This window comes from Kutzneria sp. CA-103260 (assembly GCF_018263855.1).
Lineage (GTDB): Bacteria > Actinomycetota > Actinomycetes > Mycobacteriales > Pseudonocardiaceae > Kutzneria.
Genome location: NZ_CP073318.1, coordinates 7,452,420 through 7,683,105, shown reverse-complemented (window position 1 = coordinate 7,683,105; position 230,686 = coordinate 7,452,420). Strand labels below are relative to the sequence as shown.

Here is a 230,686-nt window from a genome sequence, read left to right as displayed (position 1 = left end):
CGACGCGAACAGCCGCATCGTCGTCAGATAGGTGCGGTGGTGCTCGCGGGGCTGGAGGTAGGCGTACAGCAGCAGCCGGCGATCGGTCGTCTCCCCGCCCACGAGCGTGTCCTGGACGTGCTGCTCCTGCTCCACGGTCGGCCACATTAACCGGCCCACGGGCAGTGGCTGAGCGACCTGTCGCCGAACGGGTGATGACCAGGACTAAATCGGCGCTATCGCGGCCTTCATGCCAGGGGTAGCTGATCCTTGCGCGCCGGTGGGCCGCGGAAGCACCGTTACTCCACCATCTGGTCGAATGTGTGTTTGATAGAATTGGACTGTGCAGGCTAGATACCGCTGCCGGATCGACCCCGCCCCGGGGCAACGGGCGATGCTGGCACGCACATCCGGCTGTGTTCGGGTGGTGTTCAACGACGCCGTGCGGTGCCGGGACGAGGCGTATCGGGCGGGGGAGAAGGTCAGCTCGACCGAGGTTCAACGCAGGGTGATCACCCTGGCCAAGGCCGGTGAGGACCGGGCATGGTTGGGTGAGGTCGCCAGTGTGGCGTTGGTGCAGTCGGTGCGGGACGCCGACCGGGCATTTCGGAACTGGTTCGACTCGATGGCCAAGCGCCGCAAGGGCCGCCCAGCCGGGCGTCCGAGGTTCAAGTCTCGCAAGGACAATCGGCAGTCGGCCAGGTTCACCCGTAGCGGCTTCACGCTCCGACCGGGCGGCCGGCTGTATCTGGCGAAGATCGGCGACGTGCGGGTCCGGTGGTCCCGCGGGCTGCCGTCCGAGCCCAGTTCAGTCACGGTCATCCGCGAGCCGGACGGCCACTACTACGCCAGCTTCGTGGTCGAGGTCACCCCGACACCGCTGCCGCCGGTCGACCGGGAAGCGGGCCTGGACCTGGGCATCGCCCGGCTGGCGACGCTGGCTGCCAGCGACGGGCAGCGGGTGGACATCCCCAACCCGAGGCACCTCGCCCGCAAACATCGCACGCTCGCCCGCCTGGAGCGGGAGAAAGCACGCCGCGCCAAAGGCGGCAAGAACCGGGACAAGACGCGTCGCAAGGTCGCCATCCAGCACGGCAGGGTGGCACGCGCGAGGCGGGACTACCACCACAAACTGGCCCTCACGCTGGTCCGCGAGAACCAAGCGGTCCACGTGGAGGACTTGAACATCACGGGCATGGTCCGCAACCGGCGGCTGGCCCGCGCGATTTCCGACGCCGGTTGGGCGCAGTTCGTGCGGCTGATTGAGGAGAAGGCCGAACGTCACGGCCGCACGGTGCACAAGGTCAGTCGCTGGTTGCCGAGCTCGAAAACGTGCTCGGCGTGCGGGTACGTCATGGACGGCATGCCGTTGCGCGTGCGTGTGTGGAGCTGCCCCGGGTGCGGTGCCGCGCACGATCGGGACCACAATGCCGCGAAGAACATCCTCGCCGCCGGGCAGGCGGAGAGGCTAAACGCCCGTGGAGCCCGTGTGAGTCCATCCGCGAGGGTGGCGATGGGTGATGAAGCGGGAACCACCCCAGACGCGGCGTAGCCGCGTGGGAATCCCCATGCCTTCAAGCCGGGGAGGATGTCAACAGGCGATAACGTCTAGGATCTGGCGACGGGGAATGACGGGGGTCTGGGGAGTGAACGCGGCGAGAGCGGTCGGCCTGCTGCTCGGCACGGCGGCCGACGCGGTGTTCGGGGATCCGCGGCAGTGGCACCCCGTGGCCGCGTTCGGCACCACCGCCGCCGCGCTGGAACGGGCCGTCTATCGGGACCACAAGGTGCCCGGGATCGTGCACAGTGCCCTGCTCACCGGGGGTGCCGTGGCCGCGGGCGTGGCCATCGAGCGGATCGGGCGGCGTCGGCCGCTGGTGCAGATCGCCACCACCGCGCTGGCCACCTGGGCCGTGCTCGGTGGCGCGTCGCTGGCCGCCGAGGGCACCGCCATGGGCCGCTCCCTGGACGCCAGCGACATCGACGCCGCCCGGGAACGCCTGCCAAACCTTTGCGGACGCGAACCGTCGAGCCTCGACGCCGCAGGGCTCGCCCGGGCCACCGTCGAGTCAGTGGCCGAGAACACGTCCGACGCCGTCGTCGCCCCGCTGTTCTGGGGCGCGGTCGCCGGCGTGCCCGGCCTGCTCGGCTACCGCGCCGCCAACACGCTGGACGCGATGGTCGGCCACCGCTCGCCCCGCTACGCCAAGTTCGGCTGGGCCGCCGCCCGGCTCGACGACCTGGCCAATCTCGTCCCGTCGCGGCTCGCCGCCGTGCTCACCTCGGCGTCCGCCCCGGTCGTCGGCGGCTCGTGGCGAAGCGCGTGGCAGACCTGGCGGCGCGACGCGTCGGCGCACCCGAGCCCCAACGCCGGCCAGGTCGAAGCCGCCTTCGCCGGCGCACTGGAGATCCGCCTCGGCGGCCGGACCGTGTACTCGCACGGCACCGAGGAGCGCCCGGTGCTCGGCCACGGCCGCAGTCCCGACGCCGGCCACGTCACCCGGGCCGTGGAGCTCTCCCGCGTCGTCGGCTTCGCCTCGGCCGCGGTCTCGGCGGTGCTCGCCCTGGCCATCGGCCTCCGCCGCCGTCGTCGGGGCTGAGTGCGGCTACTTGGACTCGACGGCGCCGACCGCGTCCGGGCCGGTGGTCAGCGCGTCCTGCGCCCGTTGCCAGGCGTTGTCGCCGGGGTGGAACTGCGTCCGCAGGTAGGACGCCGTGAGCTCGGCGACCGCGGCGACCTGCTCGGGCTTCTCGGCCTCGAGTTGCGCGGTCTCGGCCGAGTCGTAGCCCTGGATCCCGCCGAGCAGGTGCCCGCCGCCGAAGACGGTGAGCAGGGTCTTGGCGCCGGGGGCGAGGTGGTACGGGTCGTAGTGCCAGCTCGGACCCATGTCGGTGAAGTGCTTGGGGTCGTCCTGGTCGCCGGCGACCACCAGCGCGGGCTGGACCATGGTGGAGAAGTCGACGGTGCGGACGAACGGCACCTGGTCGGCCATCGGCCCGTTGAGGACGTCGCCCCGGCCGGTGCCGGCGAGCACCACACCCTGCTTGATCCGCGGCTCCAGGTAGCTCACCCGCTCCCCGGTCTCGGGGTCGGTGACCCCCGCGCCCAGCAGGATCTCGGCCGTGAAGCCGCCCATGGAATGCCCGGCGACCGCGATGTGGTCGTGGTTGATCCGACCGGCGAGCAGCGGCACCGTCTTCTCGATCTCGTCGAGCCGGTCCAGGATGTGGATCATGTCCTCGGCGCGTGAGCGCCAGAACAGCGGCGCGCCGGGGGCGGATTCCCACAGATGGCTGTGCCGTCGGGAGCTGAGGTGCGTGGGCTGGACGACCACGAACCCGGCGGCCGCCCAGCGCGCGGCGATCGGCGCGTAGCCGTCCTGCGAGGCGAGGTTGAGGGCGAAGCCGTGACCGTGGGAAAGCAGGATGACCGGCAGGTCGCCGCCGGTCTCGGGCGCGGTCACCCGTAGCGAGAGGTCCACCGGGCGTCCGGGCACGGGCAGTGTCACGGGGTTGTAGGACAGGACCGGGGTGGTGGCGTTGGCCATGGTGAGTCGTCCCCTTCGAGCGGACCAGCAATCGGAACGTTGCTCCGCTTAATTTACGGAACGACGTTCCGGTTATCAAGTGGAGCGCTGTTCCGGCTTTGTCGCTGTGTGCTGTCCGACCGAGGTCAGGGCTGGGGCGTCACGTTCCTGGCGCAGGCGGGCTAACCGCGCGCGGCCGCCGCCTCTGCACGTTCGCGGGCCTCGTCCTCGGCCAGGATCTCGGCCACCGACTTGCGCTTGGGCTTGGCCGAGTTGTCCAGCGCGCCACCGGGCCGGGCCTCGCGCCAGCTGAAGTAGCCCCAGCCGAACAGGGCCATGGTGCCGAAGATGATCCACTGGAGCGCGTAGGAGAAGTACGGCCCGTCGTCCAGCTGCGGCAGCGGGATGGCGCCGCCGCCCTTGACCATGCCGGGCTGGTTGTCGCTGAGCTGGTAGTAGCCGGGGTCCAGCCGCACGCCGGTGGCCTGGGCGACGGTGCCGGAGTTGATCGAGTAGATCTGCCGCTTGCCGGTGTCCAGGAAGCTGGGGCGCTTGTCGGCCGGCTCGTCGGCCTGGGCCCGGGCGGTGATGGTGACCTGCCCGGTGGGCGGCGCGACGTAGGTCGGCACCGACTTGCCGGCCTGGGGCGGCTCGTAGCCGCGGTCGACCAGCACGGTGCGGCCGTCGATGAGCTTGAACGGCGTGACGATCTCGAACGCGGGCTCGCCCTGCACGGTGCGCAGCCGGGCCATGGCCTCGCCGGCCGGCTCGTACGAGCCAGTCATGGTGACCAGCCGCCACACTGCCCGGCTGGACGGCTCGGCGCCGGCCGGCACGAGCTGCCCGACCGGCACCGGCTTGCTGGTGAAAGAGGCGGTCAGCGCGGCGTTCTGGGCCTGCTGGTCGGCGTTGCGGCTGAACTGCCACGGAGCCAGGATCGTGTAGCACGCGGCGGCGAACACGAACACCACCAGCGTGAGCACCAGCCAGTTGGGCTGCAGCAGGAACCGGAACCGCACCACCCCACGGTATGCCTCACCCGGTCGTGAGCTCCAACCGGTCGAAGGCGACGGAGTAGCCCGGACCGTCCGGAGAGGCGCACATCACCCCGGCCAGCGTCGGCGCCGCCGGCGGGTAGTAGGCCAGCCGCAGCATGGTGGTCGGCTCGTCGCCGTCCACGCCGTAGCGCACGGTCACGGCGTCACCCGATCGCTCGATCTCGATCGAGACCTGATCGGCGGCTTCGATCGGAGTGACCGACCAGTCCGACAGGCCTCGGGTCACCACGACGCTGGCCTGCTGCTGGCCGTCCACGTACTCGACGCCGGTCTTGATCCAGTTCTCGGCGTCGATCCGCAGCATCGCGCCGGCCTGGTCGTACTGGTGCGTGTAGGCCCCGGCGAACCGGGTCCGCAGCCGGAAGTCGCCGCTCACCTCGCGGGCCAGCACGTGCCCGGTGTCGCGGATGAATCCGTAGTGCGTGACACGCCAGAAGTCGGTGTCCGGGTCGGTGCGCACGGTCAGCGCGTCGCCCGCCGACCACGACTTCGGTTCGTTCAGCCACTGCCAGCCGGTCACGTCGATCATGCCGTCGATCCTCACAGTTCGAGGGCTCGCCGCGCAGCCGTCACGGCCTGATGTGCATACGTTCGGCCGAACAGTTCGACGTGCACAAGGAGCGGAAAGAGTTGGTGCAGCGGGATCCGGCGCTGCCAGCCGGCGGCCGGTGGCGACTGCGAGACGTAGCCGAGAAGTACCCGGTCGAGGTGCGGACACCCGAACAGGTGGAGCATGGCCAGGTCGGTCTCGCGGTGCCCGCCGTGGGCGGCCGGGTCGATCAGCCACACTCGGCCGTCGGCCGCCCAGTGCACGTTGCCGCTCCACAGGTCCCCATGCAGCCGGGCCGGCGGCTCCTCCGGCCCGGCCAGCTCCTCGATGCGGTCGCAGACCTGCTCGAAGACGGTCTTCTCGGCGCTGGTCAGGGCGGCGGCCCGGGCCAGGTACGGAGCGATCCGGTGCTCCGCGTACCAGCGCGGCCAGTTCGGTTCGGCGGCGTAGTCCATGGCCGCCAGCCCGATCCAGCCGTCGGCCGGAGCCCCAGGTGGGGCCTCCCCGAAAGCGTTTGCGCCTGACGCGTGCAATGCCGCGAGCTGGCGTCCGAACCGCTCGGCGGCGGCCGGCGAGGAGGCGCCGGGCTCGATCTGCTCGATCACGAGCCAGCGGTCGTCATGCCCGCGCACGCCCGGCACCGGCACCGTCCCCGACTCGGCCAGCCAGGCCAGGCCGGCGGCCTCGGCGGCGGCGCCATCCGTCTGCTTCGCGACGACGAGATCGCCGTCGGCCAGCTCGACCTCCCACACCGACGACGACAGTCCGTGCACGGAGACCGGCTCCAGGCCGGTGATCTCCGCCACGGCGTCGGTCACAGGTTGTCGCGAACCCATGCCAGCAACCCGGGCGACGCGGCCTCGACCATGGCCAGCACCTCGTCGAATCCCTCCGGCCCGCCGTAGTACGGATCCGGCACGTCGAGGTCGTGGCCGGCGTCCGGGTCGAACGACCGCAGCAGCCGCACCCGCTCCGGGTCGTCGGCGATGCGGCGCAGCGCCCGCGCGTGCCCGCTGTCCAGCGCGACCAGCAGGTCCGCGCCGAGGTGCCGGTCGTCGACCTGGGCGGCGACGTGGTCGGTCGGGTAGCCGTGCCGGGCTAGCGTCCGCCGGGCCCGCTCGTCGGCCGGCTCGCCCACGTGCCACGGGCCGGTCCCGGCGCTGTTGACGTCGACGACGTCGGCCAGCCCGGCCTCCCGTAGATGCTCGCGGAAGACCAGCTCGGCCATGGGGGACCGGCAGATGTTGCCGGTGCAGATGAAGCTGACCATCACACCCTTAGACTTCCACGCGATGACCGGCCAATCGATCTCGCGTGCGCTCCTGCGCCACCACGGGGACGTCGACGCCGAGCCTGGTCTGGTCGACTACGCCGTCAACGTGCGGCTGACCCGTCCGCCCGGCTGGCTCCGTGAGCGGCTCGCCGCCGCGCTCGACCGCCTCGGCAGCTATCCGTCCGCCGCTGACCACGCCTCCGCCACGCAGGCCGTCGCCGACCGTCACGGCGTGTCCCACGATCGGGTGTTGTTGCTGAACGGCTCGGCCGAGGGATTCGCGCTGCTGCCGCGGCTGCGCCCCCGGCTGGCGGCGGTGGTGCACCCGTCGTTCACGGAGCCCGAGGTGGCGCTCACCGATGCCGGCGTCCCGGTGCACCGCGTGCAGCTGTCGCCCGAGGACGGCTACCAGCTGCGCTCCGAGCTCGTGCCGGAGAACGCCGACCTGGTGGTCATCGGGAACCCGACCAATCCGACCTCGGTGTTGCACCCCGCTGCCGAGCTCCTGGCGCTGGCTCGCCCGGGCCGCACAGTGGTTGTCGACGAGGCGTTCATCGACGCCGTGCCCGGTGAACGCGAATCGCTCGCCGGCAGCGAGGCCGACGGCCTGCTCGTGTTCCGCAGCCTGACCAAGATGTGGGCGCTGCCCGGCCTGCGCGCCGGTTACGTGCTCGGCGCGCCGGATCTGCTCGCGCGGCTCGCGGCGCACCGCCCGCAGTGGCCGGTCGGCACGCTTACCCTTGAGGCGTTCCGCGCGTGCAGTGAGCCGTTCGCGGTCGCCGAGGCCGAACGCGCGGCCGTCGAGTTTGAGACGCAGCGGGCCGAGCTGATCCGGGCGCTCGCGGAGTTGCCTGGCGTGCACGTCAACGAGCCTGCGTCCGCGCCGTTCCTGTTGCTGGCCGTCAAAGACGGCTCACGGGTGCGGCTCGCGTTGCGGGAACGCGGCATCGCGGTCCGACGCGGCGACACCTTCCCCGGGCTGGACGCCGACCACATCCGGGTCGCCGTCCGCTCGCCCGAACAGTCCGAACCCCTGTTGACTGCCTTGCGTGAGGTGCTGGGATGACCGCAACCGTCGGTGACGTGGTTGCCGCGTTGGAACGTGCCTACCCGCCGGAGTTCGCCGAGTCGTGGGACGCCGTCGGCCTGGTCTGCGGTGATCCGGCCGAGCCGGTGGAACGCGTGCTGTTCTGCGTTGACGTCGTCGAGGCGACGGTCGAGCAGGCGCTGGAAATCGGCGCGCAGATGATCGTCGCCCACCACCCGCTGCTGCTGCGAGGTGTGCACGGCGTGCCGGCGAACGACACCAAGGGCCGGACCGTGCACCGGCTCATCCGAGCCGGCATCGCGCTGTTCTGCGCGCACACCAACGCGGACTCCGCCGATCCCGGCGTCTCCGACGCGCTCGCCGAAGCGCTCGGCCTCACCGTCGACCGGCCGCTCGACCCGCACGAGCCCGGCAGCCGCACCGGCATCGGCCGGATCGGCACGCTGCCGGCCGCCGAGCCGTTCTCGGCGTTCGTGCAACGAGTCGCCGACGCGCTCCCGCCCACCGAGTGGGGCGTGCGCGCGGCCGGCGACCCCGACCGGATGATCCGCACCGTCGCCGTCTCCGGCGGCGCCGGCGACTCCTGTCTCCGCCACGCCACCCGGGCCGGTGTCGACGCCTACGTCACCGCCGACCTGCGTCACCACCCGGCCGGCGAGCACCTCGAACACGGCGCTGACCAGCCCGCACTGGTCGACGTCGCCCACTGGGCCAGCGAATGGCCCTGGTGCCAGCAGGCGGCGGACGTCGTGTCCGCCGCGCTGACGGGTACCGTCGACACCTTCGTCTCCACCCGCCGGACCGATCCGTGGACTCTGCACGCGCGGAGCACCGACCGGCATGATGCTCAAGGGGGCACCCAGTGAAAGCTGACGCCGCTGTCCAGCGCAGGCTGCTCGACCTCGCCGAGGTCGACGCCGAGCTGAGCCGGGTGAACCACCGGCGGCGCACGCTGCCGGAGCTGGCCGAGATCACCGCTTCCGAGCAGACCGTGCAGGCCAAGCGGGACGCGCTGGTCGCCGTCGAGACCTCGCTGGGCGACCTGGACCGCGAGGCGCGCCGCCAGGAGACCGAGATCGAGCAGGTCCGGGCCCGCGAGGACCGGGACCGCAAGCTGATGGCCGACGGCAACGTCGGTGCCAAGCAGCTCGCCGACCTGGAGCACGAGCTGGCCACGCTGCAGCGCCGCCAGGGCGTGCTGGAGGACGACCTGCTGGAGCTGATGGAGCGGCGCGAGGCCGTCGAGGGCGACACCAACCACGCCCGCGTCGAGTTGGAGAAGGCCCAGGCCGCCCTGTCCGACGCCCAGGGCCGCCGCGACAGCGCGCTTGCCGACCTGGACAGCACCGAGGCCAAGCGCGTCGCCGAGCGCGAGATCATGGTCAAGCAGTTCCCGGCCGACCTGCTCGGCCTGTACGAGCGGGTGCGGGCCCAGCGCGGCATCGGCGCCGGCCTGCTGCGCGGCCGCCGCTGCGGCGCGTGCCGGATCGAGATCGACCGCACCACCATGTCGAAGATCCAGTCCGCCGCCGCGGACGACGTCGTGACCTGCGACGAGTGCGGCGCGATCCTCGTGCGTACCTCGGAGTCCGGTCTGTGAGGGTCACCGTCGAGGCCGACGGCGGGTCCCGGGGCAATCCCGGTCCCGCCGGCTACGGCGCCGTGGTGTTCGACGCCGACACCGGCGACGTGCTGGCCGAGCGCAAGGAAGGTGTCGGCCACACCACCAACAACGTGGCCGAGTACAAGGGCCTGATCGCCGGCCTCGCCGCCGCTCGCGACCTCGGCGCCGACACCGTGGCCGTGCGGATGGACTCCAAGCTGGTCATCGAGCAGATGTCCGGCCGCTGGCAGGTCAAGCACCCGGCCATGCAGCCGCTCAACGCCGAGGCCAAGCAGCTGGCCGCCGGCTTCGCCCGGATCACCTACGAGTGGATCCCGCGCGAGCGCAACAAGCACGCGGACCGGCTGGCCAACGAGGCGATGGACGAGCAGGCCGGCATTGAGCGTCCCGCGGCCAAGCCGGCCTCGACCAGCGCCGCTTCGACCAGCGCGGCCAAGTCCGTTGCCCCTGGTTGGACCGGGGCTCAGGGCACGCCGACCCGGTTCCTGCTCCTGCGCCACGGCCAGACGCCGCTGACCGTCGAGCGCCGGTACTCGGGCCGCGGCGAGATCTCCCTCAGCGAGCTCGGCGAGCAGCAGGCCGCCGCCGCGGCCGCCCGGCTGGCCAAGGTGGCGGACATCGCGGCCGTCGTCGCGTCGCCGCTGACCCGGACCAGGCAGACCGGCCAGGCGGTGGCCGCCGCGGTCGGCGTCGAGCTCACCACCCACGACGGCCTGATCGAGGCCGACTTCGGCGACTGGGAGGGGCTGACCTTCCGCGAGGCCGCCGAGCGCGATCCCGAGCTGCACCGGAGCTGGCTGTCCGACACCTCGGTGGCCCCGCCCGGCGGCGAGAGCTTCGACGTCGTGCACCGTCGGGTGCGCCGCGGCCGTGACGACCTGATCAGCAAGTACGGCGGCAGCACGATCGTCGTGGTCAGCCACGTGACGCCGATCAAGAGCCTGCTGCGGATGGCGCTGGACGCCGGCCCGTCACTGCTCTACCGGCTGCACCTGGACACCGCGTCGCTGTCGATCGCCGAGTTCTACCCCGACGGCAACGCCTCGGTCCGGCTGGTCAACGACACCTCCCACCTGGGCTAGCGGCCACCTGGGCTAGGAGGCGACGGCGAGCTGCGTGCCCAGCGCCTCGTCGAAGCCTTCGAGCGCGTTGTCCACGGCCGCCCGCGCGTCGGGGGCGATCGCGCCGCCCTCCTCGCCGTACTGGATCAGCCGGTCCAGCACGAAGCAGCCGGGCACGAGCCGGTCGGCGCCCATCGACGTGAGCAGCGGCCGCAGGGCGTAGTCGATGGCCACCAGGTGACCCTGGGTGCCGCCGGTGGCCAGCGGCAGCACGACCTTGCGGGCCAGCGCGTTGTCGGTGAGCAGGTCCAGGAACGCCTTGACCAGGCCGCTGTAGGCGGCGCGGTAGACCGGGCTGGCGACGATGACGCCGTCGGCCCGGTGCAGCATGCTGACCGCGGCCCGGATCGCCGGATGCTCGGTGTTGGACACCAGCAGCGCGGACGTCGGCAGGTCGCGCACGTGCAGCGTCTGCACCTCGTGCCCGCGCGCGACCAGCCAGGAGTCGGTGTGCGCCAGCAGCACGCCGGTTCGGGAGTCCGGCGATGGGCTGCCGGAGAGCAAGAGCACTGTCGACATGGCGACCTCCAGGGGCGCCCCGGTGCGCCAGCGGCAGCTACCGCACCGGGGCAGGGGAGTGGATCGGGTCAGCTCGCGTGCACCGGTTCGGGCGTCGCCGCCGTCTTGTCCAGGTCCGCCTCCAGCTCGCGGACGATCGGCAGCACCTTGCTGCCGAAGTACTCGACGTCCTCCAGGTAGTGCAGGAAGCCGAGCAGCATCAGGTCGACGCCGCGGCGCCGGTACTCCACGATCCGGGTGGCCACCTGCTCGGGCGTGCCGATCAGCCGGGTGCGGAAGCCGTCGTTGTACTGGACCAGGTCCTCGAACGAGGAGTCCTGCCACATGCCGGTCTTGTTCCCGGTCGACTGGCCGGCTTGCCTCACCGCCGAGCCGAATCCCTCGACCGCCTCGACATCGGCCTTGGCCACGATTTCCCGCAGCACTTCCTTGGCCTCGGCCGCGGTGTCGCGGGCGATGAGGAAGCCGTTCAGGCCGAATCGGACCCGGCGATCGTGCTGCGCGGCGGTCGCGTTGACCTCGGCGATCTGCTCGCTGATCCCGTCGAAGTCCTTGCCGTTGCTGAAATACCAGTCGGACACCCGGCCGGCCATCGCGCGGGCGGCCGTGGAGTTGCCGCCCTGGAAGATCTCCGGATGCGGCCGGCCCTCGCTCGCGAGCGGTTTCGGCTTCAGGTCGAAGTCGTGCAGCCGGTAGAAGTCGCCGCTGAACTCGGCGTGCTCGGAGGTCCAGATCTCCCGCAGCACCCGGATGAACTCCTCCGAGCGCCGATAACGCTCGTCGTGCTCCAGCCAGGGCTCCCCGAGCTTGGTGAACTCGTCCTTGAACCAACCGCTGACCACGTTCACCGCGGCCCGCCCGCCGGACAGGTGGTCGGCCGTGGCCAGCAGTTTCGCCAGCACACCGGGCTGCCACAGCCCCGGGTGCACCGCCGCGATCACCTTCAGCCGCTCGGTGGCCAGCAGCAGGGCCAGGCTGAAGCTGGTCGACTCGTGCTGGTAGGCCGCGCCGTAGCTGGCGATGTAGCGGACCTGGCTCAGCGCGTACTCGAAGCCGTTGTTCTCAGCCAGCACCGCCAGTTTGCGGTTGTAGTCGTAGCCCCAGTCGGTGCGCTGCTCGATCTTGCTGACGACCAGTCCGCCGCTGACGTTCGGCACCCAGTAGGCGAATTTCACGGGCTCGTATCCGGCGTGTTCGGACAAGGCTTCTCCAGAAATTTGTGTCGTACACAGAAGAAACCCGCGCGGGGTCACGGGGGAATTGAGGAGGATCTACCAGGTTCGACAGCCGCTGGCCGCGACGCGGACGAAATCCACGTGACGGCGACGAGTGAGTCGGCAAACCGCGACCATGCAGCGAGTAGAGCACGGGGTCCAAAAGGGGTCAACGCGTCCGCGAACCCATTCCAGCCCCTGGGACACCCGCGTACTAGGCTGGCCCACGCGGACGAGTCGGCGGGGCGGCCGCGTCGGCGGGCCTGGTGTCCGCCGCCGAGGAAAGTCCGGACTCCACAGGGCAGGGTGGTTGCTAACGGCAACCCGGGGCGACCCGCGGGACAGTGCCACAGAAAACAGACCGCCCGGGCGCTCACGAGCGGCCGGGTAAGGGTGAAACGGTGGTGTAAGAGACCACCAGCACCCCGGGTGACCGGGGTGGCTAGGTAAACCCCACCCGGAGCAAGGCCAAGAGGGCGCCGCGTGCGGCGCCTGCGCAGGCGATCGAGGGCGGCCCGCCCGATGCCTGCGGGTAGGCCGCTGGAGCCTGCCGGCAACGGCAGGCCGAGATGGATGGCCGCTGCCCGGTCTGACCGGGTACAGGATCCGGCTTACAAGCCGACTCGTTCGTTACATGGCCCCGCCTCCGGCGGGGCGGGCCCGGCCCCTTTGGGGCCGGTGCCTCGCCCTTGCCGGATTTCGCCCGCCGCATCCAGTTGGGCGGTGGGGCGCGTCGGGTGGCGGCGGGCGAAATCCGCCAACCGGGCGAAGCACCGGCGGGGCCGGGCCGACTCCTCTGTCGGGGGCCCGAGCAACCTACTAATCAGTAGGGCTACTTACCGGTGTGGGCGTACTTCAGGCTTCGGGCCAGTCTCTGGGGCGGCCGACGGGGAGGCGCATGACCGGATCGAACGGTTGGCCCGAGTTGAAGCGCTCCTCCAGCTCGGCGACCCGATCGGCCACGGCCGGGTTGACGATGTCGGCGAGGCTGCGGACGCCGGCCTCCGGAGTGTGCGTGGCCAGGTGGGCGGCGGCGGCCCGGGCGCGGTCCAGGACCTCCTGGTCGAAGTTCACGGTGCGCTGGACCCGGCGGCCGCTCACCCGCCCCCGGCCGGTAGCCTGTCCGCCGTGCAGCGGGGCGTCCTCGCTCAGGTCTAGCTCGGGTTGGTGGGCCATGCGAACATCCCTGCTTGAGGAGGGGTGAGCCGTCCGTCACCGAAGTCGAGCGGCGTGCGGGCCGCATCGGGAGGAACGTCAGCCGAACAGGTCAGGTCCGTGACGGTGTTACGGTAGTCGAGACACACTGTGTGATGACCTTTGTCGCAAGCGGGTGAACTGTTCCGGCAAGCGGGAGAATTCCGTGTCACGTGTTCTCCATCCGGCCCTCGCCACCGATGATGGGTGGAGCCAGATTAGACGTAATACGCGGTCGAGGGGAACGTTTTGGATCAACCCAGGGCGCTGACGACCCCTACACCCGACGACGCCACTCGTGCTGTACTCGCCAGCGCCGACCGGGGGCGCCCCCCGGCAAGTAACGCTCCACGCACTCCGGAGTAGGACATGACCGCCAGCAGCCTCATCACCGTCGTGGCCGACACCCCCCTCAAGACCAACAACATCCAGGCCTGGATCACCGGCAACCTGGTGCCGCTGCTGTTGCTCGCGGTGGCGCTGCTGCTGCTCTGGCTGGGCGGCGGCAAGGGCGACAACGCGGGCGTCATGCGCCGCATCGGCGGCGTCATCGTGGCGCTGGCGATCATCGGCATCGCGATCACAGGAGCGGGCGTCGACATCGGCAAGTGGCTCGCCGGCCTGTTCACCGGGTGAGCGGGCGTGCGGATCCGCACTGACGACGAGGTCTACCGGGTCGACGCCGTCTGGCTCGGCCCGCCCAAGGCGACGTTCCCGTGGCGTGCCCGCTACGTGTCCTGGGGCATCGGCCTCGCCGTGTTCTTCCTCACCCTCACCGTCGAGCGGCGGATCGGGATCAGCTTCGGGTTCTTCAGCGTCGCGTGGGCGCTGGTGATCACGATCGCGATCACCCGACTGATCGGCTCGCGGATCAGCCACGAGCGCCCGCTGGGCGCGGTGGTGACCATGTGGCTGCGGGAACTGACCTCGCCCCGCCAGACCAGCACCGGCACCGGCGGCGCGGTCACCGCGACCCGGATCAAGGTCAACGGCCAGCGGCCGCAACCCAAGCCAGGCCGGCGGCAGCTGCCGCCGGCGCAGAACTCACCCGGCCGGCACGCGCAACAGCAACCACGTCGGCAGGCAGTCAGTCGTACCAGGGAGGTTCGCGGTGTTCGGACGCCGGCGAGACCGTGACAGCCGCTCGGTGCGGCACGTGGCGCAACATGCGGCAGCCGAGCTACCGGTCGACAGGACGGCGTACAGCACACGGGGGCGGCGGCTCCCCGGCGAGCAGTCCATCCCGAGCTACACCCCGAGCATCGCGGTCCGCAGCATCGACGGCCACCTGGTGCGCACCGGCCAGGACGTCTACGCCTGGTACCGGCTCGCGCCGCAGCGCTGGTCGTTCCGGTCCGACTCGCAGCGCCAGGACCTGATCGCGGCCATCGCCGGCCAGTACGCGGAGCTGCAGGGCCGCTGGATGCACCTGCGCGTGACGACCCGGCCGTACCCGATCCGGATGTGGGCCGAGGCCCACGTGCACAACGCGGTCAGCCGACTGCCCGACGCCCCCGGCGGGCTGTCCTTCGACGACTACATGATCGGCGAGCAGCAGCAGCTGATGGGCCGGTCGATGGCCGAGAAGGAGGTCTACCTCGGCGTCCAGGTGCAGGTCCGCAACGTGGTCGACCGGGCGGTCGAGCGGGCCGCCCCGGTGCTGCGCCGGGTCTTCCCGGCCGCCGTCGACGCCGAGCTGGTCGCCCTGGACAGCGAGGTCGAGTACCTCGACCAGGTGATCGGCTCGGCCGGTCTGGAGGGCCGTCCGGTCAGCGCGGACGAGATGTCCTGGCTGATGCACCGGTCGTGCTCGCTGGGCCTGCCGGCGCCGCGCAACATGCCGGCGGTGCCCACCGACACCTGGGAGCCGGAGGACCTGGCCAGCTTCACCGACGCGGCCGACTTCTACCAGGAGCCGTACTCGCCGACCGTCACCGTGCGCGGCCGCACCGGCTCCAACGCCGGCGTCGGGCGGCACGTCTGCGTGCTCACCGTGGGGCCCATGCACGGCCTGCAGATCCCCGAGATCGACGACCCGTGGGTGCAACGCGCCGACCGCCTGCCCGCGTCCGTGGAGTGGTCGGCCCGCATCTACGTCCGCCGGCCCGAGGAGGTCGGCGGCGAGTTGCAACGGCAGATGAACAAGGTGCGCTCGCAGGTCCGGCACTACACCGACGAGCACGACCTGGAGCCGCCGCAGTCACTGGTCCGGCAGGCCGGGCGGGTGCTGGAGATCGACGACGAGATGACCTCCGGCTTCACCGCGCTGGGCACCCGGGTGCGCTCGTGGTGGCGGCTGGCGGTGTCGGGCACCAGCCAGCGCGAGGCGCTGCGGCTGGCCCAGAACCTGCTGGAGCTGTACAAGCCGAAGGTCGCCATCGAGCACCCCGAGGCCCAGTACGCGATGGCCCGGGAGTTCATCCCGGGCGAGCCGCTGGCCTCGGCCGCCTACATGCGGCGCGGCTCGGTGGTGTGGGCGGCGTCCTCGGTGCCGACCGCGACCGCCGAGGTCGGCGACCGGCGGGGCATCCTGCTCGGCGAGACCTGCACCGCGACCCGGCGCCCGGTGGCGTGGGACCCGTGGATGGCGCAGGAGGTCCGCGACGGGTCCGGCCTGACAGCGATGGTCGCCGGCCTCGGTGGCGGCAAGTCGTTCCTCGGCGGCGGCATCGTCTACAAGACGTTGCGGTCCGGCGCGTACTGGACGGTGCTCGACCCGTCGGGCCCGCTGGCCGCGCTGTGCGAGCTGCCGGAGCTCAAGCCCTACGCGCGTCCGATCAACCTGCTCAACGCACAGCCCGGCATCCTCAACCCGTACCGGGTGGTGGCCGAGCCGCAGATCGAGCACTTCCTGGACGAGGAGGACCCGGAGCGGGCCTGGCGCCGGGAGAAGGCGCTGGCCGCGGCCACCCGGCGACGGCTGGTGCTGGACGTGCTGTCCGGCCTGCTGCCCTACGAGGTCGCCCGGCTGCCGCAGACCCGGATCGTGCTGCTGCGGGCCGTCCGCATGGTCGGCGGCCGCCCCGACGCGCACCCCGGCCTGGTGTTCGACGCGCTGCGGCGGGACGCCAGCGAGCACCACGAGCACGCGGTGGTCGTCGCCGACTTCCTGGACGAGATGCGCGAGCGCATGTCGCTGCTGATCCCGGAGGCCGGGGCCGACCCGTACGCCGAGGTCCGCGACGACCGGTTCACCGTGCTGACCATGGCCGGGCTGACCCTGCCCAAGGACGGCATCGGCCGTGAGCACTGGACCGACGCCGAGGCGCTGGGCGTGGAGATGCTCAACCTGGCGGCGTGGCTGACCCAGCGCTCGGTGTACGAGCGGCCCAAGGACACCCGCAAGGGTGTCTGGATCGACGAGGCGTTCTTCCTGTCCGAGGTGCCGACCGGCCGCGTGCTGATGAACCGGTTCGCCCGAGACTCCCGGAAGTGGAACGTCCGGGTCATGCTGTCCAGCCAGATCCCGGCCGACTTCCTCAAGATCCAGGGCTTCGTCGCGCTGCTCGACTCGGTCTTCGTCGGCCGGCTCGACGACGACGAGGCCCAGGCCGACGCGCTGCGCCTGCTCAAGGTGCCGGTCGGGGCCGGGTACGAGCAGGTCATCGCCAGCCTGGGCCGCCGGCCCGGCGCGCACCGCAACGGCACCGAGCGGGACACCGCGCCCCGGCAGTTCGTCTTCGGCGACGGCGCCGGCGGCGTGGAGCGGATCCGGATCGACTTCTCCGGGCCGCACCTGGACCCGCTGCGCAAGGCCATGGACACCACGCCGGACGCCCAGCGCGAGACCAACCGGGCGGTCGCCGAGCTGCCGGCCGTGCCCTCGCCCGAGGGGCTGGACGGCGGGCTGCCGCCGGAGTCGATCGAGCACGGCTACGACTCCTACGACGACGACCTGGCCGCCGAGCTGGAGGTCGGCCTGATCGACGAGGCCGACGTGCCGCAGACCCGGTCGGACCCGGAGACCCTGGTCCAGGTGCCGCCGCACCAGAGGGGTCAGCGGGAATGACCGCCTTCCTGCTCGTCCTGTCGGCCGCCACGCTGGTTCTCCTGGCGTGGCGGCTGCTCCGCCGGGCCAGACCACGGGGCCGGGCGGTGCTGGTGGTCGCGGCGATCCTGGCGATGCAGGCCCTCATCGGCGCGCCGGCCTTCGCCGCGCCGACCGACTGCGCCCCCAACCCCGAGCGCCCCGACCTGGGTCTGGTCGGGGCGTTGGACCCGTCCAACGAGCTCGGTGTGCACGGCCAGAACGGCTCCATCTACTACGACTACCGGTACGCCGGCCTGACCTGGCACACCTACGACCCGAACTGCGGCTCGATCACCGCCATCACCAGCTCCAACTCGGAGATCGACACCTGGTTCGGCAACCAGCTGTTCAACGTCTCCAAGGTCATCGTCGCGGCCACCAACGGCCTGCACTACGTGATCACCGGCAATCTGCTGGTGGGGCCGCTGGACAATCTGGTGGCCAGCGGCACGAAGGCGTTGTACAACGGCGTTTTCGCGCCATTGCTGGGTCTGGCGGCGCTGGGTTTGGGAATTCTGCTGTTCCGACAGATCTGGCGCGGTGATCTCGCCGCGATCAGCAAACGAACGATGTGGGCGCTGGCCGGACTCTGGCTGGCGTCGGCCGCGTATCTGACCCCCCTGGTCTACACCGAGGTGCTGAACAAGGTCCTCATCTTCGGCACCTCGGAGATCCAGGCCGGCTTCCTGAGCGAGGTCGGCCTGGGCGACAGCACCAACGCGCTGCCGACGATGCTGCACGACAACGTGGTGTACCGGAACTGGCTGCGCGGCGAGTTCGGGTCCCCGGACGCGCCGCAGGCCCAGCAGTTCGGCAAGGACCTGGTCGCGGCCCAGGCCTTCAGCATCAACGAGAAGAACCAGAACAAGGACTCCGACCCGAACAACACCACCGCCAAGAAGCAGCAGTACGTCGACATCCGAGGCAAGCTCGGCAATGCCACCGGCTATTTCGACGGCACCGACGGCAGCCGGATCGGCGACGGTTTCCTGGCGCTGTTCCAGGCGCTGGCCTTCTCGCTGTTCCAGTTGCTGGCCAAGGCGGCCATTCTGCTGGCGCAGGTGTTGTTGCGCATGGTGGTGCTGGCCGGTCCGCTGATCGGCCTGGCCTCGATCATCTTCCCCGAGCTGCTGCACAAGATCGGCCGGGCGGCCGGCGCGGCGCTGCTCAACGTGGTGGTCATCTCGGCCCTGGCCGGCCTGGACACCCTGGTGCTGACCTGGATCTTCGACCCGGCCCACGGCCTGCCGCTGCTGGCCCAGATCCTGCTGGCCGGGCTGGTCACGGTGGCGTTCTTCATGATCGGCAAGCCGGGCCGCCGGATGATGCAGATGGTGCAGCTGTCGGTCGGCGCGATGGGCTCCAACCTGGCCGGCGGCGGGCTGTGGTCGCGGATGCTGGGCCGCCGGGGCGGGGGAGCCACCCCGCAGGACGCATTCTGGGACCACGTCCGCGACGGCGAGCACCTCCCGCCGGAGATCGCCGCCGCGCAGCGCAACGGCCGGTACCGGCCCGAGGCCGTGCTGGCCACCGCGGAGCGGCTCGACGTCAACGGCAACGCGCTCACCGCCGGTAACACCCGGGCGTTGCAGTCGGGCGTCGGCGGCGCGTCCGCCTTGCCGGCGGGCGGTGGTGGCTTCAACGGGCCGATGGCGCTGTCGGCCGGGTCGTCACGGACCATCGACACCCCGCCGGTCGTGGACCGGAGCTGGGAGCGACGCGGCGAGGACGCCGTGATCGTGCCGTCGCAGGTGGTCAGCGGGCAGCGCCCGCAGACCGAGCCGCGCCGGGCCGAGGTCGAGGTCATCGCCGGCCGGCCGGTGCACATGATCTACCGCCCGTCACGGGGACTCGAGGTCGCCGAGAACGACGGACCGCAGCACGGCTGGGGCGAGAGGGGGTAACCGATGCCGATCCGCACCAACCGCGGCCGGTCCGCGGTGTATCGCAAGCTGTGGAGCTGGCCGCTGCGCTCGCCGCGGCACCTGGTCGTGTTCGTGATCATCATCGTCGCGCTCGGCATCGGGGTGGCGCTGGTCATCCCGCCGGCCCCGGCCAGCAAGAGCTCGGAGCAGACGCCGGGCGTCAGCACCAGCTCCGACGCCGACGGCTCGACCGGCTCGCCGGGCCAGTCCGCGCCGGGCGCCACGACCACGCCGGCCACCCGGCTGACCTCGCCGCTGCTCAGCCCGACGCCCGCGCCGCCGGCCCCGCAGGCCCTCGACGTGGCGCTGAAGTGGGTGACGGCGTGGGCCAAGCACCCGGCCGGCATCACCAGCCAGCAGTGGCTGGACCAGCTCAAGCCGTATACGACCGACGAGTTCCTGCCCCAGATGGCCACCGTGGACCCGGCCAACGTGCCGGCCAGCAAGGTCACCGGGGCGGCCGTGTCGGTGGACTCGACCACCAGCTCGGTGCTGGCCGACGTGCCCACCGACGGCGGCACGATCCAGGTCACGGTGATCACCACCCCGAACCAGGGATGGCGGGTCTCCAAGTACGACAAGGCCGGCTGACATGAGGATCTGGATCATCGTCGGGGTCGCGCTCGGCCTGGTGTGCGCCCTGGTCCTGGTCGTCGTGACGGTGACCACCGTGGTCAGCACCCAGCAGCAGGCGCTGAGCCTGTTCCGGATGGGCAGCTGCAACGCGGCGATCGGGCCGTGGGCCGACGCCACCGGCGACGCCGCCGCCGGCGAGGGCAAGGTGTCGCAGCTCAGCGTCGACCAGCGGGGCATCGCGGCCCAGATCATCAAGATCGGCAAGGACCGGCAGCTGCCGCCGCTGGCCTGGCAGATCGCCATCCAGGCCGGCATGCAGGAGTCCAGCCTGACCAACGTCACCCACGGCGACGCCGCCGGCCCGGACTCCCGCGGCATCTTCCAGATGCGGTTCACCATGGGCTGGGGCACCGAGGCCCAGCTGGAGGACCCGAACTACTCGATCAACAAGTTCTACGACGTGCTGACCAAGATCCCCAACTGGCAGCAGCTGCGCCCCGGCGACGCCGCCCAGACGGTGGAGCGCTCGGCCTTCCCGGACGCCTACGACAAGTGGGAGGCGATGGCCGCGGCCCTGATCAAGACGGTCGGCGACGTCGCCGACCCGTCCGGCTGCGGGCAGGCCGTGCAGGCCGCGGCGATGGTGCTGCCGGCCAACCAGGCGGCGGCCAAGGCCATCGCCTACGCCCAGCTGCAGCTGGGCAAGCCGTACATCTGGGGCGGCAACGGCCCGGTCGGCTACGACTGCTCCGGCCTGGTGCAGCAGGCCTACCTGACCGCCGGGATCCAGCTGCCCCGGGTCGCCGCCGACCAGTACCACGCCGGCGCGATGCTGCCGGTCGACCAGGCCCAGCCCGGCGACCTGGTCTTCCTCGCGACAGACAAGAGCAACCCTGCCACTATCCACCACGTGGCCATGTACCTCGGCAACCACCAGATCATCGAGGCCCAGGACTTCGGCATCCCGATCCACATCCGGCCGTTCAGCTTCACCGAGGCTGAGGTCGTCCCCCAGGCCGTACGGCCGGGCGTGTAGCAGGAGGCGCCATGAAATTCACGCCCGAGCCCATCCCGCGACCGGCTGGCCGTCCCGCGTCGAGCACGCCGCTACGCGACGTGCTGAACTCGACCAGCCAGGGCGTGGACGCCGGCTACGCGGTGGTGCCCCGGTCGTTGGCCGAGTCGATGCCGCTGCCGTGGCAGCAGCAGTTCGCGACCCTGCTGGCCGAGTTCCACCAGGCCTTCGCGCACCTGCAGTGGCCGGTTTACCGGGTGGTGCCGTCCCGCTACGAGCGGCTGGTCGACCTGGACGAGGAGCAGTTGGCCGAGGCCGGCTACCTGATGGAGATCGACTCCGACGGCGAGATCGTCTACCGCGGCCGCAACGGGGCCCCGGTCGACAACCCGGAGCAGACCACGGCGCTGGTCTCGGTGCTGGACCCGATCCCCAACAGCCGGCACGCCCGGGTCGAGCCGGCCGCCTCGGCCCAGCCGCCCACCGGCTATCCGGACCAGCCCAGGCCGGACCAGTCCAGACCGACGCCGCCCGGCGGCTTCCCCAACCAGCCCGGCCCGCCGGCCACTCCGCCTGGTGGCTTTCCGGCCCAGCCGGGTGCGGCCACCCCTCAGGGCCACCACCGCTACCCGTCGCCGCCGGAGAAGCCGTCCTGGTGACCGACGCGTGGCCGGGGAAACCACGAACCGGTAATTCGTTGTCTAAGGTTTGAAGTGTGGTGTCCAGGACGTTCACAACCAGTGGCGCCGGGCGGGACTTCGCTCCGATCCGGAGCGAGTTCGGGCTGCACGAGGAGTTCCCGGCGTCCGCGCTGGTGGAGGCCGAACAGGCCCTGGACGACGTCCGTGGCGGTCCCCGTCGGGACGCCACCGCGTTAGCCCTGGTCACGATCGATCCGCCGGGTTCCAAGGACCTCGACCAGGCCGTCCTGCTGGAACGCCGGCCGCGCGGCTACCGCGTCCACTACGCCATCGCCGACCTGGGCGGCTTCGTGCCGCCGGGCGGCGCGCTGGACCGGGAGGTCAAGCGGCGGGGGCAGACGCTCTACCTGCCGGACGGCACTGTGCCGCTGCATCCGCCGGTGCTGTCCGAGGGCGCGGCGAGTCTGCTGCCCGACCAGGTCCGGCCGTCGGTGCTGTGGACGATCGACCTCGACGCGGACGGCAATCCGGAGGGTGTTGTCGTCCAGCGGGCCGACGTTCGCTCGGTGGCCCGGCTCGACTACGAGTCCGTGCAGGCCAGCCTGGCCGAGGGAACGGCCCATCCGTCGATCACGCTGCTGCCCGAGATCGGCCGGCTGCGGCGGGCGATGGCGGCCGACCGGGGCGCCGTCGAGCTGCAGCTGCCCGAGCAGCAGGTCAGCCCGGCCGACGACGGCGAGTGGACCCTGAAGGTCCGGCTGAGGTCGGAGATCGAGGCCTGGAACGCGGAGATATCCCTGCTCACGGGCATGTGCGCGGCCCAGATCATGATCGACGCTCGGATCGGCGTGCTCCGCACCCTGCCGTCGGCCGACGTCGACGCCGTCTCCGTGTTGCAACGCGCCGCCACCGCGTCCCGCGTCGAATGGCCGGCCGGGGAGAGCCCGGCCCGGCTGCTGGCCGGCCTCGACCCGAACCGGCCCGAGTCGCTGGCGATGTACGTCGCCGCCACCCGGCTGCTGCGCGGCGCCGGCTACACCGCCTTCGACGGCACCGAGCCGGCCGTGACCTCGCACGCCGGCGTCGGCGCGCCGTACGCGCACGTCACGGCCCCGCTGCGGCGGCTGGTCGACCGGTTCGCCACCGAGTGCTGCCTGGCCAGCGTGGCCGGCGCCGAGGTCCCGGCCTGGGTTCGCGCCGCGCTGCCGGAACTGCCGCACTTGATGTCCGTCTCAGACTCATTGGCCGCGAAGGTCGAACGTGCTTGCCTCGACCAGGTGGAGGCCTGGGTGCTCGCCGACAGCGTCGGTGACGTCTTCGACGCCGTGGTGCTGCGGTCCGAGGCCAACAGCGGCGAGGTCTTCGTCGCCGAGCCGCCCGTGATGGCCAAGTGCAGCGGGGCCGAGCTCCCCGAAGGCGAACGGATCAGGGTGCGGCTCGTCGAGGCGGACACCGCGCGTCGCAAGGTGTCCTTCGAGAGGTTTTTCGGAGAAGAGGAAGATCGTGACTGAAATCGGTGACCTGACGGTCGGGGTGCTCGGCGGCACCGGTCCCCAGGGCAAAGGGCTGGCGTTCCGGTGGGCCAAGGCCGGCCTGAAGGTCGTCATCGGCTCGCGCAGCGCCGACCGGGCCGAGACCGCGGCCGCGGAGCTGCGGGAGCTCGCCGGGGTGGACAACGTCGCCGGCGCCGACAACCTGGAGACCGCTACCAAGGCCGACGTGGTGCTCGTCGCCGTGCCGTGGGACGGCCACGGCGACCTGCTGACCTCGCTGCGCGAGGCGCTGGCCGGCAAGATCGTGATCGACTGCGTCAACCCGCTCGGCTTCGACAAGCAGGGCCCGTTCGCGCTGAAGGTCGACGAGGGCAGCGCCGCCCAGCAGGCCGAGGCCCTGCTGCCGGACTCCCGCGTCACCGCCGCCTTCCACCACGTCTCGGCGGTGCACCTGGCCGACCCGGCCATCGAGGCCGTCGACACCGACGTCCTCGTGCTCGGCGACGACCGCGAGGCCACCGACCTGGTGCGCGCCCTGGCCGACACCGTCCCGGGCATGCGCGGCGTGTACGGCGGCCGGCTGCGCAACGCCGGCCAGGTCGAGGCGCTGACCGCCAACCTGATCGCCATCAACCGTCGGTACAAGGCCCACGCCGGCCTGCGCGTCACCGACATCTAAGGACGTGAAGGGCTGGCCTTAACGACGTTAAAGGCCAGCCCCTCGTCACATCAGTGGAACGAGTGTTCCGGGCCGGGGAAGGTGCGGCCACGGACCTCGGCGGCGAATTCACTGGCCGCGTTGCCCAGCACCGAGGCCAGGTCGGCGTACTGCTTCACGAAGCGGGGCATCTTGCCGCGTCGCATGCCAGCCATGTCGGTCCACACCAGGACCTGGGCGTCGCAGTCGGGGCCAGCGCCGATGCCCACGGTCGGGATCCGCAGCTCGTGGGTCACCCGCTTGGCCACCTCGGCGGTCACCATCTCCAGCACCACGGCGAACGCCCCGGCCTGCTCCAACGCCACCGCGTCGGCCAGGACGTCGTCGCCCTTCTCGTCCCGGCCCTGCACCCGGTAGCCGCCGAGCTGGTGCTCGCTCTGCGGGGTGAACCCGATGTGGCCCATCACCGGAATTCCGGCCGCCACGATCGCCTCCACGTGCGGGGCGAACCGCCGCCCGCCCTCCAGCTTCACGGCGTGCGCCCGGCCCTCCTTCATGAACCGGACCGCGGTGGCCACGGCCTGCTCCACCGACACCTGGTAGGAGCCGAACGGCAGGTCGGCGACCACGAGGGAGTGCTTCACCGCCCGCGTCACGCCCCGGGTGAGGAACAGCAGCTCGTCCACGGTCACCGGCAGCGAGGTGTCGTAGCCGTAGACGTTGTTGGCCGCGGAGTCGCCGACCAGCAGCACCGGGATGCCGGCCTCGTCGAACAGCCCGGCCGAGTACATGTCGTAGGCAGTGAGCATGGGCCACGGCTCGCCGCGGTCCTTCAGCTCCTGCAGGTGGTGGATGCGGACCTTGCGTGCCGGCTTCTGGCTGGCCCCGTTGCCGTACGGCGCCGTGATTTCGGCAGACGTCATTGTCCCGACCGTCCTTCCCTCAAGGCCCGCGATCAGCGGGTCCCTGGGTGTTGTGGATGGGTACGGGCCAAGGGTGACACCCTGCGGCGGTCTCAGCCGCACGGTGCGAGGAGCTTCACACCAAGGCTTCGGTGTGCTCCCGCCAGCCGTTGGTGATCGGCAGCCGCCGGTCCCGGCCGAAGGCCTTGAGACTGATCTTGGTGCCCGGCGGGTACTGCCGGCGCTTGTACTCGGCCCGGTCCACCATCAGCAGCACCCGCTCGATCAGCTCCGGGTCGAAGCCGCCGGCCAGCAGGTCGTCGTAGCCGCGGTCGCCCTCCACGTACTGGTCGAGCACCCGGTCCAGCAGCTCGTAGTCGGGCAGCGAGTCGGTGTCGACCTGGCCCGGCCGCAGCTCGGCCGACGGCGGCTTGGTGATCGAGTTCTCCGGGATCGGCGGGGCCTCGCCGCGCCGCAGGGCCTCGGCGTTGCGCCACCGGGCCAGCTCCCACACCAGCGTCTTGGGCACGTCCTTGATCGGCGCGAAGCCGCCGACGGCGTCGCCGTAGATGGTGGAGTAGCCCACCGCCAGCTCGGTCTTGTTGCCGGTGGCCAGCACCAGGTGCCCGTCGGCGTTGGACCGGGCCATCAGCAGCATGCCCCGGCACCGGGCCTGGATGTTCTCCTCGGCCAGGCCGGTCAGCCCGAGCTGGTCCACGTACACCTTGACCATGTCGCCGATCGGCTGCGTCTCGTAGTGCAGGCCGGTCAGCTCGGCGGTCAGGGCCGCGTCCGAGCGGGAGTGCTCCGACGAGTACGACGACGGCATCGACACGCCGTACACGGAGTCCGCGCCGAGCGCGTCCACGGCGATGGACGCCACGACCGCCGAGTCGATACCGCCGGACAGGCCCAGGATCACCGACCGGAAGCCGTTCTTGTGCACGTAGTCGCGCAGGCCGGTGACCAGCGCGCCCCACACCTCGGCGCAGTCCGACAGCGGCGTGGCCGGGGCCGGCGCGGGCAGCGGCTCGTAGCCGGGCAGCTCCGCCGACTCCAACGTCACCCGGGTCACCTCGAAGCCGTCGATCGGCTCCACCGACGTGCCCTCGCCGGCCGGCAGGTCGAGGTCCAGCACCAGCAGGTGCTCCACGAACTGCGGGGCCCGGGCCAGCAGGTTGCCCTTGGTGTCGATGACCAGCGAGTCGCCGTCAAACACCAGCTCGTCCTGGCCGCCGACCATGTTGACGTAGGCGATGGGCGCGCCGGCCTCGGCGGCCCGCTTGGCCACCAGCTCGGCCCGCACGTCGTCCTTGTTCCGCTCGTACGGCGAGCCGTTGACGCAGACGACCAGGTCCACCGCCGCCTGGCCCAGTGCGGCGATCGGCCCGCCGTCCTGCCAGATGTCCTCGCAGATGACGAACCCGATGTCGGCGCCGTGCAGGCGCACGATCGGCAGCTTGCTGCCCGGCACGAAGTAGCGGTACTCGTCGAAGACGCCGTAGTTGGGCAGGTGGTGCTTGGCGTAGCGGGCGACGACCTGGCCCCGGTGGATGACCGCGGCGGCGTTGCGCACGCCGGCCTCGTCGCGGTCCAGGTAGCCGACGACGGCCAGCACCTCGCCGCAGCCGATGTCGGCCAGCCGCTCGGCCAACTCGTCGACGGTCGCGCGGGACGCGGCCGCGAACGACTTGCGCAGCGCCAGGTCCTCGACCGGGTAGCCGGTCAGCACCATCTCCGGGAAGGCCACCACGTGCGCGCCGGACTCGGCGGCCTTGCGGGTCCACTCGGCCACCAGGTCGGCGTTGCCGGCCAGGTCGCCTACCCGGGGATTGACCTGAGCGAGTGCGATGCGCAGCTGCGGCATGTGCCCATCCTCCACCACACCGGTGACAACCGGACGAATTCTGTGGCGCAAGGATCACCCGCCGGTCGCCGCCGTCGCGGATCTTTCCCTCGATCGGAGGCCGGTAGATGGCACGATCGACGAGTGCGCCCTCGTCGTTCTCACCTCCTGCCGTACGTAGTGCTACTCGCCGTGACCGCCCTGGCGGCCGGTGGCTGCACCGCCGTCTTCGGTGGCCAGCCCGAGGCGGGCGTCACCTTCGAGAAGGCGGGGCCGGCCGGTTCGGTGCCGGCCGGGCTGGAGAAGTTCTACGGCCAGCAGCTCGGCTGGGGCTCCTGCGACAGCTACGCGACGTCCGAGCAGGACAAGAAGACGTTCGCGGCCAGCCCGGACCTCAAGTGCGCGCGGCTCACGGTCCCGCTGGACTACGCCAAGCCGGACGGCAGGACGATCACGCTGGGCCTGCTCCGCCGCAAGGCCACCGACCCGAGCCAGCGCATCGGCTCGCTGCTCATCAACCCCGGCGGCCCCGGCGCCTCCGGCATCAGCGCCGCCGCGTCACTGTCCTCCGCCGTGGCCGGCAACGACCTCGGCAAGCGCTTCGACCTGGTCGGCTTCGATCCTCGGGGTATCGGCTCCAGCGAGCCGGCCGTGCACTGCCTCACCGACGCGGAGCGGGACAAGCAGCGCGCCGACGACATCGAGGACACCTCGGCCGCCGGCGTGGCCAAGGAAGTGGCGCAGCTCAAGGACTACACCGCCAAGTGCGCCCAGCGCAGCGGCGCCGACCTGCTGGCCAACGTCGGCACCCGCGACGTCGCCAAGGACCTCGACGTGATGCGCTCGGCCTTGGGGGACAAGAAACTCAGCTACCTCGGCTTCTCGTACGGAACCTTCCTCGGCACCACCTACGCCGAGCAGTTCCCGGCCAACGTGCGGGCGCTGGTGCTCGACGGCGCCGTCGACCCGACGCAGAGCCCCACCGACGCCGAGGTGGCCCAGTCGGCCGGCTTCCAGAAGGCCTTCGACCAGTTCGCGGCCTGGTGCGTGCAGCGCCAGGACTGCGCCCTGGGCAAGGACGCCGGCAAGGCCGTGCAGGCCTACCACGACCTGGTGGTCCCGCTGATCAACCACCCGGTGGACACCGGCGACAACCGCAAGCTCACCTTCGCCGACGCCACCACCGCGACCATCCAGGCGCTCTACACCCAGCAGCTGTGGGAGACCCTGAACAGCGGCCTGGTGCAACTCAAGCGGGGCCTCGGCCTGACCCTGATGGCCATGGCCGACCTGTACGACGGCCGCGGCGAGGACGGCAAGTACTCCAACGAGCAGGACGCCTTCACGGCCATCCAGTGCGTGGACAATCCCCAGTCCAACGACCAGGCCGCCGAGCTCGACGCCGAGCGCCGCTCCACCGCGGCCGCCCCTTTCCTGGACAACGGCCAGCCGATGCCGACCTCGGCGGCCGGCGACGCCTGCGCCTACTGGCCGGTGCCGAACACCAGCCAGCCGCATCTGCCGCAGGTCAGCGGCCTGCCCGCGACCCTGGTGGTCTCCACGACCAACGACCCGGCCACCCCGTACCAGGCGGGCGTCAACCTGGCCCACGCCCTAGGGGGTTTTCTCCTCACGTACCAGAGCACTCAGCACACCGCGTTCCTGCAGGGCAGCGAGTGCGTGGACCAGGTCGGCGTGGACTACCTGGTGAATCTGAAGCTGCCGGCGGCCGACCCACGGTGTTCATCCTGAGTGGGCTCCGTCCTGACGGGTCGGCCACCGCGCGACTGTCCTATGTGGTCGGTGCGGTCTCGGCGGTCCTGCCGAACTGGATTCCCTTGGCCTCCTTGCCGAAGAACGTGAGCACGGCCAGGATCGCCAGCACCGGCATCACCGTGACGGTCAGCGCGAACGGATAGCCGTGGCTGGCGGCCAGCGACTCCTGGATTGGCAGGTTGAACGCGGCCAGGCAGTTGCCGAGCTGGTAGGTCACGCCGGGGTAGAAGCCGCGGATGGCGTCCGGCGACATCTCCGTGAGGTGCGCGGGGATGACGCCCCAGGCCCCCTGGACGGCGACCTGCATCAGGAAGGAGCCCAGACAGAGCAGGGCCGCGGTCTGGGAGAACGCGAACAGCGGCACGATCGGCAGCCCGATCACCGCGCAGAACACGATCGTGTAGCGCCGGCCGAAGCGTTCGGACAGCGAGCCGAACACGACGCCGCCGATCATCGCGCCGACGTTGTAGATGATGGCGATCCAGCTCGCGGTGGTGGCCGACAGCCCGGCGCCGCCGTTCTCGGTGGCCTTGAGGAAGGTCGGGTACACGTCCTGGGTGCCGTGGCTCATCCAGTTGAACGCGGTCATCAACAGCACCAGGTAGACGAACCGACGCAGCACCGGCCCGGTGAAGATGACCGTGCGCAGGGAGGTGTTGTGCGCCTTCAGCTTCTCCCGGGTGGTCTGCCAGACCTCGGACTCCTTGACCCGGGCCCGGATGAGCAGGCTGATCAGGGCCGGGATGATGCTGAGCGCGAACAGCCAGCGCCACGACAGGCCGGCCCAGCCGTGCAGCACCAGGTAGGCCAGCGAGGCCGCCAGGTAGCCCATCGAGTAGCCCTGCTGGAGCACGCCGGAGAAGAAGCCGCGCCGGTTGGCCGGCAGCTTCTCCATGGCCAGCGCCGCGCCCAGGCCCCACTCGCCGCCCATGCCGATGCCGTACAGCAGGCGCAGGATCAGCAGCACGGTGTAGTTGGGCGCGAAGGCACAGAGGAAGCCGACGACCGAGTAGAAGATCACGTCGGTCATCAGCGGGATCCGCCGGCCGACCCGGTCGGCCCACAGTCCGAACAGGAACGCGCCGACCGGCCGCATGATCAGCGTGACCGTGGTCAGGAAGGCCATGTCGGTCAGCGACACGCCGAACTCCTTGCCGATGTCGGCGTAGACCAACACCACCAGGAAGTAGTCGAAGGCGTCCATGGACCAGCCGAGCAGGGCGGCGGTGAAGGAGTTGCGTTGGTCCGAAGTGAGACGTTCCCGGGGTGCCGTGGCACTGCCTGTCATGTCTGCCCCTCCCTGGATCTGAGGATCCGATCCGTGACTGACGGCGTTGGTACGTCGTACTCGCTGCGCTGTGCGTGGGCAACCGCACGCGGTGTCATCGGCCGCCCTGGCCCCCCCGAAACATGCTGTTAACGAAGGCTGCCTACGCTGCGCTTATGGACCGCCAGCAGGAGTTCGTGCTGCGCACGTTGGAGGAACGCGACATCCGGTTTGTCCGGTTGTGGTTCACCGACGTGCTCGGATATCTCAAGTCCGTGGCGGTCGCGCCCGCCGAGTTGGAGGGCGCCTTCTCCGAGGGCATCGGCTTCGACGGCTCGGCGATCGAGGGCTTCTCCCGGGTCTACGAGTCCGACATGGTCGCCAAGCCCGACCCCTCCACGTTCCAGGTGCTGCCGTGGGAGACCGCCGACGGCGGGCACTACTCGGCCCGCATGTTCTGCGACATCGCCATGCCCGACGGCTCGCCGTCCTGGGCCGACCCGCGGCACGTGCTGCGCCGGACCCTGTCCAAGGCCAGCGAGGCCGGCTTCACCTGCTACGTCCACCCCGAGATCGAGTTCTTCCTGCTCCGCGAGCTCAACAACGACGGCCTCGAGCCGGTGCCGGCCGACAACGGCGGCTTCTTCGACCAGGCCAGCCACGACACCGCGCCGCACTTCCGCCGGCACGCCATCGAGGCGCTGGAGTCGATGGGCATCTCGGTGGAGTTCAGCCACCACGAGGGCGCGCCCGGCCAGCAGGAGATCGACCTGCGCTACGCCGACGCGCTGACCATGGCCGACAACGTCATGACCTTCCGGTACGTGGTCAAGGAGGTCGCGATCACCGAGGGGGTGCGGGCCTCCTTCATGCCCAAGCCGTTCACCAACCAGCCGGGCTCGGGCATGCACACCCACGTCAGCCTGTTCGAGGGCGACGGCAACGCGTTCTACGACGCCGAGGACCCCTACGAGCTGTCCGCCACCGGCAAGGCCTTCGTCGCCGGCCTGCTCCGGCACGCCCGCGAGATCACCGGCGTGACCAACCAGTTCGTGAACTCCTACAAGCGGCTCATCGTCGGCGGCGAGGCCCCGACCGCGGTCTGCTGGGGCCACGCCAACCGGTCGGCCCTCGTGCGGGTGCCGATGTATTCCCCGGGCAAGGCCTCGTCCCGGCGGGTGGAGGTGCGCAGCCTGGACTCGGCCTGCAACCCGTACCTGGCCTACGCGGTGATCATCGCCGCCGGCCTGAAGGGCGTGCAGGAGGGCTACGAGCTGCCGCCGGCCGCCGAGGACGACGTCTGGTCGCTGACCGAGGCCGAGCGGCGGGCCGCCGGCTACGCGAACCTGCCGCAGAACCTGGGCGAGGCGCTGCGCGAGATGGAGCACTCGGAGCTGCTGGCCGAGACGCTCGGCGAGCACGTCTATGAGTTCTTCCTGCGCAACAAGCGGGCCGAGTGGGACGCGTACCGCAGCCGGGTCACGCCGTTCGAGCTGAGCACCTTGCTGCCGATCCTGTGACAAGCCGAGCCTCGCTCGATCTCCGGCGTGTCGTTCATGCCCAGGCCCGTCGCCGTGCCATGATGTTGATCTACGTCACGGCGTTCGGGCAGGCCAGCCCGGCGGATCGTCGGCGGTGACCTGGGTCGCCGCCGTTCGTGACGCGCGCCGGCTGTCGAACTCCAGGCCGGGCATTACTTCGACCCGACGCCGGATCGGGCTAGGTTGTGCCCGTGACTGACGTCCCTGCCACAGACCGTGCCACCGACGAGCCCGCCGAGCCGATCACTCCGGTTATCCGGGTCGGCATCGGTCCCGCCGGGTCGAGCGGGCCGGATGTGCCGCCGTCGATCGCACTTCCCGAGCAGTCGGCGCTGAGCGCCTGCACCGTCGCCACGAAGGCGCAGCTGCCCGCGGTCCGCACCCTCGGCGCCGCCTTCCTGACCCTGCACGAGAACAGCCGCTTCGTCGCGCTGATCGTCGACGCCGACCCCGGCACCACCGGCCAGGGCGTGCTGGCCCCGGCCGACATCGGCATCGGCGACCGTGAGCTGGCCGAGCTCGCCACCGCCTGCAGCGCCGAGCAGCTCTGCGCCGTGCTGCGTCCGCGCCTGCTGGAACGCCTGCTGGCCGACGGCGGTCCCGTGCTCTTCCTCGACCCGTCGGTGCACGTCGTCGGCCCGATCGTCGAGCAGGTCGTCCCGGCGCTGGCCCGCAAGCCGCTGGTGCTCGTGCCGAGGGTGCTGCGGCCGCTGTCCGACGACGGCATGCGCCCCACCCCCGAGGAGCTGGCCGCCGCCGGCGTCTACGACTCCGGCTTCGTCGCGGTCGCGCCCGGCGCCGAGGCCTTCCTGCACGCCTGGTTCGACACAGTTCGCCAGGCCCCGGAGGCCGCCGCGACCTTCCTCGACAGCGCCCCCGCCCTCGTCGACCACGAAGTGCTCCGCGACCCGGGCATCGGGCTCTCGGTGTGGAGCGCGGGGCAGCGCCAGCTCGGCAAGGACGACGGAGCCCTGCTGCTCGACGGCCGTCCGCTGCGCACCGTGCACTTCAGCGGCTTCGATCCGCAGCGCCCGTGGCTGCTGTCCGCCGACGTCACCGCCCGGCCCCGCGTGCTGCTCTCCGAGCACCCGCTGCTGGCCGAGCTCTGCACCAGCTACCGCAACGAACTGGTCCGCCACGGGTTGGGCCAGGACCGCGGCGAGTACGGCTTCGGACAGCTGTCCGACGGCACGATCCTGCCCAGCGGCCTGCGTGCGGAGTACCGGCGCGCGTTGCTCACGGCCGAGCGGGCCGGCGAGCTGCCGCCCGCGCCGGCGTTCGGCACCGCCCAGGCCGAGTTCGTCGCCTGGGCCGCGGAAGAGGCCGACAACCTGCCCGGCTCCACCCGGTGGGCCCAGGCGGTGTGGCAGGACGACCCCGCGCTGCGGGGCCAGTTCGCCGAGCCGTTCGGCGCCGACAGCTCGTCGTTCCGCGAATGGTGCGCCGGCCCCGGTGTCGCGAGCGGCCGGATCCATCTCGACGCCGTGCCCAAGCGCCCCGGCAACGAGACCACCCTGCTCGCACAGCTCGGTGTCTCGGTGCTCGGCAGCGGCTGGATCGCCGACCTGGTCGCGGCTTCGGCCCGCGCCTCCGGTCTGCCCGCCGCCACCGAGCCCGGCTATCCGGTGGTCCTGCTCTGCGACGTCGAAGCCTCGGCCCCGGCCGAGCGGTACGTCGTCGCCGTGCGCACCGACGCCGGTCCGGTCGGCGGTCAGGCCGACGTGAACGAGGTGTGGGTCACCTCCGAGACCACCCGGGTCGCCCTGGAGCAGACCGTCACCGTGCCGGTGCGGACGATCAGCCTCCCGGTGCTCGACCGCCCGGTCCGCGAGGAAGCGGCCCGCACCGCGTCGAGGACCGCCCACAACATCGGCGACGAAGTGGTCTTCACCACGGTTGTCGACCACGCCGCCGAACGGGTCGGCAACGCGCTCGGCGCCGTGTCGGCGTTCCTCGCCGCGTTTCCGGACCGGCAGGACGTCTTGCTGGTGCTGGCCATCTCCGGCTCGGCCGAGCACCCCGAGTCGGCCGAACGCCTTCGCCTGGCCACTGCGACGGATCCTCGGATTCGACTGGTGGAAGACCCGATCAGCCTGCCGTTCCTGCTGGACGCCGCCGACTGGGCCCTGTCCCTGCACCGCGGTGGCGGATCGGACTTGATCGCCTGGGGCCTCACCGAGGCCGCCGCCCGCGGCGTGCCGGTGATCGCCAGCGGCCACGGCGCCGTCACCGAGCTGTTCGACCGGGACACAGCCGTGCTCGTGCCGTGCCACCACGGCGGCACCGAGCCCGACATCGAGGTGGCGGCCAAGCTGCTGCGCGAGGTCGCCGACGATCCCGAGATCGCCGACCGCCTGGCCCGCACCGGCCGCTGGCACCTGCTGCGCGCGTACTCCCTGCCCAAGGTCGCCGACCAGTTGAAGGAACGGGTCGAGCACGCTTATCGCACGTGGCGGGCCCGGCGTTCGGCTTCGCGTGGCGGCAACGACTCCGATCCGCTCGGCCCGTTGCACTCCGCCAAGCACGCGCTGCTGCGCCAGCCCGACGTCGACGTCGCGAGCCGGATGCCGATGGCGCCCGCGCTGCGCAAGGGCGTGCTGCGGGTCCTCAACCACTACGACAACCACCTTCGTGACGTGCTCGGCACGGTCCTCGACGGCATGGAACGCACCGCCGGCGAACTGCTGCGCCGGCAGGACGAGATCCGCGAAGTCGGGGGTCTCGTCGAGCTCGAGAGCCTGCGCGCCGACTTCGAACGGCTCGTCGACCGGCACTCCGAGCTCGGCGACCAGCTCGTCAGCACCGACGACGGCGTGGTCCGAGTCAGTGCCGATCTCGCTGGTCAGGGCCGTCGCCTGCGTGAGTTGGAGGACGCCCTCGTGGCCGAGGCCGGCAAGCGGACCAAGCAGCTGGACACGCTCGCGGACCGCCTCGACCGCCTGACGTTGATGCTCGACAAGACCCTCGACCGCATCGACGCCCTGGAGTCGAAGGTCGCGGAGAACCTGCGTGAACGCGACGGTCGGCTCGAGTCCGGGCTGCGCGCCGCGGACCAGGCGCTGCACACGTCCGACGCGCTGCGCCGGGTCGTAGTGCGTGAGCACGAACGGCATGGCGGCGCGGTCGAGGGCGTGTCGAGCTCGCTGGTGCTGTGCGACGTGGGGTTGTTGCGTCTGCCGTCCGAGGACGCCCTGATGCTGCCCCTGCTGTCGAGCAACGGGGTGTGGGAGCCGGAGCTGTCGAGGCTGATCGACTCGCTGGTCGAGCCGGACGGCATCTTCGTCGACATCGGCGCCCATGTCGGATATCACACGATCAGGGTGTTGAGCCTGCTCGGCGCCAGCGGCGCGGTCGTCGCCGTCGAGCCGAGCGACCCGGTGCGACGCCTGCTGCGGCACAACGTCGGGGTGAACCTGATGCCGCAGATCGCCGAGCGGCTGGTGGTCGTCGAAGGCGCGGCCTGGGACCAGGCGGCGGACCTGTTGGCCGAGCCAGCGCTGACCGGCGGGGTGGCGGTGCGGCCGAATCCGGGGCCGCCGGTGCCGGCCGCGGCCTCGCCGGCGCAGAGCCAGCTGCCGGCCGGTTCGACGCAGTTCGCCGGCGCCCCGATTCTGGAGCCGATGGACTCCGGTCAGCCCGTTGAGCTGGGCGGATCAGTTCGCGGCGTGCGGTTGGACAAGGAGCTGGAGAGCATTCCGAGCCTGGCCGGGATGCGCTTGTCGGTGGTGAAGGTGGACGCGCCGGGGCGGGAGCACCGGGCGCTCGGCGGTCTGGTCCGGCTGCTGCGTCGGGACCGGCCGCACGTGTTGTGCGCGTTCTCGCCGTCCGCGACCGCCGACCTCGGCGATGACCCGCTCACCGTGCTCCGGGAGTTCCGCACGTGGGGCTACGACCTGGTGCCGGTGGACCAGCAGCGGGTGTTGAGCCCGGAAGAGGTGCTGGAGGCGTCGTCCGGGGGCTCGCGCAGCTCCACGCTGTGGCTGCGGCCGCGGGGCAAAGCGGTCTGACCCCGACTGTTAACCGCCCTGACCAGGCGATTTGACTTCGGTGATCGACCTGGGTAACTTTCTCTCTGTCAGCGCAACACGGACTCGCCCCGGACCGCAAGGACCGGCGAGGACGAGCGAAGACACCAAGATCCTCGGTCGCGAAACAAGCTCCCGTGAGAACGTGGTAGAGTGTGCGACCGCCGGGCCTGGAACCCAGAAAGTTCGACTCTCCGAGCCGATTTGACAGGGAAAATCCGGACCGGATAAGCTTCAAACACAAGCGAGAGAAACACCAAAGCCCCCGAACGCGGCTTGAAAGAGCCTAGTGACGGTGTGCGTGTGTTCTTTGAGAACTCAACAGCGTACTGTAATAGCCAGTAACAATGAATAACCCCTTAGTGGGTTCCTTTGAGATGGTTACTGAACTGGATTGATGCCAGTTTGTACTAGTCTCGATCAACACAATCCTTATTGGAGAGTTTGATCCTGGCTCAGGACGAACGCTGGCGGCGTGCTTAACACATGCAAGTCGAGCGGTAAGGCCCTTCGGGGTACACGAGCGGCGAACGGGTGAGTAACACGTGGGCAACCTGCCCTGCACTCTGGGATAAGCCCGGGAAACTGGGTCTAATACCGGATATGACCTCTGATCGCATGATCGGTGGTGGAAAGTTCCGGCGGTGCAGGATGGGCCCGCGGCCTATCAGCTTGTTGGTGGGGTAGTGGCCTACCAAGGCGACGACGGGTAGCCGGCCTGAGAGGGCGACCGGCCACACTGGGACTGAGACACGGCCCAGACTCCTACGGGAGGCAGCAGTGGGGAATATTGCGCAATGGGCGAAAGCCTGACGCAGCGACGCCGCGTGAGGGATGACGGCCTTCGGGTTGTAAACCTCTTTCAGCAGGGACGAAGCGCGAGTGACGGTACCTGCAGAAGAAGCACCGGCTAACTACGTGCCAGCAGCCGCGGTAATACGTAGGGTGCGAGCGTTGTCCGGAATTATTGGGCGTAAAGAGCTCGTAGGCGGTTTGTCGCGTCGACTGTGAAAACCTACAGCTTAACTGTGGGCTTGCAGTCGATACGGGCAGACTTGAGTTCGGTAGGGGAGACTGGAATTCCTGGTGTAGCGGTGAAATGCGCAGATATCAGGAGGAACACCGGTGGCGAAGGCGGGTCTCTGGGCCGATACTGACGCTGAGGAGCGAAAGCGTGGGGAGCGAACAGGATTAGATACCCTGGTAGTCCACGCCGTAAACGGTGGGAACTAGGTGTGGGGGGCTTCCACGTCCTCCGTGCCGTAGCTAACGCATTAAGTTCCCCGCCTGGGGAGTACGGCCGCAAGGCTAAAACTCAAAGGAATTGACGGGGGCCCGCACAAGCGGCGGAGCATGTGGATTAATTCGATGCAACGCGAAGAACCTTACCTGGGCTTGACATGCACTGGAAACCAGTAGAGATATTGGCCCCCTTGTGGCCGGTGTACAGGTGGTGCATGGCTGTCGTCAGCTCGTGTCGTGAGATGTTGGGTTAAGTCCCGCAACGAGCGCAACCCTCGTTCCATGTTGCCAGCGCGTAATGGCGGGGACTCATGGGAGACTGCCGGGGTCAACTCGGAGGAAGGTGGGGATGACGTCAAGTCATCATGCCCCTTATGTCCAGGGCTTCACACATGCTACAATGGCCGGTACAAAGGGCTGCTAAGCCGTGAGGTGGAGCGAATCCCATAAAGCCGGTCTCAGTTCGGATCGGGGTCTGCAACTCGACCCCGTGAAGTCGGAGTCGCTAGTAATCGCAGATCAGCAACGCTGCGGTGAATACGTTCCCGGGCCTTGTACACACCGCCCGTCACGTCACGAAAGTCGGTAACACCCGAAGCCCGTGGCCCAACCCGTAAGGGAGGGAGCGGTCGAAGGTGGGACTGGCGATTGGGACGAAGTCGTAACAAGGTAGCCGTACCGGAAGGTGCGGCTGGATCACCTCCTTTCTAAGGAGCACCCAACGCCGGCCCTCGGGTCTGCGGAGGACCACCAACCAGAGCGAACGTCTTTGGGGTGGTTGCTCATAGATGTGGATGCTGGCTAGAAGCAACAGGACCTGCGGTCTGGGCCTGCTAGTACTGCTCGCAAGAGCGTGGAACGCGGCACTGGATGGTGAGGTTGGGGTTGTCAGTACGCTGTTGGGTCCTGAGGGAACACGCGATCGTGGTGTTGCTTCAAACCACAGGGTTCGACCTGAGTGCAAACCGGCCATCAATATGGTGGAGCAAGGTGCCTCGCGAATAGGTTGGGCTTCCTGGTTGTTCTTTGAGAACTACACAGTGGATGCGAGCATCTTTGTGGTCAAGTTGTGAAGAGCACACGGTGGATGTCTTGGCACCAGGAGCCGATGAAGGACGTAGGAGGCTGCGAAAAGCCTCGGGGAGCTGCCAACCGAGCTGTGATCCGAGGGTGTCCGAATGGGGAAACCCGGCCTCAGTCATGTGGGGTCACCCGCGCCTGAATATATAGGGCGTGTGGAGGGAACGTGGGGAAGTGAAACATCTCAGTACCCACAGGAAGAGAAAACAACCGTGATTCCGTGAGTAGTGGCGAGCGAAAGCGGATGAGGCTAAACCATGGACGTGTGATACCTGGCAGGGGTTGCGTTTGTGGGGTCGTGGGACGTTGCTTGCTTATGCTGCCATGTAAGCGCAGAGTCAGAAAACAGTGTGTTAGTGGAATGGGTTTGGGAAACCCAACCGTAGAGGGTGATAGTCCCGTACGCGAAAACATGCTGTCTCTGTTGTGATGTTCCCAAGTAGCAGCGAGCTCGTGGAATTTGCTGTGAATCTGGCGGGACCACCCGCTAAGCCTAAATACTCCCTGGTGACCGATAGCGGACTAGTACCGTGAGGGAAAGATGAAAAGTACCCCGGGAGGGGAGTGAAAGAGTACCTGAAACCGTGTGCTTACAATCCGTCAGAGCCTCCTTTGCAGGGGTGATGGCGTGCCTTTTGAAGAATGAGCCTGCGAGTTAGTGGTACGTGGCGAGGTTAACCTGTGTGGGGTAGCCGTAGCGAAAGCGAGTCCGAATAGGGCGTTTTAGTCGCGTGCTCTAGACCCGAAGCGGGGTGATCTAGCCATGGCCAGGGTGAAGCGCGGGTAAGACCGTGTGGAGGCCCGAACCCACCAGGGTTGAAAACCTGGGGGATGAGCTGTGGTTAGGGGTGAAAGGCCAATCAAACTCCGTGATAGCTGGTTCTCCCCGAAATGCATTTAGGTGCAGCGTCGTGTGTTTCGTGGTGGGGGTAGAGCACTGGATGGTCTAGGGGGCCTACAAGCTTACCGAAATCAACCAAACTCCGAATACCATTACGTGAGAGCGCGGCAGTGAGACTGCGGGCGATAAGGTTCGTAGTCGAGAGGGAAACAGCCCAGAACACCAGCTAAGGCCCCAAAGTGTGTGCTAAGTGGGAAAGGATGTGGGGTCGCCCAGACAACCAGGAGGTTGGCTTAGAAGCAGCCACCCTTTAAAGAGTGCGTAATAGCTCACTGGTCAAGTGGTCCTGCGCCGACAATGTAGCGGGGCTTAAGCACACCGCCGAAGCTGTGTCATTCGCACATGTGACCGGCTCCAGTTTGCTGGAGTCCAGTTGTGTGGATGGGTAGGGGAGCGTCGTGTGGGGGATGAAGCGGCAGGGGAACCTAGCCGTGGACACTACACGAGTGAGAATGCAGGCATGAGTAGCGAATGACGAGTGAGAAACTCGTCCGCCGGATGACCAAGGGTTCCTGGGCCAGGCTAATCCGCCCAGGGTAAGTCGGGACCTAAGGCGAGGCCGACAGGCGTAGTCGATGGACAACGGGTTGATATTCCCGTACCCGTGTAAACGCGTCCATGGTGAGGCTAGTGATGCTAACCGCCCGCGAAAGATGGAGCCTTCGGGCGAAGTCTGGAGTGCGCGGGATCCGATCTAGTAGTAGTCAAGCGATGGGGTGACGCAGGAAGGTAGCTCCGCCAGTCAGTGGTAATACTGGTGTAAGCGTGTAGGCTGTCAGGGTAGGCAAATCCGTCCTGATGTGTAGGCTGAGACGTGATGCGTAGCCGATTGAGGCGAAGTAGAGTGATCCTATGCTGTCGAGAAAAGCCTCTAGCGAGTGTTTATGCGGCCCGTACCCCAAACCGACACAGGTGGTCAGGTAGAGAATACCGAGGCGTTCGGGTGAACTGTGGTTAAGGAACTCGGCAAAATGCCCCCGTAACTTCGGGAGAAGGGGGGCCGAGGGACTTGAAGCCCCTTGCGGGCTAGGGTTTTTCGGCCGCAGAGAGCAGCGAGAAGCGACTGTTTACTAAAAACACAGGTCCATGCGAAGTCGTAAGACGATGTATATGGACTGACGCCTGCCCGGTGCTGGAACGTTAAGGGGACCGGTTAGTCCTTTGGGGCGAAGCTGAGAACTTAAGCGCCAGTAAACGGCGGTGGTAACTATAACCATCCTAAGGTAGCGAAATTCCTTGTCGGGTAAGTTCCGACCTGCACGAATGGCGTAACGACTTCTCGACTGTCTCAACCACAGGCCCGGTGAAATTGCATTACGAGTAAAGATGCTCGTTTCGCGCGGCAGGACGGAAAGACCCCGGGACCTTTACTATAGCTTGGTATTGGTGCTCGGTTCGGCTTGTGTAGGATAGGTGGGAGACTGTGAAGCTGGCACGCCAGTGCTGGTGGAGTCGTCGTTGAAATACCACTCTGGTCGTTCTGGGTGTCTAACCTCGGACCGTGATCCGGTTCAGGGACAGTGCCTGGTGGGTAGTTTAACTGGGGCGGTTGCCTCCCAAAGGGTAACGGAGGCGCTCAAAGGTTCCCTCAGCCTGGTTGGCAATCAGGTGTTGAGTGCAAGTGCACAAGGGGGCTTGACTGTGAGACTGACGGGTCGAGCAGGGACGAAAGTCGGAACTAGTGATCCGGCCATGGCTTGTGGAAGCGTGGTCGCTCAACGGATAAAAGGTACCCCGGGGATAACAGGCTGATCTTGCCCAAGAGTCCATATCGACGGCATGGTTTGGCACCTCGATGTCGGCTCGTCGCATCCTGGGGCTGGAGTAGGTCCCAAGGGTTGGGCTGTTCGCCCATTAAAGCGGTACGCGAGCTGGGTTTAGAACGTCGTGAGACAGTTCGGTCCCTATCCGCCGTGCGCGTTGGAGATTTGAGGAAGGCTGTCCCTAGTACGAGAGGACCGGGATGGACGGACCTCTGGTGTGCCAGTTGTCCCGCCAGGGGCATGGCTGGTTGGCTACGTTCGGAAAAGATAACCGCTGAAAGCATCTAAGCGGGAAGCTTGTTCCAAGATGAGATCTCCTGCCTCCTTTGAGAGGGTAAGGCCTCCTATAGACGATGGGGTTGATAGGCCAGAGATGGAAGCCCTGTAAGGGGTGGAGTTGACTGGTACTAATAGGCCGAGGGCTTGTCTACAAAGACGCTTCGCATCCACTGTGTGGTTCTGAAGGAACCAACCGGCACGACCGGGGAGATATTGTGTCTTCTGGGTGGTGTGTGGTGGTGATCTTCATAGTGTTTCGGTGGTGTTAGCGGAGGGGAAACGCCCGGTCCCATTCCGAACCCGGAAGCTAAGCCCTCCAGCGCCGATGGTACTGCACTCGTGAGGGTGTGGGAGAGTAGGACGCCGCCGAGCAAAATTTCAAGGTGCCCTCTGTTCGCGGAAATCGCGAGCAGGGGGCATTTTGTTGTTTGTATGTGGGGGACGACCCCCACACCCCCGGCCAGGGGGCTTCGCCCCCAGACCCCCAACCCGTGTTGGGGGATTTTTTGCGTTCAAGGGAAAACTGTCGCGGCCGGGGTGCCGTGGCAGGCACAGTTGGTTGATGGAGGCCAGGTTCTACGACGATGCCGCCGCGTTCTGGGCGGTCGCCCATGACTTGTTCGAGGCCGATCCGGTCAAGCACACCACCGTGCTCAGCGTCATACACGCCGTGCTCCACGCACCGCAGCAAGACGCGGCACCGCTCATGCTGGTCACACTTCACGATGACGCCGGCTCCCTCTGCGGGGCCGCGATGCGCACACCTCCGTGGGCCTTGGCATTGAGCGGCATCCAGGTCGAGGACGCACCTGTGCTCGTCAACGCACTCCTGCCCCAGCATCCCGAGCTCGACTCCGTCATAGGCCCGCAGTCCGTCACAGAGTCCTTCGCGGCCGCCTGGTCCGCCGCCACCGCCCGCGACGTCCACACCGTCTTCCGCCTTCGGTTGTTCCGTCTGGCCGAGCTGACCGTCCCGGCCGCCGACGGCTTTCCCCGCCTCGCCACCGAAGCGGACGTTCACGTTGCCGCCCAACACTTGCTGGACTTCAACCGCGAGTCCGCCTCGCACCGCCGCAGCACCCTCGCTGACGCCCTCGACTCCGTTCGCCGCCAGTTCGCCCTCGGCAGCGGCATCCTCCTATGGGAGGTCGACGGCGTCGTCGTCAGCCACGCCACTGCCAAGGTCCCCAACTCCGGCGCCTCTCGCATCGGTCCCGTCTACACCCCTCCCCAACACCGCCGGCGCGGCTACGCCGCCGCGGCCACCGCCGCTGCCGCCCAATGGGCCCTCTCTGCCGGTGCCCACTCCGTCCTGCTCTACACCGACCTCGCTAACCCCACCGCCAACGGCGTCTACCAACGCATCGGCTTCCGCCCCGTCACCGACTTCGCCGAACTCGCCTTCGACCCGCGGTCCTGAACAACTTCCCTGACCCCCTACCCGTGCCTCACCTCCCGGGCCAGCTGCCCATGAGGGCGGTGTCCTCTTGGCCTGGGAGGGGGCGGGATTAGGCTCGGGGGCGTGACTGCGCCACGCCTGCTTGTCATCCAGCCCTCCGACACCGATCCGGTGGGCCGCCTCGAAGAATGGCTCACGGGTGCCGGGGCCGAGATCGACGTGGTGGCGCCGTCGCGGGAACCGCTGCCGGCGCTGGACGGGTATCAGGGGCTGGTGTGCCTGGGCGGCGAGATGGGCGCGCTGGATGATGGGGAGCATCCCTGGCTCGCGGACGTGCGGCTGCTGCTGTCGAAGGCGGTGGCGACCAAGACGCCGACGCTGGCGGTGTGCCTGGGGTCGCAGCTGTTGGCGGTGGCGACCGGGGGCCAGGTGCGGCGCGGGGACAAGGGACCCGAGGTAGGGGTGCTGCTGGTGGCCAAGCGGGACACGGCGGCCCGGGATCCGTTGTTCGCGGAGCTGCCGTTGACGCCGGATGTGCTCCAGTTCCACCACGACGAGATCACCCTGCTGCCGCCCGGCGCGGAACTGCTGGCGTCGTCGCCGAGGTACGCCAATCAGGCATTCAGGGTGGGCTCGGTGGCCTACGGCGTGCAATTCCATATCGAGACGACGCCGGAAATAGTGCTGAAGTGGGCGGAGCTGGCCCCCGATGAAGCGGCGCTGGCCCGGCCGGGGCAGCTGGAACCGGACGCGCTCGCGGAGGTGCATGTCACGCTGGGCGAAGTGTGGCAACCGTTTGCACAGCGCTTCGTGCAGCTCAGCTCCGGTACGCTCGAACCGGCGATCGGAACGACCAGAAGTCTGCCACTGGTGTGATAACGCGCAGTCACTGTACGTTTACGGTATGACGCCCGCCCGGACGTCAGTCACCCCATCCGCCGTGGGGTAGCGTTCTTCACGTAGTTGCCCACCGCCGGAGGATTTTGGTGGACGTCCCCCTACTTGTGGCCGTTGTTGTGCTGACGGCACTCGCCTTCGATTTCACCAACGGTTTCCACGACACGGCCAACGCGATGGCCACCTCGATCGCGACCGGCGCATTGCGACCACGAGTCGCCGTCGCCATGTCCGCGGTGCTGAACCTGGTCGGCGCCTTCCTGTCCGTCGAGGTGGCCAAGACCATCTCGGGCGGCATCGTGGACGATCTGAAGATCACACCCGCGGTGGTGTTCGCCGGACTGGTCGGCGCCATCGTCTGGAATCTCCTGACCTGGCTGGTCGGCCTGCCCTCCAGCTCCTCGCACGCCTTGTTCGGTGGCCTGATCGGCGCCACCTGGGTCGCCTCGGGCACCGGGGCCGTGCACTTCGACAAGGTCGTGGAGAAGGTCCTGATCCCAGCGGTCGCCTCGCCGCTGATCGCCGGCCTGATCGCGATGGCCGCGACCTACCTGACCTACCGGATGACCAGAACGGCCGACCGCAAGGTCGTGTCCTCGGGCTTCCGCATCGGCCAGATCGTGTCGGCCGGCCTGGTCTCGCTCGCGCACGGCACCAACGACGCGCAGAAGACCATGGGCGTGATCACGCTGACGCTGATCACCGCCGGCGCGCTGCCGTCCAACGCGGGTCCGCCGATCTGGGTGATCATCAGCGCCGGCACGGCGATCGCGCTCGGCACCTACTTCGGCGGTTGGCGCATCACCCAGACCCTGGGCAAGGGCCTGACCACGATCGACGGCCCGCAGGGCTTCGCGGCCCAGACCAGCGCCGCCGCGGTCATCCTCACGTCCTCGCACCTCGGCTTCGCGCTGTCGACCACGCACGTGGTGTCCGGCGGCATCCTGGGCGGCGGCCTCGGCCGCAAGGCCTCGGACGTGCAGTGGAGCACCGCGGGCCGGATGGTCATCGCCTGGGTGCTGACGCTGCCGGCGGCGGCCGTGGTGGGCGCCGTTGCCAGTTCCGTCGCCAGCACCGGCACCGCGGGCGTGGTCATCGTGGCGGCCGTCGGCATCGCCGTCGCGGTCGGCATCTACATCGCCTCGCGGCGCAAGCCGGTCACCCCCGACAGCGTCGTCAACGACGACGTGTCGATCGAGCCTCTCAAGGTGGCGGCATGAGCGAGCTTGCGAGCGAATCATTCAGCACAGAGCGTCCGCGAACGCGGACACCGAGCGCCAGCGAGGTGCCGCAGTGAGCGTGAATTGGGTGGCACTTGGCGAGGTTTTTGTCGTCGGCCTGGTGTCGGTGGCCGCGTTGGTGGCGCTGTTCGCCCTGGGCATCCGCGGCGTCTCGCAGCGGGTGACCGCTCGGGCCGAGGGCGGCTCGGGCACCGGCGGGCTGACGGTGGCGATCGTGTGCTTCGCGGCGTGCTGCGCCGTGGTGCTCTACGGACTGTCCCTGATCATCTCGCACTGACGTCGTCACGGCCCGACAGGTGACGGTGGCCCGGCCGGTGGGACTACGGTTGGCTCCGTCATGACAGATCCACGGTCCACGTCCTCGCCAGCCAGGTTCGGGCTCACCGATCCACGTGCCGAGGAGATCCTGCACGCCGGCGGCTGGTGGCGTGGCGGTCCGGTCGAGGGCGCCGAGCTCGTGCTCGGCGCTCTCTCGCGCAGCCCCGATCCGGATCTGGCGCTGCAGACCCTGGAGCGGCTGCGCGAGGCGGCCGGTGATCGGTGGTCGGCCATCGCCGACGCGCTGAACACCGACGGCGGCTTCCGCGGCCGGCTGATCGCGGTGTTGGGCTCGTCGACCGCCCTGGGCGACTTCCTCACCGCCAACCCGGACGAGTGGACTCGGCTGGAGTCCGACGCCCCACCGGATTCCGACTACACGGCACAGCTGCTGCGGGTGGTCGAGGAGGGTGACGTCCGGCAGCTGCGCCGGGCCTATCGGGGGCTGCTGCTGGACATCGCGGCGGCCGACCTGGGGCACCTGGTGCAGCCGGAGATCGCCGAGCCCAGCTACGAGCAGGTCGCGGAGCAGCTGTCCGACCTCGCCGCCGCCGCCTTGCGAGCATCACTCGCGCTGGCGGCCAAGCAGGTCGGCAAGCCGTCCAGGCTGGCCGTGATCGCGATGGGCAAGTGCGGCGGTCGCGAGCTGAACTACGTCAGCGACGTCGACGTGGTGTTCGTCGCCGACAACGACGACGACCTGCCGATGGCGACCCGGCTGGCCAGCACGATGATGCGCATCGCCGGCGAGGCGTGCTTCGAGGTCGACGCCGCCCTCCGTCCGGAGGGCAAGGCCGGCGCGCTGGTCCGGACGCTGGACGGCCACATCGCCTACTACAAGCGCTGGGCCCGCACCTGGGAGTTCCAGGCGCTGTTGAAGGCCCGGCCGATCGCTGGCGACGAGGAGGTCGGCCGCCGCTACGTCGACGCGCTCGCGCCGATGGTGTGGATGGCGGCCGGGCGGGAGAACTTCGTTGTGGACGTGCAGGCCATGCGGCGGCGCGTCGAGGATCACGTGCCGAAGGACATCGCCGAGCGGGAGCTGAAGCTCGGCCGCGGTGGGCTGCGGGACGTGGAGTTCGCGGTCCAGCTGCTGCAACTGGTGCACGGCCGGACCGACGAAGCGCTGCGCTCGCCGACGACCATGGCGGCGCTGACCGCGTTGGGCGCGGGCGGTTACGTGGGTCGGGCCGATGCCGCCGGGTTGTCGGAGTCGTACCGGTTCCTACGCACGCTGGAGCACCGGCTCCAGCTACAGCGGTTGCGCCGGACCCACACGTTCCCCGCTGACGAGGACCGGGCGGCGCTGCGCTGGCTGGCGCGAGCGGCGGGCCTCTACCCGGACGGCCGGCGCGCGGCCGGCGACGTGCTGCTGGCTGAGTTCCGACGGCACAGCAACCGTGTGCGCCGACTGCACGAGAAGCTGTTCTATCGGCCGCTGCTGGAATCCGTGGCGCGCGTGCCGACCGAGGCGATGCGGTTGACGGCCAAGGAAGCCACGGCTCGACTCGCGGCGCTCGGCTACACGGCGCCGGATGGCGCGCTGAAGCACATCGAGGCGTTGACCTCGGGGGTCTCGCGGCGTGCGGCGATCCAGACGACGCTGCTGCCGGTCCTGCTCGATCTCCTGGCCAACACCCCGGATCCGGACGGCGGTCTGCTGGCGTATCGGCGGGTGTCCGAGGCGCTGGCCGACACGCCCTGGTACCTGCGCCTGCTGCGGGACGAAGGCGCTGTTGTCGAACGGCTCGCCGTCGTGCTGAGCACGTCGAAGCTGGTGCCGGACTTGCTGGTGCGTGCGCCGGAGGTGCTGCGCCTGTTGTCCGACACGGCATCGCTGGCGCACCGCAACCCGGCCGAGGTCGCTGTGTCGCTGCGTAGCGCGGTCGGCCGGCACGCGGACCTCACGCAGGCGGTCGCGGCGGCGCGGTCGCTGCGCCGGCACGAACTGCTGCGCGTCGCCTGCGCCGACCTGCTCGGGCTGATCAAGGTCGAAGAGGTGTGCGCGGCGCTGTCGGGCGTGTGGCTGGCGGTGTTGCAGTCGGCTCTCGACGTGGCGCTGCGGTTGTCGGACGGAACACCGCCGCCGGCGACGATCTCGGTGATCGGCATGGGCCGGCTCGGCGGCCGCGAGCTCGGCTACGGGTCGGACGCCGACGTGCTGTTCGTGTGCGAGCCCCGCAACGGGGCGACCGACGCCGAAGCGGTGCGCTACACGTCCGGGATCGCGGAAGCGGTCCGACGGCTGCTCGGCGCGCCGAGCCAGGATCCGCCGCTCCAGGTCGACATGGATCTCCGGCCCGAGGGCCGCAACGGTCCGCTGGCGCGGACCCTGGACTCGTACCGCGCCTACTACGCCCAGTGGTCGGAAGTCTGGGAGGCGCAGGCCCTGCTGCGGGCCAGCAACGTGGCCGGCGACGAGGACCTGGGCCGGCGCTTCTGCGAGATGGTCGACCCGGTCCGCTACCCGGAAGGCGGGCTCGACCCGACGATGGTGCGGGAGGTCCGGCGGATCAAGGCCCGGGTCGACGCCGAGCGGCTGCCACGCGGTGCTGACCCGACGACGCACACCAAGCTGGGCCGAGGCGGGCTGGCCGACATTGAGTGGACGGTGCAGCTGCTCCAGCTCCAGCACGCCGGCGATCACCCGCGGCTGCGCACGACGTCGACGATCGAGGGCCTGGCCTACGCCGCCGAGCTGGGGCTGATCGCCGAGTCGGACGCCGAGGCGATGACGGCGGCGTGGCTGCTGGCGACCCGCGCGCGCAACGCCGTGACGCTGGTCCGTGGCAAGCCGACCGACCAGGTGCCGACCTCGGGTCGTGAGCTGGCCTCGGTGGCCGCGGCGCTCGGCTATCCGCAGGGCACCGATCCGGGGGAATTCCTCGACGACTACCGGCGGACCACCCGGCGGGCGCGCACTGTGGTGGAGCGGATCTTCTACGACGGAGGATGAGTTGAAGGCAATCGCCCAGAACGAGTTCGGCGACGCGGGCGTCCTGTCGCTCCAGGACCTGCCGGACCCGCTGGTCGGCCCGGACCAGGTGCTGGTCGCGGTCCGGGCGGCGAGCGTGAACCCGGTGGACTACAAGATCCGCGCGGGCTACCTGCAGGGCGCGCTGCCGCACCACTTCCCGCTCATCCAGGGCTGGGACGCGGCCGGCGTGGTGGTGCAGGCTGGCCCGGCGGCCGACGGCTACGCGCCCGGTGACGAGGTGTTCGGCTACCTGCGCAAGGACCACGTGCAGAACGGCACCTACGCGGAGCTGGTGGCCGCACCGGAGCGGGGCCTCGCGCACAAGCCGGCGGGAATCACCTTCGAGCAGGCGGCCGCGCTGCCGCTGGCCGGGCTGACGGCGTTGCAGCTGCTGAAGAAGGTCGGCGTCGGCGAGGGCGACACGGTCCTGGTGCACGCTGCGGCCGGCGGTGTCGGGCACCTGGCGGTGCAGATCGCCCGGGCGCTCGGCGCCGGCCGGGTGCTCGGCACGGCGTCCGAGCGCAACCACGATTTCCTGCGCTCACTGGGCGCGGAGCCGGTGACCTACGGCGAGGGCCTGGAGGACCGGGTCGCGGCGCTGCTGGGCGGTGACGGCAAGGTCGACGCCGTGATCGATCTGATCGGCGGCGACGCGCTCAGCGTCTCCCCGAAGCTGGTGCGCGATCCCAGCCGGATCGGGTCGATCATCGAGAACCGGGTCCTTGAGCTGGGCGGCCACTACGTTTTTGTGAAGCCGAACAGCGAACAGCTGTCCTGGCTCGGAGATCTCACCGCATCGGGTGACATCAAGGTGGAGATCGAGAAGGTCTTCCCGCTGGCCGAGTCGGCCGACGCGCAGCGCCTGGTCGAGGGTGGCCACGTGCGGGGCAAGGTGGTCATCTCGGTGCCGTGACCGGTGTTGGGGTGGGGCGTGTTGGCACGCCCCACCTCGGCGGTGTCAGGCCACCTCGGCCTCACTGTCGGCCTCCGCCTCCGGAACGGAGGCGAAGATGTCGACCACCCACTCCTCGACGAACGAGCCGTCGTCGGAGTCGGTGTCCGGGACGAGCCGGTTGGACAGGGCGACACCCAGACCGAGCAGGTCCGCGGCGCGCACCGCCTCGGTCGCCTCGGCGGCGGAGTCGAAGAAGTGGGTGCTCAGCAGGTTTGCGTCGTTTTCGGCCACGGGCGTGACATTAGAGGGTCGCCCCGGAGCCCCTGCGATCAGCCTGCCTGCTCTATCCGCACCGGTAACGAGCCCCGCTCGACCTCGAGCATGAAGTCGTCGATGCGGTGGTGGAAGCGCTCCGGCACGTCCTGCTCGGCCAGCGCCAGCAGCTGCACGGCCAGGCCCCGCAGGCCCGCCTTGTCGCCCCGGATCACCACCTCGCCGTGCGCTGTGACGTCGAAGCTCAGCCGGTAGTTCGCCGGCCAGGTCCGGCTCAGGCCGCGGACCGCGTCGTACACGGGGACGGAGACGACCACCTCGCGGGTGGACTCCATGCGAACGGGCTCGGCCATCTCGCCACCTCCAGCGCATCACCTGCTGTTCATCCAACCCGACCGACCCGGCCGTTTTGTTACGTCTGTGTGTCACTTCCCGTTGTGCGACAGGCAAAAGCCGGGCCCGTGGAGACGGACCCGGCTTCTGCGCGACGTCTAGGGCCGGCGGGGTGAACCCCGCCGTCGATCACACGTCGTAGTACAGCGCGAACTCGTACGGGTGCGGGCGCAGCCGCAGCGGGTCGATCTCGTTCTCCCGCTTGAGCGCGATCCAGGTCTCGATCACGTCCGGGGTGAACACGCCGCCCTCGAGCAGGAAGTCGTGGTCGCGCTCCAGGTTGTCCAGCACCTCGCCGAGCGAGCCGGGCACCTGGGCGACCTCCTTGGCCTCCTCCGGGGGCAGCTCGTAGAGGTCCTTGTCGACCGGGGCCGGCGGCTCGATCTTGTTCTTGATGCCGTCCAGGCCGGCCATCAGCATCGAGGCGAAGGCCAGGTAGGGGTTGCCGGACGAGTCGGGGCAGCGGAACTCGACGCGCTTGGCCTTCGGGTTGTTGCCGGTGATCGGGATCCGGATGCACGCGGAGCGGTTGCGCTGCGAGTACACCAGGTTGACCGGGGCCTCGAAGCCGGGCACCAGGCGGTGGTAGGAGTTCACCGTCGGGTTGGTGAAGGCCAGCAGGCTCGGCGCGTGGTGCAGCAGGCCACCGATGTAGTGGCGCGCGGTGTCGGACAGGCCGCCGTAGCCGGACTCGTCGTAGAACAGCGGCGCGCCGTCCTTCCACAGCGACTGGTGGCAGTGCATGCCGGAGCCGTTGTCGCCGAACAGCGGCTTGGGCATGAAGGTCGCGGTCTTGCCGGCCTGCCACGCGGTGTTCTTGACGATGTACTTGAACAGCTGCAGGTCGTCGGCCGCGTGCAGCAGTGAGTTGAACTTGTAGTTGATCTCGGCCTGACCGGCGGTGCCGACCTCGTGGTGGGCCCGCTCGACGGTGAAGCCGGAGTCGATCAGGTTCAGCGTGATCTTGTCGCGCAGGTCGGCGAAGTGGTCGGTCGGGGAGACCGGGAAGTAGCCGCCCTTGTACTTGACCTTGTAGCCCTTGTTGCCGCCCTCCTCGTCGGCGCCGGTGTTCCACCAGCCCGCGATCGAGTCGATCTCGTGGAAGGAGGCGTTCTCGGCGCTGTCGAAGCGCACCGAGTCGAACAGGTAGAACTCGGCCTCGGCGCCGAAGAAGGCGGTGTCGGCCACGCCGTTCTCGGCGATGAACAGCTCGGCCTTGCGCGCGATGTTGCGCGGGTCGCGGCTGTAGGGCTCGCGGGTCAGCGGGTCGTGCACGAAGAAGTTGACGATGAGGGTCTTCTCGATGCGGAACGGGTCGATCCGCGCGGTCGCCAGGTCGGGCAGCAGCAGCATGTCCGACTCGTGGATCTGCTGGAACCCGCGAACCGACGAGCCGTCGAAGGCCAGCCCCTCGGCGATGGCGTCCGCGTCGAACGACGCCGCCGGCACAGTGAAGTGCTGCATGATGCCTGGCAGGTCGCTGAACCTGACGTCGACGAACTTCACTTCCTCGTCGGAGATGAAGCGCAGGACCTCGTCGGGATTGGTGAACACCCTCGTTGGCTCCTTCGGCTCGTAGCCCGTCCCGGCACGTCGCCGGCTGTTTCCGTGACGAAACTAGGCGGGTGGTGTTGCCCGTCAGTCACCCAGGTGTTTCGCGGGTGTTAACGAGACCGCGAACAGGGTAGTGGGTCACCTCGCCGCCTCCTTGCTGTGACCGCGGCCTTACCCTGGAGGGGTGAACAGGTGGACCGGTTCGTGGATGTCCGGACCCCGCGCGGCGCAGGAGCCGGGCGAGGGCTCCGGGGGCACCCAACAGCACATCGATCAGCAGCGGTATCGCGGTGAGCGGTTCGGTCTGCCCGAGTCCGGCGTGGGCTCCGTCCCGTCGACCGCCCGACGCGCGGCGGCGATGCTCATCGACTGCGTGCTGGCCGCCCTGATCACCGCCCTGTTCACGATGCCCGACCTGCCGCGCAACTGGAGCCTGCTGACCTGGTTCCTGATCGGTGTGATCGCGGTCTCCTTCTTCGGCTTCACCCCCGGCATGTTCGCGATGGGCGTGCGGGTGGCCCGCATCGACGGCTCCGCCATGGTCGGCGTGCCCCGGGCGATCGTGCGGACGCTGCTGGTCGGCGTGATCATCCCGGCCGTGGTCTGGGACTACGACTACCGGGGCCTGCACGACCGCCTGGTCGGCACCATCGTGGTCCGCATGCGGTGATGTTGTAGGTCGGCAAGGGAGCGGACTTCGCCAACACAGGAGAGTGCGAGGCCCCGCCGATGCTTCGCACGGTTGGCGGATTTCGTCCGCCGCCACCCACGCACCCCGCATCCGAGCCGGATGCGGCGGACGAAATTCGGCAAGAGCGAGGCATCGGCCCCCGAAGGGGCCGAGCCCCGCGCGGAACGCGCGGCAAAAAACTCAGCGCCGCCGGAGGGTGCGCTGCACGTTGCGCATCTTGGCGCCCTGCGGCAGCGGGCCCTTGGGCAGCGCGGCGCCGCGGCTGGCCAGGGCGGCCATGCCCTTCTCCAGCCGGTCCACGTCGGCCTTCGAGATGTTGCGGGGCAGCCGCATCATGTGCTGCTGCAGCTTGCGCAGCGGCACCTCGCCCTCCTCGTTGCCGATGATGACGTCGTAGATGGGCGTGCTGCCCACGACCCGCGACAGGCGCTTCTTCTCCTGCGCGAGCAGCGACTTCACCCGATGCGGCGCGCCCTCGGCGACGAGGATGACGCCGGGCAGCCCGAGCACCCGGTGCACGACGTCCAGCTGCGTGGTGCCGGCCACGGCCTGGGTGACCCGCCAGTTGCCGCGCAGGTTGTCCAGGGCCCAGCCGGCCGCGCCGGGCTGGCCGTCCGCCTTCTTGTACACGGTCCGCGACACGCGCCGTCCGAACAGCAACACCGCGGCCAACGCGCCCAGCACCACACCGGGGCCGAGGAACAGCCACTGCATGTCCCAGATCAGGCCGATCAGGAACGCGACAGCGGCAACGCCCAGCAGCGCGCCCAGCATGAGCGGCACCAGGGCCTTGTCCTCGCGGCGCTGCATCTTGAACGCCTCGAAGATCTGACTGCGCCGGGCCCGCGACTCCGCGCGCTTGGCCCGCGCCGCCTCCTTGGCGGCCGCCTTGTCCTCCTGCTTACCAGCCATGTGTCCAGGATAAGGCCGGTGGGTGGACCGGTTCCGCCCTGCTCCGCTTTTCCTGTCGGAGGCCTCTGCGAGGATGCCAGGCATGGACGCCGAAGGTCGACTCCTCGAAGACCTGGATCCGGAGCAACTCGGCGCGGTCACCGCGCCCAGGGGGCCGGTGTGCGTGCTGGCCGGCGCCGGCACCGGGAAGACCAGGACGATCACCAGGCGCATCGCCTACCTCGTGGACCGCGGCCACGTCGCGCCCGGCCAGGTGCTGGCCGTCACCTTCACCAAGCGCGCGGCCGGCGAGATGCGGACGCGGCTGCGGGCGCTCGGCGTGCACGGCGCGCAGGCGGTCACTTTCCACGCCGCGGCGCTGCGGCAGCTGCGCTACTTCTGGCCGCGGGTGATCGGCGACGCCCCGTGGGAGCTGCTCGACGGCAAACTGCGGCTGGTCGGCCAGGCGGCCAACCGGCTCGGCGCCCCGACCAGCGCCGAGTCGCTGCGCGACCTGGCCAGTGAGATCGAGTGGGCCAAGGCGTCGCTGGTCACCCCCGACGACTACCCGACGGCGGTGGCCAAGGCGCGGCGCGACGTCCCGCTGCCGGCCGACCAGGTCGCCCGCGTCTACCAGGGCTACGAGCAGCTCAAGACGCGCGCCCGGCTGCTCGACTTCGACGACCTGCTGCTGCACACCGCGGCCATCCTGGAGGAGCACGCCGACGTCGCGACCGAGTTCCGCGACCGGTACCGCTGCTTCGTGGTCGACGAGTACCAGGACGTGACGCCGCTGCAGCAGCGGGTGCTCAACGGCTGGCTCGGCGGCCGGGACGACCTGACCGTGGTCGGCGACGCCAACCAGACCATCTACTCCTTCGCCGGCGCCTCGCCCCGGCCGCTGCTGGACTTCCCGCGCCGGTTCCCGGAGGCGGTGGTGGTGCGGCTGGAGCGTGACTACCGGTCCACGCCCGAGGTGGTGACCCTGGCCAACCGGGTGATCGGGGCGGCCCGGGACCGACCGGCCGGCTCGCGGCTGCGCCTGATCGGGCACCGGCCGTCCGGGCCGGAGCCGAAGTTCTCCGAGTTCGACGACGAGCCGGCCGAGGCCCAGGCGGTCGCCGACAAGATCGGGGCGCTGTTGCGCAACGGCCTGCCGGCCAGCGAGATCGCCGTCCTGTTCCGGGTCAACGCCCAGTCCGAGGTGTGCGAGCAGGCGCTGTCCGAGGCGCAGATCCCGTACCAGGTGCGCGGCGGCGAGCGCTTCTTCAACCGGCCCGAGATCCGGCAGGCCATGGTGTCGCTGCGGGCGGCCGTGGGCAGTGCGCCCGAGGCGGAGCTGCCGACCTTGGTCCGCGAGGTGCTCAAGCCGCACGGCCTGTCGCTGGAGCCGCCGACCGGTGGCGCGCAGCGGGAGCGCTGGGAGTCGTTGCTGGCGTTGGTCGAACTGGCCGAGGAACTCGACACGGTGGTGCCGGGGGCGGACCTCGCGCGGTTCGTGGGCGAGCTGGAGATGCGGGCCGAGGCCCAGCACCCGCCGACGGTGGAGGGCGTCACGCTGGCGTCGCTGCACGCGGCTAAGGGGCTGGAGTGGGACGCGGTGTTCCTGATCGGGCTGACCGAGGGCACCATGCCGATCCAGCACGCCGACACCGACGAGGCGGCGATCGAGGAGGAGCGCCGGCTGCTCTACGTCGGCGTCACCCGGGCGCGTGAACATCTGTGGCTGTCGTGGTCGCTGTCGCGGACCGCGGGCGGCCGCCGGACCCGCCGGCGCAGCCGCTTCCTCTACGGGCTGCTGCCCGAGGACCACCCGGCCGCACGACCGGTCGGCGGTGCGCAGCGGGAAGCCGCGCCGACGCGGCGCTCGTTCCGCGTCGAGTGCCGGGTGTGCGGTGACGTGCTGGTCAGCACGCCCGCCATCAAGCTGGGGCGGTGCGCCACCTGTCCGTCCGATGTGGACGAAGAGCTGCTGGAGCGCCTGAAGGAGTGGCGCAAGGCCAAGGCCGGGCAGCTGAGGGTTCCTCCCTATGTGGTGTTCACCGACACCACGCTGACCGCCATCGCCGAGCAGCGGCCGTCCGACACCAGCGGCCTGGTGGCCATCTCCGGCATCGGTCCGAGCAAGCTCGACAAGTACGGCGCCGACGTGATCGCCCTGGTCAGAGGCGATGCTGGGGTAGGCTCCACCTGATCGTCGAGAAGTTCCGTAGGAACTTTTCAAAAACCGGTTGCACGCCCCTGCGCAGGGGCAATAGCCTGCATAGGCCGGGCGCGAGACGCCCGAACAAGACAAGACCACACGACCACGACGAGACCCTGGTTTGGAGGCGGACGACATGGGAAGCAACGGCATCAACATCCTCGTGGCACCCGCCTATCCGCAGGCCGGGACTCTTGCCATGTGCGGCAAGGGGATCACCTCTCGTGTTTCCGTCGATCAGGCGCGGCCGTGGACGGCCGGCTCGGTCGAGCGCGCCCTGACCAATGGTGAGCAGAGCACTGGCCTGCCGACCAATGGCCAGCCGGCGTTCGTGAAGGTCCGCAAGCACGTTCTTCTCTGGTTCGCGCAGGAGCGAAGTACCTGACAGGAGTGTCAGGACTTACGGCTCACGAAGGCCGCGGACCCGGGAACGGGACCGCGGCCTTCGTGGTTTTTTCGGCACCAACTCGAACGGCAGGGACATGCACGCCCCGACGTACGACGGCTCCACCGCCAACACCTGCATGAGCACCACCGAAAACGGGAGGAAGTCCACCATGTTCACCGCCACCGTTCCGATAGAGGGAACTGTGTTGCCCGACTTCACCGCGCCGACCGGCGCCGGTGTCGCGGAGCTGCTCGACACCGCGCCGGGTGCCGGGCTCGACCTGCCCTGCCGGGCCAACAACCCGGACCTGTGGTTCGCCGACGCTCCCGCCGACCTGGAGCAGGCCAAGGTGCTCTGCACCTCCTGCCCCGTCCGGACGGAGTGCCTCGCGGCCGCCCTTGCCCGGCGTGAGCCGTGGGGCGTCTGGGGTGGCGAGATCTTCGAGCGTGGCGCGGTCATCGCCCGCAAGCGGCCCCGTGGCCGCCCGCGCAAGAGCGACCGCCTCGCCGAGGCGGATGCCGCGACCACAGGAAACCAGGAGGCAGCCGCGTGAACACCGTCCGCTACGACGCAGACATCCCGATGATCTCCAATTACGAACCTGAGGGGACCTCAGTCATGTTGCTCGACCAAGAACTCGCCCGGATCCGATTGCATGAAGTACGCCTGGTAGCGGAGGAGCAACGCTTGGCCCGCCGGCTGAGCGCCACCAAGCGGTGGCGCAAGGTCGCGGGCTGGGCAGCCAGGCGCGCCGAGCGGGCGGCATCCCGCTACGCGGTCTGACACAACAACAAGATCCGGTCCAGCCGCCGCACCGCCCCTTCGGGCAGTGCGGCGGCTGGACGCCGTGTTTTTGGCGCCGCCTTCGGCGTCGCGGCTCGGCCCCCGGGTAGCCGGTGTCTCGCCCTTGCCGGATTTAGCCCGCCGCATCCGGCTCGGATGCGGTGCGCGTCGGGTGGCGGCGGGCGAAATCCGCCAACCGTGCGAAACACCGGCGGGGCCTCGCACTCTCCTGCGTTGGGGGAAGGCCTCTGCGGTGTGAGGGGATCGATCGGGTGTCGGTGCGGCCTTGCGATAACTAAATCCGTTCGGCCGCCGTGCTGCCCTTTGGAGTGGTGCGGCGGCTGGACGCGCGTCGGCCGGTGTCGGGATGGCTTCGGACACGGGTGGACTAATGGTTCGCCCACACGGCTGTGCAACTGCCGGCCCGCGGTGTCGGGAACTGTCCTAGCGTCGTGGGCGTGGCAGACAACGAACTGGTGACCTGTTCGATCTGCGGCCGCCGCCGCGACCTCGTCGCCGCTCCCGCCGAGGCGCTTGCCTGGGTGTCGGAGCGGGAGCGGGGCGCCCAGCGGTGGCTGTGTCCCACCTGCGCCCGCGCGCATGTCCGGGACATCGAGGGCAAGCTGCCGGCCGAATACTGGTGACCCAACCCGGCCGCCGCGGATTGCCCGCGGCGGCCGTCGGCATATCCGGACTCAGCCGCCGGGTAGGTGGTCGGACAGCGCGTGCACCGGCGGTCGGACCCGGTTGGCGGCGCGGCGGAACGCCTCCACGAGGTCCCGCCGCACGCCGTCCGGGTCCCGGCGTAAGACTTCCGGCACGGTTCGCAGCATGATCACCCCAGCGGCGGAGAGCCGGGCGTCGCGGCCCGGGGGCTGCGGGCCGAGGCGGAAGTGCTGGGCGCCGGCCTCCCAACCGAGCGCCACCTCGTCCCACCACGCGTCGACGACGCCGAGCAGCGCACCGGTGACGTCGCGGATGGGCACGTTCCATCTCGGCGGCGGCAACAGCGAGCCACGGGCCACCCGCCGTGCCAGGCCCTCGGTCAGGGAGACCACTCCGTCCGACACCGCCCGCAGGGCAGCTCGTGGCGCGGCGGAGCCGTTCTGGTTGCCGGCGTCCAGTTCGGACCGAAGCTCGGCGACGCCGCACAGGCCGTGCCGGACCGGCGCGGAGAGCAGGGCCCGCAGCCGGACGGCGTCGCACTCTCGGCGGGCGGCGTCGAGCACGGCCCGGGGGACCGGGGCGTAGCGCAGTCCGTCCCGCTCGACCGGCGTTGGCATCCTCGCGGTCCGTTCAACCACGAGATAGCCGGCGGCGGCGGTCCGTCGAGCCGCCGGCACGAGCACATGCACCTCGGACCCGGCACGCACGTCCAGGTCGTGGTCGAGACCCGCGGCGTCCAGGCCGGTGATCGCCGCCTCCTCGCCGGCATACGCCAGCGCCGCACGCAGCCGCTGCCGGCGGCTGGGCTCCGCGCTGGACAGCAGCAGCACGCCCGGCAGCAGCCGCTGCCACGGTCCGCCGGCCCGGCACCCGGCAGCGATCTCGGAGCCGGACACGCCGCTCGCGCGTAGTTCCGCGGCACTGACCACGCTGTCGGGCACGCTGCCCGCGAGCGAGGCCAGAGCGGCCGGCGTGATCTGGGTCATGACCTCGATGGTCGGGCCATGGCCGACCCAGGGGAATACCGATTCGGCATCTGTGGACAACTGCCCGTTACTGGCCCCTCAGCCACCCACAGCCTGTGGACAACTCAAGCCGCCCGCGGTCCCGCGCCGGTGCCTGGACCTCGCCAACGCCGGAGAGCGCGAGGCCCCGCCGCTGCCCGGCCTACAACACCGGCCAGGTCGCCAACCCCGTCGAGTGCTCGGCCGCGCCGGTGCCTGGACCGCAGCCGGATTTCACCCGCCGCCCCCCAACGCAACCACTCACCCAAGCCGACGCGGCGGGTTAAATCCGGCCAGGGAAGGCACCGGTCACGAGCGGCCGAGCCTGCCCTGCCGGAGGCGGGGCCAAAGACTCAGCCGAAGCCCGGCTGCCACCGAGAGACGATCGCCCGGGCCGGCACCTCGGCGCCGAGCTGGCACAGGATGCCGGTGGCGCCCATCGTGACCCGGTGGATGAGTAGGTACTGCGGCGGCAGGTTGAGCGAACGCCCGGTGCGGAAGTCCTGGCCCCGCAGGTCGCCGATGCGCTCTGCCTGCTGCTGCAGCCACTTGCGGGTGAACTTGAAGCGCTCGGCCCGCAGTGGCTCGACGAACGGCCCGAGGTAGGCGACGGCGTCGTCCGGCGCGACCTCGCTGTCCGGCCGCACGAAGTGCTCTTCCTTCAGCAGCTCCAGCAGTTCCTCGGAGCGGTGCTCCAGGGACAGCCGGGTCATCAGCCCCAGGGTGCGGGGCAGGCCGTCGGGCAGCCGCGCGGCCGCGCCGAAGTCGATCACGCACAGCCGGCCGTCCGGCAGCAGCATGAAGTTGCCCGGGTGCGGGTCGGCGTGCAGCAGCCCGGTCCGGGCTGGTGACGAGAAGTGGAACTCCGACAACAGCGTGCCGGCGTGGTCCCGGGTCGCCTGGTCGCCGTCGCGGATGATCGAGGCCAGCGGCGTGCCGGTCACCCATTCGGAGACGATCACCATCGGCGCGCTGGCCACCACCTTCGGCACCAGCACGTGGTCGTCGCCGTCGAAGGCCTTGGCGAAGGTGCGCTGGTTGGCGGCCTCGGTCCGGTAGTCCAACTCCTCGACCATGCGCTCGCGCAGCTCGGCCAGCAGCGGCTTGATCTCCGCGCCCGGCACCAGCGCCTGGAACAGCCGGCTGAAGCGCTGGAGCTGCTTCAGGTCGGACAGCAGGGCCTCGTCCGCGCCCGGGTACTGCACCTTGACCGCGACCTCGCGGCCGTCGTGCCAGATGGCCCGGTGGACCTGCCCGATGCTGGCGGCGGCGGCCGGCCGGTCGTCGAACTCCTGGAACCGCTTGGCCCACGACGCGCCCAGCTGCTCGGCGAGCACCCGGTGCACGCTGCGCGCCTCCAGCGGTGGCGCGGCCGCCTGGAGTTTGGTGAGCGCGTCCCGATAGGGCGCGGCCAGCTCGTCCGGCACCGCGGCCTCGAACACGCTCAGCGCCTGCCCGAACTTCATCGCGCCGCCCTTGAGCTGCCCCAACACCGCGAACAGCTGTTCGGCGGTCTTGGCGTTCAGCTGGGAGCTGACCTCCTCGGCGCTCTGGCCGATCAGCCGCTTGCCCCAGCCGCCGACGACCCGACCGGCTACCCCGATCGGCAGGCTGGCAAGCTTCGCGGTCCGCTGGACGGCGTTGCGCGGGATCTCGGTCACCCGGTGATTCTCCCCTTGAGCTGGGGGTGGACGTGAGTGATCTCCTCCACCCCGGCTGTCGCTCTACACGCTAGCCTCCTCGGGCCCGACCGCGCCGCAGCGGCAGTCCGGATGCGGCGGCCACGGCTTGGTGAGCACCGTGCCGGCGGCGGTGTCGATCTCCAGGCTGGCGTTGCCCAGCGTCGGCGCGCCCGTACCGCTCAGCCACCAGTCCAACGTCAGCAGTGCCTGCTCGGCGGCGAAGCCGGCGGTCGCCTGGGTGGCGGCCAGCTCGGCCGCCTGCGGCCGGCCGGCGAGCTGCAGGGCCAGCAGTGGCCACGCCGGGTCCAGGTCGCGACGGTGCAGATCCATGCAGTGCGGGCAGCTGGTCCGGCCGGGCACCACCAGCGGGCCGACGACGCCGGTGCCGTCCCGCATCCGTACGAGCAGGTAGGGGACGCCCTCGGCCTGCAGTGCGGCGATCATGCCCGGCGCGGGCACCACCGCGTCGGTGAGCACGGCCAGGTCCGGCTTGCGAGCCGGCGGCAGCCGGCCGGTCTTGGCGGTGCAGACGGACCGGTGGATGGCGGCGATGCCGGCTTCCCGCCGGGGCAGGTCGACATCGGTGTCCAGGTATCCGGTTCCGGTGTCCTCGGCCCGCACCCGGCCGGCCGCGTCGAAGTCGACCCAGCCGACGCCGGCCGCCGCGAGCAGGCCCGCGATCGCCACGCCCAGCCGGCCCTCGCCGCGTACGGCCACCGCCGCCTGCTGTCGGTTGAAGGGCAGCCGCCGGCGTGGGTTGCCGGTCCGCAGCGACCATGCCGTCGCGTCCGCCGACAGCCGGGCCGGCATCTGCGGGCCGCCGCCGTCGGGCGAGGCGTCGTCGAGCAGGCCGGCGTCGGCCAGCGAGGTCAGCAGCGCCACTGCCGCCTGCCGGGACCGCTCGTCGGCGAAGCGGTCCAGCAGCTCCGGCAGGGTCGCCTCCCCGGTCATCGCCGGCAGCAGGTCGATCAGATCCCCGGACAGGTTGTCGAGCAGCACGCCGTGCCGGGGGTCGATGCCGATCTGCAGCTCGTGGTCGCCGCGCCGGAGCACGGCGAGGCCCGGCAGCACACGGGGCCGACGTGGCAATGCCACGTGCGGCTGTGCCACGTCCAGCGGCGTCTGGTCCATGCATGCAGGCTGGCAGGGGCGCCGGCGACCGCCAACCGACTGTCCACGGCCGGGCGGGCAGTCCACAGTTCACCATCGGTCGATTGACAGTTCGTCTGATTCGGGCTATTTGACGGCGTTCGCCGCTCGCTGACGGCACTTGACACGGCCACCCGAGTTGGTGTCCGGCATCGCCGCGACACCCCGAACAGCCCAGCCCAGCAGCGCAAACATGGTCGCGGTCGGTGGTCGCGGCCGAGGGCGGGGAACCACCCCGGAGAGGGATCCGCGGACCGGTCGTAGTGCGGACCGACACGACCCGGGGTGAATTGTCGGTGCTTGGCCTTACCGTGAACGCGTGGCTGATCCACAGGTGGAGGTTCGCCGCAGCCGGCGACGTCGTCGCACGGTGACGGCATATCGGGAGGGTGACACGGTCATCGTGCTGCTCCCGGCCCAGATGACTCGGGCCGAGGAGGAGCACTGGGTGGCTGAGATGCTCGCGCGCCTGCAACGGAGCGAGACCCGACGCCGGGCGCCCGCCCGGACGTCGGACGAGGCACTGCTGTCGAGGTGCGCCGAGCTGTCGGCGCGACATCTGGGCAACCGGGCGGTGCCCAAGAGCGTGCGGTGGGTGCCGCCGATGCGGACGCGCTGGGCGTCCTGCACGCCGGCGGACGGCACGATCCGAGTGAGTGAGCGGCTGCGCGAGGTGCCGACGTGGGTCCTCGACTACGTGCTGGTGCATGAGCTGACGCACCTGCTGGTGCCCGGTCACGGGCCCGCTTTCTGGAAGCTGGTGCAGAACTACCCGCGGACCGACCGGGCGGTCGGCTACCTGGAGGGCCTGTCGGCGGCCGCGGGCTGGGGCATCAGCGAGGAGGACGACTGACGACGGCCGGTGACACCAAGGCCGCCTTCGCGGCGCCAGCGGCCAGGCAGCACGCCTTCGATGCCGAGCCCGCTGGCCCCGCGGCCCGAGACCGGTGCCTCCTGGCGCACAGGCCGCCAACCTGAAGTTCAGGCCGGTGGGGGCGAAGCTGCCCGTAGGCCGGCCGCCGTGCGGACACGACGGCCGGCGCGGATGAGTCAGTCCTGCTGGGGGCCGTTCTCCCCGCGTTCCTTCTCTTCACGCTCGGTGCGCTCGAGCTCGGCGATGGGGTCGTCGCCCAGCTCGGCGCCGCCGCCCATGCGCTCGGCGAACTCCATGGGGTCGTCGAGGTCCTCGCCGGTCGGAATGAGGTCGCGGTGGGCCCACAGCCCGTCCCGGCGCTCGATGCCGTGCTGGTCGCCGACCAGACGCCACAGCGCGGAGGCGGCGCGCAGCCGGCGGGGGCGCAGTTCGAGGCCGACGAGGGTGGCGAAGGTCTGCTCGGCCGGCCCGCCGGACGCCCGGCGGCGGCGCAGCGTCTCCCGCAGCGCCTCGGCGCCGGGCAGCCGCTCGCCGACGGCGTCGGCGACGACCACGTCGACCCAGCCCTCGACCAGGGCCAACAGGGTCTCGAGCCGGGTGAGGGCGGCCTTCTGCTCGGGGGTGGTCTGCGGTTCGAGCAGGCCGGACCGCATGGCCTCCTCGATGCTCGCCGGGTTGCTGGGGTCGACCTGCGTGGCCAGCTGCTCCAGCGCGGAGGTGTCGACCTTGATGCCGCGGGCGAACTCCTCGACGGTGGCGAGCAGCCGCTGCCGCAGCCACGGCACGTGCGCGAACAGCCGCTGGTGAGCGGCCTCGCGGGCGGCCAGGAAGACCATCACCTCGCTGGCCGGCCGCTCCAGGCCGCCGGTGAACTTCTCGATGTTGGCCGGCAGCAGCGCGGCGGTGCCCTCGGGGCCCAGCGGCAGGCCGACCTCGGTCGAGGTGAGGACCTCGGACGCCAGCTGCGCCAGCGCGCTGCCGAGCTGGGAGCCGAACGCCATGCCGCCCATCTGGCCGACCATCGCCAGCATCGGGCCGGCCGCGGCCTTGGCCTCCTCGGGCAGGGCCTCCACCCACGCGCCGGACACCCGCTGCGCGACCGGGTCGAACAGCCGCTGCCAGGTGGACAGCGTCTCGTTCACCCAGTCCACGGCCGACCAGGCCTTGCCGATCCGCGCGCCGGCCGGCAGCGTGGTCACCGGGTCCAGCCACATCTCGGCCAGGTGCACGGCGTCGGCCACGGCCCCGGACTGCTCGCCGCCGGCGCTGCCGCCGGACTGGGACAGCTGCTGCATGGCGATCTGCTTGGCCAGCTCGTAGTTGACCGGCCCACTGCCCGATGTCTGCGCCTGGCTGAGCATCTGACCCAGTTGGCTGAGCATCTGGCCGAGCTGGCCCATGTCGAAGGGGACGCCCCCGGGCGGCATCCCCCCGGGCGGTGTGTTGCCGCCGGAGGAGGAGCCCTCGCCGCGGTCGTCAGGGTTCGGTGACGGATTGAACCCGAACGGCAGATCGGTCATGTCTCCACGGTACGCGGCTGGCCAGACCCAAGCTGTGCGCGCTCGGCGAACGCCGCCACGAGCGGAATCAAGGCCGCGTCGGTGGTAGGAGTCCGGCCGCCAACGCAGGAGAGTGCTCGGCCGCGCCGCTGCCTGGACCGTCGCCGGATTTCACCCGCCGCCACCCGACTCAACCACCCACTCAAGCCGATGCGGCGGGTTAAATCCGGCCAGGGAAGGCAGCGGTCACGAGCGGCCGAGCCCCGCCCGGAACGGGCGGCATAGGCACAGCCCGTACCCTCTGGGGTCGTGAGCCAGCAAACTGAGCGGCCCGACCAGGACACCGCTGAGCCGCAGCCTCCACGTCCCCGCCGCGGCGGCCCCGCCCGTCGCACGTGGACACTGGTGTGGAGCTTCGTGCTCGTGGCGGCCATCGGTCTGCTCGGCGGCGTGGTCTCGATCCCGTATGTCGCGATCGGCCCCGGCCCGACCTTCAACACGCTGGGCAGCGTCGACGGCACCACGGTGATCTCGGTGCAGGGCCAGGACACCTTCCCCACCAAGGGGGAGCTGCGGATGGTCACGGTGTCGCTGACCGACAGCATCACTCTGTTCGGCGCGCTCGGCCTGTGGGCGTCCGGCCGCTACTCGCTGGCCCCGCGCGAGGAGTATTTCAAGCCCGGTGAGTCGCAGCAGGACGTGCAGAAGCAGAACGTCCAGGAGTTCACCGACTCGCAGTCCAACGCCCAGGTCGCGGCGCTGCGCTACCTCGGCTACCCGATGAAGGTGCTGGTCGGCTCGATCAGCCAGGGCAGCCCCGTGACCGGCGTGCTCAACGCCGGCGACCGGCTGCTGGCCGTGAACGGGACCAAGGTCAGCACCTCGCAGCAGGTGCAGGACGCGCTCAAGAGCACCAAGCCCGGCCAGGCCGTGCCGGTCACCTTCCAGCACGGCGCCTCGCCCGAGCAGACCGCGACGATCACGCTCGGCCACAGCGACGACCGGGCCTGGGGCTTTATGGGCATCGGCCCGATCGACCGGCCGGACGTGCCGTTCCAGGTCAAGATCAGCCTCGCCGACGTGGGTGGGCCGTCGGCCGGCCTGATCTTCGCGCTGACCATCATCGACAAGCTGACCCCGGACAACCTGAACAACGGCGGCGACATCGCCGGCACCGGGGAGATCGACGACCAGGGCAACGTGAAGCCGATCGGCGGCATCCCGTTCAAGATGATCGCGGCCAAGGAAGCGGGCGCGACGGCGTTCCTCGCGCCGGCCGACAACTGCGCCGAGGCCAAGGCGCACGCCCCGGACGGGCTGAAGCTGATCAAGGTCACGACGCTGGCCGACGCGGTCAGCTCGCTGCAGGCCCTCAAGGCGGGAAAGCCCACCCCCGGCTGCTGAGCTTGTGGCGCGCGTTCCGCGCGCGGCGAGGTCGCGGCATGCCGAAAGGGGCATTCGCCGGGGCGCTACGGCCGCAGGGTCTGCAGCAGCGCGCCGGTGAGGTTGGGGGCCAGCTCCGGGTGCTCGACGATCTCGTCGGGACGGTCCTGGTCGCCGCGCAGCCGCAGCACGCAGGCGGCGGTGCCGTCCCGCAGCACGGCCGCGACCAGCCGGGCCTCCCGGCGCTGCGGGTGCTCGGCGGCGACCCGGCGCAGCACCGAGGTGTCCTCGGTGACGGCCTCGATCTCGGCCTCGGCGTCCGGCGGCAGCACGACGATCTCCTGCGCCACGGCGCAGCCGGTCACCGCGTCCGGCCACACGATGCTGGCCAGCGCGTCCCCGAGATCCTCGCCCGGCAGCTCCTCCTGGGCGATCGGCGTGAGCGCGGCAGCCGGGTCCAGCTGGGCGCGCAGCTCCGGCTGCTGAGCGATCAGCTCGGCGGTCGGCACCAGCGCGAACAGCTGCGGCGCCTGATCCCACCCGGCGGCCGAGACGAACTCCTCGACCTCGCGGGCCAGAGCGGGCAGCAGCGTCGGCCGGGTCTCGTCGGCGTCGTCAACAGAAGGCACGCCGCCCATCGTCCCATCCGACCCCCACAGTTCCGATGACCGCCCGGCCCCGCGGGTGTCCCGCCCGAGGAACTCAGGACACCGTCCGTAGAGTTGTCACAGGTGGAACGGCCCGAGCGGGCCGCGACCCGAGACGCCGACCGCAACCGTAGGAGCGTGCCCCGTGGCAAACCGGCCTCCCGTCGGACTACCCACGCTGTCCCGACGCAGCCGCATCCTGATCGTCGTCGGCGTGATCGTCCTGATCGGGCTGATCCTCAGCTCCCGGGTGCTGTCGACCTACATCGACTGGCTCTGGTACGGCGAGGTCGGCTTCCAGTCGGTGTTCACCACCAAGCTGGTCACCCAGGTGGTGCTGTTCCTGGTCGTCGGCCTGGTCGTCGGCGGCCTGGTGTGGGCCAACCTGCTGGTCGCCTACCGCACCCGCCCGGTGTTCGTGCCGCTGTCCGGACCGGACGACCCGGTGTCGCGCTACCGCATGGTCATCAGCCGCCGGCTCAAGCTGTTCGGCCTGGGCATCCCGGCCGTCATCGGCTTCCTGTCCGCGGTCACCGCCATCAACGACTGGCAGCAGGCGCAGCTGTTCCTGCACGGCACCAGCTTCGGCAAGACCGACCCGATCTTCGGCATCGACGTCGGCTTCTTCGTCTTCACGCTGCCGTTCTACGAGTGGGTGCTGAACTGGCTGTTCGTCGCGGCCGCGCTGTCCTTCTTCGCCGCGCTGATCACGCACTACCTGTACGGCGCCATCCGGCTGGCCGGCCGCGGCGGCCAGCTGTCCGGCCCGGCCCGCATCCAGCTGTCCGTGATCGCCGGCGTCTTCGTGCTGTTCAAGGCGGTCGCCTACTACTTCGACCGCTACGACCTGCTGTTCTCGCAGAGCAACCCGCAGGCCTTCGGGGCCAACTACACCGCGCTCAACGCGGTCATGCCGGCCAAGCTGATCCTGCTGTGCATCGCCGTGTTCTGCGCGGCCGCCTTCTTCGCCGGCGCGTTCCTGCGCAACCTGCAGCTGCCGGCCATCGCCACCGCGCTGCTGGTGCTGTCCAGCCTGCTGATCGGCGTGGCCTGGCCCGCTGTCCTCCAGCAGTTCTCGGTGGCGCCCAACGCCAACGAGAAGGAGGCCGTGCCGATCTCGTACAACATCGCGGCCACCAAGGACGCCTTCGGGCTGGGCGACGACAAGGTCAGCTACAAGGACTACAACAACCAGCCGACCGCGACGCCCGACCAGATCAAGTCCGACGTGCCGACGGTGTCCAACGTCCGGCTGCTCGACCCCAGCGCCCTCTACCAGACGTTCAAGCAGTTCAAGCAGGGCCGCAACTTCTACGACTTCCCGCAGAAGCTGGACATCGACCGCTACACGGTCAACGGCGTCACCAGCGACTACATCGTCGCCGCCCGCGAGATCAACACCAACGGGCTGGCCGACAGCCAGAAGAACTGGATCAACGAGCACCTGGTCTACACCCACGGCAACGGCTTCGTCGCGGCCAAGGCCAGCACCGTCAACTCCCAGGGCTACCCCGACTTCACCGTCAGCGAGCTCAACACCGACGGCAAGGTCAACGAGGGCGCGATCAGCGTCAAGCAGCCCCGCATCTACTACGGCGAGCTGCAGGGCGACACCACCGACTACGCCATCGTCGGCGGGCCCGACGGGCAGAATCCCAGCCAGGGCCAGGAATACGACACCGACGTCACCAAGTACACCTACCAGGGCAGCGGCGGCGTCTCCATCGGCAACTGGTTCAACCGCCTGGTGTTCGCGGCGTACTACGGCGAGCGGAACATCCTGTTCAACTCGGCCATCACCGACAACTCGAAGATCATGTACTACCGGGACCCGGCCGACCGGGTGAAGAACGTCGCGCCCTGGCTCACCCTCGACAGCGACCCCTACCCGGCGGTCGTCGACGGCAACATCGAATGGATCGTCGACGGGTACACCACGCTCACCAACTACCCGTACTCGCAGCAGACCCAGCTCGGCGACGCCACCTCCGACTCGCTCAACTCCACCGGCAACGGACCGCGCCAGCCCAACCAGGGCGTCGGCTACATCCGCAACTCCGTCAAGGCCACAGTGGACGCCTACACCGGTCAGGTGAAGCTCTACTCGGTCGACGACACCGACCCGGTGCTCAAGGCGTGGGAAGCCGTCTACCCCGGCACCGTCCTGCCCAGCAGCGACATCAGTCCCGAGCTGCGCGCCCACTTCCGCTACCCGGAAGACCTGTTCAAGGTGCAGCGAGGACTGCTCGCGAAATACCACGTCACCAACCCGCAGAACTTCTTCTCCAGCGTGGGTTTTTGGAGCGTGCCCAGCGACCCCACCGCGGTCGACAACCCCACCAACGTGCAGGCCATCCAGCAGCAGACCTCGCCGCAGCCGCCGTACTACGTGATGTCCGGCAACCCGGCCGCCGGCGGGGGCGGCTCCGCCAGCTTCCAGCTGACCAGCCCACTGGTGTTCCTCGGGCGTGACTTCATGTCCGCCTACGTGTCCGTGGCCTCCGACCCAGGACCCAACTACGGCAAGATAACCGTGCTCAAGTTGCCGACGGACACCCAGACACCGGGTCCCAAACAGATGCAGACCCAGTTCATCACCACCAACGGCAACCAGCTCAACCTGTTCCGACAGCAGACAACCAACATCAAGTACGGCAACCTGCTGACCCTGCCCGTCGGTGGCGGCCTGCTCTACGTCGAACCCGTCTACGTCGAACAGAGCCAGGCCAGCAACTCCCAGACCTCCTACCCACAGCTGTCCCGGGTGCTCGTCAGCTACAACAACGGCATCGGCTTCGCCAACACCTTCACCGACGCCCTCAACCAAGCCCTCAGCGGCACCACCCCCGCCACCGGCGGCGGCAACACCGGCAACCCAGGCGGCAGCAGCACCAGCCCCACCACCACAACCGGGCAGCCCACCAGCCCCGACATGGCCAAGGCCGTCGCCGACATCCAAGCCGCCCTCGCCGCCATCAAGAGCGCCCAACAGAGCGGCGACTTCCAGGCCCTCGGCAACGCCTACAAGGCCCTCGACGACGCCACCAAGGAGTTCACCGCCGCCGGCGGCGGCACCACCAGCGCCAGCCCCACCACCACCGGCGGAAGATGACCTCCGTCACGTGAGCGACACCTGATTTGCATCCAGCCGCAACCACCCCGTATAGTTCCTATTACCGACGCGGGGTGGAGCAGCTCGGTAGCTCGCTGGGCTCATAACCCAGAGGTCGCAGGTTCAAATCCTGTCCCCGCTACAAATCCGGGAGATCCCTGTCTGTGGAAAACACAGACAGGGATTTTTCGCGTCTCACTGGGGCTCCCGCCCCAGACCCCGAGGCAGGGCGGGCTTCGACCCCTGCACCCCCCACGGGCTCGGCTTCGCCGTCGCCCGTGCCGCTTCGCTTCGCTCGCGGGGGCCGGCCTTTGCTTCGCTCGGCCTGCGGGAGTGCGTTCGGCCTTCGCTTCGCTCGGCCTGGTGGTGGGGGCGGTGTGCGCGGAGGGCTTGCCTTTCTGGGCCTGGAGCGGGGCATGGCTGGGCGCTTCGCGCGAGCTGCTTCCTTGCCTTCCTGCCCGTGTGGGGAGGCCTGGGCTTCGCGGCCGGGAGTGGCTGGGTGTGCCGTCCTGGCTCTCGTCCCTCGTCGGGGCCGGCCTTTGGGCCTCGGCCCTCGCTTCGGGTGCTGTGGGGGAGAAGTGCTGGTCAGGTGGGGTATTGGGGGGCGATTTGTAATGCGGTGGACGGGTGGGCTAGAGTAATAACTACCGACGCGGGGTGGAGCAGCTCGGTAGCTCGCTGGGCTCATAACCCAGAGGTCGCAGGTTCAAATCCTGTCCCCGCTACAAATCCGGGAGATCCCTGTTTGCCTATTCGGCAAACAGGGATTTTTCGCGTTTGTTCTGGGGGGCGACCCCCAGACCCCCGAGGTGGGGGCTTCGCCCCCACACCCCTTTCGGGGCGTTGCTTCGCTCGCCCCGCCGGGCATCGCTTCGCTCGCCCGGCTTTGCAGAGTGGTGTGGCTTCGCTTCGCTGGCCGAGATCGGTGTGGCTTCGCTGCGCTCGCCATGGTGGGTGCTGGGAAATGGGGGTGCGCCGGGGTTGGGGCCCGGCGCACGGTGGCGCAGGGAGCCCGTCAGCTCATGTTTTCCACCCAGAAGTGGGCGCAGGCCACGGAGCAGACACGGCCCTCGCCGGTGACCTTGCGGTGCTTGCGGATCTGTTTCCCGCACACCACGCACTCGTCCTTGCCGGCCTGCCCGGGAATGCCCCCTGTGGCCCAAGCACGGGCGTTCTTCACAACCTTGTGCTCCATCCACTTCATGCCCACGGTGGCACCTCCGTCCATCACCTCCGGTGGACAGCCGCCCACCCGCGGTGATGGTCCCGTGACAAAGCGGACACCCGAAGAGGGCAAGCCCAACTCCACCGATTCGGAGGATGATCGGGACACTGGGATGGGCGTACGACGCTACGACGGGTGACGATCCAGCCCGTCCGGTGACACCGGAACACCGCAATCCGAGGGCGTGGGCCTACATGTGGTGTACATCACGACGGGTCGGAGCCGCGGAGAGCGGCCAACCAGAGGGCCAACGCCGCGGTGATCACGGTGGCGCCGAGCCAACTCCAGACGCCGCCGCCATCCAGGAACGCCCAGAGCAGGCCGATCAGCGGCGCGGGGACGATCAAGACGGCGTCGGCCCGGAGCTGCGGGAGCAGACCCAAGGTGGTCACGGCGCGTGCACGGACGGAATCGTCGATCTCGGACGGGTTGTCGACCCGCCGGCCCCGCGGGTCGTCCTTGACGACCCGGCCGGACGGATAGAGCACGGTGTCGTCGATGACTGCGGCGACCAGGCGGTTGCGGCGGGGATCACCGAAAAAGGCGACGGTGGTGGGGGTGGGGAGGGTGATCAACGCCGGCTCGAAATAGACGGGGACCCAGCGGCGGGGAATGTCCTCGGTCTCCAGCCACGAGCGGGCCAGAAGACCGGACTGGATGCGGACCCGGCGCACCGGGACCCGGACCTGGGGCCGGCGAGTGAGCCCCAGGCGGGAAAGCAGGCGCACAGCGGTGACGATGAGCAGAACGACCGCGACGATGGCGATGAAGAGAAGTTCGCCACTGGAGCGGTCAGCGGCGATGAGGGACACCGCGCCGGGGATGACGGCATGCGAGGGGTTCGAGGGGTCGTAGCCGACGGGCACGGTGGCGCCAGGGGCGGGCGCCGAGCCGTCGAGCTCGACGGTGGCGCGGGCCGGAGGACCGGAGGGCGGAGTCCACGTGACGGTGGCGGTGTCCGCATCGTGGTCGACGGCGGCGACGTGGGCCTGGGCCCGGGCAGTGAGCGGGGCCAGGTCGGAGCGGGCCGAGGCCAGGGTGAGGGCTGAGAAAGTGGCCACCACGGCGCAGACGACCAGGACAAGGGCCACGGCGGCCAGGCAGTGGCGTACAGCGCGCGTCCGAAAGCCCATGGAGTGACATCCTGCCCAGCCCGCCATCCGTAGGTTCCCGCAGGGTGGGAAACGCGGAAGACTCGACCCGTGCCTGCATAGGGTGCGAACTGGGAACTGGGGGCTTCAAGGGGAAGGCATGCTCGTGAGTCGAACGCCACGCGCGCTGCTCGCGGTCGCCGTTTCGGTGACCGCGTCCGCGCTGCTGTTGTCGGCCTGTGGGGGATCGGCAGGTTCCTCCGCGCCGCCGCCCACCAAGCAGATCGGGCAGAACGACATCAACCCGACGCCGCGGGACCAGGTGAAGGACGGCGGCATTCTGCAATGGGGCATCGAGGCGTACCCGGCGAACTTCAACATGCTCGCGGTGGACGCCACCAACGGTGACATCCCGCCGGTCGTGCAGTCGTTCGAGCCGACGCCGGCCATCTCGGACGCCTCCGGCAACTGGGGCCCCGACCCGGACTACGTGGAATCGGCCAAGCTGGTGTCCACCGATCCGCAGAAGGTCGAGTACAAGCTCAACCCCAAGGCCAAGTGGAGCGACGGCACGCCCATCACCTGGGTCGACTACCAGTCCCAGTGGCAGGCGCTCAATGGCAAGAACACCGCCTACCAGCCGCTGAGCACGGCCGGCTACGCCAGCATCTCCGACATCAGCAAGGGCAGTGACGACTACGACTTCACCGTCACCTACAACCCGAAGCTCGCGGAATGGGCCAACCTGTTCAACGTGCTCTACCCGAAGTCGCTGACCTCGGACCCGAACGAGTTCAACAAGGGCTGGGCCGACGCGCCGAAGGTCACCGGCGGGCCGTTCAAGATCGGCAACCTGGACAAGACCGGCAACAACGTCACCGTGGTGCCCGACCCGAACTGGTGGGGTGACAAGCCCAAGCTGGACAAGATCGTCTTCAAGTACTACTCCAGCACCAACGTCGAGGTCGACGGCCTGGCCAGCGGCGCGTTCGACTTCGCGGGCGTCTCGTCCAACCTCGACGCGTACAAGCGCACCTCGGCGATGAAGAACGTGACGCTGCGGCGGGCCAACCTGCCCAACTACCGCGAGATCGTGTTCAACGGGGCCGGCAACTCCATCCTCAACGACCAGAAGCTGCGGGTCGCCCTGGTCAAGGGCATCAACCGCGACCCGATCGCCAAGGCCGAAATCGGCCAGCTGATCCCCAACGCGCAGCCGCTGGGCAACCACATCTTCCTGCCCGGCTTCCCCGGCTACCAGGACAACTCGGCCGGCTATCTCTACAACCCGGACGAGGCCAAGAAGGAGCTGGACGCCGACGGCTGGACGCAGCCGGCCGGGGCCAAGTTCCGCAGCAAGAACGGCAAGCAGCTGACCATCCGGGACGCCATCTCGGCCGGCGCGAAGTCCTCGCTGGACGAGGCCCAGCTGGTTCAGCAGCAGCTCGCGACGCTCGGCGTCGACCTGCAGATCGTGCAGGACGACCCGAACACCTTCTTCGACCAGCACATCACGCCCGGCGACTTCGACTTCGCCAACTTCGCGCAGATGGGCGACAGCGGGCCGCCGGTCAACAACGCCCAGAGCTGGTTCACCACCGGCGCCGGCGAGCAGGGCAACGTCGGCCGGATCGGCGACGAGAAGATCAACGACCTGCTGGCGCAGGCGTCGGCCGAGTTGGACCAGACCAAGCGCTACGCGCTGCTCAACGAGGTGGACAAGCAGGTGTGGGCGCTGGGCCACTCGCTGCCGCTCTACCAGCGGCCGTCCATCGTGGCCTGCCGCAACGGCCTGGCCAACATGGGCAACACGGGCCTGGCCAGCTTCCACTTCCAGGACATGGGCTGGGCCAAGTAATTCCCCAGGTCAGAGCGGGGCGGCGGGGTCAAGACAGCGAGCCGACAGTGGCGTTGTGTGTCATGGACACTGCCGGGACGCGGGTGGCACCGTCGCCCCGCACTGACTAACTGGGGGTCGGTGCGGTGTGGCACGCAGTGCCCCCGTCCCGGCCCTTGTCGCTGAGACGGACTCAGGTTCCAGACACGAAAGCGCCCGGCCGGGAGAACCCGGCCGGGCGCTTTTCGGTCGATCCGACGACTACTTGGTGAAGCCGATGGCGGCGTAGTCGATCGGGTTGGTGGCGAAGCCCATCGCGCCGTAGTTGGCCACGGTCTTCTTGGTGGCCACGGAGCCCGGCACCTGGTACAGCGGCAGCTCGCCGGCGACATCCCACAGCTGGGCGTCGATGGCGTTGACGTCATCCACCCGCTTGGCGTCGTCCAGCTCGGAGCCGGCCTTGCTGAACGCGTCGTTGATCGCCTCGTTGCCGACGTGCCCGAAGTTCTGCTGCACGTTGGCCGGGTTCTTCAGGTCGATCACGTAGGCGCCCTTCTGGCCCGACACCGGCGCGCTGCCGGCGATCCAGCGGAAGGTGGTCAGGTCGAAGTTGCCCACGTTGACGTACTTCGGGAAGAAGTCGGCGGTGGGCACCGCGTTGATGGTGACCTTGATGCCGACCTGGGCCAGCTGCTGCTGCAGGATCTTGCCGGTGTCGTCCGAGGCGGGCGTGCTGGAGCTGACGTAGGTCAGGTCCAGTTCCTTGCCGTCCTTGGACCGGTACTGGCCGTTCTGCTTCCAGCCCAGCGCGTCCAACGCCTTCTTGGCCTCGTCCGCGCTGAACTGCAGGCCGCCGGAGTTGTCCTTGTACTCCTTGGTGCCCTTGGCGAAGATGTGGTTGTTCAGCAGCGGCGGGTTGGGCGTGATCTTGCCGATCTCGGCGTTGGCGATGGACTGCCGGTCAACCGCCTTGAACACGGCTTGGCGCAGCTTCTGATCGGCCAGCAGGCGGCCGTCGCCGCCGTTGAGCGTCATGTGCACGGTGTCCGGCGCGAGCGCCTGGTGCAGGGTGACGTTCGGCATGGACTTGTAGCGGGTGATGGCGTCCAGCAGCGCGTTGGTGTCGGCCACGTCGATCGCGCCCGAGGCCATCGCGTCGGGCATCGACGGACGGGTCAGCACCTTGAACAGGATGCTGTCCAGGTGCGCCGGCTTGCCCCACCAGTTCGGGTCCTTCACGACCTCGACGGTCTTCGCGGTCAGGTCGATCTTGCCGATCTTGAACGCGTTGGCGGTGATCTTCGGCGCGTCCACCCAGCCGGTGTTGAACTCGTTCGGGTCGGAGTTCAGCTCCTTCGGGTACAGCGGGCTGAACAGCGCCTTCCACTCACCGAACGGCTGGGCGAAGGTGATCTTGACGTCCTGGTCGTCCGAGCCCCGCTCGACGCTGGCGATGTTCTCGTAGCCGGTCGTGCTGTTGGGCTGGTAGGCCGGGTTGGTGCCGTTCTGGGCCTTCCACTGGGCCTGGAAGTCCTCCCAGGTGAAGGCTCGGCCGTTGGACCACTTCGCCTTGGGGTTGATCTTGAACTCGAGCACCTGCGGGCTGGTGGACACCACGTCCGCCGAGGTCAGGTAGTCCTTGTTCAGGTTGAGCGAGCCGTCCGCGGCCTCGGTGAAGATCCACGGCATCAGCGTGTTGGACATTCGGGCGCTGGCCACGTCGTTGCCGTCGACCTGGTTCTGGTTCCAGTTCGCGGACGGCGAGTCGATGGCGAACTGGAGTGTGCCGCCGTCCTTGATGTTGCTGTCCGGCTGCGGGTTGATGTCGTTCACGCCGGCCTTGATGTCGGCCGGCGGCAACTGGCCGCCGCCCCCGCCCCCGCCGCAGGCGCTCAGGGTGAGCGCCGCCGCGAGGACCGGCGCCGCCAGCGCCAGCACCTTCCTTCTGCCCATCGAACTGACCTCCGTTGTTCCTCCGAAACCGATGCGACTTCGTCGATCGGATGGCCTGCCCCCGCGGTCACGGCCAGTCGCCCGGCGTGCACCTTGGGTGAAATCTCCCCAGTTGTGACGCTGGCCCGGCGACAGGGCTTGTCGCCGGGCCAGGCCGTCAGGAAAACCTGTGTCTGCTCACTTCAGGAAACCGATGTCGACGTAGTCGATCGGGTTCCCGGCGAAGCCGAAGGCGCCGAAGTTGGCGAGCGTGTTGCGCACCGCGTAGGCGCCGGGCACCTGGTAGGCGGGCAGGATGTGCCCCTCCTTCCAGATCTCGGTGTCGGCCTGCTGGATCAGGTCCACGCGCTTGTTCTCGTCCAGCTCCGAGCCGGCCTCGTCGAGCAGCTTGTTGATGGTGTCGTTGCCGATCGCGCTGTAGTTGGTCTGGGTGTTGCCCGGCGTGTAGTAGAAGATCGGCGTGTTGGATATCAGCGGCTGCGCGTTGTCGATCAGGCGGTACAGCACCACGTCGTAGGCGCCGCGGTTGACGTAGTTGCTGAACAGCTCGGCCACCGGCACCGAGTTGATCTTCGCGTTGACGCCGACCGCTTTCAGCTCGGTCTGCACCAGGTTGGCCACCGCGGTGCTGGTCGGGTTGCCGGCGTCGACCACGTAGTTGAGGTCGAGCTCCTTGCCGTCCTTGGACCGGAAGGCGCCGCTCTGCTTGTAGCCCAGCTCGTCCAGCTTCTTCTTCGCGGCCTCCGGGTCGAACTTGATCGGCGCGGAGTTGTCCTGGTAGTTCTTGCTGCCCTTGACGAAGAAGTGGTTGCCCAGCGGCGTCGGGTCCGCGCTGATCGGACCGAGCAGGGCCTTGGCGATGCTCTTGGTGTCCACCGCCTGCTCGACCGCCACCCGGGTGGCCTGGTCGTGCAGGGCCGAACCCTCGGCGCCGTTGAAGTCCAGCAGGTTGTACTGGGCCTCGGTGGCCTGCCGGATCGTCACGCCCGGCAGGGTCTTGGCCCGCTGGTACAGGTTCACGTTGGAGCCGATGGCGTAGAAGTCGATCGCGCCGCTGGCCAGGGCGTCGGGCAGGGCGTCCCGGCCGACCACCTTGAACAGGATCTGGTCCAGGTGCGGCTTCGTGCCCCACCAGGCCGGATCCGGCACCTCCGACACCGTCTTGGCGGTCAGGTCGATCTTGCCGATCTTGAACGGACCGGCGGTGATCTTCGGCGCGTCCACCCAGCCCTTGTTGAACTCGTCGGCCGAGACACCGAGCTCCTTGGGGATCAGCGGGGAGAACAGGCTCTGCCACTCACCGAACGGCTTGGCGAAGGTGACCTTGACGTCCTGGTCGTCCGAGCCCCGCTCGACACTGCCGATGTTCTCCAGGCCGGTGGTGCTGTTGCACTGGAAGGTCTGGTCCTTGCCGTTGCAGTCCTTCCACTGCGCCTGGAAGTCCTCCCAGGAGATCGCGCGGCCATTGGACCACTTGGCCTTCGGATTGATCTTGTACTCGACCACCTGCGGACTGGTCGAGACCACGTCGGCCGAGACCAGGTAGTCCTTGTTCAGCGTGAGCGTGTTGTCCGCCTGGGCGACGAACAGCCACGGCAGCATGGCGTTGACCAGCTGCGGCGTGCTCTGTGTGTTGCCGTCCAGCTGCGCCGGATTCCAGTTGTCGGACAACGCGTCCAGCGGCCACTGCAGGGTGCCGCCCTGCTTGATCTTGTCCGCCGGCTGGGCGTTGACGTCGTTGTGCCCGGCCGCCGACTCGTCGGACTTGAGCGTGCCCCCGCCGGAGTTCCCTCCGCCGCAGGCCGTGGCCACCAGCGCGGCCACGGCCAGCGCCCCCAGTAGCTTTCGGTTCATCGTGATCAGACCACCTGTTTCGTCCGAGCGAAGTGACAGGCCACCTCGTGGTCCGCCCCCTGGGCCTCCCGGAGCGGTTCCACCTCGACACACTTCCTCTTGTCCGAATCGGACAGTGTGGCGTGCAGGAAACAGCGGCTGCGGAAACGGCAGCCGGACGGCGGGTCGGCCGGGCTGGGCAGGTCGCCGGACAGGATGATGCGCTCGCGCTGGCGCTCCTTGACCGGGTCCGGGATCGGGATGGCCGACAGCAGCGCCTGCGTGTACGGGTGGCTCGGCGCGCCGAACACCGAGTCCACGTCGCCGATCTCGATGATTTTGCCCAGGTACATCACGGCCACCCGGTCGGCGATGTGCCGGACCACCGACAGGTCGTGCGCCACGAACAGGTAGGACAGGCCCAGCTCGGCCTTGAGCCGGTCCAGCAGGTTGATCACACCGGCCTGGATGGACACGTCCAGCGCCGACACCGGCTCGTCCAGCACCAGCAGCTTGGGCTCCAGGGCCAGCGCCCGGGCGATGCCGATGCGCTGCCGCTGGCCGCCGGAGAACTCGGCCGGGTAGCGGTCGGCGTGCTCGGCCCGCAGCCCGACCAGATCCAGCAGCTCCGGAATTCGCTTGCGGATGTGAGTAGCGTCGAAGCCGTGCACCTGCATGGGTTCCGCGAGGACGTCGCCGATCGGCATCCGGGGATCCAGGGACGCCAGCGGATCCTGGAACACGACCTGCATGTCCCGGCGGATCGCCTTGCGCCCCTTGCTGTCCAGAGTGGACACATCCTTGCCCAGCACCGAGATGCTGCCGGCGGCCGGCCGTTCCAGGCCGAGGATCTGCATCAGCGTGGTGGTCTTGCCGCAGCCGGACTCGCCGACCAGGCCGAGCGTCTCCTGCTCGCGCACCTCGAAGCTGACGCCGTCCACCGCGTGCACGGTGCCGACCTTGCGCTTGAGCACCACGCCCTTGGTCACCGAGAAGTGCTTGACCAGCGAGTCCACCGCCAGCACGGTCGGGCGCTCGGTGCGCGGCCGCAGCGCGGCCTTGGGCTCCTCGACCAGTTCCGCGCCGAACACCTCCACCGCCGCCTCGATCGCGGCCGCGTTGCTGGCCTCGACGCCCTCGATCTCCTCGACGGCCGCCTCGGTCGCGGCCAGCTCGCCGCTGCGGATGCAGGCTGCCCGGTGCCCGCTGGTGCTGTCCACTTCGGACAGTGCCGGCTCCTCGGTGCGGCAGTCGTCGACGGCCATCGGGCAGCGCGGCGCGAACGGGCAGCCGGTCGGCAGGTCCACCAGCGACGGCGGCTGGCCGGAAATCGGCACCAGCGGCAGCTTCTCGGCCGCGTCCAGCCGGGGCAGCGACCCCAGCAGGCCGAGCGTGTACGGCATGCGCGGCTGCTGGTAGACCTCGTTGACGTGCCCGGACTCCACCGCGCGGCCGGCGTACATCACCATCAGCCGGTCGGCGAAGCCGGCGACCACGCCCAGGTCGTGCGTGATGATCACGATGCCGGCGCCGGTCACCTCCTTGGCCGTCTTGAGAACCTCCAGCACCTGCGCCTGCACGGTCACGTCCAGCGCGGTGGTCGGCTCGTCGGCGATGATCAGGTCCGGGTCGTTGGCGATCGCCATGGCGATCACCGCGCGCTGGCGCATGCCGCCGGAGAACTCGTGCGGGAACGCCTTGGAGCGCGAGGCGGCGTTGGGAATGCCGACCAGGTCCAGCAGCTCCACCGAGCGGTTGGCCGCGGCCTGCTTGGACATCCGGCCCTTGCCGTGCACCAGCAGCGCCTCCGCGATCTGGTCGCCGACGGTGTACACCGGCGTCAGCGCGGACAGCGGGTCCTGGAAGACCATGGAGATCCGGCGGCCCCGGATCTTCGACAGCTGCACGTCGGACAGCCCCAGCAGCTGCTGTCCCTGGAAGCGGATGGAACCGGTGATCCGGGCCTGTTCGGGCAGCAGCCCCATGACCGCCAGCGAGGACACCGACTTGCCGGAGCCGGACTCGCCGACGATGCCCAGCACCTCGCCCCGGGACACCTGATAGGTCAGCCCGCGCACCGCGTGCACCCGGCCGGCCTCGCTCGGGAACGAGACGTCGAGGTCGGAGACCTCCAGCACGGGACCGTCGCCGGCGTTGTCGAGGAGCTCCTCGTCCAGCGTGATCTCGGAGGCGGTCACTGCTGCACCTCGCTAGCGCTCGGTGTCCGCGTTCGCGGACGCTCTGTGTTGAATGATTCGCTCGCAAGCTCGCTCATGCCACCTTGTCCTTTCGCTTCTCCCGGCGGCGAGCGCGGGTCGAGGTCGGGTCCAGCGCGTCGCGCAGGCCGTCACCGACCACGGCGACCGACAGCAGGGTGACGATCAGCAGCACCGCGGGCGCGTAGAACAGCCACGGGAAGGTCAGCGCCGAGCCGGTGCCGGTGGCGATCAGCGTGCCCAGCGACACGTCGGGCGGCTGCACGCCGAAACCGAAGTAGCTCAGGCCGGACTCCTGCAGCACCGCGCTGCCGACGTTGATGGTGGCGTCCACGATCAGCAGCGAGGACATGTTCGGCACGATGTGCTTGAAGATGGTGCGCCACGGGGACTGCCCCATGAAACGGGCGGCGCTCACGTACTCCCGTGTCTTCAGGGTCAGTGTCATGCCGCGCACGATGCGAGCGGTGATCATCCACTGGAACAGCACCAGCAGCACGACCAGGATCAGCCAGCTCGATCCCTTGAACAGCGGGCTGGCGATGGAGATGATCAGGAACGACGGCAGCACCAGCAGCAGGTCGACCACCCACATCAGGGCCCGGTCGGTCACGCCGCCGAAAAAGCCCGCCGCCGCACCGACAACCGCCGACAGCGCGGTCGAGATCACGCCCACCAGCAGGCCGATCGTCAGCGACTTCTGCAGCCCGCGCATGCTGGCCACGAACATGTCGGTGCCGATGTTGTCGGTGCCGAACCAGTGGGTCAGCGACGGCGGGTCGTAGGTCAGGCTGGTGTCGTGGAACTCGTAGCTGTACGGGGAGAACAGCGGATAGCTGAACGCCACCAGGTACAGCAGGACGATCACGATGATGCCGCCCAGCGCCCAGCGGTTGCGCAGGAAGCGGCGGCGCACCAGGGCGGCCCGGGAGACGGGCTTGCTCGTCACGGCTTCCTCGACGGCGGCCGGGTTCACGGTTGTGCTCATGTCGTCTGGCCCCCTACACCCGGATCCGCGGGTCGAGCAACGCGTACAGCACGTCGGACAGCCAGCCGGACAACAACACGCAGACCGCCACGAACAACGTCACCGTGGCGGTCACGTTGGTGTCCTGGTCGTTGATGCCCTGCACCAGCCAGGCGCCCATGCCCTGCCAGTTGAAGATGCTCTCGGTGAACACACCGCCCACCACCAGCAGGCCGAACCCGAAGGCGAACAACGTGGCCATCGGGATCAGCGCGGTGCGCAGGCCGTGCTTGAAGAACGCGCGCCGTCGGGTCAGGCCCTTCGCCTGGGCGGTGCGCAGGAAGTCGCTGCCCAGCACGTCCAGCATCGCGCTGCGCTGGTAGCGGCTGTAGTAGGCGATCTGGCCCAGGACGATGGTCACCGTCGGCACGATCAGGAAGCGCAGCCGCTCGTCGAACGAGGCCAGCCAGCCGGCGTCCGGGTCGAGTGTTCCGCTGTACTCACCGGTGAACTGCAGCCATTCGCTGCCGGTGGCGTTGTTGATGGCCTGCGCCACCTGTTTCACCAGCGGGCCGAGCACCAGCACCGGCGTCGCCAGGATCACATAGGAGAAGAAAGTCGATATGTAGTCGAAGAGCTTGTACTGCCGGACCGCGCTGCCCACGCCGATGAGCACGCCCAGCGTGATGCCGATGGTGATGCCCAGCAGGAACAGCCGAAGGCTCACGCCGATCCGGCGCCACAGCTCGTCGGTGATCTGGTGATCGGTCGTGGTCTCGCCGAAGTCCCCGCGCAGCACGCCTTCGCCCCAGGTCAGAAAGCGCAGCGGGATGGGCTGATCCAGATGCAGCTCCACGCGCTTGGCCTCGATCGTCGCCGCGGGCGGCGGCGGGTTGTGCTGCCTGAGCAGGCTCAACGGGTCGAACGAGATCGAGGACAGCGTGAAGGACAGGAATGTCGCCACCACGCAGAGCACGATGTAATTGATCAGTCGGCGAACAAGGAAGCCGAACATCGGCTAGCTCCTCCCAACGGCGGAACGGATCCGCGTCCGTCGGTGGAAGGATGTGTATGTGGTGGTCCCAGCGGTCACCCGGGGGATTCTGCGGCTTACCCCCAGTGCCACGCCACCCTCCACCGGCCCGATTCTTGCGCCGATTGGGTAACGAAGCGCCTGCTCGCTGCTCCGGACGGCGCAACGGCAAGGCCATTCGGTGATCAGCCACTGTGGACTGAACGGCAGACCATTGTGGACAGCCGCTCGATGCCGTGGCACCGTAGTGGTGTGTCTGAACTGAACGCAACTGCCGCTGCACTGCTCGGATTGCTGCACGACGGTCCCAAGACCGGCGGGCAGCTGGTCACGGCGGCCGGTGAGCGCTTCGGCGCGTTCTTCAGCGTGACCCGCAGCCAGGTCTACCGGGAGCTGCCGGCGCTGGCCGAGCAGGGCCTGCTCAAGTTGGGCAAGCAGGGCCCGCGCTCCAGCCAGCAGTACGTGATCACCGCTGCCGGCAAGAAGGCCTTCAAGACCTGGCTGACCACCGAACCCGGTCCCGACCACCTGCGCTCGCCGCTGATCCTGCGGCTCGTGCACGCCAGCTCGCTGACGCCCAAGCAGCGCGCCGGTCTGGTCGAGTCGGCCAAGGTGGTCTACGGGGCGGAGCAGGAGACCCACCGGTCGGCCGCGAAGACCGCGGAGGACCCGTACGCCAAGGCGGTCGCCGAGTTCGCGCTCGCCCACGCCAAGGCCGTGCTGAAGCTCCTGGAGAGCATTCCGACGAGCTGAATTGGAGGGTGTGGCACCGCTGAAGGCGACCGCCTCAGCGGTGTTACCCCCCGACTGCCGACGTGTGTCCGCGGAAAGCGCGGACCACGTCGCTCGGAGTGTCTTGTGGGGGCCCGGCCCCCACGCCCCCACGCCGGGGGCAAGCCCCCGGACCCCCGAGCGCGCCTGCTTACCTCCAGCTGACGTAATCTTGTTTGTTGTGAACCCGGACGTCGAAGCCGACCTCAAGGAACTGTCCGCGACTCTCGCCAGCGTCGAGGCCGTCATGGACCTGGACAAGCTGCGCGCGGACATCGAGCGCCTGGAGGCGGAGGCGGCCCGTCCGGACCTGTGGGACGACGCCGAGAAGGCGCAGCAGGTCACCAGCCAGCTCTCGCACAAGCAGGGTGAGCTGCGCCGCGTGAGCGGTGTCCGGCAGCGGCTGGACGACGTGTGGGTGCTCTACGAGCTGGCCGAGGACGCCGGCGACGCCGACAGCGTGGCCGAGGCCGAGGCCGAGCGGACCAAGCTGCGCGAGGACATCGACCAGCTCGAGGTCCGCACGCTGCTGTCCGGCGAGTACGACGAGCGCCAGGCCCTGGTCACGGTGCGCTCCGAGGCCGGCGGCGTGGACGCGGCCGACTTCGCCGAGATGCTGATGCGCATGTACCTGCGCTGGGCCGAGCGGCACGGCTACCCGACCGAGGTCTACGACACGTCCTACGCCGAAGAGGCGGGCATCAAGTCGGCGACCTTCCAGGTCAAGGCCCCCTACGCGTACGGGACGCTGTCGGTCGAGCAGGGCACGCACCGCCTGGTGCGCATCTCGCCGTTCGACAACCAGGGCCGCCGGCAGACCTCGTTCGCCGGCGTCGAGGTGGTGCCGGTGGTCGAGCAGACCGACCACGTGGACATCGACGAGAAGGACCTGCGGGTCGACGTCTACCGCTCGTCCGGCCCCGGCGGCCAGGGCGTCAACACCACCGACTCGGCGGTGCGGCTGACCCACATCCCCACCGGCATCGTGGTGTCCTGCCAGAACGAGCGCTCCCAGCTGCAGAACAAGGCTTCGGCGATGGCGGTGCTGCAGGCCAAGCTGCTGGAGCGGCGCCGGCAGGAGGAGCAGGCCAAGATCAACGCGCTCAAGGGCGACGGCGGCTCCAGCTGGGGCAACCAGATGCGCTCCTACGTGCTGCACCCGTACCAGATGGTGAAGGACCTGCGCACCGAGTTCGAGGTGAGCAACCCGACCGCGGTGCTCGACGGCGACATCGACGGCTTCCTGGAGGCTGGCATCCGGTGGCGGCGCAGCTCCGGGCAGTGACGAATTGCCGGGAATTCGTGAAATCGGCGTGAGGTAAACCTGTCAAATCCTCACCCGGACGGGGCTAGATGTCGACCCGATAACGGTCGCGGGTACGCTCCCCAACCGTGATCCGGCTCGAACACGTCAGCAAGGTCTACAAGACCTCCACCCGGCCCGCGCTCGACAACGTCAGTGTCGAGATGGGCAAGGGCGAGTTCGTGTTCCTCATCGGCCCGTCCGGCTCGGGGAAGTCGACCTTCCTTCGACTGCTGTTGCGCGAAGAGGTGCCCAGCAAGGGGCGCGTCTACGTGTCCAACTTCGACGTGGCCAAGATGGCCCGGCGCCGCGTCCCCCGGCTGCGCCAGTCCATCGGCTGCGTCTTCCAGGACTTCCGGCTGCTGCCGACCAAGACGGTCGCCGAGAACGTCGCCTTCGCCCTTGAGGTCATCGGCAAGCCCCGGCACACCATCCAGAAGGTCGTGCCCGAAGTCCTGCAGCTCGTCGGCCTGGACGGCAAGGCCGACCGGATGCCCACCGAGCTCTCCGGCGGCGAGCAGCAGCGGGTGGCGATCGCCCGCGCCTTCGTCAACCGGCCGCTGGTGCTCATCGCCGACGAGCCGACCGGAAACCTGGACCCCGACACCAGCCAGGACATCATGCTGCTGCTGGAGCGGATCAACCGCACCGGCACCACGGTGTTGATGGCCACGCACGACCACTCCATCGTCGACTCCATGCGGCGTCGGGTGGTCGAGCTCGACCACGGCAGGGTCATCCGCGACGACGCCAGGGGCGTCTACGGAATCGGCCGCTAGCCACCGCCGCGCCCGTCCCCCGCGGGCGACCGAGAATCCCCGAGCCAAGGAACGTCAACCCCGATGCGTGCCAGTTTCGTCTTCAGCGAAGTGATCACCGGGCTGCGCCGGAACATCACGATGACCATCGCGATGATCCTGACCACGGCGATCTCGCTCGGCCTGCTCGGCGGTGGTCTGCTCATCGTCCGCATGATCGACAAGATGCAGCTGATCTACTCCGACAAGGTGCAGGTCATGGTGAGCCTCACCGACGACATCAGCGCCAACGACAAGAACTGCTCGTCGTCGATCTGCGCCGACCTCCAGCGCCAGCTCCAGGGCTCGAGCAACGTCGAGACGGTCACCTTCCAGAACCGGGACCAGAGCTTCCAGCGCTTCCAGCAGCTGTTCCAGGCCGAGCCGGAGCTGCTGCGGCTGACCCGGCCCGAGTCGCTGCCGGCGACCCTGCAGGTCAAGCTGACCGACCCGAGCAAGGCCGACGTGCTGGTCAAGGCGTTCACCGGCAAGCCCGGCGTGAAGACCGTCGACGACCAGGGCGTGTTCCTGCAGCGCTTCTTCGGCATCCTGGACAGCGTCCGGTACGCGGTGTTCCTGATCGCCCTGGTCCAGGCCGCGGCGGCGGTGCTGCTGATATCCAACACGATCCAGGTGTCGGCGTTCACCCGTCGAGTCGAGGTCGGCATCATGCGCCTGGTCGGCGCCACCCGCTGGTACACGCAGCTGCCGTTCCTCATCGAGGCCGTGGTCGCCGGCATCATCGGCTCCATCCTCGGCATCGTCGGACTCGGCCTGGCCAAGGTGTTCTTCCTGGACAGTGCCCTGTCCGGGCCGATCGCCTCCGGCGTGCTGCCACGGCTGGACCTGCTGGACGTGGTGGCCATCTCGCCGATCCTGCTGGGCGTGGCCGTGGTCATCTCGGCCATCACCGGCTACATCACCCTGCGGCTGTACGTGCGGCTGTAGTAACCGGTTGTGGCCCGGACGTAAAATCAGAGCATGCCCAAGGAACAGGGCCGCAAGGCCATCGCGACCAACCGCAAGGCGCGCCACGATTACTCCATCGTGGACACCTATGAGTGCGGTGTCGTCCTCATGGGCACCGAGGTGAAGAGCCTGCGGGCGGGGCGGGCGTCCCTTGTGGACGCCTTCGCCACCGTCGACGACGGCGAGGTCTGGCTGCGCGGGCTGCACATCACCGAGTACGAGATGGGCACGTGGACCAACCACGAGCCGCGCCGCAACCGGAAGCTGTTGCTGCACAAGGCCGAGATCCTCAAGCTCATCGGCAAGACCAAGGAGAGCGGCCTGAGCCTGGTGCCGCTGTCGATGTACTTCAAGGACGGCAAGGTCAAGGTCGAGCTGGCGCTGGCCAAGGGCAAGAAGACCTGGGACAAGCGCCAGGCGCTGGCCAAGCGGGACGCGGAACGCGAGACCAGCCGCGCCATCGGCCGCTGGGCCAAGGGACGGCGTTGAATTGCCCCGCCTCCGGCGGGGCGGGCTCGGCCCCTTTGGGGCCGAGCCGTCTCTTGTGTCGGCGGTGGAGGGGGCGGCGTGCTGGGGGATGACAGTGAGATCGCCGGGTGGGTCCGTTCGCTGGGCCTGCCCGGTTTGATCGATCTGCACGTGCACTTCCTGCCCACGCGGGTGATGGACAAGGTCTGGGCCTACTTCGACGACGCCGCCGTCCACTATGGCGTGGAGTGGCCGATCCACTACCGACTGCCCGAGGCCGAACGGCTGGCCGTGCTGAAGTCGTTCGGGGTAAAGGGTTTCGCGCCGCTGGTGTACCCGCACAAGCCGGGCATGGGGGAGTGGCTCACGCAGTGGGCGATGGAGTTCGGCTCCTCGACGCCCGGGGCCGTGCCGACCGCGACGCTGTATCCGGAGCCGGGGGTCGCCGAGTACCTGGGGGCCGCGGTCGCGGCCGGCGCGCGGTGCGTGAAGGCGCACGTGCAGGTCGGCTCCTACGATCCGCGGGATCCGCTGCTGGAACCGGCGTGGGGGCTGCTGGCTGAGGCCGGGGTGCCGGTGGTGATTCACTGTGGGCACGGGCCGGTGCCGGGGGAGTACACCGGGCTCAAGCTGTTCGAGCAGGTGCTGATGAGGCATCCGCGGCTGGTGGCCGTGCTCGCGCACGCCGGCATGCCCGAGTTCGACGAGGCGCTGCGGCTCGCGGCGTCGTATGAAACCGTTTTTCTGGACACCACCATGGTGGGCACGCCGTTCTCGCAGCGGATGTCGCCGCTGCCGGCCGACTGGTCGGCGCGGCTGGCCGACCTCGGCGACCGGGTGGCGCTGGGCACCGACTTCCCGAACATCCCGTACGACTACGCGACGCAGCTGCGGGCCATCGAGTCGTGGGGGCTGGGCGAGGACTTCCTGCGGCGGGTGCTGCACGACACCCCGGCCCGGCTGCTCGGCCTCGGGGCGTAGAGAAGCCCCCGTCCGGTCTAGACCTGGGGGTGAACGGGGGCCTCGGGTGGGGCCGCCGATGCGGGAGTGGACGGCCTCACTGTGAAGGACAGTTTTTGGGCCCAACTCTGACGCGTCGCCGTCGGATTCACTCGAATGGCCTAGTAAAGGTGTGATCTGTCCGGCAGGTGGGTAAGGATTCCGTAAATACCCCGGTTGTTGGATGATGTGACCGTGGGATCGATGGTGTTTGCGCTGGTGGCGGCGCTGGGATACGGGCTGAGCGACTTCGTCGGCGGGCTCGCCTCCCGCCGAACCCACGTGTTGCGTGTCGTGCTCCTCACCTACCCCGTCGGCCTGGCCGGACTGCTGCTCGTCGCCCCGCTCGCCGGCGGCCAGCTAGGTGGCTACGACCTGCTCATCGCCATGATCGGCGGGGCCGCCAACGGGCTGGCCATCATCTGGTTCTACAGCGCCCTGGCCACCGGGCCCATGAACGTCGTCTCCCCGCTCACCGCGCTCCTCGTCGCCGGCCTGCCTCTCATCTTCGGCCTCGTCACCGGCGAACAACTCGGCGCCATCGCCATCGGCGGCGCCCTGCTCGCCGTCTTCGCCGTCGTCCTCGTCAGCCGCGAAGAACGCACCGCCGTCGACGAAGCCGGCCCCGTCCGCTTCACCGCCCGCGTCGGCTGGCTCACCATCGGCTCCGGCGCCGCCTTCGCCGTCTACTTCGTGCTGCTCGACCGACTGCCCCACGACAGCGGCCTCTGGCCGCTGGTCGTCTCCCGCGGCACCGCCACCGCCCTCGTGCTCGCCGCCGCCCTCGCCGCCGGCCAATTCCGCATGCCGGAACGCTCCGCCGTCGCCCTGTCCCTCACCGCCGGCCTGCTCGACGCCGTCTGCAACACCGCGTTCCTGCTCGCCCTCCGCACCGGACTACTCGCCGTCGTCAGCGTCCTGACCTCGCTATACCCCGCCGCCACCGTGCTCATGGCCCGCATCGTCCTCGGCGAACGCACCGGCCGCGTCCAACGCGTCGGCCTCGCCCTCGCCGCGATCTCAGTCACCCTCATCGCCGGCGGCTCCGCCCTCGCGTGAACCGGGATGAACCGCGAGCTCGGAGACGTTATGCTTACCGGTGACAGACCCACGACCAGGGGGTGAACGGTTTCGACTTTGTGCGTTGAGTCAGGGGAAGCGTGTAGGTGCAGGCGAGAGACCACCTTGAGCGTCGCCGCAAAAAAATAAGCGCCAAGACTAACAGTCGCGCTGACTTCGCTCTCGCTGCCTGAGCAGCCTGAGTGAGTCTGTCGGCCCGGGAGCGCCTCCGACCCGGTAGCCGGCATCAGCTAGGAGGCTAAACCGCAGAACCCGGTCGCGGGGGACTGCGGGACAACCACAGCGACTGGGCCCGTCACACCGTCTCGTCCGCGTGAACGGTGGGGCCGAGTAGAGACACAGTGGACTGCACACGGAGAAGCCCTGATGAGGCGACAGAGGACCCGGGTTCGATTCCCGGCACCTCCACTCATGGACGGCTCGTGCTCGCGGAGAGCACGAGCCGTTTTTCGTTCCGGCTACCTAGTGGGGCTCGCGCCCCACACCCCCAGGCAGGGCGGGCTTCGCCCCCCTGCACCTCCCTTCGGGCTCGGCTGCGCCATCGCCCACGGGGCGCGCCCTGCGCTCAGGCGGGAGGGCTTCGCGTCGCTACACCTCCCTTCGGGCTCGGCTGCGCCATCGCCGCCGGGGGGCGCGCCAACGCCGTTCAGCAATGCCCGTGGGTGCCCCGGGTGGACTTCACGCCAAGATCAGAAACTGTGAATTTCCCCTGGGGCGGAACCTGCAAAGGGGCTACTGGCGGCGCATACCGGTCACCGAGCCATATTTGCCGCCGAACGGCTCCTACCGGCTACCGAAGTTCTGCGTCCAGTACACGCCGTAGGTGCTGTTGGGATTCGTTGCGTACCCCACGCCGATGTCCTTCAGCGCGCAGTTCAGGATGTTCGCGCGGTGGCCCGGGCTGCCCATCCACCAGGCGACGGCCGCTTCCGGCGTCCGCTGCCCGGCTGCGACGTTCTCGGCCAGCGCCCACCAGCCGGTGTAGCCGGCACGTTCGACTCTGACCTCCACCGTGCTGCCGTCGGAACCTATGTGACCCATGAAGTTGTGTGTCGCCATGTCCTGGGAGTGGCCCTGCGCCGCCTGGTTGAGCTCGGTCACGACGTTCAGTGGCGCGCACCCGGCCCGCTGCCGCTCGGCGTTGGTCAACCGCACCACGTCGTCCTGGGCGGTCTTGACCGACGCCCCGGCCGGGGGTGTGGCGAACAGGCCGGCCGCCAGCACCGACCCCACCACGGCGACCTGGATCAGCGCAATCCTCCCCAATCGTCCCATCACTGGAATCTCCTTAGGAATCTCCTTCGCGTGTCGGAATCTGCAAGGTTATGCCAAGGTTGGAACCTTTAAAGGGGCCAGTAATGGCGCAAACTGGTCACCTGTCCACATTTGCCACTGAAATGCGGCGGGGTTGCAAATATGGATCGTGCAGCTGTTGTTGATTGTGTCAAACGACTACACGGCTGTAGTTTCTAATCCGGTGGAATAACGAAACGAACCGTGGTGGATCGGCTGGATACTGATGCCCAGATTGTGACAGTTGGCGAAATATGCCGCCGCATGGCGGTCTGTGTTCCACCGAGGACGAACTGGCCGCGGCAACCCGGCGGCGGTTGCGGGCCGGGTCATCGAGGGCCAGCTGGGTCGCGCCCGAGCGCTCTCGCTGATGAGCGTCGGGGTAACTTTCAGCAACGGTGGCTTCGGCCATTCCTTGGTGGTCAGGTGGGCACGTTTGGTCATCGCGTCCACCCGTTGACCTGCATGGAGGCCAAGTTCACCCGGTTGTCGGACATGACGGCTACTGCGTCTGCGTGCCAAGTTGATGTCTTGGCCACGAGGAGTGAACGGGGCGGGACACCCGAACGCCTCCGCTTGAGAGCGAGATCCATCGGCCAGGCCTGGGGGAGGGCGGAGACGGTGCCGCACAGCACGCAGCCCGTTCGTGTCTCGGTGGCCGACTTGTCGGAAACACTGGCCAGGCTGGCCGACCAGCGCGACTGGGCCGGGCTCGAAGCCCTGTGTGACCAGCACATCCTGGTGGAGGGCGAACTCGCCGGTCGGCTGCTTCTCGTGCTGAGCCAGGTGCCGGACGAGGAGTTACGCGCTCGTCCCCGCCTGATGATCTCGTGGATCGGCGCCTACTACGCGGCGAACCAACCACATGCCGGCGAGCTTCGGCCGTACCTGCGCCACTACGCCGAGCTCGGTACCCGCCTGGTGGCGACGATGGACATCGCGGGCGAGACGTCGATCGCGGCACTCGTCACGGTCGGCACCGCGGCGATGATCGGGTTGCGCATGAAAGGCGAGTGCGCCGAGGCCGAGGAGTTGGGGCAGCGCCTGGCCAGCCGCGCCGCGCAGCTCAGCCCGCTGCCCGGCGTCGACCCGGTGCCGCGCCCCGGCTGGCTGGCCATGCAGCGAGGCCTGACCCGGTCGTTGATGGACGACTTTCCGGCTGCGGTCGCGTTGTACCGCCAGGCGTACGAGCACGCGACGGTCGAGCCGCCAACGGCGGCCACGGCCCTCAACGCGACGGCGAATCTCGCCATGATCTTCGGACATCTCGGTCACGGCGCCCTCGCGCGGCAGTGGCTGGACCGGATGCGGGACTTCGAATCGCCACACCAGCGGGTCCGGTTCCTGCTCACCGCGGGTGGGACGATCGCGCAGGGCTGGGACGCGTTGGACCGTTACGACGAGGCGACTCTCGCGACCTGCCTGGAGATCACCGGCGACGGCACGAAGCAACTGGAGGTCTGGCCCTTCGTGGCGGCGCTGGTGTTCGCGCGCGGGTTGTACCTCGGCGATCCGGCCGCGTCGCTGGCCCACCTGGGCGAGCTCCGGCTCAGTCACGCGCCCGCACTCGTCGAACAGGGCACCGCCGTCAGGGTGATGCGACGCGCCCACGTCGATCTGCTGATCGCCACCGGCCAGGCCACCCGCGCGCTCCGCGTGATCAAGGAAGCGGATCCGCAGACGTCGTGGCTGGCACTGCCCGCCGCCCGACTCCGCCTGCTCAACGGCGAGTACGAGGCTGTCCGCGCGATGGCTGCGCGCACGTCCTGGCACGAGACCACATCGCGCCGGGACGCCCGGCAGATGCTGCTGCTCCGGGCGATCGCCGCGCTGCGCATGGGTGACAAGGACGAGGCCCGCCAGGCAGGCGAGCTGGTCAGCCGCGTGCGCTCGCCCGATGACGTGCTTTCGCTCGCGTCGTTGTCGCCGGCTGATCGCGACGACCTGTTCCAGCTGGTCGACATTCCCCTGACGGACGAGGCGACATGGCGTCTGGCCGGTGCCCGGCCGGTGTTCCCGGAGCGCATCCGCCTGGTCGAGTTGACCAACCGCGAGCACGTCGTGCTCACCGAACTGGACGCCGGCCTGACCGTCGCGGAGGTCGCGCGCAAGCTCGTCGTGTCCGTCAACACCGTGCGCACGCAGGTGAAAAGCGCTTACCGCAAGCTCGACGCGTCCAGCCGGGAGGACGCGCTGATGCGGGCGTACGAACTCGGCGTGCTCTGACTGTCTACTATGGACTGATTGGTCAGTGGAACAGGGGGGCGCCGAGCTGACGTTGCTGGTCGAAACCGGGGAGTATCAGGAAGGTCGCGCTGGCTGTGGTGGTGGTGAAGCGCAGCAGCGCATCGGAATTGTCCATGTGGGTGAGGGTGCTGGTGAAGGTTCGCAGGTCGTTCTGGAAGCTGACGAACAGGAGACCGGGGACGGGTTCGTCGGTGCTGTAGGAGCGCCGGAGCATGAGCCCGACGCCGACCACGTTGGAGTGCGCCCGGCGGATATGGGCGTCTGCCGGAATGAGGTAGCGCCCGTCCGGTGTCTTGGCGCCGAGGTCCGGGTCCGAGGCGATGGCGCCACCGGAGAGCGGGACGCCGGTGACTCGGCGACGGCCGAAGACGGCCTCCTGGTCGCCGACCGACAGCGTGGCGAACCGCGGCAGGTCCAATTCCATCCGCCGCAGCACGGCGATGGTGCCGCCGGCGACCGGAGTCGGTCCGGCCAGCCACAGGTCTCGTTGTTGTTCGGCAGTCGTGTGCGGGCCCACGATGCCGTCGATGAAGCCGAACACGTTTCGTGGCGCGGTCCGGTCCTGGTCCACGGGAATGTTCGCGCCGCGGCGGCCGGACTGCCGCCAGCGTTCGTGCACACGGTCACCGGCTTGGCCCAGCAGCGCGGCGGCGACAACCGGGACAACCACGGCGTCGCTGGCACAGATCTGGATCAGGAGATCACCGCCACGTGCTTGCGGGGCGATCTGCTCGCGGGAGAACTCGGGGAGATCCGCCGCGCCCGGCAGGGACGGATCGACCATGCGCACCAGCCTGGGCCCCACCCCGATCGTCACGGTGAGATCGCCCGGCGGTAGACCCATCAGGCGCGCCTCGGTACCCGCGGCGAGAGCGCGGATGGTCTGGCCGAGTTCGGCCAGCAACGGGCCGACAGCCACGCCGTCGGCGACGTCGGCGATCACGGCCAACAGGTTGGGCTGGGCCGGTTGTGGGAGCGTGATGCCCGCCTGATAGCGACCCGTCGGGGACACCGGCGTGGCCGACGCAGGGGCATCGACCTGGCCCGACGGGGCGGAACGCGATTCGCACCCGGCGGTGAGGCCAACTGCTGCCATGGCACCAGTTACACCGAGAAAGGCACGACGTGACGGGTGGCGATCGGCTCGGCGCACGGGTCCGGAGAGTGCCATACCCGCCCTGCCGCAGGCGAATCCGGCATCCATGCCAGACTCGGGTCATGCCGCGTTTTGGTCTTCGCGTGATGGTCGCGGTGCTGGGCACGCTGACACTTGTGTTGAGCGGCTGTGGCGCCGGCGGTGACGGACCAGGCCAGGGCCGGCGACCGGCCGGTGCGCACGTGACGATCCGCGTGCCGGCGGACGCCCCGACGATCTCGGCCGCGGTGTCGCTGGCTCAGGCCGGTGATCTCGTGTTGGTCGCGCCGGGCGTTTACCACGAGTCGGTGAAGGTCACCACGGCCAACGTGACTCTTCGCGGCGAGTCCCGGGACAAGGTCATCATCGACGGACAGTTGCGGCAGGCGAACGGCATTGTCGTCGCCGCGCCCGGTGTGGCCGTGGAGAACCTGACCGTGGAGGAGAACACCCAGAACGGGATCCTGGTCACCGGCTCGGCGAAGGCGGCCACGGGACTGCCGGGGCAGAACGGCGGCTACGACACCGGCGACGAGCCCGTCACCTTCCTGAAGTCGTTCCTGGTCTCCTACGTCACCGCGACCCGCAACGGCCTGTACGGCATCTACGCGTTCTCGGCGCAGGACGGTGTTATCGAGCACTCGTACACCTCCGGCGGCGCGGACTCGGGGATCTACGTCGGCCAGTGCAAGCCGTGTCGGATCGTGGTGCGGGACAACATCGCCGAACTCAACGCGGTCGGCTACGAAGGCACCAACGCCAGCGGCGACATGTACGTGGTCGGCAACCGCCTTGTCGGCAACCGTGTTGGGCTCACCACCAACTCCGACCATCAGGAGAAGCTGCTCCCGCAGCAGGGAGCCGTCGTGGTCGGCAATCTGATCGCGGCCAACCAGCAGCCGTCGACGCCCGAGCAGGCCGACGGCGGGTGGGGCATCGGCATCGGCATCGACGGCGGCAGCGACAACCAGTTCCTCCGCAACCGCATCGCCGGCAATGTCAACGCGGGGCTGGTGATCACCGCGACCGCCGACCTGCCACCCAATGGCAACCAGATCGTGGACAACACCTTCGCCGGCAACGGTGTCGACGTGGGCTGGACATTCCCCGACGGCACGCAGGGGCGGGGCAACTGCCTGCGGGGTAACGACTTACGGGCGACGGCGCCCGCCGAGCTCGCCACGACCGCCGCCTGCCCAGTCCCGGCGCAGTCACCCACGCCGTCCGGCACCTGGACGATGCCGAAGGCGCCGGGCGGCATCCCGTTCACCGATGTGGCCGCTCCGGGCACACAACCGCAGTTTCCCAACGCCACCACCGCCGGCGCCACCGCTGTCCCGGCCGTCCCGGAACTGCCGGACACCGCGAGCATCCCGCTGCCGCCGGCGTCACTGCTCGCCGACGGCGCGCGGGTGCAGACGTCCTGAGCGGCGACTACCGCGTCGGACCGGCGCCGGGGACCGGCTGAACCGGAACGTATTTCTGAGTGTCGAAATCGATGACCACCGGCTGCGGCTCGGAAGCCACACCGGCCCGAACCCGGTACATGGCGCCGTCCGAGCCGATCCAGTAGCGCACGTCGCCCGCCGTCCCGGACACGGAATGGGTGTGCGGCCCGGTCATGACATCCACCTGATGGCCGGCCACCTGGTCCGGCCCGACCCAGGTGGCGCCGTTCTGGGGCAGCAGTTCGGCGTTGTCCGGCCGGTCGCTGCCGAGACTGAGCGCGATGGCCAGCGAACTGTCCAGCGAACTGCCGGACGACTGCAGCGGGCGGCTGAACCAGCCCGACCCGGGCGGCGATGCCGGGGCCGTCGCCGGGGTGTTCGCCATCGGATGGATGAGCACGGTGGTGGCCGTCCACTGGACCAACCCGTCGCTGGACGTGTCGCGGCCGGCGCCGTGCACCACGCCGTAACCGAGCTTGGCGCGATAGTCGACGGACCCCGTGATGACCAACCCGCCGGCGGTGCTCGGCACGGTGATCGTCACCGCGCGGCCGCCCGTCTGGTAGTTGCGGAACCGAGTGATCGCCAGTCGGTTCGCCTCGTCCGAGGTCAACGCCCGCGGGCCGGTGGGGCCTGAAACGCTGTCCAGGACCACGAACGCGGCCACCGCGGCGACTACGAGGCCGATGGCTGCCACAACCACCCAGCGTGGCCGCGGCCATCGGCGCCGGCCGGCCGCGCGCCGCGGGAGACGTTGCTGGGCTTTGCTGCTCCGCACGCGACCCGACGCTAACAGCTTCGCCGATTCACCCCCTGAATCACCCTGCCGAGGCGTCAACGTGATGAGGACTTCTGGTTGGCTGTGTCGGTTCGTGGTCACTTTTCGTGCCCGGCGTGCCAGCGGGGACCACGGGCAGACGGGGGTTGGTGCTCACATGACAAGGGGACAGCGATAGCTATGAGCCGAGCCGGCAGAGGATTGAGCCGGGGAGCCGTGACGCGCATGGGCAGGCTGGCACGGCTGGGGTTATCCGGCCTGTTGCTGGTAGCCAGCGCCACTGTGGCGGCTGGACCGGCGGCCGCGTCGACCGCCGACGGCACACTGACCGTGCAGGTGCTGCGGGACTTCTTCGGCACCGGCGTGATCAACGCGACCATGGACGTGCCGCAGCGGGGCATGAACGTCGACGTCGCCGACCCTGGCGGCCATCACGTCGCGGGCGTCACGGACGCCACCGGAAAGGTCGTGGTGTCGCCGTCGGCGCAGCTGACCGGTGGCCTGTACCGCGTCGATGTCACCGTCCCGGCGGCCTACAGCAACCACTTGCGGGCGGCGCCGGCCTCGACCGCGACGAATCATTTCGACAGTTTCACCACGTTCGTGGACGTGTCGGGCGGCAAGAACGCCTCGGTGATCACCGGGGTCTGGGACGCGGCCGACTACGCGCTGCCGGATTCGCGGTATTTCGTGCCGGTCCAGAATGGTGCTGGTGGGACGGACACCCGGGCATTGGTGGCGTTCGGGACGAAGACCCGGGGTATCTGCCCAGACGAGGTGGCGTGCCCGGCCGCGCTCGACACGCAAGCCCAGGTGGGCACGACGTTCGGGCTGGCCTACGACAAGGACCGGCGGCGGCTGTTCCAGAGCGAGTTCGCCCGGCGGTTCACCCAGTATGGGCCGGATGGCGGCGACGCGATCTACACCGTGCCCGCCGACGGTGGAGGCGCGCCGACCCTGTTCGCGAAGGTGCCGGGCGCCGCGGTGACGCCGCACGACACCGCCAACCTGAACAAGGACGCTGGGTTCACCAATGCGCCGGGCAAGGAGAGCATCGGTGGCCTGGCCCTGTCGGAGGACGGCTCGACGCTGTACGCGGTGAACCTGCTGACCCGGACGCTGGTGAGCTACGACGCGACCGGGACCACCGCGTTATTGCCCAAAGCGACGGTACCGATCCCGGACCCGGGTTGCGCGGCGTCCACCGACTGGCGGCCGTTCGCTGTCTCCACGCACGACAACACGCTCTACGTCGGTGGCGTGTGTTCCGCGGAGAGCACGCAGAAGCGCGAAGACCTGAAGGCTGTTGTCTACATCTATGACGGCACGCGATTCAGCGCGGTGCTGACCCAGCCGCTAGGTTTCGAGCGCGGTTACGTCTACCCCGGCCCGGTTGGCGAGACCAAGGACAATCACTGGAACCCGTGGAACATCAAGCTGTCGGACTGGGACGATTTCCGCCTGAACGGTGGCAACACCATGGTCGACCCGCAGCCGGAGCTGTCCAGCCTGGCCTTCACCCGGGACGGCTCGATGATCCTCGGTTTCCGCGACCGGTTCATGGACGTCATCAGTTCGGGTGGGCTGGACCCTCGGCCGGGCAACAGCACCGCGGAAGCTGGCATGTCCGGTGGTGACATCAACATGGCCTGCGCCAACCCCGCCGGTGGATATTCGTGGGAAGGCACCGGAAGCTGCCCGAACCACGCGACCTCCGCGACCACCGGCGGCGAGAGCGCTGGCGTCGTCGAATACTTCCCGGGCGACTTCCTGCCGAACCACGGCACACCCGCGCCGCACCAGGAAACCGCGCTGGGGGCGGTGGCCTATATCCCGCAGCAGCAATCGGTCATAAGCACGGAGTTCGACCCGTCCGGCCCGGTCACCACCTCCGGAACCGGCTACTACGACGTCAAGACCGGCGCGGGCCCCGGTAACAACCCGGCCGCCAACGCCTACCAGTTCGTCTCTCCCAACCAGAACGGGTTCGGTAAGGCCGGTGGACTCGGCGACATCGCCTACGAGGCGGCGAACGCGCCGATCCAGATCGGCAACGTGGTGTGGTTCGACGGCGACCACAACGGGATCCAGGATCCCGGGCAGGTGCTGCTGCCGGGCGCGACGATCAACCTGTTGGACGCCAACGGCAAGCAGGTCGCCACGACCAAGACCGATGCCGCCGGCGAGTACTACTTCGGCGGTGTCGGCGCGGCCTACCAGCTGACACCTGGCGCGAAGTACACGGTGCAGTTCGACGTGTGCACCGCGAACACCAGCAAGGTTCCGGACCAGCCGCCCGCGACCGAGCTGCGGTTCACGCTCCCGCTGGCCGGCAGCGACCGGGCACATGACTCCAACGTGGTCCCGCCGACCACCGGGGAACTGTGCAACGGATACGCACCTGTCACAGCACCGGCCAACCCCGGAGGCGTTGACCACACGATCGACGCCGGCGTGTACATCCCCCAGGCGCCGCCCACCACGACGCCGCCGACATCGGCGCCGCCGACGACGGCACCGACCCAGCCGACCGGCACACACACGGGTCCGCTGGCCTACACCGGTGTTTCCGGCCTGCCGTGGCTGATCGTCCTCGGTGTGCTGGTCGTCGGTGCGGGCGCGGCACTGGTGTTCGTGAGCCGGAAACGCCGCGCCAGGCGAGGCTGACAAACAGGTGGTCTGCCCGCCCGAGATCCGCCAGTCGTGCGGGCGGGCAGACCACGTCTTCCGGTGGACGACGCGGCTCCGCGAAGCTTCGCGGAGCCGCGTTTCGCCTTGTCCGCTGCTATTACGTCCAGGTCCAGATTGCGGCGGGGCGGCCGGTGGAGTGGTGGCGGACGCGTTGGTCGGTGCGGGAGAGCGTGGGGATGCTGGCCATGAGGCGGTTGAGGTTGGCGGGGTTGGGGGGATCGCGGCGCAGGGCGGCGGTGGCGGCGACAGCGCGGGTGGCGGAGAAGGAGTCGCCGAGCAGGGCGCGGGTGAAGGTGAGGTCGGACCAGAGCTTGGCGGCGAGCAGCGGACGGCAGTCGGCGACGATGCGGTCATGGTCGAAGGCCAAGGCAGGGACGGCGGACAGGGGAGCCCAGTCGGCAGTGGACTCGACCGGGGCGCAGACGGCCCACATGGCGATGGAGAGAGTGGGACCGCGAGGGTCGCGGTTGGGCTCGTCGAAAGTGATGAGCTGACCGACGGCGCGGATGGCCGAGGCGGGAACGCCGAGTTTGGTGGTGACGGCGCGATGGGCGTCGTCGGCGAGGCGGGCGCCGCGGGTCAGGAGGACACCGGGGAGGGCGAGCCGGCCGAGGAAGGGCTGGGCCTTCCGGTGCGTGATGCCGAGGTGGACGGTCTCGTCATCAGGCCAGAAGCGAAGGGCCAGCACGTCGAGCGAAACGGCCGACTGGGGCGGGACGGAAGAGTCAGTCTCGGGCGGCACGAAGAACTATCCTGCCGCACCCGCGACGGCGGCGGGAACGCGGTCGGCGCGGGAAGGGCCATGGGCGGTCAGGGCGACGGGCGTGTGGAGCAAGGAGCCGATGGCGTGGACGGGGTCGGCGGGTAGGTCCTCCAGGACCGGGCGGGCCGAGCTGAGGATGCGGGTGAGGTGTTCCTGGTACGCGAGGTCCTGCCACGGGCCGCAGCGCAGGGCGTCGACGACGCCGTTGTCGGTGAGGTAGGCGGCGGCGGAACGCACCCCGGACCGCTGGTCGAGGTGGGTGACGGAGAGCCCGTCGACGCCACCGCAGGCCTCGATGGCGTACCGCAACAAGATGGGGTCGAAATGGCCGACCCGGAAGGCGCCCTGGTACTCGCCGGTGGAGTTGTGGGGCTCGGGCAAGGCCAGGGTCGGATCCTCGGTGGGGAAAGGGCCGGCGCCGTGGCGGGTCAGGTAGGTGCGGGTCACGCCGAGCACATACGGATGCGCGCCAAGGCTCTCGACCATCCCGCGGGCATAGCGAGGCTCCACAGTGGACCAAGTGGTGTGGGGATGCAGGCCACGCCACTCGTCGAGCAGAACGCCTTGTGCGCCTTCGAAGACCAGTCGGCCGTGGGCGGCGAAGCGGGCGAGTGTGTCGGGGCCGACGATGCGGACGGCGGCGGCGAACTCCCGGTAGAGGGTGACCAGTTCGGCGATTGATCCGATGCGGTCGCCGATCAGCGGGGCGTAGTGCTTGGCCAGATCGTCCAGCAGTCGGGTGAGCTGACGAGGGTCGCGGCAGTCGGCGACCGTTGGTGCACGGTGGTTGAGGGCGTAGTCGGCGGTCTCGCCGATGCCCAGGCCGCACGAGCCATGGCGGGCAGCGCCCCGGGCGTCCTCCCGCGCCCGGTTCGCCGCCACGTGGATGGGGGTGGTGAGCAACGCGTCGCCGTCAATGCGCAGCAGCGCCAAGGGATCGGCGACGCCGAGCCTGGCCAGCGCGACCGATTCCGCGGCCAGCGCGATCGGCTCAACCAGCATGTGCCGCGACAAGAGTGTTGGCACGCCGGCGAAAGTGCCGGAGCCGAACTGGGCGAAGCGGTGGTGCCGGCCGTCGGCGACGACGTTGTGCGCGGCCTGCGCGCCGCCGTTGAACCGCACCACCGCGCTCACGGACCCGTTGGCGCACAACCAGTCCACGGTCGCGCCCTTGCCGGCGTCGCCGAACCCGAGGTCGACGACGACCACGTGCTGATCCCCGAGAAGCATGCTCAGACCCGCGTCGCCAAGGCGCGGCGGACCGCGGCGGCCTCGGCGTGCGAGCCGACGTCGCGCAGGTCGGCCAGCCCGTCGCCGACGTCGATGCGGCCCTCGCCGACGCCGACCACCAGGGCGATCAGCTCGCACACCGCGCCCGGATCCTCCAGGCGCAGGAACCGCTCGCCGAGCAGCGACGCCCAGTGCGCGGCGATCTCCGGGTCGTTGTAGTAGCTCGACTGCTTGGGCAGCACGTAGAAGACGTTCCACCGCGCGGCCAGCTCGCGGTACACCGAGGCGACGGAGATGTCCTCGCGCACGTTGTCGCCGATGACCCCGCGGATGTGCCGCCCGGCCAGTCGCGGCTTGTTGAGCTCGTCGCCGATCAGGAACAGGTAGCCCTTCTTGCCGCGCTTGTCCCAGGCGTCGGTCGCCACGTGGCGGACCATGAAGTAGGCGGCCAGCTCGTAGCTCTCCGACTTCTGCCCGCCGCCGCCTCCCTCCAGCAGAATCTGGCGCAGCTGCTCGTCCATGCGGTTGTCCGACTCGAACTGGCCGACCTGCAGCGGCACCCGGTCGCTGTCGGCGTCGCCGATGCCGCCGAACAGGATCTGCGGGTCGTCGGCGTATCCCTTGCTGCGCAACAGACCGTGCAGCCGGCCGAGCTTGCTCTGCATGATCCGCGGCACCGCCCCCATCGACCCGGTGACGTCGAACAGCACCGCGATCGGCAGTGAGCTGGCGTGGTCCGCGCTGTCCCGGCTCTCCCGGAACGCGTCCCGGGGGTCCAGCGCCGGGTGCGCCCGCCACGTCGAACAGTCCTGGTCACGCAGGTCCGCGGTGTAGCCGAAGTCGTCGATCCCCCGACTGGCGCGGAACGTCCGCGCCGCCTGGAAGGCGTTGTCGTCCCAGTGGCCGTACCCCATCGCTTGCTCCCCTCCGGTCGTCGGATCAGCACCCCCCGTCTCGCCGACCCAATTTTAGTCTAGATGACTAAAACAAGAGCGGCAAGAGGGTCGGGCACGATGGGTGGGGTTGTGAGGGGAGGTGCTCGCTCTAGTCGTCCGGGTCGGTCGAGTGTCGACGGCCTGGACTCACGGCAGCGTGGAGATGGTGGTCAGCTGCTCGGTGGTGAAGGCCAGGGCGGCCTGGCGGAGCGGGATGTCGTTGGCGCGGGCCAGGGAGAAGACGGTGGCGAGGATGCGGCGCATCTCACCGCGGATCTGCATGGTGGCCTGGGAGACGGAGGCGTCGATGTCGCCGAAGAGGGTCCACCACCACCAGGCGTTGGTGGCGGAGTTGGCGACGAAGTCGGGGACCACGTGGACGCCGCGGGCGGTGAGCAGGGACTCGGCGGCGGGCAGCACGGGGAGGTTGGCGGCCTCCACGATGAGGGAGGCGGTGACCTCGTGCTGGTTGGCGGGGGTGATGCAGTAGGAGACGGCGGCGGGGACGAGGACGTCGGTGTCGACGGAGAGCCAGGAGTCCAGGGAAAGCTGCTGGTCGGCGGGGCGTAGGCCGGAGCGGGGGATCTCGCCGAAGGCGTTGCGGGAGCGGAGAAGGAGCTCGACGTCGAGGCCGGCGGGGTTGGCGATGACACCGAGGGCGTCGGCGACGGCGACGATGCGGAGACCGGCCTGGGCGAGGTAGCGGGCGGTGGAGCCGCCCATGGAGCCGAAGCCCTGGATGACGGCGCGGGTGCCCTCGATGGGGCGGCCGAGCTCGGTGAGGGAGGTCAGAACCGCTTCGGCGACGCCGATACCGCCGGAGAGGTCGCCGAGGCTGATGCCATCGACGTCCAGCGCGAAGGCCCGGCGGAGCCGGCCGGTGGCGGCGGCCTTGTCGGGCAGCAGGGGGTAGACGGCCTGGATGGAGCTCTCCAGTCCGATCTCGGTGATGACCTCGTCGATGAGTTTCTGTTGCAGGCCAAGGTCTTCGCCGGTGGTCCAGTGGCGTTCGAGCAGCGCCTGGACGCCCTGGAGGTAGCGGGTGAGGATGCCCCGCATACGGGGATCGTGCGGGTCGCAGTCGATACCGCCCTTGGCGCCGCCGAGGGGAACGTAGCGGTTGGAGGGCTGGTAGTAGAGGGCTTCCTTGCGGGTCATGCCGGCGGCGAGACCCCGCACCTCGTCGAGGGTGCAGCCGGCCCGCATCCGCAGCCCGCCGGAGCAGACGCCGCGAACCAGGCGGTCGATGACCAGATAGCCCTTGCGGTCGGTGACCGGATCGGTCCACGTCACCTCAAGCAGCGCGGCCAAGGACACCTCCCGTACTGAACTGCGATTCAGTATGGGAGGGCTCTGGACGAAGTGTCAAGAAAAGGTTTGCTAAGCGTTGGGCAACACTGTGGCGTCGACGGAGAGCTCGCAGGTCAACTGGTTGATCAGCCACGAACGGAGCTCGCGCCGGGGTAGTCGGGCCTTGTGCACCACGGACCGGACGGCGAGACCGTCCAAGAAGGACGTGAGGCGGGCGGCGGCGGCCGCGGAGTCGGCGGTGTGGAACACGCCGGCGGCCACGCCGTCGTCGATCACGGCGGCGATGGCGTCGGTCCACCGGCGCTGGAGGTCGGCCAGCACCTTGGCCAGGGCCCGGTCGCGGATGGCCACGGACCACGCGTCGATCCAGATGGTCCAGCCCCGGGCGGGACCGGTGGGCGAGTACCAGTCCAGGGCGGCCAGCAGGCGGGCGGCGGGCGAGCCGGGGCCGGTGACGATGGAGTCCAAAGTAGACAGATCCTGCGCGCAGGCGTGCACCAGGGCCTCGGACAGCAGCCGCTCCTTGGTGCCGAAGTGGTAGATGATCAAGGCGGGGCTGACGCCGCTGGCCTCGGCCACATCGGCCACCCGCACGGCGGCCATGCCCAGCGCGCGGATCTGGGTGAGCGTCTCGTCGAGCACCTCGGCCCGCCGCGCCGTCGCGGTCTTCCTCGGCATGGCCCGCACTATTCCACCAGGGGATGCGATCCCGCGGTGACCGGTGTTGACTTTCCCCGTGCGGATCACTGTGGTGGCGGTGCTGGGCCTGGTGGCGCTGGCCTCGGTCACGTTGGACGTCGCGGTCTCGCCGTGGTGGCTGTTCCTGACGGTCCCGCTGCTGGCGGTGGCCGCCCTGGGCGTCCACGACCTGGTCCAGCGGCGGCATTCGGTGCTGCGCAACTACCCGGTGCTCGGGCACATGCGCTTCCTGCTGGAGGCTCTGCGGCCGGAGTTGCAGCAGTACTTCATCGAACGGAACTTCGACGGCCGCCCGTACGACCGCGACGTGCGCAGCATCGTCTACCAGCGGGCCAAGGGCACCGACGCGGAGGAGCCGTTCGGCACGGAACGGGATGTCTACGCGAACGGCTACGAGTTCCTCACCGCCTCGATCCACCCGCGGCCGGTCCCGGATCAGCCGCCGCGGGTGACGATCGGCGGGCCGGACTGCACCAAGCCGTACGAGATGTCGCTGCTGAACGTGTCGGCGATGAGTTTCGGCTCCCTGTCGGCGAACGCCGTGCTGGCCCTGAACAAGGGGGCCAAGCTCGGCGGATTCGCCCACGACACCGGGGAAGGCGGCCTGTCCGAGTACCACCTGCGGCACGGCGGGGACGTGGTGTGGGAGATCGGCACCGGCTACTTCGGCTGCCGCACCAAGAACGGCGACTTCGACGAACGGGAGTTCGCGGACAAAGCGGCCCACGACAGCGTGCGCTGCGTGTCGCTGAAGCTGTCGCAGGGGGCCAAGCCGGGCGTCGGCGGTGTGCTGCCGGGCAGCAAGGTCAACGCCGAGATCGCCTCGGTTCGGGACGTTCCGATCGGCCAGACGGTGATCTCGCCGCCGTATCACCGGGTCTTCGACACGCCCCGCGAACTGGTCCGCTTCATCGCCCGCATGCGGGAGCTGGCCGGCGGCAAGCCAGCGGGCTTCAAGCTCTGCCTGGGATCCCGCCGCCAGTTCCTGGCTGTGTGCAAGGCGATGCTGGCGGAGGGCACGGGGCCGGACTTCATCATCGTGGACGGCGCCGAGGGTGGCACCGGCGCGGCCCCGCTGGAGTACGCCGACAACCTCGGCACGCCGCTGACCGAGGGCCTGATCACCGTGCACAACGCGCTGGTCGGGACCGGGCTGCGGGACCGGATCAGGATCGGCGCCAGCGGCAAGGTCGCGACCGGCAGCGACATCGTCAAACGCCTGCTGCAGGGGGCCGACTACACCAACGCGGCCCGGGCGATGATGTTCGCGGTCGGCTGCATCCAGGCCCAGAGCTGCCACACCAACACCTGCCCGGTCGGCGTCGCCACCCAGGACCCGCGGCGGGCCCGGGCGCTGGACGTCGAGGACAAGTCCTTGCGGGTGCAACGGTTCCAGCAGTCCACGGTGCGCAGCGCCGTGCAGATCATGTCCTCGATGGGCCTGCGCGGCCCCGAGGACCTGCGCCCGCACATGCTCTGCCGCCGCACCACCCCGGTCTCCGTCCGCAGCTACGCCGAGCTGTACGAATGGCTGGAACCGGGCCAGTTGCTGGCCGAGCCGCCGCCGCGCTGGGCCCGGGACTGGGCCGCGGCCGATCCGGACGAATTCACTATGTGACGATTCCGCGAAAACACGCAACGCTTCACCCATCTCGGGCGTCGTCTGGTTGGGTTGACCCTTCCGACGAACCGACCATGGGGGATCAGTGCGGAAAACTGTCCTCGCCGGCGTGTGCGCGGCCGCCCTGCTCACGGCCGCCTGCTCCGCCGGCGGACCCGCGCCGGAGCCGCCGGGCCTCGCTGCCCGCGACACGACGATGACCACGGTGAAGCCGGCCCACCAGGACCTGAGCAACCAGGTGAGCCTCACCGGCAAGGTGGCGCTGGACCCGGTGTTCGGGGTGCCGGCGCCGATCGACGGCCAGGTGCGCTACCTGGACGTGAAGCAGCCGGACGCGACACCGACGACGTCGACACAGGTGGCCAACGTCTGGGCCAACGGCAAGGCGACGCGGGTGGACGTGCCGGCGGGCGCGACGTTCAGCGGCCGGTTGGTGGACGACAAGTCGACAGTGACGGCGGGTATGCCGGTGGCGTCGGCGAAGTACGCGGGCTACGGCATCGTGGCGGACCTCGACGGTTCGCAGGCGTACCGCATCGCGAACGCCCCGGGCACGGTGCAGGCGCAGATCAAGGACGGCCCTGGCCCGTTCCAGTGCACGGTCCTCGGCACCATCGCGGCCCTCCCGGCCGGCACGCCGGCGCCGCCGTCGCCGACGACCCCGACCCAGCCCACGAAGCCGTCCAACGCCCCGTTCCCGACCGGCCTGCCGCCGCAGCAGTCGCCGCAGCAGTCGGACCCGACCGGCCTGCGCCTGGTCTGCACGCCGCCGGCCGGCGTGAAGATGATCAACGGTGTGGCGGCGACGCTGCAGGTGGTCACGGCCACCGCCCAGAACGTGCTGACCCTGCCGGTGGAAGCGGTTGCCGGCAGCCAGGGCAACGGCAAGGTGGACGTGGTCGTGGACGGCCACCGCCAGACCAAGGACGTCACCCTCGGCCTCACCGACGGCAAGGTCATCGAGATCAAGTCCGGCCTCAACGGCGACGAGACGGTCGCGGTGCCGGGTCCGAACCTGCCGCAGCCGCAGCAACAGGCCGGCGGTCCGACGCGATGACCGAACCGCTGATCCGGCTGAGCGGCGTGACCAAGACGCTGACCGGCCAGGAAGAGCCGCGCACGGTGCTGAACGGCGTCGACCTCACGCTCCACGGTGGACAGAGCATCGCCGTGCTCGGGCGCTCCGGTTCCGGCAAGAGCACCCTGCTGTCCCTGATCGGCCTGTTCGACCGGCCCGACCAGGGGCAGTATCTGTTGCGGGACAACGACATCACCCGGATCTCCGAGCGCCGGGCGGCGATCCTGCGCAGCCGGGAGTTCGGCTTCGTGTTCCAGCGGTTCTTCCTGCTCAAGCACCTGACCGCGGCCCAGAACGTGGCGATGGCGCTGGTCAACGGCCAGGGCTGGCTGCCGCGCCGCAAGCGCCGGGCCAAGGTGATGGCGGCGCTGGAACAGGTCGGCGTCGCCCACCTGGCCAAGCACCGCCCGGCCCGGCTGTCCGGCGGCGAGCAGCAGCGGGTGGCCATCGCCCGCGCCCTGGTCCGCGACCCGAAGATCCTGCTGGCCGACGAGCCGACCGGCGCGCTCGACTCGGAGACCGGCAACCTGGTGGTCGAGGTGCTGCGGTCGGCGACCGACCGGGGCTGCGGCCTGATTCTCGTGACACACGACCATGACCACGCCGCCCGCATGGGCAGTGTGCTGCACCTGTCCGACGGCGTGCTCGGGGCGGTGACGGCGTGATCCGGCTGTCCGGCAAGCTGCGCTCGGCGCTGATCATCGGCCTGCAGGGCATCCGGTCCCGCAAGCTGCGCACCCTGCTGTCCATGGTCAGCCTGTTCCTCGGCGTGCTCGCGGTCGTCGCGGTGCAGGCCGGTTCCCAGGTCGCCGAGCAGGCGGCGCTGGGCAACATCGAGCTGATCGAGGGCGTCGACGGCACGCAGCAGATGTACCTGCCGCAGAACGACAAGGCCCCGGCGGTCGTGCTGGACGCCTTGCGGGGCCGGCAACACGCGGTCGCGGTCAGCGGCGCGCACGCCGTCATCGGCGAACCGAACGTCACCCCGATCAACAAGGGCGGCGGCCCGATCGACGAGCCGTTCAGCGGCGGCTACTACTGCTCGGGCTACGGCCCGTGCGGCCCGGACCAGGACGTGGCCCAGGGTCCGCCGGGCAAGGCGATCGAACTCGGCCTGAACGCCATGACTGGCGACGTCCGCCAGTTCCAGCCGTACCGCCTGCAGTCCGGGCAGTGGCTGGACTTCACGTCGCCGCCCTCGCTCGCGCCGCGCATCGTGCTCAACACCAAGGCGGCCGCGGCGTTCCAGCGCTACCGGATCCCGGCCCAGATGCACATCACCGGCGGGGCCAACGATCCGACGCCGCAGATCATCGGGGTGGTCGACGACGGCGGCTACGCTCCTACCGCCTACGTCCGCTACGACGAACTGGCCAACTGGCTGCCCACCAACGGCAACACCCAGCTTCGGGTCCTGATGTCGCCGGCCGAGACCGCGTTGCAGCAGACGCTCAAGGCCCGGCTGGTCGCCGCCGGGGTGCCGGCCGACCAGATCAACGTACGGCCCATCAACTCCAAGGAGCACGTGGCCGAGCAGTTGGCCGTGATGCGCTGGATCTTCCTTGGCATGGCCGCGCTGGTGCTGCTGATCGGCGTGGCCGGCATCCTCAACGTCGGTCTGGCTACGGTCGGCGAACGCGTGGAGGAGTTCGCGCTGCGCCGGGCTTTGGGCACACCTCGATTGCTGTTGGCCGGCATCGTGCTCGCGGAAACCTTGCTGACCGGCCTCTTCACGTCGGCGCTGGCGATCGGCGCCGGGGTGCTGGGCCTACGAGTCGCCGGCATGCTGCTGGGCAGCCGTTCGCAGTTCGCGTTCCTGCACGACCTGGCCTTCCCGTGGCAGGCCGGGGTCGCCGGTGTGGCCGCGGGGCTGATCGCCGGCCTGCTCGGCGGCTTCGTGCCGGCGCTGCGGGCGGCGCGCATCCCCATCGCGACGGTGATGCGCGCCTGAGAGAATCGGGCCATGGACGACAGGGATCGGGACGCGGCCGGCCGGGCCCGCAACGCGCGTCCGCGCGACGGGCTCGGCCGGCCGATGGCGCACGGCGCCCCCGGCGTCGAGCGCCAGCCGGAAGGCATCATCCGCACGCCGTCGCAAACGCTTGCCGAGGCCCAGGACCTGCTCGATCGCGGCCGCCCGTTCCACGCCCACGAGGTGCTGGAGGACGCCTGGAAGTCGGCCGACGAGCCGCACCGGCAGCTGTGGCGGGGCATGGCCCAGCTGGCCGTCGGCCTCACCCACGCCGCCCGCGGCAACCGCACCGGCGCGATGTCCCTGCTGCGCCGGGGAGCCGGCAACATCGAGCCGTACAGCGGGGAGAGTCCGTACGGAATCGATGTCGCCGGCTTGGTCGGCTGGGCGACCCGGGTGGCGGACGGCGGCGGCGTGGACACAGTGCCGCCGCAACTTCGGATCAGCCGCGCCTGACTTAAACGCGAGAAGCCGGTTCCTGGGGGCTGGAACCGGCCCCTCGCTTGGGTGGTGGTTCGACGATGCCGCCGGGCCCGGAGGGGAGGCGGGCGCGGCGACCGGTGCCGCCCGGCTGTGCGTCGGCGGGGGACGAAGCACAGCTGCGACGGCTCGCGTGGTCACCAACCGTGACCGAACGACCGGGGCCGTCGGCGGCGGTGCGATGGGTGTCGTGGTCTTGCGGGTGCCTGGTCGGGATCGCTTCGGTGATCTCTGTCGTGCTGACCGGCTCCGACGTTACGGTTGTGGCGTCAGGGAAATTTCGGCGGACTGGGTGGACCACCGCATGATCGCCGGGCTAGTTCGTGGCGTTACGTGACCGCCAGCGTTCCAGCACCATCGGGATCTCGACCCGGAGGAACTCGAAGAACTCCACCGACTCGCGCAGCCGGGAGCCGGCGTCGGTGGACCGGCCGACGGCGTCGACGCCCTCCAGGAGGGCCTCGGACCACAGGGTGAGCAGGCGCTCGCGGTTCATCGCGGACTCGTACCAGCTGTTGCCGCGGACCCGGTAGTGGTCGCGCTTGGAGCCGGGCTCGCGCTCCCGCACGATCAGGTGCACCTGGGTGAGGTAGCGCACGGCGCCGGAGACGGCGGCGGGGCTGACCGAGAGCTGTTCAGCCAGTTCGCCGGCGGTGAGCTGGCCGTTCTCGGACGCGAGCAGCGCGACGAACACCCTGGCCGGCATGCGGGGCACGCCGGAGTCGGCCAGCACCAGGGCGAACCGTTCGATGAACTTCGACACGGCCTCGTCGTCGCGCTCGGTCACCCAGCCATCCTCTCACCCATCTGAGTTCACTAGCTTCACGAATTTGTGAAATGAGTGTAGCTTGACGGCATGACTACCGCCATCTCGGTGTCCGGACTGCGCAAGGCGTTCGGCCGGACCCAGGCGTTGGACGGACTGGACCTCACGGTGAACACCGGCGAGGTGCACGGTTTCCTGGGCCCGAACGGCGCCGGGAAGTCCACCACCATTCGTGTTCTGCTCGGCCTGCTGCGCGCCGACGGCGGCCGCGCCGAGCTGCTGGGCGGCGATCCCTGGCGGGACGCCACCGAGCTGCACCGCCGCCTGGCCTATGTGCCCGGCGATGTCACGCTCTGGCCGACGCTGTCCGGCGGCGAGGTGATCGACCTGCTCGGCCGGCTGCGCGGCGGGCTGGATCCCAAGCGCCGCAAGGACCTGCTGGAGCGCTTCGACCTCGACCCGACCAAGAAGGGCCGAACCTACTCCAAGGGCAACCGGCAGAAGGTCGCGTTGGTCGCCGCGCTGGCGTCCAATGTGGAGCTGCTCATCCTGGACGAGCCGACCTCCGGGCTGGACCCGTTGATGGAGGAGGTGTTCCGGGACTGCGTCGCCCGCGAGCGCCAGGACGGCCGGACCGTGCTGCTGTCCAGCCACGTGCTGGCCGAGGTCGAGGCGCTGTGTGACCGGGTCAGCATCATCCGCGGCGGCCGGACGGTCGAGTCCGGCACGCTGGCCGAGCTGCGGCACCTGACCCGGACCTCGATCACAGCCGAGCTGGGCGCGCCACTGTCCGGTGTGGACACGATGACCGGCGTGCACGACTATTCGGCGCAGGGCAACAGGGTCCAGTTCGAGGTGGACACCGCTGAGCTGGACGCGGTGCTGCGCAAGCTGACCGAGTTCGGCGTGCGCAGCCTGGTCAGCCAGCCGCCCACGCTGGAGCAGCTGTTCCTGCGGCACTACGAGGTGCAGGCGTGAACACGGTGGTGGGCACCGGCTCCCTGGTGCGGCTGGTGCTGCGCCGGGAGCGGATCCAGCTGCCGGTGTGGATCCTGGTCATCACCGGCATCGTCGCCGCGACGGCGTCCAGCTTCGCCCAGCTGTACCCGACGGTGCAGTCGCGGCAGGAGTTCGCGGCGACGATCGTGAACAACCCGTCGGTGCTGGCGCTGAGCGGCCCGGCCCAGGGGCTGGACACCATCGGCGGCATGACCGAGTGGAAGTACGGCGCCGTGGCCTGCGTCCTGGTCGGTCTGATGGCCGTGTTCATGACCGTCCGGCACACCCGGGCCGACGAGGAGACCGGCCGGCACGAACTGCTCGGCTCCGGTGTCGTGGGCCGGCACGCCAAGCTCACCGCGACGCTGATCGTGGTGTTCGGGGCCGGCGTGGTCTACGCGCTGCTGATCGGCCTCGCCCTGACGGCCCAGGGCCTGCCGGCGGCCGGGTCGTTCGCGATGGGGCTGGGCATCGGCGGCTGTGTGTGGTTCTTCTCGGCGGTGACGGCCGTCGCCGTCCAGGTGAGCTCGAGTTCCCGCGCGGCCAACGGAACCGGCGGGATCGTGATCGGCGCGGCCTACCTGCTGCGCGCGGCCGGCGACTCCGCGGCCGAGGACGGCCCGCGCTGGCTGTCGTGGCTCAGCCCGATCGGCTGGTCGCAGCAGATGCGCCCGTTCGCGGGCGAACGGTTCTGGGTGCTGGCCCTGTACGGGGCGATTTCCGTTGTGCTGCTGGGCATCGGCTACGCGCTGGTGGGCCGCCGGGACATCGGGGCCGGCATGCTGCCCGAGCGTCCCGGCCGGCCCGCCGGGCGGTTCGGCACGTTCGGCCTGGCCTGGCGGCTGCAGCGGGGCATCCTCATCGGCTGGGCCTTCGGCATCGTGGTGATGGCCGGGGCGCTGGGCGGGATCTCGCAGAGCCTCAAGAGCATCCTGGACAGTAGCCCGCAGGTCGCCCAGGCGCTGCAACAGATCGGCGGCCAGCAGTCCATTGTGGACTCGTTCATGGCCGCGATCCTGGATGTGATCGCCCTCGCGGTCTCGGTGTACGCCATCCAGGCCACGCTGCGGCTGCGGGCCGAGGAGACGGCGTCGCGGGCCGAGCCGGTGCTGGCCGGCTCCGTCGCCCGACTCCGTTGGGCGGCAAGCCATCTGGCCTTCGCGTTGCTGGGCAGCGCGTTCCTGCTGGCGGTGGCCGGCGCCGCCATCGGGCTGGCCGTCGGCCTCAGCCAGGGCGACGTCGGCGGCCAACTGCCGCGGCTGCTCGGCGCGGCCATGGTCCAGGTGCCGGCGGTGTGGGTGCTGGCCGGCATCGCCACCGCGCTGTTCGGGCTGCTGCCGAGGCTGACTTCGCTGGCCTGGGCCGCGCTGGTCGTCTTCCTGCTGCTCGGCCAGCTCGGCTCGCTGTTCCAGCTCAGCCAGTGGGCGCTGGACATCTCGCCGTTCACCCACCTGCCCAAGCTGCCCGGCGGCACGTTCACCGCGACGCCCCTGGTGTGGCTGGTGGTCGTCACGGTGGCACTGACTGCCGCCGGGCTGGTCGGGTTCAGGCGGCGGGACGTCGGATAAGGCCGGCCAGCTCCCGCCACTCGGCGCGCGGAAGGCGTGGGGAGTCCGCGGTGAGCACCTGGATGCAGACGTGGTTCGCGCCGGCATCCAGGTGTTGCCGCACCCGCTGGGCGATGGCGTCCACGTCGCCGACCACGGTGATCGCGTCGACCAGCCGGTCGCTGCCGCCGTCGGCGAAGTCGGCGTCGGTGAAACCCAGTCGCCGCAGGTTGTTCGTCTGGTGCCGGGCCGCCAGGTAGCCGCCGACGTGCGCGCGGGCCACGTCGCGGTCGTCGCCCAGCACGACCGCTTGCTCCACCGCCAGCAGCGGCTCGGGCCCGAGGACTTCCCGCGCCTTGGCCGTGTGCTCCACCGGCACGAAGTACGGGTGCGCGCCCTCGGTCTTCTCCGCCGCGAGTTTCAGCATTTGTGGCCCCAATGCCGCGAGGACCCGCCTTGGTCGCACGTCGAAACCCTGGAGCGGCGCCTTGTCCATCGCGTCCAGGTAGTCCCGCATGGTCTCCAGCGGCTGCGGGTCGGGCGCGACGAGCCCGTTCATGCCCGGCACTGATTGCTGCTTCGGCGACCGGTGACCGCCGAGGCCGAGCAGGAAGCGCTCGGGGAACGCCTCGGTGAGTGTCAGCTGGGCCGCCGCCATGGCCAGCGGGTCGCGTAGCGACGCCCGGGCGATGCCCGTCGCCACCACGATTCGGTTCGTGGTGTGCAGAAGCAGCGAAGCCTGGCTCAGCGCCTCCCGCCCGAACGCCTCGCCGAACCAGATCGCCCCGTAGCCGAGCTCGTCCAGCTCCGCCGCCGCTTCCCTGAGCCGACTGACCGGCTGCCCCTCGAACGCGAACGTCCACACGCCGATGCTGCCCAGATCCATGTTGTCCCCCTGATCGTCAGACAAGGCTTGCCAGTTCCCGCCACTCGGCGCGCGGCAGGCGCTGCGAGTCCGCGGTGAGCACTTCGACGCAGACGTGGTTCGCGCCGGCATCCAGGTGTTCCTGTATCCGCTTGGCGACGGCGTCCACGTCTCCGGTGACGACGAGCGCGTCCACCAGCCGGTCGCTGCCGGCCAGGTCGTCCTCGGTGAAACCGAGCCGCCGCAGGTTGTTCGCGTAGTGCCGGGCCCGGAAACCGCCGCCGACCCGCGCCCGTGCCACCTCCCGGTCGTGGCCCAACACCACCGGCAGCTCCACGGCCAGCAGCGCCTCGGGGCCGAGGATTTCCCGGGCCTGCGCCGTGTGTTCGACGGGCACGAAGTAGGTGTGCGCGCCCCAAGTCTTCTCGGCCGCGAGTTTCAGCGCTTGTGGCCCCAGTGCTGCCAAGGCGCGCCTTGGTCGCACGCTGAATCCCGGCACCGCGTCCATCGCGTCCAGGTAGTCCCGCATGGTGTCGATCGGCCGCGGGTCGCCGGCGCCGGTGATGCCGGGCTCCTGCTTCGGCGACCGATGACCGCCAAGGCCGAGCAGGAAGCGCTCGGGGAACGCCTCTGTGAGCGTGTGGTGCGCCAGCGCCATGACCGCCGGGTCCCTCCCGACGGTCCGGGCGATGCCCGTGGCCACCGTGAGGCGATTGGTGGCGTGCAGGAGCAGGGACGCCTGGGTCAGCGCCTCCCGCCCCGTGCTCTCGGCGAACCAGATCGCCCCGTAGCCGAGTTCGTCCAGCTCCGCGGCGGCTTCCCGGACTTCGCCGGCTGGTTGGCCGTCGAAGGCGAACGTCCACACGCCGATGCTGCCCAGATCCATCTCTCCCCCTAAGCTGAGGTGGCCTCCGGATACCACGATACGGAGGCTGCCTCCGGTTGTGCAAGGGAGTATTCGATGCGTGCCGACGCCCGGCGCAACTACGAGCGCCTGCTGGCCTGCGCCCACGAGGCGTTCACCGAGCGCGGCGCGGACGCCTCACTGGAGGACATCGCCCGCCGGGCCGGGGTGGGCATCGGCACGCTGTACCGGCACTTTCCCACCCGCGAGACGCTGCTGACGGCGCTGCTGTCCGACCAGCTCCGCGGCCTGACCGCCTACGCCGAGCAAGAGCTGGTCCAGCAGGAACCGGGCGAGGCGATGGCCAACTGGATCCTCGCCATGTCCAGGCACGGCCGGATCTACCGTGGCCTCGCCGCCGGCGTGCTGTCCCAGCAGCTCGGCGACCGGACCGAGTTCGACGAGGCCTGCGCGGCCGCGCAGGAGGCCGGCGACCGCGTGCTGCACCGGGCCCAGGCGGCCGGGGCGGTGCGGCCCGACGTGGCCAGGGCCCACCTCGTCGCCCTGGTGCACGGCCTGGTGCTGGCCACCGAGAACTCGCCGGAGCTGTTCGACCAGCTGCTGGCCGTGATGTTGGACGGCCTTCAGCGGGTGACGAGCCCCGCGTCGTAGGCGAGCAGGCCGATCTGGGTGCGGTTGGCGCAGTCCAGCTTGACCAGCATCCGCGACACGTAGCCCTTCACGGTGGCCTCGGACAGGTGCAGCCGGTCGGCGATCTGGGCATTGGACAGGCCCTCGCCGAGACAGGTGAGCACGTCGACCTCGCGTTCGGTGAGGTCGCCGACCAGGGACAGGGCCTTGTCGCGGGCGGCCTGCTCGGCGGCGGAGGCGGCGACGAGCCGCTGGGTGGCGGCGGGGGAGAGCACGGTGTGGCCGTCGGCGGCGACGCGGACCAGGCTGATCAGGTCCTCGGGCGGGGTCGACTTGAGCAGGAAGCCGGCGGCCCCGGCGCGCAGCGACCGGATGACGTACTGGTCGGCGTCGAACGTGGTGAGGGCGACGACGGTGGGCGGCGAGGGCAGGCCGGCGATGCGCTCGATGGCGGTGAGGCCGTCCACGCCGGGCATCCGCAGGTCCATCAGCACGACGTGGGGCTGGTGGCGGACCACGGCCTCCACGGCGGCGGCGCCGTCGTGGGCGGCGTCGACGACGGTGATGTCGGGGGCGGAGCCGAGAATGGTGCGCAGGTGGGCGCACACCATGGGCTCGTCGTCCACGACCAGGACCTTGATCTCGTCAGCCGCCATGACTCTCCGCCGTAGGTACGAACACGGGCAGTATGGCATCGACCTCGAAGCCGCCGTCGGGTCGCGCGGCAGCGGTGAACCGGCCGCTGACCAGCTCGACCCGCTGCCGCAGGCCGAGGAGCCCGGTGCCGGAGCCGCTGCCGCCGAGCTCGTGGTCGACTTCCTCCTCGGGCGCGCTGTTGCGCACGGTGAGCCGTACCCGGTCGGCCCCGTAGCGGACGTGCACCCGGGTCCGGGCTCCCGGCGCGTGCTTGCGGACGTTGGTCAGCGCCTCCTGCACCACGCGGTACGCCGTGCGGCCCACGACCGGGGCCGTGAGCAGGGGATTGCCGTCCACGATGAGCTCCACGGACATGCCGACGCCCTCGGACTCGGCGACGAGCTCGGCCAGGTCGGGCAGCCGCACGGCGTCGGTCGGCTCGGCCACGCCCTCCTCGGCGTGGGTCCGCAGCACGCCGACCAGGTCCCGTAACTCGGTGAGGGCCTGGCAGCCGGCCTCGCGCAGCTCCTCGGCCGCGGCCCGGGTGGCGTCGTCGGCGGCGGTGATCCGCAGCGCCCCGGCCTGCAGCACCATCAGGCTCACCCGGTGGGTGACCACGTCGTGCATCTCGCCGGCCAGCTTCACCCGCTCGTCGGCACGGGCTTGCTCGGCCAGCAGCTCCTGCTCCCGCTCGGCCCGCTCGACTCGCTCGGTCAGCGCCTGGATCAGCTGGCCTCGGTTCTGGATGTAGAGCCCGAACAGGGCCGGCAGCGCGGTGAACAGCACGCCGGAGGTGACGGTGTCGAACGAGGGGATCCACGGCCGGGTGGAGATGGCGATCAGGGCCGCGGTGAGGATCCACGTCGGCCACGAGCGGGGCAGCCGCTTGATCGCGCTGCCGATCGCGAACGGCGTGGCCAGCGGAACCCACTGGGCGGTCTCGCTCGGCCGGCCGATGAACAGCAGCGGATCGGTGTAGGCCGAGTACATCTGGGCGATCGCCGTGGCCGCGCAGACCGCCAGCACCACCACCGGGAACCGGCGGTGCCACAGCAGGGCGATCGCCGCCGGCATCTGGATCAGCGTCTGCGACCAGTCGTAGAACGACTGCGGCGGCCCGTAGCCGATCCAGACCAGGAGGATGACGGCGACCACCGTGACTAACGGCGACAGCAGGAAGAAGGCGTCGCGCCAGCGCGGTGCGGTCACCACCCGACGATACCCAGCCCAAAGACACTCAGCCCGACAATCCGCCTCAGGTCGCCGCGACCCCCTACGAAAGTAGGGGTTGCCGGGCACTTTCCGGGCTGTCCCCGCAGCGGTCCGTCCGAGTTGGATGGTGGTTGTCGCGGGACAGGCCGCGCATCAAGGGGGGAACGGCAAGTGCGGCAGATCGAGGAGACCACGGTCAACTCCCCCAAGCCGGTCGTGGCGGTCGCCGCACTTGCCGTGCGGCCCGTGGCGATCATCGCCGGCCTGCTGGGGGTCGCCCTGCTGGCCACCAGCGGCCGCTACGGCTACTTCGGCGACGAGCTGTACTTCATCGCCGCCGGCCACCATCTGGACTTCGGCTACGCCGACCAGCCGCCGCTGACGCCGCTGCTGGCGCTGATCGCCGACACGGTCGCGCCGGGATCTGTGGTGGCACTGCGGATTCCGGCGATCCTCGTCACGGTGGCGGGCGTGTTCTTCGCCGCCATGACGGCCCGGGAGCTCGGCGGCACCCGCCGGGCGCAGGTCCTCACGGCCGGCAGCTACACCGTGGCGCCGTTCCTGGCCGCCGGCGGCCATCTGCTGGCGACGTCCACAGTGGACCCGTTCCTGTGGACGGTGATCACGTGGCTGTTGGTGCGCTGGGTCCGCACCCGCGAGGACAAGCTGCTGCTCTGGGCGGGCCTGGTCACCGCGGTCTCGCTGCAGGTGAAGTGGCTGATCGTGTTCTTCTGGCTCGTCGCCGGCCTGGCGATCCTGGTCGCCGGGCCGCGGGATCTGTTGCGCAGCAAGATGTTGTGGCTCGGGGCGGCGATCGCCGGGCTGACCTCCGTGCCGCAGCTGCTCTGGCAGGCCCGCAACGGCTGGCCGCAGATCCAGATGACCAACGCGATCGCGGCCGAAGTGCGTGCCACGGTCGGCGGCCCTGGCGGCTTCCTGCTGGTCCTCGGCTTCTACGTCGGAGTTGTCGGCGTCCCGCTCGCGCTGTACGGCCTGTGGCGCGCACTTGCCCTGCCGCGGTTCAGGTTCCTCGGCATCACGGCGATCGGGTTGATCGTCGTGTTCATCGTCACCGGCGGCCGGCCGTACTACGCCGGCGGAATCCTGCCGGTGCTGTGGGCCTTCGGCGCGGTCGGTCTGGACGGCCGGCGGCGGTGGCTGCCCTGGGTGGCGTGGCCGGCGTTCCTGGTGTCGGTCGCGCTGGTGGTCGCCGCACTGCCGGTCCGGCCGGTGGAATCGCTGCGCACTGCCAGCGAGGCCGTGTACTTCGTGGACCTGGAGAGCGTCGGCTGGCCGGCCATGGCCGACGAGGTCGCCGCCGCCTACCACGCGCTGCCGGACGACGTCCGCGCGCACACGGCGATCGTCGGCGACACCTACTGGGCGGCCAGCGCGATGTCCATGTACGGCCCCGAACACGGTCTGCCGGCCCCGTACAGCCCCAACCGCGGCTACTGGTACTTCGGGGCGCCGCCGGAGAGCGCGACGAACATCCTCTACGTCGGCAACAGCCACTCCGACGACATCCGGCGGCACTTCGCCACCGTCACCCGAGTGGCCACAGTGGACAATCACCTCGGCGTGCCCAACGGCTACCAGGGCTCGCCGATCTACCTGGCCGCCAACCGCGACCAGCCGTGGTCAGCCCTGTGGCCGGCGCTGCGCTACCTGTGACGGCTCGTTCACCGTCCACAGTAGAGTCTCGCCGGCCGCGTAGCGCTTCAGGTTGTCGGTGAAGGCGATCAGCGAGCGCTGCATCATCTGCTGGGTCACACCGGCGATGTGCGGCGTGGCGATCACCTTGGGGTGGTTGACCAACGGGCCTGCCGGATCGGCCGGCTCGACGGCGTGCACGTCCAGCCCGGCCCCGCCGATGTGCCCGGATTCCAGCGCTGCCAACAGGGCGGCCTCGTCGACCAGTCCGCCCCGGGCCACGTTCACGAACAGCGCGCCCGGCTTCATCGCCGCGAAAGCTCCTGCGTCGAAGAAGTTCCGGTTGTGCTCGCCGAACATCAGGGCGCTGAGCACCACATCGGCCTGGGCCAGCACCTCGGGCAGCTGGTCCACGCCGTACACCCGCTCGACCTCGGGCGGCCCGCCCAGCTCCGGCCGCGCCCGCACGGCGATCAGCCGGGGACCGAAGCCCGCCAACCGCTTCGCCGCCGCGATGCCGATCGCCCCCAGCCCGATGATCGCCACTGTGCCGCCGAACAACGCCCGGGCCACCGGCTGCGACCAGCGGCCGTCGCGCAGCGCCTGGCGCGCCCCGTCGAGCTCCCGGCTCAGCGCCAGCGCGAGCAGTACGGCGTGCTCGGCCACGCTGTCGGCGTTGCCGGTGACGTCGCCGGGCAGCCGCGACACCAGCACCCCGGCCTCAGTCGCGGCGTCGATGTCGACCTTCTCCAGGCCGACGCCGAACTGCTGCACCAGCCCGAAAGTGCCGGCGGTCAACAACTCGGCGTCCACAGTCGCGGCGATCGGCGTCACTACGTCCATGCCGTCGGCCAGCTCGGCGAAGCGGTCCGGCGAGGTCTTGACGACCTCCCAGTCCGGCAGCAGCGTGGCGAACGGTTCCAACGGGTACTGGTCGAAGCCGATCAGGAGGCGCATGCCCCCAACTTAGCTCCGGGTCAGCCCTCAGTGATGGCCGGCGGCGAGGGCATCTGGTAGCCGGAGCTGCCGACGTTGCTCTGCAGCGCCGACCGCCAGGCCCCGGTGGAGATCATCTTCTGCAGCGCGGCGTCCACCTTCCGCTGGCCGTCGGCGTCGCCCTTGCGCAGGCCGATGCCGTAGGAGTCCTTGGTGAACGGCTTGCCGACGACCCGCAGCAGCTCCGGGTTCTGGGCCGCGTAGCCGGCCAGGATCACGTCGTCGGTGGTGACCGCGTCGACGATGTTGGCCAGCAGCGCGGTGACGCAGTCGGAGTAGCGGCTGTACTCCACCAGCTGGGTCTGCTGGGCGAACTTGTCCTTCACCTGCTGGGCCGAGGTGGAGCCGGCGACCGAGCAGAGCTTCTTGCCGTTCAGCGACTGCGGGCCGGTGATCGAGGTGTCGCTCAGCCGCACCAGCAGGTCCTGGCCCACGGTGAAGTACGGCCCGGCGAAGTCCACCAGCTTCTTGCGCTTGTCGTTGATCGTGTAGGCGGCCACCACCATGTCGACCTTGCCGCTGGTCAGCAGCGTCTCCCGGTCGGCCGGCTCGGCTTCCTTCCACGTGATGTTGGCCGGGTCCACGCCCAGCTCGGTGGCCACGTACTTGGCCACGTCCACGTCGAAACCCTGGTAGAGGCCGTTGAGTGTCTTCTCGCCGATGCCCGGCTGGTCGTACCGGATGCCGATGGTCAGCTTGCCCTGCGCCGCGGCCCCGGTCAGGGAGTCGGCCGGGCCGCTGGCCCCACAGGCGGCCAGCAGCATCAAGACGGCGATCGCGGCGGTCGCTCGTAGTGATCCCCGCAGGCGCATGTCAAGGTCCCCTTCAGGTCGAGGCGGCCTGCACTGCCTAACAAATCCAGGGCTGCCGAGTCCAATCGGGCAGACCTCGACTTCGTCACACTCCACTACGTGCCAGGTTCCTTGACAGTTCAGTTGTGAGCTTCCGTCGCGGATGCGGCACGTTCCCGGCGCAGCTGAACGTATTCGCGGACAACCAGAACGATGATCACAATGTCGATCGCGGCGAAGATCGGCAACGCGATTGAATGGGTGTTGACGGCCCGGTAGACCTCGTAGACGACAAATGCGCCCAGCACCACCACGGCCACCGGGTAGAGCGGCATGATCTTGCGCAGCAGGGCCGCCACCAGACCGAGCTTGATGACGGCGTGCAGCAGCAGGTAGCCGATGGCGAAGCCGCGGCTGCTGCCGTCCGCGAAGTTGTGCGCCGCGGTCTGCAGGTGCGTGGACAGCGTGCCGTCCGGGTCGCCGAGCAGGTCCCGGGTGACCACCTCGTTGGCCAGCCCGGTGATCACCGTGGGCGGGATGAAGATCAGCACGATGCCCAGCGCGAGCTGGCCGAGGCCGTCCAGGCCCTTGATCGCGATGGCGACCCGGAACAGCTTGTCGGTGGTGGTCGAGTTCGTCACGCCGACCAGGATGCCCTGGTCAGCGCGGTTTCGTGCGGCGGGTAGGGGTGGCCGTGAGCGGATCGTCCGGCCATGGGTGTTTTGGGTAGCGGCCGCGCAGCTCGGACCGCACCTGCGGATAGCCCTGCCGCCAGAACGAGGCCAGGTCCCCGGTGACCGCCACCGGGCGGCCGGCCGGGGAGAGCAGATGCAGCCGGACGGGGACGTGGCCGTCGGCGATGCGGGGCGTGTCGGTCCAGCCGAACGTCTCCTGCACCTTCACCGGCAGCACCGGGCCCTCGTCGGTGTAGTCGACGCGGATCCGGGAGCCGGAGGGCACCTCGATCCGGTCCGGGGCCAGCTCGTCCAGGCGGGCGGCGGCCGGCCAGGGCAGCATCGTCTGCAGCACGTGCTGGGCGCTGATCCGGCCGAGGTCGGCTCGCCGGCGGGCGGTCGACAGGTCGACATTCCGGATGATGGCGTCATCCGACACCTCGGGCCAGGGGTCGCCCAGGGTCGCGTGCAGGAACTCCATCCGCTGCCGCTGCCGGGTCGCGTCCTGGCTCCAGTGCAGCAGGGCGGCGCCTTCTCTGGTCAGGCCCTCGATGAGCGCTTTGTGTAGTTGCTCCGTATTCGGATCGGCCAACGGACGTTCGGTCAGCACGATCGCGCCGAGCTTGCGGACGTGCCGGGCGACGACGTCGCCGCCGGCCCAGGTCACCTCGTCGGTCTCGGTCAGCAGCGCCGGGGCGGCCCGCTCGGCCAGCTCCTGGTCGGCACGGGCGGCGAGCCGGATCCGGCCGTGCGCGCGGCCCGGCTCCCGGTCGGCGACCGCCACGGCCAGCCACTCGCTGTCGTTCGGGCCGTCCGTCTCGACCGCGGTGCCGCCGGCCATCAGGTAGCTGCGCGAGCCCTGGTCACGCCTTCGCGCCAGCCGCTCCGGGTGCGCCAAGGCCACGACCAGAGCCGGGTCGTCCAGTGTCCTGGCGGGGCCCTCGACCAGCTTGGCCAGCCGGTCGACCTCGCGTTTCCAGGCCCTCGGCTGATCTTGGCGGAGTCGCCGGACCGCGGTCTCGACGTCGTTCGAGGTGGCCTGGCTGTCGTCGTCCAGCAGCGCGACGACCTCGGCCGCCGGCCGGGGGCCAAGCGCTTGCGCCCCGTCGAGCAGGGCGCGGCCCAGGCGAGGATGCAGGCCCAGCTCGGCGATCCGGCGGCCGCGGTCGGTGACGCCGTGGGCATCGAGGGCGCCCAGGGCCCTGAGGACCTGCTGGCCGGCGGCGAGGGCGCCCGGCGGCGGCGCGTCCCACCAGGCCAGGTCGCCGCCGTCTGGAGTGCCCCAGCAGGCCAGCTCCAGGGCCAGTCGGGTCAGCTCGGCGGTGCGGATCTCCGGCTCCGGGTAGCGGGGCAGCGTCGCCTGCTCGTGCTCCGGCCAGCACCGGTACACGTGGCCCGGGGCCTCCCGGCCGGCGCGGCCGGCCCGCTGGTCGGCGACGGCTTGGGACACCCGGGTGGTGACCAGGCCGGACAGGCCGCGGCGGTGGTCGGCCCGGGGCGAGCGGGCCAGGCCGGCGTCCACCACCGTGCGGACGCCCGGCACCGTGAGGCTCGACTCCGCGACCGCTGTGGCCAGGACGATCCGCCGCCGCGTGGTCTGCCGCAGCGCCTCGTCCTGGGCCTTGGTGGCCAGTCGGCCGTGCAGGGGGAGAACGTTGAGGTTGGGGAGTTGCTGGGTGACGCGGCGGATTTCACCCACACCCGGCAGGAAGACGAGAATGTCACCGTCCGTTTCGGACAGTGCCTTGTGGATGGTCCTCGCCACGTGGTGTTCCAGGCGCTCGTTCCGGGCCGGCGGCACGTACGTCGTCGTTATGGGAAACGTTCTGGCGTGCGCCTCGATGACCGGGGTGTCGGGGCCGAGGATCTGCGCGAGCCGTTGCGCCGCAACGGTTGCACTGGTCGCCAACACCTTGAGATCGGGCCGCAGACCCTCACGGGCGTCGAGCAGCAGCGCCAGCAGCAGGTCGGCGTCGAGGTGGCGTTCGTGGCATTCGTCCAGCAGCACCACATCGACGCCGGTCAGCTCCGGGTCGTGTTGCAGGCGGCGCAGCAGCAGGCCGGAGGTGACCACCTCGATCCGCGTCTGCTTGGACGTTTTCCGGTCGCCTCGCACCGCGTAACCGACCGTGCCGCCGACCGGCTCGCCCAGAAGTTCCGACATCCGGGCCGCCGCCGCCCGGGCGGCCAGCCGGCGCGGCTCCGCCACGACGACCCGCCCTGGTAGCGCCAGGGGCACCAAAGTCGTCTTTCCGGTGCCGGGCGGGGCCACCAGGACCGTCGTGCCGTGCTCGCTCAGGGCGGCGTTGAGCTCGTCCAGTACCGCGCGGACCGGGAGATCGGGAAGTCGCACCCGGCTAGCCTGCCGCAGCCACGCCGATCAGCATGCCCACCAGGTAGGTCGCGCCCGCCGCGATCACGCCGAACAGCAGCTGGCGCAGGCCGTTGAACCACCACTGGCGGGTCGTGAAGCGGGCCACCACCGCGCCCGCCGCGAACAGGCCGATGCCGCCGATGGCCAGACCGGCCAGCAGCGACTCCCAGCCCAGCAGGAACGGCAGCAGCGGGAACAGCGCGCCGATCGAGAAACAGAGGAACGAGGAGATCGCCGCCACCAGCGGCGAGGGCTGGTCGTCCGGATTGACGCCCAACTCCTGCTCGATGTGGACCCGGACGGCCAATTCCTCGTCGGCGTGAATTTCCTCGGCCACCTGGGCCGCGGTCGACTCGGTCAACCCCATCTCGGTGAACATCTGCACCAGTTCCGCCTTTTCGGCGGCCGGATTCTCGCGCAGTTCCCGGCGTTCGACCGCGACCTCGGCCTTGACCGAGTCGTTCTGCGTCTGCACCGAGGCGTATTCGCCCAGAGCCATCGAGAAGGCTCCGGCGACCAGGCCGGCCATGCCCGTCAGCACGATGACGTGCGCGCTCGCGCCGCCACCGCCGACCCCGGCCACCAGTGAGATGTTGGTCACCAGGCCGTCCATCGCGCCGAACACCGCCGGCCGCAGCCAGCCGCCGGACAGGTCGTTGTGGGTGTGGCCGACCTCGTTCTGCGCAGTTTCGTCAACCTGGGTCACGATTGGAGGGTAATAGGCCCACCGGGTTCTGAGGAAAGCCTTGGGAAGTGTTGCCTAGCCTTAGCGTCATGCCACAGATCGATCCTGAACTCGCCCAGTTCGTCGCGGCCTTCCCGCCGGTCCGGGTGTCCGCCCCCGGCGTCGACGTGGTCGAAGTCCGCGACGACCTCAACCGCCGCTGGCAGCGGATGACGCCGGTGGTGCAGGTCGGCGAGGTGACCGACATGACAACGCCGGTGCCGGTCCGGGTCTACCAGCCGGCCCGCGGCGCCGTCGGCCTGCCGGTCGTGGTGTTCCTGCACGGCGGCGGCTGGTGCACCGGCGGACCGGTCACCCATGACGATTTGTGCCGCCGAATTTGCCGTTCCGCACAGGCCGTTGTCGTGGCCGTCGACTATCGGCTGGCTCCCGAGCACCCCTTTCCGGCCGCCGTCGACGATTCCTTCGCGGTGCTGCCCTGGGTCGGCGAGCACGCCGCCGAGATCGGTGGGGACCCGACCCGGATCGCCGTCGCCGGGGACAGCGCCGGCGGCAACCTCGCCGCCGTGCTCGCGCTGCTGGCCCGGGACCAGGGCGGGCCCGCCCTGCGGTTCCAGCTGCTGCTCTACCCGTCCACCGGCGGTGTCGGCGAGTTCCCCTCGCGGGCCGAGAACGCCGACGCCCCTGTGCTCTCCACCCCGGACATCGAAGCCTTCCTGCGGCATTACGCCGGGCACCTCGACGGCGAGCCGCCCGCCACTCTCGCTCCCGCGCTCGCCCCGGATCTGTCCGGGCTGCCGCCCACGTTCATCGCCACTGTGTGGCGCGATCCGCTCCGTGACGAGGCCGAGGCCTACGGGCGGCTGCTGACGGCGGCCGGCGTGCCGACCGAAGTCGTGCGATTCGATCACCTCGTGCACTCGTTCGCCAGCTACGCGCCCCTGATTCCGGCCGCCTCCGATGCCCTCGAACAGTGCATATCGGCGTTGCGAAAAGGACTTCTCAGGTAACGCCAAGGCTGCGTCGGTAGCATCCGGCCAGGAACTCGGCCGCCGAGTCGGTCGGCCGGCGACGAGGAGGACGGTTCACCGTGGGCGCGGCCCAGAACAACGACAAGAACAAGCGCAACCAGCACGACAAGGCCAATGCGGGTCAGCAGAAGTCCACCCCCGGCCAGAACCACAAGCGCAACCAGAACAAGGCCAACGCCGCCCGGGCCGTCGCGGCCGCCCGCGGCGCCCGCAACGACCGCCGCAACATCGCCATCGGCGTCGTCGCCGTGATCGTCGTGGCCGTAGCCGTGATCGCCGGCGTGATCATCACCACCCAGCAGTCCGCGCCCCCGGTCGCCACCGGCGCCGATGCGATCAAGGTCACCAAGGCCAGCTCCGAGTACGCCACCACCGTCGCCGACGACGGCACCGTGATCGCCGGCAAGGACACCGCCAAGGTCAAGGTCGACCTCTACGAGGACTTCACCTGCCCCTACTGCGGCGAGCTCGAGACCGCCAGCGGGGCCCAGATGGCCAAGGCCATGGCCGACGGCCAGCTGCAGGTCAAGTACCACCTGCTCAACATCCTCGACGGCAACACCAACCCCGCCGGCTACTCCCTGCTCGCCGCCAACGCCGCCCTCGCCGCCGCCAAGCAGGGCAAGTTCGCCGACTTCCACGCCAGCCTCTACGCCCAGCAGCCCAAGGAGGGCGGCCCCGGCTTCACCAACGAGCAGCTCATCAGCCTCGGCAAGCGGCTGGGCATCACCGCCCCCCAGTTCAGCGACGACGTGACCAAGGGGGCCTACAGCGACCTGGTCAAGAAGCAGGTCACCACCGCCTCCGCCCCGCCCGTCAATCTCCAGGGCACCCCCACCGTCCGCCAGGGCACCACCGACATCCAGGCCCTGCAGGACCCCCAGTGGCTCGACAAGCTCCTCAACGCCTGATCCCCGTCGCCCGGGGCGTTCATGCGCCTGACCTGCGTGAACGCCCCAACCGACCCCCCGATTTCACTTTTCTCAGCACCGTCGTGTAGTGTTTGCACCACGAGATGAGGGACCTACCAACCCGGGTTTCGATTCTCGTTTCGGGGCTGTGGCGCAGCTGGTAGCGCATCACACTGGCAGTGTGAGGGTCAGGGGTTCGAGTCCCCTCAGCTCCACAATTGTTGAATAATTTAGATACGCCCCCTGACCTGGGAAAACCGGGACTGGGGGCGATCTTGTATTTCCGTCCCAAGTGGACAGTGGATGACGTAACTGGAGCAAAACTGGAGCAGGGCCCTGACCCTATGCGAAATGGGGTCAGAGTTTGCTCCACCCCATTCGGGTGGAATGTGGATGGCGCGACTCCTGGTTCGCCGCTGGCCCCGTGTGCGCCGGTAACGGCTACGGACCCACCGACCTACGACACCGTTGGCGTAGCGAGGGCGTCAGCCGCGTCTGCGGGGCAATCGCACGTGGCTGGTTTGGGTGGTAGCCGCGCGTTAGGCCGGCAGTTGCTTCTACCGAAGTAGCACCCGCAGCACCGTCTGTCGGTCGTTTTCGTCGAGGTCAGACGTGGCAGCCAGCAGGTATTGTGCGGCCATTGCCGGAGGCAAGACCTGGGTCAGGGCTGCGTAGAACCGCTGGATGCAGCCGGCCAGTGGGTCGATAGCGTGCCGACTGTCACCGGCTTCAGCTGCGGTGAAACCCAGACCGGTGTGCCCGGCAGGAAGCCCAGTTGGACGTATTCGACGCGGCCGTTGGCGTCGCCGCGCTCGACCCAGAAACTGCCGCCCGAGTTCAGCGCCGGTTTCGGCGTGCTGAACGCGAGCTTGCTGGTGGCCTGTTTGGCGTCGAGCTGGACCGTCTGGTCGGTGGAGATCGACAGTTGGGTGTCGAACACGTCGTGCTCGGCGGTGACGACGCCGTTGGCGTCGGTGTCGGTGTAGACCGCCAGGGCGAGGTAGTTGCCGTCTGGCACGCTGAACTTGGCTGTGCCCTGGAACATCTCGCTCGCAGCGGCGTACCGTGCCAGGTCGTCGACGTTGATCATGGCTACCAACGCGCCGGTGTTCGGTCTGCCGTTCGTGTCGTTACCCGCGATGGTGACGGTGCGCATGACGAAGTTCGGGTTGGCTTTCGGTGCTGCCGCCGCGCCCTTGCGGCTGATCCGGGCGGCGCCGCCGAACAGCGCCGGCTTGCCCGGTTTGCCTTTGTCGACGAGGTACTGACTGGTCAGCGCGGCACCAAACTGGTCGGCGCCGTCCTGGCCCAAGTAGCCGGATTCGGTGGTCGCGTCGGATCCCGTGACGGTGAGCCCGGGTACGTTCGGGGCCGCGCCGGTGTGAGCGATGCTCACTGGAACGGTCGCGGCCGCGACCTGGCTGGCGGCCAACGCTGTCACGTCGAACAGGCTCAGGTCGAGACCGTCGCCGAGGTAGGGCACCGCCGTCACGGGAATCTCTTACTGATCCCCGTGCAGCGTGATGCCGATGTAGGTATGGGCGACGCCGCCGCCGTTTGGCACGACCGCCGCGCTCGTCGCGCCGCCGGCGACGCTTCGCACGACGACGTGGTCGCCGTTCGGTAGGAGCACTGCGGTGGTGGCTGCTTTGGCGATGGCATCGGCCTTCATTGTCGGCGTGGCCGTAGCCGGGATCGCCGGCAACGATAAGGCCAGGGCGAGAACACCCAGTGTGATGCGAGATTTGCGCACGTAATCTCCAGAACCGTTCGGAGCCAGCCGGTTCAGTCGAAAAGATGACTGAACGACGCCAGGATCGTATGACCGAAAGGCGCACGTGCATTGCTACTTTGAGTTATGGCACAATCGCTCAACTTTTCCACCTGCTGGCCCGTCTACCACAGGTTGGGCTAAGTCGCGGCACGAACTGCAACAGAGGGAGGACAACACCATCGCCTGTGCGACCGTACCCGAATATCATGCCGAACGCCTCGCCTGCAAGGGGCCGCTGTGGGTTGGCAACCAGGCCTGGCCATGCCAGGACAGGTCTCGGTTTCGCACTGGCTCGACGAATGAAGACCACCACGCACGATTTGTGGTCACAGCACCTGGAAAGACATGACTGATACTCACGATCGTGTCATGAGGTCGGAACGCTACGGTAGCCACCGGCGAACCGGTCTCGGAACCAGTGGAGGTGTCGGTGACCTTCGTGGCGACCTTGGCCGGGACGATCCCATTGACCGCTGCCGTCAGGTAGACAGTGATCCATAACCCTGTTGCCGTCAGCCGTGTCGAGGACCGGAAGCATCTTATGTGAGACGAACTCGGGTTGATCCTACGGGGGTGTTCGCCGAAGAGATGGTCGTGGTCACGCTCGGTTCCCTTTGCGGGAAGTGTCATGTGCGCACACTCGGACAAGACTTCAATGTCCGCCTCCGTTGACAATTGGACCTTTCGGTGGCATCCATAGCGGCTCCCTGGCGGCCTCAGGTCAGAGAATTGCTATCAGGAAAGTTACCGTCGACGCAGCATTGTCGATTGATGTCGGCGGACGTGTCTCGGCGGTGGAATTCCGGAGGCCATTTCAGCAGTGAATGGCCGACATGCACAGCTTGCGTTGGACGAAGCGGGCAGGTCGGTGCGACGATTGAACGCATGACCGGATCAAGTGATCAGGAAGTGCTCAGTGGACTCGGATTGCGGATGTTTCAGCTGTACGTGATGTTCGGTAACGCCAATGAGTCCTGGGACGTCGAGTCCCCTGCCGCCCAGCAGGTGCTCGCCGAGCATGTCAGTTATCTGCGTACGCTAGAACGTGACGGCATCATGTTCATGGGCGGCCCGTTCCGCGCCTCCGACTATGACTGGAACGGCTCGGGAATGATCATGGTGCGGGCGCGGGATATCGTAGAAGCGCGGGCGATCGCCGAGCGCGACCCGCTGTACCTGGGCGGTTTTCGCACCTACGAGGTTCGCGGCTGGCAGCTCAACGAAGGCGCGCTCAGCTTCACCTTGCATCTCGACGCCAACCGCATCGACATCCACTGACCACCTGTCGCGGAGGAAGATCATGGCTGAAAACCATATGTCCTGGCCAGACCTTGTTGACTGGTCGCGCCAGCACGACCTGCTCGCCAAGCAGTTGTACGTCATCATTTCCGAGCCTACTGACGGTATCGGGCCGGTGTTGGACAATCTTGACGACCATGTCGCCTACCAGACCCGCCTTGAACAAGATGGCGTGATGTTCGGTGCCGGTCCTCTCGCTGACGAGGCTGAGCGCGCGTGGTTGGGTGCGGGAATCTTCATCTACCGAGCCGAATCCCGCTCCGAGGCGGTCAAATTGGCGGAGTCCGACCCGATGCACGCTCGCGGCGCTCGCACGTTCACGGTTCGGCTCTGGTTGCTCAACGAGGGCACCTATAGTGTCCAGTTATTCTACTCCGGCGGCCGCCCTCGGGTAATATGAGTAGCCCTATGGTCCGGTATCCAGATTTAGGCAGCAGGCCCTACAGAAGCCGCCACAAACGGAGTTGGCACCGTGCGCGAAGTCACAATTCTTGCTATCTCTGGCAGTCTACGCCAAGGATCCCACAACACTGCATTGCTTTACGCCGCACGCAAGCACGCGCCGGCCGGTATGATGATCGAGCTATACGACGGACTCGGTGATTTACCGCCCTACAACCAGGACCTCGACACCACCATGCCGCCGCCGGAAGTAGCGGATATCCGGCTGCGGATCGCACGCGCGGACGGGCTACTGATCGCATCTCCGGAATACAATTACTCCGTGCCCGGGGTTCTTAAGAACGCACTGGACTGGGCATCTCGACCAAATCCTGGTTCCTGTTTGGTCGACAAGCCGATCGCGCTGCTAGGGGCCTCGCCTGGAAACTTCGGGACGGCGCGCGGCCAACTCGCGCTCCGTCAGGTGCTGATGGCCACTCGCAGCCATGTGCTCGGACATCCCGAGTTGCTTGTGTTCGGCGCGCACCAACGGCGGGATAGCGGCGGCCATGTGACCGACACGACCACGCTTGAGCTTCTGCGCCAGCTTCTGGAGCGCTTCCGCGACGAGATCGCGACTCGTCAAGCCCTGAGCGCGAGGTCGCAGGTCACATGCGCTTGAGCGGCCGCGGCGAAGGCCGCAGCGGCGGGTGACAACGGTTTGCTATCCGAGGTGATGAGGAAAATTCCCCAGTTGGGGAGATCCGCGATGGCCGTCGAAGTGACATCGTCCCGCTTCTCGACCTGTGAACGAGGTAGCACTGCGAAGCCGAAGCCGGCGCGCACCATTTCCAGGCAGGTAGCGACGTCCCCGACCTCCATCACCACTTCCCGGCTGACGCCGGCTTCCGCGAACGCCCTGTCGGACACGGCACGCGCGCCGAAGCCGACAAGCAGTTCAACAAACGACCGCCCGCGAAGGCCACGAATGGTGACCGGACCGGCCGGGGGGAGGAGCCGGGCTGAGGAGACGAGGGCCAGGGGTTCAGTCCGCAACAAAGTCGCCCGGACACCAGGGGTCGCTACGCCCGGATGCCAGGCGAACGCCAGATCCAGCTCACTGCGGCGAATCCGCTCGGCGAGCGAGGTCGATCCTCTTGGCGCCGCATGGAGTTCGATGCTGACGTGCGGATGCTGGCTGTGGAACTGCGCGAACAGCGTGGCGACGTCGAGCGCGCCCATCGACTGCATGATGCCGATCCGCAGCGGCCCACGCACAGCGCCCCGTACCTGTGCCACAGCGTCCCTGGCGGTCTCGACGTCGCGAAGCACCCGTCTGGCTTCGGGCAGGAATGCCTCCCCCGCCGGGGACAACCGGACGCCTTGGCTCGTACGATCGAAAAGCGGGGCGCCGAGATCCTTCTCGAGGTTCCTGATGGACACTGACAACGCCGACTGCACGAGATTCAACCGCCCGGCAGCCCTGGTGAAGTTGCGTTCCTGGGCGACGGCGATGAAGTGTACGAGATGCCTGAGCTCCACCGTGAGCCTCCTTCGGATCGGCCGACCATCGATGCCCGGTTCTGAGCCGGACGTCAGCTGTGCGCGCGTCCGGCGAGGGAACGGTCGTAGCCCGATAGCATTGTCGTGGTGTTCCGGTATTTTCCGTGAGTGGCGCTGTGTGCTGGTGTCGTCCATGCGGGAGCCACCCAGGCGGCGGTCGGCCGGCAACGCTGCTGCCGTCGATCGTGCGCCGGCGAGCCAATTGCCACGACACCTCCAACGCCTGACGTTCAACGTCACGACGAGGCTACCCATCGATCATTGAACCTTCAAGTACCGTTCGGCTAGCGAGATGAACACCGAGCCGCGCTGGCTGCCCGCGTCCGAGACCGACGCCTGGCCTGGGTCGCGCTCGTCGGGAGCCGACCCGCGGGTCGGCATCGAGTTCGTCATGTACCCGCCGCGAGCCCTCGCTGGGATCGGCGAGGTCCAACTGCATATGGAACACAAGGCGGTCGCACGCGTTCGAGTGCAGATGTGCCGTGTCGACCGACGTGGCGTCATCACCCACGTCGACGTGAAGCCGTCCTACCGCCGCCGGCGGATGGCGACGATGCTGATCGCCTGTGTGGTGGCCCGTGGCCCGGGGTATCACTGGTCGACGGCCCGCCGACCGAACACGGTGGAGTCGAGGTCGGTCAGTAGCCGGTCCGCCTCCGCGGGACCCCAACTTCCCCTGGCGTACGGGTGCACGGGGACCACGTCGCCCAGCACCGGGTCCACCACGCGCCAGGCATCCTGCACGGTGTCCTGCCGGGCGAACAGCCAGCGGTCCCCGTCCAGCGCCGCGCCGATGAGCCGGTCGTAGGGGCGGATGTCCGACCCGGGCTGCTGCGCGAACGCAAGCTCCTCGGTCAGCGGCTCCCACCCGGCGCCTGGCTTCTTCCCGTGCACAGTGAGGCTGACCGCTGTCTCGGGCCAGATGCGGAACTTCAGCGTGTCCTCGGGCACCATCGGCTCGATCCCGAACACGTCCTGCGGCGGCGCCTTGAACGTGATCGTGATCTCGGTGGCGGTGACCGGCAGGCACTTGCCGGCCCGGATGACGATCGGGACCCCGGCCCAGCGCCAGGTGTCGGCGGTGAGTCGGACCGCGACGTAGGTCTCCACGGTCGAGTCCGGGGCCACGCCGTCGACCTCGTGGTAGCCCTCGTACTGGCCGCGGACGGTGTGCTCGGGGGTCAGCGGGCTCAGCGCGTTCACCACCTGCTGCTTGGCGTCTCGCCAGGACCTGAGGTGAGACCCGGGCGGCGGCTCGGCCAGCACGGTGGCCAGCACCTGGAGCATGTGGTTCTGCAGCACGTCGCGGATGGCGCCGGTGCGGTCGTAGAACCGGCCGCGGTCGGAGACGTCGAACGCCTCGGACATGGTGATCTGGATGGATTGCACGTAGGTGCGGTTGAGCAGCGGCTCGATCACCGAGTTGGCGAACCGAACGAACAGCACGTTTTCCACCGTGTCGAAAGCCAGCCAGTCGTCGACCCGGAAAATCGCCTCTTCTGGGAAGTACTGGTGCATGGTGTCGTTGAGTCGCCGCGAGCTGGCCAGGTCGGTGCCGAACGGCTTCTCGACCATGATCCGAGCGCCGGCGCTGCGGCCGGCATTGGCGATCCCTTGGGCGATTCGCCCGAACAGTTGGGCCGGCACCTCCAGGTAGAACAGGAGGTTCTGGCCCGCGCCGACCTGATCGGACATGGCCTGGTACGTGGCGTCGTCGCTCAGGTCACCGTCCACGTACCGCAGCAGGCTGAGCATCTTGACCGCCGCCGGGTCGGCCGGGTCCATCCCGTTGAGCTTCAGCGACGCCACGGCATAGTCGCGGAACTGGTCCAGGCCCCAGCCGCTCTTGGCCACTCCGAGCACCGGGACGTCGAGCATGCCGCGCTTGACCAGCCCCACCAGCGCGGGGAAGGTCTCCAGCTTGGCCAGGTCCCCGGTGGCACCGAAGATCACCAGCGCGTCAACGTGATGTGAGGTCATATCAGTTCTCCTTGTCGACGTGAGCTGCCGCTCGTCGCCCGGCATCCCCGGTTGGCACCACGGCGGGCGCCGGCGGCGGTCATCGCGCCGTGAGCGCCCGCCCGACCATGCCGGGGCCGTGGTCGAGTTGGTGGTTGAGGTCGACGGCGGCGCTGATCAGCGACAGGTGGCTGAAGGCCTGCGGGAAGTTGCCCAACTGCTCGCCGGTGCTGCCGATCTCCTCCGAGTACAGGCCCAGGTGGTTGGCGTAGGTGTGCATCTTCTCGAACACCAGCCGGGCCTCCTCCAGCCGCCCGGCGTGGGCCAAGGCCTCGACGTACCAGAAGGTGCACAAGGAGAAGGTGCCCTCGTCGCCTTTGAGCCCGTCGGGGGAAACAGCCGGGTTGTATCGGTAGACCAGGCTGTCGGAGACCAGCTCGCGGTCCATCGCCGCGAGGGTGGACAGCCACATCGGGTCACGGGGGGCGATGAACCCCTGCAGGGGCATGAGCAGCAGCGAGGAGTCCAGCACCTCGGTGTCGTAGTGCTGGGTGAACGCGTCGACCTGAGGGTTCCAGCCGCGCTCCATGACCTGGTCGTAGACCTGGTCGCGGACGTCGGTCCACCGGGTGAGGTTCGCCGGGCGGCCACGAGCCGCGGCCAGGCGGACGGCGCGATCCAACGCGACCCAGGTCTGGAACCGACCGTAGGTGAAGTTCCGCCGGCCGCCGCGGGTCTCCCAGATCCCCTCATCGGGCTGGTCCCACTGCTCGCACAGCCAGTCCATCATCTTCCTGACCGCGGTCCAGCCCTGGTGGGCCTGCTGCACACCGTGGCTGTCAGCCAGGAAGATCGCATCAACCGCTTCGCCGTAGATGTCCAGTTGCAGCTGGTCGGCGGCGCCGTTGCCGATCCGTACCGGGCGCGAGCCGCGCCAGCCCTCGAAGTGGTCCAGGGTTTCCTCGACGAGGTCCGAGGTGCCGTCCACCCGGTACATGATCTTCAGCGGCCCGGAGGCATCACCGGCCTGCTCGGCCGCGCGGTCCCGCAGCCAGGCGCCGAACGCGGCGGCTTCCTCCACGTAGCCCAAGCCCAGCAGCGCGTGGATGGAGAAGGAGCCGTCCCGGATCCAGGTGTAGCGGTAGTCCCAGTTGCGCTCCCCGCCGGCCTGCTCGGGCAGCCCCGTGGTCGGCGCCGCGACCGGGGCGCCGGTCGGCGCGTAGGTCAGCAGCTTGAGTGTTATGGCCGAGCGGTTGACCATCTCCCGCCACCGGCCGGTATAGGTCGACCGGTGCAGCCAGCCGCGCCAGAACCGCGCCGTGTCATCCGCTAGCCGCTGCGCCTGTTGGGGCGAGACGAGCTGCGGCGTGCCGCCCATCGACTCCAGCACCACGCCGCCGATCTGACCCTCGCGCAGAGTGCGCGTCCAGCGCAGCCCGTCGCCGGCGCGCTCCGGCGTGATGCCCGCATCCTTCATGGACGTCCCCTCGGGTGCGATACCGTGCATGCTCAGCTCCATGCCCGGGGAGGCGAACAGCGCGCCGTGCTCGGAGATGTCCAGCGTGTGCGGCTTGCGGCCGTAGTCGAAGCGAGGCTGGACCTCGATCGCGAACCGCATCACGCCACGGACCACGCGGATGTTGCGCACCAGCCGGTGCCGGTCAGTCGCCGCGCCCTGGATGACCGGCATGAAGTCATGGACCTCGCCAACCCCGTCCGGGGTCATGAACCGCGTGACCAAGATCGCGGTGTCCGGCAGGTACAGCTGCCTGGTCACGTAGTCGTCGCGGTCGGGCGCGATCCGGCAATGACCGCCGCGCTCGGTGTCCAGCAGGGAGGCGAACACGCTGGGCGAGTCGAACCGGGGGCAGCAGAACCAGTCGAGGGTCCCATCGGTAGCCACCAGCGCTGCCGTCTGCAGGTCACCGATAAGCCCGTGATCACTGATGTTGGGATAGCGGTCCATGGTCCTCTCCTGGCTCATGCCATCCGGTCCAGCAGGTGCTCGCCCACCCGGATCGCGTTGGCCATCGCGGTCAGCGCCGGGTTCACCGCCCCGATGCTGGGGAAGAAGCTGGTGTCCACCACGTAGAGGTTGTCCAGCTCGTGGGCCTTGCAGTTGACGTCGAGCACCGAGGTGGCCGGGTCGGCGCCGAACCGGCACGTTCCGGCCTGGTGTGCGCAACCCGCGATCGGGATGCTCATGTCCAGGTAGAAGTTCTTGCGCAGCAAGTGATGCTCGGCCATGCCCGCGTGGTTGAGGATCTTCTTCAGCTCCCCGTACAGGCGGTCGGCCTCGACGTTGTTGGTCACCTGGTACGCCAGGTGGACGTTGCCGTCGCTGTCGGTCGTCACCCGGTTCTCGGGCACCGGCACATCCTCGGTGGTCAGCCAGAAGTCCACCGCGTGCTCGGCCACATCGGACAGGGTCCACTCGGGGGACAGCGTGGTGAGCGTGGGCTTCTCCCCGCGGATGGCCTCGGCGTTGGACTTGCCGATCATCTGGATGTTGCCGATGGGCCACTGGTAATCCGGTGCGCCGAAGTAGAAGTCGTTGATTGCCAGCGTCTTCTGGTAGACCGTGTCGTTCTTCTCCTTGGACAGCGCCATCACCGCCTTGGAGTTGTGGAACATGTAGTTGCGGCCCACCTGGTCCGAGCCGTTGGCCAGGCCGTGTGGGTGGGTGTGGCTGGCCGAGTTGAGCAGCAGCTTGGCGCTGTTGGCGGCCCCAGCGCTGATGGCCACGATGTCGCCCCGATACACCTCGCGGTCGCCGTCCCGGGAGACCACGACTCCGGTGATGGTGCGTCCGGAGCTGTCGGTTTCCAGCGTGGTCACCTCGGCCCCGGTGACCACGGTGACGTTGGGCCGGCCGAGCAGCGGCCGGACGGCGATGACCTCGGCGTCGGACTTGGCGTGCACCAGGCACGGGTAGCCGTCGCACCAGGAGCATCGGATGCAGGTGCTGCGCGGCTGGTCCGCCTCGTCCAGCAGGATCCCGCACGGCGCGTGGAACGGGTGGTAGCCGCTCTTGGCGAGATCGTCGGATATCTGCTGGATCCTGGGCTCGTGGGAGACGGCGGGCCAGGGGTAGGGCCTGCTGCGGTGGCCCTCGGTCGGATCCTCCCCGGCGTTGCCGTGCACTTGATACAGGTGCTCGGCCTTGGAGTACCACGGTTCGAAGTCGTCGTAGGACAGCGGCCAAGCCGGCGAGATCCCGTCGGCGTGCTTGAGCTCGCCGAAGTCCTGCGGGCGCAGACGGTACAGGGCCGCGCCGTACATCTTGGTGGCGCCGCCGACGAAGTAGTGCACCTGCGGTTGGAAAGGCCTGCCGGTGGAGTCATACCAGGTGTCGGGTGAGATGTATTTCCCGTCCACGAAGACCGAGCGGGGATCCCAGTTGTCCATCTCGCGGGGCAGGAAGTTGCCTCGTTCGAGCAGCAATATCCGCTTGCCTGACGGGGCGAGCGTGTGGGCCAGCGTGCCGCCCCCAGCGCCGCTGCCAACGATGACGACGTCGTAGTGCTCGGCCATGCACCCATCGTCTTGGCATGGGCGTACGGCGCCTCGGCCACCAGGGGATGATTTTGTGACTGAGCCGGCCCGTACTGATGACGAGCCGCTGTAGCGGCATGCGACAAGTCCCAGCGGACCTGACCAGAGAATTGGCCCACCGGGATGTCAGATGGCCTCGACAACTGACCGGCACGAATCCACCCGCGGGGGATGAGGCAGCGGGCCTGTTAGGTGCGGACACTCGACCTGTGATCGCAAGTCCTGACCGGGTCGTCTGTCCCGGTTCCCGGGGTTTGACCGCTACGGCCGAGCAGGCCGCAAGCGGCTGGTCGTCCTCACCTTGCCGCGTTCTTCGCCATCAACGCCGAAGGCGAGTCGCTGGAGCCCGTCGCTCGCCCGGTGACCGAGGCGGCCGCGCGATCCCGACGGGGGAGTGGCTAGTCACTGGAGGTGAAGGCTCGTCATGGATCAACCCGGCGAAGGCGCCAGGCCGGACAGCGGACGCGAGACGGCTCGCGCGGCGTCGGCTCCCGACCCCCTTGAGGCCGAACTCTCCCCGGCCGAAGATCGCATCGTCGTCACGGAGTGGTCGCGGCGCATCCCCCCGATCATGGCGTGGGTTCCGCACATGCGCATCGGCAAGCGCTGGTTCAACATCCTCTGGCTCCTGCCGATCGGCGTCGTGCTGCTGATCGCCGGGATCGCGGTGGCGCAGCAGCTACGCACCTACCCAGCGGTGCAGCAATTCATCCACACCTATCCCGGACAGGGCAGCTTCCAACCACCAGTAACCCTCGGGTTCCCATTGTGGCTGCGTATCCTGCACTTCCTGAACCTCCTCTTCATCGCCTTCATCATTCGGGCCGGGATACAAATCCTGGCGGACCACCCACGTCTGCAGGTCGACGCCGGGTCCACGCCCGGCCGAGAATGGCTGCGACTGCGCGGACCGGTCCCGCCCGATCGGATGAAGCAGGAACCGCCAGAGCGTGCCTGGACGGCCAAGGACGATGCGGTCACCCTCCCCAGATGGCTCGGCTTGCCGGGGATACGGCACTCGATCGGCCTGGCCCGCTGGTGGCACTTCAGTTGCGACCTGCTCTGGCTTGTCAACGGCGTGGCGTTCTACGTGTTGCTGTTCACCACAGGGCAGTGGGCGCGGCTGGTGCCGCGAAACTGGGACGTCATCCCCAACGCGGCTTCGACCGCGCTGCAATACCTGTCACTGGACTTCCCCACGAACGAGGGCTGGACGCAGTACAACGGCATGCAGATCCTCGTCTATTTCCTCGCGGTCTTCATCGCCGCGCCGCTGGCGTTCATCACCGGCTTGCTTCAGGCGCCGGCCATCGCGGCGAGGTTCGGGTTGGGGTGGGGCCGGATCAACCGGCAGGTGGCCCGCTGCGTCCACTTCGCTGTGCTCACGTTCTTCGTGCTCTTCATCCTCGTCCACACCGTCATGGTCTACATCACCGGGCTGTTGGTGAACCTCAATCACATCACCACCGGTATGAACACCGCCGCCTGGGCCGGGCTGTGGCTGTACGTCATCTGGATGGTCATCGTGGTGGCCCTGTGGTGGGCCGCCTCACCGCTGACGTTGCGCTATCCGCGGGTCGTGCAGAAAACCGGGAGGCTGCTCGTCGGCTGGGCGAAGGGGCTGCTGGAGTGGAGGGATGCTCGCGCAACCTATCCCGAACGGGCGGTCTCGTCCTTCTTCTGGCCCAACGGCACGCTGCCGACCAGTCAGGTGTACGCGACCTTGCGTGACAACGGCTTTCGCGACTACACCTTGCGCGTCGACGGACTTGTGGAGCACCCGGTTGTCCTGTCCTATGACCAGCTGAAGGCGATGCCCAGACAAGAACAGATCACCCAGCACTACTGCATCCAGGGCTGGTCAGGTGTGGCCAAGTGGGGCGGCGTGCCGATGCGAGACATCGTCGCGTTGGTGCGACCATCGCCCCAGGCACGTTGGGTCGTCTTCTACTCCTTCGCCGCCGGCACCGAGGGCGGACGCTACTACGATGCCCACAAGATCGAACACATGCGGCACCACCTGACCATCCTCGCCTACGAGATGAACGGCGAGCCGCTCAACGTGCTGCACGGTGCGCCGCTGCGGCTCCGCAACGAGCTTGAGCTGGGCTTCAAGATGGTGAAGTGGATTGAGGCCATCGAGTTCGTCGAGAGTTTCGAACACCTCGGCGCGGGGCAGGGAGGCTACAACGAGGACCACGAGTTCTATGGCTATCGCATGCCGATCTGACGGCACGGCGCCAGGAGCGAATCCACCCGCAGGGGATGAGGTGGCGGGCGTCGTCCGTGTGGACACTGCCTTCGTGATGGGCGTGCGCGTGCTCCGTGCCGACCGCTGAGAAAGGCACGGGCAACCCTTCGCGTCGCCTCCGGACTGACCCAGGGGGTCACATGGGCGCTACCGAGGCCGAACCGCGCACTCGTGTCCTCATCCTCGGCGGGGGGTTCGCCGGGATCGGCGTGGCGCGGAAGTTGAGGAAGGCCGACGTTGACGTGGTGATCGTCGACGAGCACGATTACCACACCTTCCAGCCCCTCCTCTATCAGGTCGCCACCGACCTGCTGCCGAGGACCACGGTCGGACATCCGCTTCGCGACCTGTTCGACCATCAGTCGAACGCCCGAGTCCACACAGCTTGCGTGACGTCGGTGAACCTCGAGAAGCGGGAGGTCGAGTTCGCCGAGATGGGCCCGCTGGGTTACGACTACCTGGTGCTGGCCCTCGGCGCTCAGGTGAACTTCTTCGGTGTCGAGCACGCCGCCGACCACGCCTTTCCCCTGTACACGCTCGCGGACGCGGTGCGGCTCAAGGAGCACATCCTCGACCGCTGGGAGGCAGCTGACAAGGATCCGGCGCTGGTCGAGGACGGTGCGCTCAATGTCGTCGTGGTCGGCGGTGGGCCGACCGGGGTCGAGAGCGCGGGCGCCATCGCCGAACTCTATCGCGCGATCTTCGTGACGGACTATCCGGACATTCCCCAGGAGAACGCGGAGATCGTGCTCGTCGAGGCCGGACCGGAGATCTTCGCCATGTTCCACCCGAGCCTGCGTAGGTATGCGGAGAAGGCGCTGGCCAGGCGGAGTGTCGAGGTGCTCACCGGTGAGATCGTCGAGTCGGTCACGCCCACTCGCGTAGCCCTCAAATCTGGCCGGGTGATCCCGTCGCACACGCTCGTGTGGGGCGCGGGCTTGCAGGCGAACGCCGTCGTGGAGGTGCTGGGCCTGGAGTTGCAAAAGGGCAGGCGCATCCTCGTCCAGCCGGATCTCAGCGTCGCCGGCCACCCGGAGGTGTTCGCGATCGGGGACATCGCCTGGATCACCGATGCCAAGACGGGCAAGGTTCTTCCGCAGCTCGGATCCGTTGCGCTGGAGTCCGGGCACCACGCGGGCGACAACATCGCCAGGCTGGTCAAAGGTGTTAAGGCCGAGCCGTTCAAGTACTTCGACAAGGGCACGATGGCAACCATCGGCCGCGGCGCCGCGGTCATCCAAGGACCGCGTGGACTGACGATGAAGGGAAAGGCCGCCTGGCTCACCTGGGGGGCGGTTCATCTCGCGCTGCTGTCGACCGGGGAAGACAGAGCCAAGGCGGTCGTCGACTGGACATGGGCCGCTTTCACACACGGGCGGTCCACCCGGATCACCGTGCGGACCGACGCGACATGACATCGGCAGTTCCGGTGCGGTCGCGTGTCCGCACCGGTCAGGAACCGGCGGAATGTCTGTCGTCGCCGGGGAAGACCGGGCTGGTCCAGCCGAAGTGGACGCTCAGCACGCGCAGGACCGTCACGACGACGACGGTGACCGCCACTGCCAGGTAGAACGCCGCGTAGATGGTGACGACCCAGAAGACCACCGCGCCGAAGACCATGGTGGACAGCAGCCAATGGTTCTCGCGCATGATGGTGGCCTGCCTGCCGGCGAGCGTGTCATCGGTTGCCCCGCCGACGGTCGCGGCGATCACGCCGAGCAGGATGGCGGACGCGGCCGGGACGCGGTACTCGACGGCCTTCTGGACGCCGATGCCGATCAGCAGCCCGACAGCGGTGGCCTGCACGGCGACGAACGGCAGCAGGCTGAGGCTGACCCGGCGTGGCATCGAGCCGCCGATGATCGCGGCGGCCAGCACGGCGGGGATGTAGTACCACGTCGTGATGGCGGCGGGCTCCAGGCCGAGCAGCACGTCCCGGGCCATGGCGCCGCCAAGCCCGGTCACCATGCCGGCCAGCAGCACTCCGAACACGGGGATGTGCCGGCAGCGAGCCGCGTGCGCCCCGAACAGGGCCGCCATCGCCATCGCGGTGACATCGACCCAGGCGGGCAACTCGTGCAAGGGGGTTGGGGAGATGGATGTCACTGACCAGCCACCATGTGAATTCATATGAATTCCGCTTCCGCCGTGTCATCACTCCACCTCGCGCCGGGCGCGGCTGCATCCCCCCGAGTGGGAGGAAAGCTGAATCGGGCCTGCCAACGGACGTCTCAGAGCAGGCGCAGGTTGACTGCCCACTCGATGGCCTCCGTGCGCGACGTCACCCCGAGCTTGCGGTAGACCGACTGAAGGTGGGTCTTCACCGTGCCACGCGAAACGTAGAGAGCTGCGGCGATCTGCGCGTAGGTGCTGGTCGGCAGCAGCTTCAGGACGCGCAGCTCGGCGGGAGTCAGCGGCTCGGCCGTCCGGCGGCGGTGCCAGGAGGCGTGCGGCTGTGCGGCGCGCACCTCACGGGCCGCGGCGGTCAGCCGCTCGGTGAACGGGTCCGGGTACGGTGACGTCCAATGTCCGACCAGGTACTCGGTCACCTGTGGTGCGGTGGCGACGACGGTGTTGCAGAATCCGCCGAGGCGGGCTGTGTGGAGCGCACCAGCCAGGATGTTGACAGTCATGGGGTCGCTGCGGCTGATCGCAGTGGCGGCCAGCAGAAGTTGGCGGATCAGGGCGCGCCGCGGCGTTAGCTTCCCCGGCGGCGACTGCAGGTGTTGTTGTGCGGTGTGGTGATCGCCGGCAGCGAGCGCGATCTGGGCCAGCAGCTGGGCGCGGCGGACGGCCGGCAGGCGTCCGGCGAGCTGGGTGGGGGTGCTCGGATCGCCAAGCGACAGCCGCAGCAGCGCCTCCAGCTCATCGGCGTGGGCCAGCAGCACCGACTCGGTCCCGGCTAGCACCAGCCGCGCCGCCTCGATGCTGGTCAGCGCCTCGCGGACCTGCCCTCGGGCAGCCCAGATCCCAGCCTGGTCCAGCAGCGCCAGGAACTGGAAGGCCGGCCGCCTCCGCTCCGATATCGACAGGGCCTGCTCGGTGAGGTGCTCAGCGGCGTCGAGGTCACGGCGCTCCAGCGCCAGGCCGGCCAACGCACGCAGGCAGTCCACGGCGAACAAGTGCTGGCCGAATCCCAGCCGCCTGGCCTCCGCCTCGGCTGTCCTGGCGGCATCGGCGGCCTGCGCCAGGTGGCCGGCCTCCAGCCAGGCCACCGCCCGCGCACCGGGTACCAGCACCAGCTTGACCGGTTCGGTGAACTCTGGCGCGGCAAGCGCCGCCGCTGCCTCACGCTCCACCGCCTCGTAGTCCTCCAGCCACGTATAGGCGCGCAGGAGGACCATCGGGACGGCGACGTTCCAGTCGCCGCGGAGCCGCGTCCGTTCCTCGGCGGCCCGGGCAGCGAGGGTTTCAGCTGCGGCCTCGTCCGCTTGGCCGGTCAGCATCCAGCGCAGTGCCCATGCCGCCGCAAGCCGGGCCGCCAGCTCCGAGTCGGGCGGGATCGCCGGCTGGGCGCGCTCCAGCAGGTCGAGGTACTCGCCGCCGCGAACCGAGTCGCCCGACAACAGCAGATCAGTGGCCAGGCCCAGAAGCCGGTCGGGGGCATCCACCAGCCGCGATGGGGCGATCATGCTCAGATCCAGCGGTGGTAGCAGCGTCGGGTCGCTTTGGAAGCCGGTGAAGACCCGGTCCCGCAGCAGGGCCACCGCCCGGTCGGCTTGCTTCGCGGCGAGCAGATGGCGCGCCGCGCGCCGCACATCACCCGTTGACTCGAACCATTCCCCGGCCTGTAGCTGCGCCTGCTGTTCCCGCCCCCGGTCCCTGGCCCGCAGACGGGCGCGAAGAAGCTGGCGTACCAGATGGTGGTAGCGGAAGCTGGTTCGCTCCTCATCGAGGGCGACCAGGAACACGTTGGCCGCATCGATGCTGTGCAGCAGCGTCGCAGCGTCGTGTCTGCCGGTGACCACCGCGCACGCGTCCGCGGTCAGCTCGCTGAGGACGGAGGTGTCGAGCATGAACTGGGCCGCCTCGGCTGGCTGCTGCTCCAGGACCTCCTCGACGAAGTACCGGGCGGTCGCGTGGCGGAGGACCTCCGGGGCCCTCGCCGCCCACGCCGGGTCGCTGGTGCCGCGCAGCGACAGTGCCGCCATCTGCAGGGCGGCGGCCCATCCCTCGCTGCGCTGATGTAGCAGCGCAAGGTCCGCCGAGGCGACCTGCACACCGAAGTTGGCCAGCAGGTGCCCGCTTTCGGCCAGCGAGAAACGCAGGTCACGGTCCCGCAGTTCGCAGAGTTCACCGGTCATCCGCAGCCGGTGCAGCCGCAGCGGCGGGTCCATGCGGCTGGCCAGCACCAGCTGGACGGTCTCGGCCGGCCAGCGCTCGACCAGAGTGGTCACATCCCGGGCGGCCGGGCCCGCCGCGTACTGGAATTCATCCACAACGATCGCCGACTCGGCGGGCAGGTTCGCGGCATCGTTGACGATCGACGCCGTGACATCGGCCAAGACGACCTCGTCCATCGCCAGCAGTCCGGCGGCCTCGGCGCCGAACCACGGCACCCAAACCCGAATTGCCTCGATGAACCCGGCCCAGAACCGAACCGGGTCGGTGTCGGCCACATCGCATGACAGCCAGGAAGTGAGGCCTGCTGGCCGTGCCGCCGCCCAGCTCGCCAGCAACAGGCTCTTGCCCGTCCCCGCCGCTCCCACCACAAGGGTCAGCCGCTGGCTGGCGCCGGCCAGCAGCCGGTCGTGCAGCGCCGATCTGGTGACCAGCGTGGTGGGCAGGGGCGCCGGCCGGAACTTCGTTGCCGCGAACCGTGTGCCGCGTGAGGTGGGTCGCTCCGTCGTCGCGCTCTCTACCGCGGGACGACCCTCGTGGCGGTTCCCTGCTCTATCCAAGGCCTCGTTGGTCGCTACGCGCGGCGTGTCGACGCCCGACCCCTTCCGGCTCTGCTCATCTCGCACTAGCTGGCTCCTACGGCCCCCGCTCGCCGTCGTGCCGCCATTCCACCTCGCATCGGGGCCGCAGCCCTCACTCGCAAGGGATGAATCGTCGGGTTGTCCCCTCCAGGGATCGCGTTTCCCGATCGACAAGAGTTTGTCTATGGGGATCTCGGGGCATGTGCTCGTTCCGGTCCGCCAAGCTGTGCGTGCCGAAAACCACGTCTATCCAGGTCGAGCGGCATGTCGGTAGCCGCCGACGCCACGCTCACCGTCGAGCAGGCGCACCGCATCGCACGCGATGTCGAGCACGAACTCGTGCACTCCGTGCCCCGGCCGGCCACCGCCACTGTCCACACCGGACCCGTCAGCGCCGCCGAGGCGGCACACGACACCCTCGCACATCACCGCTGAACTTGGCTGGATGGTTGATGGCGCCATCGGCACGGACGAAGCAACGATGACGCCATCGCAAGCTGGCGCGCGCTGAGTCGCGTCGAGGCCGCGACCGGAGCATGCTGTGGCGCAAGGGATTGCATGCGCTTCACACTGGATCGTCTGGAGCAAAAATGGAGCAGGGATGTGTGTTGAACCTACATTGAACCCGCACTGTACGGCACTCAAGTGCAGTGACTGCAACGGGTTTGACGTGGTGATTCTCTGTTTCCGCAGGTCGGGATCACTGCCCAAACCAGACTGGCAGTGTGAGGGTCAGGGGTTCGAGTCCCCTCAGCTCCACAATTGAAAGTTATTCCAGATTCACCCCTGGACCTGCGGAAAGCGGGACTAGGGGTGATCTTGTATTTGTGTCCCAAGTGGATAATTGCACGTTCAAGTGGAGCCAATCTGGAGCGGGTGTCAGGATTCCCGCGAAACAGGGTCAGGATTCTGCTCCAGCTGCATGTCACCCGCTCGGGGATTCTTTGCCACGAATCTCTCACGCGCCCGTTGACGTGTCCGTCGGGTCTGTGGGGACCCAGTTGCGGCGTGACCGGTTTCGACGCCGCTACGGCCCACTCAGCATGGTCCGGGACGTGGCAGTCGACCATGTTCCAGGCCCGTTGGGGCGGTGACCGCACAGGGCATCACCTTCAGGCGGGGGCGAGCAGGTGTGACACGCTGGAACGCCCATCCCAGTCGCTCGTCCTGACCTCGTCATGCTCCCCACCTCGACAAGATGCTCAGCCGTGCCGAGAGGAACAGGAACGCGTGCCAAGAGCCAGCTGGAAGGTCAGGTCCGCCGGGTCGCCGCAGTAGTCAGCGCCGGCCCGCAGGACCTCGCAACCGGTGAGACCGCCGAGGATTCGGCCGCCGTTGGCAACCGGTGTCGATCGTGGTGTGTGCCACATCGTCGGAGCATTGTCGGGATGTTGAGCACTCGCCGAGGGGCACCCATTGGCGGCACACCCGCACTTGACTACATGAAACAGTCCATCGAACGGACGGTCACGTGACCTCGACCCGTCGCCCAGCCCGCGCGGCTCGTAGCGTTCGCCTTCGGATTTCAGATAGTCGACGGAATGATCGCCCTGCTTCGGAAGTGACGTCTCTGTGACGAGACTGCGGTGCGTCCGCCCGCAGGCACACGTTCGATCCACGCAGCACATGGCGCCGAGGCGCGACCGATCCGAGGAGGATGACGATGACGATCAAGCGCTGGACACCCTCGTTGATCGGCCCGCCGGTGGGCCAGTACAGCCACCTCGCCATGGCCCCCGCGAACCGGGACATGCTGTTCATCGCCGGGCAGGTCGGCACTCTGCCCGACGGCAGCCTCGCAGGGCTTGATGCCGAGGCGCAGTCCCGGCAGATCCATGACAACATCGAGGCCCTGTTGCGGTCCGCAGGCGGCAGCCCGGCCGACCTGGTCAAGATCTTCACGATGGTCGCCGGCAGCGAACACGTCGCAGGGACGCGGGCCGGGCGGATCGAGCATTTCGCCCGCTGGTTCCCCGGGGGCGACTGGCCCACCCAGTCCCTGATCGTGGTGAGCGCGCTGGCAGCGCCGGAGATCGTCGTCGAGGTCGAGGCCATCGCCGCGATCCCGAGCCGATGACCGGCCCGAGGAGAGAGCAGACCATGGCAGTCACACCGGCGCGTTTTCGTGCGCTCTTTCCCGCGCTGCGCTCATCGATCTGGCTCGACACCCCGGGGTCGCCGCCGGCCGCGCGACCCGTCACCGCGGCGCTGCGGGACGTGCTCGACGACTGGGACAGCGGATCGTTCTCCTGGATCAACTGGGACGGCGCGGCGGATCGCGCGCGTACCAGGTTCGCTTCCTACCTGGGAGTCGACGCAGGGCAGGTCGCCGCGGTCGGATCGGTCGCGGAGGCCGCGGCGACGGTGGCGCGCTCGGTGCCGCCGGGCCGGGTCGTCGTGCCCGAACAGGAGTTCCGCAGCGCCTCCTTCCCCTGGTACGAGCGGCACGAAGTGGTCACCGTCGCCCCGCGGGACGGCGTGACCCGCACCGAGGACCTGATCGACGCCCTCGACGAACGGTGCAGGATGCTCGTGGTCAGCGCGATCACCTCGCGCGACGGTCAGCGACTCGACCTGGCGGCGTTGCGCGCCGCCAGCGACGCGGTCGGCGCGCAGATGTTCATCGATCTCACCCAGTCGCTGGGGGTGCTCGCGGTCGACGACGACACGATGCGGGCTGACTACCTGGCGGTCCATGGCTACAAATGGATGCTGGCGCCCCGCGGAGCCGCATGGCTGGTAGCCCGCACGGACCGCTGCGCCGGATTGCGCCCGCTCGCCGCGAACTGGCACTCCACCACCCGGCCCCTTGGCTACTTCGGCGGCCCGCCGGACCTCGCTCCCGATGCCTCCCGGTGCGACGCCTCGCCAGCCTGGTTCGCGTGGCTGGGCGCAGTCGCCGCCCTGGATCTGCTCCGCACCCTGCCCGCGGCCCGAGTGCAGCGACACTGCGTGGACCTCGCCCAGGAACTCGTCCGGGGCGCTGCCGAATTCGGGATGCATCCCCTCGCCACGACAGCCTCGCACATCGTCGTGTTTCCCACTCGCACGCCCGATCGGATCGCGGCCGAGCTAGTTGCGGCCGGTGTCCGTGCGACGGTGTCGGCCGACCGCGTCCGGTTCGGGGTGCACTACTTCAACGAGGCGTCCGATATCGACAGCGTCCTGGCGGCGTTGCGCCGCGCCCACTGAGTCCGGGCGCGCAGCCCCACAATGTTCAGATAATGGAAATCGAGGTCTGCTCGGCCTGACCGCGCCGACCCGACACGGAAGGGATGCGGCGGTGATGACCGAGACCACGACCGGGCGCGGCACGACCCTGCTCACCCTCGAACGCGGTCTCGACCTGCTGGAGGCCGTGGCCGCGGCCGACGGCAACACCACGGCCAAGATGCTCAGCCGCTCCCTCGGGCTCAAGATCGGAACCTGCTATCACCTGCTACGCACACTGGTGGGGTCCGGGCACCTCGTCCGGATGCCGGGCGGCCGCTACGACATCGGGCCCCGATCGGCGTCGCTGAGCAGGCACCTACAGCGGCGATCAGGGCCGTCGCCGGAGCTGGCCGTCATTCTGACGCGCCTGCACAACAAGACCCAGGAGACCGCTTACCTGGCCGGGTGGCACCATGGGGCGCTCGTGCTCCAGCATTACCTGACCGGTCGGCAGGCGCTGCGGGTGGCGAATCTCGACGTCGGGTACGCGTCGCACATGCACGCCCGCGCGTCGTGCAAGGCAGTGCTCGCCTTTCTGCCTCACGAGCAGGTGTCCGCCCTGTTCAATGGCGTCGAGCTGGCCGCGATCACCGCGAAGACCGTCACGGACCTTGACGAGCTGTTCGCCGAACTCGCGGCCGTCCGTCGACAGGGTCACGCCATCGACGACGAGGAGTTCGAAGAGGGGATCTCCTGCGTCGCGGCCCCCTTCTTCACCGTCGGCGGCGACCCGGCCGGCGCCTTCACCGTCGCCGCGCCGACCACCCGTTTCGTCCGCCGGAAAACGCACCTCATCACCGAGGTCCGCGAGGCAGCCGCGATGGCCACCGGTCTGCTGCGCACCGGGCGGCTCAGCGTGCCCTCCTGCGTCGCCACACCCGCGCCTCCGGTCAGGTCCGGGTGGCCCGCACGATCTGGTTGACGAGTCGTTGGACGGCGGCGGGGTACCTGTCCTCGCTGCGGCGGTGTACGGCGATCTTCCGAACTATCAACGGGTTCCGCAACGGGCGCGTCACGACGGTGGTGGCCGACAACAGGGGCAGCACCAACTCGGGCATGGCGCTGACGCCGAGCCCGGCGGCGACCATGCCGCCGGCGGTCGCGACGGTCCTGGTCTCCAGGCGGCGCGTGGGCTCAATCCCGGCCTGGGCGAACGCGAGGTCGGTCAGGCGCCGGATGCTGCTGTCCGGACTGAAGGCGATGAAGGACTCGCCGGCGAAGTCCGGCCAGGACAGGTCGTCGAGGGCGGCCAGCGCGTGCTCGGGCGGCAACACCGCGACGAGCGGGTCGTCGATCAGCTGCTCGAGTGCGAACGCCGTCGACGCCGGGCCGACCTCGGTGATCGCGATGTCGGCTTCGCCACGCTGGAGCATGGCCAGCACGTGCTCGTTGGTTCCGTCGGCGAGCCGCACCTGGACGCTCGGATGTTCGGTGAGATAGCCGGACAGGGCTGACGGCATCAGCACGGCGGCGATGGACGGCAGCACGGCGACGGTGACCTGTTCACGTTCGCCGGCCCGATAGTCCACGAACCGGCCCATCTCGCGTCGGTAGGTGGTGAGGATCTCGGTGGCGGCGCGCAGGAGTTCCTTGCCGTCGTCGGTGAGCTCCACCGAGCGGGTCGTGCGTTCGAGCAGTGCCGTGCGCAGCTTGCGCTCCAGCTCGCTGATGGTCCGGCTGATCACCGGCTGGCTGACGACGAGCTCGGTGGCCGCCGTGGTGAAGGACCGGGTGCGGGCCACAGCGACGAAGATCTCCAGCTGGCGCAGCGTCAGGTCCACCGCGAGAGGGTACAAGTCGGCCACGGACGAGTGAGACAGCGTGTCGTCGCCGGCCGGCCCGGGTCACCGGTTCACCGCGGTTGGGCGGGAATCACCGGCAGCACGATGCTGCTCGGGTGCAGCCTGCCCCGGTGGATCGCCTGATGTGCGACACGGACGTCCGGGCCGGTGTCGACGCCGAGCGGATTGCCGGTGTTCGGGTTCGGCTCCCACTCGGGGAAACTGCTGGACGACAGGCGGAGACCGACACGGTGACCGGCGAACAGCACGGCGCTGGTCGCGGCCAGGTCGATCGTGAAGTGGTACACGGCGCCGGGCACCAGGGGCATCGTGACGCCCGAGTGCCTGGCCCGCACGGCTCCCTCGCAGAGGTTCACCCAGCGCCCGTCAGGGCGGACGTCGAGCAGCAGGGCCGTGAAGTCGGTGTCCGGGGCGTCGGTGCCCGCCCACAGGTCCATCGTCACCGGGCCGGTCAGCTCGACGTCCTCGGTCAGCACGGGAGAGAGGTAGTCGAGCAGGTCGTCGCGTTCGCCGACGGCACGCTGGTCCAGCGGGCCTGGCTGCTCGCCGCCCGCCCCGAGCAGACGGCCACCCAAGGTGGGCACGGGATCGGCCGGGTCGAAGGTGAACCGGTCGACGTCGTGGTCGTCGGCGGGCGGCTCCGGCAGCAGTCGCCCGTCGGACCTGAGGTACCACCGGGTGTACTCGGTGCGCGCCAGCGGCCACTCCCGCTCGTCCCGCCAGACGTTGCTGCCCATGACGAAGATCCGCACCGGCGGCCGGTTCGCAGCGGGTTCGTCGCACAGCTGCTCCCGGAACCAGTTGGCCCGCACCTGGGCGAGGTCGATCGCCGCGTCGGTGCCGAAGGCGATGTCGCCGACCGTGGAGTTGCCGGGATGCCAGTGGTCCCACGGTCCGATCAGCAGCCGCTGCCCCTGCCGGGCCCGCTCGGTGGGCGCCTGCCGGCGCATGCCGGTGTAGTGGCGCAGCGTCGCGCCGAGGTGGATGTCGTACCAACTGCCGATGTGCAGTGCCGGCAGGTCGATCGCGCCGTAGTGGGTGGTCGGGTTGACGCGCAGCCAGTGCGAGTCCGTCCGCGACTCGTGCTCGAACAGCTCGTCCAACCAGGTCGCCCGGCCGTGCCAGAGCGGGTTGTCGCGGATCGGACGCCGCCGCAGCACCTTCTCCACCGCGGCCCGCAGCCGGCGCCGGATCCTGTCGAGCCGGTTTGGATCGTCCGACTGGGCCGCGTCGTAGGACTCGGCCGACAACTCGCGCAGGTTCGCCAGTTCGTCGTCCTGGATACCCCACTCCGCCGCCATCGCGGCGACGACGAACACGGTCCAGCCCAGGCGTAACGCGAGCCGGAACGCGCCCCCAGAGTCGAACATGCCCTCCCAGTAGTCCGCGGCACACGCCTCAGGCGCGATGGCGACCAGGTGCGGTGGCCGCGCCTGCGCCGCGAGCCACTGGGTGTTGCCCGAGTAGGAGGCGCCGAACATGCCGACCCGGCCGTTGCACCAGGGTTGCGCGGCGGCCCACTCGACGGCGTCGAAGCCGTCCTCGACGTCGGAGTGCACGTAGATCCACTCGCCCTCGGAGCCGAACCGGCCCCGGCAGTGCTGCGCCACCACCGCGAAACCCTCGGTGGCGAGCCGTTCCGGGCTCGCCGCCCGCACCACCTGATCCCCGTACGGAGTGCGGAACAGCAGCGCCGGCAGCGGCTCGTCGGTCGCGGGCCGCCACACGTCGGTCAGCAGACACGCCCCGTCCCGCATGGGGACGCGCAGTCCGTGCTCGACGACGATGCCCACGGTCACGAGACCGCCCGAAAACCGAGCTGGGTAGCCGATGTGCCGAGCTCGACGCTGACCGTGCCAGGCAGATCCTCGGACTCGATCTGCGGGTAGTCTTCGCTGGAGATCGTCAGCCGCAGCGTGTGCCCGGCCGCGACACGATGGTGCGTCGGCCACATCGGGATGGTGAGCGAGTAGAACGTGCCCGCCACGACCGGCACCCGCTGCTCGTGGCCCTCGCGGTGGCTCGCCTTCAGCCAGCCGTTGCTGACCCGCGTGACGACGCCGTCCTGGTCGACGTCGTCCAGCACGACCGCGATGTTCCCGTCCTCGCCGGTGAACGCCGCTCGCACGGTCATCTCGATGCCGCCGACCACAACGACGTCATGGTCGAGACGCGGCGTGCCGAACTGGACGTTTTCCTTGCCGGCCTCGAACTGCGCGATGGACGCGGCGCCGGGGTCGGCGCCGAGCAGGCCACCGACCGCCGGGAACCAGGACAGCGCGCTCGATTCCGCCGGAGGCCAGGTCGAGTACTGCCGCCATCCGTGCTCCGGCATCTCGTACGACGTCACCTTTGCCTGGGGGAGCGGGGTCGGCAGATCGGCCAGCCAGTGGTCCCACCACGCGAGATAGCAGGCCGATGCGATGTCCTCCCGCTGCCCCGGCACCATGCCGTGCTCCCACGGGCCGGCCACCATCCAGGTGTTTGCCTCGCGGGCGACGAAGTTCTGCACCATGGCGTCCCGGTAGGGGTCGAGCCAACCGCCGACGTCGAGCACCGGGACGGTCAGCTTGTCCCACCGGGCCTTGACACTGCGTTCGCGCCAGAATTCGTCGTAGAGCGGATGCTGCGGGTAGATGTCCAAAGTGTCCGGTGCGGTGGTCTGCTGCCAGTCGCGGATGCGGGCGTTGTAGATGCCGCCGCGATAGATGGTGTTCTCGTACCAGTCGCTGATGGCTTGGACCGCAATGACGGCGACCAGGTGCGGCGGCTGGTTCACCGCGCACAGCAGCGTGTTGTGGCCACCGTAGCTGACGCCCATCTGGCCGACCTTGCCGGTGGAGAACGGCTGGACGGCGAGCCACTCGACCAGATCGTAGCTGTCTTCCTGCTCCTGTCGGCCGAAGGGCACCACGTGACCGGGTGTGCCGCCGGAACCGCGCACCGACGCGACGGCGGCCACGTACCCGCGTTCCACGAAGTGCCGGGCACCGCCGCCGAAGATCTGCCGGGCGTTGTAGGCGTTGAAGTCGTACACGATGCCGGGGAAGCGTCCGTCCGCCGGCTCGCCGTCCGGACCCGCGGGCCGGTACAGGTCGCACACCAGGTAGCTGCCGTCGCGGGTGGGGACCTGGATCGTCTCGATGTGCACGCCGTGCGTCGCCGGCCGGTCGTAGGCGAAGAACAGGTCCTGCTCGGCGATCGTGGCCGTCGGGCCGCCGGCGGCCATCGATCCGGCTTTGACGAAGGCCTCGATCATCTCGGCGGAGATCGGTGATGACATTGGTCGCTCCCCAGCTGTGGTGTCGTGTGACTCATGTTCGAACCAACTCGCGCGTGTGGTGGGCCGGAGTCCCGGCTATCGCCCGATCGGGGCTCCGGCACCTCCATCTCCAGCAGCGACGAGGAAAGGCTCTTGCCGTGCACGTCGAGATCGAGCGTTCGCGTCACGCCGCCCAACGCCTGGCGCAGCACGAACTTCAAGGCGTGGAGCTGGGGCAGTTCGTACCGCTCCACCACGCCGAAGGCGATGTCCGCGAAGTGCTCGCGGACGCGTTCGATCGTGACGTGCCGGCGTAAGTGCTCGAAGTCCTCCGCCCGATACGGGATGACCGTGATGTCCGACGTCGTCCCCTTGTCCCCGGCCCGGGCGTGGGCCAGCAGGTGCAACCGCATCTCATACCTCCACAAAGGACACTTCGACGGCGACAGCGTCCCTCGGCAGGAGGACCGACTCGACGGCAACGACCCGCTCGGCCCGTCGCGTGGCGCCGCCGCCACCCGCGGGACCGTTCAGCCACAACGCACTGACCTCGTGACCGATGTGCCTCGCCGCGTCGACCGTGTCGGTCCGGCCGGCGACCCGAACGCGGACCTCAAGGGGCTCAACCGATTCGGTGATCCGGCCGCGGCGCACGGCGTCGACACCGATCAGCTCGAACCGCATCTGCTCCACCGGGAACCCGGCGTGCAGGAGCCGTTCCCGGACGACGTCGAGGGCCAACCGGCCGCGGGCGGTCGCATTGGCCCCGGTGTAGGAGATCTGTCCCTCGCCGAGGCAGCCGTCCAGGTAGCCGACGGAGACCTTCAACTGCTCGGTCCGGGCCCGACCGGTCGCACCGGTGACGCGAACCCGGTCCGGACCGATTTCGACGAGCTGGACACCGGTGAAGTCCGCGACGGCGTCGGCGGAGACATAGGCGGCCGGGTCGTGCACCTCGTAGAGGAGTTGTTCGGTGCAGGTGCGGAGATCCACGCGGCCCCCGGTGCCGGCGACCTTGGTCACGACGAAGGCTCCGTCCGCGGTCACCTTGGCAATGGGGCAGCCAAGGCGAGCGAGCGCCGGCACGTCCTTGTAGCCGGGGTCCGCGAAGTACCCGCCCGTCACCTGAGCCCCGCACTCCAGCAGATGACCGAGGCAGATTCCCTTGCCCAGCAGGTCCCAGTCGTCGAACGCCCAGTTGAATTCGTGCACGAGCGGCGCCAGGTACAACGAGGGGTCCGAGGTTCGGCCGGTGATCACGACGTCGGCGCCCGCGTCCAGTGCCCGCACGATACCCTCGCAGCCGAGGTAGGCGTTGGCCGAGATCACCTCGCCGTCGAGCGACGCGACCGTGCCCGGCCGGTCCAGCAGGGGCAGGGCGCCGGCCGCTACGATATCGAGGACGTCGTCGCCGGTGACCGCGGCGATCCGCAGCTCCGTGAGCCCTAGGCGACGCGCGACGCGGGCCACGACTTCGGCGGCCGCGGCCGGGTTGGCGGCCCCCATGTTGGTGATGATCCTGGTGCCATGGGCGGCGCAGGCCGGCAGCACCGCCTCCATCCGGTCACGCAGCCACTCGTTGTACCCGGCGCCGGGATCACGCAGCCGGTCCAGCTGGGCGAGCGCGACGGTCCGTTCCGCGAGGCACTCGAAGACCAGGTAGTCCAGCTCGCCCCGCTCGGCCAGTTCCACGGCCGGCTCGATGCGGTCGTCGGCGAAACCGGCGCCGGAGCCGATCCGTAGTGTTCGCACGAGTCCATCGTGGACACTCCCGGTTGCCCGGACAACTTCCGATTTCACATGCGTTCATGTGCCGAGGCTATGACCGCTGGTCGGCCGCGTGATCCATAGCCGGAGGTCATAAGTCCATGCGTAATCGGCAATTGTCCGGCACGGGCAGCTGCTCGACGATGGGAGGATCCTGACGACAAAGGAGTGCTGTGCCATGGGCGGTCCTCGTGGGGAGGTGGCGCCGGACCAGCTGAGCGAGGACGACCTCGCGCTGCTCCATGCCCTCCAGTTGTGGCCGAGAGCCAGTTGGACCGCGCTCGCGCCGATCCTGTCCAGTTCGCCGTCGGTGCTGGCGGCGCGGTGGAATCGCTTGCGGAGCAACAACCTGGCGTGGGTGTACGCCTACCCGCTCGGCGGCGTCGCCCGTGGCAGCCGGCAGGTCGCGGTCGTCGAGGTGGATTGTGCGTCCGGTGTCGCCGTAGAAGTGGCTCGGGAGCTGGAAACGCGGCCGTACGTCCGTGGTCTGGACTTCGCGGCCAGCGGCCGGCACCTGATGCTCGTTGTCACCGCCAAGTCGTTCACGCGGATGTCTTCGCACATAGTCGACGAGTTGGCGCGCATACCTGGCGTTGCGTCCACCCGGTCGCACCTGTCCGCACACATGCACGTCGAGGGGCGGCAGTGGCGGCTTGATGCGCTCGACCCGCGCCAGCAGGCGGCGGTCGAGGCCGCGGCGCACTGCGCCGCACCGGACATCCGCGACAGCGCGTTCATCGATCTCGGCTCCGAGGCTTACGCCCCGCTGTTGTCCGTGCTCGGCATCGACGGCCGGGCCACCGCCACCGACATCGCCGAACGAATCGGGCGGCCCGCGTCGACCGTGCGCCGCCAGCTCGGTCTGCTGCTGCGGGCCGGCGCGTTGGCGATGAGGTGCGAGATGTCCCAGCAGCACACCCGATGGCCCGTCAGCGTCACGTGGTGGTTGCGTGCGCCACATGCCGTCACCGCCACGGTGGTGGCGAGGCTGCGCGCCGAGCGGAGGATCCGAATGTGCATGTCCGTTGCGGGGACGGCAAATCTCGTTGTGACGGCGTGGACGGCTGATCTCGCCGACCTCATGCGATTGCAGGCCGCGGTCGAGAGCATGCTGCCGTCCAATGGCATCGTCGACACGTCGGTGAGCCTGCGCACCCGCAAACGCTCCGGCTGGCTGCTGGCCCCGGATGGCCGCCTCGATCGGTCACATTCCTCACCGGTCTGCGGTCGAATGAGCGAATCCACCGGATGAGCGGGTTTTTTCGGCCGGTGGCCCTACCTTCGTGCGGTCAGTCACCAGGTTCGGCGAGCGGAGGCACCCCATGACCACCGAGACCGTCCAAACCGGACAATCGGTGCGCGCCGCCGTCGGCGTGCTGGTGTTCGTCGAGCTGGTCAGCGGTCTGACGCAGGGCATGACGCCGGCGCTGGTGCCGCAGCTGGGCCGGGAACTGGACATCCCGACGGCGAGCCTGAACTGGATCCTTTCCGTGGAGCTGCTGTCGGCCGCCGTCTGCGTGCCGATCTTCAGCCGGCTCGGCGACCTGCACGGCCACCGTCGGCTGCTGCGGGTCAGCCTGCTGTTGGTGCTGCTGGGCGCCGCGTTGTTCGCGTTCGCCCCCACCTTCGCCCTCATGCTGGTGGGGCAGGCCGTGCTCGGCCCGGTCGCGGCGTTGCTGCCACTGGAGCTGGCCATCGTGCGCGACCGGCTCGATCCGGCCCGGGCGCGCGGCGCCGTCGGTCTGCTGCTGGCCGGCGCGACGATCGGCGGCTTCGCCGGATTCACCGTCGCCGGCTTCGCGCATTCGGCGACCGGCAGCGTGCGCGGCGCGCTGGCGGTGCCGGTGGTGCTGCTCGGTCTCTGCGTGGTGGTCTCTTTCCTTCTGGTGCCGGACAGCACGGTTCGCGCCGCGGGCCGCATCGACTGGGCCGGCTCGGTGACGGTCAGCGCCGGCCTCGCCCTGCTGCTGTGGACGCTCGGCGACGCGGCCAGCAGGCCGCCGCAGGCCACGGCTGGCCTGCTGGCTGTGGCCCTGGCCCTGCTGGCCGCGTGGGTGGTGATCGAATTGCGCTCGACGTGCCCGCTGGTCGACATCCGCGCCGTGGTCCGTCCGGCGCTGCTGCGCGGCTACCTGGCGATGTTCGTGGTCGGCGTCCCGCTCGTCGGCTCTCAGACCATCGGGCTGACGTTCCGGAAGTGGACGGGTTGGCTTCGGATCGTATGACATCGGATCATCTGACTCACACTGATCTGCCCCTGGAAGATCCCGCGATGGATGGTATGGTCGGGCGGTGTCGCCGAAGAGCAATCGCCACGATGCGGCGCCGCTGCCCGACGCCACGTCGGCGAGCGGCGACCTGACCTGGCTGGCCTACCGGGCAGCGGCAGCGCTCGGCGACGCGTTCAACGAGGTCTCGCGGGACGCGGGGCTGGCCGATCTGCGCGACTGGCTCGTGCTGGCACTGATAAGCAAGGGCCCGGAGCGCACGCAGCTGGAGATCGCCACGGAACTCGGTGTCGACAAGACCACCTTGGTGTCGATTCTCGACCGGTTGGAGCGCGGCGGGCTCGTCGTCCGCACACTCTCCGCCCGTGACCGGCGCGTGCGCATCCCCGAGGCGACAGCGAAAGGTATCGAGGTGATGGAACAGGTCGCCATCGCTCGGGACACGGCGATCAGCCGTCGTCTGGCCGCGATTCCCACCCGTGACCACGCGAAGTTCCACGCGATGCTGTGGAGCATCGTTCAGAATCGCTGAGAGCACGACCTTGGAACGACTGCTTGAGCGGCCAGGTCCGCGCAGTAGCTGACGTCGGCGCTCCGCGTGCCAGGCGTGAAGGATCCGTGCGTTGAAGACCAGAAGTGAACATCGGCGAATCGCTTGGGGACGGTTCAGCCCGCGAGACTGGGGGACAGGCAGGGAATTCTCGATGGGTCGCGTGGGCAGGGGAGTGTGATCTGGTGAGCGACATCGGCCTTTTCGAGCATGCTGGCGTTGATTCCCTTGTGGGACGTGGCGTGGAGCTCGAACGCATCCGCGGCTTCCTCGCCGCCGCGGATCGGGGCGGGGCGCTGCTGCTGTCGGGGTCGGCCGGGGTGGGCAAGACCGTTCTGCTCAACGCCGTGGCCGACGCCGCGGTCGCGAGTGGATCGCGGGTCCTGCGTGCCGCCGGTGTCGAGTTCGAGGCCGACGTGAGCTATTCCGGGCTGAACCAGGTCCTCCTACCCCTCTACGAGGCGTTCGGGGAACTCGACGCGCCGCACGCCGACGCGCTGCGAGTAGCCCTCGGTTTCGGGAATGGATCACCGCCTGAGCGGCTCGTCGTGTCGAACGCGACGCTCATGCTCCTGCGCCACGTGGCCGACACCGTCCCGATGCTGCTGATCGTCGACGATCTGCCGTGGCTCGACCGCGCCAGCGCTGCCGTGCTGGGCTTCGTCGCCCGCAGGCTCAACGGCACCCGCGTCACCTTTCTCGGCGCCATGCGCTCGGGAAGCGAGACCTTCTTCAACCGCGGTGGCCTGCCCGAGTACGAGGTGCCGCCGTTGGACGGGGAGTCCTCCCGGCTCCTGCTCGACACCCGGTTCCCGACGCTGGCCGCTCAAGTGCGTCAACGACTGCTGTCGGTGGCCGAAGGCAACCCGCTGGCCCTGCTCGAGTTGCCCACGGCGCTGAGTGGGGAGCAGCGCGTGTCCCTGCGGAGCCTGCCCGCGGTGCTGCCGCTCAGCCAGCGGCTCCAGGCGCTGTTCGCCTCGCGGGTGGCCGTTCTCTCCCTCGCCGCACGGCGGTTGTTGCTGCTCGCGACACTGGAGGGAACCGGTGATCTCGCGGCCTTGCAGGCGTCGGCGCGGCAGGCCGGCTACGAGTCCGACCTCGAGGAACTCGCCTCGGCCGAGCAGGACCGGCTGGTGGCGTTCGACGAAGGCACGCGCCGGCTCGTCTTCCGGCACCCCTTGATCAGGTCGGCGGTCGTGGACGCCTGCCCGTGCGCCGAGCGCCGAGCCGCCCATCGAGCGTTGGCCCAAGTGCTCGTGAGCCACCCCGAGCGGCGGGCCTGGCACCTCGGCGAGGCGTCGGTCGAGCCGGACGAACAGGTGGCCGGCCTGTTGGAACAGGCGGCCCGTCGCATCGGGGCTCGTGGCGACGCCATCGGCGCGGTCGCGGCGCTGGTGCGGGCGGCCGATCTGAGCCCCCACGGCTCGAATCGCGCTCGCCGGCTCGCCGAGGCCGCCTACATCGGCGCCGACGCGACCGGGCAGCTGCGCAACGCCTCGGAACTGCTCCAAGGCGCCCGTTTGGCCGACCCGGAGCTGATGGGGTCCCTGCACTCCGCCGCCGCCGCGGTCTTCCTGATCATCAACGGTGACGGGGACATCAACACCGCCCACCGGCTGCTGGCCGGCGCCATCGAGTCCGGCCTGCACCGCTACGACGCCAAGGACGGCGCGCTTATCGAAGCGCTCCACCTGCTGCTGCTCCTCTGCTTCTTCAGCGGCCGCGCGGAGCTGTGGCAACCGTTGTACGCGACGCTGCGACGCCTGCGACCGGAGCCGCCCGCCCTGCTGTCGGTGGCGGCCAAGACCTTCTCCGATCCGGCCCGTTCCGGCGCCGAGGCGCTGGGCCAGCTGGAGTCCGTGCTCAGCGACCTACAGAAGGAAACCGACCCCGGCCGCATCGTTCGCGCCGGCACCGGCTCGCTCTACCTCGACCGCCTGGCGGATGTCCGCGAGCCGTCATGGCGAGTTGTTCGTCAAGGGCGCGACGGCGGTCCGCCACGCCGGCACATCGGCGCGCTGATGCACCTGTGCCTGGACGACTACCTCACCGGCCGGTGGGACGAATGCCTGGAACTGGCCGACGAGGGAACCCAGTTGTGCCAGGACTCCGGGTACCACTTCTTCACCTGGTACTTCTGGTACTGCCGAGCCGTCGTCGCCGCGCCCCGCGGCGACGACGAAGCGGTTGACCGCCTGACCGACCAGATCATTCGCTGGGCCACACCACGTGGAGTGGGGGTAGCGCTGCACTACGCCCGACACGTCCGCACAGTCGCCGAATCGGGCCGCGGTGACTTCGAAAGCGCCTACCAGAACGCGACGGCGATCAGCCCGGCGGGCACACTCGCCTCCCACGTGCCGCATGCGTTGTGGGTGGCGTTGGACGTCGTCGAAGCCGCGGTGCGGACGGACCGGCACACAGTCGCCGTCGCTCACGTACGTGCCATGCGGGAGGCCGACATCGCCGCGCTGTCCCCGCGGCTGAGCCTGCTCGCCGCCGGTTCGGCGGCGTTGTGCGCCACCGACGACGACGAGGCGGTGCGCCTGTTCGAGGAGGCGCTGGAGATGCCGGGCGTCGAAAGGTGGCCTTTCGAGCTGGCCCGCGTGCAACTGGCGTACGGAGAACGGCTGCGACGCGCCCGGGCGAACGCCGACTCCCGCGAGCCGCTGCGGCTGGCTCACGACGCCTTCACGCTGCTCGGCGCCAGTCCCTGGGCGGATCGTGCCGTCAAGGAGCTGCGTGCCACCGGATGGGGCGCACCGAACACCACACCGAGCGGAGAAGTGCTCACGCCTCAGGAGCGGGAGATAGCGGATCTCGCGGCGTCCGGATTGAGCAACAAACAGATCGCCGAGCGCCTGTACCTCTCGCACCGGACCATCGGCGCACACCTGTACCAGATCTTTCCGAAGCTCGGGATCGCCTCCAGAGCCGCGCTTCGCGACGCGCTCTCGGCCCTGGAGAAATGAAACCACCTCACCACACTGCGCCCTGGTCGGATCCGCCGCTGGGCCGACCGGGAGCGATCCTCAGCGGCCTGGTGCCCTTGGGGCTGTCGACGAGGGCCGCGATGGCCTGGGCCGTGCGGGCGACGTCCGTGCCGGTAAGCGCCTGCCCGGCCAGCTTCGAGTCCACCCGGCGGACCAGGCCGGGGTATCGACCCTCATACGCCTGAACGGTCTCGGCGTCGTCCGGGTGGACCGTGCGAACGCGCGGGCCGGTCTCGGGGACCAAGAAATCGGGGAGGACGATCGTGGTCTCCACCCCGAACTCGGTCAGTTCCCTGGCGTAACTGGCCGCGAGATGGTCGATCATCGTGACGGCCTCGGAGTGCAGCGCAAGGTAGGGCGTGCCCGCGGCCTTGTGGTTCATGGGCACCAGCCACACCAGCAGGCCCTCCTGCCGGTCGCGCATCTGCGGCAGCACGGAACGGTTGACGCGCTGAGTGGTCAGCACATGCGCGTCGTAGATCTGCGCAAGCTGGTACGGGGTGAAGGACTCGAGCGGCCCCAGGGGCACCGGGCCGACGGCGTGGACCACCGCGTCGATTCTGCCGGCTTCTTTCAAGATGTCACTGACCGCGGTGGAGACCGAGCGCTGATCGGCGACGTCCAAGGAGATGAGGCGCAGTCGCGGGCCGCGCACGTTCGGCTCGGTTGGGTGGACGACGGCCGGGTCGATACCCGCGTACGCGATGTGGCCTGAACCGGCCAGCGCGCTGGCGGTGGCGGCTCCGATCTCACTGGAAGCCCCGGTAACAAGGACGATCTGGGACATGGTTCTCCTCGTTACTGTTCGGCAGACCAGGAAAGCGGCGCGGTAGCTGTCCCATCAGTGTCGGCATTGCGGAATCCGTCCGCATGAGTCGAATGACTGTCGCCGAGACTGCGGCTCGCCGATCCGGCACGGGACATGGAATGCCCTGGCAGCGTCGGTTTTCGTCGCCTCGCCGTGGCTGACGCGACCCGATGGCACAGACGAATGACTGCCTCGTGCGCAGTGTCGTGCCGCCCGGCGATGGTCTTCCGACGGAAGCGGCCGCCCGCCGATCCCGGCGAAGCTGTCGACCAGCGCCGGGAGGCGACTTCCCCGGCAGACACGAGAGGAAAGACATGGCAGTGAGTTTTGCCCAAGCACGGACCGAGACCGTGGACGTCGACGGAACGCCGTTCGCGTACCGCGAGTTGGGTCCGACCGCCGGCGTCCCACTGGTGTTGCTGAACCACATCACCGCGGTGCTCGACGACTGGGACCCCGCCGTGGTGGACGGCTGCGCGGCGGAACGACGGGTCATCGTGGTGGATCTCCGCGGCGTCGGCGGCTCCGGCGGCACCACTCCCGACAGCGTCGAGGCGATGGCCGCCGACACGGTGGCCTTCCTGACGGCTCTCGGGCTGGACACGGCCGACCTGCTCGGCTTCTCCCTCGGTGGCATGGTGGCGCAGGTGGTCGCCCAGCAGCGACCCGACGTGGTCCGGCGGATCGTCCTGGCCGGCACCGCGCCCGCCGGTGATGAAGGCCCTGCCGCCTGGGGCACCGGCCTGCAAAGTGCTTTCGGGAAGGCCGACGCGGAAGGCAAGCACCCCAAGCACTTCCTCTTCTTCTCGCCGACGGCGTCCAGCCAGGCTGCCGCGGATGCCTTTCTCGCCCGCCTGGACGAGCGTGCCGAGGACCGAGACACGCCCGTGACGAACGAGACGATCGGCGCCCAACTGGCCGCGGCCGCGAAATGGGAGCAGAGCGGCTCACCCGCCGGTCTGGCCGATGTGGGCAAGCCCGTCCTGGTCGTCAACGGCGACAACGACATTCTGGTGCCGACGATCAGTTCGTTCCGCCTCGCGCAGCTGCTGCCCAACGCCACGTTGAGCATCTACCCGAACGCGGGCCACGGCGGGATCTTCCAGCACCACGACCTGTTCGTGCGGCAGGTGCTGGAGTTCCTCCGCGACTGACCCCGCCGTCCTTGCCTGTCTCCCCGGTGTCGCCGACCCGGCCACAGCAATGACCAGCAAAGGAGGAAACGCCATGTCCGCCAGCGATTCCCGCCCCGTCCAGACCGTCGCACACGTGGTGCGCCGCTTGGCCATCCCCGTCACGGCAACCTTTTCCGAGTTCCGGGACAGCTACGAACGGGCGGTGCCGGCGCTCGACGCCGCCCGCATCGAGCAGCTCAAGCGGGACCAGGCCAGTTGGGACCTCGTCCGGCAGGCGACTGACGAGAACGCCCCATACAGCTTCATCAGGTACTGGGGCACCGATGTCGGCTCGCTGATGGCACTGGCCGCCGAATCGCGGCCGTGCACGGAGTACTTGATGGGCAATCACGTCTTCGCCCAGCGCATGTTCCGGCACGACCCCGCGGTGATGCTCTACGCGCCGTTGCGCACCGCGATCTACGTGGACCGCGACGAGCACACCTGGTTCGCGATCGACCAGCCCAGCACCCGGTTCGGCAGCTTCCATGATCCGCGCATCGCCCAGGTGGGAGAGGAACTCGACGCCAAGCTGGCCGCGCTCCTCGAACACCTCGGCCTGTCGGTGCCCGCCGAACTCGTCGCCTGACGCCCGCCACCTCGCCACACCTGGCTTCGACTGCTCACCGGGCATCTAACCGAATTCGCCCTTTCAGATGGAAGGTCCGCATGAATGACTTCTCTGCCGACGAGGTCGACACGATCGTGCTCGTTCACGGCCTTTGGGTGAATCCGCGTAGTTGGGAGGGGTGGAAACACCATTACGAGGCTCGGGGGTACCGGGTTCTCACTCCCGCCTGGCCGGGGCTCGACCGTGAGGTGGAGGAGCTTCGGCGTGACCCCGCGGGTATCGCGGGCGTCGGCCTTCGCGAGGTGGTCGACCGCTACCAGGGCATCATCGCCGCGCTGAATCGACCGCCGATCATCATGGGCCATTCGTTCGGCGGCGCCGTCGTGCAGATCCTGCTCGACCGCGGCCTGGGCAGCGTCGGCGTTGCCATCGACTCGGCCGCCGTCAAGGGCGTGCTCCCGCTGCCGCTGTCGACGCTCAAGTCGACTTGGCCGGTCCTGGGAAACCCGGCCAACAAGAACAAGGCGGTCTCGCTGACGCCGGAGCAGTTCCACTACGCCGTCACCAACACTCTCACCGAGAGCGAGTCCGCCGCCCGCTACGAGCGGTACGCCGTGCCCGGTTCGGCCCGCGTCCTCTTCCAGGGCGCGTTCGCCAACTTCACCCCGCGCGCCGCGACCCGGGTCGATTTCCGCAACCGCCGGGCCCCGCTGCTGTTCATCGCGGGGCAGGTCGACCACATCGTTCCGCCCAAGGTCAACAAGGCCAACTGGCGTCTCTGCCGCAAGTCCGCCGCCGTCACCGACTACAAGGAGTTCCCCGGGCGCTCGCACTTCATCATCGGCCAGGACGGCTGGCAGGAAGTCGCCGACTACGCGCTGAACTGGGCCGAGGAGCACGTCCCCGCGCGCGCGTGACCGCCGGCGGTCCGCCTCGCCCGTCCTGGCACAACGCCGACTCGGGCGGCCGCCGCCACGAACCCCCGCAGGAACACCTGTCTGCGGTCTGCAGTGAATACCCCATCTGACAAGGAGAAACCGTGCGTAGCCGCCGTGTTTTCCGCTTCGCAGTCCTCGGCCTGACCGGGGTCGCCCTCGCCGCCAGCGTGACCACGCTGGCGGCGGCCGCGCCGGCCCCGACCGGGCCGGTCGCACTCTCGTACCAGCCGAAACCGACGATCGTCCTCGTCAACGGAGCCTGGTCGAACCAGGCCAGCTGGGACGGCGTGGTGAAGCCGCTTCAGGCCGCTGGCTACCCGGTCGTCGCCCCGCCGACGTCCCTGCGCAGCCTCTCGGGCGATTCCGCCGACCTGGCTTCCTACCTCAAGACCGTCCAGGGTCCGATCGTCCTGGTCGGACAATCCTATGGCGGATCCGTCATCACCAGTGCCGCCACGGACAACTCCAACGTCAAGGCCCTGGTCTACATTTCGGCCTTCGCGCCGGACGACGGCGAAAGCGTCTCGACCCTCACCGCGCGATTCCCGGGCAGCCACATCAGCAACGATCCCACGGCGCCCTATCCCACCGCCCTCAGCCCAGTCCCCGTCTCGTTCCTCACGCCCGACGGCCATCCCGAGGTCGATTTCTACGCCAAGGCGGCCCAGTACCGGGACCTGTTCTTCAGTGACCGCGTCTCCGTGTCCACCGCAGCGGAATTCGCCGCCACGCAGAGCCCCGTCGCCTCGACTGCACTGGGCGAGACCACCTCCGGCGTGCCAGCCTGGGAGAAGATCCCTTCCTGGTATCTCGTCTCCGACGATGACCACCTGATCCCTCCGGCGGCCGAGCGCTTCATGGCCACTCGCGCCCACTCGCACGTCGTTGAGGCCGACACTCCCCACGCGGCACAGGTGACCAACCCGGGCATCGTCGTCAACCTCATCGAGCGGGCCGCAACAGCCACCCGTTGACGTCAGCCGAACGGCACCGCCGGGCAACCCAGCGGTGCCGTTCGGCACAGGCCGAACTCCTGGGTCGCCGTGACCGGCGCCACGAGGGACTGGGGCGGTCAATCCTACGGCGTAGGACCTCGACCTCGTGGCGGAGCACCAGGATTTCGACATCCTTGGCCGCAGTGGATCGAGCAAGCAGGCCCAGCAGCCGAACAACCTGACCGTGATCAAGTAGGTCAGTCGAAACAGCACGATCGGAGATCATCGCAGTACCCTGGCCCGGACAAAACGGCAGTTCAGCGGACCTGGCTCGAGTTGTGGCACGGTACAGGCTGTGCGTATTTGTCATCGTCGATAAGAAAGAGTATTGCGGTCTTGTTGTTTGTTGGTAATTTATCTGACGGGCGGGAAAGGTGTTGTTCACCCGGTTTGGTGACATTGTCGGGGTGTGGGACTTTTCTCGCGGTCGGCCGCCGTGGCGGCCCGGCGCAGGACCGGTGCGAACCCGCGGCGCGACGCGTCCGCTGCGGTGCCGCGCCGTCAGTCCGTCCGACCGGGCGGTGTAAATTGCCTCACGTGTTTCCCGGCCGGTACGGGTCGTTCGGTCGCGGGTCGCTGTCAGGGGACGCACGCCGCGAGCGGGCCGACGAGATGGGATGAGATGTGCTAGATCTGAGTGTTCTGCTCAATGAGACCGACGACGTCGCCGCGCGGCTGGGCTCCAAGGGCCTGGACCAGGAGACAGTCTACGCCGCCCGCGACGCCGCGGTGCGTCGGCGCGAGCTGCGCAAGCGCCTCGACGACCTGCGTGCGGACATGAACCGCGGGTCCAAGGAACTCGGTCGCATCATCTCGTCCCAGCCGGAGAACGCCGAGCAGGCGCGAGCCCAGTTGTCCGCGCTCAAGCAGGAGATCACCACGCTCGAGGAGGACCACCGCGTCGCGGAGACCGAGGAGCGCGACCTGCTGCTGGTGCTGCCCAATCTCCCCGACCCGAAGGCGCCCATCGGCGCGGACGAGTCAGCCAACGTCGTGTTGCGCTACGGCGGGCCGACGGCGACGCCGGTGCCCGGCGCCCGCCCGCACTGGGACGTGGCGGCCGACCTCGGCATCTTCGACGTGGAGCGGGCCGCGAAGCTGAGCGGCTCCGGCTTCTCACTGCTGCGTGGCGACGGCGCCCGCCTGCTGCGCGCTCTGGTGCAGTTCGGCCTTGACCTGCACCAGGACAAGTACGAGGAGATGACGGTCCCGCACTTCGTCCGCAGCGAGACCCTGGTTGGCACGGGTCACCTGCCGAAGTTCAAGGACGACGCGTACGAGATGCGGCTGGACGACCTGTGGGCGGTGCCCACCGGCGAGGTGCCGCTGACCGGCATGCACCGCGGCGAGATGCTCGACCTGGACACGCTGCCGAAGAAGTACATGACCTACACCGTCTGCTTCCGGCGGGAGGCGGGTAGCGCGGGCAAGGACACCCGGGGCATGCAGCGGCTGCACGAGTTCCACAAGGTGGAGCTGGTGCGCATCTGCGAGTTGGAGAACGTGGAGGCCGAGTTCGAGGAGCTGCTCGCCGACGCGGAGCTGAGCCTGCAGAAGCTGGGCCTGCCCTACCGGGTCGTCGACCTGTGCACCGGCGACCTCACGTTCTCGTCGGCCCGGATCTTCGACCTCGAGGTGTACGCGCCGGGCGTGGACAAGTGGCTCGAGGTGTCGTCGGTCGGCAGCTTCACCGACTTCCAGGCCCGCCGCAGCAACATCCGCTACAAGACGCCGGACGGGCAGACCAGGATCCCGGCCTACCTGAACGCGTCCGCGATGGCGACGCCGCGGGTGTGGGCCTCGATCATCGAGCACGGCCAGCAGGCCGACGGCACCGTGCGGGTGCCCGAGGTCCTGCAGCCCTACCTGGGCAAGGACGTCATCGGGCCGCACGTCGCCCGCTGAACGAGGCGAAGGGGACCGGCCGGTGAACGACCGGCCGGTCCGCCTCTCACTGCCAGCCGTTGATGGCCGGTGCCGTGGCGCGCATAGCCGATCCCCTTTCGTGCTGGTGTGGTGGTTCTCAAGACAGGACGAGCGGTGGCAGGCCGGCCGCTTCCGCGGCGAACCGCCGGTTCAGCAGCACGCTGAGGCAGTGCGCGAGCGGCCCGCCGTCGCCGGGCGCGAGCGGACTCCACGCGGCGGTTCCCGGTGTGCTCACGCGGCCGAGGAACCGCCGGATGTGCGACTCGTCCACGGGCAGGCCATGCCGGTCGGCCGCCAGCACCGCCTCGTAGGTGGACAGCAGATCCGGGACGCGGTTGCCGGTGCTCGCGAAGCCGCCACCGGAAACCCGGTGCGCGGCAAGGAGATCGGCGACCGCCGTGGGGTCGGGGCGGCCGAGCGCCGCCAGCGCGCGCAGGCCCTGCAGCCCGGAGCGAAGCGTCGGCTCGGCGGCCGGCACCGGGCGGAACCCGTTGCCGTGACGGCAACTGTCCAGGAACGCTGCGAGCCGCCCGGTGTCGATCGTCGAGGACAGCGGCAGCCCGAGCAGCCCCACGGTGTCCACCGCGGCGATCGTGGACACCATCTCCGAGCCGCGGCCCTCCCACAGGCCGAACCCGCCGTCCGGGTTCTGCAGCCGGCGCAGCCAGCGGGCGACCGTGGCGCGCCCGTCCGGGTTGTCGGCCAGCGCCCCCGCCGCGAGGCCCCACAGCGTGCAGCGGACCTCGGCGCCGCGGGCCGGCATGTACATCAGCCCGCCCTCGTTGGGCAGTTGGCACGACGACAGCCACGCGACGCCGGCATCGTCCGGCGAGCGCAGGACGGCGGCTGCCGTGCTGAGCACATCGGCGGCCCGGTCCGGCTCACGGTAGGTATAGCCTCCGTCGGGGCAGGCGAGCGCGGCGATCCGGGCCGCGACGGCCGGGGCGAATTCGTCGACGGGCGCGCCGATGCTGCGCAGTGAACCGATCGCGCAGAAGGCGGCCCACACGTCCTCGACGGTGTGGTCGGCCCATCGCACGAACGATCCGTGTGGACCCCTCATGTTCGCGATCCAGTCCGCCGTGGCCCGCTCCGCTCGCCAGCCGAGCAGTTCCAACGCCGAGCAAGCGCGATAGGTGGCCCAGAGGCAGGGCGTCTGGGCGTCCGGAGAGAAACGGAATCCGCCGTCCTCGCCGCACTGGCCGCGCAGCCAGTCGACCAGCGCGTCGGTGCGCCACGGCTGGGGCGTCGGCCGGAGGGCGTTCAACCGCGACCACACCGTCACGCCGTAGTGGCAGGCGCGAACGTCGGCGATGCCGTGCTCGGGCGACCAGGACAGGCCGCCGCCGTCGGTCTGCAGCCCGGCGAGCCAGTCCAGCAGCCGGGCCGGATCCGCGGGCTCGATCCCGCACACGTCGATCGCCGTCCTGGTGCTGAAGTGCGTGGCCCAGACATCCGGCCGCTGGCCGGGCTGCATCGCGTAGGCCTCGCCGGACCACGTGCCGCGCAGCCATTCCGCGGTCCGGTCGAGCGCCGCGGGGTGCTCGCCCAGATCGGTGAGGGCCTGCGTGCAGTAGAAGGTGGCCCACGCGTCGGACGGCATGCCGCGCGTCCACGCGTAGCCGCCGTCGGCGTTGCGCCTACCGGCTAGATAGCGCGCCGTGCCATCACGGTCGGCGACGACGTCCAGCCGGTCCAGCCACCGCAGCGTGCGCACGGCCGCATACGTGCACCACAGGTCAGCCTCGCCCGATCCGACGCCGCCGGGCGCGGATTCGCGGAGGGGCGCCGCCGCGGTCATGACACGCGCTCCACGATCCGGATGTTCGAGCGCTTCCAGCTCTTCTGCGAGCCGCCGGCCTTGGTGGTGCGGGGCAGCAGGTTCACGAACGACACCGAGTCCCACCGAATGCCGAGGCCGGCGTCGAAGGCGTCCTGGACCGCGGCGATCTCTGCGCCTTCCCGTCCACGGTCGCCGTCCACGTCGCGTTCCAGCAGCAGCCGCGCATGGTCGCCGGTCGTGTCGGCCTCCAGCAGGTAGCCGGTCGACGCCGTCACGCCGTAGACGATCTCCTCGACGGCCCGCACGGTCAGCGGCACGCCCCGCACCCGCAGCACGTCCGAACTGCGCCCGCCCACCTCGATGACCGGGGCGGCGTTGCCGCATACGCAGCGCTCGGTCACCACGACCTCGTCGCCGGTGTCCAGCCGCAGCAGCGGCCGCGCGTACAGGTTCAGCGGCGTGACGACCAAGCGGCCCCTCGCGCCCTCGCTCAGCGGGGTGACCGTGCCGTCGGGCGCCGCGAGCTCGAAGTAGTTGGCGGTGGTGAGCAGGTGCATGCGGTCCTGCGGGCACGTGGCCGCGAGCGTGCCGGTCTCGGTGCTGCCGTAGCTCGCGTCGTACACGTCGGCGCCCCACCAGTCGCCGAGTCGGGAACGCAGCGCGGGTGTGCTCACCTCGCCCAGCAGCAGGATGCGGCGCACCGACTCCCGCATGCCGTCCAGTTGCCCGCGCTGCTTGAGAAAGCGGGTCAGCTGCCCGGCGACACCCGGCGCGAGGAACAGCACGGTCGGCCGCAGGTTGGGCCACAGGCCGATCACCCGGTCGAGGTCGGAGATGCCGGTGGTGAAGGGATACATGCGCACGTGCGGCAGCCCGAGGTACTCGCTCGTGGACACCACGAGGTCGGCGACCGGCACGATGTCCGACGGCAGCAGGATCGCCACGCGGTCGTCCTCGTGCAGGACCGACCGCCACGCCTCCGCGACGGACACGGCGTTCCACACGATGTCCTCGAACGTCCTCGGCGTCGGCGTCACCTGGCCGGTGGTGCCCGTCGTCTCGTAGTACTTGGCCGTCCCGGACCAGTCCGTGGCCACGAAGGCCCACGGATCGGCCTTCAGGCGGGCCCGCGGGGTCGGGGCCAGCGCCTGGAAGGCATGCGGGTCGAAGGGACCGATGCCGGCGTACGCCCGGGTCCGGGCGGCCCGCGCCCAGACGCGGGAGATCTTGGCGGCGTAGAAGTCCGCGTCCGACCGCGCGGCGCGGATCTCCGCCTGGGCACCGCGGATGAGGTCGAGTTGCCCGCCGTTCGTGACAAGCATGCGCTCTCATTCCTTTCCGAGTGGCCGAAGCGGCCTGCGATGCGTCTATGCTAACGACGGCGGCGCGCAATCCGGTAATAACGATCGCCCATCAGCTCACAAGCGTCATTTATCTGCCTGGGGAAGCTCGGGTATCGATAAACGGGCGTTTTCACCTCAGAGCGAGTTGTCATGACCGGGTGGCCCGCGCGCCGTATACAGTTTGTTCGGGGCGGGTACTCGAGCGTTTCTCCGCCCCATCCTGCCGAACGAGCGCGGGCTCGTCGGCGTCGTGGAGGTGTTCACCGTGCCCACTGTCGAGATCGTCACCGCCGCCCTGCCGGCCAACCGGAAGCGGGCCATTGCCGTTCGCCTCACCCGCTGGCTGGTCAACCGGGGCGTGACCGCCTCCCACGTCGTGGTGAGCTTCACCGACGAGTCGCGCAACTCGCTGTTCAGCGGCGGTATGCCGATCGACGCGATCACCCCGCGGCCGCCGGCGCCCGCGCACGCGCGGGTCGTCTGCTGCATCGGGGCGAACCGGGACGACCGGTTCCGCGACGAGTTGGCCGACGAACTGGTGGCCGCGCTCGCGACCGCCGACCGTGACGGGTTCGTCTACGTCGAATTCCGTCCCATCGAGTCCCCGCTGGTGTACCTGGCGCACGGGGGCAGGCTCAGCCGGGCCGACCAGGTGGTCAGCACCTGATCACCCATTCGGCCGCCATCGCGGAAAGGACCGGCGGATGACCACCGCACTCTCGCCCCCATGATATTGGATGATCTTTGGTGGTTTCCCTGCTTTACACCCCTGCGTGAGTTCGGATCCATTCACACGTCATCGAGGTGTTCAATGCTCGTCCAACAAGTCCGCGAGTCCGCCACGCTGGGCCTGGTGCTGCTGTTCGCATGTCTGCTGTTGATCGCGACCGGTGTCGAGCGCGCGGCGGGCGCGCAGTGGCCCGCCGCACCGATCTCGCACTCCACCGGCGGTGTCCCGCTCTGCTGCTAGTGCCGTGCGACGCGACAGCGGCTCAGCTCCGGACGCCCTGTCCGGGCAGGCCGCTGTCGCTGTGCGACCGCACCGCGCCGCCGAGCAGCCCGCTGCGGTGGCCGAGGCAGCGCATGCTCTGCCGGTACGCCCAGATCGCCCGCTCGTTCTCGCCGGACTCCTCCAGGATCTCGGCCAACTCCGACCACGCGAACGCGGCTTGCCGGCCGGCCTCGGACGCCTCGAGCATGAGCGCGCCGCGCTCGTAGGCGGTCTTGGCGGCGTCCCGGTCACTCTGCCGCAGCCGGGCGGCGGCCAGCAGCAGCCACGCCCGCGCGCTCTCCAGTCGGTGCTCCGGGCCAAGCAGCTCCAGTGCCCTCCCGATGTGCTCCACGGTGGCCTCGCTGTTGCCCAGCATCAGTTCGGCCCGGGCCAGGGAGGTCTCGTTGTAGGCCACGTCCACGCTGCTGCCGACCCGGGCCAGCACCTCCGAGTTCTGGCACAGCAGGTCGCGGGCCTCCTCCGGGCGCGGCGCCTCGGACTGCAGCAGCACGGCGGCGTAGGCGTTGCGCACGCGGGCCAGGGCTCGCTCGTCGTCGCCCTCGGCGTAGATCGCCACCGCCCTGCCGATCAGCCGCAGGGCCTCCATGGACCGGCCCTGGCTGTGCAGCACGACGCTGGCGTTCCAGTAGGCCGCGCCGAGCGCCTTCCGGTCGGTGATGATCGCCGCCTGGTCGATGGCCTTGGTGGCCAGGTACTCGGCCCGGTTGAGGTCGCCACGCTCGCAGTAGACGCCGACCAGTGTCGACATCAGCTCCAGGAACGCGACCGTGGGCGGCAGCTGCTCCGACTCGACCCGGGCCAGCGTCGCCTCGGCGATCTCTATCGCCGTCGACAAGTCGCCGAGCTCTCGGTAGCAGCGGGACAGCGCGGTCACGACGGTCAGCCACTCGACGGCGTCCCACGCCCCCCCGTCCGCCGCGCTGCGCAACGATTCCAGGCGCGCGACGGCGTCCTCCAGCCTGCCGCCGAGTTCGAGGCACTGCGCCGCGCCGAGCTCTGCCGCATACCAGATCGTCCGGTGTTCCCCGATCGACGTCTTGCCCTGCAACTCCTCGTAGGCCGTCAGGGCCGCGTCCCAGTCGCCGTTGCGCAGCGCCATCTCGGCGTACCGGAGCTCGAGCTCCAGCCGGATCGTGTCGCTCGACGCCGGCACGCCGAGCAGGTGCTCGGGTGTGCAGTCGAGCTTGCGGCTCAGCTGGCGGATCACGTCATCGGAGGGCACCCGCTTGCCTGCCTCGAGCAGGGAGACGTAGCTGGCGGACAGGTCCGGCGCGGCGAGCGCCTCCTGGGATAGGCCGGCGGCGAGGCGCAGTCGACGGATCCGTGCACCGACCGGTTCGTCCTCCACCGCCGCCTCCTTGAGTCGCTCGTCTGTCATGACAACTAGTCATGGCTACTTAACCATATACTGTCATGGATGTGCTGGACAGTGGGCCGTGGCGTCGGCGCAGGGGAGCCAGTATTACGACAGCGGCCTTGACAATCTGTAAAGTTACGCCCTGACCGGACGTTCGACCTCCTCGGCGGCGAGCTGTGCCCGCGCGAGCTTGCCGCTGCGGGTGCGCGGCAGCGAGCCCCGGGGCGCGACCCGCACCCGGTGCACTGGCACGCGCAGCCGTTCGGCGGCGGCCAGGACGTCCGCGGTCGGGTCGGCGCGTCCGTCCCGGTCGACCTCCACGAAGCACACGCCCTTGTCGGCGAGCGCGGCCACGTCGCTCACGCCGGCGAGCAGGCGGACCTCGTGCTCGAGCAGCGCCTGGTTCCAGCGGCCCTCCGCGTCGGCCCGGCCGATGACCGACAGGTAGCCGTCCGCGTCCAGGAAACCGATGTCCCCGGTGTCGACGTGGCTGCTTTCGCCGTCGGCATGGTCGGCTTCGCGCAGCCGCACCTGGATCTCGCCGACCTCGCCGGCCGGCAGCACTTCGCCGTCCCGCATGATGTCGATGCGGATGCCGGGCAGCGGCCGGCCGACGGAACCGGGGTGGCGCAGCCATTCCGGCGAGGTGATCTCGGTGATCGTGCTGCGTGACGTGCCGTAGAACTCGTGCAACACGGGACCGAGCAGCGCGATGCCGGCCCGCTTGACGTCGGGTGGGCACGCCGACCCGCTGTGGAACACGACCGTGAGTGAACGCAGTGGCGCCGCACCGGACTCGACGACGTCGAGCAGGCCGTCCGGGCTGAGCAGCGCACTGTCCGCGCGGTGCCGGTCGACCAGTTCGACGAAGCCCTCGGCCGACCACGTCCGCTGCACGACGACGGCGGAGCCGGCCTGCAACGCGTACAGGGCGGGGCCGAGCGTGCCCAGGTGGTAGGCGGGATTGGTCATCAGGCACGGGCCCTTGTCCACGCCGGCGGCGTAGCGCTCGGCCACGGCGACGCCGCGGTACGGCCGCCACGGGCGTGGGCGCGGCACCGCCTGCGGCTGCCCGGTTGTGCCCGAGCTGACGAACATAAGCCAGCCGGCCGGGCGGTCCGGCGTTTCGCGAGCGCCTCGGCCGGCGGCGGCCAGGTCGTCGTCCAGCACCTGGCGCGCCGACAGCCCGGCCAGCGGGCGGTCGGTGACGTGGATCGCCGCCGCGGTGTCCGTCAGGATCGCGGCGCCGGCCGGCCCGTCGAACAACTCGCGATCCACCGGCAGCAGGCCGTGACCGTGGCGCAGTGCCGCCAGCGCCAGCGCGAAGAACCGTGGCCCCGAAGGGATGTCGGTGGACACCACCGCGCCGTCCGCCACGCCCCGCGCGGCTAGTCCGGCCGCCAGCGCGTCGGCCCGGGCGGTGATCTCGCCGAAGGTGCACGACTCGTCGCCGGCGATCACGGCGAGCCGGTCGGGGTGGCGGTCGGCGGTCCGCCAGGGATCCCACACGTAGGGACGCATCGCGGTCACCTGCTCGCGACCCGGGTCGTGAGCGCGGCGGCGAGCGCGCCGAAGCTCGCGCTGTCCACGACCAGCTCGCCATCGATGTCGCCCCCCAGCCTCTGCTCCAGTTCGACCGCGAGTTCGACGGCGGTCACGGAGTCGCCGCCGACGCCGAAGAACGAGTCCTCCGCAGCGACCGGTCGGCCGAACACGGCGGCCGCGGCCGCGAGCACGTGGTGCAGTGAGTTTTCGGACATCTTTCCTCCTCAGGAGATCCGTGTGAGTTGCCGGTCGGGCATGTCCGCCGCGACGGCGTCCAAAATGGACTGAGCTAGCGGCCGGCCGACGACGTCACCCCGGTAGCGCAGCCGCAGCCGGAGGTGGTCGGGGTAGTCGTAGCAGTCGAGGTGCAGCGCCGAAGTCTGCCCGATCACGATGCGCCGCAACGGATACGCGGCAGCGGTGATCCGCAGCGGACCCGAGTCGCCGGTGTCCCGGTGATCCCCGCTGAAGCTGCGCAGGTGGACGTGGATCTCCTCGCCCGCCCCGGCCGCGGGGACGTCCGGTGCGACGGAGGCGATGTCCGCCGCCGTCATGCCCTGGTGGCGCAGCGCTGTGAGCAGCTGCCCGCGCACCCGCGTCACGACGTGGGGCAGGTCGTGGTGCAGGTCGTCGAGCGCCAGTGGCGAGGAGCCGGCGAACATGCCAACCATATCCCGGTCGCGGGACGGCCGAGTGTCCATCGTGGTCCACAGGGTCAGCCGCCGCCGTCCCGCGGCCGCGGCAGTCGCGCGGGCGAACGCCCCGATGACCCACTGCTGCAGGGAACAGCGCCGCTCCGCGCACTGGGCGCGCAGGGCCGCGACCGCCTCGGCGGGGAATTCGACGGTCAGCACGCCGTTGTCCGTGGGCGTCGTACCCGCGGGCGGCCGCCATCGGTTCGCCGCGGCGAACTCCAGCCTGTCCCTCCAGTCCGCCAAAGTACGCGCCGAAGCCACGGTCGCCCGCTGCTGGCGGGCCGCCGCGAGGAAGGACGAAGCCGTCGTGGGCGGCGAATCGCCGCGCAGGATCGCCGCGTAGTCCCGCCACAACTCTCGGGCGAACACCTCGTGGGCCCTGCCGTCGAACACCACCTGCTGGAACGTCGCGAGCAGGGCGTGGTGCCGGTCGTCATAGCGCAGCAGACGGAACCGGAACGGGCGCTGCCCGCCGGACCAGGGCTCGAGGCAGTCACGGGACAGCACAACGGAGGCGTAGCGGGAGAACTGCTCGGTGGAAGCGGCGGTGACGTGCTGGCAGCCGGCCACCTGCTCGTCGTCCGCCACTGGCACGTCCCGCTGCTCGACTGGCGCGTCGAGATCCGGTAGCAGCTCCACCCGCATGGCATCGTGCCGGCGCACGAACGCGTCCAGCCCGGCCAGCAGTGCCTCCCGGTCCAGATCCCCGAGGATCTCGAACGAATGCCAGACGTTCTTGTGCACCCAGCCGCCGCCGTGGATCTTCGCGACGTACCGGTCCTGTTCGAAGGTCAGCGGCGCGGTCATGTCAGGCACAGGAACTCCTCGTTGCCCTCGCGCAGCGCGGCCGGCGACCCGGACGCCACGATCCGGCCGTCCCGCATGACGATCACCTGGTCGGCCCGGTCCAGCACGGTCAGCCGGTGCGCGATGGCCACCACCGTTATGCCGGACTCCAACAGGTCATGCAGGATCCGTTGCTCCAGCGCGGGATCCAGGGCGCTGGTCGCCTCGTCGAGGATCAGCAGCTTGGGCTTCTTGGCCAGCGCCCGCGCCAGGACGATGCGCTGCCGCTGGCCGCCAGACAGACCGTGCCCGCTCGGGCCGACCAGCGTGTTGTAGCCCATGGGCATGGCCTGGATCTCGTCGTGCACGTTGGCGCCGTGGATCGCGTCGATCAGCTCCCGCCGGTCGAGGTCCTCGGCCCCGAACAGGATGTTCTCCCGGATCGAGCCGCCGAACAGGTGGGCGTTCTGGTTGATGTAGCCGATCTGCCGGCGGAACGTCGGCCGGTCCAGCTCGGTCAGGTCGATGCCGTCGACGGTGATGGTTCCCGCGGTGGACACGTACAACCCGGCCAGCAGCATGCCCAGCGTGGACTTGCCCGAACCCGAACGGCCGATCACGGCGACGAACTGCCCGGGTTCGACGGTCAGGTTCACGTCGTGCAGCGCGGGCTTCGGCGCACCGGAGTAGCGGAACGCCACGCCGGTCGCGGTGATCCGACCCGGCTGGTCAACGCCGACGCCGGCCATCGTCCCTCGCGGTTCCGGTTCGGCGTTCAGCACGTCGTCGAGGCGGGCCAACGTCGGCCGGACGGTCGCCAGTTGGGACGCCGCGTCGAACACTCCCTCTAGCGGCACGAACAGCGCGATCGTCAGCGTCATGAAAGCCAGTGCCGTGCCGAGGGATCCGTCGCCGGACAGCACCCGCAAGACGCCGACGAGCACTACCAGCAGCGGTGCGCCGAACTGCACCGCCCGGCTCACGCCGGTCGCGACGGCGAGGCTGCGCCGGGTGCCCAGGCGCTTGTTGACCTCAGCGACCAGCGTGTGCGACCACCGCTGCGCGGAGTACGCCTCCATGCCGCTCGACTTCAGGCTGGTGATGCTCTCCAGCATCTCCACCAGTTCTTCCTGGGTCTTGGCCTGGCGCTCGAGCACCTCCTGGTTCAGCGTCGCCTGGCGCCGCCAGGTCAGCACGAGAACGCCCAGCTGGATGCCGATGAGCAGCACGACGAGGCCGGCGAGCAGCGGATTCGTCAGCACGATGACCACCAGGTAGACCACGATCAGCACGCTGTCGCAGGCGGCGGACACCGCGGTGAGGCTGAGCACCTGGGTCAGGCTGCTGCTGGTCCGGGCCCGCATGGCCAGATCGCCGGAGTTGCGGACGGTGAAGTAGTCGTAGGGTAGGGATGTCAGGTGGTCGACCACGCCCTGCGTCAGCCGTTTCTCGATCAGCGCCTGGCGTTTGGTGACGAGGAACGACCGGGTCACCTGCAGGACGAGGAACAGCACGCACAGGCCGGCCAGCACGCTCGCGAGCAGCCCCAGCTTGCCCATGGCCCGCTCCGGCGCCACCTGCTCGACCAGGAAGCTGGTGGTCAGCGGCAGCGCGAGTTCGAAGGCCATCAGCGCGGCCGACGCGCCGGCGAGTCCGGCCAGTTCCCTGCGCCCGGGCAGGAACTGGGCGAGGCGCCGCCACGGCCCGGCCTTGCCGGCGCGTCGGCTCCTGGCGCGGGGTCGGTCGATCGGCGGGTCGAACTCCAGCGCGACGCCGGTGAACGCCTCGGCGACGGCGGCCCGGGACAGCCGGCGGCGCCCGAAGGCCGGGTCGACGATGTCCACATGGTCCCGGGTCGCGGCCTCCAGGACCACGAAGTGGTTGAAGTTCCAGAAAAGGATCGCGCCGGGGCTGAGCTTGGGCAGCGCGTCGAGCTCGGCGCGCACGCCCCGGCCGCGCAGGCCGTGCTCCCGGGCGATCTCGAGCAGGCTGCGCGCCGACGACCCGTTGCGGCCGGAGTCCGCCCTGGCGCGCACGGTCGCGAGGTCGACGTCGATACCGTGCAGTCCCAGGGTCATGACCAGACACGCCGGGCCGCAGTCGCTGACCTGGGTCTGGAAACACACGGACACCCGGTGCCGACGGCGCTCGCGGAAGGATGTGACCTGCTCCCACAGGCTTGTCATTGGCCTACGCTCCACGCTGTGGCCCAGTATCGGACCCAATCCGTCCGACCTCTGGTGTTGCTCCAACGCCTCTGCTCGAAAACGTGAGTCGACGCTCATTTCGCACACCTCTTTCGGGAACGCCTCGGCCGCCGCGGGGTCGGGAGCCCGCGGCGGCCGAGGCGTTGTGTGACGGCTGACGCGGCCGTCAGCGGTTTGGCGGCTTGGTCAGATGACGCAGGCCGGGTCGACCGAGAAGGCGCCGCCCAGCAGGTCGTCGAGCTGCTCGTCGGACAGGTTCATGATGTCGACGTTCTCCATGACGTATCTCCCTTGCGCTGTATCGGATGTGTGATCGGGTGCCCCGCGGCGGCGGGGCGTTGTGTGACGGCTGACGCGATCGTCAGCGGTTTGGCGGCTTGGTCAGATGACGCAGGCCGGGTCGACCGAGAAGGCGCCGCCCAGCAGGTCGTCGAGCTGCTCGTCGGACAGGTTCATGATGTCGACGTTCTCCATGACGTATCTCCCTTGCGCTGTATCGGATGTGTGATCGGGTGCCCCGCGGCGGCGGGGCGTTGTGTGACGGCTGACGCGATCGTCAGCGGTTTGGCGGCTTGGTCAGATGACGCAGGCCGGGTCGACCGAGAAGGCGCCGCCCAGCAGGTCGTCGAGCTGCTCGTCGGACAGGTTCATGATGTCGACGTTCTCCATGACGTATCTCCCTCGTTCTGTGTCGAATCTCGACCGGATGCCCCGTTGGCGAGCCATAACGGTCGGTTCTGACAAAAGTTGACCTGCTTATCTCCGTCGTCTCCGGGAAGTGGTTCCCGTTCCGACACGGCAAACGCTACACACGACTCCGTGACTCGCGCAAGCCCCAATTTTGACAAGTCGTCATTAGACTTGACTCGATGTCATGACGGGAGTTAGCGTTGCCTTCATCGGTACTGGCCGCGGTGTCTGTCCGGCACCCGCCCGAGAGGAGGCAGACGCACATGCGTGCTCCGACACTGGCCCGGTGGGTCGGCGACCCCGACGAGTTCATGGCGACGTGCTGGCGCGCGAAGCCGGCGGTGTTCCGGCCCGGTGGCGGCGCGTACAGCCCGTTCACGCTCGCGGACCTGGACGAGGCTCTGGCCACCGGCCTGCTGCGCTCGCCCTACGTCGAGCTGACCCGCGCGGACGCCGTGATCGAAGAGTCGGACTACCTGTCCGCGCGGTCGGTCTACCACCAGAGCTACCCCGGCTTCGCCGACGAGCGGAAGATCCGCGCGCTGCTTGACAAGGGCGCGACGCTGCTGCTGCGCCGGCTCGACCAGTGGCACACGCCCACCCGTGAGCTGCTGGCCACCTTGTCCACCGAGCTGGGCCGTCCGGTCGAGGCGTTCTACTTCGTGACGCCGGCCGGGCAGCAGGGTGTGCCGCTGCACCGGGACGACGCCGACGTGCTGGTCATCCAGGTCAACGGCAGCAAGCACTGGCACGTGCACGCCGGTCCCGCCGACGGGAACTGGCTGCAGGGCCGCGTCACCGGCGAGCCGCCGGAGCAGGTCATGGAGACCACCCTGCGGGCCGGCGAGGTCATGTACATCCCTCGCGGCTACGCGCACCGCGCCACGGGCGAGAGCGGGCTGTCCGCGCACCTGTCGCTGACCCTCCGCGAGGTGCACCTCGGCGACCTGTTCCGCGCGCTGCAGAAGGTCACCGCGACCGGGCTGGACCTGGCGCCGCGGCCGGTGACCGACGACGACGTGCTGGCCACCGCAAAGGCGCTGCTCGAGCACGCGCGGCTACAGGTGCACGCGCTGTCGCCGGAGGACCTGGTGCAGGCGGCCCGCAAGGCGCGGCTGGCCGAGCTGCCGCCCGTCCGGACGCCGCTGTCCGTGGTGGACCTGGCGGCCGCGGACAGGGCGTCATAACTGTTCCTTATCACCCTCATTAGAAAGTGGTTCTGTACACGGCACCCGGAGGCGCGGTCCAATGTATGGACAAACAAATCGCGAACACAGTGACGACTATTGTGGTAATTCGGAGATCCCGGAGTGCGGTGACATGGAATTGTGGCAGCTGAGGCACTTCGTCACCGTCGCGCGGGCACAAAGCTTCGGCAAGGCTGCCGTCGCGATGGACATTTCCCGGTTCGAGCTCGCACGCGCGATCAACGAGCTCGAGGAGCAGATCGGGTTTCAACTGCTGTACACCGCGAACAACGTGGCGCGGCTGACGGAACGCGGGTCCGCGTTCCTCGACGCCGCCGAGAACCTGATCGCGCACGCGGACGCCGTCGAGTCGCTCGCCGCGGACCTGCCGCAGGCCCGGGGCTCGACCGTGTTCACCGTCGCCCGCGCCACTGAGGCCGGCGTCGACGTCGCGCGCCGGCTGTTGTTGCGGTTCCGCGCCGCGCACTCCGACGTCCTGCTGCTGGAGCGCCCGATGTCCACGGTGGACTGCGTGCAGGCGCTGCGCGAGGGCAGCAGCGACATGGCCGTGGTCGGGCTGCCCGCCGATCTCGACGGCATGATCTCGGTGCGGCGCATCGGCGCCGCCGAGTTCGGGCTCGCCTGGCGGGCCGACCGGTTCACCCCCGCGGTCGCCCTGCTGCTGTCCTGGATCGACGACTTCGTGGCCGGACAGATGCAGGACGGTCACCTCACCTGAGCGGCGCGCTCAGGCCAGGCACAGAAAGCAGACCTCGAGCAGCTCCGGGTCGAGCAGGTCGACCAGCCGGCGCGCATCGTCGTCGGTGTCGTTGACGCCGTGCACCAACACGTAGTCGATGACGGCGCGACGGCCCTGGCGGTGGGCGAAGAAGCGGGCCGCCTCCAGCACGTCGGCGATGTTCCACTCGCGGCCGACCCGGATCAGCTTGCGCCGCGCGTCGTCCTCGGTGGCGTGCAGCAGGATGCGCAGCTGGATGTCCGTCGGCTCCTCGGCGAGCCGGTAGATGCCCGGCACGATGCCGGATGTGGTCACCGAGACGGTGCCGTTGCTGGTCCAGCGGCGCAGCCAGCGCGCCGCCTCCAGCACGTTGTCGTAGTTCAGCAGCGCCTCGCCCATGCCGGACAGGTGGACCTGCTGCCACGGCTTCGCGATGCCGCGGGAGCGCAGGTCCTCGTCCACCGACCGCGCCTGCGCGATGATCTCGGCGGCCGTCAGGTCGCGCACGGAGTAGCGCAGCGCGGCGGCGCAGAACCCGCATCCGGGCGAGCAGCCGGTCTGCGTGGACAGGCGCAGGCCCGGCGTCGGGTCGTCGAAGCACGCGCTCTGGATTGTGCGGTTGTCGCCGAGTTCCCACAGGTATTCGACCGTACCGTCGCCGTTGTCGTGACGTTGCCTCGGATTCAGCGCGACATGCTCCACGGTCGTCCCTTTCCTCGGCGCAGGGCGAATGACACGACAGAAGCGGGGTGGTGGCCCGGCGACATCGGCGAGCCACCACCCCGTTCAGGGAACTACTTGCTGGCGCGCGGGTCGGCGCAGCAGGTCCGGAAGCGAATCAGGTCGGCCTCCCGCTTCGCCTTGATCTCGGCCAGCGTGTCGGCCAGGCTCGTCGGCCGCACGATGACCGTCTGGTGGGTGGTCTGGATGGACTCGACAAGGGTAGACATGATCAACTCCTTATCACTGATTTTGATGACGGCCGGTTGAATGGTGTGGTTCGCCGTCATCGCTCACACTCTGCCAATGAACTGCGTGCGGCTCACGAATGCCGCTTCGGTGGGCGCCGTCAAACGTGGCAACCCAAGGAAACCATGGCAGGACAGCGGCGAGGAACACCATCACTCGGTCGGAGTCAATGTTCACGACCTTGCAAGCAATCTCGGTAAATGATCACCGGCTCTGTGCACGACAGCGTGCGTCGACCGCGTCCAACTAATGTTTGGTAATACATGTGATGTGCATCACATAACAAAGAGTTTTCTGCTACCTTGTCTCCTGTGGAGCCGTTGAGTGAATCCGATGGGGACCTGTCAAGTCTGGGACTCACCCCGGAGGCGATGACCGTCTACCGATTTCTGCTCGGCCGGCAGGGCGCGTATCCCGAGTCCGTCGTCGCGGCGCTGCGCGTCGAGCGCGAGGCGCTGGACCACGCGCTGACCACACTGCACGGCCTTCGGCTCGTGCACACCGCCGACGACCAGCGGATCCACCCCACGGATCCGGCGGTCGGCATCGAGCGGCTGATCGAACGGCGGCTCGCGGAGCTCAGCGACGCCTCCTACCGTGTCGCCGCGGCCCGGCTGGCGATCCCGGTGCTGCAGAACGCGCGCCGGGAAGCCGCGGTGGCCGATCCGCCGCAGGAGAACGAGACCATCGTCGACCTGGCCGCGATCCGGGAACGCATCGACGACCTGGCGTTCTTCGCCCGCCATGAGATCTGCTCGCTGCAGCTCGACGGGCCGCTGACCGCGTCGATGCTGGAGTCCGCCCGGCCGCTGGACATGCGCTGCCTGCGCCGTGGGGTGGCGATGCGGACCGTCGTGGTCAGCTCGGCCGTCGAGGACGGCCTGACCGCGGCCTATCTGACGGAGATCAGCCGGCTCGGGGCCCGCGTTCGGCTCATCGACGGGCCGCTCGACCACCGCATGCTGGTCTACGACCGCCAGGTCGCGATCATTCCGGCGGACCCGGACCCGGAGACGAACACGCGAGGGGCCGTCGTGATCCGGCAGCCACCGCTGGTCGCGAACATCGTCGTGCTGTTCGACCAGCTCTGGTCGGCGGCGCGGGACTTCGTGCCGACGGAGGGGCGCGAGTCGGCGGCCACCCCGATCAGCGCCGTCGAGAAGCAGGTGCTGACGCTGCTGGCCACCGCGGACAAGGACGAGGTGGGGGCGCGCGAGCTGGGCATCTCGCTGCGCACCTACCGACGGCACGTCGCCGACCTGATGACGCGGCTCGGGGCGGGCAGCAGATTCCAGGCGGGGATGCTCGCCAAGGAAATGGGGTGGCTGTGAGCGGGCGAATCGATAATCGGCGGTTCTCACTCTCAGTCGTAGCTGTCATGACGCTTGTGGCATCCCGCTGGTTACAGTTGAGGCAGCCTTCAGGAACGTCGACAGAAAGGAAGAGCAGATGTCCGCCCCCGTTGCCTCCGCTGCCGCCGTCACCGTCGCCGACCGCGTCCGTGTGGCGCTGCGCCTGCAGTTCGGCGCATTGGTCGACCCCGTCGGCGCCGACGACCTCCTGTCCGACGCGCTCGGCGACCGTTACGACAGTCTCGCCGCCCTCGAATGCGTGTGCCGTATCGAAAGCACATTTGGCATCGAGGTCGATTTTGTCGAACACGACATCCGCCATCACTTCTCGACGCTGCGCCTGATTGCCGAGTTCGTCGCCGAGCGGCTCGAGGACCTCGCCGTTCTGGGCGGCGCGACGGATTCATGATAGTGGCAAAATGCAGGCGGAGGGTTGCGCGGCTGTGACCCGTCAGGTAGACGGCGCCGCGCACCCAAGGTGATAAGCACGAGCGATCACCCGGTTGGGCCCGTTGCGCCGACGCGCGGGCGTCCGGCGGCCCGTCTCGACCCTCCGGGTCGTCGCAATGCGCAGGTGTGAAGAGTTGTTGAAAACGTTATTGGTCGACGAGTATCCGTGTGTTCGCGCAGGTGGAAAAGGTGGACCTGTCCGGCATTTACGGTGCAACCACCGTGATCTCTATCACAGCTGATTGGGGGGCTTGGATCCGTCGTCCCGCTGCACCAGTCTGGTGATCGGCCCGGCCCTTCGATGGTCGGGCGACACCCGATTTCGTGCCGGGAGCCGCCATGGTCAGCGTTGTTTCGCGAGTTCGGTGCGCGGCGCCGCCGCGCGCCACGGATCCGGGCGCGGCTCGATGACCGGCACCGTCACCGACTGGACGGACGCGGTCCGCCTGCTCGACGACGCCGAGGCCGGCGCGGTCTCCGAGTCGATGCGCCGGCACACACCCGTTGACGGCGACGTCGACATCCACCGGCGGCCGGACGGCCAGGCGGCAGCGCGACAGGCCGTCGTCGAGAGATGGCCGGGCTTTGCCGCCTTCGTCGACGAGATCAGGGCGATCCTGGCGCGACCGCCGCACTTCGCGTGGATCAGGAACATCCCGCTGGTCCAGCCCACCGTCTTTTTCGTCACGCTCGCCGACGCCCTCGGCTCCTTCGTCGAGCCGTACCGGGCCGCCTGGGCCCGGACCATGCGGGAGTTGCGGCCGGCCACCGACGCGGCGCGCGAGGGATACGGCGTGCTCAACGAGAACCTGCACACCGACGGCACGGATTGGCTGCGCCCCAACGACCTCACGTGCTTGTTCAGCGTCAGCCCCGACCAGAACGGCGACGGGCGGTCCCTGCTGCTGTTGGACAACACGAGGAGCCTGCACGCCCGCACGCCGATCGTCGACGCGTCTAACTCCGAGCGGTCGTTGCTGCGGGTCAAGGTGATGCTGTGACTCCGCCCGCCCGGCCGTCGGAGCCGCTCCACACCCTGCCGGGCAGCGGCCTCGGCGACCTGGACTTCGCGAGGCGGTTGCGCAGGGCGATCCACCGCTGGCCCGAGCTCGCCCACCACGAACGCCGCACCGCCGCCCTGATCGAGCGAGTCCTGGCGTTGCTGGGGCTGAAGCCGTTCCGGCCGGCCCCGACCAGCGTCGCCGTGGTCGTCGGACCGGCGGGCGTCAAGCCGGCCATCGGCTTCCGCGCCGACATCGACGCCGTGCCGGTCGAGGAGGCGGGCGAGAAGCCATACCGGTCGCGCACGGCGGGTGTCGCGCACGCGTGCGGCCACGACGGACACGTCGCGTTGCTGCTCACGCTGGCCCGACGACTGAGTGCCCGACCGCCCCGCCGGCCGGTGCTGCTGGTGTTCCAGCAAGCCGAGGAGTCCTACCCGTCCGGGGCGCCGCTGGTGCTCGGCGGTCTTCCCGCCGAGTTGCGGCCGCCGGAGTTCGTGGCGTTCCACATATGGCCGGAGCTGCCCGCCGGAACGGTGGGGGTGCGGGAAGGGCCGTTGCTGCCCGCGGTCGCCGGGATCACGGTCGAGATCACCGGCCGGCCCGGCCGGGCGCACGGCACCCAGTCGGAGGCAGCGGCCGTCGACGCGTTGGCCGCTGCCGTCCGGCTGTACGGCGCGCTGCCGTTCCGCACCGGCCGCCACCCTGAACCGGCCGATCCCGTGGCGCTCAACGTCGGCGTGCTCGCCGGCGGCCGCGCGCCGAACAGCGTGCCGGCCGAATGCACGCTGCGGGCCACGCTGCGATCGCTGACCTGGCGCGACCAGGACGCGGCGGTGGCCGAAATCCGCAGGCTTGCCAACGAGATCGCGACCGCGACGGGAACGTCCGTCGAGACCGAGGTGATCTCGGGGGTTCGGCCGCCGGTCTGGAACACCAGGGACTCCGTCGACCGGGTGCGCGCCGCGGCGGCGAGCCTGGGCATCGACTGCGTCGACTACCCGGCGAAACCGGTCGGCGTCAGCGACGACTTCGGGTGGTACCTGGTGGACGGTTCCGGAGTGCTGTGTCTGCTCGGCTGCGCCCGCGGACCCGACCACCCGGATCTGCACACCGCGGACTTCGACTTCGACGAGTCGGCGTTGTTGCCGGCAGTGGAACTCGGGACCGTGCTCTCGCGGGGAGGGGAATCGGCGGCGTGATAGCTGAGTATCATCAGGAACGGACTGTTCGGCCGTCGAGGAAGCCTCATGGACTAGGTAGTCTGGGGGTACCGGCATGAGGTGACTGAGCCAGTATCACATGGCAGGCGGTCCGATACGCCGGCGCAGACCAGCGCGGAGGAATCGGTCACCATGGTGATACACGACATGCAGGATGCTCAGGCCCGTAAGGGAATCACTTGTCAGCCAGCATGGAATCGTCGCCCGCATAGTGTGCGAGCGTGGGGAGGTCTGATTCGACCCGCCTGGACGGTCCGTTCGCCGCTGAGCGAAGTCGGCTTCTCTGCGGTGGGACAATTGGGTCAGGAAGGGGCTGGCTGATGGAACTGCGTGGCCTTCGATATTTTGTGACCCTGGCGCGCGAGCTGAACTTCGGCAAGGCCGCGAAGCTGATGCACATCACCCAGCCCGGCTTGTCGCAGGGCATCAAGACCTTCGAACGCCAACTCGGGTTCCCCGTGTTCGAGCGCAATCGCCAGCACGTCACACTCACCGCCGCGGGCAAGGCGCTGCTGCCGGCCGCCCAGCGGCTGCTCGAGCACGCCAACGAGGTCAGCCAGCTGGCCAACGACCTGGCCCAGAAGGAACAGGGCGCGCTGGTGATCAGCCACACGCAGTCGGCCGGCGTCGGCCTGCCGTACACGATAATGTCGTCGTTCCGCGCCGCGCACCCGAAACTGGAGGTGCGGGTGCTCAACGGCTTCTCCAGCATCAACATCGACCGCGTCGCGTCGCGCCAGATCGACCTCGGATTTGTCCGGCCGCCGCTGGAGATCACCGACGATCTCACGAGCGTGGTGATCGGCCACGATTCCGTGGTGCTCGCGGTGCCGACCGGCCACCGACTGGCCGACGCGCCGTCGGTGATCACGGCCGACTTCATCGACGAGCCGCTCGTGTACTTCGCGCCGGAGGCGGGCGGGCTGTGGCATTCCATCATGAATGCGGTGTACGGCCCCGGCCATCGGCCCGAGATCGTGCGGATCGAACCCGACGAGGCGCACATGCTCGCCGCCGTCGCCGAGGGGGCTGGCCTGACCCTGATCACGGAGTCGGCTGCGGACATGTTGAACGTGTTCGGCGTCGTGTTGAAGCGATTCCATGATCCCACCAAGGTGCCGATCGGAATCGTGTGGCGGCGGGACAACCTCAATCCGGCGCTCGGCAAGTTCCTGAAGTTCGCCCAGTTCTTCCTGAGTAAGGAGAACACGGCATGACCGCGGACGCACCGGTGGTGTTCCACACGTCCGGCCACACCGGCGAGCCCGTCCGCTGGCTGCGCACGCGTGCGCAGATCCTCGCCGAGGTCCGCGTGGTGGCCGACGCCGTGCTCGTCCCCGTCGACCAGGTGGTGTGCTTCGCACCGCCGCAGCACATCTTCGGGGGCCTGTTCGGGCGGGAACTTCCTGCACTGCAAGGCATTCCGGTGGTGGACGCGTGGCGCGAACCGACGTCGCCGCCGTCGATACCCGCCGGCCTTCGAACGCTGTTTGTGTGCGTGCCCTCCAGTTGGCCGCTGCTGCGTGCGGTGGCGGGCGACATCGCACGGCTGCCCGCGTCGGTGGCGCTGCACGGCTCCGGCCCCAGCACGCCGACGGCCCGCCAGGTGTGCCGATCCCTTGCGGGCAAAGGCTTTCGCGCCGCCGAGATCTTCGGCAGCACCGAGACCGGCGGCATCGCCACCCGCGACCTCGTGGCGGACGACGTGCCGCCGTGGACGCTGCTGCCGGACGTGACGTTCGCGCGCGACGGCGCCGACACGGAGCAGTTGTTGGCGGTGCGCAGTCCGCGGCTGGCCAGGCGCGAGGACATGGTGGCGACGCCGGACCAGTGGCGGACGCAGGACGTCGTCCGCCTGGTCGACGACCGGCATTTCGACTTCATCGGGCGGACCTCGCGGCTGGTGAAGATCAACGGCGTCCGCGTCGACATCGGCGTCGTGGAACGGCTGGTGGCCGCGACGTTTCCCGACGTCGACGTGGCGTGCGTGCCGGTGGTCGACGAGACCCGTGGTGAGCACTATGAGCTCTGCTACGCCGGCCGGGACGACGAGCCGGGCATGATCGCCAGGCTGATGGAGGTCATCGCGTCCGACGGCGGCACGCCCGTGCCGCGCACCGTGCGTCGCGTGCCGGCGATCGCCCGCAGCGCGACCGGCAAGGTGCTGCTCGAACAGCTCCGCACGGCCGCCGACTAGCGGCCCCAGAAGTCCACGACCTCCGAGTTGTCGTCCCTGCGTCGCAGGATGAAGGCGCCGAGGCGGCCGTAGGTGGCGTCGATGAACTTGCGCGCGGTCTCGAGGTCGCAGCCGGAGTGGGCGCGCAGCACCACATAGGTCGGCGTCGGGCCGTCGTGGATCAGGCGCGCGCCGAAGTCGATCATCGAACCGGTGTCCGGCCGCGTCGGCGACACCAGGAACCTGGCCGTGCCGCGGCCGTCGACCGCGCTGATCAGGTGGTCGTTGCCGTGCCAGTCGGACCGTATGTTGCTGCCCAGTCGGGTGGTGCCGACGAATAGCAGCTTGGCCCCCACCTGGCTGGCGCGGGGGCGGATGGTCGTGTCGAGGTGCTCGGTGAGAAAGCCGCTGTCACCGAGGTGCGGGGAGCGCTTGGAGACGCGCAGCTCCAGTCGGTCGAGGATCTTGGCGACGGTCGGCTGCGACAGCTGCACGCCGAATTCCCGCTTCACCAGCAGGCCGACGATGGACCTGGTCCACAGCGCGGCGCCGAACCCGAACTCGCGTGGTTCGTGATCTCTGATGAGCGTGTAGAGCTGCCTGGTCTGCTGCTCGGTGACCGCCGCGGGCCGGCCGAGCGTGGTCTGGGCGTGGAGCGCGTCCGTTCCACCTTCGCGATATTTGCGCAGCCATTCGTACACCGACGACCGGCTGACCCCGAACACGTCCGCCACGAGCTGCGGGTCGCGCCGGTCCTCCTCGATGAGCCGAACGATGCGCAGCCGGTCCTCCGGCATCACCCTGCGGCGCTCCATGCCCATACCTTGTCGCTCTCCGATTCGCGGTTGAGTGCGTTCGGCTCTGCTCACAGGGCTGATGGATTCGCTGGAGTCTCCACTCCTCGGTCCCTCCCTTCGACGAGAACCGTTGCTTGGAAAACGCTTTCCCGTCGGGTTCGGTCAGTGGGCCGGTGACGCGTCACCGGCCCCTCGTGGCCGCGACGGTGCGAAGCCGTTCGTTCGACGGGACCACCCACCAGAGGGCATGCGGCGGCAAGGTATGCCGGGCAGTAATGGGGCGGGCCGCTCGGGCGTCCGTGAGGAGCCGACGGTCGAGGGTCCGGGGTGCCTGGGTTCGCGCAACGACCTGCTCTTTCCTTCGATTGTCGTGCCGACACGGTCAGATGTGCAACAAAAGGCTGGCCGTGGCTGCAATTGCTTATCCCGCAACTCGTCACCAGTTAACACATTTCGTTCTGCGACCGTCGGGTTCGTCCGTATGTGCTACCAAGTTGACGGTCCGAGCCGTCCGTGACGGGTATGGCATCCGCGAGCACCATACTAGAACGTCAACCTTGGGCTCTGTCAACGTGGGATGACTTTTTGTGTAGACTATGCCGGCCGACCGGCCGACCGGTCGGTATTCAGTCTGTGGCGCGTGGCCGTCAATTTTCTGTCGGGATTGTTGGTATCGCGCTGGCTGTCCCGTCGAGCCGAGCGTCGGCCGTCGGGCCGGGATCGCCTCTCGTCGAAAGTTTCGATCATCCGAGTGGCGCCCGGGTTGGCTGGACGATTAAAAACAATTGATTATGTGATGTGGATCACACATGTTGCCATGAATTGACTGGACTCGTGTGGCGTCCGTGTGCTGGGCGGATGTCGTCGGTCGTGTCGTGTGTTCCTTGTTGCTTGTCGAATATTGACTCCGGTTGAGTGACGATGCTGCCTATCTCAGGTGGGTCATGGTTTGCTTGGTATGCGTGATTGATGAGAGCCGCTGATCAATGTTTGCCTATCACGCGTGGTGGATCGACGGAACTGTTGGCGCTGACGGTGAATGCGGCGAGGCGCGTCGTGGAGATCGCCGTCGAAACATTCCAAGGAGTTGATCATGTCTTCAGTAGTCGAGACGACTGAGACCACCCAGACCGTCGTCGCCAAACCGGCCGGACTGGCGGACGTTCTTTCCGAGATCGAGGCGAAGCGCGAGGCCGACCTGATCCGTTTCCGCACGTGTTGCGCTGACCCGCGCGCCAGCAAGTAGAGCGTGGGGTCCGGTGGTGGCCCACCGTCCTCGTCGGGCCACCACCGGACCCGCCTGTCGATCCGAATGTGAAGGGATCTCGTAATGTTTTCGCTTCTCGACAGGCGCGGCGGCCTGCACACGCTGATCACGCAGCCGGGTGACACGCTGGCCGCCGCGTTGCTGCGCAACGCCATTCCGCCCACCTCGGTCGTCGTGCTCCAGGACGGCGTCGCCGGCTCCGAGGCCGACCAGATCGTGCCCGACGGCCACGTCATCGACCCGGCCATCAACTACACGGCCCGGCTGATCGAGGGCTACGACATCGTCGGCATGCTCAAGCTGTACGAGAGCCGGGACTCGAGCGCCACCTACGTGCGCCGGCGGCTCGGCCTGTCCCCCAACGGACACCTGCGCATGGAGCGGACGCCGCTCGACCTCGCGGCCGCGGCCGAACACGTCGAGTCCGTCGTGCGGGACACCATCGCCGAGGGCAGCCTGCTCGGCAAGGGCGATCGCGTCGTGCTGGGTCTGTCCGGCGGTGTGGACAGCGGATCCCTGCTCATGCTGCTCGCCGCGTACCGGGACGCCTTCGGCATCGACCTGACCATCGACGCGGCCACGTTCCAGGACTTCGACAGCAAGTGGTCGGAGACCTTCGACTTCGCCCGCCGACTCGCCGAGCGGCACGGCGTCGAGCACCGCGTGCTCGAGCCCGGCTACGCCGAGGAGGTCTTCCACCTCAACCGGCCCATCGCGCAGATCCTGATGCACCTGATGGAGACCGACGACGCGCACTTCGCGATGTACGTCGACCACCACTCCACCCGCCGGGTGCTCGAGGTGTACGCGGACGAGCGGGGCGCCCGCAAGATCGCGCTCGGCCTGCACACCACCGACCTGCTCGCCGGCCTGCTCAACTCGTACACGTCCGGCTTCGACATCGGCACCATCCCGATGCGCTCGGTCGGCCCGTACTCCTACATCCTGCCGCTGGCGTTCACGCCCAAGCGCGAGCTGCACCTCTACTACGCCCACCGCACCGGGCACTTCCCCAAGCAGACCGTCCCGAACCAGTGGGAGTTCAACCCGGGCGACCGCAACTTCTTCTACTACCTCGCCGATCATCTCCAGTGGCACTGGCCGGGCATCGAGACGTGGATGTTCACCGCGCACGCGCACAACGCCCCCAAGCGGACCGAGCGCTACCGGGCGTGCGAGAACTGCGGCGGCTCCGTCGTGCAGCAGCCGATCCTGACCGACGAGTGGTCGGGCGTCTGCGACGTGTGCGCGCTCCTGGACAAGCACGGCTGGGTCGATCGCTGAACGAGAGCAGGAGCGCTGGCATGTCTGTACCGAAGGAAAAGCACGCCGAACGGCGACTGCCCATTGTCGACGTCCGCGACCTGGGGCTGCTCAGCGCCGACCACGAGGCGCAGGAGCTCCAGCCCGAGGGCATGATCGACGGGCGCCAGGTGTTCAAGGTCGACGACGAGTACCTGTTCTCGAACGAGGAGCTGATCAGTCCGCTGCAGCCGTACGCGGGCGCCTGGCTGCCCCGGCTCGGCGGCCGCACGGCCTACCCGCTGCCGGACCGGGTCGGCGAGTACGGCACGTACTCGGAGTTCGCCAAGGCGCCCAAGTACATGGCGCAGTGGGTGCACTGGAAGAAGCGGGCCGAGATGGTGCTGGAGGGCCGGTACCACGAACTGCCGGCGGCCCACTTCGAAGGCATCTTCACCCTGGTGTGCAACTTCATGTGCCCGCACTGCACCCGGCGCGTGACGCGCACGAAATGGGTCGAGGGCGGCACCTGGGAGCACAACACCGAGGTCGAGAAGAAGAACACGATGCACCCCGTGGGCCTGCGGCGGGTGATCGACCAGCTGGCCGAGCACCGCACCGACTCCCAGATGGGCATCGTGTGGGGCGGCGGCGACCCGACGGCCAACCCGTTCACCTACGACGGCATGAAGTACGCCCGCTCCAAGGGGATCACCGCCAGCTTCCTGACCAACGGCACCTTCCTCGAGGTGGACAACTGCCTGGACGCGGACCCCATCCTGATCCGGATCAGCCTCAACTGCGGCACCGAGGAGGCGTACCGGAAGTTCCACGGCTATCCGCGCGGCTGGGACTACTTCGAGAAGGTCAAGCAGAACATGCGCACGCTCGCCAAGCGCAAGCTGGAGCGCGGCGCCCGCACGCTCGTCGGCATCTCGCTGATCACCGATGAGCGCAACATGGAGGACACGGTCGCGGCGGCCAAGGAGATCCGCGCCGTCGTGGACGAGGTGGGTCCCGGCATCGACTACGTGATCGCGCGCCCGGTGATGAACTACGAGCACTTCGAGAAGAACTGGGCGCAGGTCAAGGACAACACCAAGCAGAAGGCCAAGGACCTGGTCAGCGAGGGCGGCGAGGCCTGGCAGATCATCAAGGACCTGGACATCCCCCTCATCCTGATCAAGGACTCATACGACAACCGCCCGGTCGAGCAGGACTACGAGGGCACCGACTGCCTCGCCTACGGCATGTACGGCGAGCTCCGGCACAACGGCGACGTGCAGCTGTGCTCGGACTCGTACGGCAATCCCGAGTACACCATCGGCAACCTGTTCGAGAACACGCTCGACGAGATCTGGACCTCGCAGCGCCGCCAGCAGGTGCTCGACAAGATCAACGAGAAGCAGTGCTTCAAGACGGCGTGCCCGCACAACTCGCGTGGCCACCACCACAACCGGGTCTTCCACCAGATCGAGCGCTTCCGCCGGGAGGGCCGGCTCGACGTGGTTCGTCGATGGATGGAGGATCTCCGTGAGGTCACCTACCCTCTCGGTCACTCGTTCTTCGTCTAGCTGGCCGCTGCCGCACACCGTCGCGGGCTATGGCGACGAGGAGGCCTTCCGCCGCAGCCGGAAGGAGGCTGGGCAGTGGGTGTTCTGGCGGGACCGGGTGGACCTGGTGCTCGCCGGGCGCTACGACGAGGTGAAGCCGCTGCACGTCGAGGTCTCGCCCACCTACCTGTGCAACTTCGCCTGCCCGTGGTGCAGTTGCCGCAGCGCCCGTGAGGAATGGTCGGAGACGGACGTCTTCAACCACCCGCGGGCCACCCCGCTGACCGTGATGCGCGAGGCCAAGCTCGACCACGTGCTGGAGCATCTCGCGGAGCACCAGGTGGGGATCATGTGGGTGGGCGGCGAGCCCACCATGAACCCGGCGCTCTACCCGGCCGCGCTGCGGGCGCACGCCCTCGGGTTGCAGCAATGCGTGTTCACCAACGGGAGTCTGCTCAACGCCGACCGCATCGGCACGCTGTTCGACGCGAACTTCGTGTTCGTGCGGGTGAGTCTCAACGCCGTGACGGAGGAGGTGCACCAAAGACACCACGACTACGACCCGAGGCTGCCCTACACCGCTCGTGTGCTGGACAACCTCGAGCAGCTCGCCGAGGAACGGGCGAAGCAGCGGTCGGACACCCAGGTCGGCGTCTCGATCGTGGTGGACGAGCGCAACCTGGAGGACCTCGCCGCCACCGCGGAGCATCTGGTGCGCCTCGTCGAGCGACACGGTCGGGACTCGCTGGACTACGCCATCTTCCGCCCGGCTTTTCCCTTCTACTCGGCGGAACTGGACATGCGGCCGGAGACGGTCGATCGGTTCCTGGACGCCGTCGGAGCGGGCTCGCCCTGGCACCGGCGCATGACGGACGCCGGCATCGACGTCGTCATCCCCGACGACTCGGTGCCCGACGGCACCGTGCTCGTCGAGGACGTCCCGTTCGCCGACGACCTCGGCTGCCTGTCGGCCGGCTGGTTCGGGGAGGTCACCCCCAACGGGGACCACGTGCTGTGCTCCGACCGGTACGGCAATCCCGACTACTTCATCGGCAACGTGGCCGCGAACGGGATCGACGACCTCTGGTCCGGCGACCGCAGACAGACCGTGCTCGACCTGGCGCGGACGAGCAACTGCTACGGCACGTACTGCCCCCGCAACGGCCGCGGTTTCCACCTCAACCGCGTGTTCCGCCAGATCGAGTCGCTGCGGCGGCAGGGCAGGCTCGACGAGGTGCGTGCGTGGATCGAGGACCTGCGGACCGTGCTGCCCGAACCGAAGCACAGCTTCTTTCTGTAGCCGTCCCCCGTGGGCGCCGGCCCGCCCGGCGCCCACGGGACGCGAAGGGACGATCATGGACCACGTCGTACTGAACCTGAGCGAGCGTCACGAGGACAGCGAGGGGACCGTCAAGTACCTGTGGGCGCTCGAGGACAACCGCAAGATCGAGACGGTGTACTTCAGCCACCACGCCGGCCCCGGCCAGTGCCTGTCCACGCAGACCGGCTGCACCGTCGGCTGCGTGTTCTGCGCCACCGCGCTGCAGCGGCCGGCCCGCAACCTCACCGCGGACGAGATCGTCCTGCAGGCCGAGCTCGTCGATGAGGACTTCCGGTCCCGCGGCATCGAGATGCCGTGGCGCTTCGTGACGCTGTCCGGCATGGGAGAGCCCATGCTGAACTACGACAACGTCGTCGAGGCGGCCCGCAGGCTGTACGAGTGGACCGGCATCGAGGTCGTGTCGGCGACCACGTCGGGCATCGTGCCCCGGATCTACCAGCTGGCCGAGGAGTCCACCTACATCCAGCTGCACGTGTCGCTGCACGCCACCCAGGACGAGACCCGCAAGCAGCTCATCCCGATCAGTCGCAAGTGGAGCATCGCCGAGGTGCTCGAGGCGGCCACGTACTTCGCCCGCACCCAGGGCCGCCGCGTGATCGTCAACTACCTGCTGTTCGAGGGCATCAACGACTCCGACGACGACGCGCGCCGGCTGATCGACCTGCTCGACCCGGAGCTGTTCGAGGTGCACTTCCTGCTCTGGAACGAGATCGAGGGCTTCGACTTCCGGCGGATCAGCGATCGGCGGGTCGCGGAGTTCAACCAGATGCTCGAGCCCACCGGGCTGATGGCCAAGCCCATGCCCAGCAAGGGCCGGGACATCCAGGCGGGCTGCGGGCAGCTGCTCGCCGAGCGGCCCCGCCCGGCCAGGAGCCGGGTTCGTGGTTGACGAGCTTCCCGTCGTCGACCTGGCCGACTACCTGCGGGGCACGCCGGCGTCACGGCGGCGGGCGGTCGAGCTGGCGGCGCGGGCCGGCGAGCGGATCGGGTTCCTGCTGCTGCGCGGGCACGGCCTCGATCCGGCGCTGCTGGCCCGCGTCCGCCAGGTGTCCGCGACGTTCTTCGCGGCGGACGAGGCGACCAAGCTCGCGTACCACCTGCCCGAGGGATCTCGCGGCTACACGCCGATGAACACCGAAAGTCTGGCCGCGACCGCCGACTTCACCGAGGGCTCGCCACCCGACATCAAGGAGGCGTTCGCCATCGGGGCGGTCGACGTGCCGGAGCATGCCGCGCCCTTCGCCGACGCCCAGCGCGTGGGCTGGCCGGAGCGGCCGGCGGGGTTCCAGGCCGCCTGGCTGGCGTACTACCGCGCCGTGCGCGTGGTCGCCGGCCAGGTCATGGACCTGTTCGCCGACGCACTCGGCGTGCCACCGGCGTTCTTCGCGGCGAAGTTGGACCGTGGCCCCGACTGCCTGCGCGTTGTCGAGTACCCGGAGCAGGCCGTGTCCCCGCCGGGCGGCGCCCTGCGTGCCGGCGCGCACACCGACTTCGGTGTGCTCACGCTGCTCAGCTCGGACGACGCGCCCGGCGGGCTGCAGGTGCGGTTGGGCAACGGCGAGTGGTTCGACGTGCCCCGTCTCCCCGACGCCTTCACCGTCAACATCGGCGATCTCATGGCGTACTGGACGAACCACCGCTGGATCTCCACGGTGCACCGGGTCGTCAACCCGCCGGCCGGCGTGCCGGGCAGCCGGCGCCAGTCCGTCATCTTCTTCCACAACCCCAATGTGGACGCGGTGATCGAGCCCGTGCCGACCTGCGTGGGTTCCAGGGAGGCCGCACCGGCGCCGGTGATCGCGGGGGAGTGGTTGCGCGCCAAGACACACCGGCAGCGGGCCGCGGCCGGCTAGCGGGACAACGGTCCGGTCCGGGGCGGGCCCCACCGGGAGAACCGCGAACGCCGTGGTCCTCCGGTGGGGCCCGGCCGTTGATTCCGGTGCGTCCTCGGCCGCTGCCGCCACCGAAAGCACGTCACCGGCGAATCCAGGCCTCCACCGGCGACCTGTGCGAACGACGCTTCTCCGCGACATGCGCCCGACCCATGCGCCCGCGCCGAACTCGACGGCGAGGTGGCATGAAGCTGTCCGGCGCCAACAGCTTCCTGTCATGTCACCATGCTGACGAAGCTGGTCGCCCGGCCCACACTGGTGTGTGAATTCGCATTGCCAGCCGGGAGGACCAATGAGTGACCCCTACGCGTCGTGCCCGACGTTCCAGTCGCGGGCGAAGCTGCACGAGCAGGCCGAGCAATGCCCGGTCTTCTACGAGCCGGAGACGCTGGAGCACTTCGTCACCCGTTACGACGACGTGGTCACACTGCTCACCGATCCACGTATGCAGGTCGCTCGTCCGTCTGATCCGCTGGTTGACGCAATGCCCGCCGAGCGCCGCGAAATCCAGCGACGCGCGAACGAGTTCTTCACCTGGTGGCCCAATGCCCTCGACGGCCCGACGCACGAGGCGATCCGCTCCGCGCTGGCGACGGCGTTCAGTCGCCGCCACCTCGAGCCGGTGCTCGCCAGCGCGAGGCAACGCGCACACGCGCTGCTGGACGACCTGAGTCACAACACCGGATCGGTCTCGTGGACCGATGACTTCGCGGGACCGCTCGTTCGTCACGTCCTCGCGGCATTGTTGGGGGTCACCGAGGACCAGATGCGCCTGCTGATGGACTCGATCGACCGGATGCTGGATTTCCTCGGCGCGGGTGAGGACAGGAACGACGACAGCGCGCGCAGAACGATCATCGCGGTGGACCGGTTCACGGCGACGCTGAGCGACGTGCTGGCCTCGGCGACCGGCCGGCTGTCCGCCGACCTGCGGGAGATGGCGGCCGCCCCCGGCCTCGGTCTCCAGATCGCCGCGGCCACGGCCGCACAGATCATCAGCGGCGCGTTCGTGCCCGTGAACACCGCCCTGTCCGAGGGCGTCATGTTCTGGCGGCAGTGGCGGGCTGACGGGCGGTCGAGCGACGGCGCCGTCCGTGCGGCCGATCTGGTCGAGGAGACGCTGCGGTTGTCGGTTCCCTTCCGCATCGTGGTCCGGTACCCCACCGAGCCGATCACGGTCGGCGGCACGACGATAGGGGCGCAGGAGCGGGTGACGCTGACGATCGGCTCGGCCAACGTCGACGAGCGCCGGTTTCCCGACGCCCTGGCGTTCCGGCCGGACGTGTCCCGGCGCGGGCACCTGACCTTCGGCAGGGGGCCGCACCACTGCCCCGGCGCCCGGCTGGCGAGGACCATGGTCGCCGCGATGTTCACCTGGTTGCTCGAGAACGACGCGGAGATCGACATCGACGTGTCCTCGGTCGACGCGACGTCCGCGACGAAGTTTGCGCACTTCTACCAGCTGAAGGTGTGGTTCGGCGCGCCCTGACCGCGCTCACGAGGGCCGTGAGTCCGCCCACCGTGACCTGCCCAGGCCCACTCCGGACTCCGGCAGGTCGTCGGACCAGTTGACGATGTGGGTGTCCACGGTGCGCCGGTTCGGATCAGCCAGCATCCGGTAGACCGACTCCTTCATGCCGTTGCGCTCCGGCACGCCGTCGGTGGGGACCGGTAGCGTCGGGCCGGCCCAGGCCGGACGGTACGACGCGGCGAACATGCGACGCGGCTGATCCGTTCGATTGGCGCCGGCCGCGTGGAACACGCGCTGGTTGATCAGCACGGCGTCACCCGCGCGGCACGTCACGGCAACGGCGTCGGGATGGGAGCGGTAGCGCAGGTAGGGCATCGCGTCGCGGTGCAGGCTCAGGTGGGAGCCCGGCACCACCAGCAGCGGCGCCCGGTCGGGCGTGATGTCGTCCAGATAGTAGAGAACCCGGACGATCACCGGGGAGGTGCCGACCGCTCCCAGGTTGTTCGATCCGTAGGGGTGGCTGTCGGTGTGCAGCGGCATGCCGTCGTAGCCGGGCTCGGAGCGGGAGCAACTCACTCCGATGCACACCAGCTCGTCGGCGAACAGCGTGTCGAGGAAGGCCAGGATCCTGGGCTGCTCCACCAGGCGAAGGACCTCGGGATCGCCGTCCCGTTGCAGGTTGTGCCGGTACCACTGCTTGTCCGTGTAGCTGGAGCGATCGAGGGACGTGCGGCGCTGGAGATCGCCGAGAGCGTGCACGGCGTCCTCGTCCAGCACACCCGGCAGGACGGCGTAGCCGTCGATCTCCAGGCTGCGGACCTGGTCACCGACTGTCAGGCGGCGCCGCTCGGTTTCGATGGTCATTGTTCATCAAGTCCTTTCCTTGGAACTCCGCCCGAATCGCTACTGAAATGGATAGATCGACCCGTCGTCGGGCTCTCGCCGCCTTCTTCTCGATGGGAGTCGGTCCCTGAACAGCGCGACGAGTCGGCGAAGCCAGCGCATCCCTGCTCCTCGGTCGTATCTGTGGTCACATGGCGTCCGTCATGATCTGTGAGACAGTCCGGTAGCCGTCGTCGTTCAGGTGAACCCGGTCGATGAAAACCCACTGGTCGGGGCCGATCGAACTCTTCATTTTTTCGTTCATGTCAATGAGCCGGATGTCGCGTTTACCGCACTCTTCGGCGATCGCGTCGCTGAGCATCTTGCCGGCCGACTGATGTTCGACGGCTTCGAACAAGCGCTGCTCGAACGCGTTGCGTCGGTTCGAGTCGTCGAACAGAAGTTGTTCTTCCCACGGCGGCCGGTCGCGTATCCAGCTCGCGACCGGCTGAAGGACGTAGGAGAGTCGTGCGCCGGAGGCGTCGGCCAACGGCAACCAGTTGTCCAGATTTCGCGCGATCTGCTCCGTTGTGCGCCGCACCCGGTCCTCGGCGGATCGGTCCGGCTCGTCGCCGGCTGTCGTGACCGGCGGTCGAGCGGAAAGATGCCGCGACGATCGCCGCGTGCCTCGCCCGTTTCGGTGCCGGGGCTTCGCTTCCTCCATAGTGGCGTAGTATTCGCCGCAGGAGAAGAACGATCCGTACTCGCTGTCGAGTGAGCTCTTCAGGCCGGTGAGGATCAGGTCGTTGGCGCCGCTCATGATCACAATGTCACGAACCGGCGGCAACAGGTGCCGGTTCAACAAGAACAGCAGCAACTCCTGCGTGGCTGAGTACCCACGACCGCCGAAGTTGAGCCAGGGCGACTCTTCCTCCGGTGTCGAGAGGCGGGACGATATGCACGCGCCGTCACCCGTCGCGCCCACGCCGAAGACCGTCGAACTGCCGGCCAGGACTCGTACCGAGGCCGCCGCGGTGTGCGCCGTGGCCGGCGAGATGACGGAGTCGCGCCACGAGGTGAGCCGGAAGCCGAGTCGGTCGGTGTTCACCACGGGCGATCGGCAGTCGCGCCGGTGAAAATACATCACATAGGGCAGCCACGGGACTTCGGCCGGATCGCTCAGATCCCGGTACGCCGCCATCTGTGGCACCAGACTGTCCCCGCGGCCGACCATCGCGCTTGCTGTCCCCCGGCGGAACATGGTCACGAATTCCGGCGTGCGCGCGGGTGAGCCGATGACGTCTCCTCGACCTGGGCCAGGCCGTGGGGCGCGCTCCAGTAGCTCGCCCGGTCACTGCGCCACCGAAGTTGCAGCGGGTCGATGACGCGACGGAGCACGACGCCGATCGGAGTCAGCACGAGGAAGAAGACGATCCCGACCAGAGGGGTGAGCAAAACATGCTGAAGGGTTTTTGCCGTGGCGCTCGTGGACCGTTTGGTCACCTGTACTACATTCCCAGATCAAGGAATGTGCCGGGGTGAGTCGTTGTTGATGTTGGTGTGGAGCAGGTGACCGCCCAGGACATCGCCGCCTGGGACGCTGACCTTCAAACCCTGACCGACCGCCTGAGCTGGATGTTCACCCGCCCCGAACCGAAGAAGACGTTCGGGCTGATGCTGCGCGCGTTGCTGGCCGACGTGCCCAAGAAGAACTCCTGGGGCTTGGCTGAGCACGCGGGACTGCCCACCCCACGCCCGGTCGAGCACCTGCTCGATGGCGCGGTCTGGGACGCCGACGTGCTGCGCGACCTGGTCCGCGACTACGTGGTGGCGGGCCTGGGAGCCACCGACGCGATCCTGGTCGCCGATGACACCCAGGCCATCAAGAAGGGCAGCAACAGCGTGGGGGTCGCACCCCAGCACTGCGGGCTGACCAACCAGATCGAGAACTGTCAGGTCATGCCGATGCTGACCTATGCCACCGAGGCCGGGCACGCGTTCATCGACCGGGAGCTCTACCTGCCGGAGTCGTGGACGGCGGCTCCGGACCGCTGCCGAGCCGCGGGGATACCCGCCGAGCGGGAGTTCGCGACCAAGCCCCAACTGGTGCAACGGATGCTGGCGCGGGTGCTCGCGGCGGACGTGGTGTTCGGGTGGTTCGCGGCGGACTCCGGCTACGGTCGTGATCCAGGTCTGCGGGCGTTCTGCCACGACAACGCCCTCCGCTATGTGATGGCGGTGCCGGTCGATCTGTCGTTGGTCGACGCGCGGGGGAAGGCGTTGTGCTGCAAGGACATTCTGACCGGCCGCGCCCAGCGGTGGGAGCGTCGGTCGGCGGGTGAGGGGAGCAAGGGCGCCCGGCTGTATGACTGGGCGATGCACGCGGTGCGGGTGAAAGGACAAGACCCGACCGACGGATTCGCCCACACGCTGCTGATCCGACGGTCCAAGGACATGCGCAGGCGCAAGGGACAACCCGCGTCCTACGACATCGAGTACTTCCTGGTGCACGCCCTGCTGTCCACGACGATGGCCGAGATGGTGCGGGCCGCCGGGCTGCGCTGGAAGATCGAGGAGGAATCCCAATGAGGTTGTCAAGCGGCGGCGGTGACGGTCCACGAGTTCGTCAGGCCGCGACGGCGCCTGGTTGGGGCGTGCTGGCCTGGAAGGTGCGGTTGTCGCGGATGAGGGCCCACAGGACGCTCAAACGTCGGCGGGCAAGGGCGAGTGTCGCCTGCTTGTGCGTCTTACCCTCGCGCCTTTTGCGGTCATAGAACGCTTTCGACGTGGGACACCACCGGGTGGCGACCTGCGCGGAGAGGTAGAACATGCGCAGCAGGCGTCGGTTGTAGCGGTGTGGACGGCGCAGGTTGTCCTGGACCCGTCCGGAGTCCTTGGGCACCGGGGCCAGGCCCGCGACACCCGCAAGCCGGTCGGCGCTGCCGAACACGGTCATGTCCCCGCCGGTCAACGCGATGAACTCGGCGCCGAGCAACGGCCCGATGCCGGGCATGCTCAGCACGGCGGCGGCGTGGCGGTGCCGGCGAAACCGGCCCTCGATGAGCGTGTCGGTCTCCGCGATCTCCTCATCCAAGGCCATCATCCCCTTCGCCAGCCGGGCCACCATGGCTGCGGCCGTCGCCACTCCCGGAATGGTGGTGAACTGCGCCTGCGCAGCCTTCACAGTGGTGGCGGCGACCGCCGCACTGTTGCGGACCTTCCGGCCCCGCAGCCAACTGGCGAGCTGGTCCTGGCCACACTCCCGCAGCGCGGCGGGGGTTTGGTAGCCGGTCAGCAGGACCAGCGCGGCCTTGGACTTGCTGTAGTCGAACGCCCGCTCCAGAGCGGGGAAGTACTCCAGGAGTTGGGCGCGCAACCGGTTGATCGCCCGGGTGCGGTCGGCGGCCAAGTCGTACCGGCGGGCCGTCAGGATCCGCAGCTCCACCGCGATCTCGTCGCCGGTGGTGACCGGGTGCAGGTCACGGCGCATGCGGGCCTGGTCGGCGATGACGAGGGCGTCTTTGGCGTCGCTCTTGCCATCTCCGCGGTAGCTCCCGGAGGCGTGGTGGACGGTGCGGCCGGGGATGTAGAGCAGCTTCTGCCCGTGGTTGACCAGCAGGGCGATCAGCAGCGCGCCGCCGCCGGCGTTCAGGTCGATCGCCCACAGCACATCCGAGGCCAGTTCCCGCACGTCGCCGATCAGTTCCAGCAGGTCAGCCTCGTTGTTGGCCACTCGGCGGGAGAGCACCTTGGTGCCGTCGGTGTTGATCACCGTGCAGTGATGGTGGGTCTTGCCCGCGTCCACACCGGCCCACAGTTCGGGCACGGTCACCTCCGTTGTTGTTGTTCCAGTCCCAGCGGACGACCTCGCCGACGTGTCCCTACACAGCGATCAGCATCGCGGATCCCAATCAGCGGCCGGAGTCGTCGCGGGGCTCCGGGCGGCCAATCCTCCTCAGCCACACCAGCGGCAACAACATGACAGCCACACCCGGAGCCCCTGGGCCCTCCGATCCTACGAATGACCAGATCAGGCACAGAAGAAGGTAGGGACAACAAGACCGGCAAAGACCAGCTCGGGATGGACGCCTACCAGGTCCGCAAGTGGGTCGGGTGGCATCGGCACGTCACGATGTGCATGCTGGCCCAGGCTTTCCTCGCGGTGACCCGCGCCAGCCAGGGAAAACACGCCACGCCCCGGGAGGGGCAGGTGATCTGCTGAGGTCGGCCGTTCTCCCGTTGTCGACCGCGGCGATCCGTGGGCTGCTGGCCGCGACGACACTGGTTCGTGCTGCGGGTGTCGCCGCTGCGATCGCCCGTGCCGTGTGGCGCCAAGTCCATCAGACCAGAGCCATGATCAGCCATTACCGCCGACGAGGTGACTCACTCCCACTCGACCTCGGAATGTAGTACCTGCGGCCACGGGTGGCCGTGTCATCACGGTCTCTTATCAGATCGGTCGTCATCACTCGTTCGGACGAATGTGGTGGATTTATCGAAGATATTGTCCGTGGTGGGCCTGCGATAAGCGCAGTTGGAGAGTGTGGGCGGGTCGAGAAATTTGTTGGCAACAGCTATGAGGTTTATCACATCGAAGTCGGCGGCTGGATTGACTTTGGGTCGGCGAGGATGCTTGGCCGTTGAGCGAGGTCGGGTGCGAATGGGATCAACCATCGGGGATGTCGTATGACCGTTGATACGCGGGCCGTGCTGCGGCCCCGAAGTGACTTGGGTGCGCTGATCGAGCCCGACTGGCGGCCCGCGTCCGAACGGATGCTGTTGGACGCGGAATTCCGGACGGCGTTGGTCAGTTCCGTGCTGGCGCGGTCGGAGGCGTTCACGGAACTCGGCGGCGAACTGGTGCGGCGACTGCGCCGGTATCCGTACTACGCCGTGCTGCGCGGCATGCACTTCGATCCCGACAACATCCTGTTCGGTGTTGTCGCCTGTCTGGTCGGGAAACCCGTGCAGCCCTACCCGGACCCCACCTTCGCGGTCCTGCGTGAGTTGCGGCCCTCGGCCGCATCGACATCGGCGGGTTGGGGTGTGCTGACGGAGTTCCTGCACTCGGACAGCACCAACTGGCCCGCGCCCAATGACGTGACCGTCATGTTGTGCAGGAAGCCCGACCAGGCATCCGAAGGCACGTCGCTGGTTCTACCGTTGGACGATGCGATCGAGGAACTGAACACGACGAGGGGGCTCGGCACGGCTGCCGTCGAGCGGTTGCGTACGCAGCCGCTGCCGTGGGCCATCGACCCCGACCTGGGCGGCGGTACGACCTGGGCGCCGGCACTGGCGGGGAACGACATCCGGTGGCAGCTCTACCGAATCGCCGAGGCGCGGGACCGGGACGGCGCGCTACTGGACGACGACACGTTCGACTTCGCAGGCACCGTGGACGCCGCACTGGCGAACAGCAGGCGCACACACGAGTTCATGCTGGGTGAGGACGACGTTCTCGTCATCAACAACAAGCGTCTGCTGCACGGTCGCCGAGGCATCGCCGACCCGGTCGGCTCGCGTCGCGTCCTTGTCCACTGCAAGGTCGATTTCGACGACTCCGGGCGAGCGAACGGGCACGGGGCATGAGCCGTCGTGTCCGCGTCGCGGCCACGTTTCCGGCACGGCCCGTGATCCGACCGTTCCGTGCTCTCGCCGGCCGCCTCGGACTCGACATCGGATTCGAGTACGTGAGCGACAATTCGGTGCACTTCCGCCATCACGGCGACGACGAGCCGGTGGCATGGGACATCCTGTTGGTCCGCGTTCTCGACTGGGCCGCGGGCACGGGCACCGAGGCCGACGAGCGCTTCGAAGCCAACCTGGCCGAACTGGAACGAAGCCTGGCCGGCGCTGGGGCACGATTCACCAGGGGCGCCGTCGTCTGCCTGTGCCCGTCCGTCGGCGATACCGACGTGGCCGCGGCGTACGAGGCCGAGGTGACCGCGCGACTGCGAGCCCTGCCGTCGGTTTCGGTTGTCGCGTCGGCGGATGTCGTCCAGCGGTACTCCGTACGTGATCACTACCGCACGGTCCAATCCGATGGGTTGCAGCTGCCTACGAATGACCTCCTGACCGCCTGCGCCACCGCGACGATGAGAGCGGTGCACGAGCGGGAACGCGTGCCGGTCAAGGCCATCGCCGTGGATGCGGACTACACCCTATGGGAGGGCGCATGTTCCGAGGTCCCCGCCGACGAGTTGAGGCTGGGCAACGGTCGTGCACTGTTCCAGCGGACGCTGCGCGACCTGGGCCGGCGGGGTGTGTTGCTGTGTCTGGTGAGTCAGAACGCGCCAGCGGACATCGAGGCGGCCTTCCGCCGTGTGCCGGCGTTTCCGCTCACGTTGGACGACTTCGTCGTGGTTCGCGCAGGCTGGTCACCCAAGCCGGATCTGCTCGCGAGTGTGGCCGACGATCTGGACCTGTCGGTCGACTCGTTCGTGTTCCTGGATGACAATCCGGGTGAGTGCGCTCGGATGCGTGAATCACTGCCGTCCGTGTGGACGGTGAGGTTTCCCCAGCACGACGGCGACGTGCCCGGCTTCGTGGACCGGATGTGGGCCTTCGACGTGTCCAGGACGACGTCGGCGGACAGCGGCAGGTTGGGCAACTACAGGTCCGCCGCGCGCAGGCGCAGGGCCATGGCCGAAGCGCCCGACAAGGCGGAGTTCGTCGCCACGCTGGGTTTGGTGGTGGACGTGCGGCCTGCCCTGCCCGAGGACCTGCCCAGAGTCGCCCAGTTGAGCGAGCGAACGACGCAGTTCACCACGTCGTCTCGGGCGCTGGACGAAACCGTGTTGGCCGCGAACCTGGCTCGAACCGACCGCGGTCTGTTGGTGGTGGACGTGGCGGATCGGTTCGGCGACTACGGTCTCACCGGCGCGGTGAGTTACGCCGTCGAGGCAACGGCACTGCATGTGGACGCGTTCGCACTGAGCTGCCGGGTGCTGCACAGGGACGTGGAGCACCGGGTGCTCGCCAAGCTGGCCGAGACGGCGATCGCCAACGGGCTGGACCGGCTGCGGATAACGACAGTCTCGACCAGCCGTAACCTTCCTGCCAGGACGTTCCTGAATCGGGTCGGTGCGGCTTGGCGCGACGAGCCCGACGGTACCCGGACCGCCGACCTGTCCGTCGACTCAGCCGTCGCACCGCCCGCGCCCGCCCCGGCCGACGCGCCCACCCGACCCAGCAGCCCCGCCCCCTCGGCCGGGCACCCGGCGTCGATCTTTCTGGCCGACCTGGCCGAACGACTGGTGGACGTCGACGCCCTACGCACGGCGCTCGCCGAGCAGCCCGACGAGTCGATCACCACGGATCCGGACGAGCCGACGAAGCCACCGTCACGACAGGCCCAAGGCCTTTGGCTGACCAGGATTCGGCATATCTGGGAAGACCTTCTCGGGGTACGGGGGATCGGTCTTGGGGACCACGTCTTCCAGCGTTGGGGCGCGACCTCCGTCGACGCCTTGAAGATGTGCGCCGAGTTGCGAGACACGTTCGGGAATTCCGTCTCGCTGGCGGAGATGCTGGCGCTGGGCACGATTCGCGAGCAGGCCGACGCGCTTTGTCGATCGGCGTCGACGCCCGTGCCCACGGTGACGACCGTGTGCCGTGGCAGTGGGACACCGATCGTCTTCCTGCCACCCGCGGGCGGCCTCGCCTTCGCCTACCTGGAACTCATTCGCGAGATCGCACCGGATCATCTCGTGCTGGTCACCCAGGCGCCGGAACTCACGAGGCGGGACGACGCGCTGCTCGATCTGCCCGAACTCGTCCGCGTCTATCGCAGCGAGATCACCACCCGGCTGCGCGGCACAGCGCCGGTGCTGGTCGGTTGGTCGTTCGGCGCACTCCTGGCCTACGAACTCGCCGTCACGCTGAACCAACGGCAGCCTCTGCTGTTGTTCGACCCACCCAGGAACGCCAAGCACACCGCGCCGACACATCCACTCGACGCCTTCTTCGATCTGCTGGATCCCTACCACGTCACGACCGAGTCCCTCGCCGAGATCGACAGGGCCGTCTTTCCCGACAGTCCGGCAATCCGCGTCGACGGTTCGGTCGCCGACGTCTGGTCCGTGCTGCTGAAGCGGCTGCTCGACACGACCAACGAACAGCAGCGTGACCGGTTGCTCATTCCGGAACTGGGGCCGATGGACGTGCTGCGTGCCGCGCGGGTGTGGAAGAAGAACCAACAACTGGCCGCGCGATACTCGCCAAGCCCGGGGCTGGTCGGTACCTCGTACGTCTTCGAGGTGGCAGGCAGCGTCGGTGAGCACATGTTGCACGACGCCCTCGGTGACCGGGCGGTGTCCCGGGAGTACGCGGTGGCGCCGATCGCGGGGCTGCGAGCCCATTCCGCCATGATGGAGAGGGAGAACATGCTGCTGTTCAAGGACGACGTGCGAGCGGCACTGCGAACGGTCGGACCAGGACTGTCCTGAAGGGACACCGACCGAAGGCATCGGCTGCGCGACGGCAAGCGGCCGGTCCGGATCGCGCCGGCTCTCAGCCTCTTGGGCACCCGGCCCAGTCCATGGATCAGCGCCCAGTGCCCGGCCAACAGGTCCGGCGACTGCCGCGAGGGGATCATCCGCGCGGTCGTCACCCGCGAATACCCCGACACCATCACCAATACCGGCGGCCGACCCGCCTGCCCGAACCCGAGCGGGACGTCGACCGGCGGGAACCACAGATCGCACTGGGCCAGCTCGCCTGGCTGGTAGTCGGTCCGGCTGGCGGGGTCCGGCGGGGCGAACAACGGCCGCAGCTCCCGGACCCGTTCCTTGAGCACGGTCAGTGAGCGGGTCCAGCCGATCCGCTCGGCGATCACAGTGGCCGGCATCGTCGGCCACTGCGCCAGCAGTTGCCGGATCTGTGGTTCGACCTCGTCCACGATCGATCCCTTGGCCGGCCGTTGGTAGTGCGGCGGGGCGTCGGCGGCAAGGGCCCGGCGGACGGTGTTACGGCTGATCCCGAGCTGACGGACGATGGCCTTGATCGGCATGCCCTCAGCTCGGTGAAGACGGCGGATCTCCGCCCAGTCCTCCACGGTGAGCACTCCCTACTGTTGACGGGGGTCCGTTTTCACCCGTCGCCAGGGGGTCAGTTTTCACGCGTCGCCGACACCAGGGCCGCGCCGCTTCGGCATCGCTACTTGAAGATCTCAAACACCTTCTGAATCAGCCGCTTTCGGTGCCGGATGCCTGGACGACGTGGGTGGCGTACAGGCGGTGCCGGTCGCGCCGGGTGGTCGGGGGAGGCACGGCATCGGCAAGACCTGGCCACCAGCAGTGGGTCGGCCAGCCCCAATCCCACTGCTGGTCGCCAGCGGTCTTCCCTCCGTCACGCCGTGCGGCTTGGCGGGGCCTGTTTGGAGCTGGTCGTCGGGCATTCCGGATCGGTCGTGAACTCGACGCTCAGGGTTGTGCGACGGCCCGGGCGGCAGCGATGACGAACGGGGCGATGCGGACCTCGTCGATCGGTCCGAGCGCCACGACGCCTACGGCGGCCTCCGCCGGTTCCCGCCCTGTCGTGACGGGGGCTGACAGTCCCCATGCGCCGCGTTGGATTTCGTCGTGCGTGGTCACGTAGCCGAGTTCCCGGGCCTTGGCCAGGTCGGGCCGTAGGTCGGGGTCGAACGGTCGGCCGATCAGGATCGCGCGGCCGGGGCCGAGCGAGACGGAATGGCGGAGTCCGGTGCGGTAGGCGACGTGCACTGGAGTGTGCGGTGGCTCGATCACGCTGACGCTGACGACCTCGTCGCCGTCGAGCACGGCCAGGAATGCCGTGGCTCCGGTGTCGTTGGCGAGCGTGCGCAGTGGACCCTGTGCCGCCGCCTGGAGGTTCGGCCGCACCGCTCCGGACAGTTCGATCACGCCGAGGCCGAGTTCGTACCGACCGTCCTCCCGCTGGGTCACCAGTCGCTCGCGCTGCAGTGTGCCGAGCAGGCGATACACCACGGTCCGGTGCAGGCCGAGTTCCTTCGCGAGATGGGTGAGCAGCAGCCCGCTTGGGTGCCTCGCGAGCACCTTGAGTACTTGGATGCCGTTGCTGAGGGTCTTCGATCCGGCGGCCGGTACTCCGGTCTCGTTCTCTGGCACAGCAACTCCCTCGATCGGTGGAGCGAATATAGCTCTCTATGTGCTGCGTGGTGTCGCGAAGGTCTCGATCCCTGAGCGCCCCCCTTGACACCCTGCTGGTTTGGTTGCACTCTCAACCAAGATAGTGCGATTTTGACACAGTAGGAGCGATAGTTGCACCCCATGGACTTTGCGGCTCGCGTCGGCAGCGGCGACCACGCGGTGCTCGTACTGCATGGCTGGTTTGGGTCCGCCGCCGCGTGGGCGCCGCTCTGGCCCCATCTGGATCGCGCGCGGTTCAGCTACTACTTCATGGACTACCGCGGCTACGGCACCCGCAAGCACGTCGAGGGCGTGCACTCCATCGAGGAAGCCGCCAGCGACACCGTCACGATGGCCCGGGAACTCGGCATCGAACGGTTCTCGGTCATCGGCCACTCGATGGGCGGCAGCGTGATGCAACAGGTCGCGCTGCAGGCCCCAGACCTCGTCCGTGCGCTGGTCGGCATTTCGCCGGTGCCCGCCAGCGGCGTGCCGATGGACGGCGATCTGTGGCGACTGTTCGACGGAGCGGCCGACAGCGCCGACAACCGTCGAGCGATCATCGACTTCAGCACGGGCAACCGGCTTAGTGACGTGTGGCTGGACGCGACGGTCCAGCACTCGCTGCACCACTCGACCCGGCAGGCGTTCGCCGACTACCTGATGGCCTTCGCCCGGACGGACTTCCATGAGCGGGTGGTCGGGAGTCAGACTCCGGTCCTGGTCCTGGTCGGCGAACATGATCCGGCCATGAGCATGGCCGTGATGAGACCGACCTACGGCGAGTGGTACCGGGACGTCCAGTTGGTCGAACTGCCCAATGCCGGCCACTACGCGATGGACGAGCTGCCGGTCACGCTGGCCACCGAAATCGAGAAGTTCCTTGTGGAGCACTGAATCCTTGTGAAGCACTGAAGGAGCAGCACCATGTCGTACTACCGCGCGGTCGGTGAGCTGCCGCCGAAACGGCATACCCAGTTCCGGCAACCTGATGGAACCCTGTACTACGAGGAGTTGATGGGCCTGGGTGGGTTCGCCGACGACTCGGCCCTGCTCTACCACGAGAATCCGCCGATGTCGATCCTGCGCAGCGAACGGGTCGATGGTCCGACGGCGATCAGCCGTCCCAACCATCCCCTGCTGCCACGGCATTACCGCACTCGTCAGCTCGACGGCACGGGGGCAGACGCTGTGCTCGGACGGCAGGCGCTCCTGGCGAACACGGATGTGCGGGTCTCGTACTTCGCCGCGGACCAGCCCTCCTCGCTCTACCGCAACGCGATCGGCGACGAATGCGTGTTCCTCGCCAGCGGGTCCGCCACCCTGGAAACGGTCTTCGGTCGGCTGTCGGTCCGCAGCGGCGACTATGTCGTGATCCCGGCGGCCACCACCCACCGCTGGGTGCCCGATGCCGGCGAACCGTTGCGCGCGTTGGTGATCGAAGCACTGGGCAGTGGTCACATCCACCCGCCCAGCCGGTATCTGTCGCCACGCGGGCAGTTCCTGGAACACGCCCCGTACTGCGAACGTGACCTGCGATCCCCGGACGAGCCTCTGACGGTCGCCGACGAGCCCGCTGATATCCTTGTGCGGACACGGAACGGCTGGACCCAGCTCACCCACGGGCACCATCCGTTCGACGTGGTCGGATGGGACGGCGGGAACTACCCGTACGCACTGAACATCCGTGAGTTCGAGCCCATCACCGGCCGCATCCACCAGCCACCTCCGGTGCACCAGGTCCTGGAGGCGCCCGGGGCGGTCATCTGCGCTTTCGTTCCGCGCAAGTTCGACTACCACCCGCTGTCCATACCCGCGCCGTACAGCCACGCCAATGTGGACAGCGACGAGGTTTTGTTCTACGTGGACGGTGAGTTCAACTCCCGGAAGGGTTCCTCGATCGAGGCCGGGTCGATCTCGCTGCACCCGTCCGGCTTCATCCACGGTCCGCACCCGGGAGCTGTGGAGGCGTCGCTGGGCAAGGAGCGAACCGAGGAGTACGCCCTGATGCTTGACACCTTCCAGCCGCTGGAGCTGTGTGCGTCGGCGGACCGCTGTGAGGACGAGTCCTACGCGTGGAGTTGGGCGCGACACCGAGCCGGGAGCACGTCGTGAAATGGATGACCGTGGCGCTGCCATCGAGCGGCGAAGTGCGCACCGGTGTGCTGGCTGAGGAACGGCTGCACCTGTTGGGCGCAGGGCAAACCCTGCGTGGGTTGCTCGGTGACGACGGCGAACGGCTTGCCGCAGCGGGTGAGCGTGCACTGCGTGATCCTGATGTCGTCGCCGATCCGGCCGCTGTGCGGGTGATGCCTCCCATCCCCGACCCGGGCGCGTTCCGTGACCACTACGCCTTCGAACAGCACGCCCGCGCCGGGCGGCGAAGCCGGGGACTGGATCTGGATCCGGTGTGGTTCGAGTTGCCGATCTTCTACTTCTCCAACCCGCACGCGATGCTGGGCCCCACGGAGGACCTGGCGGTGCCGCCGGGTTGCCAGCGGCTCGACTACGAGGTGGAGGTCGCCGCGGTCGTCGGTCGGGACGGCCGGGACGTCAAGGCGGAACAGGCCGGCTCCTACATCGCCGGCTACATGGTGATGAACGACTGGAGCGCGCGCGACGTCCAACGGCGCGAGATGGTGCTGTCGATGGGACCGCACAAGGGCAAGGACTTCGGCACCACGGTGGGACCGATGCTCGTCACTCCCGACGAACTCGCCGACGTGCGTCAGGGCAAGGCCTTTGATCTCGCGATGACCGCGTCGGTCAACGGCGTCGAGTACAGCCGTGGCAACCTGGCCGACATCCACTACTCCTTTGAGGAGTTCGTCGAGTACGAATCCAGTGGCGCCGTCATCAAGGCCGGCGACGTCATCGGCTCCGGAACCTGTGCGACGGGGTGCATCCTGGAGCTGTCCGGCACCCACGGCGAGGAGCGCTATCCCTGGCTGCGGATGGGCGACGTCGTGGAGGTCGAGGTCTCCCGGCTGGGCCGTCAGCGGACCGTGATCACGGGTTGACGATGGCACCCGATCTGGTGGAGGTCCCGGTCAAGGGCGGACCGTTGACGGTGGCCATCTGGAACGCCGGCGTATCCCCGGAGGTCGCGGTGATCGCCATCCATGGTCTGACCATGTCCCACCGAATCTGGTCGGCGGTCGCCCCGCAGTGCGGCGATGTCACATTCATCGCCCCGGATCTGCGCGGCCGCGGCGGTAGCAGCGGCCTCCCCGGACCGTACGGACTGGCCCGTCATGCCGAGGACGTCCAGGCCGTCATCGACGCCTTCCAGCCACGGCGGACCGTCCTCGTGGGCCACGCGATGGGCGGCTATGTCTGCGAACGCCTCGCCAGTGGCAGCACAGTCGCCGAAGTGGTGCTGGTTGACGGCGGCCTGACGCCCGCCGCGCCGGTGGGAGTCGACATCGACGGCTACATCGACCGGTTCCTCGGTCCGGCGCTGCGTCGGCTGGGTCGCACGTACGCGTCACGAGAGGACTATCGGGCGTACTGGCGACGACATCCGGCCTTCGCCGAGACGAACACCTGGAACGCCGCGATTGAGTCCTTTGTGGACTACGATCTTGACGGGCTGGTGTCTCGGACCGTGGAGCAGGCGGTGCGGGAGGACTTTCTCGACGGTCGGTTCGACGCTGCCACCCGGGAGATCGCGTTCGGGCTGACGGACCTGCCGATCACGCTGCTCTGGGCCGAGGGCGGGCTGCTCAACCAGCGGCCCGGCCTGATCAACCAGGCACTGCTGGACGAGTACCGAACCCACCTGCCGCAGATCAGGGAAACCTTCCTGCCCGCCGTGAACCACTACACCATCACGCTGGCCGAACCCGGCGTGTCGGCGGTCGTCCACGCGCTACGGACCGCATGTCGAAACGTGACACAACCCGGGCGCTAGCGCGGAACACGCCGTCATTCGCGTCACTTCTCCTCGCCTGTAAGGAAAGGCCATGCCACATGTCGTCACTGCGGCGGTTGCACGTCGCGGGCGGTCCGACTTCACCGTCGAGACGCTCCACCTGGCGGATCCCAGACCGGATGAGCTGCTCATCCGGTTTACCGCCAGCGGTCTGTGCCACACCGACCTGGAAGTGGCTGCCGGCCGTCTGCCCACTCCGCTGCCAGTGGTGGCCGGGCACGAGGGCGTCGGCGTCGTCGAGGCAGTGGGTTCGCAGGTCTCCGGTGTCGCCCCAGGCACGCGGGTCGTGCTCAGCGTGGACTCATGTGGTGTGTGCTCATCGTGTGTTGACGGGCAACCGGCCTACTGTGCCGACCACGCAGCGTTGAATTTCGCCGCACAGCGGGCCGACGGCTCGACCGGTCTCACCGATGCCAGCGGTGCACCCGTGCACGACCACTTCTTCGGGCAGTCCTCGTTCGCCAACTACGGTCTGGCGCATCGGCAGGGACTGGTCGCCGTGGACGACGACATCCCGGACGAGGTCCTGGCGCCGCTGGGCTGCGGCGTGCTGACCGGCGCGGGCGCGGTGTGGAACTCCTTACGTGTCAACGCCGGTAGCACAGTTGCGGTGCTCGGCACGGGAACGGTCGGAATGTCCGCCGTGTTGGCGGCGGCGGTCGCCGGGGCTGGGCGCATCATCGCCGTCGACCGACACCCGCATCGACTCGAACTCGCGTCGGCGTTGGGTGCCACCGATGTCGTCAACGCCGCCGAGACTACGACCGACGACGCCATCATGACCCTCACGGGAGGGACCGGCGTCGACTACAGCGTCGAGTCCACTGGTGACGCCACCGCGATGTCCACCGCGATCGCGGTGCTCGCCGCGCGCGGCACCGCCTCGATCCTCGGCGTCGCAGGGCAGGACGCCTCGGTCCGCGCCAACGCGTTCGACTTGTTGCGGGGCCGCACGATCGCCGGATCCGTGATGGGGCATCAGGCGCCAGCTGCGCTCATTCCGCGCATCATCGCACAGTACCGGCGCGGTCGGTTCCCGCTCGATCGCCTTGTCCGAACCTATCCGCTTGCGAAGATCAACGACGCGGTGGCCGACGCGCGTGCCGGTGTGACCGTCAAAGCCGTGCTGCTGCACGACTCGGCCTGAGCGCCGCCGCGCACCGCGGCACAGCAGGCGCTGTTGAACTCTCAATCATTCTGCTATGGTGATATTGAGAGTTCAATCAGGCCGCCGAGTTGATCGATGTCCGCCGCATGCCGGCGGCCACGCTTCCTCGGAAGGCACGGCTGACAGCGAGCCGCACCGGTCGGCTCATAACCTCGGAGAAGGTCTCGATGCCACTCACGATCTCCTGCCAGTTCACCACCTCCAACCGGGTGCCGGAGTACATCCGGATCGCCGAGCAGCTCGGCTATTCGAGGGCGTTCTGCTGCGACACCCCGACGCTCTACTCGGAGGTGTGGATGCAGCTCGCCAGGGCCGCGGAGCGCACCGAACGGATCGGCATCGGGCCGGGCGTGCTTGTCCCGGCGCTGCGACACCCGATGGTGAACGCCGCAGCCATCTCGACACTCGTCTCGCTGGTCGGCCAGGAGCGAGTGTCCGTCGCGATCGGTAGCGGCTTCGCCGGGCGGCGCATGCTGGGCCAGAAGCCGGTTCGATGGGCGGACGTCGCGGCATACATCAAGGTGCTGCGCGCCCTCCTGGCGGGCGAACAGGCGCAGTGGGAGGGGAAAACCATCCAGCTCCTGCACGACGGCGACTTCGGGGCCCGGCTGCCGATCAGGGTGCCGCTGTTGGTCGCGGTGTCCGGACCGAAAGGCATTCAGGTCGGCCACGAGATCGGCGACGGGGTGTTCTGTGCGCCGAATCCGGTGGGCGGCTTCGACGTGAGCGTGCTGGCGCTCATGGGAACGGTCCTCGACGAAGGGGAGGATCCGTCGTCGGAGCGGGTGCTGGCCTCCGCCGGCCCGGCGGCGGCCATGGCGTTCCACTTCGCCTACGAGTCGGGCCTGCTCCAGTACATGCCAGGCACGCACGAGTGGGCGGAATCGTACGACGAGATCGACGAGACCACCCGGCACCTGCAGATCCACGACAAGCACCTGATCGGCGTGAGTGATCGTGACCGCCGTTTCCTGACCACGCAGTTCCTGCAGGAGCAGGGTTCGGTCTTCACACCGAAGGAGTTGCGTGAGCGGTTGGCCGCGGCTGAGGAACTCGGCGTGACCGAGTTCGCCTACACCCCGACCAGCACGGACGTACCCCGCGAGCTGGAGGCGTTCGCCGCGGCGGTCTTCGACTGAGGTTCTGATCGTTGAGAAGAGGGCTCATGGCACTCGAGAAGAAGTACGTCGACGTCAACGGCTACAAGATGGCCTATGTCGAGCGGGGCGAGGGCGATCCGATCGTCTTCACGCACGGAAACCCGACATCCTCCCACCTGTGGCGCAACATTCTCCCCAGCCTGGAGGGGTACGGCCGGCTGATCGCCTGCGACCTGCTCGGGATGGGAGACTCCGACAAGGTGGCGGACTCCGGCCCCAACAGCTATTCCTACCTTGATCACCGGGACTTCCTGTTCGCGGCATGGGACAAGCTCGGCGTGACCGAAAACGTCATCCTCGTCCTACATGATTGGGGCTCGGCGCTGGGTTTCGACTGGGCCGAGCGCAACCGTGACCGCGTCGCCGGCATCGCCTACATGGAGGCGATGGTCAGCGCGCTCGAATGGCGCGACTTCGACCCGCAGTTCCGCTCGATCTTCCAGGGCTTCCGGTCCCCGGCGGGGGAGGAGATGGTGCTGGAGAACAACTTCTTTCTGGAAAACGTCATGTTCGGCTGCACGTCGCTCTCGGCCGAGGACAAGGCGGTCTACCGTGCTCCCTTCGCCACGCCGGGAGAATCGCGGCGGCCGACCCTGAGCTGGCCTCGTCAGCTCCCGATTCTCGGCGAAGGCCCCGACTACACGATCGAGGCGATGCGGCGATACGGGGCGTGGCTGGCGCAGTCCCCGCTACCGAAGTTGCTGGTCCGCGGTGACCCGGGAAGTCTCCTGATCGGGCCGGCGCTGGACTTTGCCAGGAGCTGGCCCAATCAGACCGAAGTCACCGTCCCCGGAGTGCACTTCCTGCAGGAGGACAGTCCGGTCGAGGTCGCCGCCGCCCTCGTCGACTTCGTCAAGCGTGTCCGCAACATCGACTGAACAGAGTGTGGTGAACGAAAATGACAGGCATTGAATACCGGCGCAAGGCACACGACCCGTCACAGCTGAGCGAACTGTTCCTGGAGAGGTTCACCAACGGCGACGTCGAAGGCCTCGTGCAACTCTACGAAGCGGACGCAGTGCTGGCGCTGTTCGGCGGCGGTGTCGCGATCGGACACGCCAAGATCCGTGCGGCGTACAAGGACGCGACATCGGCTCCGGTCTCGCTGCGTCCCGGACGGCAGAACCTCACGGTGGTCCAGGGAGATCTCGCCCTGACGTCGACCACCCACGACGGCGGGCCGATCACGGCCGAGGTGGCGCGCAGGCAGCCAGATGGAACATGGCTGTGGATCCTCGACAATCCCAACCTGGCCTGACCGCCGGCCCGCCATAACGGCCCGCGCCGTGTCTGCGACGGCTACCGCTCATAACGGCGTGCGGGTCGGACTGGACCCGGTTCGTGCCCGGCGAGCGGGTGGCCACCTCGAAGCCGTGTCCCAACATGCCGTTCAACGCGACCGCGGCGGACGCGCGGAGCACCATCGAAGACGTCCTCGCCTCCTGGGCCGCGCTGATCGTGGAAGAGCAGGGGATCCAAGGACCCCGGCGCGATGTCAGCGGCCTCGTTTCCTTCTTGGCCGCGAACCTGCCTTGGCTGAGCGAACATCCGGCGGCCGCAGAAGCGGCGGAGGAGATTGCGGCGCTGCGGCGGGCGGCCCGTCAGGTGATCGATCCCATGCGGATGCGGGTGATTCCGCTCGGACCCTGCGCCAAGGACGGCTGCATCGGCATGGTGCGGGCCCTTGTCCACCCCGACCGGGCCTCACATCGGACCGAGATCCGCTGCAGTGAAGATGAACAGCACAGGTGGAGCTCGGAGATGTGGTTGCAGCTGGCAAGGGCGAACACATCAACCGCGCACTGGTACGGCGCGTCCGAGATCGCCCAGCTCTGGCAGGTGTCCACCGGCACGGTCTACCGCCTTGCCAGCCAACGGAAGTGGCGGCGCATCAAGATCGACGGGCGTGCGCTGTACCACCACGCCGACGTACACGAGTCGATGTGTGTGACCGCTACTGCGATGGGGCAAGTGTGAGTGCTGCTCGGCTAGACCGCCGAGCGCTCACCCGCTCACGGATGGGTAGCAGGCGGCCGCGCGGTCGAGGCGGAGGGTTCGCTTGCGTTCGTTGCGGTTGAGCGGCGCGGCGCGTTCGTACTCGTTGATCAGGCCTTCGAGGAGCCGCTGTCGCTTGATCGGCTGGGTGATCGGACGGCCGATGCCCGCACTTCCGGCGGGAAGTGCGGGCATCGGCGATTCGCGTCAGTCCAGGAAGTCGATGAGCGACCCGTGCGGCGGCATGTGGAAGCCCGCCAGCGCCATCCAGTGCCAGAAGGTGCCGGAGCTGTAGCAGTTCTCCGGGACCTGTGCGTGCCGAAATCACGTTCATGCAGTTCAAGCGGCATGTCGGCACCTACCGACATCGCGCTCAGTGTCGAGCAGGCGCGTCGCATCGCGGGCGAATCTCCGGCGCGCGGTGGCATGTCGAACGGGATTGCCGAGAGCCGTCGGATGTACTGCTGGGCGCCGCCGGCCCGAGCCTGCTGGGTCCGATGGCGGCCGCCGGGGGACGGCGCGGTTGCTGCCGATGTCGGCCTGAGCGAACAGCACCCCAGGGGCTGATCCCTGGTTCGGCGGCACCGTACGCCGAACCAGGACGCAGCCATAGGTCCTGTTGGTTAGACGACGATGGTCTTGTGTTCGACGTACTGGCCGAGGCCGACTGCGCCGAACTCGCGGCCGATGCCGCTGGCCTTGTAGCCGCCGAAGGGCATGTCGAACCCGCCCTGGGCGCCGTTGACGGTGAAGGTGCCGGTGCGGATGCGGCGGGCGATGGCCAGCCCGCGTTCCGGGTCGGTGGTCCACACGCCGCCGCTGAGTCCGTACGGGGAGTCGTTGGCGATGCGGACCGCGTCGTCCTCGTCCGCGTAGGGGATCACGACCAGCACGGGGCCGAAGATCTCCTCCTGGGCGATGCGCATGGAGTTGTCGACGTCCACGAACACGGTCGGCCGCACGTAGTTGCCGGTGGTGAGGCCGTCGGGCATGCCGAGACCACCGACGACGAGCCGGCCGCCTTCGTCGATGCCGGTCTGGATGTAGTCCAGCACGCGCCGCTGCTGCACGGCGGTGACGAGGGGGCCCACGAAGGTCGAGGGTGCGGAGGGGTCGCCGACGGTCACGGCCTCGGCGGCGCCGATGATCGCGGGCACGAACTCGTCATACCGGCTACGCGGGATGAGCAGGCGGGTGTGGGCGGCGCAGGACTCGCCGTTGTTGACGAAGGCCATGAACGGCACCGCGGCGATGACGGCGCTGAGGTCGGCGTCGTCCAGCACGATGGAGGCGGACTTGCCGCCGAGTTCCAGGCTGCATCGCTTGAGCTGGTCGCCCGCGACGGACGCGATCCGCCGGCCGGCGGCGGTCGAGCCGGTGAAGGCGACCTTGTCGACGTCCTGGTGCGAGATCAGATACTCACTGGTCTCGCGGTCGGCGGGCAGGATGCTGACCACGCCCTTGGGGAAGCCGGCCGCCTCGAACACCTCGCCCAGCAACAGACCGTCCAGCGCCGTCTCGGGCGACGGCTTGAGGATGACCGTGCAACCGGCCAGCAGCGCGGGGATCACCTTGACCAGCGCGGACTGGTGCGGGGCGTTCCACGGAATGACGGCGGCGACCACGCCCACGGGTTCGCGTCGCAGGACGGTGGTCGTGCCGTTCGAACCGGGAATCCTTTCCTCCCAACCGAAGTCGGCGGCGGCGCGGAGGTAGGCGTTGGTCTGTTCGGCGACGCCGCCCTGCAGTGAGGACGTGAACCATGCCGGTGTGCCGTTCTCCGCGGTGACCAGTTCTGCGATCTCCGTGGCGCGTGCCGCATGCAGCTCGTTGAACCGGGCGACGTGGTCCTGCCGCTCCTTGGGACTCAGCGTGGGCCAGGGACCGTGGTCGAAGGCCTCGCGGGCGACCGCCACCGCGCGGTCCACGTCCGCGCGTGACGCCTGCGCGGCGGTGCCGACCAGGCTTCCGTCGTGCGGCGACCTGATCTCGAGCGGAGTGGTGCCGGTGGGCGCCGTCCACTCGCCGCCGATGTACAGATTGGCATATGTGCGCATGGGAAATACTCTCCGTAGGCCTGAGGAAGTCCAGTGGCGGACAGTTCGAAAAGGTGCCCAAGACGCCGCCGTTCCGGCGGGCGATGGTGGTCGATTTGGTATGGCTGGGTATGGAGATGTGGGGTGGAGTCCTGGTCGAGCAACGCCCAGAACCGGTCTACGCGGTCGAGCAGGTTCCGGTGGATGGCGACATGCGGGACGGTCGTGCTCACATCTCCGGGAAGCGCACCTTGGTCAGCTGCTCGGAGACCGCCCACAGGCGACGGGCGTCGGCCTCGTCGAGCGCCCGTTTCGGCACGCGCGCCTCGGCGGGTCCGCCGGTCAGCTCGAACGGACCGTTCGGGCCGTAGTAGCCGCCGCCGACGGCGTCTGGGCTGGTCGCGGCGTACAGGGCAGGCAGGATGCCCTGGTCGACCTGCTGCCACATGCCGGGGATCCGGTACGAGATCCGGTTCATCAGGTCGACCATGCCGGTCGAGCTGCGGCCGTGGGTCGGGCCGGTGACCTGGAGATTGGTGATCGTCGCCCCGGGGTGCGCGGAGTTGCTGCGCAGGCCCCAGCCGCCTCGGTCGCTGCGTCGCTGGAGCTCCTGCGCGAACATCAGGTTGGCCAGCTTGGACGTGCCGTAGGAGCGCTGTGCGCTGTAGGACCGCTCCCAGTTCAGGTCGTCGAAGTTCAGGCGGCCCCAGCGGTTGGTCATGCTGCTCATGGTCATCACGTGCGCGTTTCCCTGACGCAGCAATGGAAGCAGGTGAGCGGTCAGCGCGAAGTGACCGAGGTGGTTGCTGCCGAACTGGAGCTCGAAGCCGTCCTCGGTGACGTCCCGGCGCGGTGGCGTCATGATGCCGGCGTTGTTGAGCAGGAAGTCGATCGGGCGACCCTCGGCGACCAACTGCTCGCCGAGCGCGGCGACGGAGTCCAAACAGGACAGGTCGAGGTCGCGCATGCCGAGCTTGGCGCCGGGAATGTTCTTGCTGAGCCGGTCGATCGCGTCCGCGCCCTTGGCGCGGTTGCGCACGGCGAGGATGACGTCCGCCCCGGCCTTCGCGAGTCGTCCGGTGAGGCCGAAGCCGAGGCCGCTGTTCGCGCCGGTGACGACGGCGAGCTTGCCGGTCAGGTCGGGAATGGTGATGTCGGTGGTCATGCTGCCCTCCGCGAGGCGTCCCGCAGCGCCGACAGCCACGGCGTCCAGCGGGGATCGGGACCGGTTTCCGGCTCCCAGGACATGTTCGTGCAGGTGTAGCCGACGGACAGACCGCTGGCCCGGTCGGCGAACGCCAGCCGGCCGCCGAGACCGGCATGGCCGAAAGAGCTGCCACCGAGCAACGGCGAACCCGCGCGCGGCGCCTCGTAGCCGAGGGCGAACCGCACCGGGAACTCGCCTGGCTCGCCGTGCGACGGCAGACCGTCGGTCTGGACGACGGTGGCGCGGTCGAGGGTCTTCTCGGTGAACAGGCTGTCGATCAGCGCGCCGTAGAAGCGGGCCAGCGAGCGAGCGTTGCCGACTCCGTTGGCTGCGGGCAGTTCGGCGGCCAGCACCGCGGGATTGTTGAGCACCTCGACGGCGGGGTCCGGGTTTGGCAGCGTGGTGAACTCGTTCACGAACCGGTCCAACTCGCTGGCGGGCAGGCCGATCCACAGGTCGAGGCCCAGCGGCTCGGCGAACTCCTCGCGCAGGAACGTGCCGACGCTGCGGCCGGAGATCCGGCGGATCACCTCGCCGACCAGGAAGCCGTAGGTCACAGCGTGGTACTCCAATTCGGTGCCCGGCCGCCACATCGGCGTCATCGCGGCCAGTGCGCCGACGCAGAGGTCCCAGTTCAGCAGCTCGACGTAGCCGATCTCCGGCGGGAACGCCGGCAGTCCGGCGGTGTGGCTGAGCAGGTGCCGGACGGTGATCTCGGGCTTGCCGAACTCCGGCCAGTAGTCCCGGACCGGCCGGTCGTAGTCGAGCAGGCCGCGTTGGGCCAGCAGGTGCGCGCAGCTGGCGGTCAGGCCCTTGCTGACCGACATCAGCACGCTGATCGAGTCGCCGGTGAACGACTCGGGTCCGGTCCACAGGTCCACCACCGGCCGGCCATTGCGGTGGACGGCCAGCTGCGCCGACCCTGGATCGGGCGCCTGGGCCTTGGCGAACGCGTCACGCACGGCCTCGAACCCGGGTGCGACCTCGCCGTAGACGTCCATGACCTCGCCTCCGATCGTTATGTAGGAAGTTACCTACATTGAGGCTAGGGCGAGTCGGCGCGGTGGGCAAGTAGACGGTTACCTACTTACACTGTGGGGCATGGCACGCAACGCGGACGAGACCCGGCGCAAGATCCTGGACGCGGCGACCGAGGAGTTCGCCCGGCACGGCATCGCCGGCGCCCGCGTCGACCGCATCACCAAGAACGCCGGCGTGAACAACGCACTGCTCTACCGCTACTTCGGCAGCAAGATCGACCTCTTCGACGCCGTCTACAGCCGGCTCGTGCTGGACACGGTCGACGCCGTCCCGATGGACCCGGCCGACCTGCCCGACTATGCCGGCCGGCTCTACGACTACTACGAATCTCACCCGGACGTGGTGCGGCTGGCGGCCTGGCGGCAGTTGGAGCGGCCGGAGCAGGAGCTTCCGGAGGCTGTGCACGAGGGGTATCGCGCGCGGACGGACAAGATCGCGCAGGCGCAGCGCGACGGGCTGATCCCGGACGCGATGTCGGCCGCCGAGCTGCGGGACCTGATGATCCTGCTGTCGCTGAGCAACACCCCGCTGATGCCGGCGATGGGCTCGGCCATCGATCGCAAACGTCGTCGCGCCACCATCGTCGCGGCCGCCGCGGCGGTGCTTCGGTCCGGCTGACCCCGCAGTTCCCGCGTGTTCGTGGGCACACTTGTCGCCGTGTCTCCGGCGATCTACCCTCGAAAGTAGGTAACTTCCTACATACGAGGAGACGTGATGGCCATCCGGGTGCGGCCCAGGCAGGCGGCGACCATCAGCCCGCAGGCGGTGGCCTTCCTCCAGCGGACCCCGTCGTCGTGGATCCCGTCGCCACTGATCTCCGCGATGACCTCCGCCGGCATGGCGGTGCGGTTCCGCAAGCAGTTCCAGGCCCATGAGGACGTCGTCGAGGAGCGGCTGATCGCGGAGCGGGGTCTGACCGTCGAGCGCGGCGAGGTCGCCGGTGTGCCGGTGCAGTGGATCACGCCCCTGGCGCCCGCGTTCGCCGATGCGGTGCTGCTCAACATCCACGGCGGCGGCTTCATCATGGGCACCGCCCGCGAGCGCACCGCGCTGCTGACGGCGTCCGAGCTGAACATCCGTGTCTGCTCCGTCGACTACACCCTGGCGCCCGAGGCCAAGGCCCGCGGCATCCCGATGCCGGCGGCACTCGGCCTGTTCACACCGGCCGCCGACATCAGCGGCGAGGGCGACTCCGACGCCAGCTACCCGCCGACGATCATCACCACCTGCACCCGGGACACCTTGGCCAGCAACGGGATCCGGCTGTACTGGACGCTGCGCGCCGCCGGCGTGCCGGTCGAACTCCGCGTCGGCGAGGGCATGTGGCACGGCTTCAACTGGGAGCCCGACCTGCCCGAGGCCGTCACCGTGCGCCGCGACGTCACCGACTTCCTGGCCCGGCACCTCGTCGGAAGGTGAGCCGGTGGCCCGCAACGCCGACACCACCCGACAGCGCATCCTCTCCGCCGCCACCGCCGAGTTCGCCGCCCACGGCATCGCCGGCGCCCGAGTCAGTCGAATCGCCGCCCGTGCCGGCGTGAACAGCGCCCTGCTCTACCGCTACTTCGGCCGCAAGATCGACCTCTTCGACGCCGTCTTCAGCTCGCAGGTCCTCCGGATCGTCGACGCCGTCCCGCTCGACCCCACCGATCTGCCCGGCTACGTCGGCCGGCTGCACGACTACTACCGTTCCCAGCCCGACCTCGTCCGGCTCACCGCCTGGGGCCTGCTCGAACGCCCCGAGCTGCCAGCCCCTGACGCCCTCCGCGACGTGCAGACGGCCAAGTCCGCCCTCATCGCCCGTGCCCAGCACGACGGCACCGTCCGCGACGACATCCCCGCCGACGAGATCCGCGACCTGCTGTCCCTGCTGTCCCTGAGCGCCACCCCGCTCATGCCTTTCACCGCCTCCGACGTCGACCCCGACACGAAACGGGCAACAAGTGTCACCGCGGCCGCCGCCGTTTTCAGTGGCGGTGCACATCGCTGAGCTCGCGATGCGAGTTGATCGAGGCGGGCGTCCAATCGTTCGCGAGGAGGCCGAGGACGGCTTCGTCCGCGTATGCGCCGTACACCCAGGCGGAGCGCCGCAGCGTTCCCTCGCGGATGAACCCGACCCTGGTTGCCGCCGCGAGCATCGGGGTGTTGTCCGTGAGGGTCTCGATCTGCAGGCGCTGGAGTCCGCGTACGGCGAATCCGTACTCGCACAGCGTGTGCAGGACATCGACGCTGAGCCCGCGGCCACGGAACGTGGGGCGCAGGGCGATCCCGATGTGAGCTGTCCGGTTGTGTGTGTCGATGCCCCAGAGCAGGGCCTCGCCGGCCAGCTCCTGCGACTCCAGCTCGACGACGGAGAAGCACGCTGCCTCGTCCGACGGTCCGGTCGCGGCGAAGGGTGAGTGGCCCGAGCCTGGTGGGATGGGCCGCCACGGACGAGAGTCGGCGCGTGACCGGGTGGCCACATCGTCGTACAGCTCGGAGTGGAGAACTGGGACGTCGTTCTCGTGCCGGGCCCGCAGCCCGGTCTTTTCGCCACGTATCACTGGGCATTGCTATCCAAGGGGCAGCAGCCGATCAACCACGTTTCCCCGCCTGAGCCCGATGGCCAGGTCGCGCCAGGTGGCTACGGCCGTCGACGCGGAAGAAGTCGATCGCGAGCAGGCTGTCGGCTTGAGCTCGCGGGAACGTGCGCCCTTCGGGCTAGCGGGAATGTGCGATGGAGGCGGCCTTGCCATCCTCGGGTCATGGCCTTGCGCTGTCTTCTCGTCGACGACAGTGCTCGCTTCCTCCAGGCCGCTAGGGCGCTGCTCGAACGCGAGGGACTGGTCGTCGACATCGCCTTGACCGGCGCCGACGCGCTACGGCGCGCCGGGGCGTTCCGGCCGGACGTGGTGCTTGTCGACATCGATCTCGGCGACGAGAGCGGCTTCGAACTCGCGCGGCGGTTGGACGAGCATCGGTTCGACGACCGGCACACCACGGGCGGGCCCGGGATCATCATGGTGTCGACCCACCAGCGGGAGGACTTCGAGGAGCTCATCGCGGACAGCCCGGCACTCGGATTTCTGGCCAAGTCCGCCCTCAGCGCCAGCGCCGTCCATGAGCTGCTCCTCGGCCCGAGCGGCCAGGTCTAGCGGGCTTCGAGGAAGGTGATGACCGCGAGCACGCGGCGGTGATCGGCGTCGCTGGCGGGGATCTGCAGCTTGGTGAGGATGTGTTGCACGTGCTTCTCGACGGTTCCCTCGGTGACCCACAGCTGACGAGCGATGCCGGCGTTGGACCGTCCCTCCGCCACCAGTGCGAGCACTTCACGCTCCCGGGCGCTCAGCGCGGCCAGTGGGTCGTCCTTGCGACTGGCGCGGAACAGATCCTGCACCAGCACGGGGTCGACGACGACACCGCCCTTGGCGATCCGCTCCACGGTGTCGATGAACTCGTTCACGTCGACGACGCGGCTCTTGAGCAGGTAGCCGACCCCCCGCCCGCTGGCCAACAGCTCCAGCGTGTGCTCCACTTCGATGTGGGCGGACAGCAGCAGCACACCCGTCCGGGGGTGCCGCTCGCGGATCGTTCGAGCCGCCGTGAGCCCTTCGGTGCGCTGCGTCGGTGGCATCCGGATGTCCGAGATGACCAGGTCGGGAACGTGGTCCTGGACCAGGGCGAGGAGTTGGGCGCTGTCACCGGCCTGGCCCACCACGTCGAATCCGGAGCGTTCGAGCAGGCTGGTTATGCCCTCGCGCAGCAGGACGTCGTCGTCCGCCACGACCACCCGTCCCTTGTTGGTCGCGGTGCGGTCTCGCGCCGGTCCTGGACCGGACTCCTTCGATGCTTCCATTTGTCCGTTATGGGGACCCTAGTCCCTTACGCGTCGCGAGGCGACGGACTGTACTGGAGGCCATGTACAGGAGGCTACCGTGGGCGGCTTGATCCTCCGCGTGCTCGGCGCGTGCGCCCTGCTCACGATCACGGAGGGCGTCCTGCTCGTCGTCCTGCTCAGCGCGGTCGTCGTTGAGCGCGAGTCGGCGCAACTCGCGAGGCATTCTCAGGAATTGCTCACGAGCTCGAGCCGACTCGAGAGGCTGCTCGTCGACGTCGAGACGGGCGGCCGCGGCTTCCTGCTGACCGGCGACGAAAGCTTTCTCGAGCCCTGGAACACCGCGCGCGCCGCGATCCCGGCGGAGAGCGCGAACCTGCAGCGGCTGTCCGACACCCTCGAACAGAAGGGCCAGTCCCGGCGGATCACACAAGGCATCGAGTCCTACATCGCGCGGTATTCGGTGCCCATGGTGGATGCCGCGCGCCGGAACGATCCCTTGGTCCGCAGTGTCGCGGCGATCGAGGAGGGGAGACGGCGTGTGGACCCGATCCGGATCGATTTCGAGCGCCTCGACCTGACCGAGCGCGGCGTGGCCGTCGTTCGTGACGAGCAGGCCGAGGCCACGGCTCGCCAGGCGGTGGTCGCGGTCGCGGCCGGCGTCGCCGGATCGCTAGTGCTGATCCTGCTTTTCGCCGGCTACATGACACGTGCCGTCATCCGCCCCGTGCGCAGAGCCGCGGCCATGGCCGACCGGCTCGCCGGCGGCGAACTCACCACTCGCATCCCCGAGACCGGAGCAGCCGAGATCCGAACACTGGAGCGCTCGTTCAACAAGATGGGACGCTCGCTCGAGCAGAACCGCGACGAGCTCACCCGGTTCGCCGATGAGCAGGCGGCGCTGCGGCGGGTGGCCACCCTCGTCGCGCACGCGGAGCCGCCGCCCGCTGTCTTCACCGCCGTGACCGAGGAGGCGGGCCGGGTCCTCGGTGCTGACGGCACGCGGCTGCTGCGTTACGAGGCCGACGGCACGGCGACCGTGGTCGCGAGCTGGGGAGCGGCCGGCTCCGAGGTGCTGGTCGGAGCCCGCGTGACGCTCGACGCCGGTGGTGTCGCGTCCCAGGTGTTGCGCACCGACGAGCCCGCGCGAATCGAGGGCGTTGCCGTGGCGCTCGGCGGAGACGTCAGGTCGGCGGTCGGGGTCCCGATCCTCGTCGAAGGAGCCCTGTGGGGAGTGATGAAGGCGCTGTCGACGCGGGACGAGCCGCTGCCCGAAGACACCGAGAACCGCTTCGCCAATTTCACCGACCTGATCGCCACCGCGATCGCCAACACCCAAGCGCGTGCCGACCTGGCCGCCTCTCGGGCGCGCGTGGTGGCCGCCGCCGACCAGACTCGTCGGCGGATCGAACGCGATCTGCATGACGGCATCCAGCAGCGACTCGTCTCCCTCGCGCTGGACGTGCGGACGATCGAGGCCGGGACGCCGGCCGAGTTACCCGGGCTCCTGGCGGAGCTGTCCGAGGTCGCCGCCGGGTTGGCGGCGGCGGTGGACGAACTGCGCGAGATCTCGCGTGGGATCCACCCCGCGATCCTGTCGGAGGGGGGTCTGGGTCCCGCGCTCAGGGCGCTGGCTCGTCGCTCAGCCATCCCGGTCGAACTCGACGTGCGGGTGGAGAGCCGACTCGCACCGCCCGTCGAGGTCGCGGCGTACTACACGGTGGCGGAAGCGCTGGCCAACGCCGCGAAACACGCGCGGGCGTCGGTGGTTCGGGTCGAGGCGGCTGTGCGGGAGGGCCGGCTGTTCGTTTCGGTCCGTGACGACGGCGTTGGCAGTGCTGATCCGGCACGCGGCTCCGGTCTGATCGGGCTCACCGACCGGATCGAGGCCCTGGAAGGTCGGATGACCGTCGCCAGCCCACCGGGCCTGGGCACCTCGCTGCAGGTGGAGCTGCCGGTCAGCGTGGACGAATGACCGCGGGCGGTTCCGGCTAGCTGGTATGCCGGTCTGCCGGTGAGCACCCAGTGCAAGAAGCCCGTTCGCTGCGACGACACAGGCCCGTTCGCGCGCGACGCTTCCTGTTGCCAGGGACGAAGTGCCGAACATCGGGGACGTGCGATGCGAGCGGTTGCGGAGCTGGAGCACCGAGATGGACGGCCGAGGTGAGCGGCATGGCCGGCGGTCGAGGGCAGGCGGCGATCGCCGCGATGATCAGCAGTCTGGCCAGTGCCAACAACGTGCCGGTGGGGATCGAGCATGTCTGCCGCGCCTGCTCGGCCGCGCTCGGCGTCGCCGGCGTCAGCCTGTGCACGATCGGCGACCTCGGGCTGGGCGAGCCGATCTACGCGACCGATGTCGTCAGCGAGCGCGCGATCGAACTTGAGATCACCGTCGGCACCGGTCCGGGCATGCAGGCGCTGCAGGACGGCGACGTGGTGATGTCGACCGATCTGGCCAGCAGCGCCAGCCTGCATCAGTGGCCCGCGCTGGTCCCGATGTTGAGCTCTCTCGGCGTGCGCGCGGTGTTCGCGTTCCCGCTGGCCGCTCGCGAGGTGCCGGTCGGCGTTCTTGAGTTGTACCGCGCCTACCCGGGCGCGTTGCCGACGGCGGCGCTGACCGATGGGCAACTTTTCGCGGACTACGCCCTGGCATTGCTGCTGGACAGCGAACTTGGGCAGCGTGGGCGCGGTGTGGAGGACGTGCTCGCCGGCTCGTTGCCGGAACAGTGGGCACGGGTGAAACTGGCGGTCAGTGTCGTCTCGGCTCAGCTGGGCATCGGCGTGACGCATGCGTACCAGTGCATGCGCGCACACGCGTTCACTGTGGACTGTCAGTTGCGGCAGGTCGCCGACGCCGTGCTGGATGGCTGCATCGAGTTCACGCCGTGACCCTGCGATCGGCGTGCGCGCCTGCGGCTCGACGTGCCCGCTGCGTAGCGTTGAGACCCGGTCCGTTGACGCGGACGCCGCCTAACGAGGAGATCGGCATGGCGCGGGGTGTGGTGACGTGGTTCAGCCAGGACCTCGGTTTCGGCTTTATCGCCCCTGACCGGGGTGGTCCTGATATTTGCGTTGATGACGTCGACATCGAGGAGCTGCTGCCGGCCAGGAAGGACGGGCGTCCGACATTGGCGCCTGGACAGTGGGTGGAGTACGAGCGGGCATCCGGCACGACAAGCGCCGGTTTGGCGGTTCGTGTCCGGCCCGTCTGATTCGTGGCGCTGTGACCGCATTCCTGTGGCGTAGCCGATAGTGGCATACACGTTGCGGGAACTACGACTCGTGCTCGCGGTGTCGGACTGTCGAGTGACACTCAGGTTAGTCCGGCGGGTCGTTCGCCCGCGCCGAGGTGGGCAACGCGGCGCTGGAGCACCTTGGCCACCCAAGCTGCGGACGGCCGCATGATGATCGCTGCGCCCCAGGCATCAGGGTCATTCGCCAAACTGGGCGCCAGTGAACGCGATCACCACCATATTCACCATCGGCGGTATGGTGGTGATCGCGTTCAGTGTGGATTGATCGCAGGGACTACTTGAGACCCATGCTCGCGCCGAGGCTGTCCAGTGCCTTCTGGACCAGGGCCTGGGCATTGGCGTTCAGGTTGGCGTTGCTGCCGTTCACAACCCAGGACGGGCCAGAGAAGATCACCACGGTCACGCCGTTGTCGACACCACCGTCGGTGCCGCTGCTGTTGATGCCGAGCAGCGCGGCCGACTTCACCGACGCCTCGCCCAGTTCGCGGGAGTCGTTGTCCGAGGTGGTCTGGTCGTTCCCGGTCTGCGTGTCGCCGAAGATCGCGCCGATGACCTTGCTCTTGTAGAACATCAGCGCGAACTGCCGGCCCTTGATGTTGTGTTCCTTGTAGAAGAAGTGCGGGCAGGGGGACTTGCGGTCCCAGCAGTCGTCGCCCAGCACGTAGAACGGCACGTGGTGCGCGGCCAACTGCTTGCCGTTGCTGTCCTGGAAAGTCGTCTGGTCCTGGTGGTCGGGATCGGAATCGGGGTCGCTGCCGTCGTCGTCGACGGCCAGGCTGGAACCGTAGGCGTAGACGCCCGTCGCCACCTGGTACACGTTCACGTTCTTGGCGCGCGTCATGGTGTTGATGTGGGGCTTGGAGTTGACCTGGTTCGCGGACGTGCTGTTCTTCTTGACGCCAGCCAGCACCTGGGCGGCCGTGTAGGCCGGGGAAGCTGCGGCCGAGGTGACAGCCGTGGCGTCGGTGTTCATCGTCGCGGCGGCGGCGGACCTGACGGCGAGCGGCGTGGCTAGCGCTAGAGCCGCAGCGGCTACCACTGCGACGCGCGTACGGGGAGATGACATGAGTGCAGGGCCTCCGTCGATCGTTAGGAAAGTTTCCTAACGCATTGAAGCACCGGTGACCAACCCCTGTCACTGATCAACTTCGCGGAGAATTAACGTAGGTGTCCCGGACTCCGAGCGTGCTGGACAGTTCCGGCTGGTAACAGGGCAGGCCGGTATTGCCGATGATCGCCAGCGCTTCGGCGGCCGCGATCAGATCGACGGGTCGCCGAACCAGCGGGTCGCGGCCGTTTCGAATGCCCGGCGGTCCGGATCGGGGTCACCGGCCCAGGCGATCACGCCGTCCGGGCGGACGAGTGCCGCGCCCAGGCCGAGAGTGTCCTGCGCCGGTCCGGCCACGTGCTGGACGCGGGTTTCCCAGCCCTGGGCCGATTCGCGCAGGGTTCCGGTGAAGTCGAGCAGCACGCCACGCCCGGCCGCGAGCAGGTCGCCGAGGTGGGTCCCGTCCGCGAGGTGGAAGTCCGGGGCGCTGCGGCCGACCAGCGGCTGCGTGCTGCCGAGGTCGTAGCGGATCGCCAGGCCGGACAGCTTCTCGTAGACGTAGGTCGTGCCGTCCCGGGTCGACAACAGGTCGCGAATCAACCCCTGCATCGCCTGGCCGTGCGGATCCGGCCGCATGGCCGACACCTGGGCGCGCGTCCACTCGACCACCCAGGCGCCGATCGGGTGCCGTTCCTCCTGGTAGGTGTCGAGCAGCCCGGCCGGCGCGGATCCCCGCACGGTCGCCGCGAGCTTCCACCCCAGGTTCACCGCGTCGCCGATGCCGGTGTTGAGTCCCTGCCCGCCGAGCGGCGAGTGGATGTGTGCCGCGTCGCCCGCGAGGAGCACCCGGCCCTGCCGGTAGGTCGTCGTCTGCCGGGCCCGGTCGGTGAAGGTGGAAGCAAGGCTCACGTCGGCCACCGTCACGTCGGTGCCGGAAACCCGGCGCAGCACCGTCTGGAGGTGCTCGCGGTTCGGTTCCTGCGAACGGTCGAACGCGCCGCCGTCGAAGTCCATCATGCCGATGTGTCCCGCCGTGGGCATCCCGATGTACATGCCGGTCGGCGTCAGGTTGAACCCGGGGTTCAGCTTCGCCGGATCGGCGAGGGTGGACAGCATGACGTAGCCGGTGAGCTGCGGCTCGGTGCCGGCGAACTCGAAGCCCGCGAGCCTGCGCACGGCGCTGCGCCCGCCGTCGCAGCCGACCAGCCAACGTGCCTCGTACTCCTGCTCGCCGGCGCGCACGACCACGCTCTCCTCGCCCTGCTCGACGGCTGAAACCTCGGCGCCGTACCGGATCTCGACACCAAGCTTGACCGCCCGCTCGGCCAGCATCCCTTCGAGCACGGCGAGGCTGGTCGGCACGCCTTGCATCGCCGGGGCCGGCAGCCGGAACGGCAGTGCGGCAACGTTCACCTTCTCCGGATCGAGCACGATGCCGGCGAAGTGGCCGACGTTGTGCGGGTACACCGCGTCGTCCGCGTCGGGGTCGATCATGAAGCCGTACTGCGCTTTCGCGGCGGCCCGCAGCGGCTCCAGCAGCCCGCGGCGGTAGAACGCCTCGACCGACGCGGCGGACAGGCCACGCATGCCGAGCGCCGCCGCCCGCCACGGGGTGTCGGTGTCCGGCTCGCGCTCCAGCACCAGGACCGAGCAGCCGGCGAGACCCAGCTCCCCGGCAAGCAGCAGCCCGACCGGTCCGGCGCCCGCGATCACCACGTCGTACATGAGAGATCCCCTTCGAAACCTGTTCTCCTCGGACAGCTGAAGGGTGCCGCGGACCGCTCACACCAGGCGCACACAGCGCTCACACCGGACGCCCTGGTTTGGATACGCGCTGGTCGGCACGGAAAGATCGGGTCATGGACAGGCTGCGGGTCACGCTGCTCGGCGCGTTCCAGGCGTCTCGTGGCACCGCCGTCCTGGCCGTCCCGGGTGCGCGGTTGCGGAGTCTGCTCGTACGGCTGGCGCTCGCCGGTGGCCGTGCGGTCGAGCAGAGTGTCCTGGTCGACGCGATCTGGGCTGAGGACCCGCCCGCCGACCCCGCGCACGCCCTGCAGGCCCTCGTCTCCCGATTGCGGCGGGCCCTCGGCTCGGCCGGCGACGTCACGCAGGTCGCCGGGGGTTACCGGCTGGACGTGGCCGCGAACGACGTGGACGCGCTGCGGTTCGAGCAGCTCGCCGCCGACGGCCGGGACCGGCTGCACGCCGACGATCCGAACGCCGCGGCGACCGTGCTCGGCGAGGCCGTGACGATGTGGGGCGACCGTCCCGGCGCCGAGCCCACGCTCGTCGCCGCAGTGGCCCCGGCCGTCGCGGCCCGGCTGGCGCACCTTTCGATCGAAGCCGTCGCTGATCTGGCCGCTGTCGAGCTTTCCCTTGGCCGTGCCGACGCGGCTGCCGACCGGCTGACTGCCCTGCTCGCCGAGTATCCCGTCCACGAACGGGCGACCGCACTGCTCATGGACGCGTTCGATGCCCAGGGCCGCCAAGCCGAGGCACTGGCCCGGTACGAGCGGGTCCGTGAAGCACTGGCCGACGACCTCGGCGCCGACCCGGGTGCCGTGCTGCAAGAGCGGCACCTGCGCCTGCTGCGGGCCGAGCGGCCGGCGACCGGCCTGGCGCCGCGCACGCTGCCCGCGCCGCTGACCAGCTTCATCGGCCGCGACGACGACCTGGCCCGGATCGACACCCTGCTCACCGGCGGCCGCCTGGTCACGGTCCTCGGCCCCGGCGGTGCGGGCAAGACCCGGCTGGCCGTCGAGGCCGCCCGCCGCAACCGCGACGGCGCCTGGATGATCGACCTCGCCTCGGTCACCGAACCGGCCAAAGTCACCGCGGCCGTGCTGGCCGGGATCGGGCTGCGCGGCGGCGCGATGTTCGAAGCCCGCAGGCGAGTCGAGGGCACCGAGCTGGACATCCTCGCCGACCAGCTCGGCAGCCGGGAAAGCCTGCTGCTGGTGGACAACTGCGAGCATCTGATCGACGCCGTCGCCCACCTGGTCGCCGCCCTCCTGTCCCGATGTCCCGGACTCCGGGTTCTCGCCACCAGTCGCGAACCCCTCGCAGTCGACGGCGAAGCACTGGTGCCACTGGGCCCACTCGCACTGCCCGGGCGGGACGACGGCGTCGAGCAAGCACAGCGGACCGCGGCGGTGCGCCTGTTCGCCGAACGAGCCGCCGCCGTACGACCCGGGTTCGCCGTCGACGAGACCACGCTGCCCGACATCATCCGAGTGGTGCTCGGCTTGGACGGCATGCCGCTCGCGCTGGAACTGGCCGCCGCCCGGCTGCGCACGTTGTCACTACCCGACCTGGCCAACGGGCTCTCCGACCGATTTCGCTTGCTCACCACCGGCAGTCGCACCGCACGGCCCCGGCATCGCACCCTGCACGCGGTCATCGCGTGGAGCTGGGACCTGCTGAACGACGTCGAACGCACGGTCGCCGAACGCGTCTCGATCCTGCCCGGCGGCGTCACGCTCGCCTCGGCCATCGCGGTCTGCGCCGGCACCACGGTGCCCGCCGCGGACGTCCCGGAACTGCTCGCGGGTCTGGTCGACCGGTCGTTGCTGCAGCTCGCACCCGACCCCGGCCGTTACCGGATGCTGGAAACGCTGCGCGAATACGGCATCGAGCGACTGTCCGAAAAGGACGCTCTCGATGCCGTTCGCGACCTGGCCGTGGGGTACTTCACCGAGCTGCTGACCCGATCCGACGCCGAACTGCGCGGGCCCGGTCAGCTGTCGGCCACACGCGTCATCAGCGCCGAGTACGACAACGTGCTGGCCGCCCTGCGCCGGCGGTGCGACACCGGCGACGCGGACGGCGCGGTCACCCTCGCGTTGCGGTTGACCTGGTACTGGCAGATGTTCGGCCGCCAGGCCGACGCCGCCTACTGGCTGGGCGAAGCACTGGCGGTACCCGGCGGTGAGCGATCTCCCGACCGTGACTGCGCACGTGCGATCCACCTGTTCAACCTGGTCGACAGCCGCGCTAGCGCACCCGCCGGGCAGGGGGCCGATGACCGGGCACGAGCACACGAGCTGGCCGCGCAGCTGCTCGGGCACCCGGAGCTGCCGGGCCCCTACGCCGCACTTTCCGCGCTGCCGCTCGCGTTCCTGCGGCAGGAAACGGCCGCGCGCACGATCATCGAGCGCCTGATCGACGGCGACGGCTGGTTGTCCGGGCTGGCCCGGATGTTCCGTGCCGAGCTGGCCGAGAACGCGGGCGACCTGGACGCGGTGCGCACCGACGTGGCCGCGGCCCTGACCTGTTTCCGCGAGTCCGGTGACCACTGGGGCCAGGCCGCCGCGCTGCCGATGCGGGCCCAGTTGCGGCAGTACGACGGCGACCTCGACGGTGCGGTGGCCGATCTGCGCGAGGCCCAGTCGCTGGCCGCCGAGTTCGGCTCGCTCAACGCCGGCGACCGGGTGTTCAGCCAGCTGCGCTGGATCGACCTGCACCTGCTGCGTGGCGAAACCGACCAGGCGATCGCGATGATCGAGTCGGCTCGGGAACGGGAGCTGCCCGCGTCAGGCGAGATGCAGCTCCTGTTCGACGCGCGGGAAGCCGGTTTCCGGCTCCGGCTCGGCGATCTGGGCCGGGCGCGCGAACTGCTCGACGCCACCGAACGGACTCTGCGGGGCTACACCGCGTTCCCCAGCGACCATGTGGCGACGCTGGTCGGCGCCGCACGTTGCCAGCTCTGCCTGGAACTGGGCGATCCGGCCGGCGCGGAGAAGGCACTGGCGAGCGCGTACGCGGCCGGCGTCCGGGCCTGGGACATGCCGATCCTGTCGCTGGTCGCGGTGGGGGCGGCCGGGGTCGCCGACGCGTACGGGCAGCACCACGAGTCGGCCGTCCTGCTCGGCGCGGCTTCCCGGCTGCGCGGCGCACACGACCGCACCAACGGGCAGGTCCGCGAACTCGTCCGCCGAGGCGAGGCCGCGCTCGGCACGGAAGCGTTTGCCGCGGCGTACGGAGAAGGCTGGCGCCTCGACGGGGACACCGCCGCGACCGCCGTCGACCCGGCTCGGCTCCGCCGGCATCCCTAGTCCGCATTTCAGAAGCGCGTCAGCCCCCCGCCCACCCAAGATCAAGGGACCTTCCCTGACGTTCAACGTCATGAAGGACCCCTTCACCACGATCAACGTGAGGAAGGGGCCCTTCATGATGCCGCAGGTCCCGGTCGACGACTCCGTCAACACGGCGATGCCGCTGGTGATGGAGGAGTGCGCCCGCCGGAGCGGGTGGCATCCAGACGGCAGCTGGGCCGGGTGGCGCCCGTGCTGCTTGGCCAGTCCTGGCCAGTGGCGTCATGTCCCCCTGGCGTCGGGGGTGTCGCCTCTGGTTGAGTGATGCTCAGATCCGGGCACGCACCCCCCGACGTGCACCGGGTTCGCGGGGGTACCGGTCCGACGACAGCGGGTCGGGGGACCGGTACCCACCCGGGGGCGAACGCCCAGGGCTGGGCGGGGGTGTGGCTGGTTGATTGGTTCTGGCCCGGCCGACCGCTCAGTTCTGGGCGGCGGACAGGACGCGGCGGGCCAGTGCCAGGCCCAGCCCTTCGCGGTGGCGGCCGCCCAGCGGCGCGGCCCGGTCCCGGCGGCCTTGCCAGCGCAGGACTTCGCACGCGGTCAGACGGCCGCGCCCGATGAGCGACCACGGCGTGGCGGTGTTCGGAGCTAGAACTCGAAGACCGGACCGGTGTGCAAGCGGAGCTTGCACGGGTTGTCGTACGTCTTCTCGAATGTGATCGGAGTCCCCTCCCATATCCCCGTGGCGCTGACGGTAACCGGGTCGTAGTGACGACTCCCCGTGGCGCACACCCCGTTGGGATCCCCGGGGAGATGATCGAAATCACTGGACGCGACGCTGAGATCGTGACACGCGGCATCTCCGTACGGATGATCACCGCCCACCGGGTCGCACAAGAGCACGCGTTCCAGTCGCTTCACCGTGTCCCCAGCACCCGCGACCTTCGTCAGCTGTAATTCGCTCCCCACCTGTGGTTCATCAGCACGGAGAGCGACACCCCCTTGTTGGTCCACGGTTACCGCGCTCAAGAGCACGAGCGACGCGACCCAGAGCTGGCGTAACATCGTTGCTACTCCCAAAATTCACCATCGGTACTACCTGCCGGCAAGAAGCCACGAGAGAGTTGTGCTTCCTCAGGCGGGGCGCCGGGGTCCGGCACTTCCCAGCATGCGCGAGCCAACGGGACACCCGTGACGGTCATAGGCCCTGAGTCCACAGAGTCCATGTGCCCGCCCCCGCGGTTCCGCTCCGGATCGGGTGGGCACCGGGGCAGAGATGGCGAGTTGGTGACACTGTCGTCAATTTGCGAGGCTTCCGCGTTTTTGATCTGGCGTCGGGTGCGGGGGTGCGGCATCATCGGGGTCGCCGCCGGCAGCGCGAGGCGTCACGGTTACCCACGTCAGTGATTGTCGGGCGGTGCGAGCGCGGACGTCCGACAGAAATGGCGGAGGTCGTGGCTGGCTGGTGGTCTCCCCTCCGTACGCAGCTGGTGGCAGAGAGGCCAGCAGTGGCTGGTGTTGTGCTCGTGAGGGGCGGCCGGTTCGCTGTTGTTCCGCGGCTCCATCCCCGAGGGACCGGCTGCCCCGGTTTTCCGGCTTGGCCTGGCGGGAGCACCACAAGGCCGGCGGGCGGCCCAGGCACTTGTCCATTCTGGTGTCCAGAACCGCGTCATGCGTGGTGTCGGGTTCGGGCCGGGTCCCCGCAACGGCCGGTCACACCACCACGGGCGGGCCCGTCACGGAACGGCGAACACTGTCCGATGAGACACCATTGCGTCCCCTGGCGGATGGCCACGAGGTTTGAAAGGACGAGTCGGACACGCAAACTCGAATGCGCACGACGAAAGCCGCATGTCACGAGGAGTGATCCGACAGTGATGGAAAAATGGCTCCGTCAACCCTCCCAGCGACGCACCATCGACCAGCTGACTCGCGGCCCGCGCGAAATACGAACACGGGCCTGCATGCGGCGGACCACGGCCGATCCCACGCCGGCTGGGGCCCGATCCCGATTACTGGAGCTGAACCACCAGGGAGTTCAGGTCTTCGCCGCACACGGCGGTCCCAGCGGCACGGACGACGGACGCGTTCGCCACATCGCGCTCGTCCCCCCGCCGGACGTCGTCGCGGACCGGGTCGTCGCGTACTGCGCGGCCGTGCTTTCCGTGGAGGGAATGCGAATTCCC

197 protein-coding genes, 3 tRNA genes, 3 rRNA genes, 2 other RNA genes and 1 pseudogene (2 of these 206 only partly in view) are annotated in these 230,686 nt (G+C 69.1%); 120 read left to right on the top strand and 86 right to left on the bottom strand.

The genetic code is table 11. The annotated features are described in order from the left end of the window. A protein-coding gene (locus JJ691_RS33640; RefSeq protein ID WP_249227183.1) for a DUF2397 domain-containing protein crosses the window boundary here: on the bottom strand, window positions 1–135 show its 5' end (the start). 1,449 nt of this gene lie to the left of the window's left edge; only the first 135 of its 1,584 coding nucleotides appear in the window; the start codon lies at window positions 133–135; its stop codon lies off the left edge, out of view. 187 nt (window positions 136–322) lie between these two features. On the opposite strand from JJ691_RS33640, the gene JJ691_RS33635 reads away from it, so the two are divergent. Together JJ691_RS33635 and JJ691_RS33630 are read left to right on the top strand one after the other, a co-directional pair. Continuing rightward, entirely contained in the window at window positions 323–1,531 is a 1,209-nt protein-coding gene (locus JJ691_RS33635) for an RNA-guided endonuclease InsQ/TnpB family protein (RefSeq protein WP_211763595.1), read from the top strand. 94 nt (window positions 1,532–1,625) lie between these two features. Next, window positions 1,626–2,579: a cobalamin biosynthesis protein gene (locus JJ691_RS33630; RefSeq protein WP_211763594.1), complete on the top strand. Its 954-nt coding sequence runs from the start codon at window positions 1,626–1,628 to the stop codon at window positions 2,577–2,579. 6 nt (window positions 2,580–2,585) lie between these two features. On the opposite strand, the gene JJ691_RS33625 is transcribed toward JJ691_RS33630, so the two are convergent. From JJ691_RS33625 to JJ691_RS33605, 5 genes are all read right to left on the bottom strand, one after another. Next, window positions 2,586–3,527 (bottom strand): alpha/beta hydrolase family protein, encoded by a 942-nt coding sequence (locus tag JJ691_RS33625; protein ID WP_211763593.1) that lies wholly within the window; start codon window positions 3,525–3,527, stop codon window positions 2,586–2,588. Between the two features lie 161 nt (window positions 3,528–3,688). After that, window positions 3,689–4,525 carry an SURF1 family cytochrome oxidase biogenesis protein gene (locus tag JJ691_RS33620; protein ID WP_211763592.1) on the bottom strand — a complete coding sequence of 279 codons (837 nt, stop codon included), beginning with the start codon at window positions 4,523–4,525 and terminating at the stop codon, window positions 3,689–3,691. Window positions 4,526–4,541: 16 nt separating this feature from the next. Further along, complete coding sequence (locus JJ691_RS33615) at window positions 4,542–5,093, bottom strand: DUF1349 domain-containing protein (RefSeq protein ID WP_211763591.1); 552 nt, start codon at window positions 5,091–5,093, stop codon at window positions 4,542–4,544. 11 nt (window positions 5,094–5,104) lie between these two features. Continuing rightward, window positions 5,105–5,950, bottom strand: coding sequence for a fructosamine kinase family protein (locus JJ691_RS33610; protein ID WP_211763590.1), 846 nt, complete (start codon window positions 5,948–5,950; stop codon window positions 5,105–5,107). Beyond that, complete coding sequence (locus JJ691_RS33605) at window positions 5,929–6,384, bottom strand: low molecular weight protein-tyrosine-phosphatase (RefSeq protein WP_211763589.1); 456 nt, start codon at window positions 6,382–6,384, stop codon at window positions 5,929–5,931. The genes JJ691_RS33610 and JJ691_RS33605 overlap by 22 nt, the downstream gene beginning before the upstream one ends. Window positions 6,385–6,406: 22 nt before the next feature. On the opposite strand from JJ691_RS33605, the gene cobC reads away from it, so the two are divergent. From cobC to JJ691_RS33585, 4 genes are read left to right on the top strand one after another with little or no spacing between them, the layout of a single operon-like run. Beyond that, entirely contained in the window at window positions 6,407–7,453 is a 1,047-nt protein-coding gene (gene cobC / locus JJ691_RS33600) for an Rv2231c family pyridoxal phosphate-dependent protein CobC (protein ID WP_211763588.1), read from the top strand. Beyond that, window positions 7,450–8,301 (top strand): Nif3-like dinuclear metal center hexameric protein, encoded by an 852-nt coding sequence (locus tag JJ691_RS33595; RefSeq protein ID WP_211763587.1) that lies wholly within the window; start codon window positions 7,450–7,452, stop codon window positions 8,299–8,301. The genes cobC and JJ691_RS33595 overlap by 4 nt, the downstream gene beginning before the upstream one ends. Next, window positions 8,298–9,035, top strand: a complete 738-nt coding sequence (locus JJ691_RS33590; protein WP_211763586.1) for a zinc ribbon domain-containing protein — start codon at window positions 8,298–8,300, stop codon at window positions 9,033–9,035. Before JJ691_RS33595 ends, JJ691_RS33590 begins: the two co-directional genes overlap by 4 nt. Next, window positions 9,032–10,141: a bifunctional RNase H/acid phosphatase gene (locus JJ691_RS33585; RefSeq protein WP_211763585.1), complete on the top strand. Its 1,110-nt coding sequence runs from the start codon at window positions 9,032–9,034 to the stop codon at window positions 10,139–10,141. The genes JJ691_RS33590 and JJ691_RS33585 overlap by 4 nt, the downstream gene beginning before the upstream one ends. Window positions 10,142–10,153: 12 nt before the next feature. On the opposite strand, the gene ssuE is transcribed toward JJ691_RS33585, so the two are convergent. Together ssuE and sfnG are read right to left on the bottom strand one after the other, a co-directional pair. After that, window positions 10,154–10,699, bottom strand: a complete 546-nt coding sequence (gene ssuE, locus JJ691_RS33580; RefSeq protein ID WP_211763584.1) for an NADPH-dependent FMN reductase — start codon at window positions 10,697–10,699, stop codon at window positions 10,154–10,156. A 68-nt stretch (window positions 10,700–10,767) separates the two neighbouring features. Beyond that, window positions 10,768–11,901: a dimethylsulfone monooxygenase SfnG gene (gene sfnG / locus JJ691_RS33575; RefSeq protein ID WP_211763583.1), complete on the bottom strand. Its 1,134-nt coding sequence runs from the start codon at window positions 11,899–11,901 to the stop codon at window positions 10,768–10,770. A gap of 245 nt (window positions 11,902–12,146) precedes the next feature. On the opposite strand from sfnG, the gene rnpB reads away from it, so the two are divergent. Continuing rightward, window positions 12,147–12,543: RNase P RNA component class A (gene rnpB, locus JJ691_RS33570), an RNA gene on the top strand. Between the two features lie 225 nt (window positions 12,544–12,768). Here the strand turns inward: rnpB and JJ691_RS33565 are convergent. Continuing rightward, window positions 12,769–13,089 carry a ParB family protein gene (locus JJ691_RS33565; protein ID WP_211763582.1) on the bottom strand — a complete coding sequence of 107 codons (321 nt, stop codon included), beginning with the start codon at window positions 13,087–13,089 and terminating at the stop codon, window positions 12,769–12,771. Between the two features lie 387 nt (window positions 13,090–13,476). On the opposite strand from JJ691_RS33565, the gene JJ691_RS33560 reads away from it, so the two are divergent. From JJ691_RS33560 to npdG, 9 genes are read left to right on the top strand one after another with little or no spacing between them, the layout of a single operon-like run. Further along, window positions 13,477–13,743 carry a hypothetical protein gene (locus tag JJ691_RS33560; RefSeq protein ID WP_211763581.1) on the top strand — a complete coding sequence of 89 codons (267 nt, stop codon included), beginning with the start codon at window positions 13,477–13,479 and terminating at the stop codon, window positions 13,741–13,743. Between the two features lie 6 nt (window positions 13,744–13,749). Further along, on the top strand, window positions 13,750–14,244 hold the full coding sequence (locus JJ691_RS33555; protein WP_211763580.1) for a hypothetical protein: 495 nt from the start codon (window positions 13,750–13,752) through the stop codon (window positions 14,242–14,244). Continuing rightward, entirely contained in the window at window positions 14,219–17,116 is a 2,898-nt protein-coding gene (locus tag JJ691_RS33550) for an ATP-binding protein (protein WP_211763579.1), read from the top strand. Before JJ691_RS33555 ends, JJ691_RS33550 begins: the two co-directional genes overlap by 26 nt. Continuing rightward, window positions 17,113–19,041 carry a hypothetical protein gene (locus JJ691_RS33545; RefSeq protein WP_211763578.1) on the top strand — a complete coding sequence of 643 codons (1,929 nt, stop codon included), beginning with the start codon at window positions 17,113–17,115 and terminating at the stop codon, window positions 19,039–19,041. The genes JJ691_RS33550 and JJ691_RS33545 overlap by 4 nt, the downstream gene beginning before the upstream one ends. Before the next feature lie 3 nt (window positions 19,042–19,044). Continuing rightward, on the top strand, window positions 19,045–19,653 hold the full coding sequence (locus JJ691_RS33540) for a hypothetical protein (RefSeq protein ID WP_211763577.1): 609 nt from the start codon (window positions 19,045–19,047) through the stop codon (window positions 19,651–19,653). A gap of 1 nt (window position 19,654) precedes the next feature. Further along, window positions 19,655–20,674: a C40 family peptidase gene (locus JJ691_RS33535; protein WP_211763576.1), complete on the top strand. Its 1,020-nt coding sequence runs from the start codon at window positions 19,655–19,657 to the stop codon at window positions 20,672–20,674. Window positions 20,675–20,685: 11 nt separating this feature from the next. Then, complete coding sequence (locus tag JJ691_RS52620; RefSeq protein WP_249227180.1) at window positions 20,686–21,312, top strand: hypothetical protein; 627 nt, start codon at window positions 20,686–20,688, stop codon at window positions 21,310–21,312. Between the two features lie 59 nt (window positions 21,313–21,371). Beyond that, window positions 21,372–22,805, top strand: a complete 1,434-nt coding sequence (locus tag JJ691_RS33525) for an RNB domain-containing ribonuclease (protein WP_442912493.1) — start codon at window positions 21,372–21,374, stop codon at window positions 22,803–22,805. Beyond that, the gene (gene npdG, locus JJ691_RS33520; RefSeq protein ID WP_211763574.1) at window positions 22,798–23,466 is read left to right on the top strand and encodes an NADPH-dependent F420 reductase; all 669 of its coding nucleotides are present in this window, start codon (window positions 22,798–22,800) and stop codon (window positions 23,464–23,466) included. The genes JJ691_RS33525 and npdG overlap by 8 nt, the downstream gene beginning before the upstream one ends. Before the next feature lie 50 nt (window positions 23,467–23,516). On the opposite strand, the gene panB is transcribed toward npdG, so the two are convergent. Both panB and JJ691_RS33510 read right to left on the bottom strand, forming a co-directional pair. Continuing rightward, the gene (panB, locus tag JJ691_RS33515) at window positions 23,517–24,368 is read right to left on the bottom strand and encodes a 3-methyl-2-oxobutanoate hydroxymethyltransferase (RefSeq protein ID WP_211763573.1); all 852 of its coding nucleotides are present in this window, start codon (window positions 24,366–24,368) and stop codon (window positions 23,517–23,519) included. Between the two features lie 115 nt (window positions 24,369–24,483). Continuing rightward, window positions 24,484–26,214: an NAD+ synthase gene (locus JJ691_RS33510; RefSeq protein WP_211763572.1), complete on the bottom strand. Its 1,731-nt coding sequence runs from the start codon at window positions 26,212–26,214 to the stop codon at window positions 24,484–24,486. Window positions 26,215–26,385: 171 nt separating this feature from the next. Here JJ691_RS33510 and JJ691_RS33505 point away from each other — a divergent pair, with 171 nt between their 5' ends. Next, window positions 26,386–27,945 carry an alpha/beta hydrolase gene (locus JJ691_RS33505; protein ID WP_442912492.1) on the top strand — a complete coding sequence of 520 codons (1,560 nt, stop codon included), beginning with the start codon at window positions 26,386–26,388 and terminating at the stop codon, window positions 27,943–27,945. 40 nt (window positions 27,946–27,985) lie between these two features. On the opposite strand, the gene JJ691_RS33500 is transcribed toward JJ691_RS33505, so the two are convergent. After that, window positions 27,986–29,257, bottom strand: coding sequence for an MFS transporter (locus JJ691_RS33500; protein WP_211763570.1), 1,272 nt, complete (start codon window positions 29,255–29,257; stop codon window positions 27,986–27,988). 155 nt (window positions 29,258–29,412) lie between these two features. On the opposite strand from JJ691_RS33500, the gene JJ691_RS33495 reads away from it, so the two are divergent. From JJ691_RS33495 to JJ691_RS33445, 11 genes are all read left to right on the top strand, one after another. After that, window positions 29,413–30,756 (top strand): glutamine synthetase family protein, encoded by a 1,344-nt coding sequence (locus JJ691_RS33495; RefSeq protein WP_211763569.1) that lies wholly within the window; start codon window positions 29,413–29,415, stop codon window positions 30,754–30,756. Window positions 30,757–30,968: 212 nt separating this feature from the next. Beyond that, on the top strand, window positions 30,969–34,784 hold the full coding sequence (locus tag JJ691_RS33490; protein WP_211763568.1) for an FkbM family methyltransferase: 3,816 nt from the start codon (window positions 30,969–30,971) through the stop codon (window positions 34,782–34,784). A 450-nt stretch (window positions 34,785–35,234) separates the two neighbouring features. After that, a 16S ribosomal RNA gene (locus tag JJ691_RS33485) occupies window positions 35,235–36,751 on the top strand. A 353-nt stretch (window positions 36,752–37,104) separates the two neighbouring features. Beyond that, a 23S ribosomal RNA gene (locus JJ691_RS33480) occupies window positions 37,105–40,219 on the top strand. Between the two features lie 103 nt (window positions 40,220–40,322). Then, window positions 40,323–40,439, top strand: a 5S ribosomal RNA gene (gene rrf / locus JJ691_RS33475). Together the 16S, 23S and 5S rRNA genes form the textbook arrangement of a ribosomal RNA operon. A 190-nt stretch (window positions 40,440–40,629) precedes the next feature. Further along, window positions 40,630–41,487 (top strand): GNAT family N-acetyltransferase, encoded by an 858-nt coding sequence (locus tag JJ691_RS33470; RefSeq protein WP_211763567.1) that lies wholly within the window; start codon window positions 40,630–40,632, stop codon window positions 41,485–41,487. Window positions 41,488–41,589: 102 nt separating this feature from the next. Beyond that, window positions 41,590–42,342 carry a type 1 glutamine amidotransferase gene (locus tag JJ691_RS33465; RefSeq protein ID WP_211763566.1) on the top strand — a complete coding sequence of 251 codons (753 nt, stop codon included), beginning with the start codon at window positions 41,590–41,592 and terminating at the stop codon, window positions 42,340–42,342. Window positions 42,343–42,452: 110 nt separating this feature from the next. Next, window positions 42,453–43,583 (top strand): inorganic phosphate transporter, encoded by a 1,131-nt coding sequence (locus JJ691_RS33460; protein WP_211763565.1) that lies wholly within the window; start codon window positions 42,453–42,455, stop codon window positions 43,581–43,583. A 73-nt stretch (window positions 43,584–43,656) separates the two neighbouring features. Further along, window positions 43,657–43,881: a hypothetical protein gene (locus JJ691_RS33455; protein WP_211763564.1), complete on the top strand. Its 225-nt coding sequence runs from the start codon at window positions 43,657–43,659 to the stop codon at window positions 43,879–43,881. Between the two features lie 60 nt (window positions 43,882–43,941). Then, window positions 43,942–46,878, top strand: a complete 2,937-nt coding sequence (locus JJ691_RS33450; RefSeq protein ID WP_211763563.1) for a bifunctional [glutamine synthetase] adenylyltransferase/[glutamine synthetase]-adenylyl-L-tyrosine phosphorylase — start codon at window positions 43,942–43,944, stop codon at window positions 46,876–46,878. 1 nt (window position 46,879) lies between these two features. Then, a complete protein-coding gene (locus JJ691_RS33445; RefSeq protein WP_211763562.1) occupies window positions 46,880–47,812 on the top strand; it encodes an NADP-dependent oxidoreductase in 933 nt (310 codons plus the stop codon). Window positions 47,813–47,857: 45 nt separating this feature from the next. On the opposite strand, the gene JJ691_RS33440 is transcribed toward JJ691_RS33445, so the two are convergent. The 3 genes from JJ691_RS33440 to glnA all read right to left on the bottom strand — a co-directional run bounded on the left by JJ691_RS33440 (window position 47,858) and on the right by glnA (window position 50,014). After that, complete coding sequence (locus JJ691_RS33440) at window positions 47,858–48,085, bottom strand: hypothetical protein (protein ID WP_211763561.1); 228 nt, start codon at window positions 48,083–48,085, stop codon at window positions 47,858–47,860. Between the two features lie 38 nt (window positions 48,086–48,123). Then, window positions 48,124–48,420 (bottom strand): Imm32 family immunity protein, encoded by a 297-nt coding sequence (locus JJ691_RS33435; RefSeq protein WP_211763560.1) that lies wholly within the window; start codon window positions 48,418–48,420, stop codon window positions 48,124–48,126. Window positions 48,421–48,589: 169 nt separating this feature from the next. Continuing rightward, window positions 48,590–50,014 carry a type I glutamate--ammonia ligase gene (glnA, locus tag JJ691_RS33430; protein WP_211763559.1) on the bottom strand — a complete coding sequence of 475 codons (1,425 nt, stop codon included), beginning with the start codon at window positions 50,012–50,014 and terminating at the stop codon, window positions 48,590–48,592. Between the two features lie 184 nt (window positions 50,015–50,198). On the opposite strand from glnA, the gene JJ691_RS33425 reads away from it, so the two are divergent. After that, window positions 50,199–50,684 (top strand): RDD family protein, encoded by a 486-nt coding sequence (locus JJ691_RS33425; protein ID WP_211763558.1) that lies wholly within the window; start codon window positions 50,199–50,201, stop codon window positions 50,682–50,684. A gap of 201 nt (window positions 50,685–50,885) precedes the next feature. On the opposite strand, the gene JJ691_RS33420 is transcribed toward JJ691_RS33425, so the two are convergent. Next, window positions 50,886–51,617, bottom strand: coding sequence for a DUF4191 domain-containing protein (locus JJ691_RS33420; protein WP_211763557.1), 732 nt, complete (start codon window positions 51,615–51,617; stop codon window positions 50,886–50,888). A gap of 82 nt (window positions 51,618–51,699) precedes the next feature. On the opposite strand from JJ691_RS33420, the gene JJ691_RS33415 reads away from it, so the two are divergent. From JJ691_RS33415 to JJ691_RS33395, 5 genes are all read left to right on the top strand, one after another. Beyond that, window positions 51,700–53,790, top strand: a complete 2,091-nt coding sequence (locus tag JJ691_RS33415) for an ATP-dependent DNA helicase UvrD2 (RefSeq protein ID WP_211763556.1) — start codon at window positions 51,700–51,702, stop codon at window positions 53,788–53,790. Window positions 53,791–53,920: 130 nt separating this feature from the next. Next, window positions 53,921–54,184, top strand: a complete 264-nt coding sequence (locus JJ691_RS33410) for a hypothetical protein (RefSeq protein WP_211763555.1) — start codon at window positions 53,921–53,923, stop codon at window positions 54,182–54,184. A gap of 172 nt (window positions 54,185–54,356) precedes the next feature. Beyond that, window positions 54,357–54,740 (top strand): WhiB family transcriptional regulator, encoded by a 384-nt coding sequence (locus JJ691_RS33405; RefSeq protein WP_211771864.1) that lies wholly within the window; start codon window positions 54,357–54,359, stop codon window positions 54,738–54,740. Further along, the gene (locus JJ691_RS33400) at window positions 54,737–54,970 is read left to right on the top strand and encodes a hypothetical protein (RefSeq protein WP_211763554.1); all 234 of its coding nucleotides are present in this window, start codon (window positions 54,737–54,739) and stop codon (window positions 54,968–54,970) included. The genes JJ691_RS33405 and JJ691_RS33400 overlap by 4 nt, the downstream gene beginning before the upstream one ends. A 458-nt stretch (window positions 54,971–55,428) precedes the next feature. Beyond that, window positions 55,429–55,614, top strand: coding sequence for a hypothetical protein (locus JJ691_RS33395; RefSeq protein WP_211772276.1), 186 nt, complete (start codon window positions 55,429–55,431; stop codon window positions 55,612–55,614). A 51-nt stretch (window positions 55,615–55,665) separates the two neighbouring features. On the opposite strand, the gene JJ691_RS33390 is transcribed toward JJ691_RS33395, so the two are convergent. The 3 genes from JJ691_RS33390 to JJ691_RS33380 all read right to left on the bottom strand — a co-directional run bounded on the left by JJ691_RS33390 (window position 55,666) and on the right by JJ691_RS33380 (window position 59,453). Beyond that, window positions 55,666–56,622, bottom strand: a complete 957-nt coding sequence (locus JJ691_RS33390) for a hypothetical protein (protein WP_211763553.1) — start codon at window positions 56,620–56,622, stop codon at window positions 55,666–55,668. Window positions 56,623–56,993: 371 nt separating this feature from the next. Beyond that, a complete protein-coding gene (locus JJ691_RS33385) occupies window positions 56,994–58,301 on the bottom strand; it encodes an ABC1 kinase family protein (protein WP_211763552.1) in 1,308 nt (435 codons plus the stop codon). A gap of 63 nt (window positions 58,302–58,364) precedes the next feature. Next, window positions 58,365–59,453: a TOMM precursor leader peptide-binding protein gene (locus tag JJ691_RS33380; protein ID WP_211763551.1), complete on the bottom strand. Its 1,089-nt coding sequence runs from the start codon at window positions 59,451–59,453 to the stop codon at window positions 58,365–58,367. Between the two features lie 337 nt (window positions 59,454–59,790). Here JJ691_RS33380 and JJ691_RS33375 point away from each other — a divergent pair, with 337 nt between their 5' ends. Further along, on the top strand, window positions 59,791–60,324 hold the full coding sequence (locus tag JJ691_RS33375) for a M48 metallopeptidase family protein (protein ID WP_211763550.1): 534 nt from the start codon (window positions 59,791–59,793) through the stop codon (window positions 60,322–60,324). A 197-nt stretch (window positions 60,325–60,521) separates the two neighbouring features. Here JJ691_RS33375 and JJ691_RS33370 read toward each other — a convergent pair whose 3' ends face one another. After that, window positions 60,522–61,865, bottom strand: a complete 1,344-nt coding sequence (locus JJ691_RS33370; RefSeq protein ID WP_211763549.1) for a zinc-dependent metalloprotease — start codon at window positions 61,863–61,865, stop codon at window positions 60,522–60,524. A 288-nt stretch (window positions 61,866–62,153) separates the two neighbouring features. On the opposite strand from JJ691_RS33370, the gene JJ691_RS33365 reads away from it, so the two are divergent. Beyond that, the gene (locus JJ691_RS33365; protein ID WP_249227179.1) at window positions 62,154–63,248 is read left to right on the top strand and encodes a YlbL family protein; all 1,095 of its coding nucleotides are present in this window, start codon (window positions 62,154–62,156) and stop codon (window positions 63,246–63,248) included. A gap of 65 nt (window positions 63,249–63,313) precedes the next feature. Here JJ691_RS33365 and JJ691_RS33360 read toward each other — a convergent pair whose 3' ends face one another. Next, window positions 63,314–63,865: a PPA1309 family protein gene (locus tag JJ691_RS33360; protein ID WP_211763548.1), complete on the bottom strand. Its 552-nt coding sequence runs from the start codon at window positions 63,863–63,865 to the stop codon at window positions 63,314–63,316. A gap of 154 nt (window positions 63,866–64,019) precedes the next feature. Between JJ691_RS33360 and JJ691_RS33355 the strand changes: the two genes are divergently transcribed. The 3 genes from JJ691_RS33355 (at window position 64,020) to JJ691_RS33345 (ending at window position 67,711) form a co-directional block, all read left to right on the top strand. Then, complete coding sequence (locus tag JJ691_RS33355; RefSeq protein ID WP_211763547.1) at window positions 64,020–66,986, top strand: UPF0182 family membrane protein; 2,967 nt, start codon at window positions 64,020–64,022, stop codon at window positions 66,984–66,986. A 68-nt stretch (window positions 66,987–67,054) separates the two neighbouring features. Next, window positions 67,055–67,128, top strand: a tRNA-Met gene (locus JJ691_RS33350). A gap of 509 nt (window positions 67,129–67,637) precedes the next feature. After that, window positions 67,638–67,711, top strand: a tRNA-Met gene (locus tag JJ691_RS33345). Window positions 67,712–68,001: 290 nt separating this feature from the next. Here JJ691_RS33345 and JJ691_RS33340 read toward each other — a convergent pair. Both JJ691_RS33340 and JJ691_RS33335 read right to left on the bottom strand, forming a co-directional pair. Then, window positions 68,002–68,190: a hypothetical protein gene (locus JJ691_RS33340; RefSeq protein WP_249228302.1), complete on the bottom strand. Its 189-nt coding sequence runs from the start codon at window positions 68,188–68,190 to the stop codon at window positions 68,002–68,004. Window positions 68,191–68,417: 227 nt separating this feature from the next. After that, a complete protein-coding gene (locus tag JJ691_RS33335) occupies window positions 68,418–69,344 on the bottom strand; it encodes a hypothetical protein (RefSeq protein ID WP_211763545.1) in 927 nt (308 codons plus the stop codon). A 118-nt stretch (window positions 69,345–69,462) separates the two neighbouring features. Between JJ691_RS33335 and JJ691_RS33330 the strand changes: the two genes are divergently transcribed. Beyond that, complete coding sequence (locus tag JJ691_RS33330) at window positions 69,463–71,160, top strand: ABC transporter family substrate-binding protein (RefSeq protein ID WP_211763544.1); 1,698 nt, start codon at window positions 69,463–69,465, stop codon at window positions 71,158–71,160. Between the two features lie 240 nt (window positions 71,161–71,400). Here JJ691_RS33330 and JJ691_RS33325 read toward each other — a convergent pair whose 3' ends face one another. The 5 genes from JJ691_RS33325 to JJ691_RS33305 all read right to left on the bottom strand — a co-directional run bounded on the left by JJ691_RS33325 (window position 71,401) and on the right by JJ691_RS33305 (window position 79,123). Continuing rightward, complete coding sequence (locus tag JJ691_RS33325) at window positions 71,401–73,092, bottom strand: ABC transporter family substrate-binding protein (RefSeq protein ID WP_249227178.1); 1,692 nt, start codon at window positions 73,090–73,092, stop codon at window positions 71,401–71,403. 177 nt (window positions 73,093–73,269) lie between these two features. Then, a complete protein-coding gene (locus JJ691_RS33320; RefSeq protein ID WP_211763543.1) occupies window positions 73,270–74,946 on the bottom strand; it encodes an ABC transporter family substrate-binding protein in 1,677 nt (558 codons plus the stop codon). 5 nt (window positions 74,947–74,951) lie between these two features. Beyond that, window positions 74,952–77,123: a dipeptide ABC transporter ATP-binding protein gene (locus JJ691_RS33315; protein WP_249227177.1), complete on the bottom strand. Its 2,172-nt coding sequence runs from the start codon at window positions 77,121–77,123 to the stop codon at window positions 74,952–74,954. A gap of 73 nt (window positions 77,124–77,196) precedes the next feature. Then, entirely contained in the window at window positions 77,197–78,129 is a 933-nt protein-coding gene (locus tag JJ691_RS33310; RefSeq protein ID WP_211763542.1) for an ABC transporter permease, read from the bottom strand. Between the two features lie 13 nt (window positions 78,130–78,142). Continuing rightward, window positions 78,143–79,123, bottom strand: coding sequence for an ABC transporter permease (locus tag JJ691_RS33305; protein ID WP_211763541.1), 981 nt, complete (start codon window positions 79,121–79,123; stop codon window positions 78,143–78,145). Between the two features lie 270 nt (window positions 79,124–79,393). Here JJ691_RS33305 and JJ691_RS33300 point away from each other — a divergent pair, with 270 nt between their 5' ends. The 8 genes from JJ691_RS33300 (at window position 79,394) to ssrA (ending at window position 85,939) form a co-directional block, all read left to right on the top strand. Further along, window positions 79,394–79,894 (top strand): PadR family transcriptional regulator, encoded by a 501-nt coding sequence (locus tag JJ691_RS33300; protein ID WP_211763540.1) that lies wholly within the window; start codon window positions 79,394–79,396, stop codon window positions 79,892–79,894. Between the two features lie 199 nt (window positions 79,895–80,093). Continuing rightward, a complete protein-coding gene (prfB, locus tag JJ691_RS33295; RefSeq protein WP_211763539.1) occupies window positions 80,094–81,197 on the top strand; it encodes a peptide chain release factor 2 in 1,104 nt (367 codons plus the stop codon). Window positions 81,198–81,304: 107 nt separating this feature from the next. Then, window positions 81,305–81,994, top strand: a complete 690-nt coding sequence (gene ftsE, locus JJ691_RS33290) for a cell division ATP-binding protein FtsE (RefSeq protein ID WP_211763538.1) — start codon at window positions 81,305–81,307, stop codon at window positions 81,992–81,994. A 63-nt stretch (window positions 81,995–82,057) separates the two neighbouring features. After that, entirely contained in the window at window positions 82,058–82,960 is a 903-nt protein-coding gene (gene ftsX / locus JJ691_RS33285; RefSeq protein ID WP_211763537.1) for a permease-like cell division protein FtsX, read from the top strand. A gap of 33 nt (window positions 82,961–82,993) precedes the next feature. Continuing rightward, window positions 82,994–83,470: an SsrA-binding protein SmpB gene (gene smpB / locus JJ691_RS33280; protein ID WP_211763536.1), complete on the top strand. Its 477-nt coding sequence runs from the start codon at window positions 82,994–82,996 to the stop codon at window positions 83,468–83,470. Between the two features lie 78 nt (window positions 83,471–83,548). Continuing rightward, window positions 83,549–84,430: an amidohydrolase family protein gene (locus JJ691_RS33275; protein WP_249227176.1), complete on the top strand. Its 882-nt coding sequence runs from the start codon at window positions 83,549–83,551 to the stop codon at window positions 84,428–84,430. 222 nt (window positions 84,431–84,652) lie between these two features. Then, a complete protein-coding gene (locus tag JJ691_RS33270; protein ID WP_249227175.1) occupies window positions 84,653–85,507 on the top strand; it encodes a DMT family transporter in 855 nt (284 codons plus the stop codon). A gap of 58 nt (window positions 85,508–85,565) precedes the next feature. Then, window positions 85,566–85,939: a transfer-messenger RNA gene (gene ssrA, locus JJ691_RS33265) on the top strand. A gap of 372 nt (window positions 85,940–86,311) precedes the next feature. On the opposite strand, the gene JJ691_RS33260 is transcribed toward ssrA, so the two are convergent. Next, complete coding sequence (locus JJ691_RS33260; RefSeq protein WP_211763534.1) at window positions 86,312–86,803, bottom strand: CAP domain-containing protein; 492 nt, start codon at window positions 86,801–86,803, stop codon at window positions 86,312–86,314. Between the two features lie 639 nt (window positions 86,804–87,442). On the opposite strand from JJ691_RS33260, the gene JJ691_RS33255 reads away from it, so the two are divergent. After that, window positions 87,443–89,047 (top strand): helix-turn-helix transcriptional regulator, encoded by a 1,605-nt coding sequence (locus JJ691_RS33255; protein WP_211763533.1) that lies wholly within the window; start codon window positions 87,443–87,445, stop codon window positions 89,045–89,047. A 22-nt stretch (window positions 89,048–89,069) separates the two neighbouring features. Here the strand turns inward: JJ691_RS33255 and JJ691_RS33250 are convergent, their stop codons facing one another. Then, the gene (locus tag JJ691_RS33250) at window positions 89,070–90,011 is read right to left on the bottom strand and encodes a Dyp-type peroxidase (RefSeq protein WP_249227174.1); all 942 of its coding nucleotides are present in this window, start codon (window positions 90,009–90,011) and stop codon (window positions 89,070–89,072) included. A 275-nt stretch (window positions 90,012–90,286) separates the two neighbouring features. Here JJ691_RS33250 and JJ691_RS33245 point away from each other — a divergent pair, with 275 nt between their 5' ends. Then, a complete protein-coding gene (locus tag JJ691_RS33245; RefSeq protein ID WP_249227173.1) occupies window positions 90,287–91,630 on the top strand; it encodes a right-handed parallel beta-helix repeat-containing protein in 1,344 nt (447 codons plus the stop codon). A gap of 7 nt (window positions 91,631–91,637) precedes the next feature. Here the strand turns inward: JJ691_RS33245 and JJ691_RS33240 are convergent, their stop codons facing one another. Next, complete coding sequence (locus JJ691_RS33240) at window positions 91,638–92,348, bottom strand: hypothetical protein (protein ID WP_249227172.1); 711 nt, start codon at window positions 92,346–92,348, stop codon at window positions 91,638–91,640. 306 nt (window positions 92,349–92,654) lie between these two features. Here JJ691_RS33240 and JJ691_RS33235 point away from each other — a divergent pair, with 306 nt between their 5' ends. Further along, complete coding sequence (locus JJ691_RS33235) at window positions 92,655–95,096, top strand: SdrD B-like domain-containing protein (RefSeq protein ID WP_211763531.1); 2,442 nt, start codon at window positions 92,655–92,657, stop codon at window positions 95,094–95,096. 121 nt (window positions 95,097–95,217) lie between these two features. On the opposite strand, the gene JJ691_RS33230 is transcribed toward JJ691_RS33235, so the two are convergent. The 5 genes from JJ691_RS33230 to JJ691_RS33210 form a co-directional block, all read right to left on the bottom strand. Beyond that, complete coding sequence (locus JJ691_RS33230) at window positions 95,218–95,862, bottom strand: NUDIX hydrolase (protein WP_211763530.1); 645 nt, start codon at window positions 95,860–95,862, stop codon at window positions 95,218–95,220. 6 nt (window positions 95,863–95,868) lie between these two features. Then, window positions 95,869–97,113: an adenylosuccinate synthetase gene (locus JJ691_RS33225; protein WP_211763529.1), complete on the bottom strand. Its 1,245-nt coding sequence runs from the start codon at window positions 97,111–97,113 to the stop codon at window positions 95,869–95,871. Between the two features lie 2 nt (window positions 97,114–97,115). Beyond that, window positions 97,116–98,027 (bottom strand): hypothetical protein, encoded by a 912-nt coding sequence (locus tag JJ691_RS33220; protein ID WP_249227171.1) that lies wholly within the window; start codon window positions 98,025–98,027, stop codon window positions 97,116–97,118. A 168-nt stretch (window positions 98,028–98,195) separates the two neighbouring features. After that, window positions 98,196–99,365, bottom strand: coding sequence for a Glu/Leu/Phe/Val dehydrogenase dimerization domain-containing protein (locus JJ691_RS33215; RefSeq protein ID WP_211763528.1), 1,170 nt, complete (start codon window positions 99,363–99,365; stop codon window positions 98,196–98,198). Window positions 99,366–99,428: 63 nt separating this feature from the next. Continuing rightward, window positions 99,429–100,037: a TetR/AcrR family transcriptional regulator gene (locus JJ691_RS33210; RefSeq protein ID WP_211763527.1), complete on the bottom strand. Its 609-nt coding sequence runs from the start codon at window positions 100,035–100,037 to the stop codon at window positions 99,429–99,431. 58 nt (window positions 100,038–100,095) lie between these two features. Between JJ691_RS33210 and JJ691_RS33205 the strand changes: the two genes are divergently transcribed. The 5 genes from JJ691_RS33205 to JJ691_RS33185 all read left to right on the top strand — a co-directional run bounded on the left by JJ691_RS33205 (window position 100,096) and on the right by JJ691_RS33185 (window position 105,185). Next, complete coding sequence (locus tag JJ691_RS33205) at window positions 100,096–101,676, top strand: FMN-binding glutamate synthase family protein (protein WP_305873720.1); 1,581 nt, start codon at window positions 100,096–100,098, stop codon at window positions 101,674–101,676. A gap of 88 nt (window positions 101,677–101,764) precedes the next feature. After that, window positions 101,765–102,736 carry an efflux RND transporter periplasmic adaptor subunit gene (locus JJ691_RS33200; protein WP_211763526.1) on the top strand — a complete coding sequence of 324 codons (972 nt, stop codon included), beginning with the start codon at window positions 101,765–101,767 and terminating at the stop codon, window positions 102,734–102,736. Next, the gene (locus JJ691_RS33195; RefSeq protein ID WP_211763525.1) at window positions 102,733–103,422 is read left to right on the top strand and encodes an ABC transporter ATP-binding protein; all 690 of its coding nucleotides are present in this window, start codon (window positions 102,733–102,735) and stop codon (window positions 103,420–103,422) included. The genes JJ691_RS33200 and JJ691_RS33195 overlap by 4 nt, the downstream gene beginning before the upstream one ends. Then, window positions 103,419–104,708 carry an ABC transporter permease gene (locus JJ691_RS33190; protein ID WP_249227170.1) on the top strand — a complete coding sequence of 430 codons (1,290 nt, stop codon included), beginning with the start codon at window positions 103,419–103,421 and terminating at the stop codon, window positions 104,706–104,708. The genes JJ691_RS33195 and JJ691_RS33190 overlap by 4 nt, the downstream gene beginning before the upstream one ends. 12 nt (window positions 104,709–104,720) lie before the next feature. Beyond that, window positions 104,721–105,185, top strand: a complete 465-nt coding sequence (locus JJ691_RS33185) for a DUF309 domain-containing protein (RefSeq protein WP_211763524.1) — start codon at window positions 104,721–104,723, stop codon at window positions 105,183–105,185. Between the two features lie 340 nt (window positions 105,186–105,525). Here the strand turns inward: JJ691_RS33185 and JJ691_RS33180 are convergent, their stop codons facing one another. Beyond that, window positions 105,526–105,996 (bottom strand): GbsR/MarR family transcriptional regulator, encoded by a 471-nt coding sequence (locus JJ691_RS33180; RefSeq protein ID WP_249227169.1) that lies wholly within the window; start codon window positions 105,994–105,996, stop codon window positions 105,526–105,528. Window positions 105,997–106,065: 69 nt separating this feature from the next. On the opposite strand from JJ691_RS33180, the gene JJ691_RS33175 reads away from it, so the two are divergent. Continuing rightward, window positions 106,066–106,953: an ABC transporter ATP-binding protein gene (locus JJ691_RS33175; RefSeq protein ID WP_211763523.1), complete on the top strand. Its 888-nt coding sequence runs from the start codon at window positions 106,066–106,068 to the stop codon at window positions 106,951–106,953. Further along, complete coding sequence (locus JJ691_RS33170; protein ID WP_211763522.1) at window positions 106,950–108,542, top strand: ABC transporter permease; 1,593 nt, start codon at window positions 106,950–106,952, stop codon at window positions 108,540–108,542. Before JJ691_RS33175 ends, JJ691_RS33170 begins: the two co-directional genes overlap by 4 nt. Here JJ691_RS33170 and JJ691_RS33165 read toward each other — a convergent pair. Both JJ691_RS33165 and JJ691_RS33160 read right to left on the bottom strand, forming a co-directional pair. Further along, window positions 108,520–109,407 (bottom strand): TIGR03620 family F420-dependent LLM class oxidoreductase, encoded by an 888-nt coding sequence (locus JJ691_RS33165; RefSeq protein ID WP_211763521.1) that lies wholly within the window; start codon window positions 109,405–109,407, stop codon window positions 108,520–108,522. The genes JJ691_RS33170 and JJ691_RS33165 overlap by 23 nt on opposite strands. Before the next feature lie 16 nt (window positions 109,408–109,423). Continuing rightward, window positions 109,424–110,272 (bottom strand): TIGR03620 family F420-dependent LLM class oxidoreductase, encoded by an 849-nt coding sequence (locus tag JJ691_RS33160; protein WP_211763520.1) that lies wholly within the window; start codon window positions 110,270–110,272, stop codon window positions 109,424–109,426. Window positions 110,273–110,347: 75 nt separating this feature from the next. On the opposite strand from JJ691_RS33160, the gene JJ691_RS33155 reads away from it, so the two are divergent. Beyond that, window positions 110,348–110,902, top strand: coding sequence for a TetR/AcrR family transcriptional regulator (locus JJ691_RS33155; protein WP_211763519.1), 555 nt, complete (start codon window positions 110,348–110,350; stop codon window positions 110,900–110,902). Here JJ691_RS33155 and JJ691_RS33150 read toward each other — a convergent pair. Both JJ691_RS33150 and JJ691_RS33145 read right to left on the bottom strand, forming a co-directional pair. Further along, window positions 110,875–111,537 (bottom strand): response regulator, encoded by a 663-nt coding sequence (locus tag JJ691_RS33150; RefSeq protein ID WP_211763518.1) that lies wholly within the window; start codon window positions 111,535–111,537, stop codon window positions 110,875–110,877. The two genes, JJ691_RS33155 and JJ691_RS33150, sit on opposite strands and share 28 nt — an antisense overlap. After that, entirely contained in the window at window positions 111,527–112,726 is a 1,200-nt protein-coding gene (locus JJ691_RS33145) for a sensor histidine kinase (protein WP_249227168.1), read from the bottom strand. The genes JJ691_RS33150 and JJ691_RS33145 overlap by 11 nt, the downstream gene beginning before the upstream one ends. 174 nt (window positions 112,727–112,900) lie before the next feature. Between JJ691_RS33145 and JJ691_RS33140 the strand changes: the two genes are divergently transcribed. Beyond that, on the top strand, window positions 112,901–114,403 hold the full coding sequence (locus JJ691_RS33140; RefSeq protein WP_249227167.1) for a glycosyltransferase family 39 protein: 1,503 nt from the start codon (window positions 112,901–112,903) through the stop codon (window positions 114,401–114,403). Here the strand turns inward: JJ691_RS33140 and JJ691_RS33135 are convergent. The 5 genes from JJ691_RS33135 to JJ691_RS33115 all read right to left on the bottom strand — a co-directional run bounded on the left by JJ691_RS33135 (window position 114,371) and on the right by JJ691_RS33115 (window position 119,923). Beyond that, a complete protein-coding gene (locus JJ691_RS33135) occupies window positions 114,371–115,339 on the bottom strand; it encodes an NAD(P)-dependent oxidoreductase (RefSeq protein WP_211763517.1) in 969 nt (322 codons plus the stop codon). The genes JJ691_RS33140 and JJ691_RS33135 overlap by 33 nt on opposite strands. 20 nt (window positions 115,340–115,359) lie before the next feature. Further along, complete coding sequence (locus JJ691_RS33130) at window positions 115,360–116,190, bottom strand: glutamate ABC transporter substrate-binding protein (RefSeq protein WP_211763516.1); 831 nt, start codon at window positions 116,188–116,190, stop codon at window positions 115,360–115,362. Window positions 116,191–116,309: 119 nt separating this feature from the next. After that, window positions 116,310–116,810 carry a DUF2127 domain-containing protein gene (locus JJ691_RS33125; protein ID WP_249227166.1) on the bottom strand — a complete coding sequence of 167 codons (501 nt, stop codon included), beginning with the start codon at window positions 116,808–116,810 and terminating at the stop codon, window positions 116,310–116,312. A gap of 19 nt (window positions 116,811–116,829) precedes the next feature. After that, the gene (gene hrpB / locus JJ691_RS33120) at window positions 116,830–119,196 is read right to left on the bottom strand and encodes an ATP-dependent helicase HrpB (protein WP_211763515.1); all 2,367 of its coding nucleotides are present in this window, start codon (window positions 119,194–119,196) and stop codon (window positions 116,830–116,832) included. Window positions 119,197–119,200: 4 nt separating this feature from the next. Further along, window positions 119,201–119,923, bottom strand: coding sequence for a VIT1/CCC1 transporter family protein (locus JJ691_RS33115; RefSeq protein ID WP_249227165.1), 723 nt, complete (start codon window positions 119,921–119,923; stop codon window positions 119,201–119,203). A gap of 68 nt (window positions 119,924–119,991) precedes the next feature. Between JJ691_RS33115 and JJ691_RS33110 the strand changes: the two genes are divergently transcribed. The 3 genes from JJ691_RS33110 (at window position 119,992) to JJ691_RS33100 (ending at window position 122,059) form a co-directional block, all read left to right on the top strand. Further along, complete coding sequence (locus tag JJ691_RS33110) at window positions 119,992–120,912, top strand: alpha/beta hydrolase (protein WP_211763514.1); 921 nt, start codon at window positions 119,992–119,994, stop codon at window positions 120,910–120,912. 80 nt (window positions 120,913–120,992) lie between these two features. Then, window positions 120,993–121,844 (top strand): DsbA family protein, encoded by an 852-nt coding sequence (locus tag JJ691_RS33105; RefSeq protein WP_211763513.1) that lies wholly within the window; start codon window positions 120,993–120,995, stop codon window positions 121,842–121,844. A 142-nt stretch (window positions 121,845–121,986) separates the two neighbouring features. Further along, a tRNA-Ala gene (locus JJ691_RS33100) sits at window positions 121,987–122,059 on the top strand. Window positions 122,060–122,505: 446 nt separating this feature from the next. Here JJ691_RS33100 and JJ691_RS33095 read toward each other — a convergent pair. After that, on the bottom strand, window positions 122,506–123,336 hold the full coding sequence (locus tag JJ691_RS33095) for a hypothetical protein (protein ID WP_211763512.1): 831 nt from the start codon (window positions 123,334–123,336) through the stop codon (window positions 122,506–122,508). Window positions 123,337–123,345: 9 nt separating this feature from the next. Continuing rightward, window positions 123,346–123,597, bottom strand: coding sequence for a hypothetical protein (locus JJ691_RS33090; protein WP_211763511.1), 252 nt, complete (start codon window positions 123,595–123,597; stop codon window positions 123,346–123,348). A gap of 906 nt (window positions 123,598–124,503) precedes the next feature. Here JJ691_RS33090 and JJ691_RS33085 point away from each other — a divergent pair. From JJ691_RS33085 to JJ691_RS33075, 3 genes are all read left to right on the top strand, one after another. Beyond that, the gene (locus JJ691_RS33085; RefSeq protein WP_211763510.1) at window positions 124,504–124,896 is read left to right on the top strand and encodes a YciI family protein; all 393 of its coding nucleotides are present in this window, start codon (window positions 124,504–124,506) and stop codon (window positions 124,894–124,896) included. Window positions 124,897–124,918: 22 nt separating this feature from the next. Continuing rightward, window positions 124,919–125,317, top strand: coding sequence for a YciI family protein (locus JJ691_RS33080; RefSeq protein ID WP_211763509.1), 399 nt, complete (start codon window positions 124,919–124,921; stop codon window positions 125,315–125,317). A 72-nt stretch (window positions 125,318–125,389) separates the two neighbouring features. Continuing rightward, window positions 125,390–125,980, top strand: a complete 591-nt coding sequence (locus JJ691_RS33075; RefSeq protein ID WP_211763508.1) for an NADPH-dependent FMN reductase — start codon at window positions 125,390–125,392, stop codon at window positions 125,978–125,980. Here JJ691_RS33075 and JJ691_RS33070 read toward each other — a convergent pair. The 4 genes from JJ691_RS33070 to JJ691_RS33055 all read right to left on the bottom strand — a co-directional run bounded on the left by JJ691_RS33070 (window position 125,941) and on the right by JJ691_RS33055 (window position 132,354). Continuing rightward, a complete protein-coding gene (locus JJ691_RS33070) occupies window positions 125,941–126,840 on the bottom strand; it encodes a LysR family transcriptional regulator (protein ID WP_211763507.1) in 900 nt (299 codons plus the stop codon). The genes JJ691_RS33075 and JJ691_RS33070 overlap by 40 nt on opposite strands. Window positions 126,841–127,452: 612 nt before the next feature. Next, a complete protein-coding gene (gene zwf / locus JJ691_RS33065; RefSeq protein WP_211763506.1) occupies window positions 127,453–128,841 on the bottom strand; it encodes a glucose-6-phosphate dehydrogenase in 1,389 nt (462 codons plus the stop codon). A 79-nt stretch (window positions 128,842–128,920) separates the two neighbouring features. Then, window positions 128,921–130,786, bottom strand: coding sequence for a glycoside hydrolase family 15 protein (locus tag JJ691_RS33060; RefSeq protein ID WP_211763505.1), 1,866 nt, complete (start codon window positions 130,784–130,786; stop codon window positions 128,921–128,923). 14 nt (window positions 130,787–130,800) lie between these two features. Further along, window positions 130,801–132,354 (bottom strand): GMC family oxidoreductase, encoded by a 1,554-nt coding sequence (locus JJ691_RS33055; protein ID WP_211763504.1) that lies wholly within the window; start codon window positions 132,352–132,354, stop codon window positions 130,801–130,803. Window positions 132,355–132,799: 445 nt separating this feature from the next. Here JJ691_RS33055 and JJ691_RS33050 point away from each other — a divergent pair, with 445 nt between their 5' ends. Together JJ691_RS33050 and JJ691_RS33045 are read left to right on the top strand one after the other, a co-directional pair. Next, a complete protein-coding gene (locus JJ691_RS33050; RefSeq protein ID WP_211763503.1) occupies window positions 132,800–134,605 on the top strand; it encodes a molybdopterin-dependent oxidoreductase in 1,806 nt (601 codons plus the stop codon). Between the two features lie 161 nt (window positions 134,606–134,766). Further along, the gene (locus tag JJ691_RS33045) at window positions 134,767–136,041 is read left to right on the top strand and encodes an NAD(P)/FAD-dependent oxidoreductase (protein WP_211763502.1); all 1,275 of its coding nucleotides are present in this window, start codon (window positions 134,767–134,769) and stop codon (window positions 136,039–136,041) included. Window positions 136,042–136,078: 37 nt separating this feature from the next. Here the strand turns inward: JJ691_RS33045 and JJ691_RS33040 are convergent, their stop codons facing one another. Together JJ691_RS33040 and JJ691_RS53110 are read right to left on the bottom strand one after the other, a co-directional pair. Further along, on the bottom strand, window positions 136,079–136,732 hold the full coding sequence (locus tag JJ691_RS33040; RefSeq protein WP_211763501.1) for a trimeric intracellular cation channel family protein: 654 nt from the start codon (window positions 136,730–136,732) through the stop codon (window positions 136,079–136,081). A gap of 125 nt (window positions 136,733–136,857) precedes the next feature. Continuing rightward, window positions 136,858–139,527, bottom strand: coding sequence for a helix-turn-helix transcriptional regulator (locus JJ691_RS53110; RefSeq protein ID WP_305873700.1), 2,670 nt, complete (start codon window positions 139,525–139,527; stop codon window positions 136,858–136,860). Between the two features lie 285 nt (window positions 139,528–139,812). On the opposite strand from JJ691_RS53110, the gene JJ691_RS33030 reads away from it, so the two are divergent. The 4 genes from JJ691_RS33030 to JJ691_RS33015 all read left to right on the top strand — a co-directional run bounded on the left by JJ691_RS33030 (window position 139,813) and on the right by JJ691_RS33015 (window position 143,683). Beyond that, on the top strand, window positions 139,813–139,983 hold the full coding sequence (locus JJ691_RS33030) for a cation transporter dimerization domain-containing protein (protein WP_211763500.1): 171 nt from the start codon (window positions 139,813–139,815) through the stop codon (window positions 139,981–139,983). Between the two features lie 1,228 nt (window positions 139,984–141,211). Beyond that, on the top strand, window positions 141,212–141,625 hold the full coding sequence (locus JJ691_RS33025) for a RidA family protein (protein ID WP_211763499.1): 414 nt from the start codon (window positions 141,212–141,214) through the stop codon (window positions 141,623–141,625). Next, on the top strand, window positions 141,622–142,740 hold the full coding sequence (locus tag JJ691_RS33020) for an aminotransferase class V-fold PLP-dependent enzyme (RefSeq protein WP_249227164.1): 1,119 nt from the start codon (window positions 141,622–141,624) through the stop codon (window positions 142,738–142,740). Before JJ691_RS33025 ends, JJ691_RS33020 begins: the two co-directional genes overlap by 4 nt. 94 nt (window positions 142,741–142,834) lie before the next feature. Then, complete coding sequence (locus JJ691_RS33015) at window positions 142,835–143,683, top strand: IclR family transcriptional regulator (protein ID WP_211763498.1); 849 nt, start codon at window positions 142,835–142,837, stop codon at window positions 143,681–143,683. Here the strand turns inward: JJ691_RS33015 and JJ691_RS33010 are convergent. From JJ691_RS33010 to JJ691_RS32990, 5 genes are all read right to left on the bottom strand, one after another. Continuing rightward, window positions 143,652–144,542: a LysR family transcriptional regulator gene (locus JJ691_RS33010; RefSeq protein ID WP_211763497.1), complete on the bottom strand. Its 891-nt coding sequence runs from the start codon at window positions 144,540–144,542 to the stop codon at window positions 143,652–143,654. The two genes, JJ691_RS33015 and JJ691_RS33010, sit on opposite strands and share 32 nt — an antisense overlap. Window positions 144,543–144,613: 71 nt before the next feature. Continuing rightward, window positions 144,614–146,362: a CocE/NonD family hydrolase gene (locus JJ691_RS33005; protein WP_211763496.1), complete on the bottom strand. Its 1,749-nt coding sequence runs from the start codon at window positions 146,360–146,362 to the stop codon at window positions 144,614–144,616. Further along, window positions 146,359–147,846: a CocE/NonD family hydrolase gene (locus JJ691_RS33000; RefSeq protein WP_211763495.1), complete on the bottom strand. Its 1,488-nt coding sequence runs from the start codon at window positions 147,844–147,846 to the stop codon at window positions 146,359–146,361. Before JJ691_RS33000 ends, JJ691_RS33005 begins: the two co-directional genes overlap by 4 nt. Beyond that, the gene (locus JJ691_RS32995; RefSeq protein ID WP_249227163.1) at window positions 147,819–148,238 is read right to left on the bottom strand and encodes an AtuA-related protein; all 420 of its coding nucleotides are present in this window, start codon (window positions 148,236–148,238) and stop codon (window positions 147,819–147,821) included. Before JJ691_RS32995 ends, JJ691_RS33000 begins: the two co-directional genes overlap by 28 nt. A gap of 1 nt (window position 148,239) precedes the next feature. Next, window positions 148,240–149,577, bottom strand: coding sequence for an acyclic terpene utilization AtuA family protein (locus JJ691_RS32990; RefSeq protein ID WP_211763494.1), 1,338 nt, complete (start codon window positions 149,575–149,577; stop codon window positions 148,240–148,242). A 193-nt stretch (window positions 149,578–149,770) separates the two neighbouring features. On the opposite strand from JJ691_RS32990, the gene JJ691_RS32985 reads away from it, so the two are divergent. The 4 genes from JJ691_RS32985 to JJ691_RS32970 all read left to right on the top strand — a co-directional run bounded on the left by JJ691_RS32985 (window position 149,771) and on the right by JJ691_RS32970 (window position 155,342). Beyond that, window positions 149,771–150,844 (top strand): helix-turn-helix domain-containing protein, encoded by a 1,074-nt coding sequence (locus JJ691_RS32985; RefSeq protein ID WP_211763493.1) that lies wholly within the window; start codon window positions 149,771–149,773, stop codon window positions 150,842–150,844. A gap of 70 nt (window positions 150,845–150,914) precedes the next feature. After that, a complete protein-coding gene (locus tag JJ691_RS32980; protein ID WP_211763492.1) occupies window positions 150,915–151,817 on the top strand; it encodes an MFS transporter in 903 nt (300 codons plus the stop codon). 67 nt (window positions 151,818–151,884) lie between these two features. Further along, entirely contained in the window at window positions 151,885–152,352 is a 468-nt protein-coding gene (locus JJ691_RS32975; protein WP_211763491.1) for a MarR family winged helix-turn-helix transcriptional regulator, read from the top strand. A 203-nt stretch (window positions 152,353–152,555) separates the two neighbouring features. Beyond that, on the top strand, window positions 152,556–155,342 hold the full coding sequence (locus JJ691_RS32970; RefSeq protein ID WP_256449312.1) for a helix-turn-helix transcriptional regulator: 2,787 nt from the start codon (window positions 152,556–152,558) through the stop codon (window positions 155,340–155,342). A 7-nt stretch (window positions 155,343–155,349) separates the two neighbouring features. On the opposite strand, the gene JJ691_RS32965 is transcribed toward JJ691_RS32970, so the two are convergent. Next, entirely contained in the window at window positions 155,350–156,150 is an 801-nt protein-coding gene (locus tag JJ691_RS32965; protein WP_211763490.1) for an SDR family NAD(P)-dependent oxidoreductase, read from the bottom strand. A gap of 335 nt (window positions 156,151–156,485) precedes the next feature. On the opposite strand from JJ691_RS32965, the gene JJ691_RS32960 reads away from it, so the two are divergent. The 5 genes from JJ691_RS32960 to serS all read left to right on the top strand — a co-directional run bounded on the left by JJ691_RS32960 (window position 156,486) and on the right by serS (window position 161,755). After that, window positions 156,486–157,325, top strand: a complete 840-nt coding sequence (locus JJ691_RS32960; RefSeq protein WP_211763489.1) for an alpha/beta fold hydrolase — start codon at window positions 156,486–156,488, stop codon at window positions 157,323–157,325. Between the two features lie 73 nt (window positions 157,326–157,398). Beyond that, on the top strand, window positions 157,399–157,935 hold the full coding sequence (locus JJ691_RS32955) for a DUF302 domain-containing protein (protein WP_211763488.1): 537 nt from the start codon (window positions 157,399–157,401) through the stop codon (window positions 157,933–157,935). Window positions 157,936–158,015: 80 nt separating this feature from the next. Beyond that, entirely contained in the window at window positions 158,016–158,834 is an 819-nt protein-coding gene (locus tag JJ691_RS32950; RefSeq protein ID WP_211763487.1) for an alpha/beta hydrolase, read from the top strand. Window positions 158,835–159,022: 188 nt separating this feature from the next. Continuing rightward, window positions 159,023–159,829: an alpha/beta fold hydrolase gene (locus JJ691_RS32945; protein WP_211763486.1), complete on the top strand. Its 807-nt coding sequence runs from the start codon at window positions 159,023–159,025 to the stop codon at window positions 159,827–159,829. A 645-nt stretch (window positions 159,830–160,474) separates the two neighbouring features. After that, window positions 160,475–161,755: a serine--tRNA ligase gene (serS, locus tag JJ691_RS32940; protein ID WP_211763485.1), complete on the top strand. Its 1,281-nt coding sequence runs from the start codon at window positions 160,475–160,477 to the stop codon at window positions 161,753–161,755. A 118-nt stretch (window positions 161,756–161,873) separates the two neighbouring features. On the opposite strand, the gene JJ691_RS32935 is transcribed toward serS, so the two are convergent. Together JJ691_RS32935 and JJ691_RS32930 are read right to left on the bottom strand one after the other, a co-directional pair. Beyond that, window positions 161,874–163,577: a prenyltransferase/squalene oxidase repeat-containing protein gene (locus JJ691_RS32935; RefSeq protein WP_211763484.1), complete on the bottom strand. Its 1,704-nt coding sequence runs from the start codon at window positions 163,575–163,577 to the stop codon at window positions 161,874–161,876. Then, entirely contained in the window at window positions 163,574–164,881 is a 1,308-nt protein-coding gene (locus JJ691_RS32930; protein WP_211763483.1) for a phenylacetate--CoA ligase family protein, read from the bottom strand. Before JJ691_RS32930 ends, JJ691_RS32935 begins: the two co-directional genes overlap by 4 nt. A gap of 286 nt (window positions 164,882–165,167) precedes the next feature. Between JJ691_RS32930 and JJ691_RS32925 the strand changes: the two genes are divergently transcribed. Beyond that, window positions 165,168–165,569: a hypothetical protein gene (locus JJ691_RS32925; RefSeq protein ID WP_211763482.1), complete on the top strand. Its 402-nt coding sequence runs from the start codon at window positions 165,168–165,170 to the stop codon at window positions 165,567–165,569. Between the two features lie 144 nt (window positions 165,570–165,713). After that, window positions 165,714–165,872, top strand: a complete 159-nt coding sequence (locus JJ691_RS32920) for a hypothetical protein (RefSeq protein WP_211763481.1) — start codon at window positions 165,714–165,716, stop codon at window positions 165,870–165,872. A 22-nt stretch (window positions 165,873–165,894) separates the two neighbouring features. Here JJ691_RS32920 and JJ691_RS32915 read toward each other — a convergent pair whose 3' ends face one another. The 5 genes from JJ691_RS32915 to JJ691_RS32895 form a co-directional block, all read right to left on the bottom strand. After that, window positions 165,895–167,292, bottom strand: a complete 1,398-nt coding sequence (locus JJ691_RS32915; protein ID WP_211763480.1) for a helix-turn-helix domain-containing protein — start codon at window positions 167,290–167,292, stop codon at window positions 165,895–165,897. 114 nt (window positions 167,293–167,406) lie between these two features. After that, the gene (locus JJ691_RS32910) at window positions 167,407–168,792 is read right to left on the bottom strand and encodes a class I adenylate-forming enzyme family protein (RefSeq protein WP_211763479.1); all 1,386 of its coding nucleotides are present in this window, start codon (window positions 168,790–168,792) and stop codon (window positions 167,407–167,409) included. A gap of 5 nt (window positions 168,793–168,797) precedes the next feature. Beyond that, the gene (locus JJ691_RS32905; protein WP_211763478.1) at window positions 168,798–169,031 is read right to left on the bottom strand and encodes an acyl carrier protein; all 234 of its coding nucleotides are present in this window, start codon (window positions 169,029–169,031) and stop codon (window positions 168,798–168,800) included. A gap of 9 nt (window positions 169,032–169,040) precedes the next feature. After that, a complete protein-coding gene (locus JJ691_RS32900; RefSeq protein WP_249228301.1) occupies window positions 169,041–170,318 on the bottom strand; it encodes a condensation domain-containing protein in 1,278 nt (425 codons plus the stop codon). Beyond that, entirely contained in the window at window positions 170,315–172,483 is a 2,169-nt protein-coding gene (locus JJ691_RS32895) for a peptidase domain-containing ABC transporter (RefSeq protein ID WP_211763476.1), read from the bottom strand. The genes JJ691_RS32900 and JJ691_RS32895 overlap by 4 nt, the downstream gene beginning before the upstream one ends. A gap of 974 nt (window positions 172,484–173,457) precedes the next feature. On the opposite strand from JJ691_RS32895, the gene JJ691_RS32890 reads away from it, so the two are divergent. Then, complete coding sequence (locus tag JJ691_RS32890; RefSeq protein ID WP_211763475.1) at window positions 173,458–174,381, top strand: JmjC domain-containing protein; 924 nt, start codon at window positions 173,458–173,460, stop codon at window positions 174,379–174,381. 133 nt (window positions 174,382–174,514) lie between these two features. After that, on the top strand, window positions 174,515–175,120 hold the full coding sequence (locus JJ691_RS32885) for a LysR family transcriptional regulator (RefSeq protein WP_211763474.1): 606 nt from the start codon (window positions 174,515–174,517) through the stop codon (window positions 175,118–175,120). 9 nt (window positions 175,121–175,129) lie between these two features. Here the strand turns inward: JJ691_RS32885 and JJ691_RS32880 are convergent, their stop codons facing one another. Beyond that, complete coding sequence (locus tag JJ691_RS32880; protein WP_211763473.1) at window positions 175,130–175,822, bottom strand: radical SAM protein; 693 nt, start codon at window positions 175,820–175,822, stop codon at window positions 175,130–175,132. A 92-nt stretch (window positions 175,823–175,914) separates the two neighbouring features. After that, a complete protein-coding gene (locus JJ691_RS32875; RefSeq protein WP_211763472.1) occupies window positions 175,915–176,070 on the bottom strand; it encodes a hypothetical protein in 156 nt (51 codons plus the stop codon). 390 nt (window positions 176,071–176,460) lie between these two features. On the opposite strand from JJ691_RS32875, the gene JJ691_RS32870 reads away from it, so the two are divergent. The 6 genes from JJ691_RS32870 (at window position 176,461) to JJ691_RS32845 (ending at window position 182,312) form a co-directional block, all read left to right on the top strand. Beyond that, window positions 176,461–177,420 carry a LuxR C-terminal-related transcriptional regulator gene (locus JJ691_RS32870; RefSeq protein ID WP_211763471.1) on the top strand — a complete coding sequence of 320 codons (960 nt, stop codon included), beginning with the start codon at window positions 176,461–176,463 and terminating at the stop codon, window positions 177,418–177,420. A gap of 118 nt (window positions 177,421–177,538) precedes the next feature. Then, window positions 177,539–177,850 (top strand): acyl carrier protein, encoded by a 312-nt coding sequence (locus JJ691_RS32865; RefSeq protein WP_211763470.1) that lies wholly within the window; start codon window positions 177,539–177,541, stop codon window positions 177,848–177,850. Between the two features lie 448 nt (window positions 177,851–178,298). After that, window positions 178,299–178,892, top strand: coding sequence for a hypothetical protein (locus JJ691_RS32860; protein WP_211763469.1), 594 nt, complete (start codon window positions 178,299–178,301; stop codon window positions 178,890–178,892). Next, window positions 178,889–180,094 (top strand): M20 metallopeptidase family protein, encoded by a 1,206-nt coding sequence (locus JJ691_RS32855; protein ID WP_211763468.1) that lies wholly within the window; start codon window positions 178,889–178,891, stop codon window positions 180,092–180,094. The genes JJ691_RS32860 and JJ691_RS32855 overlap by 4 nt, the downstream gene beginning before the upstream one ends. A gap of 341 nt (window positions 180,095–180,435) precedes the next feature. Beyond that, window positions 180,436–181,332, top strand: a complete 897-nt coding sequence (locus JJ691_RS32850; RefSeq protein ID WP_211763467.1) for a LysR family transcriptional regulator — start codon at window positions 180,436–180,438, stop codon at window positions 181,330–181,332. Beyond that, complete coding sequence (locus JJ691_RS32845) at window positions 181,329–182,312, top strand: AMP-binding protein (protein ID WP_211763466.1); 984 nt, start codon at window positions 181,329–181,331, stop codon at window positions 182,310–182,312. The genes JJ691_RS32850 and JJ691_RS32845 overlap by 4 nt, the downstream gene beginning before the upstream one ends. Here JJ691_RS32845 and JJ691_RS32840 read toward each other — a convergent pair. Further along, on the bottom strand, window positions 182,309–183,106 hold the full coding sequence (locus JJ691_RS32840; protein ID WP_211763465.1) for a helix-turn-helix domain-containing protein: 798 nt from the start codon (window positions 183,104–183,106) through the stop codon (window positions 182,309–182,311). The genes JJ691_RS32845 and JJ691_RS32840 overlap by 4 nt on opposite strands. Before the next feature lie 1,075 nt (window positions 183,107–184,181). Here JJ691_RS32840 and JJ691_RS32835 point away from each other — a divergent pair. From JJ691_RS32835 to JJ691_RS32805, 7 genes are all read left to right on the top strand, one after another. Continuing rightward, window positions 184,182–184,334 (top strand): hypothetical protein, encoded by a 153-nt coding sequence (locus JJ691_RS32835; RefSeq protein ID WP_211763464.1) that lies wholly within the window; start codon window positions 184,182–184,184, stop codon window positions 184,332–184,334. 84 nt (window positions 184,335–184,418) lie between these two features. Then, complete coding sequence (locus tag JJ691_RS32830; protein ID WP_211763463.1) at window positions 184,419–185,639, top strand: asparagine synthase-related protein; 1,221 nt, start codon at window positions 184,419–184,421, stop codon at window positions 185,637–185,639. Between the two features lie 20 nt (window positions 185,640–185,659). Beyond that, window positions 185,660–187,171, top strand: coding sequence for a radical SAM protein (locus JJ691_RS32825; RefSeq protein WP_211763462.1), 1,512 nt, complete (start codon window positions 185,660–185,662; stop codon window positions 187,169–187,171). Further along, window positions 187,131–188,450 carry a radical SAM protein gene (locus tag JJ691_RS32820; protein ID WP_211763461.1) on the top strand — a complete coding sequence of 440 codons (1,320 nt, stop codon included), beginning with the start codon at window positions 187,131–187,133 and terminating at the stop codon, window positions 188,448–188,450. Before JJ691_RS32825 ends, JJ691_RS32820 begins: the two co-directional genes overlap by 41 nt. A gap of 55 nt (window positions 188,451–188,505) precedes the next feature. Continuing rightward, window positions 188,506–189,381 carry a radical SAM protein gene (locus JJ691_RS32815; RefSeq protein WP_211763460.1) on the top strand — a complete coding sequence of 292 codons (876 nt, stop codon included), beginning with the start codon at window positions 188,506–188,508 and terminating at the stop codon, window positions 189,379–189,381. After that, window positions 189,374–190,345, top strand: coding sequence for an isopenicillin N synthase family dioxygenase (locus tag JJ691_RS32810; RefSeq protein WP_211763459.1), 972 nt, complete (start codon window positions 189,374–189,376; stop codon window positions 190,343–190,345). Before JJ691_RS32815 ends, JJ691_RS32810 begins: the two co-directional genes overlap by 8 nt. Before the next feature lie 331 nt (window positions 190,346–190,676). Continuing rightward, complete coding sequence (locus JJ691_RS32805; RefSeq protein WP_211763458.1) at window positions 190,677–191,873, top strand: cytochrome P450; 1,197 nt, start codon at window positions 190,677–190,679, stop codon at window positions 191,871–191,873. Window positions 191,874–191,879: 6 nt separating this feature from the next. Here the strand turns inward: JJ691_RS32805 and JJ691_RS32800 are convergent, their stop codons facing one another. The 3 genes from JJ691_RS32800 to JJ691_RS32790 all read right to left on the bottom strand — a co-directional run bounded on the left by JJ691_RS32800 (window position 191,880) and on the right by JJ691_RS32790 (window position 194,180). After that, entirely contained in the window at window positions 191,880–192,719 is an 840-nt protein-coding gene (locus tag JJ691_RS32800; protein WP_211763457.1) for a phytanoyl-CoA dioxygenase family protein, read from the bottom strand. 166 nt (window positions 192,720–192,885) lie between these two features. After that, on the bottom strand, window positions 192,886–193,944 hold the full coding sequence (locus tag JJ691_RS32795) for a hypothetical protein (protein ID WP_211763456.1): 1,059 nt from the start codon (window positions 193,942–193,944) through the stop codon (window positions 192,886–192,888). Then, entirely contained in the window at window positions 193,941–194,180 is a 240-nt protein-coding gene (locus tag JJ691_RS32790) for a hypothetical protein (protein ID WP_211763455.1), read from the bottom strand. Before JJ691_RS32790 ends, JJ691_RS32795 begins: the two co-directional genes overlap by 4 nt. A gap of 66 nt (window positions 194,181–194,246) precedes the next feature. On the opposite strand from JJ691_RS32790, the gene JJ691_RS32785 reads away from it, so the two are divergent. Continuing rightward, a complete protein-coding gene (locus JJ691_RS32785) occupies window positions 194,247–195,266 on the top strand; it encodes an IS701 family transposase (RefSeq protein ID WP_442912788.1) in 1,020 nt (339 codons plus the stop codon). 37 nt (window positions 195,267–195,303) lie between these two features. Here the strand turns inward: JJ691_RS32785 and JJ691_RS32780 are convergent, their stop codons facing one another. Then, a complete protein-coding gene (locus JJ691_RS32780) occupies window positions 195,304–196,509 on the bottom strand; it encodes an IS110 family transposase (protein WP_211763453.1) in 1,206 nt (401 codons plus the stop codon). Between the two features lie 189 nt (window positions 196,510–196,698). Here JJ691_RS32780 and JJ691_RS32775 point away from each other — a divergent pair, with 189 nt between their 5' ends. The 3 genes from JJ691_RS32775 to JJ691_RS32765 all read left to right on the top strand — a co-directional run bounded on the left by JJ691_RS32775 (window position 196,699) and on the right by JJ691_RS32765 (window position 201,127). Further along, window positions 196,699–196,899 carry a hypothetical protein gene (locus JJ691_RS32775; RefSeq protein ID WP_211763452.1) on the top strand — a complete coding sequence of 67 codons (201 nt, stop codon included), beginning with the start codon at window positions 196,699–196,701 and terminating at the stop codon, window positions 196,897–196,899. 464 nt (window positions 196,900–197,363) lie between these two features. Continuing rightward, window positions 197,364–198,269 (top strand): hypothetical protein, encoded by a 906-nt coding sequence (locus JJ691_RS32770; protein ID WP_211763451.1) that lies wholly within the window; start codon window positions 197,364–197,366, stop codon window positions 198,267–198,269. Then, complete coding sequence (locus JJ691_RS32765; RefSeq protein ID WP_211763450.1) at window positions 198,266–201,127, top strand: HAD-IIIC family phosphatase; 2,862 nt, start codon at window positions 198,266–198,268, stop codon at window positions 201,125–201,127. The genes JJ691_RS32770 and JJ691_RS32765 overlap by 4 nt, the downstream gene beginning before the upstream one ends. 17 nt (window positions 201,128–201,144) lie before the next feature. Here JJ691_RS32765 and JJ691_RS32760 read toward each other — a convergent pair. Next, a pseudogene (locus JJ691_RS32760) lies at window positions 201,145–201,744 on the bottom strand (helix-turn-helix domain-containing protein); the annotation flags it as partial. A gap of 358 nt (window positions 201,745–202,102) precedes the next feature. Next, window positions 202,103–202,786 carry an IclR family transcriptional regulator gene (locus JJ691_RS32755; RefSeq protein ID WP_211763449.1) on the bottom strand — a complete coding sequence of 228 codons (684 nt, stop codon included), beginning with the start codon at window positions 202,784–202,786 and terminating at the stop codon, window positions 202,103–202,105. A gap of 162 nt (window positions 202,787–202,948) precedes the next feature. On the opposite strand from JJ691_RS32755, the gene JJ691_RS32750 reads away from it, so the two are divergent. The 9 genes from JJ691_RS32750 (at window position 202,949) to JJ691_RS32710 (ending at window position 211,046) form a co-directional block, all read left to right on the top strand. Further along, window positions 202,949–203,704: an alpha/beta fold hydrolase gene (locus JJ691_RS32750; protein ID WP_211763448.1), complete on the top strand. Its 756-nt coding sequence runs from the start codon at window positions 202,949–202,951 to the stop codon at window positions 203,702–203,704. 30 nt (window positions 203,705–203,734) lie between these two features. Continuing rightward, complete coding sequence (locus tag JJ691_RS32745; protein ID WP_211763447.1) at window positions 203,735–204,922, top strand: homogentisate 1,2-dioxygenase; 1,188 nt, start codon at window positions 203,735–203,737, stop codon at window positions 204,920–204,922. A 5-nt stretch (window positions 204,923–204,927) separates the two neighbouring features. Beyond that, entirely contained in the window at window positions 204,928–205,827 is a 900-nt protein-coding gene (locus JJ691_RS32740) for a fumarylacetoacetate hydrolase family protein (RefSeq protein WP_249228300.1), read from the top strand. Between the two features lie 2 nt (window positions 205,828–205,829). Further along, a complete protein-coding gene (locus JJ691_RS32735) occupies window positions 205,830–206,720 on the top strand; it encodes an alpha/beta hydrolase (RefSeq protein ID WP_211763445.1) in 891 nt (296 codons plus the stop codon). Window positions 206,721–206,772: 52 nt separating this feature from the next. Beyond that, on the top strand, window positions 206,773–207,888 hold the full coding sequence (locus JJ691_RS32730; RefSeq protein ID WP_211763444.1) for an NAD(P)-dependent alcohol dehydrogenase: 1,116 nt from the start codon (window positions 206,773–206,775) through the stop codon (window positions 207,886–207,888). A 188-nt stretch (window positions 207,889–208,076) separates the two neighbouring features. Then, window positions 208,077–209,048 carry an LLM class flavin-dependent oxidoreductase gene (locus tag JJ691_RS32725; protein WP_211763443.1) on the top strand — a complete coding sequence of 324 codons (972 nt, stop codon included), beginning with the start codon at window positions 208,077–208,079 and terminating at the stop codon, window positions 209,046–209,048. A 26-nt stretch (window positions 209,049–209,074) separates the two neighbouring features. Continuing rightward, on the top strand, window positions 209,075–209,947 hold the full coding sequence (locus JJ691_RS32720) for a haloalkane dehalogenase (protein WP_211763442.1): 873 nt from the start codon (window positions 209,075–209,077) through the stop codon (window positions 209,945–209,947). Between the two features lie 20 nt (window positions 209,948–209,967). Beyond that, window positions 209,968–210,327: a YybH family protein gene (locus JJ691_RS32715; protein WP_211763441.1), complete on the top strand. Its 360-nt coding sequence runs from the start codon at window positions 209,968–209,970 to the stop codon at window positions 210,325–210,327. A gap of 125 nt (window positions 210,328–210,452) precedes the next feature. Then, window positions 210,453–211,046 carry a helix-turn-helix domain-containing protein gene (locus tag JJ691_RS32710; protein ID WP_211763440.1) on the top strand — a complete coding sequence of 198 codons (594 nt, stop codon included), beginning with the start codon at window positions 210,453–210,455 and terminating at the stop codon, window positions 211,044–211,046. A gap of 27 nt (window positions 211,047–211,073) precedes the next feature. Here JJ691_RS32710 and JJ691_RS32705 read toward each other — a convergent pair whose 3' ends face one another. The 4 genes from JJ691_RS32705 to JJ691_RS32690 form a co-directional block, all read right to left on the bottom strand. After that, entirely contained in the window at window positions 211,074–211,259 is a 186-nt protein-coding gene (locus tag JJ691_RS32705; RefSeq protein WP_211763439.1) for a hypothetical protein, read from the bottom strand. A gap of 428 nt (window positions 211,260–211,687) precedes the next feature. After that, entirely contained in the window at window positions 211,688–213,121 is a 1,434-nt protein-coding gene (locus JJ691_RS32700; protein ID WP_211763438.1) for an aldehyde dehydrogenase, read from the bottom strand. Between the two features lie 208 nt (window positions 213,122–213,329). Continuing rightward, a complete protein-coding gene (locus JJ691_RS32695; RefSeq protein WP_211763437.1) occupies window positions 213,330–214,265 on the bottom strand; it encodes an SDR family oxidoreductase in 936 nt (311 codons plus the stop codon). Beyond that, window positions 214,262–215,308, bottom strand: coding sequence for a serine hydrolase domain-containing protein (locus JJ691_RS32690; protein ID WP_211763436.1), 1,047 nt, complete (start codon window positions 215,306–215,308; stop codon window positions 214,262–214,264). The genes JJ691_RS32695 and JJ691_RS32690 overlap by 4 nt, the downstream gene beginning before the upstream one ends. A gap of 100 nt (window positions 215,309–215,408) precedes the next feature. On the opposite strand from JJ691_RS32690, the gene JJ691_RS32685 reads away from it, so the two are divergent. The 3 genes from JJ691_RS32685 (at window position 215,409) to JJ691_RS32675 (ending at window position 217,338) form a co-directional block, all read left to right on the top strand. Beyond that, on the top strand, window positions 215,409–215,966 hold the full coding sequence (locus JJ691_RS32685) for a TetR family transcriptional regulator (protein ID WP_211763435.1): 558 nt from the start codon (window positions 215,409–215,411) through the stop codon (window positions 215,964–215,966). Between the two features lie 96 nt (window positions 215,967–216,062). Beyond that, window positions 216,063–216,767: an alpha/beta hydrolase gene (locus JJ691_RS32680; RefSeq protein ID WP_211763434.1), complete on the top strand. Its 705-nt coding sequence runs from the start codon at window positions 216,063–216,065 to the stop codon at window positions 216,765–216,767. Between the two features lie 4 nt (window positions 216,768–216,771). Next, window positions 216,772–217,338 (top strand): TetR/AcrR family transcriptional regulator, encoded by a 567-nt coding sequence (locus tag JJ691_RS32675; protein ID WP_211763433.1) that lies wholly within the window; start codon window positions 216,772–216,774, stop codon window positions 217,336–217,338. On the opposite strand, the gene JJ691_RS32670 is transcribed toward JJ691_RS32675, so the two are convergent. After that, a complete protein-coding gene (locus tag JJ691_RS32670) occupies window positions 217,316–217,891 on the bottom strand; it encodes a GNAT family N-acetyltransferase (protein ID WP_211763432.1) in 576 nt (191 codons plus the stop codon). The two genes, JJ691_RS32675 and JJ691_RS32670, sit on opposite strands and share 23 nt — an antisense overlap. 201 nt (window positions 217,892–218,092) lie before the next feature. On the opposite strand from JJ691_RS32670, the gene JJ691_RS32665 reads away from it, so the two are divergent. Continuing rightward, window positions 218,093–218,482, top strand: a complete 390-nt coding sequence (locus JJ691_RS32665) for a response regulator (protein ID WP_211763431.1) — start codon at window positions 218,093–218,095, stop codon at window positions 218,480–218,482. Here the strand turns inward: JJ691_RS32665 and JJ691_RS32660 are convergent. Further along, the gene (locus JJ691_RS32660; protein ID WP_211763430.1) at window positions 218,479–219,183 is read right to left on the bottom strand and encodes a response regulator transcription factor; all 705 of its coding nucleotides are present in this window, start codon (window positions 219,181–219,183) and stop codon (window positions 218,479–218,481) included. The genes JJ691_RS32665 and JJ691_RS32660 overlap by 4 nt on opposite strands. Window positions 219,184–219,262: 79 nt before the next feature. Here JJ691_RS32660 and JJ691_RS32655 point away from each other — a divergent pair, with 79 nt between their 5' ends. From JJ691_RS32655 to JJ691_RS32645, 3 genes are all read left to right on the top strand, one after another. After that, the gene (locus tag JJ691_RS32655; protein ID WP_211763429.1) at window positions 219,263–221,137 is read left to right on the top strand and encodes a CHASE3 domain-containing protein; all 1,875 of its coding nucleotides are present in this window, start codon (window positions 219,263–219,265) and stop codon (window positions 221,135–221,137) included. Between the two features lie 197 nt (window positions 221,138–221,334). Next, window positions 221,335–222,051: a GAF domain-containing protein gene (locus JJ691_RS32650; RefSeq protein WP_331474481.1), complete on the top strand. Its 717-nt coding sequence runs from the start codon at window positions 221,335–221,337 to the stop codon at window positions 222,049–222,051. Between the two features lie 98 nt (window positions 222,052–222,149). Next, complete coding sequence (locus JJ691_RS32645) at window positions 222,150–222,374, top strand: cold-shock protein (RefSeq protein ID WP_211763427.1); 225 nt, start codon at window positions 222,150–222,152, stop codon at window positions 222,372–222,374. Between the two features lie 316 nt (window positions 222,375–222,690). Here the strand turns inward: JJ691_RS32645 and JJ691_RS32640 are convergent, their stop codons facing one another. After that, entirely contained in the window at window positions 222,691–223,455 is a 765-nt protein-coding gene (locus tag JJ691_RS32640; RefSeq protein ID WP_249227161.1) for a glycoside hydrolase family 75 protein, read from the bottom strand. A 219-nt stretch (window positions 223,456–223,674) separates the two neighbouring features. Next, complete coding sequence (locus tag JJ691_RS32635; RefSeq protein WP_211763425.1) at window positions 223,675–225,189, bottom strand: FAD-dependent oxidoreductase; 1,515 nt, start codon at window positions 225,187–225,189, stop codon at window positions 223,675–223,677. Window positions 225,190–225,323: 134 nt separating this feature from the next. Between JJ691_RS32635 and JJ691_RS32630 the strand changes: the two genes are divergently transcribed. Continuing rightward, window positions 225,324–228,518 (top strand): BTAD domain-containing putative transcriptional regulator, encoded by a 3,195-nt coding sequence (locus JJ691_RS32630; RefSeq protein WP_211763424.1) that lies wholly within the window; start codon window positions 225,324–225,326, stop codon window positions 228,516–228,518. Between the two features lie 460 nt (window positions 228,519–228,978). Here the strand turns inward: JJ691_RS32630 and JJ691_RS32625 are convergent, their stop codons facing one another. Continuing rightward, complete coding sequence (locus tag JJ691_RS32625) at window positions 228,979–229,191, bottom strand: hypothetical protein (protein WP_211772275.1); 213 nt, start codon at window positions 229,189–229,191, stop codon at window positions 228,979–228,981. Next, window positions 229,149–229,565, bottom strand: coding sequence for an SSI family serine proteinase inhibitor (locus JJ691_RS53460; protein ID WP_211763423.1), 417 nt, complete (start codon window positions 229,563–229,565; stop codon window positions 229,149–229,151). The genes JJ691_RS32625 and JJ691_RS53460 overlap by 43 nt, the downstream gene beginning before the upstream one ends. Before the next feature lie 899 nt (window positions 229,566–230,464). On the opposite strand from JJ691_RS53460, the gene JJ691_RS32615 reads away from it, so the two are divergent. Continuing rightward, on the top strand, window positions 230,465–230,686 hold the 5' portion of the coding sequence (locus JJ691_RS32615) for a hypothetical protein (RefSeq protein WP_211763422.1). Its footprint extends 48 nt past the window's final position; 222 of the gene's 270 nt are visible here — the first part of the coding sequence; the start codon lies at window positions 230,465–230,467; its stop codon lies off the right edge, out of view.

Bases quoted from the DNA above. Each gene is read 5' to 3' on its own strand.
- JJ691_RS33625 (WP_211763593.1), bottom strand. From the start codon at position 3,527: ATGGCCAACGCCACCACCCCGGTCCTGTCCTACAACCCCGTGACACTG.
- JJ691_RS33615 (WP_211763591.1), bottom strand. From the start codon at position 5,093: ATGATCGACGTGACCGGCTGGCAGTGGCTGAACGAACCGAAGTCGTGG.
- JJ691_RS33610 (WP_211763590.1), bottom strand. From the start codon at position 5,950: ATGGGTTCGCGACAACCTGTGACCGACGCCGTGGCGGAGATCACCGGC.
- JJ691_RS33605 (WP_211763589.1), bottom strand. From the start codon at position 6,384: ATGGTCAGCTTCATCTGCACCGGCAACATCTGCCGGTCCCCCATGGCC.
- cobC (WP_211763588.1), top strand. From the start codon at position 6,407: ATGACCGGCCAATCGATCTCGCGTGCGCTCCTGCGCCACCACGGGGAC.
- JJ691_RS33595 (WP_211763587.1), top strand. From the start codon at position 7,450: ATGACCGCAACCGTCGGTGACGTGGTTGCCGCGTTGGAACGTGCCTAC.
- ssuE (WP_211763584.1), bottom strand. From the start codon at position 10,699: ATGTCGACAGTGCTCTTGCTCTCCGGCAGCCCATCGCCGGACTCCCGA.
- JJ691_RS33565 (WP_211763582.1), bottom strand. From the start codon at position 13,089: ATGGCCCACCAACCCGAGCTAGACCTGAGCGAGGACGCCCCGCTGCAC.
- JJ691_RS33560 (WP_211763581.1), top strand. From the start codon at position 13,477: ATGACCGCCAGCAGCCTCATCACCGTCGTGGCCGACACCCCCCTCAAG.
- JJ691_RS33545 (WP_211763578.1), top strand. From the start codon at position 17,113: ATGACCGCCTTCCTGCTCGTCCTGTCGGCCGCCACGCTGGTTCTCCTG.
- JJ691_RS33540 (WP_211763577.1), top strand. From the start codon at position 19,045: ATGCCGATCCGCACCAACCGCGGCCGGTCCGCGGTGTATCGCAAGCTG.
- JJ691_RS33535 (WP_211763576.1), top strand. From the start codon at position 19,655: ATGAGGATCTGGATCATCGTCGGGGTCGCGCTCGGCCTGGTGTGCGCC.
- JJ691_RS52620 (WP_249227180.1), top strand. From the start codon at position 20,686: ATGAAATTCACGCCCGAGCCCATCCCGCGACCGGCTGGCCGTCCCGCG.
- panB (WP_211763573.1), bottom strand. From the start codon at position 24,368: ATGACGTCTGCCGAAATCACGGCGCCGTACGGCAACGGGGCCAGCCAG.
- JJ691_RS33510 (WP_211763572.1), bottom strand. From the start codon at position 26,214: ATGCCGCAGCTGCGCATCGCACTCGCTCAGGTCAATCCCCGGGTAGGC.
- JJ691_RS33500 (WP_211763570.1), bottom strand. From the start codon at position 29,257: ATGACAGGCAGTGCCACGGCACCCCGGGAACGTCTCACTTCGGACCAA.
- JJ691_RS33495 (WP_211763569.1), top strand. From the start codon at position 29,413: ATGGACCGCCAGCAGGAGTTCGTGCTGCGCACGTTGGAGGAACGCGAC.
- JJ691_RS33470 (WP_211763567.1), top strand. From the start codon at position 40,630: ATGGAGGCCAGGTTCTACGACGATGCCGCCGCGTTCTGGGCGGTCGCC.
- JJ691_RS33450 (WP_211763563.1), top strand. From the start codon at position 43,942: ATGACAGATCCACGGTCCACGTCCTCGCCAGCCAGGTTCGGGCTCACC.
- JJ691_RS33435 (WP_211763560.1), bottom strand. From the start codon at position 48,420: ATGGCCGAGCCCGTTCGCATGGAGTCCACCCGCGAGGTGGTCGTCTCC.
- JJ691_RS33420 (WP_211763557.1), bottom strand. From the start codon at position 51,617: ATGGCTGGTAAGCAGGAGGACAAGGCGGCCGCCAAGGAGGCGGCGCGG.
- JJ691_RS33415 (WP_211763556.1), top strand. From the start codon at position 51,700: ATGGACGCCGAAGGTCGACTCCTCGAAGACCTGGATCCGGAGCAACTC.
- JJ691_RS33405 (WP_211771864.1), top strand. From the start codon at position 54,357: ATGTTCACCGCCACCGTTCCGATAGAGGGAACTGTGTTGCCCGACTTC.
- JJ691_RS33390 (WP_211763553.1), bottom strand. From the start codon at position 56,622: ATGACCCAGATCACGCCGGCCGCTCTGGCCTCGCTCGCGGGCAGCGTG.
- JJ691_RS33380 (WP_211763551.1), bottom strand. From the start codon at position 59,453: ATGGACCAGACGCCGCTGGACGTGGCACAGCCGCACGTGGCATTGCCA.
- JJ691_RS33370 (WP_211763549.1), bottom strand. From the start codon at position 61,865: ATGACCGATCTGCCGTTCGGGTTCAATCCGTCACCGAACCCTGACGAC.
- JJ691_RS33360 (WP_211763548.1), bottom strand. From the start codon at position 63,865: ATGGGCGGCGTGCCTTCTGTTGACGACGCCGACGAGACCCGGCCGACG.
- JJ691_RS33340 (WP_249228302.1), bottom strand. From the start codon at position 68,190: ATGAAGTGGATGGAGCACAAGGTTGTGAAGAACGCCCGTGCTTGGGCC.
- JJ691_RS33335 (WP_211763545.1), bottom strand. From the start codon at position 69,344: ATGGGCTTTCGGACGCGCGCTGTACGCCACTGCCTGGCCGCCGTGGCC.
- JJ691_RS33330 (WP_211763544.1), top strand. From the start codon at position 69,463: ATGCTCGTGAGTCGAACGCCACGCGCGCTGCTCGCGGTCGCCGTTTCG.
- JJ691_RS33325 (WP_249227178.1), bottom strand. From the start codon at position 73,092: ATGGGCAGAAGGAAGGTGCTGGCGCTGGCGGCGCCGGTCCTCGCGGCG.
- JJ691_RS33320 (WP_211763543.1), bottom strand. From the start codon at position 74,946: ATGAACCGAAAGCTACTGGGGGCGCTGGCCGTGGCCGCGCTGGTGGCC.
- JJ691_RS33310 (WP_211763542.1), bottom strand. From the start codon at position 78,129: ATGAGCACAACCGTGAACCCGGCCGCCGTCGAGGAAGCCGTGACGAGC.
- JJ691_RS33305 (WP_211763541.1), bottom strand. From the start codon at position 79,123: ATGTTCGGCTTCCTTGTTCGCCGACTGATCAATTACATCGTGCTCTGC.
- ftsX (WP_211763537.1), top strand. From the start codon at position 82,058: ATGCGTGCCAGTTTCGTCTTCAGCGAAGTGATCACCGGGCTGCGCCGG.
- smpB (WP_211763536.1), top strand. From the start codon at position 82,994: ATGCCCAAGGAACAGGGCCGCAAGGCCATCGCGACCAACCGCAAGGCG.
- JJ691_RS33270 (WP_249227175.1), top strand. From the start codon at position 84,653: ATGGTGTTTGCGCTGGTGGCGGCGCTGGGATACGGGCTGAGCGACTTC.
- JJ691_RS33260 (WP_211763534.1), bottom strand. From the start codon at position 86,803: ATGGGACGATTGGGGAGGATTGCGCTGATCCAGGTCGCCGTGGTGGGG.
- JJ691_RS33245 (WP_249227173.1), top strand. From the start codon at position 90,287: ATGCCGCGTTTTGGTCTTCGCGTGATGGTCGCGGTGCTGGGCACGCTG.
- JJ691_RS33235 (WP_211763531.1), top strand. From the start codon at position 92,655: ATGGGCAGGCTGGCACGGCTGGGGTTATCCGGCCTGTTGCTGGTAGCC.
- JJ691_RS33225 (WP_211763529.1), bottom strand. From the start codon at position 97,113: ATGCTTCTCGGGGATCAGCACGTGGTCGTCGTCGACCTCGGGTTCGGC.
- JJ691_RS33220 (WP_249227171.1), bottom strand. From the start codon at position 98,027: ATGGGGTACGGCCACTGGGACGACAACGCCTTCCAGGCGGCGCGGACG.
- JJ691_RS33210 (WP_211763527.1), bottom strand. From the start codon at position 100,037: ATGCCGAGGAAGACCGCGACGGCGCGGCGGGCCGAGGTGCTCGACGAG.
- JJ691_RS33195 (WP_211763525.1), top strand. From the start codon at position 102,733: ATGACCGAACCGCTGATCCGGCTGAGCGGCGTGACCAAGACGCTGACC.
- JJ691_RS33185 (WP_211763524.1), top strand. From the start codon at position 104,721: ATGGACGACAGGGATCGGGACGCGGCCGGCCGGGCCCGCAACGCGCGT.
- JJ691_RS33175 (WP_211763523.1), top strand. From the start codon at position 106,066: ATGACTACCGCCATCTCGGTGTCCGGACTGCGCAAGGCGTTCGGCCGG.
- JJ691_RS33165 (WP_211763521.1), bottom strand. From the start codon at position 109,407: ATGGATCTGGGCAGCATCGGCGTGTGGACGTTCGCGTTCGAGGGGCAG.
- JJ691_RS33160 (WP_211763520.1), bottom strand. From the start codon at position 110,272: ATGGATCTGGGCAGCATCGGCGTGTGGACGTTCGCCTTCGACGGCCAA.
- JJ691_RS33155 (WP_211763519.1), top strand. From the start codon at position 110,348: ATGCGTGCCGACGCCCGGCGCAACTACGAGCGCCTGCTGGCCTGCGCC.
- JJ691_RS33150 (WP_211763518.1), bottom strand. From the start codon at position 111,537: ATGGCGGCTGACGAGATCAAGGTCCTGGTCGTGGACGACGAGCCCATG.
- JJ691_RS33135 (WP_211763517.1), bottom strand. From the start codon at position 115,339: ATGCGCCTCCTGATCGGCTTCGACCAGTACCCGTTGGAACCGTTCGCC.
- JJ691_RS33130 (WP_211763516.1), bottom strand. From the start codon at position 116,190: ATGCGCCTGCGGGGATCACTACGAGCGACCGCCGCGATCGCCGTCTTG.
- JJ691_RS33110 (WP_211763514.1), top strand. From the start codon at position 119,992: ATGCCACAGATCGATCCTGAACTCGCCCAGTTCGTCGCGGCCTTCCCG.
- JJ691_RS33085 (WP_211763510.1), top strand. From the start codon at position 124,504: ATGACCGGATCAAGTGATCAGGAAGTGCTCAGTGGACTCGGATTGCGG.
- JJ691_RS33080 (WP_211763509.1), top strand. From the start codon at position 124,919: ATGGCTGAAAACCATATGTCCTGGCCAGACCTTGTTGACTGGTCGCGC.
- zwf (WP_211763506.1), bottom strand. From the start codon at position 128,841: ATGACCTCACATCACGTTGACGCGCTGGTGATCTTCGGTGCCACCGGG.
- JJ691_RS33060 (WP_211763505.1), bottom strand. From the start codon at position 130,786: ATGGACCGCTATCCCAACATCAGTGATCACGGGCTTATCGGTGACCTG.
- JJ691_RS33055 (WP_211763504.1), bottom strand. From the start codon at position 132,354: ATGGCCGAGCACTACGACGTCGTCATCGTTGGCAGCGGCGCTGGGGGC.
- JJ691_RS33050 (WP_211763503.1), top strand. From the start codon at position 132,800: ATGGATCAACCCGGCGAAGGCGCCAGGCCGGACAGCGGACGCGAGACG.
- JJ691_RS33045 (WP_211763502.1), top strand. From the start codon at position 134,767: ATGGGCGCTACCGAGGCCGAACCGCGCACTCGTGTCCTCATCCTCGGC.
- JJ691_RS33030 (WP_211763500.1), top strand. From the start codon at position 139,813: ATGTCGGTAGCCGCCGACGCCACGCTCACCGTCGAGCAGGCGCACCGC.
- JJ691_RS33025 (WP_211763499.1), top strand. From the start codon at position 141,212: ATGACGATCAAGCGCTGGACACCCTCGTTGATCGGCCCGCCGGTGGGC.
- JJ691_RS33020 (WP_249227164.1), top strand. From the start codon at position 141,622: ATGACCGGCCCGAGGAGAGAGCAGACCATGGCAGTCACACCGGCGCGT.
- JJ691_RS33015 (WP_211763498.1), top strand. From the start codon at position 142,835: ATGACCGAGACCACGACCGGGCGCGGCACGACCCTGCTCACCCTCGAA.
- JJ691_RS33000 (WP_211763495.1), bottom strand. From the start codon at position 147,846: ATGTCATCACCGATCTCCGCCGAGATGATCGAGGCCTTCGTCAAAGCC.
- JJ691_RS32995 (WP_249227163.1), bottom strand. From the start codon at position 148,238: ATGCGGTTGCACCTGCTGGCCCACGCCCGGGCCGGGGACAAGGGGACG.
- JJ691_RS32985 (WP_211763493.1), top strand. From the start codon at position 149,771: ATGGGCGGTCCTCGTGGGGAGGTGGCGCCGGACCAGCTGAGCGAGGAC.
- JJ691_RS32980 (WP_211763492.1), top strand. From the start codon at position 150,915: ATGACCACCGAGACCGTCCAAACCGGACAATCGGTGCGCGCCGCCGTC.
- JJ691_RS32965 (WP_211763490.1), bottom strand. From the start codon at position 156,150: ATGTCCCAGATCGTCCTTGTTACCGGGGCTTCCAGTGAGATCGGAGCC.
- JJ691_RS32960 (WP_211763489.1), top strand. From the start codon at position 156,486: ATGGCAGTGAGTTTTGCCCAAGCACGGACCGAGACCGTGGACGTCGAC.
- JJ691_RS32955 (WP_211763488.1), top strand. From the start codon at position 157,399: ATGTCCGCCAGCGATTCCCGCCCCGTCCAGACCGTCGCACACGTGGTG.
- JJ691_RS32950 (WP_211763487.1), top strand. From the start codon at position 158,016: ATGAATGACTTCTCTGCCGACGAGGTCGACACGATCGTGCTCGTTCAC.
- JJ691_RS32935 (WP_211763484.1), bottom strand. From the start codon at position 163,577: ATGACCGCGGCGGCGCCCCTCCGCGAATCCGCGCCCGGCGGCGTCGGA.
- JJ691_RS32930 (WP_211763483.1), bottom strand. From the start codon at position 164,881: ATGCTTGTCACGAACGGCGGGCAACTCGACCTCATCCGCGGTGCCCAG.
- JJ691_RS32920 (WP_211763481.1), top strand. From the start codon at position 165,714: ATGCTCGTCCAACAAGTCCGCGAGTCCGCCACGCTGGGCCTGGTGCTG.
- JJ691_RS32915 (WP_211763480.1), bottom strand. From the start codon at position 167,292: ATGACAGACGAGCGACTCAAGGAGGCGGCGGTGGAGGACGAACCGGTC.
- JJ691_RS32910 (WP_211763479.1), bottom strand. From the start codon at position 168,792: ATGCGTCCCTACGTGTGGGATCCCTGGCGGACCGCCGACCGCCACCCC.
- JJ691_RS32905 (WP_211763478.1), bottom strand. From the start codon at position 169,031: ATGTCCGAAAACTCACTGCACCACGTGCTCGCGGCCGCGGCCGCCGTG.
- JJ691_RS32900 (WP_249228301.1), bottom strand. From the start codon at position 170,318: ATGACCGCGCCGCTGACCTTCGAACAGGACCGGTACGTCGCGAAGATC.
- JJ691_RS32895 (WP_211763476.1), bottom strand. From the start codon at position 172,483: ATGACAAGCCTGTGGGAGCAGGTCACATCCTTCCGCGAGCGCCGTCGG.
- JJ691_RS32890 (WP_211763475.1), top strand. From the start codon at position 173,458: ATGCGTGCTCCGACACTGGCCCGGTGGGTCGGCGACCCCGACGAGTTC.
- JJ691_RS32885 (WP_211763474.1), top strand. From the start codon at position 174,515: ATGGAATTGTGGCAGCTGAGGCACTTCGTCACCGTCGCGCGGGCACAA.
- JJ691_RS32875 (WP_211763472.1), bottom strand. From the start codon at position 176,070: ATGTCTACCCTTGTCGAGTCCATCCAGACCACCCACCAGACGGTCATC.
- JJ691_RS32870 (WP_211763471.1), top strand. From the start codon at position 176,461: ATGACCGTCTACCGATTTCTGCTCGGCCGGCAGGGCGCGTATCCCGAG.
- JJ691_RS32865 (WP_211763470.1), top strand. From the start codon at position 177,539: ATGTCCGCCCCCGTTGCCTCCGCTGCCGCCGTCACCGTCGCCGACCGC.
- JJ691_RS32860 (WP_211763469.1), top strand. From the start codon at position 178,299: ATGACCGGCACCGTCACCGACTGGACGGACGCGGTCCGCCTGCTCGAC.
- JJ691_RS32850 (WP_211763467.1), top strand. From the start codon at position 180,436: ATGGAACTGCGTGGCCTTCGATATTTTGTGACCCTGGCGCGCGAGCTG.
- JJ691_RS32845 (WP_211763466.1), top strand. From the start codon at position 181,329: ATGACCGCGGACGCACCGGTGGTGTTCCACACGTCCGGCCACACCGGC.
- JJ691_RS32840 (WP_211763465.1), bottom strand. From the start codon at position 183,106: ATGGAGCGCCGCAGGGTGATGCCGGAGGACCGGCTGCGCATCGTTCGG.
- JJ691_RS32835 (WP_211763464.1), top strand. From the start codon at position 184,182: ATGTCTTCAGTAGTCGAGACGACTGAGACCACCCAGACCGTCGTCGCC.
- JJ691_RS32830 (WP_211763463.1), top strand. From the start codon at position 184,419: ATGTTTTCGCTTCTCGACAGGCGCGGCGGCCTGCACACGCTGATCACG.
- JJ691_RS32825 (WP_211763462.1), top strand. From the start codon at position 185,660: ATGTCTGTACCGAAGGAAAAGCACGCCGAACGGCGACTGCCCATTGTC.
- JJ691_RS32815 (WP_211763460.1), top strand. From the start codon at position 188,506: ATGGACCACGTCGTACTGAACCTGAGCGAGCGTCACGAGGACAGCGAG.
- JJ691_RS32805 (WP_211763458.1), top strand. From the start codon at position 190,677: ATGAGTGACCCCTACGCGTCGTGCCCGACGTTCCAGTCGCGGGCGAAG.
- JJ691_RS32800 (WP_211763457.1), bottom strand. From the start codon at position 192,719: ATGACCATCGAAACCGAGCGGCGCCGCCTGACAGTCGGTGACCAGGTC.
- JJ691_RS32775 (WP_211763452.1), top strand. From the start codon at position 196,699: ATGACCAGATCAGGCACAGAAGAAGGTAGGGACAACAAGACCGGCAAA.
- JJ691_RS32770 (WP_211763451.1), top strand. From the start codon at position 197,364: ATGACCGTTGATACGCGGGCCGTGCTGCGGCCCCGAAGTGACTTGGGT.
- JJ691_RS32765 (WP_211763450.1), top strand. From the start codon at position 198,266: ATGAGCCGTCGTGTCCGCGTCGCGGCCACGTTTCCGGCACGGCCCGTG.
- JJ691_RS32750 (WP_211763448.1), top strand. From the start codon at position 202,949: ATGGACTTTGCGGCTCGCGTCGGCAGCGGCGACCACGCGGTGCTCGTA.
- JJ691_RS32745 (WP_211763447.1), top strand. From the start codon at position 203,735: ATGTCGTACTACCGCGCGGTCGGTGAGCTGCCGCCGAAACGGCATACC.
- JJ691_RS32740 (WP_249228300.1), top strand. From the start codon at position 204,928: ATGACCGTGGCGCTGCCATCGAGCGGCGAAGTGCGCACCGGTGTGCTG.
- JJ691_RS32735 (WP_211763445.1), top strand. From the start codon at position 205,830: ATGGCACCCGATCTGGTGGAGGTCCCGGTCAAGGGCGGACCGTTGACG.
- JJ691_RS32730 (WP_211763444.1), top strand. From the start codon at position 206,773: ATGCCACATGTCGTCACTGCGGCGGTTGCACGTCGCGGGCGGTCCGAC.
- JJ691_RS32725 (WP_211763443.1), top strand. From the start codon at position 208,077: ATGCCACTCACGATCTCCTGCCAGTTCACCACCTCCAACCGGGTGCCG.
- JJ691_RS32720 (WP_211763442.1), top strand. From the start codon at position 209,075: ATGGCACTCGAGAAGAAGTACGTCGACGTCAACGGCTACAAGATGGCC.
- JJ691_RS32715 (WP_211763441.1), top strand. From the start codon at position 209,968: ATGACAGGCATTGAATACCGGCGCAAGGCACACGACCCGTCACAGCTG.
- JJ691_RS32710 (WP_211763440.1), top strand. From the start codon at position 210,453: ATGCCGTTCAACGCGACCGCGGCGGACGCGCGGAGCACCATCGAAGAC.
- JJ691_RS32705 (WP_211763439.1), bottom strand. From the start codon at position 211,259: ATGCCCGCACTTCCCGCCGGAAGTGCGGGCATCGGCCGTCCGATCACC.
- JJ691_RS32700 (WP_211763438.1), bottom strand. From the start codon at position 213,121: ATGCGCACATATGCCAATCTGTACATCGGCGGCGAGTGGACGGCGCCC.
- JJ691_RS32695 (WP_211763437.1), bottom strand. From the start codon at position 214,265: ATGACCACCGACATCACCATTCCCGACCTGACCGGCAAGCTCGCCGTC.
- JJ691_RS32690 (WP_211763436.1), bottom strand. From the start codon at position 215,308: ATGGACGTCTACGGCGAGGTCGCACCCGGGTTCGAGGCCGTGCGTGAC.
- JJ691_RS32685 (WP_211763435.1), top strand. From the start codon at position 215,409: ATGGCACGCAACGCGGACGAGACCCGGCGCAAGATCCTGGACGCGGCG.
- JJ691_RS32680 (WP_211763434.1), top strand. From the start codon at position 216,063: ATGGCCATCCGGGTGCGGCCCAGGCAGGCGGCGACCATCAGCCCGCAG.
- JJ691_RS32665 (WP_211763431.1), top strand. From the start codon at position 218,093: ATGGCCTTGCGCTGTCTTCTCGTCGACGACAGTGCTCGCTTCCTCCAG.
- JJ691_RS32660 (WP_211763430.1), bottom strand. From the start codon at position 219,183: ATGGAAGCATCGAAGGAGTCCGGTCCAGGACCGGCGCGAGACCGCACC.
- JJ691_RS32650 (WP_331474481.1), top strand. From the start codon at position 221,335: ATGGCCGGCGGTCGAGGGCAGGCGGCGATCGCCGCGATGATCAGCAGT.
- JJ691_RS32645 (WP_211763427.1), top strand. From the start codon at position 222,150: ATGGCGCGGGGTGTGGTGACGTGGTTCAGCCAGGACCTCGGTTTCGGC.
- JJ691_RS32635 (WP_211763425.1), bottom strand. From the start codon at position 225,189: ATGTACGACGTGGTGATCGCGGGCGCCGGACCGGTCGGGCTGCTGCTT.
- JJ691_RS32630 (WP_211763424.1), top strand. From the start codon at position 225,324: ATGGACAGGCTGCGGGTCACGCTGCTCGGCGCGTTCCAGGCGTCTCGT.
- JJ691_RS53460 (WP_211763423.1), bottom strand. From the start codon at position 229,565: ATGTTACGCCAGCTCTGGGTCGCGTCGCTCGTGCTCTTGAGCGCGGTA.